Here is a 230686-nt window from a genome sequence, read left to right as displayed (position 1 = left end):
ATTCGTCGTACTGGATCAATTAAAGCAGGTGACGAAGTAGTTGGTAATGAGACCAAAGTGAAAGTGGTCAAGAATAAAGTAGCGCCACCATTTAAAGAAGCGCATTTTGATATCTTGTATGGTGCAGGTACTTCACGCGAGGGTGAGATTTTGGATTTGGGCGCGGATTGTAAGATTGTTGAGAAATCTGGCTCTTGGTATAGCTATAACGGCGAAAAAATTGGTCAAGGCAAAGATAATGCAAGAAACTTCCTGATCGAACGACCAGCATTAGCGCATGAAATTGAAAACAAAGTGCGTGAGCAGTTAGGCGTACCTTTGTTGCCGGCACTGGTTGAAGAATAGTTAATTAGAGCTTATGCAGACATAAGCTCGGTGAATAGGAAAGATCACGTTAGTCTTAAGTCGACTTACTTGGAAACAAGTGGTCGACTTTTTTTATGTGTAGCGATGTGAGTACCTTCTTTGAACTAGACGCGTGAAAGATGCTTAAAACACGCGTGACCTAGTTGATGTACAAGTCAGATGTCTAAAAACAAATATGCTGAAACCTAAACTTAGTTTAAAAGGCCGCGCCTTACGTTATCTGTCTATGCGTGAATATAGCCGCATTGAGCTGGCACGCAAACTTTCTGCGTATGCGCAAGATGACGACGAATTGAATGGATTATTGAACTGGCTAGAAGAATCAAAATTTCTTTCAGATCAACGTTTCTCAGAAGCTTTGGTACATAAGCGTCAAGGGCGATTTGGTAACCAGAAAATATTAGCGGAATTGCAGAGCCATCAACTAAACAAGGAAGATTTAGAAGAAATTAAAGATGATCTAGAGGCAACTGAGTCACAAAGAGCCGTTGATGTTTTGTGGAGAAAATTTAGCGCACCGCCTGCCGATCACCGAGAGAAAGCCAAGCAAATGCAATTTTTGGCACAACGTGGCTTCTCAAGTCGCGCAATTAACTTTGCATTAAAGCAGCCACGTGAGAGCTTCGATGAGTGAATACCAGTTTATGTTTTACGGACTTAAGTAAATTTTCATTTGAGTTATTTGAGAAAATGCAATTTTTTGCGAAAACGCAGGATGTTTCATATTTTTAAGCGGGTTTTCCTGAAAAGTGGTCTAACCAAAAAATAGAATTCATGCTTTAGCTGTGCTAAAATCCACAGGTTTTTTGCAACGCCGCAAGAGCGGCTGTTATGGTAGAAGCTACGATAACGCACGCAATTGTGGCTTTTTATATTTGAATTGCCGCCAGCAGGCATGATGTCCTCAACAACATTCACTACAATTTGGGCTTACTCGATGAAGTCCAATTCGGTCTTTCGCGCTCTCGCAAAAATGTGCGGTGTGCAGGCGTACGACCATAGAGTTCATGTTGATACCTGTGAAACTGGCGCAAATGAATTAAGCAAAGTTTTGATTCCCAACTGATTGATAAAACGTGACACCAAGGATGGTCGTCGCGTTTTTTTGTATGGGCTTGAGAATTGTGTAGATGAGCTAAGGAATATAAATTTTTAGTTCATCGAATTCATGAAGATGTTGCAGCATGGTTTTGTTTGTTGGCAGTAATTGATCCAAATTATTTTGTTTTACTTTTTAACTAATACCTCAGTGTCTGAAGGGAAGTCGTATGAAAATCCATGAGTATCAGGGTAAAGAAATCCTCCGTAAATTCGGAGTGACCGTACCGCGCGGTATCCCATGCATGTCCGTTGAAGAAGCAGTCAAGGCTGCTGAAACTTTAGGCGGTCCAGTATGGGTAGTCAAAGCACAAATTCACGCCGGTGGCCGTGGTAAAGGTGGTGGCGTTAAAGTTGCTAAATCCATGGAGCAAGTACGCGAATACGCAGACGCGATCATGGGTATGCAATTGGTGACACACCAAACTGGCCCAGAAGGTCAAAAAGTGCGTCGTTTGTTGATCGAAGAAGGCGCGGATATTAAGAAAGAACTGTACGTCAGTATGGTAACTGACCGTATCAGCCAACGCGTGGTGTTGATGGCATCCTCCGAAGGCGGTATGGACATCGAAGAAGTGGCGGAAAAACATCCGGAATTGATCCACTCTATCGCGATCGATCCAACGGCTGGTTTGCAAGATGCGCAAGCAGATGACATCTCCCGTAAAATCGGTGTGCCAGAAGGTTCTATCGAAGACGCTCGTGTTCAATTGAAAGGCTTGTACAAAGCTTTCATGGAAACAGATTGTTCTTTAGCTGAAATCAATCCATTGATTTTGACTGGTTCAGGCAAAGTGATCGCTCTTGATGCGAAATTTAACTTCGACGCGAACTCCTTGTTCCGTCAACCAGAAATCGTCGCTTACCGCGATTTGGATGAAGAAGATCCAGCTGAAATCGAAGCATCTAAATTTGACCTTGCTTACATTTCGCTCGACGGCAACATTGGCTGCTTAGTGAACGGTGCAGGTTTAGCGATGGCAACCATGGATACCATCAAATTGTTCGGCGGCGAGCCAGCTAACTTCCTCGACGTAGGTGGTGGAGCAACTGCAGAAAAAGTGACTGAAGCATTTAAGATCATGTTGAAAAACCCAGGCTTGAAAGCGATCTTGGTCAACATCTTCGGTGGCATTATGCGTTGTGACGTGATTGCAGAAGGCGTGATCACTGCGTCTAAAGCAGTGTCCTTGCAAGTGCCTTTGGTGGTACGTATGAAAGGTACAAACGAAGATATCGGTAAGAAAATGTTGGCTGACTCTGGTTTGCCTATCATCTCTGCAGACACGATGGAAGAAGCCGCGCAGAAGGTTGTTGCCGCTGCTGCTAGTCATAAATAACATAAATGCGTCATTCCCGCGAAAGCGGGAATCCATTTACAGATGTTGAGTTATACCTACATACTTTCTGATAAGCCGCGAGGAACACTTTATATCGGTGTGACTTCAGATTTGATTAAACGAATTTGGCAACATAAAGAATCGTTTGTTGATGGGTTTAGTGCAAAGTATGGTTTGAAAAAATTGGTATGGTTTGAAGTTCATGAAGATATAAGCGAAGCCATAAAGCGCGAAAAACAGCTTAAGAAATGGAATCGTGTTTGGAAGATCGAGTTAGTCGAGAAAACCAATTCTGAGTGGCGAGACCTGTATCCAGAGCTACTAAATTAACATGGATTCCCGCTTTTGCGGGAATGACGAGATAGAGGAATATATGAGTATCCTGATTAATAAAGACACTAAAGTCATTACACAAGGTATCACTGGTAAAACAGGCCAGTTCCATACACGTATGTGCCGCGATTACGCGAACGGCAAAAACTGCTTCGTTGCAGGCGTGAATCCTAAGAAAGCTGGCGAAGATTTCGAAGGCATTCCAATTTACGCGAATGTCTCTGAAGCGAAAGCTGCGACAGGCGCAACAGTTTCCGTCATCTACGTTCCACCAGCAGGCGCAGCAGCTGCGATCTGGGAAGCCGTTGAAGCGGAACTCGATTTGGCGATCTGTATCACTGAAGGTATTCCTGTTCGTGACATGATGATGTTGAAAGACCGCATGGCTAAAGCGGGTAGCAAAACAAAATTGCTCGGCCCTAACTGCCCAGGTTTGATCACACCAGACGAAATCAAGATCGGCATTATGCCAGGTCACATCCACCGTAAAGGTCGTATCGGCGTGGTTTCCCGCTCTGGTACATTGACATACGAGGCGGTCGGTCAATTGACCGCGCTCGGCTTGGGTCAATCTTCTGCGGTTGGTATCGGTGGCGATCCAATCAATGGTTTGAAACACATCGACGTCATGAAGATGTTCAACGACGATCCAGATACAGACGCTGTGATCATGATCGGTGAAATCGGTGGTCCAGATGAAGCGAATGCGTCTTACTGGGTACGTGACAACATGAAGAAGCCAGTCGTTGGTTTCATCGCTGGTGTGACTGCGCCTCCAGGCAAACGTATGGGTCACGCAGGTGCCTTGATTTCTGGTGGTGCTGACACTGCGCAAGCAAAATTAGACATCATGGAAGAATGCGGTATCAAAGCAACTAAGAACCCATCTGAAATGGCGCGTTTGCTGAAAGCAATGCTGTAATTTGATAATGTCTGTTTGCGTCATAATGAGAATTAATCAATATGCTTGATTCTCATAAATTGATCTAAAAAAATAAGGGAGCAATCGCTCCCTTATTTTTTTGTGCGGAAATAAAAAACACGTCGAAAAATGTTGTAGTTGCGCTATTGAAACATTAAAATTTGCAAACTAAGTTCATAATGCTTTAGCTTAATGGTAAGCTCGTTAAGTTTAACAATCTGAGTACACGAGATTTCTTTATTTTAATGTTGCCTTAATTATTTTCCTTCATGCCCGCACAAACAGTTCTGGAATTTGCTAGTCATTCAGACACCGGACTTGTCCGCAGTCATAATGAGGATGCAATTGTTATTTCTCCTGAGCTTGGCCTTGCCATTTTGGCTGACGGCATGGGTGGCTATAATGCGGGCGAGGTCGCCAGTCAAATGAGTGTTGACTTGGTTCGTGAGCAGATTCGAAATAGCCTTGATGCGACTTGGATGCCACGCTTACCTTGGCAATCTTCCATCTCTGAAAAGTGGGTACAAGACGCTATCGTCTACGCTAATCAAAAGGTAATAGAGCAGGCGAATAAGAATCCAGATAACTTTGGCATGGGTACCACCATCGTTGCTGCACTTTGTCACTACGATAAGTTGGTGATTGGTCATGTTGGCGATTCTCGTGCTTATCTATTTCGTGAAAATTATTTAGAGCAAATTACCCGCGATCATTCTGTATTACAGGCTCAAATTGATGCGGGCTTGATTTCGCAGGCAGATGCACACCTCTCTCCAATCAAGAACTTAATTACACGTGCGGTCGGTTCAAATGATGAGATTGAAGTTGAAGTGCACGAGCATGCAATGCGTGTTGGTGATATTTTCGTACTGTGTTCTGATGGTTTGAGTGATATGCTCGATCAGATTCATATACAAACTGTCTTGAGAGAGCAATCTGAGGATTTGGATACCTGTTGCAAGACTTTAGTGTATTTGGCTAATCGTCAAGGTGGATTTGACAATATTTCCGTTGTTTTAATACGCGTCAAAGAATTGCATGAACGTGGGTTTATGGAGTATATTTTTGCTAGTTAAAAAACAAGTAACGCGTTATTTTTATTTCATTTTATTTTGTATCTAGCGGATAGATTATGGCAAAAGTTGTGGTGAATTTTAATGGTCAAGTGCAAAAAGAGATCAGTATTGACCGCGCTCGTATCAATATCGGGCGTCGTCCAGGAAATGATTTAGTGTTAGACCATCTTGCCGTGAGTGGGCGCCACGCTGCTATTGATACAACTTCAGAAGGCACTTTTATTCTCGATTTAGGTAGCACCAACGGTACTTCGGTGAATGGACAACCAATTAAAAAGCATCAGTTACAGAACGATGATGTGATTGAATTGGGGAAGTATCAGCTTAAATTTATTGTTGAGGTGGATAACTATCAGGTGTCGCCAGACGAGACTTTAAAAGTAGGAAAGATCAAAGTGCTCAATGGTTCAAATGCTGGCAAAGAAATGATTTTGTCGAAACCGGTGACAACCTTGGGTAGCCCAGGGATTTTGGTCGTTTCGATCGCACGTGATGGCAATCGTTTTAAAATTAATTTTGTAGAAGGAAAAGTTTTCCCAAAAATTAATGGTGAAGCAACCGATGCGCGTCCTCGCGTATTAGCGCACGGAGATGAAATTGATTTATCTGGAACAAAAATGGAGTTCCAGCTAGATTAAACTCAGTTCAGCTCAGTTAAGTTAATTAAGTTCAAAAAAACGAGACCAACAAATTGGTCTCGTTTTTTTATTTAGGCTTAGGAACGCCTACTTAGTTTTGCCGTAGTTTCGCCTAGTTCACGCGTAAAGGCTGCCCACTCGTGCCATCGATGGCAACAAATAATTGTCGCCCTTTTGTTTGCAAAGGAGAGAATAGGATTTTTTGTCCCTGCTTCTCTGCTTTTTCGAGCATATTCTCCAATTGTTCTTTATCTTCATTATTTGTATTTAACTGGGATGGCAGTTTGCCATTCGCGCGAACTTGCGCTTGAACATCTTCAATCGGAGCATAAAACTGAGGGAGATTTTGTATGCCCATCCCCCCCAATTTTGCAAACATAATTTCTTCCCGTTTTTTATCTGATTCTGGCGCTTTGGTGCCGACAAACACCGGACCAAATAGGGGCAATTTTTTGAATTGCGCGTGTTCTACCTTGTCTAGATCGCCGTCTTCGATTTCATTCGCTTTTACGAGAAAAAATTGGTTTTCTACATAGGCGATATAAACGGGACGTACCGCATACAATGACCATACGCCATAGGCCAAGAACATCAATTGACAGATCAGAACTGCGCTGACGTCAAACTTTAGTGATTTCTTTTTAGGATTAAAGATGATCAGCATAATTAGTGGACCTAAAACCAGATCGACTAAGACTAGAATTTTTAGTAGTTCAAAACCATTCGCTGCTTCAAATAATTGGTTTGGATACCAAACGAGTTTAACCAAACCAAAAATTACGGCGATTACCGACGCACTTGCTAGAAAATGAAAACCAAATGCTTGGAGTCGGCTTAAACTTGAAAGACGATGTGTCAACATAAATATTCTCGAAAATAAGCTTGAGTGAATTGGCGTTCTTACTGCTAGAAAATGAAAACTGGCTGAAAATAGTGCTGGTGCTCAGTCAATCTGACGCGACCAGCAAAAAATCATCGTTTAAAATAGGTGCATTCAATTCAGTTTTCAATAGCGAGCCTTAATCATTGAAGTGATCGACTCTGTCGACTTATTCAATCTAGTGAATCCACGCTGTCGAATAACTGCCTTTCAAAATTATATCTAGAAAAGATGTTTCTTAAAAATACTACGAAGCTTTCCATCATTTTGTTCGGACTTTGTTTATTGTTCGCGCAACTCTATTCTGGTCATATTCATCCTTATCGAAGCTTCTATCATGAGTTTGCTGTGGTGGTGGGGGTTTTCTTGGCTTTGATCCCACTGTTTGTTTTTTCTCAAGCGAAATTGATTGTCCCAGCAATTGCTGGAGGTGCAGTGCTGTTGTTTTCTTTCTTGGGCTTGCAAAGTTTGCTCGGATTGACTTTGCTGACGACAATTTATTACCCCTTATTTCTTTTATTTTGCACAGCCTTGGCAATGTCATTAGGCGCTAGTTGGGTCAAACTGAATGGCAATGCGGATGATCTATGTCAAATGTTTGCGGTAGTTTATTTGCTCGCCGCTGTGTTATCTGTTCTGATGCAGCAGGTGCAAATTATGGGCATGGATTGGCGTCCGATTGTGATGTATATGAGTAATGATGGCGTCAATCCTATCCGCGCATTTGCCAATGTAGCGCAACCAAATCAGTTGGCTTTGTTGATTTGTTTTGGCTTTGCCGCTTTGTGGTGGTTGTTAGAAAGTACGCGTTTGCCTGGCAAGCTTGCTTGGTGTGTCGCGGTGTTTTTGTTGTGGGGATTGGCGCTAACACAGTCGCGCATTGGGTGGATTATTCTGCCTAGTTTATTCGTGTTAATCGTGTATCTACGCAAGACCAATGCAAGATTAACTTTGCTTGGTATGCTGAGTTTGTTGGTGATCTATGCGAGTTTGGTGATTACTTTACCGACAATAGCGAAGTATTTAGGTTTTGTAGTCGGTACTTTGGGCGAGCGTCTTGGTGGACGATCGGAACGCTCTGTGTTACTCCAGCAAGCATGGGCGATTGCTAGTGCACATCCTTGGTTAGGCGCGGGATGGTTTGGTTTTGGTGCGCAACAAGTCGCGGTCGCTGCTGACTTTAGTTCGACGATTTATGCAGAGCATTCACATAACATCGTCTTGAACTTTGCTGCCGAGTTAGGTTTGCCTTTTACGATTTTATTTTTTGGTATTTTATTTGTGTGGTTTTGGAAGCATTTTGCGCGCCGCGAGGCACATCGAGACAAGTCTAAAACATTCATTCTCATGATGTTGTTAGCGGTCGGGGTGCATAGTATGGTTGAATTTCCGCTCTGGTATGCCTATGTTTTATTACCGGTCGGAGTAATGTTGGGAGCTGCACATCAATTGCAGCAACCACAAGCGGCTTGGCAGATTTCTCGCGGATGGGTGCAAGCTATCTCAGCGATTTGCTTTGCGATTTTGGCTTTTGCTTGGGTTGATTATCATCGTGTTGTAAATGGCTTTGTCGCCTTTCGACAAACTAAAGACTATGCCTTAATTCCTAAAGAAAAAATTCAAGCACCGCGCTGGACCTTGATGCCAGATTATTTTGATTATTTCAGACTCTTGCTTGTAACGCCCCGCAGTGGCATGTCATCTGAAGAAATTCAGTTTGTTATTACTTGTAGCCATCGGTTTGGCTATGTGCATATTTTAGATAAATTAGCGCAAGTCTATGTTTTGAATGATCAAGTTGATGCCGCCAAGCGTGTCATGCAGAGTTTGCAGCGCCTGCACCCGATTGTCTATCCAGAGTATTACGACTATTGGCAATCCTTAGCGAAAACAGATGAGCGCTACGCCACTGTATTTGCAACGATGCCCGCGCGAAATGCACCTTAAGGCGATCGTTAAATCCAAAGTCGTTCGATTGATTCAACCCATGTAGGAAAACAAAGATGACGCTTTCTTCCCGTATTCAACATCCTTTATTAAAACAAAAAATCATGAGCGCAGAGAGTGCGGCGTTGTTGATAGAAAACGGTGACCATGTCGGCATGAGTGGTTTTACGGGAGCGGGTTATCCTAAATTGCTGCCACAGGCTTTAGCGCGACGTATTGAACTTGCCAATCAAGGTGACCAGAAGTTTAGTATTGGTGTTTGGACTGGGGCTTCAACCGCACCTGAGTTGGATGGGGCGCTAGCCAAAGTTGGTGGCATCAATATGCGTTTGCCTTATCAATCTGATCCAACTTGTCGTGCGCGGATTAATGCGGGTCAAATGGATTATGTCGATTTGCATCTATCTCACGTGGCGCAAATTGTTTGGTTTGGGTTCTTGGGTAAGTTAAATGTCGCCGTGATTGAGGTTGCTGGCGTGCTGCCGGATGGACGTTTGATTCCATCTTCGTCAGTCGGCAATAATAAGACTTGGCTTGATCAGGCGGATAAAGTGATTTTAGAAGTGAATGCACATCAAAGTGCCGCACTTGAAGGTATGCACGATATTTATTATGGTACCGAACGCCCACCGCACCGTAAGCCAATTCCAATGGAGCACACTGGCGATCGAATCGGCGAACCATATTTGCGAGTCGATTTAAATAAAGTCGTCGCGGTAGTAGAAACAGATTTACCAGATCGAAATACAGAATTTAATGCACCAGATCAAACCTCAGAAAAAATTGCGTCTCATATCCTAGCGTTTTTTGAAGAAGAGGTAAAAATGGGGCGGATGCCGCCAGCTTTGTTGCCTCTACAATCAGGTGTAGGCAATATTGCGAATGCCGTGTTGGCGGGCTTGAATCGTGGCTCCTTTGAAAACTTAACAGGCTTCACCGAAGTACTGCAAGACGGCATGTTAGCGATGATTAAATCGGGCAAGATGACGATGGCTTCAGCCACTGCCTTATCTTTGAGCCCGACCGCCAATCAAGAGTTCTTGCAAAACTTAGATTTCTATCGGGACAAAATTATTTTGCGCCCACAGGAAATTTCGAATCATCCCGAATTGATTCGTCGTCTTGGTGTCATCTCTATGAATGGCATGCTCGAAGCAGACATTTATGGCAATGTGAATTCCACTCATGTGATGGGAACGCGCATCATGAACGGCATTGGCGGTTCAGGTGATTTTGCTCGCAATGCCTATGTGTCGATGTTTATGACACCATCGACCGCCAAGGGCGGGGCGATCTCTTGTATTGTGCCAATGGTCAGTCATGTTGATCACACCGAACACGATGTACAGATCATCGTGACCGAACAGGGCTTAGCCGATTTACGCGGTGTAGCTCCGCGTCATCGCGCCGAATTAATTATTCAACGCTGCGCCCATCCAGATTATCGTCCTGCTTTGCTTGATTATGTTCAGCGTGCGCAACATAACGCACAAGCAGGACAAGGTGGCATGCATACACCACACATTCTCGACGAAGCCTTGTCGTGGCATAGTCGTTATGAGCGGGAAGGGCAGATGCTGCCTAAACTTTGAAGTTGTTTCAAAGTTTGGTTGAATCGATGAGTTTTGTTGATTTCAATCCAAAATCCAAATGTGAATTTGAACGAATTCCCTCTCTTACATGGTATGGCTATCTACACAAGTTCAGATTTGGTTAGAAACGCCTTCTCCCGCAAGCGGGAGAAGGCAGGGATGAGGGCAGTCCAGAATGAAGAAATGGATTTAATTACTGCGTTCTGTATTGAGAATACATGCAGTCGATATGTTTTCTCGCTTGTCAGCGTCCCTCACCCCAACCCTCTCCCGCTTGCGGGAGAGGGAGTGTTATTAGAACTCAGATTTGTCTAGATACCGATGCTTACAAGGGGAAGGGGGTACACAAGATACATTGGCCACTTACAACACTTCAATCAATCACCGCAGTCCAATCCCCCGATTTACCACCATGTTTTTCTAACACCCGAATATCACTCATCACCATACCCCGATCAACTGCTTTGCACATGTCATAAATCGTGAGCAAACCAATTTGTACCGAAGTTAAGGCCTCCATTTCAACACCAGTTTTGCCATAGGTCTCGACTTGTGCTTGGCATAGTACGGCATGGTTCGCTGCATCGAGTTCAAAGTCAACCGTGACGCGGGTCAAGGCTAATGGGTGGCATAAAGGAATTAAATCGCTGGTACGTTTGGCTGCCATAATCGCCGCAATTCTTGCGATGCCAATCACATCGCCTTTTTTTGCATGACCATTTTGTATTAAGGCAAAGGTCGCTGCTTGCATGCGAATTTTTCCAGCTGCGCGGGCGATTCTGTGGGTACTATCTTTGTCGCCAACATCCACCATATGCGCTTGTCCACCTTGATCAAAGTGGGTCAAGCCACCATTTACCTCAATCGAGGAACTTGTAGAATTTTTGTTAGTCATAATTAAACACTCGAATTGATTGTAAGTTAAGATACGCTGTCATTAAAAAGCGATAAACTTGGTTCGTTATGATGAGACAAAAGTGAGCTCTGCAAGTTTGTTGTAACGCATTTTTAATCTAATTCGTGATCATATCATCGTGAAAAAAGAATTCCCGCAATTTCGTTTTAAGTTGATCCAGCTCACGCTCTCGATGAGTTTGGGCTGTGCATTTATCTTGTCTCCCGTGGGCTATGCGCAAACCGGCACGATTTCTACCGTTCCGTCGTCAGCGTCAACCAGTACGCAGAGTACGTCTAAGAACCAAAGCTTACCCACCTTGGGAGATGCCGCGCGCGGTGATTTGTCGCCGATGATGGAGCGCAAGATTGGTGAGCAAATTATGAGTAGCGTGAGGCGTGATCCAGATTTCCTTGAAGATGGCCCGGTGATTGAATACTTGACCAAGCTCGGCAATTCTTTATTGGATAAACGTCCCGATGCGCGTGGTGAAGAATCTTATGAGTTTGAGTTTTTTGCGGTACGCGATCCCGTCTTAAATGCGTTCGCCTTCCCAGGTGGTTTCTTAGGCTTCCATTCTGGCTTGATTTTGGCAGCGCAGTCTGAATCTGAACTAGCATCCGTCATGGGACATGAAATTGGGCATGTGTCACAACGGCATATCGCTCGTATGTTGGGCAATCAGAAAAATGATTTCTTAATTCCGATTGCCGCAATTATTTTGGCGGCTTTGGCTGCGCGCTCTAGCCCAGACGCCGCCATGGCGATGGTGATGGGCGGGCAAGGCTTAGCAATGCAAAGGCAACTGAGTTTTAGTCGTGATGCAGAGCGCGAGGCAGATCGTATTGGTTTTCAAATTCTCAAAGATGGCGGCTACGATACGGCGGGTATGCTAGCGTTTTTTGGACGTATGCAGCATGCGTCGCGCAACTACACTGACAATGGTTTGTCTTATTTGCGTAGTCATCCACTCACCAGTGAACGGATGGCAGATATCCAAGGGCGCTTATTTGGTGAACGCTATCGCCAACGCGTTGATGGCTTAGATTTTTATTTGACGCAAGCACGCGTACGTGTTTTGCAAGACAGTAAAGCGCAAGGCTTGATCGATGCCGCGGTCGCGTTTGAAAATCAAATTAAAAATGGAAATGAAGAAAGTCGGCTCAGTGGACACTACGGCTTGGCATTTGTTGCCTACAAAAAAAATGATTTTCTGAAAGCCGAAAAACTCTTAGATGCATTAACCGCGCAAATCGCGCAATTGCCAAATCAAAAAAAATGGTTAAAAGAAACCAGCGCTTTTGCGAGTTTGGCGATCGATATTGAAATGGGTAAAAAACGCCCAGATTTAGCCGTCGCCAAAGCTAAAGTCGCCTTGCGTGACTTGCCATTAGCACGCGGTCTGGCGCATCAGTATGCCGAAGTATTGATCGAAGCAAAAAACTACAAAGAAGCCGAAGCTTTTCTGCGTGACCAAATCAGCCTATATCGCCGCGAAGCCAAGTTACAGCACTTGCTCGCCAAAGCCTATGCCGCAGAAGGCAAACAAGCACTGCAACATATCGCCTTAGCCGAGGCCTATGCCTTAGAAGGTGCACTACCAGCAGCCCTAGCCCAATTAGAAATCGCCCGCCTTGATCCCGATGTGAAATATTACGATTTGTCTGTGATAGACGCGCGTGAGCGTGAATGGAAAGAAAAGCGCAAAGAGGAAATGGAAGAGGAGAAGAAGGGTAAGTAAGAAGTGTGGTTTGGTTCGACGAGGTGTTTGGTAAAATGCAAAAACATGATGACGTATTGCACAGAAATTTTAATACTGATCAAATGCGCAGCGCTGTGCCGAAAACCCAATGTTTACAAGCCTTTGGAGACGATGAATGAAAAATGTTATGCGTCATCTTAAATTATTAGGCGACATTGTGTCGCCTATATCTAGTTGAGGCCTTATATGACTTACGAAGAAGAGTTTAAGCAATGGATTGATAGTTGCTTTCAGCAAACCATTCCAAATTCTGTGGTTGCGTTCTCGTTTAACTTATTTGAGGTTGCTGAGACAAATGACGTGAAATTCGGAATTGAAATGGTGGGTACTGCATCATTCGACGAAGATGATTCTGATTGGGCTTGCGACGAAGTTTGGGGGCCAGAGGTTCGGCAGACGCCTATTCCAAAGCTGTTTTCTGGAGATGATTGGGAAGAATGTTTAATTAACGTTAAATCTCTATTGCAATCGTATATTAAGTCCCATTCCGGCACTGAGAAGTTCAAACAGGGTGTCGGCATAGGTTTTGTAGATGGAGAGATCGAAGTTCTATGGCAGCCTTAACATGTCGATCGACGGAGAATCGCTAATGACTATTTCACTTGAATTTATGACCGTTGTGGCGATCTCGTCATTTTGGCGTTCGCCTCATAGGAGCCTATGCGGTACGCGCTGGTAATCGTTCTGGTGGCCTTACTTCTCGTCGCAGGCGAGTGGACGTATCGGTCATTTTTGCGCCCAATTGACCCTGCCACTCCCGAAATGCTCGCACTTGGCGAACGCCTCAAGCAGGATGGCTTGCTAGATCGGTTCTACTCGGTTCGGCATGGATTTCGTCACAGCGAAGTTTCGGCACACGGTGCCTATCAACTCAAGAATTTTCCTCTCCCGGTATCGGTCTCAGCTTGCCCGACTGAGGCGGCGGCGGAGGCTCATCGTCATGCCATTGCGAGTAGCCCCAACCTTGTTCGGCCGGTCCGGAGTGGTCGGCTTGTAATTTGGTTCCCAATGTGGGGCGAAGACACAAAGGAGATGATGGAGCGGGTCGTCAGTATCGTGGCTTCAGGGGTATCGCGATGAGGCTGAACCAGTCATTCGAGCGGACCGCTTTCACGTTATACCGTCAGAGCTCCGATTCGTAATCCATACTTTCATGCAAAATACGTACGATCAAAATAGTGGATTTAAGGCTCTGCTTGTAGAAAATCAGATGGCTGCCTTGTGGGAATTTCCGGTATCCATCGCGAATGTAGTCGCATGAGATTCCCAAATTTGGATTTTGTGCGAGCATAAAAAATGCATCGTCCAATTGCTTGATGTATAAATTTCTTTGTGTTCTACCCCAACGGTTTTCTGTGAAGAGAGCAATTGAATGCAAATCGTTTTTGGCTTCTTTGCTTAAATGAAATAGTTCCATTAGTCCTTCTTTTCATCCAGTTCAGCTAAAAAGTCTTTGTAATTGTAATTGGCAACGCCACTTTCTTCGCCATGAATGAGCATTTGACGTAGTGTTTGTAGTTTGCTTTCCGAGTCTTCAAGTAGACGTAATCCAGCCCTTACAACTTCACTCGCTGAGCCATAACGGCCTGACTCAAGTTGTGAAGAAATGAAGTTGTCAAAGTGATCGCCTAGAGTAATACTTGTGTTCTTTGCCATGGAATGTCTCCAAAAGTACCAATAAATACCATAATATCGTATTTATTGACCTTTTCAAGATATAAGGTCTGCAACGTGAGCTAGTACAGGACGGTTGATTGAACGGGCTGTAAAGTGGCTTGATATCGATTAATGTTGTGAGCGTTCGGTCGTTCAGCGCTGCACTAAGAAATGATTGTGTAAAACTGATTCGCAGAAAAACTGATAATCAAAACAATTCACGTAACCACGAATGCGTTACAGAAAACCTTAAGCCAATGAATGGCGAAATGATGTTAGTCCCGGCTGTCGGCAATATGCAGCATCTCTCATCAAGCTAATCAAATCACTTTTTTCCAATTTAACTTCTCGATCTGCTACTCGCGCAGTAATGGTGAATTCTAAAGCGGTTTCCGCTGATGCCTCCATCAACTCTAGCAATCGCTCTTCAGCTAAAGTCTGCTGATTCTCTGTCAGTGTTTCGAGAAACAAGCCAATGTCACGGTCGTCAAGTTGACATAGGAATTGATCAGCCTGACACGCAATATTCCCATCATCCAACATCCAAACACGTGTCGCGGGTGGCATGATTTGTCCGGTATGCAAACGCCAGGTTTGATCTGGCAAGATTTGCGCGATATACGGTGTTGCTGCTAAGTTAACATAGACTTTTTGCGGGCCATTTTGAAAGTACCAATTACCATCGTCATCACATAGATAATTACGATTGATAAAGTTCTGTAGCGTTGGATTGCGAATCACATCACCTGGCAAGTTCAAAGCTTGTGCGCGTTCGTCGCGCATGCGCCAGTTGCCGCGTGCATCAAGGGATAGCCAGCCGTAGCAATGCGGAATATTCGGCCATTTGGCCATCGCGGCGAGAACGATGTCATCCATGTGCTTGTAGATGGGAGATGATTTTTTCGGGTAGCCAATCTAGTTTGCCGGGGAAGACTCCCTGCGCAAATCCCACATGACCGCCATGTTGTGGATAGTCGAGTGTGACATAAGTCGATGCCGATTTGGGTAAAAATTGCGCGGGCATAAACGGGTCATTCTGCGCATTGAGCACCAAGGTTGGCACTTGAATCTCATTTAATACCAAGCAAGCACTAGCACGATGCCAATAGTCATCAACATCGCGATAACCATGCAAAGGTGCGGTGACGACATTGTCGAACTCGTATAGGTTCTTGGCGCTAAGCATGCGTTCACGATCAAATAGTTTGGGAAATTGCGTGAGCTTGTGCAGGCATTTTGGTTTTAATGTTTGCAGAAAATTTTTCGTATAAACACGATTAAAGCCACGCGATAAAGTCGCACCGCTATTGGTTAAATCTAGTGGTGCCGAGACAGCGCAGGCGGCATCGACGATACTGGCACTCGATTGCGATTCGCCCAGCCAACGCAATAAGGCATTGGCGCCAAGTGAGACGCCGCTGGCATAAAACTTCGCATGCGGATGGGTTGCTGTAAATTGGCTATGCAGACGACGGATGATCCAGTTGATTTCTTGCGCATCGCCTGAGTGATAAAAACGCGGTGCTTGATTTGGCTCGCCAGAACAGCCACGAAAATGCGGCACTGCGCCCGACCAACCTAAGCTTTTTAATTTATGCATCAAGGTGCGGGCGTAGTGACTATTGCTGGAACCTTCTAAACCATGAAATAAAACAAGAAAAGGTTTGCCCGCTTCACCATCCAAAAAATCGACATCGATAAAATCTTGATCGGGTGTGACCCAACGTTCACGCCGGAGTGCTACTTCAGGCTTTCGCATCAAGGTTGCTGGATAAATCGTTTGAAGGTGACCGCCAGTTAGCCACCAAGGAGAAGAATAATGCATTAGTGTAAAACGTCGGCTTTGGATAGATCGACAGGCGCGGGACCGGCAGCAACTGAAGCGTGATGCATGGTGATGCGCCAGCCGCGTGGTGTCTTGACATAGACATTGGTGGCGATAATGTGAACGTCTTGGGCGATTTGATCGCGTGGATGGAATTCTTCGATCAAATTATGCACGGCGGTTAGACCATTGTGTATGGCATGTAATTGCCGCGTGTGAATGTGCATCGTGCCATTTTCAAAAATGGCTTCCCAAGAGGTGCGAATATCTGCGTGACCAATCAAGCGCGGTGAATTGGGGTGTACGCAAATGATCTCTTCATCTTCTGCCCATAGCGCCATCATGCCATCTAAGTCGCCACGTGCGATTGCATCGTAGAAGGCGATTTCAACTTCGTCGGCGCTGCCATTGAGTTGCTTCTTAGCGGGCATGGGGACTTTCTATCGGGGCGTTTGTGTTTGCATGCAATTCACTCAGTTGCATCAAATTGTGAATTAATGCGCTTTTAATACTGTACCTGGTGCTAATTTATACACGGTGCCGCAGTATGAGCAAGTTGCGGAATCGCCATGCGATAAATCTAAATATACACGTGGGTGTGAAGACCATAATGGCATTGCAGGATTCGGGCAGTGCGCTGGTAAGTCGCTTGCTTGCAATTCAACCGCAGGTATTGATGGCTTATTAGACATGTTTTGCTCCTCAGTGAGTGAGTTTCAGTGAATTTGAGTGAATTTGGATGAATTTTTCTAGGCCATGATTTTAAAGGATTTCGTCGCGTTTGCGTTGAGCGATTGCCGCTCGCTGCTTGATTTGTATTGAGTTTGAGCAAGCATTTACCCATCGCGTTACAATAGCGACCTCGCAGCATTTGCCTGCAACTATTCGCCATCACCGTTTTTCTTCAGCCGCATTTGCGTTTCTCATTATGTTAAAAGATTGGAATTCACCTATTTACCGTGAAGGTTTTAGGGCTTGCGCACCATCCTTGTTTGGGATGGGCGCTTGGGGCATGGTGGTTGGAGTGGCGATGATTAAGGCCGGCTTGAGTTTGCCGCAAGCGCTTGGCATGACTTTGCTTGTTTTTGCTGGTTCTGCGCAATTGGCAGCTTTGCCTTTGATCGTTGCCAATGCGCCGATTTGGGTTATTTTCGCGACGGCTTTAATTGTTAATTTGCGCTTCTTGATTATGTCGGCATTGATTGCGCCGCGCTTTGCACATCTGCCGTGGTTGCGTCGTACTTTGTTGGGATTCTTGACCGGTGATTTAACGGTTGCTTTGTTCATGCAGCGGTTTCCAACAATGTGGCAAACCCCCGCAGAAGAGCGCGATCAAGTGTTTTATCTACATGGTTTAGTGGTTCCTAATTGGATAGTCTGGCAGATCGGTTCCATTCTAGGAATCTTGGCGGGTAGTCAAGTGCCGACGCATTGGGGCTTAGGGTTTGCGGGCACTTTAGCGATTTTGTGTATTTTGCTGCCATTAATGCGCAATCGTCCTGGTTTTATTGGTGTAGTCGTGGCTGGTGCGGTGGCTGTCGCTGCGCATGATTTGCCGTATAAATTGGGTTTGTTGTTGGCGGTGTTGATTGGTATGGCGGTTTCTATGTGGATAGAAGAGCATATGGAGCTTGCCGCAGCGCCGGAAGCCAGTGCTTCAGTGACCAGTGAACAGGAGAAGCGCGATGAGTGATTTAGAAATCTGGATGGTGATTATCTTGTTAACTGTTGCAACGGTGATTGACCGCAGTGCATTTTGGGTGGTTGGCCATCACATCAATTTACCCAAACGGGTACAAGAGGCTTTACGCTACGCGCCCAGTTGCGCGTTGGCAGCGATTGTCGTGCCTGATTTTTTTATCAACGATAATCAAATTGTTACTAGTTGGCATAATCCCAAGCTCATCGCTGGTGTTGCTGCCTCTTTTTTCTATCTTTGGAAAAAAGATATGCTCTTAACTATTATTTTTGGTATGAGTGTATTTACGCTGATCCGACTTTATTTTTAATCTGAGCGATCCGCTTATAAATTGCATAAAGTGCGAGAGTGGCGAGAAAAAACGTGATTTGGGCTGTTGATTTGGTAAAATACGCGATTAATTTAAATAATCCCGAATTTTCCTGATTTGCCGATTCGAATAGCTGCTTATTGTAATTGTCAGTGTCATTATTATCTTCATTGACGCGAGCTAAAGAGGCAATGAGGGATTGGGGATGCACATCTCGATTTAATTCCTTCTCATCTTAACTGGTCCTGCTATGCAATTTAATCGTCTGAGCGATCTCATCGCTGCTAATAAACTCAAAGGTCAACGTGTATTTATTCGTGCAGATTTGAATGTTCCGCAAGACGATGCTGGCAATATTACAGAAGATACGCGTATCCGCGCTTCTGTGCCAGCGATTCAACAAGCCTTAAAAGCAGGTGCTGCCGTGATGGTGACATCCCATTTGGGCCGCCCGACTGAAGGTGAATTCAAAGCGGAAGATTCTTTGGCACCTGTTGCCAAGCGCTTGTCAGAGTTGTTAGGCGTGACGGTAGAACTCAAACAAAACTGGGTGGATGGCGTTGAAGTGGCTGCGGGTCAGGTTGTATTGTTAGAAAACTGCCGCGTCAATAAAGGCGAGAAAAAGAACGATGACGCGCTCGCGCAAAAAATGGCGAAGCTTTGCGACATCTATGTGAACGATGCATTCGGTACCGCACATCGCGCAGAAGCGACGACCCACGGTATCGCAAAATATGCGCCTATCGTTTGCGCTGGCCCGCTGTTGTCAGCTGAGTTAGATGCCTTGGGTAAAGCGCTCGGTCAACCCGCACGTCCATTGTCAGCGATTGTGGCTGGTTCCAAAGTCTCTAGTAAATTGACCATCTTAAAATCCCTCGCCGAAAAAGTAGATCAATTGATCGTCGGCGGTGGTATCGCGAATACTTTCATGCTGGCAGCGGGTTTGAAGATTGGTAAGTCTTTAGTTGAAGCTGACTTGGTAGGCGAAGCCAAAGCGATTATGGACATGATGGCAGCGCGTGGCGCGATTGTGCCGATTCCAACTGATGTGGTGTGCGCAAAAGAATTTTCTGCTACAGCTGTTGCGACAGTAAAAGCGGTCGCGGACGTGCAAGACGATGACATGATTTTGGATATTGGTCCAGAAACAGCGAATGCCTTAGCCGCACAAATTCGTCAAGCAGGTACGATCGTGTGGAACGGCCCAGTCGGCGTGTTCGAGTTCGATCAATTTGGCAATGGAACTAAAGTTTTGGCTGAAGCGATCGCTGATTCGAGTGGCTTCTCGATTGCTGGCGGTGGCGATACTTTAGCTGCGATTGCTAAGTACAACATCACAGAAAAAATTGGCTACATCTCCACTGGTGGCGGCGCATTCTTGGAATTTTTGGAAGGCAAAACTTTGCCAGCCGTAGAGATTTTGTTGCAAAGAGCTGCGCAGTAATCTGTTCAGAAAACTGCCGAAAAGTATTCGGCGCAGAGGCGCTGAGAGCGCAGAGTTTTATTGCTGAATTTCTCTGCGTACTTCGCGCCTCAGCGGCAAAAAAATAGTTTTGAAGTTTAAGCCCGACCTTGTAAAAATTATCCATCAGGAGATTCAATGTTACGCGGAACCAAAATTGTAGCGACAGTAGGCCCGGCATCCAGTGATCTGGATACTTTAGTTAGCATGTTAAAAGCTGGCGTGAATGTGGTTCGTTTGAACTTCTCACACGGCAAGGCACAGGACCATATTGATCGCGCTGCGTTGGTACGTAAAGCGGCAGAAGTCTGTGGCATTGAGATCGCGATTATGGCAGACATGCAAGGTCCGAAAATTCGTATAGGTAAATTTGAAAATAGCAAAATTCAAATAGAGAACGGCGATAAATTCATTCTCGATGCAGATTGTGCTTTAGGTAATCAAGAGCGTGTAGGACTCGATTACAAAGCCTTACCGCGCGACGTTAAAGCAAACGACGTATTGCTCCTTAACGACGGCTTGATCGTGTTGATCGTCGATAAAGTCGTGGGAAATGAGATTCACACGACAGTAAAAATTGGTGGCGAACTCTCTAATAACAAAGGCATTAATCGCCAAGGTGGCGGTTTAACTGCACCCGCATTGACGGCAAAAGATATGGAAGACATCAAAACAGCGATGTCTTTCCAAGCAGATTATTTGGCGATCTCTTTCCCCAAAAACGCGACCGATATGGAAATGGCGCGCCAATTGGCGAATATCGCAGGCGAACCTTACGGCCACAAGCCAATGATGATCGCAAAAATTGAACGTGCAGAAGCGATTCCTGTGTTGCAAGAAATTTTGGATGCTTCGGACGGCATTATGGTGGCACGTGGTGATTTGGCGGTAGAGGTTGGTAATGCTGCTGTTCCCGCTCTGCAAAAACGCATGATCAAGATGGCGCGTGAGTCGAATAAGTTGACGATCACGGCGACACAAATGATGGAATCGATGATCGTCAATGCCGTGCCAACTCGTGCTGAAGTTTCCGACGTCGCGAACGCAGTATTGGATGGTACAGATGCGGTGATGTTGTCGGCGGAAACAGCGTCAGGTAAATATCCAGTCGCAACAGTGGAAGCGATGGCAGCAATTTGTTTTGAAGCCGAGAAACATCAAGAGTGCAAACTCGATGCCGATTTCTTGAATTTGCAATTTACGCGTATCGATCAATCGATTGCTTACGGCGCCTTGTTCACGGCGCATCATTTGCGCGTGCAAGCGATTGCCGCTTTGACCGAATCTGGCTCGACAGCCTTGTGGATGAGTCGTCAAAGTATTGATGTGCCTTTGTTTGCCTTGACACCGAGTGTCGCGACCATGCGTAAAGCGGCTTTGTACCGCAATGTGCAAACTTTTAAATTGCCTTACAACCCAGACCGTGATTTCGTTTTGCAACAAGCTGAAAGTGTGTTGTTGGAAAAAGGCGCAGTGAAAGCGGGCGATTTGATCGTCGCAACGTGGGGTGAGCAAATGGGTAAAGTTGGTGGGACGAATGCGATGCGGATTGTCAAAATCGGGGAGTAAAGTACCGAGGTAAATCGAATTGTAGGGCGGGTGAAACCCGCGCCGCCAGACCTTTGAGCAGCTGAGCAGCGCGGGTTTCACCCGCCCTACGAGCTGCAAAATATAGAAACAGATTTGAACAAGATTCGAATCGATGAAGTCACAAAGGCCACAAGCTTGTTGAGGCGCTGAGTAAGCGTAGCGAGCGGGTAAAGTTTGAATTAAGAAGCGCAGCTGTACTCGAGTACAGCGAGCATCGCAGATTCAAAATCTGCCCGCGCAGTAGCTTAATCAGCACCTCAAAAGAAGATTTTTTTATTTGGAGTTAAAAACTATGTCTCTCGTATCAATGCGTCAATTGCTGGATCATGCAGCTGAAAATGGCTATGGTATTCCAGCGTTTAATGTCAATAATTTAGAACAAGTTACTGCGATTATGGAAGCGGCGAATGAAGTTGGTGCGCCAGTGATTATGCAAGCTTCTGCTGGTGCGCGTAAGTACGCTGGTGAAGCTTTCTTGCGTCATTTGATCTCTGCTGCGGTCGAAGCTTATCCACATATTCCTGTGGTAATGCATCAAGATCATGGTCAATCGCCAGCAGTTTGTATGGCAGCGATCAAGTCCGGTTTCACATCCGTGATGATGGATGGTTCCTTGATGGAAGACGGCAAATCGGTTGCAAGCTACGAATACAACGTGGCTGTTTCTAAAGAAGTGGTGAAGTTTTCGCACGCGATTGGTGTGACGGTAGAAGCAGAATTGGGCGTACTTGGTTCCTTGGAAACCATGATGGGTGACAAGGAAGACGGCCACGGAGCAGACGGCAAGATGACACGTGAGCAGTTGTTGACTGACGTCGCGCAAGCGGCTGATTTCGTCAGCCAAACACAATGTGACGCGTTGGCAATTGCGATTGGTACTTCGCACGGTGCGTACAAATTCTCTCGTAAGCCAACCGGCGATATTCTTGCGATTGATCGTATCAAAGAAATCCACACACGTATTCCGAATACCCATTTGGTCATGCACGGTTCTTCTTCTGTGCCACAAGAATTGCTCGAAGAAATCCGTCAATTCGGCGGTGATATGAAAGAAACTTATGGTGTACCAGTGGAAGAAATCGTCATTGGTATTCAAAACGGCGTGCGCAAAATTAATATCGATACCGACATCCGTTTGGCAATGACAGCAGCGATTCGTCGTTTTATGTTTGAGAATCCAAGTAAGTTTGATCCACGTGATTACTTGAAACCTGCACGTGAAGCAGCAAAGCAAGTTTGTAAAGCACGTTTCCTCGCATTTGGTTGCGAAGGTCAAGCGGCGAAAATCAAGCCAATTACTTTGGAAAAAATAGCAGAACAATACAAGTCTGGCGCTTTGGCACAGCTCGTAAAATAATTACGTGCTGTTGTTTCGATCGTTTTCGATTCTACTAGTACGGAACTCGGGTCGTTAGACCCATTAGGGAGCTTCAACAATGGATATGAAGATCATTCAATATCACATTGCTTGAATCTCCCTTCAGTATTTTTTTTGAGACCACATTATGACTACGCAAATTAACTCTACTTTACATTCGCTACCACTGTTAGGTCGTGGCAAAGTCCGTGATAACTACGCTGTTGGCGAAGATAAGTTGTTGATCGTTACCAGTGATCGTTTGTCCGCATTCGACGTGATTATGAACGAGCCGATTCCTGACAAAGGTCGTGTCTTGAATCAAATGGCTAATTTCTGGTTCGATAAATTAGCGCATGTGGTTCCTAATCATTTGACAGGTATCGCCCCAGAGACTGTCGTTGCAGCAGATGAAGTGGAACAAGTGCGTGGTCGTGCGGTGGTGGCAAAACGCTTAAAACCTATCATGGTAGAAGCCGTCGTGCGCGGTTATATCATCGGTTCTGGTTGGAAAGACTATCAAGAAACAGGCGCAATTTGCGGCATTCAATTGCCAGCGGGTTTGCCACAAGCGGCCAAATTAGACGCCCCAATTTTCACGCCAGCCGCAAAAGCGGAAATGGGCGAGCACGATGAGAACATCAGCTTTGCCGAAATGGAAAAACGCATCGGTGCAGAACTCGCTGCCAAGATGCGCGACATTAGTATTCAACTTTATACAGAAGCCGCAAACTACGCAGCAACACGCGGCATCATCATTGCCGATACGAAGTTTGAATTCGGTCTCGATGACAATGGTGTATTGCATTTGATGGATGAAGTATTGACGGCGGACTCATCACGCTTCTGGCCAGCGGATTCTTACGCAACAGGTATTTCGCCTCCATCATTTGATAAGCAATTCGTACGCGATTACCTAGAAACCATCACAAGCTGGAATAAGACCGCACCTGCGCCAACTTTGCCAGATGAAGTGGTTCAAAAAACCGCAGCGAAATACCGTGAAGCGCTGGAGCGTTTAACTGGTGAAAGTTTGAAGGCCTAATATGAGCGACGCAACAGTAAACTTAGCGCCTATCATCGGTGTCGTGATGGGCTCTTCATCCGATTGGGATGTGATGCAACACGCCGTGACTATGCTGAAGGAATTTGGCATTCCTTTCGAGGCGCAAGTGGTGTCAGCACATCGCATGCCAGATGAAATGTTCACTTATGCCGAAACAGCACGTAGTCGCGGTATTCGCGGCATCATCGCTGGTGCTGGTGGTGCTGCGCATTTGCCTGGCATGATCGCCGCGAAAACCATCGTGCCGGTATTTGGTGTGCCTGTACCATCCAAGTATTTGCGTGGTGAAGACTCTTTGTTGTCTATCGTGCAAATGCCAAAGGGCGTTCCTGTGAATACTTTTGCGATTGGTGAAGCAGGCGCGGGTAATGCGGCCTTGGCTGCGATTGCAATGCTGGCGACGACCGATGAGGCGATGGCAGCGAAGTTAGAAGCCTTCCGCGCAAAACAAACGCAAGTTGCGCGGGATATGCATTTGCCTTTGTAATACGGCAGTATTGGCGAAGGAAGGATTTTTCATTGCCGCAGAAGCACATAGGTCGCAGTATCATTATCCTTGCCTCAGACCATTCAGGCGTCATCTCCGCATAGGCAGGGATCCAGTGTCTTTAGGCTTTTACGTCGCTGGATTCCCGCCTTCGCGGGAATGACATTGAGTAATAAATGCTCTAGATTTTTTAGTTTTGTACTTGCATCAAACCACGTTTCAAGTCGCATTTAATTTGTATCGTATCAGCATGGAAAAACCAACGATGTCCACGTCTATCAACACCAATCCACAATTTCCCAACACCCAATCCAGCATGTTAGGCATGGTCGGTGGCGGACAATTAGGACGTATGTTTGTGCACGAAGCGCAGGCGCTGGGTTTTAAAGTGATGGTATTAGAACCAGAAGCAGGCAGTCCTGCAGCGCATGCAGCGGATGCGCATATCCAAGCTGCCTACGACGATGCGGCGGCTTTGCAAAAGTTAGCGGAGGCATGTGCTTCCTTCACCACAGAATTTGAAAATGTGCCAGCAAGCAGTTTGGCGAAATTAGCGGAAACAGGCTTTGTCGCTCCAAGTGCGGCTTGTGTATCGATTGCTCAAGACCGTATCGAAGAGAAAGCATTCTTCACGCGTTGCGCACCACAAACCGGTATCTTGCCAGCACCGCACGCGATTTTGTGCACTGCGGAGGATTTGGAAAAAGTGAGTGCCGATTTATTCCCAGGGATTTTGAAAACAGCACGCATGGGTTATGACGGTAAAGGCCAAGTGCGCGTCAAGTCAATGGAAGAACTACGCACAGCGTTTGCCAATCTCAAGGGTGTCGTTTGTGTGCTAGAAAAAATGCTGCCACTCGCGTATGAAATTTCGGTGTTGGTAGCACGTGGCGCGGATGGTCAAGCCGTCGTGTATCCGATTGCAGAAAATGTGCATCGTGATGGGATATTGTTCACGACCACAGTACCTAGTCCGCACGTTTCAGCCGACGCTGCGTTAAAAACGCAAAACGCCGCATTGAAATTGATCGCTGATATTGATTATGTTGGCGTGCTTTGTATAGAATTTTTTGTGCTGCAAGATGGCACTGTCATCGTCAATGAAATGGCACCACGTCCACACAATAGCGGTCACTATACGATTGATGCTTGTGTGACTAGTCAATTCGCGCAACAAGTACGCGCAATGGCGCGATTGCCCTTGGGTGATGTGCGTCAGCATTCACCTTGCGTGATGTTGAATATTCTTGGTGATATTTGGTTCGATGGCGATGTTGTACGTCAGCCAGCGTGGGATAAAGTTTTAGCATTGCCTTCGGCGCACTTGCATTTATACGGCAAGGCAGAAGCACGTCGTGCGCGCAAGATGGGGCACATCACATTTATCGCGCCAACATTGGAGCAAGCACAAGACGAGATGCGTCAAGCGTGTGCGATCCTCGGTATCGCTGCTTGATCAAGACTGAGGTTGAGATTGAATTCTACTGAGCAAATTCTTGCAGCTGCGCGCGCTTTAGAACAAGGCGCTTTAGTTGGTTTCCCGACAGAGACGGTGTACGGACTTGGTGCCGACGCAGAAAACATTAATGCCGTCGCGAATATCTACCAAGCCAAAGGCCGTCCATCGAATCATCCTGTGATTGTGCACGTCGCTCCAGAAGCAGATATCAGTTACTGGGTGCAAGAGATTCCAGCACCAGCGCAAGCATTGATCGATGCGTTTTGGCCTGGTCCTTTAACCTTGATTTTGAAACGTGCCGAGCATATTCCAGATGCAGTATCTGGTGGTCAAGATTCGATAGGTATTCGTTGCCCTTCACATCCGGTAGCGCAAGCTTTATTGCGAGCGTTTAAAGATGGCAAGGGCGGCGTCGCGGCGCCATCCGCGAATAAATTTGGGCATGTTAGCCCAACCAAGGCTGAGCACGTCATTGAAGAGTTTCCTGCTGAAATTGCGAATGGCATGATCGCTGCTGTTCTCGACGGTGGGCAAAGCGATGTCGGCATAGAATCAACGATTGTCGATATGAGTCGCTTAGCAACGCATGGTCCTGTGCTGTTACGCCCGGGCCATATCACTGCGCTGCAATTGGAACAAGTATTAGGCATGGCGGTGAATGCGCCAGATCAAGCTGCGCCGCGCGCCTCTGGTACTTTAGAAGCGCACTACGCACCGAGTACACCGGTGGCGATGGTCGCTGTTGAAGACTTGGAATCGACGGTCAATCAATTACTGATTGTGGGCAAACGTGTCGCCGTGATGGCTTATCAGCCGCATAGTGCGAATGCGCAGTTACAAGGCTGGCGTCAATTAAATCCCGATCCGATTTCTTATGCACATGATCTGTACGCAGATTTGCGTGAGCTTGATCACGTCGGTGCCGATATTATTTTGGTAGAAGCTTTGCCAGTCGGACGCGAATGGCAAGGTGTCGCTGACAGGCTACGCCGCGCGGCATTTGATTCGCAGGGTGTGTTGGAGCGTCTACTGATCAATTAATTAGCGGATTTGAATTGAGGTTGGTGATATCGATAGTCCCAATTCGTGTACAAAGATCTTGATAAAGCCGACTACTTATAAATCAACTTCATTATCAAGATAAACGCAGATAGCGAGAGTGAAATCACATTCGCCACGATGATAGGCCAAGCGCCAAGCATGATGCCGTAGATCAGCCAACCAACGGTGCCGGCAACCATAATGCAATACATGCCGAGCGAAACACCTTCAGCCCGTTTGCGACGCCACGTCAGCCATGCTTGTGGGATGAACGCGCTGGTCGTTAAAAATGCAGCGACGTAGCCGATAATATCGATAGAATTCATAAAGCTTTACTGGTCAAGAATTGACCGTGATGATAGACAAGCGGAGCTTGGTTTTTAAATGCGCATTGTTCGACTTCGCCGACAAAAATGACGTGGTCGCCTTCAGGATAACGGCTGCGATTAAAGCATTCAAACCAAGCAGAAGCACCTTTAAGTATGGGTAATCCTGTGCGTGAAAGACTGTATTCCACCCCCGCAAAGCGATCTTCTATGCGGCTGGCAAATTGTTCCGCCAGATGACGTTGATCCGCTGCCAGCACATTAATGACGTAATGGGTATTTTGCGTAAAAATCGGCATGCTTTGGGCGCGGTCGCCTAAACTCCAAATCACCAACGGTGGATCAAGTGAGACAGAATTAAAAGAACTAGCAGTTAGACCTAGAAATTTTTGCTCGTTGAGACGTGTTGTAATGACAGTGATGCCAGTCGCAAATTGCGATAAAGCATGGCGAAAATGGCGACTATCAAAATCTGGCGGGAGTGCGGTGCTGGTCGGCGTTAGCATTGGTTATCCAAAAACATTTTTCGCCATTATCCCAGATTTTTCTAGAACGCATCATCTAGCAAAACGGTTCAGTGCTCAGCGAAGCCTAAAGCGCGAAGAAAACAACGCTCTGTGTTAAACTGTCGCCCTTGTTGCTGTGGATTGTCTTCGTAACTAATTGATTTTTAAGAATATTAGGAATTACGAAAAAAGATATGAACGGTATAGAGTAGGTCTCGCCGTGCATTGTTGATGTTTTGCCTTTTCCCCCGCAATCTAAGCATGTGAAGACGGGCACAAGTCGATGCAATTGTGTGCAAGTTTTAATATCATTGATCGGATACTAATTGGGTGTCAGCATGTTAAATAATAAATCTCTACGACTGATTGTGCTCAGTACGGTCATTGCGTTTTTTGGCATGATGATAAACGCGAATGCGATGCAGATGGAACGTCAGTTTCCTATCGATGTAAAGCGCGGAAAACTCAGCACTACGGCATTAGCGGAATTGGTAATTGATGGCAAATTACGTCAACACACACCAGCGTTACGTATTTATAGTGAAGACAATTTGACCTTGACGCTCGCCAGTGTCGATGTGCGTAATATTGTGATCAACTACGTAGAAAACGAATTTGGTGAGATTCAAAAAATATGGGTATTGACCGCAGAAGAGGCGCGTCAAGCTTTACCCAAAAAGAATTAGATTGCCGCGCATTTTGCGTGCGCTTTTCAGTATTTGTACTTAATTGTAATTTATCGATAGTAGGAAGACCTTAGTTCCATGCAGAAGAAAGTATTTATCAAAACCTTTGGTTGCCAAATGAACGAGTATGACTCGGACAAGATGCAAGACGTGTTGGCGGCAACTGATGGCATGATCAAAACCGATAAACCGGAAGAAGCCGATGTGATTTTGCTCAACACCTGTAGCGTGCGTGAGAAGGCGTCGGAAAAAGTCTTTTCGGATCTCGGCCGTCTGCGTGAACTGAAGAAATCGAATCCTGATTTATTAATTGGTGTTGGTGGTTGTGTTGCATCGCAAGAAGGTGAGGCGATCGTCCGTCGTGCACCTTATGTGGACGTGGTGTTTGGACCGCAGACTCTGCATCGATTGCCACAGTTGATCAAAGACAGACGCGATTCAGGTCGTTCACAAGTCGATATTAGTTTTCCAGAAATCGAAAAATTTGATCACTTGCCACCGGCTAAAGTGGAAGGTTCGACTGCCTTCGTGTCGATCATGGAAGGTTGCTCAAAATATTGTAGTTATTGCGTGGTGCCTTATACACGTGGTGAAGAAGTCTCGCGTCCATTCAATGACGTGTTAGTCGAAGTCGCTGGATTAGCGGAACAAGGCATTAAAGAAATCAGTTTGTTAGGACAAAACGTCAATGCCTATCGTGGTGTGATGGATGATGGCGAGATCGCAGATTTCGCTTTGTTATTGGAATACATCGCTGAATTCCCACAAATCGAACGTATTCGTTTTGTGACCAGTCACCCAAAAGAATTCAATCAACGTTTGATCGATGCTTACGCCAAAATTCCTAAATTGGTGGATCACGTCTATTTGCCAGCACAGCATGGCTCGGATCGTATCTTAGCCGCGATGAAGCGTGGCTATACCTCACTCGAATACAAGTCAGTGATTCGCAAGTTGAAGGCAGTGCGCCCAAACATGCATATTTCTTCTGATTTTATCGTCGGCTTTCCAGGTGAAACGGATGAAGATTTTGATGCGCTGATGAAGTTAATTAAAGACGTCGATTTTGATAATAGTTTCAGCTTTATTTTTAGCGCGCGTCCAGGTACGCCAGCAGCTAGTTTGGAAGACACCACGCCAGCACCTTTAAAGCTTAAGCGTTTACAATTTTTGCAGTCGGTGATTGACGCGAATACCAAGAAGTACAGCAATGCAATGATAGGTACGATACAACGTATTTTGGTCGAAGGCCCTTCGGTGAAAGATCCGAACGAATTACAAGGCCGTACTGAAAATAATCGCGTGGTGAATTTTGCTGGCGGCAAAGAATTGATCGGTACCTTGGTGAATACACGCGTAACCGAATCCTATAATTATTCATTGCGTGGTGAGTTGGTTGACTAAAAATGTAGGGCGGGTGCAACCCGCGCCGCCGAAACTTCGTGCACGCGAGATCGACCTATGTGCGGTGCGGGTTGCACCCGTCCTACGATACTGATTTTATTTTAGAAAATTAAACATTTTGAAAACGAATACACCCGTTCCCGTTTTGTATTTTGTTCCACAGCCGCTAGATAACTTACGGCTCGCGCATTTGTGCGGTCCTTTGGATGAAAATCTGCGTCAAATTTCTGCTGCCTTAGATTTGAGTATTTTCCGTCGTGGCGAGAAGTTTATCGTGAGCGGGCACAATGCGGAAAAGGGTTTGGAGTTACTGGAAAAGTTTTACGCTCAAGCAAAAAAAATCATCACGATTGATGAAGTGCAATTAGCTTTAGTCGAGCAACGCGCGGCAAGTAGTTTGCAAAAAGCGACTGAATCAGGTTTTGCGACTAGTACAGAAGATGATGAATCTGCGCCTGCAAAACGTCGTAGCACAAAAGCCACGACAAAAACCACAGCAAAGACTAGCGCTACTTCAAAAGATGTGGTGAAAGAAGTCGCACCACTAGCAGTGGAAGAGGCTTTAGAAAGTCCAATACTTAAAACCCGTCGCAGTGATTTGCGCGGTCGTACGCCACATCAAAATACCTATCTCAAAGCGATACTCGAACACGATATTACTTTTGGTGTTGGCCCAGCTGGTACAGGTAAGACCTATTTGGCAGTGGCTTGCGCGGTTGATGCTTTAGAACGTGATGCGGTTAAACGTATTGTGTTGACACGTCCAGCGGTAGAAGCAGGCGAGCGTCTTGGTTTCTTGCCCGGTGATTTGGCGCAAAAAGTCGACCCGTATCTGCGCCCTTTGTATGATGCTTTGTACGATTTACTTGGCTTTGATCGCACCCAAAAAATGTTTGAAAAACAGGTTATTGAGATTGCACCACTAGCTTATATGCGTGGTCGTACCTTGAATCATTCTTTCATTATTTTGGACGAAGCACAAAACACCACGCCAGAACAAATGAAAATGTTTTTGACCCGCATAGGATTTGGTAGTAAAGCCGTCGTTACTGGTGACGTGACCCAGATTGATTTGCAGCGCCATCAAAAGAGCGGCTTGGTGGATGCTTGTCAGGTTTTGCGTAATGTGCGTGGCATCGCTTTTAATCAATTTACCAGTGTGGACGTGGTGCGCCATCCTTTGGTTGGTCGCATCGTTGATGCTTATGAAGAAGCGACCCAACATCAAGATCAGCAAGATGCTGAAATTGTCAGCTTGAAACAAGCTACCGCAATGACGAAACCTCGACGTCGATAAAATAGATAGTGTAGAAAACGATGGCAAATACTCCTAAACACAAATTAAATCTGTCCGTGCAATACGCTGATGAGCGTTTGAAGGACGTATTGACGCGCCCTTTGCTGCGAAAAACAATACAAGCTGCTTTGTTCTTCCCCGCAGAACTGACACTACGCATCGTTGATGCTGAAGAAGGGCAAATTCTTAATCGTGATTATCGCGGCAAAGATTACGCGACCAATGTATTAACTTTTGCCTACACCGAAGACAGCGATGCAGAAGTGACGCAAGCCGATATTATTTTGTGTACCGACGTGTTGGAAAAAGAAGCCAAGGAACAAAAGAAAACAGTGCTCGAACATGCTCAGCATTTAGTCGTACACGGTGTTTTGCATGCGCAAGGTTACGATCACGAAAGCGATGAAGAGGCGGAAGAAATGGAAGCCTTAGAAATCGAAATCTTAGCGAGTTTGGGATTGGCAAATCCTTACGCTGAATCTTAATTTTTGCATTGGTACTGCGCCAGACCTTTGCAAATTTTGTGTCTAGGTCTTGGCCGCATAGTATGATCGGGCTGGTGCTTAGCAATCTGCTTAGAACATAGTAAATCAGTCTTGATGCTGTCTCAGCATCGTCACACCAAGAAATCCAAACCAGATAATTTGACTGATACCGAATAGCTCGGTGAGTCCTGCCGCTGGATAGCAAGTTGCGATGCCGGTAACGCCAACTGCAATACCAAAATAATGAAGTTTTTCGGCTAGCACTTTCGCTTTGAGCCCTGCGCAGCTAATCAATAAAACCCACAAACCACCAACAATCTCATTCCCACCACCCAAAGCTTCTGTCATCGTCGTCACGCTTAGCCACAGCGCGCGCGTTTGTTCGGGCTCGGTGAGACTGAGTTTGAGCACGGCATTTAAACCGATGTTTGCCAACATCCCACTTGTGATCACAAGGCCAACCCACAATACACCGAAGATTGCTGCGAGTTGCGAAAGCGTGTTCGCCTTATTTTTTAGTCGTTCATGTAGTGCTAGGACCAAGACTGCTAGCAGTACGCCAAAGACCACATAGCCAAGAAGATTACTGAAAAAGAGTAAGTTGTGATGACTATCTAAAAAGCCTAGCTTTTGTGCGGAATCGAGTCCTGCTGGCATGGCTAAGACTGTCCCGTACAAGGCAAATAGAGTGATGTAAATGAGCGCCTCGCATATGGCTGCGACACCTGCGATTTTTTGAAGATTGTTCAACATGTTTTCTCCTAATTGAAGTACCTGCCAAGCAACTGTTTAGTGAATAATTGATTATTTATGCGCACAATTATCTTCCTGAAAAAAGATGTGCATAAAGTCTGCTGACCTTGAGTTGATCGGCGTGTTGTCGCAGATGGATAATCAAGGTGCCGGATTCTTGGCGAGTGGCGCGTTCTATCGCGTTGACTTGCACTAAAGTGGATCGATGGATTTGCCAGAATTGTTCAGGATCGAGTTGCGCTTTTAATTCTCTCAGGGTTGCGCGTATAAAATATTCTCGTTCAGCCGTGACAACTTTCAGATATTTGTCGACCGCTTCGATATACAGAACATCGGCTATCGCAACAAAGTACACAGAATTGCCGCTGCTTGCTTGTAGATTTTTCAGGTAACTTTGATGGTCTGATGGCGCAGCTTTGAATAATCCAGCAAGTTGCTCTAGCGTGGTGGTGGTCGGTACTTGTGTCTTTTGTGCCAAGGCTTGTTGCAGGCGCTGGCAGGTTTGCATCAGCCGTTCGCTTTTCAGTGGCTTGATGAGGTAGTCCAACGCTGCCTTTTCAAATGCTTGCACCGCATATTGATCGAAAGCGGTAACAAAGACGATCATCGGAAAAGCTTTGCTTTCAAGTGGCCATTCTTCTGCTAGTGCTTCCACTACTTCTAAGCCATTGAGTAGCGGCATGCTAATGTCGAGAAACAAAATATCGACTTGCTCTTTCAGCCCGGTTTCCAGCGCAGCGACGCCATTTCTTAGGTTGGCAACAATTGTTAATTGTGGCCACAGCTTTTGTAGCTCGCGCTCTAGGTGTTCTGCGAGCAAAGGTTCATCTTCAGCAATAAGGGCAGTAATGCTCATGATTTTGTGGTTCCTTGAGTAATCGGGAATTGCAGAGTGACGCTGTAGCCACCGTTAGCAGGTGTGTTGATATCGAGTGCAGCGTTAGCGCCGTACATATGTTGCAAACGTTCTCGTACATGCTGCAAGCCATAGCCCATCTGCTTATTCGGCTGTGGATGATCAAACCTTGTGCCGCAGCCGTTGTCTGCTACTTGTATGTGTAGATGTTGATGCACACGTTCCGCTTGAATGCTAATGGTGCCGCCATGTTCGGTTGGTTCCAGTCCATGTTTGATGGCATTCTCAACTAGGGGTTGGAGTATCATGGCCGGTATAGGAATGTGGGCAAGTTCGGGGGGCAACTTGAGTTGAATTTGTAGACGATCGCGCATGCGAATTTGCATTAAGGCGAGATAGCCTTGAATGCGTCGAAACTCTTCTTCCAAGCTGTGATTTTGTGCGCGAGATCCATTGAGGCTGGCGCGTAGGAAGTCGTTGAGGTGATCTAACATGCTTTGCGCGGCACGCGTATCGACTTCAATCAAAACACGTAAATTCGCCAGCGTGTTGAATAGCATGTGTGGTTCTAACTGCGATTGCAGCAGACGTAAATGGCTTTCAGTAGCACTGTGTTGAATCGCCGCATTGCGCGCCTCCATGCTAGCAATGTAATTGCGGCTATATAGGTAGATGGTGCTCATCAGGGCTGCGATCAAGCACACCCCTAAAATAATAATCAGGCCATAGCCATGAATTTGTAATTTTCGCGTATCACCGGTAAGTATCAGAGCGATATTGCCGCCGATCAGATATCCGCCTAGACAAGAAATGGGGATCCAGACAAACATGAAGGGCCAGCCAGGCCAGGCGAAGTCTTGTTGCAACACTAGTTTGGTGTACTTGCGCAGAAAGTAGGTCGCTCCGTGTCGCCCCATTTCAATGAGTGTTTGTATACATAGCCCTACGCATAGCGCATGTACTGCCATCATCCAAACTTTTTCCTTGAACAAGAAGCTTAAGAAAATCGATGCGATGAATATCAAGGGAGCACTAACCCGTAGTTCGCGCCAAAGAAAATTCAAAATAATTTTAGTCATGATGCAAAGTTATGTAGTCAGGGGCTTCATCCTAGATGGCATGAATGCGGCTGTCAGCACAATGTGACGAAGCTAACTATGAAGTCGTGAGTGGTCGTTAGAACAGCATGAGCCGTTTATTTTTTAGCTCGCATCATCCGCCGAATTTGCCGATACTTCACCATCGAACGCCAAAATATCTCCAGGCTGACATTGCAATACATGGCAAATTTTTTCTAAGGTGTCGAAGCGTATCGCCTTCGCTCGACCAGATTTGAGGACAGATAAATTTTGCGGTGTGATATCGACTAATTCCGCCAAAGTATTCAGGCGCATCTTGCGCTGTGCTAGCACCACATCTAAGTTCACAATGATAGGCATGCGGTTTCCTTAAATGGTGAGTTCAGCTTCTTCGTTTAGGTCGGTGCCGATTTCTAAGGCCCATAGGATGAGGCTATAAAAAGCTAAGCTAAAGAGAAATGAGAAGGAGTTTGCCATTAAGTGTCCTAGTCGGTTTAAATTTTCCTTATCTATTTGAGACCAAACCAAAATGACGCACAGCAACTGCGTTCCTAGTATCAAGAAATTGACGTAGAGATTCATCTTGAAAGCTTTGCGCGCGTTGGAAACGGCGAGCCTATTGAAAATTTCACCTGCATTAAAGCATTCGATTAACTTTTGAAAGTGAAGAAGAATATAGATCACCATAGACAGTACGCTTGCACCAAGGATGAAGCATACGAGTCGAGTGAACAGTGTCATCTTTGTTTGGAGCGCCCAATCAACAACATCTGAGTTGTTTGCGATTTCGATAGCCAAGGCACTTAAACCAATGTCGCCTAATGGGAAAAATAGAAATAAAAATAGTCCGATTGTGCCGCCAAGTCCACACAGGATAAGTAGTGGCATAGAAACCCAAAGCAAATACCCACTCACTTTGCGAAATGCAGCAATCCGTTTGTTACGTTCTAAGTTCATACTCCGCTCCTGTCTAGGTTTGATATTGGATGCATTGTATGAATTAAAAACATGAAATGCAATATTTAATTATCGTTTTTCGATAATTAAATATTGTTTTGGGTTTGCTTAGGCTATTTTTAAAAGGACTAACTTGCTTGTTTTTGCTCGAGGCTAAATGAGGCTTCTTGGGTGAAGCCAAGTGCATCTCGTAGCGGATGCTTTCAAATTAATTTTTTAGTTGTTTTTGCGGCCTTTACGTGGTTTGTTTTAACGCAAATTACATGTCTTTTTCCTGCATTTAATGAGCATTTTTCGGCAAAACTAGTTCTTTATAACTAGGTAATTAATCAAATAGCTGATTGACCGTAATCCTGCGGTATCTAGACTATGGAAATGAATTTATTCTCTGGAGCTAGTATGAAAACCTTTGCTTGTCCGCATAAAGAAATCTTGGCTTGTAGGCCTTTACGTAAGTCAGCAATTGCCCTAGGTTTGGCCAGTCTTTATTCGCTTGCGATGACACCCGCTTATGCACAGACGCAAACCAGTAGTGTATTGCTGGTTGATAAAGCACCACAGATCGTCGTGATTAGCGGTACCCGCTACGAGCAATTCATAGAAAACCTGCCCTTGTCGATTGATGTGATTGAGCAAAAAGAATTAGAGCGTTTAGGCATTTTAGATATCCGTGATTTAGCGAAGAATTTGTCGAATATCGAAGTTAAGCGCGCACCAGCGCGTTTCACCGTTACGGGCGTCGGCAATGCGACTGGTCGTGATGGTAATGCGGGCTTTAGCATACGCGGACAAGATGGTAATCGAGTCTTGATGTTGGTCGATGGCATGCGTTTGCCACGTAGTTATATCAATGGTAGCAATGCGTTTGGACGTGATTCGATTGCGATGAATTTAATTCGTCAAGTTGAAATCGTCCGTGGCCCATCATCGGTGTTGTATGGTTCGGATGGCTTGGCTGGGCTAGTCAATTTTATGACGGTAGACCCACAAGATTTTTTACAAGAGAAGCGAGCGGCACCGAAGAACATCGGTGGAAAAGTGTTTGCTAGCTGGAGTGGTGATGATCATAGTCGCAGCATTGGGGCGAGTTTGGCTGGGCGTTTTGATCAACAATGGAGTTGGTTGATTAGTGCCAATACCAGCAAGGCAAGAGGCTTAGAAAATAGGGGCACGAATGATGTTCCTAATATAGACAGAACCACGCCAAATCCGCAGCAAGACCAATCGCAATCTGTGTTAGCTAAACTGGTGTATCAAGCTAGTGCGACGCAAAAGCATAGTTTGACTTATGAGCATGTCGATAAAACTTCGGATTTTGAATTGTTATCCAGTCGTGCCAAATTGCCGATGACAACGGCAGCGGCGGTAAAAGGCGAAACGGTTGACAAAGATTTTACGCGCGATCGACTGAGTTTAATTGATCGTTACACGCTCAATCATGCGTGGGTTGACCATGTACAAAGTCATCTCAGCTATCAAGATAGTCAAGCGCAAGATGATGGCATAACGCATCGCAACACCTTGGCTGATAGGGTGCGTAAGGTGTCGTATGGGGAGCAAGCTTGGCAATGGAGTTTGTTAGCAGACAAGTTGATTAAATCGAATGCCAATTTTGCGCAGCGCGTCAGTCTTGGATTTGATTATTCACGCATTGATGTCAGCAATTTCTTTGATGGTGTCGATCCCGGCAATGCAGATTTTACGCCGCGCAAATATTTCCCTGATACACGCGATTCGAGTCGTGCTGTGTTTGTGCAAGATGAAATTTTTGCGGGTTCTTGGATCATCACACCCGGTCTGCGCTATGACCATTTTGATTTAAACGTGAAAACCCAACAGGGCTTTGCACCACCATCTAAAACACCGGGAAAATCTCTATCAGGATCGGCAGTGGTACCCAAGTTAGGTATGCTGTACAAAGTGAATAGCGATTGGAATGCTTATGCAAGTTTTGCACATGGATTCCGCGCGCCAAATGCGCAGCAAATCAATGGTGTTTTTGAGAGTTCGACGGTGCCCGCGGTGTTGTTAGCGAATCCTGAGCTAAAGCCAGAGAAGAGTCAGAATGTCGAGTTCGGCGTACGTGCTTTGTTTGAGAAGTTCAATCTCGATTTCGCCGTGTTTAGTGGCCGCTATACCGATTTAATTTACGATAAAAAACCACTGGGCGGTAAAGGCGTTGCTGGTGATCCAGCAATATTTCAAACGGTCAATGTGGACAAGGCTAAAATTGATGGCTTTGAAATCCGTGGGCAAGTTCAATGGGCAGAGTTTGCGGGTGGCAAATGGAGTTCGCCATTTTCTTATGGCAAAACACGCGGTACCGATCAAGTTGCACATACGCCTTTGAGTGCGATTAATCCAAGCAAGTTCTTTGCGGGTTTGCGCTACACCAATGATACGGTCGATTGGCAGTTGAGCGCACGCCATCAAGCAGGCAAAGACGAAGCGGATTTGAGTAGCCCATACTTGCCTAAACCAGCAGTGCCGCCACGTGTGCGTCAATTTATAGTGCCTAGTGTGACGACGATGGATATGCAATTGCAATGGAACATGCAGAAGAACTGGCGCTTGAATGTGGGTGTCGATAATCTGACCAATAAGAAATATTGGAATTGGAGTGATGTACAAGGATTAGCCGCGAACTCTGTGGTGGTTGATGCTTATACGCAGCCTGGTCGTTACTATCATGCTTCTTTGGTGGTGGGATTTTAGATTGTTGTTGCGTTGAGTTTGTTTGTTTTTGCAAGATTTCGTTGTTGCTGAACGACCGTCACCCTAACCCTCTCCCGCTTGCGGGAGAGGGGATTGCTAGCGAGATTGATTGGAGCTGATTATTTCTTAAATTTGGTAATCAAAAATGACGAGGATTGCTTATTCCAACCGATACTCAAAGTTCCCTCTCCCGCAAGCGGGAGAGGGCTAGGGTGAGGGCGGTTCAGTAAGCAAACCAAGTAAACCAAACAAACCAACCAAACAAACCAACCAAACAAACCAACCAAACAAACCAACCAAACAAACCAACCAACCAACCAAACAAACCAACCAACCAACCAAACAAACCAACCAACCAAACAAACCAAACAAACCAAACAAACCAAACAAACCAAGCAAAGTTGAAAAAATTAGCGCGTCAACTTCTTCCCTGTTTTCATATCAATCAAGATGATTGAACTAGTCGTTTCGCTAAGATTCGACCCAGAAGATTTCATTTCCAAATGCAGCACCGAAGTGGCCCCAGTATTTTCTAATTTGCTATGACAGGGATAAACTGGATGCGCAAACTGGTGTTCGATAATCTGGCGGCGGATATCGAGATTGATAATTTGAAATTTGCCATGCTGATCAGCACCTGCTATGTAAGGGCGTAGTGGATCGAGTATGAAGCAATCTAGCGTGGTGCTCAATAAAGTTCTACGTGGCGCAAACAATTGCGTATCAGCGATGCCCTCTCCCATTTGATAATCATGTACCCAGCCTTGATAGACAGGTTCGGCTTTGGGGTCATAACTCAGTTCCCATAACTCCGCGATATCGGGCAGGACCAGAATAAAACTTTGTCGCTGTTCATGATGCAAGACGGCACTGAGACGAGAAACTTTTTCCTGTTTGTTTTGCAAGCGCAGTGTACGCAACGTTTTTTGTGTAGTGCGATCAAGGATGCGAACTTGGTATTTTTCTACATCTTCGACTAACTGATACTGCTGGGTTTGTAGACGCGGCGATGTGCTTTCCAGATGGCTCGATTGCGCTAGTATTTGAGTATTAAAAATACCCAAGCAAGTTGTGAAAAGTAGGCGCAATGTGAATTGAAGTGACATGATTTTACTGATTTATTTTGCTCGATGTTAAGCGATAGAGGCGACCAGCTGGTCCATCAATCAAGACTTCATCGCCATCTTGTAGTTGCGATGTAATGCTGGGTAAATTGACGATTGTTGGAATACCTAGCTCACGTGCAACGATGGCGCTATGCGAGAGATAGCCACCAGTTTCAACGATCATGCCACCCGCTTTCAAAAAGATCGGTAGCCAACTGGGATCTGTGCTGAGTGCAATTGCAATGTCGCCTTGCTTTAGCTTGGCGATCTGTGCGGGGGATTCGATCAAGCAGACTTTGCCACGGTAACTTGCCATACTGACGGCGATACCTTGCCATTCTTGTGTAGCTTCGTTGGGAGCGTGCTCTTGCGTTAACTCTTGTGCGAATTCGTTGGTAGATGGGCTCGCAATGATGCCCTGTGCTGTTTGAAGTACTACATCGCGTATCGGCATCGCGTTCCAGTGTGCGATTTGTTGTTGTCGATCGCCGATGCGATGTTGATATGCCTGTGCCAAATGTTTGCCTGCTTCGATATCCGATAGCGCACAGTCAATCTCAGCATAATCTAAATCAAACACGTCGCTAATTTCAAGAATAATGCCTGCGTTTTGTAAGCGTCGACCAACTTCTAACATTAAAGAACGCGAACGCTCGAGTATTAAGCCAAAATGACTACGTGCAAATTCACGTTGATTGCATTCCATTTTGGCTTGCTTTTGCATGAATTTGATGGTGCCAATTTGTCCGAGGTGACATTGTTCTTTGATTGTTTTCCACGCCCAAGCGATTTGTTCTTGCTGCCGTTTTTGTAAAGCGTCTATATCGACTTCTGCCAAGTTGAGTATGGCTAGATGCAGGGTGTTGGATTGTTCACGCCAACTCGGTCTTGAAATATAAGATTCGTAATTGCCGCGATGACCGTAATGGGTCAAAAACTCGGTGTAGGCATGTTGAAATGTTTCGCTACAAGTTTGTATGCCGCTCTCACTTGGCAGATTTCCTTTTAGAAAATCGAGTGCGATTTTATCTTTGGCTGCGATTTTTGCGAGGCCGAGCAAATCAAAGGCTTGCTGTGCGCTCACGCTCATTTCGCCTTCACTCATTAATGCGGCGATGAGTGCTTTGGCATCTTGCAGACAGGCTTTGTCTAAAAATTTTTGTAATTGCATCAGCGTGCCACTGGCACCTTGCATTAAGCATAGGCCGCGATGTTGCAGGTAGGTATAGCGTGATCGATCGCGAATTTCTTGCAGAAGGGCTGCATTGCTCAAGCTGGATAAATCTTGTTTGCGCCACAGCAGACTATTCGCTTGTATTGTTTTTGCCTCTTGCATACCGCGCCGTCGATAAGCCGGGAAACGGGTTAAGGCTTTGAAAAAATTGCCAGCAATCTTGAGATACTCAGACCAATGTCGTTTGGGGATAGGTATATTGGCTTGATGCCCACCAAAAATGAAATTGACTTCATCCGGTTGTAGATTGAAGTGCTGGAATGTCTCCCATTGAATTACTGACGCGTTTAAATAAACGTGTCCATCAAATTGGGTTATGCGCTGTATCCCAGCAGGAACTTGAATGCCGACGATTTGCTGTGCGAGTGTCAGCATTTCGTTGACCGCACATATCATCGGATCACGTTCACAGATCCTGATTGCAAACGGCAAAATTTCTTTGGCATTTCCATTGGTCCACATCGTCGCTTGTTGTTGTAGATACGGATAGGTGTACAACCCACGCGCACTGATAGGGCGGGCTTGCACAAGTTGGAACTCTTGCCCATCGAACACCCATTCAATATCAAAATAAGGCTGAGAATAATCCATCGCCTTTGCTGTCTCACAAGCTAATTTGGCGAGTGTGATGGCTTGCTCATCCGTTAAGATGATTGATGTTTGATTGACTGTATTTGTGGGCGCATTTGTAGGCGAATTTGAGATTGAATTTGTTTTGGACTGTGTAGATTGTGGAGAACTTGGTTCCTCCGATATCTGTATGGCATTACTATGCGCGCAACGACGACCAACGATGTGCCAATCCTGATGCGACCAGTCATGTTGCACGATGATGTCTTCGCCATTGACTTTGCCTGCAACTAGCTCATCTGCCAGACCGAATACACCGCTAATCAATAATCGGTCTTCACGACCATCACGCGGATCGCAAGTGAAGATCACGCCAGCCGCGTGACTCTCTAACATCGGCATGATCACCACTGCCATATTCGCATCGTGATGAGAGAATTGAATTTTGTCGCGATAGGCGCAGGCTTGTGGCGTCCATAAAGAAGCAATGACTTCTAGAATGGCGCGCTCTAGTGCTGCTAGCCCTACTACATTTAGTTCGCTGTGATGAATGCCGGCGAAGGAATGCTGTTGTCCATCTTCACCAATCGCAGAAGAGCGAACTGCTAGAGCTTGTTGTTGCCAGTTCTGTGCCGTTAGCAAGTCCGTTAATGTGCGTCGAAGTTGGGTGTCGCTTTGGTCTAAGCTAGCTAACTGTGTAATTGCTTGACGAACTGCATTTAAAGCAAGTTCTGCTTGCTCGGGCTGATCTTGGTATTGTTCGCATGCTGTTATCGCTTGTGTCCAGATGTGCTCAGGAATCAGTGTGCGGCAATACGCTGCGGGTATGACAAAGCTTACTGGTGTTGGCAAGCCGTAACGCAGCAATCGCGCAAGTTGTGCTCCTTTACCGCCAAGCTGTGGATATTGTTCTGGTGTGGCTTGACGACAGTCGATCAAGCTGAGATTCATAGATTGTTGGTTGAGAGTCATCGTTCATATTCTCGATAATCTGCGTCGCTTGTGGGCGAAGCCTTTCAAGACGGAAAGCTTGGTTCGATATTGTCATATATGATAGAGCGTCTCGGCTGTTAAAGTCTATCAGTGAATATGCGCAAAAATGAAGAATAATAAATAACAAAAAAGCGTACAGATTGTTTTTCTGTACGCTTTTGAAATGCTAAAGACTGCTAAAGCTAGCTAATGGAGAGGACGATTAATTCATACAGATTTGGAGCACCGTGCTGCATAGCACTCCAAATCATGCGGGTTTATTCGACCTTAACACAATCCTAAATTAAAGCTAAAAGCTTAATTTAAAGAAAGTACATACTCCACCATCACCTTGATGTCAGCATCGCTGATGGTTTTATTCGGGGACATAGGAATCGGACCCCAAACACCGCTGCCACCATCTTTCACTTTTTTGGATAGCAGGGCAACTGCATCGGCATTGCCTTTGTATTTCTTCGCAACGTCTTTGAATGCTGGGCCGATAATTTTTTTATCGACGCCATGACAACTCATGCAGTTATTTTTCTTTGCGAGGTCAGCACCCGTGTCAGCCATTGCTGGCAAACTGACTAGTGCAATCGCACACGCTACTAAGATGCTTGAAATTGAGCTTTTCATTCGATTCTCCTTAATACACGTCATGCTGTGTATTGTTGACGTTGAATTTGCCAGTTGGTGTGATCAGTTTTGGATCGCGAATCACTTTTTTCAACTTACGTGTTTTGTCATCAACGATCACAATTGCAGATTCTTTGTCTTTTGCACTCCAGACAGAGAACCAAACTTCATCGCCAGCCACGTTGTATTCAGGTTGTACGATACGTTTCGCTCCGTCACCTAAACCAGACCATTCACCGATAGGCAAAACTTCAAAGCCCTTACCGAAGTTATTGATGTCAAACACGGCGACAGATTGACTGATTTTCGCATCAGGATGCAATGGTGTATCAACCCACAGATTTTTGGATTTTGGATGGGTTTTGATAAACAAAGAACCACCACCTTGTCCTTTAATCGTATCAACTACTTTCCATGCTTGTCCTTTGTGTTTCACTGGATCAGTACCAATCATGGAGATGGTCTCATCACCTAAGTGGCTAGTTGCCCATACTGGACCAAACTTAGGATGTACAAAGTTTGCGCCCCGGCCTGGATGCGGTGTTTTACCTACTTCTACAATCGCCGCCATCTTGTCTTCTTTGGTATCAACTACCGCGATCTTGTTCGATGCATTTGCAGCGACTAAGAAGTAGCGACCAGTTGAATCGAAACCACCATCATGCAAGAACTTCGCTGCATCCAAAGTCGTTACTTTGAGGTTGTTCAGATCTGAGTAATTCACCATCATGATCTTGCCCGTTTCTTTGGCATTGATCACGAATTCTGGATGGTAGTGGGACGCCACGATAGAGGCAACACGTGGTTCTGGATGGTATTCATTGTCCACTGTCATGCCGCGTGTAGAAACGATCTTCAAAGGTTTCAAAGAGTCACCTTCCATCAACACGTATTGTGGTGGCCAGTAAGAACCCGCGACCGCAAATTTGTCTTCATAGCCTTTGAACTTGGATGTTTCTACAGAACGTGCTTCCAAACCGACTTTGATTTCAGCGACGTTATCTGGTTTCTCCATCCACAAGTCAATCAAGTTCAAACGTGCATCACGACCGATCACGTAGAGGTAACGACCAGAAGCGGAGATACGTGAAATATGTACAGCGTAGCCAGTTTTAACGATGTTGATGATTTTCTTGGTATCGCCATCGATCAAAGCGACTTCGCCAGAATCACGCAAAGTCGTTGAGAAGATATTGGCGATGTTGTACTTATTCATCTTCTTAGTTGGACGTTTGGAAGGTGGAATGATGTCCTTCCAGGTCGCCAGCATTTCTTTCATGCCAAATTCTGGTGGAGTAGGTGGCTCTTGTTGAATATAGCGTGCCATCAAATCGACTTCTTTTTCGCTCAAGTCGCCAGAAGTCCCCCAGTTTGGCATACCTGCTGGTGAGCCATAAGCGATGAATACTTTGAGGTAGTCAGTCCCTTTTTCTAAAGTGATATCCGGTGTCAGCGCTTTACCTGTCGCACCTTTACGCAATACGCCGTGGCAGCCTGCGCAACGTTGGAAGTAGATTTGTTTACCAATCTCAAATTCCGCTTGCGTCATTGCTGGCGCTTTTGGATTGATATTTTGATGCATGGCTTCGCTCGCTAAAGGGGAGCCGCCAGCTTGGTATTTCAATTCTGCTGCCGCGTGTGTCTTTTCATCTTTCTTCTCTTGTGCATAAGCAAAGCCAAAGGTGAGTGGCAAGCAAGCGAGTGCAGCGACGAGAGGGCGCAGCATCGGGGTTCTGATCGTATTGATATTGGTTGACTTCATTTTAGGTCCTCTTTTTTTTGATGAAATTACGACTGTATTTCGGTAAAAAATTTTCTGAGTTTTCTGCTGCATTGATTCGTGATGGAATAGCTGCCGTAGCCAAGTACTAGTGATGCCTATTCAATTTTCTTGCTAAGTGTCTAGTACATTTGTGCAGTGCGGACAATGTCAGGCTACGCCCCTGCTTTTGGTAAATCATTGACGGTGGTCAAGAAAGAATCTGAATCAAGGAAAGTCTGCGATAGATCAAACTTGGGACAAAGTTTGCGAGATTTTTCAGATAAAACGAGAGGTAAATACAACGAGTTTCAGAACCCATACTATGCAGTCATTCATTTCATCCTTACTTTGCATGTTGTCGTTCTCGCGGAGGTGAAGTCTGGCGGCTCAAAAGAACAATGACACGCTATCTTTGTTCAGACAGCAATGACATTCCTACATTTATGTATATTGGCCGATTCTGTAATTGAAGATGATTGTCGATAATTTAGTGACCGCACTAATTGCGGATTAGCAATTTAGGCTGGTTGGAAAATTGCACCTAGTGCTCGTTTGTTAACTGTGCATATAAGGGCGGTAATAGTTGTGGTAATTCCGTCGCATCTTTGACCACGATATAGCCTTTTGCACCGAATAGATGTGGTAAGTAGTCTTCTGCCTTCTCATCGATCGTGACACAAAACGGAATTAAACCCATTTGACGTGCTGCGTGTATGGCCACGCGTGTGTCTTCGATACCATAGCGGCCTTCATATTGGTCGAGATCATTCGGTTTGCCGTCGGTTAGAATAAACAGCAATCGTCGTGCATTCTTTTGTTGTTGCAAAATGGCAGAGGCATGCCGTATCGCTGCACCCATACGGGTATAAAAGCCAGGCTTGATCTCTGCTAGGCGCCCACGTATTTGATCGCCATACGGCTCATCAAAGCCTTTTAGCAAATGAAAGCGCACATTGTCGCGCCGTACCGAAGAGAAACCATATAAAGCGAAGCGATCGCGCGTCGCTGCTAAAGCTTCGCATAGCAAATACAAACTATCGCGTATCACGTCAATCACACGCGCTTGATTGTTGACCCAAGTATCAGTGGACATTGATAAGTCCGCGAGTAAAAGACAAGCCATGTCTCGGCTTTGTTGGCGATTATCTAGATACAGGCCTGGGCTAGCTACTGCTAGTCGATGGTGATTAGTAGCACTATTTGCGCCGCAGCGTTCTGCATTAAAACGTACACAAGCATCGATATCAATATCGTCGCCACTCATTTGGCTGCGCAGTCGCTGCCGTTCTGGAGCGAGGCTTTGGAATTGCCGACGTAAACGTTTGGCGGTGGGGCGTAGATGTGCTGGCAAACTTTGAGGTTCTGCATCACGTGCTAATAGCATTTGTATGCAAGCATGTTTGTCGATGAGCTGCTGTTTTTTGTAATGCCATTCTGGGTACAGAATGCCATCGGCAAGCAGTAAATCATCATCGGCTTCCGCTGGAAGATCAAGATCAAAACGCACCCGGCTGGCTGTGCTTTTGCCATCATTGGCAACACTCAGCGCATCAAAATCATTGGCAGCGCGTTGTGCATCAGGATTATCGTCCTCATCTAGAGGTCGATTGACTTTGACATACTCCGCCCAAGAAAACAGACTTTCGGCGCGGAACAACAGCATGAAGGGGCTAGGGTTATCCGGCATGTCGGTGCGTTCCGCCATGCGTTTGCGCTGTTCGGTATCGTTTTGCGCAGCGCTGCCTTGTGCCTGTTCTGGTGTCGTTTTACTGGCTGCTTTATTGCTGACCGCATTGCTCTTGTTAGCCGATTGCAGCCAAAGAATGACAGGGGTGAAAGCAAATTCTTTAGGCGAAGTTTTGATTAACTCTGCGTGAACACTACCAGGATTTTGTAATGCTTGACGTATCAGTAACTCATTCTGTGCTTCATGCTTTTTTAATTGGCTTGGATCTGTGCGCCGTAACAGGCTTGCTTGTACCAAGCGTGCATAGCGTTCTTGCAAAGAAGGGAAGGCGTTTAATAATGCCAGCGTCGCAGCTTGATTGCGTTGTAAATAGGGTGCCGCGGGTTGGACATCGTGGGCAACCAGCGCCAACAACCATAGATATAGTTCACGATTCAGTTCGCGTTCTGGAAAATAGTCGATATACGGGGGTAGATGTAGCGTGCTGTCATCTGCCCATGTTAGTTCTACTTTTTCACCAATTCCTGCGATACGTTCTAGCCAACGGCGACGAGCGCCGTGCGTACTAGCGGAGCCTGATTGCAGATTTAAGCCAGGATCACCACCAAGTGCGCGGAAAAACGTTGCTGCGATGTTTTTCATCTGGGCTAATTCTACCCTTGCTTCGGGATAGCCTTGATAGGCAACGCGGGTGATCAGTTTATCCCATAGACCGCCTATGTATTCTTCCATGACTGTGTTTTTCTAAGGTTCAATGTTGGCTAGTTTTAGCGACGATCTGCTGAGAATTTTCGCCAGTGACGAGATTGTTTTTTTCCAGCTTATTTTCCAGCTTAATTTGAATGACACGTGCGGTACTGCCATTCAACGCGGCTTCTGATTCAGCATAAGCTTGATTCACCCATTCGAGTAAATTGCCTTTTGGGTTGTCGCTTTGGGTTTGCGTGCAGGCGTCGGTGCATTGTCCGCACTGTACACAGGCGAACATCATGCGTTTAACATTGCGCGGATTGAGGCGCATAGGGCAAGCGTGATCGCAAGCGGAGTAACAAGTTGAACAATCTTTGGCTCTTTCGCGCTTAAAGCCGATCACCATTGCTTTGTCATTGCCCATCCAAGCTAGACTTTGAAATAAGCCAAGCGCACAGGCATAGCGGCAAAATAGATGACGTGCGAACATGAATTCGACGAAGAAGGCAATGCTGCCAGCGATCAGAAAGATGCTTTGATTGCGGGTAAGTGTGCCATGCCAGATATTCCCGTAAATTTCTGCAGGTGGTAGTAGATAAGTGAGTAAAACTGTCGCCCAAGTGATCGCGCAAATGATCACCAGTGGTATCACACCGAACCACCAGATTGCGTCGGGTTTTGTTTCACTACCGTCTGGATTGCGTGTGGGCTGGCTTTCTTTTTCCCATAAGCTTTGTTTGCCGATGGCACGTCGTAAGGTTTGATTGATGGTTTCGACAATGGAAAAATGCGGACATAACCAACCGCAATAAATTCGTCCCCATTTCCAAGCGACATAAATCACCGCTGCTGCCACCAAAATGAGGGGCAAGATTGCATGCAGAAATATGGCTTTGGCAGCTTGTGTCGCGGTATCTTTCCCTGCGACGAAATCGTTCAGGCCAAGAGTCCAATCCATCCCAAAAATGATGAAATGCTTGAGATGTAAATCCAATCGAAAGATATCAAAGATGGGTGCAAACACGAATAGTAAAAAAAAGCCGATCTGCGTCATGCGTCGCCATTGTTGTACGGGCACGCCCCATAAACCGATATGTGTTTTCACCTGCATGGGGAATTTCGCTTTAATCGTGGTGTTGGCCAGCAGATTTTCCTATCAGCGGATAGAAATACAATTTGCCAGACAGCGCTTTGGTAAGGGCAAATACCCCAAATAAAATAAACACAGAATGCAAGCACAGCACATAGAGAATTAAAAACATCCATGTGCCAACATGATGCCAGTCACCAAATAATAAAATTCCTGCGCTGACCAAGACCAGCATAATTCCTGCGCAAACACTTGCCCGCATCGCTTGTATTAAGTGACATTGCACCAAAGTCGAGACGTGATCACGATGACGTTGGTACAGCACCAGCAATAAAACAAATGCGAGGAAAGGCAAAATCAAAATGTTGAGCAAATACAGTGTCGCTGCTGTACTAGCAATTTGAATTTCCTGCTTGGTCGGTTCCAGAATTTTCATGACGTTTTAGTGGATACTTTGCCGCTACCAAAGTGGAGTTTAATCACTTCCATCAAGGCAGCGATGGTGTCGAGATCATCGCTTAAGGGTTCTACCAGTGCGGCGGCACAAGCTTCGACTGGCGGGCAGCCAGCCGCAATTAAATTGGCGGCATAGACCAGTAAGCGGGTGGAGGCAGCTTCATCTAAATCATGTTGTTTCAGTTGACGGAAGCGTCGCGCGATATCGACTAAGCGCGTCGCTAACGCCAAATCGATGCCCGCTTCTTTGATCAAAATACTTTGTTCTAATTCGGCATTTGGATAATCAAACTGTATCGCCAAAAAGCGTTGGCGCGTCGAAGGTTTTAGATTTTTTAATAGATTTTGATAGCCGGGGTTATACGACACCACCAGCATAAATTCATTCGGTGCTGTTAATTCTTCACCGGTTCGTTCGATAGGCAGTATGCGTCTGTCATCGGTGAGTGGATGCAAGACAACGGTGGTATCTTTACGTGCTTCAACGATTTCATCCAAATAGCATATGCCACCTTGGCGTACTGCGCGGGTTAGTGGGCCGTCTGACCATAGAGTTTCACCATCGCCTATTAAATGACGACCAACTAGATCCGCTGCGCTCAAGTCATCGTGACATGCAACGGTGATCAATGGGCGTGCTAATTTTGCCGCCATATGAGCGACAAAGCGAGTTTTACCACAGCCAGTCGGTCCTTTAATTAACAAGGGTAATTGGCGTTGATACGCAAGCTCGAATAATGCACATTCATTAGCGACTGGTTGATAGTAAGGAATCTCTACTGTGCTTGAGGCTGTTGGCGTAGCATTTTCTGCAGCGTTTTCGGCAGCATTAGAGAGAAACACTTGATGACTCAAATCATTCATGAAAAACTTTCTTATCAAACTTAGTCAAAATAATTGTTGGTGTGCTTTGCTTTACGCAGACGCGACACGCGTAATCTAATTTATCTGTGTACTACTTCATCCATCTAATTTTGCTTCAGTTCTTACTGACTACGCTGATACATAAAACTAAAAACGCCCGACGATGTTTTGTCGGGCGTTGCTCTGCTGATTAAGCCTGAGATGCACTCTCGGCTTTGTCTCCACCTACAAAGAAGCTAAAGATATATAAGCCCAATCCTAGGGTAAAGACCACGCCTGATGCGAGACGTAGCCAATAGAATATGGCGATCTGATCTTGCGTTGCCATAAAACTTAATGGCGAGGTCGCCACACGTTGCAGCCACACTTGCAACACGCCAGCCGCAGTCAAGAATAAGGTGATGAATACCATAGAAACTGTCATCATCCAGAATGACCACATTTCAACGACTTGTGCACGATTGCTATTCGCTTGACGACCGTGCATTAAAGGCATGGTGTAACTGATTATCGTCATCACCACCATCGCATATGCACCATAGAAAGCCATGTGACCGTGGGCTGCGGTAATTTGCGTACCATGTGTGTAGTAATTCACTGGTGACAAAGTGTGTAAGAAGCCCCACACACCAGCGCCCAAGAATGCCATTACACCTGTACCCAATGCCCACAATACCGCAGCACGATTTGGATGATCACGGCGACGACGATTCACCATATTGAATGCAAACACCGTCATCATGAAAAATGGAATTGGTTCTAAGGCAGAGAATACGCTACCCCACCATTGCCAGTATTCAGGTGCGCCGATCCAGAAATAATGGTGACCTGTACCGATAATGCCTGTGATTAAAGACATCGCGATAATTGAGTACAACCATTTTTCGATTACTTCACGGTCAACTCCTGTGACTTTAATCAACACAAAAGCCAACATCGCACCGAGGATCAATTCCCACACACCTTCTACCCAAAGATGGACTACCCACCACCAGTAGAATTTATCTTTAACGAGATTGCTAGGATTGTAGAAAGAGAATAAGAAGAAAATCGCCAAGCCCCACAAGCCAGCTAGCATGACCAAGCTAATACTTGTCTTGCGACCTTTTAAGACCGTCATCGAAATATTAAAGAGGAACACCAAAGCAACAATCACAATACCGACTTTGGTTGGTAAAGGTTGCTCAAGGAATTCACGTCCCATGGTTTCGAGTAGATCATTACCCGTTAAATGCGCTAATGATGCGTAAGGCACTGCAAGATAGCCAACGATGGTTAACGCACCCGCAACCAAAAATACCCAAAACATCAGCATCGCTAATTTCGGGCTATGTAGTTCGCGTTCTGATTCTTCTGGAATCAAGTAGTAGGCAGCGCCCATAAAGCCAAACAGCAGCCATACGATGAGCAAGTTGGTATGCACCATCCTTGCTACGTTAAAAGGAATCAGCGGAAACAAAAAGTCGCCTATCAGATATTGCAAGCCCATGATCAGACCAAACAGAATTTGGCCAACGAACAGGGCAATTGCCGCGATGAAGTAGGGCTTCGCGACGGCCTGTGATTTGTATTGCATAAAATTCTCCACGAATCGTTGAAAGGTGTCGCGCTCTTAGCCTTCGATATTTGGCGGCCAGTTATTGGTGTTGATCTCTGAGCTATATTTCAGAAACTCGACCAAATCGTTCATTTCTTTTTCATTCAAATTGAACTGTGGCATTTGACGACGACCCGGTGCGCCAGTCGGCTGTGCAGCCATCCATGCCTTAATAAATTCTGGACCACGGCGCTTGTAGACATTGCCTAGCTCAGGAGCAAAATAAGCACCTTCACCAAGTAAAGTATGGCAACCGATACAGTTACGGGTTTCCCAAATTTTCTTACCACGAATGGCAGATTCAGTCAGGTTGGCGCTGTTATCACGCTTAGGAAGCGTATTCATCGTATCGAATGTGAGTCCGAGAAATAACAGGAAGAAAAATACAGAGCCGCCATAAAAAATATTTCTGGCGGTTGACTTGGTGAACGATGAGCTCATGTCGAGTTAACCCCTAGTGAATGCTAGGACATACACAAAACAAAAGCTGGCGCAATTTTGCGTAAGTCCTAAAGTAAATCATAAAAAGCGCTGATTGATCGTGATGACTGCACAGCACTATTTGATGTTGTGGATGTTATTTCCCCACGTCACTGATAGTAAGTGGCTAAGGGTTCGCTTTCCTTGACTGCAGTCAATTTTGGAAAGATGGCAACAGAATTGCGACATCGATATTGACTGTTTCGATACAAGCTTTGAGGCTGATCAAAGCTTGTCGAGATTTATCGATATCCACAAATTTCTCAGGGGCATTGCCTGTTGGTTTGGTTGAGTGAGTGTTGATTGTTGTGAATGGGTGGAGTTGCGTGAGTTGATCAATCAGCGACCAACAATTGAACTGCAACCGATCATAGACTGATTAGAAATCAAACTTCAACTTATTTGAAATTGGTCGCAAGTTCTTTTGTAATAAATTTATAATGATGATTTTAATTCTGGATACTTTATGAAAACCTACTTAGCACGTTTGATCGCTGTACTAGCGCTAGCACTTTCTGTTGGCAATACTTACGCGCTTGATCAGTCTGCAGTAAAGCAGGTTGCTAAGCCTATTGAAGTGAATATTTCAGGTACACGTATCTTGATTCCTGAACCAAAAAATTATTCAGACCCTTCAAGCATGATGCCTGCCATCCGGCAGTTTGGCGAAAACATGACAGCCTCAACCAATCGCTTACTTAGTTTTTTCATGAGTGATGACGATGTCAGAGCCTTGCTCGCACAGAGCGCGCCACAATTACATCGTTATTTCATGGTACAGACTTTACGTGCAGCCGAAGGCGTCAACATGTCTGAACGTGAATATGGCATGGTGCGCGACCAATTGAAGAATCAATACAAGAAATTATTCGACGAAAACGCAGCACGTATGCAAACCGAAATCGACATGGCAGTTGATCGTTTGAAGAAAGATAGCAAGTCACCGCAGGCCAAAGAGCTCAGCTTAAAATTAGGTGAGATGAAAGTGCTGGATGTAATAGGTGATGACAGTTATGTCTCATTGATTGCGAAAACCTTGGTGCAAGCAAACGTGAACGGCGAACTAAAGCAAATCCCTATGGTGATGGGCTTAACCAATACCATGGTCAAAGGCAAGATCCTGTATTTCTTTGCCTATGCGCGACTTAACTCAGATGAAGATATCGATTGGATTAAATCGCAAACAGCGGCTTGGTTGCCCAGTTTATTTGCTGCGAATAAAGTGCAGTGAGTCAGCAAGTCAACATCACTGATTGAGATTATGAAAGCGCCAGCGATTAGATTCGACTTTGATCAAATCTGGTGGCTAGCATTGAAGATGTGACTGGCGTCCTAAATTCGAACAAGCCACTTTATTTGTATTGTTTGTAGAGATGTTGATGGCTCGTATTAGAAACAAAAACGCCCGCGCGATGCGGGCGTTTTTGTTTGGGATTTGGGTAGTAAAATTTACGACCCAAGCATTGCCCAAAGCAATATGGAAATCAAATCCAATTAGAAATCTAATTAGGACAGATGACCAGAAATGAGTTTTGTCATTTCAAACATGGAGACTTGTTTCTTGCCACCGAAAACGGCTTTCAATTTGTCATCCGCATTGATATTGCGTTTGTTTGCTTCGTCTTGCAGCTTGTGCTTTTTGATGTATTCCCAGATTTTCTTGGTGACTTCAGTACGTGGCATTGGTGCTGCGCCAATTACTGCTGCCAACACTGGAGACAAAGTCATAGGCTTCATGAAAGCTGCATTTGGCTTACGCGCTGCTGCTGGTTTTTTAGCTGCTGGCTTTGCTGCTGCTTTTGCAGGTTTAGCTGCTGCCTTCGCCGCAGGTTTCGCTGCCGCTTTTGCTACTGGTTTTTTTGCTGCTGCAGGTTTAGCTGCTGCTTTTGCGGCAGGCTTCGCTGCTGGTTTTGCTGCTGCTTTTTTTGGTGCTGTTGCCATATTGAGGCTCCTTCACAATTGTCTTGGAAAATGCGCCATTTCACGCAGTGCTTATAGTGGTGCCGATTACAGAGTGATGCAAGTGTTTTTTTTTGCTTTTTGCGAAAAAAGTGTGAGAAATCATGAGAGACGTGGTTTTCAGAGGGAAAAATGTCGTTTTTCCTCTGCAGAGTGAGAGAAATGATGGGTTTGTTGTGGATGAAATCGGGATTTGAAAAACGCAAAATCTAGACCTCTCGACACGAAGACTTAGGGGTGGAGATGCAAAATAGAGGACTTGTATGTCTAGATGAATTCGGGTTTTGACCGGACTTTAGAGAGTGAAGTGCATCACATGTTTAAGCGATGTTGTGCTTCACTTTGTTTAGCGCCAAGCACAGTAATGCTTCGGTATTGCGAGGATGAGTTGCGGGGAAATAGTAAGATGAATAAATAAGGGCTTTAGAAATTTAATGATGGCGATGTAGTTTTGTTGGGACAGTACAATGTGTTAATTAAAGAGTGTTGCTTCTATTTTTGTTGGGGCATGTCATAACTAGCTTTGTTAATGAAATGTTGGAAGCGCGGGTTACACCCGCCCTACGATTCTGGAAAACGTAGCGAAGCTAGTTTAGTTTCATTCAAGAAAACGGCAAAACGATTTGCCTACAGAAATTCAATTATAGGGATGCTGCGCTAGGCGCCAAGCACAGCAATACTCAGTTATAGCGAGCATTGGCAACAACGCACAGCGCCCTAGAATTGGATTTATGCAGGTAAATCAACGCATCATGCCTTTCAGACCCCGCATCATTTTCATCATGCCACCGCCCTTGAGTTTTTTCATCATGCTTTGCATTTGATCGAACTGAGCTAACATGCGATTGACTTCTTGAATTTGTACACCGGCGCCAGCTGCAATGCGACGTTTGCGTGAAGCTTTGATTAAATCGGGTTTTGCACGTTCTAGCGGCGTCATCGAATTGATGATGCCTTCCATGCGACGCATTTGTTTTTCGGCATTATCCATATTTGCGCCACTGGCAGCTTGTTGGAATTGTGCTGGTAGTTTATCCATCAAGCTGGATAAGCTGCCCATATTCTTCATTTGCGCCAACTGCATTTTGAAATCATTCATATCAAACTTGCCGCCGACTTTGATCTTTTCTGCCAAGCCTTTTGCCGCTTCGACGTCCATACCTTTTTGCGCGGATTCGACCAAAGCAAGAATGTCGCCCATGCCGAGAATACGGTTCGCCATGCGCGTTGCGTCAAAGGCTTCGAGGCCATCGAGTTTTTCTGAAACACCAGCGAACTTAATTGGCTTGCCAGTGACATGGCGTACTGATAATGCAGCACCGCCGCGTGAGTCACCGTCAAGTTTGGTCAGCACTACACCGGTCAAAGGTAATGCATCGTTAAAGGCTTTAGCGGTGTTGACCGCATCTTGCCCCAACATGGCGTCGACCACAAACAAGGTTTCGATTGGATTCACTGCCGCATGTACGGCAGCGATTTCTTGCATCATCGCTTCGTCGATACCGAGACGACCAGCGGTATCGATGATTAATACTTCGTGATGATGTTTCTTTGCCCAATCCAAAGCAGCTAAGGCGATATCAACCGGTTTGTCATTGATGGTGGTGGGGAAGAAATCGGCACCTGCTTGTGCGGTAACTGTTTCTAGCTGTCCAATCGCCGCTGGACGGTAGACGTCGGCGGATACGGTTAAGACTTTTTTCTTTTTCTTTTCGCGTAAGAATAAGGCGAGTTTACCAACTGTGGTGGTTTTACCTGCACCTTGTAGACCCGCCATTAAAATGATGGCAGGCGGTTGGGTCGCAAAGTTTAGTTCTGATGCGTTTTCACCTAAATCCGCACCAATCACCGATGCGAGTTCTTTTTGTACGACGCCAACGAGTGCCTGACCGGGTGTCAATGAGCCGATTACATCTTCGCCCATGGCCTTTTCTTTGACGCGCGCAATCAATTCACGTACCGCAGGCAATGCAACGTCTGCCTCTAATAAGGCCATACGCACTTCACGCAGCATGTCAGCGGTATTGGATTCAGTTAAACGCGCTTCGCCACGCATAGTCTTGACGACTTTGGCGAGGCGCTGGGTCAGATTGTCGAGCATAGTAAACTTTCTGTTTCAAATTGGTATAAATACGGCATTGCGATATCAGTTTTGAATAAGGCTTGATATCAGCTTAAGGCTCGGTATTTTACTCGAAATGAGGGTGTTTCCTTCGAGGTATCATCGGTTTTGTCGCATGATCGCCTGCTTTCATGCTGTTTGTATAAATAAAAAAGCCACGTTGAATTACCTCAACGTGGCTTCATTTGCTAACTTAGAATGTAATTTACAACTGAGCAGCTTACTCTGCGCCCATTTCTTTCAATAAGTTATCCGCTTTATCAACGTGTTTCATTTGCCACAACATGTAGCGCAAATCTACTTGGATAGAACGGCTAGATGCTTTGTTGTAATCCCAATCAGCGATGATGGAATCCAGAGTGCCGTCAAATGCTAAGCCGATGAATTCGCCTTTAGAATTCAAAGCTGCAGAGCCTGAATTGCCGCCAGTGATATCCAAAGTTGCCAAGTAATTGACGGGAACAGTTTTCAATACTGGGTCAACATATTTACCAAAGTCTTTCGCTTTGATCGCAGCCAATTGATTCGCTGGCGCATTGAATTCACCAGTGCCAGTTGCTTTTGCCGTGATACCTTTTACGGTAGTGAATGCAGTCCAAGTTGTACCATCGGCACCGAATGGACGACTCGCAACTTTACCGAAGGTCACACGCAAAGTGCTATTTGCATCTGGATAAACCGCTTGGCCTTTACTATTCATGTAAGCGATTTTTGCTTTCATGTAGCTGGCATAAGCTTTTTGTGAATTGCCTGCAGATTCCAAATCAGCTGCTTCACGCTTCATGCTTTCGTCAAACATCGCAACTGCAGCTTTGATAAAGCTATCGTTACTTGCTTTGAATTCGTCCACGGACTTATTCAACCATGAAGTACGGAATGCTTTGTCACCAAATTGGCTACCGGCATACATTTGATCCAGCAAGGCTTTCAACTGATCTTTTGTCATGCCATCTTTAATACCCATGGCATTGTCAAAGTTCGCATTGCGTTCAGCGGCTGGCGCTGCGGCGTATTTGACCAAGCTATTTAAGACTAAAGCTTTATCTACTTTCTCATCATAGCTACGTTCTACGCCATCAACTGTTGCTTTGAAGCGTGGCAAATCACGATTTTGGAAACCAGCACGACGTTCTGCATCTGGTTTGGTTTTTTCATGTGCCAAGCGGTACAAAGTACGTGCAGTTGATAAGAAACGTGGAGAAGAAGATGCTAAATAAGATTCTTTCTTCGCGGTCGCATCACGTTTTGCATAGATTTCTTCAATTTTTTCGATGTCTGCAGCGTATTCTGCTTTGGTCTTAGGATTGGAGTTGACCCATGCTTTTAAGTCTGCGTGTTCTTTGGTTTTGCGTTCCAAGATATCGCTGCCTGCATAACTATCCAACATACCTTGACGGTTTTTGTAATAGTTGTTGATGCCAGCAACCATACCCGCATATTTCAAACTAGCGTCTTTGTTGTCTTTGGTTTCAGCAGCGATGATCGCCAAAGTTTCCGCAGAGTTTTTGACGAAATTCGGGTATTCGAAATCGAAAGTGTAAGAAATTTCAGATGGCAAACGATGACGGTTAGTACGGCCTGGATAGCCCAATACCATCACGAAATCACCTTCTTTTAAACCATCTTTAGCCAACTTCAGGACATGCTTAGGTACGTATGGCACGTTGTCTTTGCTGTATTCAGCTGGTTTGCCATCTTTGCTTACGTAAGCACGATAGAAACCATAGTCGCCTGTATGGCGTGGCCACATCCAGTTATCGGTGTCGCCACCAAATTTACCAACGCCTTCGGCTGGTGCATGCACCAAACGGACGTCTTTGATTTCCATCTGTTTAATCAAATAGAACTCTAAACCGCCGTAGAAAGTCGGAATGCTGCAACGATATCCGGCTTCTTTTTCACATGCTGCGATCATGGTTTTTTGATTTTTTTCGATCGCATCGACGCGTGCTTTACCAGTTAATTTTGCTACATCCGCAGTAATTACTTTGTCGCTGACATTGGTAACTTCGGTTGTAACGAAAATGCGTGAGCCTGGGCCAGCAGGTAATTCTTCTGCCAAAGTTTTTGCGAGGAAGCCATCAGCCAGCAAGTTACGTTCTGGTGTCGAGTTGCGCGCCACACTGTCATAAACGCAGTGATGGTTGGTTGCAACCAAACCTTGAGGAGAAACAAAAGATGCAGAGCAACCGCCCAAGCTGACGATCGCACCCATCGGGAACTCGGTCAACTTTGTTAAAGATTTTGGATCTAGTTTTAAACCCGCTGCTTTGAGTTGCTTAGCTATTTGTGGTAACTGTTGCGGCATCCACATACCTTCATCGGCTTGTGCAAAGCCGCCGGTGAGAGTGAGTGCGGCTAAAGCGAAAAGTGATTTTTTCATTTTAATTCCTGCAAAAAAGACTACTTGTTTTTAAACTACTCATCTGGCACATGACTGAACAATTGTTCGACCCTGTTCTTGAGTGCTTGGCAGTATCTAGAAGCGACCATCCTTAGTCAAGTGAATCGAGCAAGCTTTTTACACATATATTTAGGCATGTTGTAATTGCAGCTTATAAAGTTTCCGTAGAGGATTATATTGGCGTTGATTGGAACTGTTGATTGGGAATCGATACTGAAGCTTGATTGACGTCTGATATAGACGATCGGAAAAAGCACTTTCGCTGAACTCTTTGCGTTGACGCAAAGTCGAATTTGTCAATTGCGCGAAACTCAAACGCTTGCTTTGATTCGCCAAATCAACCATATATTTGTTGGATCAAGAATTTCAATCAGGAAAAAAATATGTCCAACATAGTGTAAACTTAAACCATGCTAATTTATTTATCAATTGCGGCTGCGCTCTTATATGCGATTTGCCCATTTATTCCCAATCATCGTAAAGTGCTTTCACTAAGCACCGCCGCGATTGCATGGTGTGTGCACGGACTTGTGCTAGGCCTAAGCGTCTATGCGGAACATGCTCTAAGAATTGGGTTTGCAGTCATGTGGTCGGCTGCGATTTGGGTCTCCATTTTGGTGTATTTGGTGGAAAATCGTAATTTCTCGCTTGATGGACTACGTATATTGATTTTGCCTCAAGCCGCGGTAACAGCTTTATTGCCTTTAGTTTTTCCTGGTAATTTGGTGCCGCTGTATAACAAACCATCGATGTTTCCATGGCATGTCGGCGTTGCTATGTTGGCTTATAGCACTTTAACCATAGCTGCATTTCACGCCTTGATTATGTATGTGCAAGACTTACATTTGCATCGCATGCGTGGCAAGCCGGTGCAATCATGGTTGGAAAAAGCCTTGGATCGTTTACCTGCACTGTTAAAGATGGAGCATATTTTGTTTATGCTGGTTAGCTTGGGTTTTATTTTGCTGAGTTTGACTGTACTTTCTGGCGTAATTTTCTCAGAACAGTTCTTGGGTGTTGCATTCAAGTGGGATCACAAAACGGTATTGTCTCTGTTATCGTGGGGCTTGTTTGCCGTGCTGTTGGCTGGTCGTCAATGGCGTGGTTGGCGCGGCAAAGCAGTATTGAGAATTACTTTATTTGGTTTTCTCAGCCTCTTGTTGGCCTACGTTGGTAGTCGTTTTGTGATGGAAGTCGTGCTACACAGGAGTGTACTGTGAAATTATTTTTGTGGTTGTGCTTAGCAGTCCTCGTGTATCTGGCCTTGCGCAAGAGTTTTCGTGCCAATATGCCGCCTTCAAACCGTAATCAAGATAGTGCAAATACCTCCCAAGAAGATTGGCGAGAGGATCAGTTTGTACAAAATCCTAGTGCTAAACAAGTTGAGTCCATGCTTAGCTGTGCGCATTGCCAAGTCTATTTTCCCGCATCCGAATCGGTACAACGAGGCAATCTTCACTATTGCTGTGCCGAACACGCGGATATTGCCAGCAAAACTTCGTGATAAGACCTTAGCGTCATGATCAAACACGATATCAGGCAACAAGTAGTTAGTGCGACTTTATGGCGTTCTTTGCAAACGCTGAATTTTTCGCGTGTCTTGGTTGCGCTCGCCTTATTGATATCGCTAGTCTTTAAAGTGTTCACTGATTATTGGTTGTTCGAGCCCAATACTTTACGTGTGGTGGCTGCCTCCTATTTAGTCGTAGCGCTTGGTTTTGTGATACTGAAGTGGAAATGCCAACAAGGGTTTATGTTGCAGTTGGTGACGCAGGTCGCGATCGATTTAATTGTCATCTCTTTGTTGTATGTTGGCGCAGGTGGTAGTAAGAGTGGGCTAGTCATTTTGTATCTCTTCCCATTAGCAGGCTTGGGCATATTAGCGCCTATGCTATTAGCCCTGTCTTTTGTCTCGGCTGTTTCGCTTTTTCTGCTGTTAGTCAACACCTATCAAGTGTTACAGAACGAAGATAGCAATATTATTTCGCAAGCGGGCTTGTATGGTGCGGCTTATTTTGCGGTGGTCTATGTATTAAATCGCTTAGCGAAAAATTTGCTTGGGCAAGAGGAGCTAGCGAATCAACGCGGTTTTGAGTTGGCTCTGCAACAAGCGATTAATCGCACCGTGATTGCGGATATGGAAGACGGCGTATTGGTGATTGATCAGGATGGCTATTTATTCGAATCCAATCCAGCAGCTGAACGGATGTTGGGGATTTCTACCTTTCCCTACTCGGTCGAACATAAAGTTCGACTAAAACAAATCAATAGCTTAGAGCCAATTGCAGAAGCACTGGAAAAATGGAGCGAAGGGCAAAGACCTCATACCACGACTTGGTTGAGAAATGAAGGTGCATCCTTTGTAACGATTCGTCACTTTGTAGATACGCGTAATCAAAATACGAATTTTTCTTCAGCAGAAGCGCCGCATGAAGCGGTCACCCACTTGAAATTACGCTTTATTCGAATTGATGAAGATGATTTCAATCATTTGGGCTTGCATTTGACACCTTGTACCATCATTTTTATGCAAAATGTATCGGAACTAGAAAATCAAGCGCAGCAATTAAAACTCGCGTCAATGGGGCGATTGACTGCCAGTATCGCGCATGAGGTACGTAATCCTTTATCGTCGATTTCTTATGCCGCATCCTTGCTGGGTGAAGATGTGCATAATGAAGTACAGGCGCGTCGTTTATTAAAAATCGTTGAAGACAATGTTGCTCGCTTAAATCAGCTAATTGAAGATATCTTAAAATTGTCGCGCAAAGCGCAAATGAATCTTGCTCCGGTTTTGTTGGCAGATGAATTAAAAAATATCGTGCAAGAGTTTGTAGAAACTCGTGGCATTTCTGCAGATACGATCCAATTGATCGATACAGCGCGATTGCATATCGTCTTTGATCCGGGTCATTTGCATGAAGTCATCACCAATTTGCTATCGAATGCTGTGCGTTACGCCAGCGGTGAGCCTGGTTGTATTCGTTTAATTATCAAAATCTCTTCGGGTAATCGGCGCGAGTTACATATACAAGATGACGGGCCCGGAATTTCGGCTATGGTTCGGTCGCATTTATTCGAACCTTTCTACACCACATCGAGTAAAGGCACAGGCTTAGGCTTGTATATGGCAAGGGAATTATGTTTGAATAATCATGCTGTTCTTGATTACGAATATAGGAACGACGATACCTATACCCATGGCATAGAGCCGGGTGGTCGTTTCGTTATCAATTTCTCTAATGAAAATCATGAATCCAAATGAGCTAACTGCTGCGGCACGCATCCTAGTGATTGATGATGAAGCTCATCTGCGCGAGCTATTAGAAATTACCTTGATCAAAATGGGTTTAGATGTAGATACGGCAGAAACCTTGGCAGTAGCACGCGAGTTTTTGACGAAGCAGCATTATTCCCTTGTGCTCACCGATATGCGTTTGCCCGACGGTAGCGGCTTAGAGATGGTCGAGGAAGTCAGTAGCAAATATAAGTCGACGCCAATTGCTGTGATTACTGCTTTTGGTAGTGCAGATAATGCCGTCGTTGCTTTAAAGGCGGGCGCATTTGATTATGTGTCTAAGCCAGTCGCATTGGATCAGCTACGTAAGTTAGTTCGTTCTGCGTTGCAAATGCAAGAAGTAAAGCCAACTGAGGAAGTCACGATTGTTGCCGCTAAGCCTTCTAGCCCGTCGTTTTTAATCGGGCAATCGGAAGAGATTCAACATGTACGTTCGCAGATCAGCCGACTTGCGCGTAGTATGGCTCCAGTAATTATTACTGGTGAGTCTGGCAGCGGCAAGGAATTAGCGGCACGAGAAATCCACCGTAATAGTGCACGTGCAGATAAGCCATTTATCGCCGTTAACTGTGGCGCGATTCCTGAGGCTTTGATGGAAGCCGAGTTTTTTGGTTATCGCAAAGGCGCTTTTACTGGTGCGAATGAAGATCGGGATGGTTTTTTTCAGGCAGCAAATGGCGGTACTTTAATGTTAGATGAAGTGGCTGATTTGCCTTTAGCAATGCAAGTAAAGTTGCTACGTGCAATTCAGGAGCGGCGGGTTCGTAAAGTTGGCGCTACCGTTGAAGAAGCGGTTGATGTACGTATTCTGAGCGCAACCCATCAAAATCTGGAAGCCTGCGTTACCGCCGGAAAATTTCGTCAAGACTTATATTACCGCTTGAATGTGATCGAACTCGTGCTGCCACCCTTACGTCAACGTTTGAACGATGTAAGCGAGTTAGCCTCAGGCATCTTATTAAAGTTAGCCACACCTGGCTATCCGATTAGTTTGAACGCGGCGGCGTTGAACGCGCTACACACTTATGATTTTCCCGGAAATGTACGAGAATTAGAAAATATTCTTGAACGCGCAGCCGCGTTCGCAAATGATGGTTGTATTGATGTAATCGATCTTGGATTACGTTCCAGCTTGCGATCGGTACCGCAAATTGAACGAGAGTCTAGTTCTGCTGTAGTTGGCATGCAAGAATCACAGTCAATCAGCGAATCAGCGCCTGGGCAAGCCAGCAATTTATTCGTCATGCCAGAATTACCGTGTGTATTACCGGAATATTTAGAACAAATTGAACGCGAAGTAATACGTGCCGCCTTAGCGAAAACCCGCAATAACCGCACACAGGCGGCCGAATTATTAGGCGTCAGTTTTCGGCAATTACGTTATTCAATTCAGAAATTAAAAATTCACGATGTTGAAGCGGATTAATTCTACGTTCACTTCAGTAGCGAATTTGGAGATTGATGCGCAAGGCTGGTGCAAGCAAGCGCAGATTTTACTATCGCCAAACTTTACTGAACGTCCTGCTGATACCCAAGTCGATTTATTGGTGATTCATAATATGAGTTTGCCTGAGGCCGATTTTAGTGGTGATTACATACTTGATTTGTTTCAGAATCAACTTGATTGCGATGCACATCCCAGTTTTGCTGATTTGCGAGGGCTAGAGGTATCAAGTCATTTTGTGATCCGTCGTGATGGACAGTTATTTCAGTTTGTTTCTTGTTTGGCGCGAGCATGGCACGCGGGTTTGTCGAGTTTTCAAGGACGCGAAAAGTGCAATGATTATTCGATTGGAATTGAGCTAGAGGGATGCGATACCTGCCCTTTCACTGATGCACAGTATGCTAGCTTGAGTCTATTAACCATGAGTCTGCTTCAGCATTTTCCTATCCAGCACATTGTTGGACATAACGAAATTGCTCCTAGACGTAAAACCGACCCTGGTCCTTTTTTTGAATGGTCACGTTTTCAGCAGTCAATCTCCAAACAATTCGCGTTTTAAGCAACCGCGACTGCTCTAATAGCACTAGTTTGATTAAACAATTGGCGTATCTGACGCGAAAATGCGTTTGATCTTTGCTACTAGATAGAGCTTATTAGTGCGGAAAAAAACTACAGCTAGTGGTTTCTTACACTTTTTTGTTGTCACGGTAATACAGTGTAGTGATGTTTTTTTTGTTTTCGCCTTCTTCTTTTTCACTACACTGCACAAGAAATTAGCACTCGATGTTAGTGCCTACTCACGCTCTAATCCGCATAGTTTTGTGGCTTGACTAATGTCAAATAGAAGCGATCGTTTTAGCTCAAATATATCCGCCAATTGTGAAAAAAAGCGGTTGCACTCTGCAGAGCTGGACACTAGAATTAGTGCAAATGAAAATAATCACACTAGATATAGTGTTTTTTGGAAAGTTTCCCAAAATTATTTTTTCGCTTGTTTTGAACCTAAGTAAGTGACGCAAATCTTGATGGATTGAGTGGAATAACTCAATTCCGAATTTGTCGTTTATCTGAATTCAAATAAGCATGAGCCGAAGTTGAAATTGAGGTTGATGATCGTTTGACCTCAGGCAGTACGGTAGTTTGAGTAAATTCCGCAGCACCCGAGCAGATATTCACTTTAGTTTGACGAATCACTCCGATGTGTCAATCGATAACTAAAGTTCGACGCTCAATTTTGACATTTAATAAGACCCTAAACCTGGAGGCGAAATGCACTCTTCATTAGAAATATCACCATCCCAAGCATTTGATGCAGCAGCGGCACAAGCAAGTTTGGAAATGCGTTCAACTGTTCCAACCGCGAGTTTTAGCGACTATCGAATCATTCGTCGCAACGGCGCCGTCGTTGGTTTTGAGCCGTCTAAAATCGCGATTGCAGTAACGAAGGCATTTTTGGCTGTGAATGGCGGTCAAGGTGCTGCATCGGCAAGAATTCGTGAGTTGGTTGAGCAGTTAACTTCTAATGTCGTCAATGCTTTGATGCGCCGTCAGCCAAATGGTGGCACTTTCCATATTGAAGATATCCAAGATCAAGTTGAATTGGCCTTGATGCGCTCTGGTGAACATGATGTAGCGCGCGCCTATGTGTTATATCGCGCCAAACGGATGGAAGAGCGTCGTCAACAATTAGAAGCGCAAGCAGCGGGCAAGTCCGATGCAGCGGCACCGCAAATCCACGTCATCGTTGATGGTCGTCCGCAGGTGCTAGAAGTAGCGCAAGTGCGCGCTTTGATTTCCGCCGCTTGTGTTGGCCTAGAGTCTTTGGTGGATGCAGAAGCCATTCTGATCGAAACTTTAAAGAATTTGTATGACGGCGTCCCTGTAGAAGAATTGCATAAATCGGCGATTTTGGCGGCACGTGCGATGATGGAAAAAGAACCAGCATACAGCCAAGTTACTGCACGTCTGTTGTTGCATACAGTTCGTAAAGAAGTGTTTAAACGCGAAGTGGCGCAAAAAGATGCCGCGGATGAATACGTAGAATACTTCCCGAAATTTATCAAAAAAGGGATCGAAGCTGGTTTACTGGATACCAAATTAGCGCAATTTGATTTGAAACGTTTGGCAAAAGCCTTGGTCGCTGACCGTGATTTGCAATTTGGTTATATCGGCTTGCAGACTTTATACGATCGTTATTTCTTGCATGTGCGCGATATCCGTATTGAAATGCCGCAAGCGTTTTATATGCGTGTAGCAATGGGCTTGGCTTTAAATGAGATCGATCGCGAAGCTCGTGCGATTGAATTCTATAACTTGTTGTCGACCTTCGACTTCATGAGTTCGACACCAACACTATTTAATAGTGGTACGCAACGCTCACAATTGTCGTCTTGCTATTTGACTACAGTTGCCGATGATCTCGATGGCATCTATGAAGCGATCAAAGAAAATGCCTTGTTGGCGAAATATGCAGGTGGCTTGGGCAATGACTGGACCCCAGTACGCTCTTTAGGTGCGCATATCAAAGGGACGAATGGCAAATCACAAGGCGTGGTGCCATTCTTGAAAGTGGTGAACGATACCGCTGTCGCGGTCAACCAAGGTGGTAAGCGTAAAGGCGCAGTTTGCGCTTATCTCGAAACTTGGCATATGGACGTTGAAGAATTTTTGGAATTACGTAAAAACACCGGTGATGATCGTCGTCGTACGCATGACATGAATACTTCCAACTGGATTCCAGATTTGTTCATGAAACGTGTGATGGAAAAAGGCGAGTGGACCTTGTTCTCACCGTCTGACGTACCTGATCTGCATGATAAGTTTGGTAAGGCATTCGAAGAAGCGTACACAGCATACGAAGCAAAAGCAGCTGCTGGTGAAATTAAGTTATCGAAAAAAGTTCCAGCTTTAGATCTGTGGCGCAAGATGTTGTCGATGTTGTTTGAGACAGGTCATCCTTGGATCACGTTCAAAGATCCTTGCAATATCCGTTCACCACAACAGCATGTCGGCGTTGTGCATAGTTCGAACTTGTGTACAGAAATTACACTGAACACCAATGATAGTGAAATCGCGGTCTGTAACTTGGGTTCCGTCAACATGCCAGCCCATATGAAAGATGGCAAGTTGGATCACGAAAAACTCAAACGTACTATCACAACAGCGATGCGCATGTTGGATAACGTGATTGATATTAATTACTATGCAGTGAAGAAGGCGCGTGATTCTAACTTGCGTCATCGTCCAGTTGGTTTGGGTATCATGGGTTTCCAAGACTGCTTACATATGATGCGCATTCCTTACGCATCGATGGATGCGGTGCAGTTTGCTGATACATCGATGGAAGCAGTGTGCTACTACGCGTATTTGGCGTCGACAGAATTAGCGCAAGAGCGCGGTCGTTATAGTTCTTACACAGGCTCTTTGTGGGATCGCGGTATTTTGCCGCAGGATTCTGTGAAGTTATTGGCTCAAGAACGCGGCGGTTATTTAGAAGTCGATAGCTCAGAAACAATGGACTGGTCGATTGTGCGTGATCGTATCAAACAATACGGTATGCGTAACTCCAATTGCGTAGCAATTGCACCGACCGCGACGATCTCCAATATTATCGGTGTCTCAGCCTGTATTGAGCCTACTTATCAAAACTTGTACGTGAAATCAAACTTGTCAGGTGAATTCACTGAAATCAATGAACACTTGGTACGTGATTTGAAAGAACGTGGCTTGTGGGATGACGTGATGATTTCTGATCTCAAATACTTTGACGGTAGCTTGGCAAAGATCGATCGTATTCCAGAAGATCTGCGTGAGTTATATGCGACGGCATTTGAAATCAGTCCAACATGGTTGGTAGAAGCGGCATCACGCCGTCAAAAATGGATCGATCAAGCGCAGTCTTTGAATATCTACATGGCTGGTGCTTCAGGTAAGAAGTTGGATGAAACTTATAAGCTGGCTTGGTTGCGCGGTTTAAAAACCACCTATTACTTGCGTACGATCGGTGCGACCCATACTGAAAAATCCACCAGTAAGACAGGTGCTTTGAATGCAGTGGCGGTTGATGGCGGTCATGGCAGCTATGCGGCGAGTGCAGAAGTTAGCGCATTGCCAGCAGTTGAAGCCGAGGGAGCTGCATGTTACTTGCGCCCAGGTGATCCAGGCTTTGAAGAATGCGAAGCGTGCCAATAAGCTGCGAATAAGCGCTGCAAGCATGCAGTGATCACGCTAGTTGATCACTGCATCATGTACTGCGATGATCAACTTCGCTGAATAAACTTGCACTGAACCGAACTTAGCAAAATTTAACAAATAAGGAATGTCACATGCTTTCATGGGATGATGAAGTCGCACCAGCGGCACCGGCGCCACGTCCGGCCATGCAACCACCAGCACCAGCAGGCGTTGCGAATCAATTTGATCAATATCAAACGCGTATGCAAACGCAAGACGTCGCTTTGAATCCAGCCTTGGTAACCAAGCCTGTCGTCGTGAGCGCGGAAGATATTGGTCGTCGTGTCAATGCTGCGGACAAGCGGATTATCAATGGACAGACTGATGTGAACCAGTTGGTTCCGTTTAAATATAAATGGGCTTGGGATAAATATTTGGCGGGTTGTGCTAACCATTGGATGCCACAAGAGATCAATATGCAGCGCGATATCGAGCTGTGGAAAAACCCAAATGGCTTGACTGAAGATGAACGTCGCTTGGTTAAACGTAATCTCGGATTTTTTGTCACCGCCGACTCTTTAGCTGCGAATAATATTGTGCTCGGCACCTACCGCCACATCACTGCGCCAGAATGTCGCCAATATTTATTGCGTCAAGCATTTGAAGAAGCGATTCATACGCATGCATACCAGTACATCGTTGAATCACTTGGTTTAGATGAGGCCGAGATCTTCAATGCATACAACGAAGTTGAATCGATTCGCGACAAAGATCAATTCTTGATTCCATTCATCGATGTGTTGACGAACCCGGAATTCAAGACAGGCACTACGGAAGCGGACCAAACGCTATTGCGCTCGTTGATCGTTTTTGCGTGCTTGATGGAAGGGCTTTTCTTCTATGTTGGCTTCACACAAATTCTGGCGCTCGGTCGTCAGAATAAAATGATGGGTGCTGCGGAACAATACCAGTACATCCTGCGTGATGAATCGATGCACTGCAATTTCGGAATCGATTTGATCAACACGATCAAAATGGAAAATCCACATTTGTGGACTGCTGCATTTCGCGACGAAATTAAATCGTTGTTTTTACGTGCGGTTGAGTTGGAATATCGTTACGCAGAGGATACAATGCCGCGAGGAGTACTCGGCTTGAATGCGCCTATGTTTAAAGGCTATTTACGGTTCATCGCAAATCGTCGCGCACAACAAATCGGTCTGGATGTTTTGTTCCCACAAGAAGAAAATCCTTTCCCGTGGATGAGCGAAATGATCGACTTGAAAAAAGAGCGGAACTTCTTTGAGACCCGTGTCATCGAATATCAAACAGGTGGCGCACTCAATTGGGAATAAATCATTAGAATCAATTTTTGTAGTCGAAAGTGTTCAAGACAAAAAATCGTAAAGACAGTAAAATGCGACCAAAGTAATTGAACAAGAAAGGCTTCACAAAACTGAATGAACTTTTTAGACTCATTCGATGTGGTAAGTTTAGATAGCGCGACCCCAGCGAGACTGGGTGTTGCGCTTTTGTGTTTGGAAAATCCGAAATGCAATTGGCAAACTGTTTGTGAGCTGAGAGCGGATTTAAAAGCAATTTGAAATAAAGAATTCCAACGCTAGTTTTTTATAAATAGCGTTTTGGCTGTTGTCATCAAGTGTTAAGGTCTGCCTGTAGCGAAGAATAAAAAAGGGCAAACGACAAAGCCATATGACCGTCTTATTCTGAAGCGGGAGTGAATAAGATAGTCGGTGCCGAATTCATTAGCGCAACCAGATGTCATGTTTGTGCCGATGAATAATCCGCTTACTAGAAAGAGAGCGGATTTTAACTTTAATCTGATTTTTTCCGACTAACGTGAAGGAGAAACAAAATGGCAACAGCACCCGAAGCCAAGAAAGCAGCAGCTAAGCCTGCGGCAAAACCGGCGGCAAAGAAAGCAGCAGCGAAACCTGCAGCAAAACCAGCTGCGAAAAAAGTAGCAGCGAAACCAGCAGCTAAGCCAGCAGCGAAAGCGGCGGCAAAACCAGCAGCTAAGCCAGCAGCGAAAGCGGCGGCAAAACCAGCAGCTAAGCCAGCAGCGAAAAAAGCGGCAGCGAAACCAGCAGCTAAGCCAGCAGCGAAAAAAGCGGCAGCGAAACCAGCAGCTAAGCCAGCAGCGAAAAAAGTAGCAGCGAAACCAGCAGCGAAAAAAGCGGCAGCGAAACCAGCAGCTAAGCCAGCAGCGAAAAAAGTAGCGGCAAAACCAGCAGCTAAGCCAGCAGCAAAAAAAGCAGTAGCAAAACCAGCAGCTAAGCCAGCAGCGAAAAAAGCGGCAGCAAAACCAGCAGCTAAGCCAGCAGCGAAAAAAGCGGCAGCAAAACCAGCAGCTAAGCCAGCAGCGAAAAAAGCGGCAGCTAAGCCAGCAGCGAAAAAAGTAGCAGCGAAACCAGCAGCTAAGCCAGCAGCGAAAAAAGCGGCAGCGAAACCAGCAGCTAAGCCAGCAGCGAAAAAAGCGGCAGCGAAACCAGCAGCTAAGCCAGCAGCAAAAAAAGCGGCGGCTAAGCCAGCCGCAAAAAAGGCCGCAGCGAAACCAGCAGCGAAACCAGCAGCAAAGAAAGCAGCTAAACCAGCGGCTGCAAAGCCAGCTGCAGCAGCGGCAGCACCAGCAGAAGCAAAGACAGTTGTCAGCCCAACGGCAGCGTGGCCTTTCCCAACTGGTACACGTCCAGCGTAATTTTCTTACTTGGACGCCTGGTTTTATTCAGGCACAATACCCACTGTGTGTTAATCACCCAGTGGGTTTTTTTTTGAGGAAGCATCCATGTTTTATGAATTGTTTGGATTTGTGATCGAAATCCTTGCAGGTATTTTCGCCGGTTTTTTGTTATTACGATTTTGGATGCAAGCTTTACGATTGCGGCCACCTAGTTCTTTGGGACAGGCGATTTATCAATTGACCGATTGGTTGGTTAAGCCGATACGAAGATTAGTACCAGGCTTTGGTGGATTAGATTGGGCAAGTTTGATTGCCGCTTTTTTAGTCGCAATGGTTTCTATTCTCCTGGAGTTATTATTTGGCGGCCAGTTGAATATTGCTGTATTGTTGTTGGCTTCTTTATTACGCTTGGTTCAATGGATACTATATGGCTTAATGGCCTTGCTCGTGTTAGAAGCGATCTTAAGTTTCGTCAATCCTTATGCACCGCTGGCACCGATCATTCGCGCTTTGAATGAGCCTTTGCTACGACCAATTCGTCGTGTTTTACCAGCGATGGGTGGCATCGATTTTTCTGTCTTAGTTGCATTAATTGTTTTGCAAATACTTAGCCGCGTGTTAATGTCCGTCATCCCAAAGCTCTATTTTTACGTTATGTAATCCTAGTTAGTTAGGGCGCTGGATCACGGTTTGATTCAGTTTGTTCACTTGATGGAAGGAATGAAAATGCGTTATCCACTCAGTTGCGTTTCACTGTTATTAGCATGCTCTGCGAATGTCTACGCGCAGGATACCGAGCAACGTAGTACGTTAAATGATCAGCGTGAAGTCGCTGTGACGATTTATAACGAAAACCTTGCATTGGTAAAAGATCAGCGAAAGATCAATTTAAAGCGGGGGCAAACAGCCTTGGCCTTTCGTGATGTCAGCGCCAAAATGCGCGCCGAAACAGCTTTATTGCGCAGTATTTCTGCACCAGGTAGTCTCTCGGTGATCGAGCAAAACTTTGATTTTGATTTGCTGACACCAAGAAAATTATTGGAAAAATATGTAGGCCAAACGGTTACGATTGTGCGGACCCATCCAACCACCGGCATTGAATCAACGGAAGTCGCGCAAGTGCTAGCGGCCAATGAGGGTGTGGTAATGAAGATCGGTAATCGGATTGAGACGGGTATGCCTGGTCGTATCGTCTACGATGGTGTACCTGCGAATCTACGCGACCGCCCAACGCTGGTGATGTCGCTCAATAATACGAGTAACGCAACGCAAGATGTTGAGTTAAGTTATTTGACGGGCGGCTTAGCTTGGAAAGCTGATTACGTGGTTGAACTCAATTCCAATGAAGACAAGCTAGATATTTCTGGCTGGGTAACCTTGACGAATACGAGTGGTGCGAGCTATCGGAATGCCAAGTTGCAATTGGTGGCTGGCGATGTCAATCAAGTTCGAGAACGAGTCACGGTGTCAGGTAGTAGAGCGATGCCAATGGCTGCTGTACCGGTCGCTAAAGTGGCGGATATGCAGGAAGAATCGCTGTTCGAATACCATCTATACACCTTGAATCGTCCGACCACCATCGCCGAAAATCAAACTAAGCAAGTTGCATTACTAGGTGCTTCTGGGGTTCCTGCGCGTAAAGAGTTTTTGTTACAAGGCAGTGATTATTACTACCAATCTGCCTACGGTGACTTAGGACAAAAGATGAAGATTGGTGCCTTCATCGAGTTCGATAACAAAGAGAGCGCACAACTTGGAATGCCTTTGCCAAAAGGTGTGATTCGTGTGTATAAAAAAGATAGTAATGGCAATGCACAGTTCATCGGAGAAGATAGGGTAGATCACACACCGAAGAATGAAAAAGTACGTTTGAAATTGGGTGATGCATTTGATGTAACTGCAGATAAAAAGCAAACGGATTTCAAGAAAATTGCTGGCACATCTAAATACAATTATGTATTCGAGAGCGGCTATGAAGTGGTTTTAAAAAATGCCAAAAAAGAAGCGGTCACCGTCACAGTTCAAGAACCGATGCCAGGTGATTGGCAAGTCTTAAGTAGCAATCATCCACACACCAAGGCAAGTAGCAATACCGCGGTTTGGAAAATCACAGTTCCAGCCGAAGGCACGAGCAAATTGGTTTATCGTGCGCAAGTGCGTTACTAAAACGGAAACTACAGCTGAATTTGAAGTTGAACTTAAAGCTAAAATTAAGCGCGTAGCCGTCTGAAAAAAACTCCATCATTGCGATGGAGTTTTTTTTATGGAAAGCGTTTTTTTAGAGTAAATTAAATCCTTTGAATCGAAACGCAACAGCTTGGATTTTCCTCTTAATATTTCTCGAAATCACCAAAACTTTGGAGTAGACTAGAATTTCCTTTTTATCGAGAGGTGGTTCATGTCTGCAACGTCCCCAAAGTATCGTTTGATCACGCGCAGTGACTTTGATGGCTTGGTTTGTGCTGTGTTACTCAAGCATTTACAGCTAATTGATGATATCAAATTCGTGCATCCTAAAGACATGCAAGATGGCAAAGTAGAGGTGAGTGATAGAGATATCACAACCAACCTACCTTTCGTACCCGGCGTACACCTTGCGTTTGATCATCATTTATCTGAAACATTGCGTAATCCCGGTGAACGTAGCAATCATGTGATTCATCCTGACGCGCCGTCGGCGGCACGGGTGGTTTATGATCATTATGGTGGGCGTCAGGTTTTTCCAGCCGAATGGGACGATATGATGGCGGCGGTTGATAAAGGGGATGCTGCGCAATTTAATCGCGAAGAAGTCTTAAATCCAGCGAATTGGGATTTGTTAAACTTCTTGATGGATGCGCGCACTGGGCTTGGGCGTTTCCGTGAATTTCGGATTTCAAATTACAACTTGATGATGGACTTGATCGACTATTGTCGAAACCATCGCATTGAGCAAATTATGGAACTACCTGACGTCAAAGAGCGGGTAGAAATTTATCAAGAGCATGCGGCAAAGTGCAAAGAACAAATTAGTCGTTGTGCAAAGGTCTTCGGCAATTTGGTGGTCTTAGATTTGCGCAATGAAGAAACCATTTTTGCAGGTAATCGCTTTGTCATTTATGCGATGTATCCAGAGATTAATATCTCGATTCATGTGCTGTGGGGTTTGAAACAGCAGAATACGGTTTTTGCGACAGGTAAGTCGATTTTGAACCGAACTTCAAAGACCAATATTGGTGCTTTAATGTTGGAATATGGCGGTGGTGGTCATGAAAATGCAGGCACTTGCCAAGTTGAAAATGATCAGGCAGAAGCGGTTCTTGCACAGTTAATTCAACGTATCAACCTTGATGGTTGATCTTTGATGATTGCACCTGTGTGCTGATTTCATCGCGGTTGGGCAGAACTACTTTTGTGCTAGTTCTGAGTTAGTTTTGAGCTAGTTCTGCTGGTGCTGCGCTTTTACTAGCGACTTATTTCGTAGTAGATCCCATGGTTGACGCCTGACGTTTTAAGCTGCAAGCACTCTGCGGAAATGCGCGCCGTGCTTGTTCAGGGTCGAATGCAATTAAGGCCGCTTTGGCTAACTCAACATCTTTACTAAATTCCTTCAAATGTCGTCGTCTTTCTTCGGTATCCGGTTCCGCATCGGAAAAGCCTTTTAGAGAGTAATTTTTTGTTTTATGCGCTACAGCCTCAATTCTTGGAATTAGAGAGCGATCAGGATCGACGTTTTCTTTAAGTAGATAGCCATCGATGTCGCGCAGACTCATTGGGAAGTTGGCTTCTTTATCGCGCAATAAATTTCCAGCTGCGCTTAGACGGATTTCTGTCCGACCTTGTGGCAGCAAATCATTAAAATTCAGCAGTGCGAATGCTTGGCCTTTTGCATCATCCAACCTCGCGTTGACGATGTAGCGACCAGCTTGTCTGACTTCAATAGGCAAATAAAATACTAATTGTCCATTTTCGATACCATCACGGATTTTTCCTGCCCAAGTTGCGGGAAGTTCTGGCGAATAGATGACGTCGAAAAAGAGGCGTCCGGTTTGACCGTTGACTGTGTATTCAATTTCGGTGCGTATGGTGCCGTGAAAGCCTGCCAGACTGGTGTTGGCAGGATGTAATAGAGCGCTGGCAATGCCATCATTCGCTTGCGCGTCACCATCACGACCATTGTCAGCGAAGGCCAATGGCAGCTGGCTGCTTGGACGATCAGAATTGAAGTTTAGTCCAGTCGAAAAAGCACGGGTAACAAATATCGGTAAGCTTTGTTGATTCGCATCCTTGGCTTGTACGCTAAAACTAACGCTCTCATTAGCCGCAAGATACACACGCGATTGACTAGAACTAACTTGAATTGTCGCATCGGTTTTCCCATCGCGTTTCCGCATAGGGTGTTGTTCTGTGATCGCTTGATTTGGATAAATCTGATCAGGATGTTCGTCGATAGGCCGTGAACCTAATGGATACTTACTGGCCTCGCGATAACTACACAAAGTATGGTCGACCTCTTCAAGTTGGCTGACTAATTTTTTTCTGAGTTCTTCGCGATCCGCGATGGCGATTGGCAATGTGTTTATGGATGTTGCGGCAACTTGTGCGGTTTTGACTGCTTTTTTTGTGGGCAAATTGTTAGCGGCTTGTGTTTGCTCAACGCGAAAGAAATTATTCCAAATTAAGTAGGTCAGCAGTACAGCGAATGCACTGATCAAGCTCAGTACTAGCTTTGAGTTGTACCAAGCTGGAGAGTTAGCTTGGACAGCAGGTGCATCTTTTTTCTTGTGGCCTGATTTCGATTGCGTTGGTTTCACTTGGACTGGACGGGTCTAATTGGTGTGTTGAACTTGAATTGCGTACGAATTGCCGACTAAATGACGGCGTATAGCTTTAAAACAGGATGCCAGCTTGAGTAGGCACGCATCCTGTTGATGTTGTAACTGAAATCGCTGAACTAGCTACAGCGCACTATTCACAACCGCCGTTCGCACGACGGAGATAATTCCTAGCCAGTTGCCGCTCGCATAGTGGTTGTATGTTTCGTTATCGTCGCGGAACACAACTGAGTGATAAGCCCATTTAGTTGAGCCGCCTTCATTTGCGGCGGTACCCATGGTCAAATCATTGCATAACCAATCACTAGGATTACACAACGAGCGTCCTGCACTACCTGCCACACCACCTGTACTGTGATAGGAGACGGCTTCATCATCTTGGCCAGGTAAGATGCCAGAATAAACGGTGCCTTTCGCTCCTGCATACATATAGAACCACACATTCGCAGTGCTATTGTGGTTATACATCGCACGTGCTGTCGTCGTCTTTAAGTCTTTGACCAAAGGTTCGCTTAGTGCCCATGAACCCGCATCGGATAACTCGGAGCCGCCGCCAGCACCAGATGCGGCACGCACCCATTTGATATTCCAACCAGTTTGTGCGGTACCGTCTGAATTGCTGCATTGACCGCTAGAATTAGCGACTGCATTTTTCTTCATACGGGATGAGCTGCCATAGTTTGCCAGCGTATAACCCATCATTAAGTCGCCCGCGCTATGGGTGGCGATGTAACACCAATTGTTTCCCGTGCAAAAGCAATCCAAGGCATCGCGGATTTTTCCATTCTGTGATGCGATGCTGTTATAACCATCCCAATTGACAGCCTTTTTATTAACACCAGCGGCGGTTGAAGCTGGTCCCCAATAAGTGAAGCTAGCGTAATTACCAATCACGCCACCACCGCCACGACCATTGACCCATAGTGTGTAATTTTCTGCGCTGGCGATATTGGCTAGTAAAGTACTGCCGAGTAAAAATAAAGAAATAAGTAAACGTTTAAACTTCATCATGCGACTCCCATTGAGACCAACCTGAATGAAAAACGAGAACACTAGGCGTATGCTTTGTTTTATCGCCTAGTGACAAGATGACCGCTTGATATTGTGGTGATGCGATCAGCGCCGCGTCGATTTGAATGCAAGTGGTCTGCTGCGGATTATCAAAATCACCGCATGCAGGGTCAATTTGCGATGCAACAAAAAAGCACGCCGAAAACAGCAACAATAGAATGGAAAATGACTAGCTTAGCTATGAGAGCTTGATGATTAGTCTCAATTAGAGATTTCTCTCTAAACGAATTGCAGGTCTTGAAAGTGTTGGAAATTTAGAACAAATCGAGTCAGTGATGCCGCTGAAATAATCGCTGCAAACTTAGAGTTGAGTAGGCAAAGAAGAGTGGAAAAAAGCAGCTTTCCACTCTTCTAAATAATTAATAGTAAGGTGCGCTAATACCTTCTTGTGCCAAGCTATCTTGAATAGAGCGGCGTTCGAACATGTTTTGTAAATAAGGCTTCAAGTGTGGATATTCGCGTGCTGGTTTGTTCATGCCACGCGTCCATCGACATAGCATGAATAAAAATAGATCCGCGCAACTGAGTTCATGACCCAGCAGATAATTGCCCGCTGTATTACTCAATTGGGTGTCGATATAACTCAGCATGGAAGCGACGCGTTGTTCGGCATGCGCCTTCACTTGCGCCGCGCCTGCTGCATCGTCGCTTAAACGCTCAGGATAGAAATAACTCAGTAATTCAGCCTGCAAGGTATTGGATAAATACAGCATCCATTGATAAAGCTGTGCTCGTTCCGCTGTACCAGGGGCAGGATTAAAATGCGCAGCTTGCTGAGCATCTGCATATTTTTCAATCAGGTACAAACAAATCGCTGCACTTTCGCTGAGATGAAGGTTGCCATCAACCATAAAAGGAATTTTGCCTTTAGGATTAAGCTGCAAGTAGGCCGCTTCTTGATGCTGTTGTTTTGCTGTATCAACTAGGATTAATTCATAAGCCAATCCTAATTCTTCTAATAAAAAATGCGGGGCGAGGCATGCTGTACCAGGGGAATAATAGAGCTGAATCATGTAATCATCTTTCTGGATATGAATCCTAAGTTGTTGGCAAAAACGCTAAGCGCTCATATTTTCGCATAATCCCATCCAGTATTTTTGCAGGCGCGGCTAAAACCGATTTTTGATCAGCTTTTGAATCAGCGCTTGAAACTGTGCATAACCGCTAGCGTCTGTGCTTCTGAAAGAATTGCCAGATGACTTCGTTTAAGTTGATGTCATTGGAAGTCTTACCGATAGGTAGGCCGATGTTGAAAGGATCTGCTCCCGCCCATGTATGGCCGCCTTGATGAATACTGACTAAACTAGTTTGAAAAGTTCCAGCCTTGCTTTCTAAGATGTCGACTTCGGTTCCATCATTCGGATCACGGTTGATGTATTGCTTGGTCTCTATTGATGTGTCTCGTGCTTTGCCAGTATTTTGTTGTATCCAATATTCATAGCTGGCGATTGCAGATAGATAGCCTTCTGCTTTGCCTGTATAGGCGACTACTTGATCTGCTGTTCCCATTGCGATCAAGATGCCGACCGGTTTTTTCTCACCTCGCGGCGTTTGATTTTTCTCGACAGGTATCGGCAAGCTAGCGCCAACAGAGGCAATTGCCGCGATTCGATGTGAGAGTTCGGCCGCTAAACGTTGCGCGAAGAAACCACCACGCGATAAGCCTGTGGCATAGATTCTCGAAGTATCAATTCGCAGATTCTTCTCTAACTGATTCAATAAACTATCGGTAAAACCTACATCGTCAGTCCCTTCGTGGTATGAAGTGTCAAAGCCCACATTCCAATCTTGTTTGCCGACATTCCCTAATCCTTGCGGATATACCACGATGAAATCAAACTGCTCAGCGGTTTTATTCATTTGTGTGTAGAGCATTTGTTCGCGCATGGTCATGCCGCCACCATGAAAATTTAAAACTAATGGGTATTTTTTATCAGGATTATTGGCATACGACACTGGTGTATAGACGATGTAACGTCGTTTCTCCTCTTTGTGTGTTAATCCTTTTTCCTGCGCACTGACAGCAGTCGATGCGAGCGATAAACCTGTGATTAAACTGATAGTTAGTATTGCACGTAACATTAGTTGAAGTGATTTCATACATTTCCTTTACCTAGATTGAGTAAGTTAATGCATAGCGCAAAATTCAGCTGCTCATAGGTTTTTGCAGCCGATTATTGCCATACATAGTCAACTAAGTGTAGGGAAATGCGAGTGAAATTTAGGTGAAATTATCGAGCTAATTTTTTAGCTGATTGAGTTAAAACCAACGCGCGCCTCGAAGTAGTTTGTACTTTGTTGGAACTCGATAGACCACTCAAGTGCTTGTGCAATACGTGTCAGTAAATTTTTGCCGTGAGTAAAGCCACTGGTCTGCGTGGGCGAAGAAGAGTGAATTGTATTGGCAATCACTAACTGATCTGCATCGATGTGAATACGAATCAAAACCTGTTGACCACCATGAAATAAGGCATTGTTGAGCAGGTTGTTGAATAACAATGTAAGTAGTGTTGGGTTTGCCATGACGAAGATATTTTTCTCAAACATCGCATCATCAAATTCGAGGCTGAACTGTCGTTGATGGGCTTGTGCAGTTTTTTCTAGATTCAAAATCGCATGTTCTAAATGCGCTTGTAAGTTAGTTTGTTCCAATGCAAGATTTTCTGCGCGCGCCAGTGCTAATAATATCGTCAAAGTCTGATCGATTTCGGCCATGGATGCGCTAAGTAATTGGCGATCATCCTGGCTCCAGTTTGCCTTGCTATCAGTTTGTAATAAGTTTTTAATGATGGTAACCGGCGTTCTTAGCTCGTGGCTGACATCGCGAGTGAACAAACTTTCTCGTTGCAAGGCGGCTTGTAATGACTGCAAATTTTGGCTTAGGGTTTGCGCTAAAAATCCAATTTCATCGACGCGCTGCAATGCGGTAAATTTGCCTTGATGTTGATTATTGATGCCATCTTTGATTTCTTCATTCAATTGTACAAGCGGTGCCGCGATATGTTTTGCCAAACGATATGCCAATAGCAAAGCACCAGCCAGCATGAAAATCGCAACAAATATCATGAAATCAGCCAAGTTTTTTGATAAATTGCCGACCACCAAAAACGGGCTTACTTCCGCAACAAGGTAGGGACCTTGGCTATCTTTACTTAAACGCATCATGTGAAAGTGCGTTTGTTCATGCGTAAAGACTTCTGCTCGCATTTTATTGCGTTGATTCGCTTCTTGTACTTCGGATTTTAATGGTTCAGCTAATTGCTCTAGCGAGGGAACCAAGCGCATAAAGGCGATACTCGGCTGTTTCCAAGTTGCGGTATTTGTGTAGTGTTCTTGTAGATGCTTCGCTTCGTGATTCAAGATGCTTTCAAGTACAGTATCTTCCGTGACATAAGCAATCAAGACCGCGACGCCGGTATAACTCACACACAAAAAAAGTGTAAAGCTAGCGAGGGCGACGAACAATTGTCGTTTGATACTAGTGTTGAGTTTTGCGAATATCATTCGGTGCTTTGTTGATCTGTTGGCTTGATTAAATTGGCGTAATCAATTGATAGCCAAGATTATGTACAGTGCGTACCAGATCGTGTCCAGCAGCACTTTCGAGTTGCTTGCGTAAGCTGTAGATATGGGATTTCAAGGCGTCACTTTGAGGTGGATCGTCGCCCCAGATTTCATGCAAGATGTGCGAGCGACTGACTGCATCTGGATATTTTTGCGCTAGTAGTAGCAGAATCTTAAAACCAACTTGAGTTAGTGCAAGGCTTTGACCTGCATAATCTGCGTGCATGTCGCGTACCAATAATCGTAAGCTGCCAATCTGAATTTCCTGTTTTAGATGTAATTGCTGACGACGACTTAATGCTTCACAACGTAAAGCCACTTCCCGAAAATCAAATGGCTTGCTTAAGTAATCATCGGCACCCATTGAAAAACCACGCGCCTTATCTTCAAATGCATCACGTGCGGTCAACATTAATATGGGGACATTGCTAGGTGCTTGCGCTTTTATTTGTTGGCACACTTGAAAACCATCAATATCTGGCAAATTCAGATCGAGTAACACAACATCGAAATGTTCTTTGCTGGCGAGTTGTACAGCGAGCTTGCCTTCACTCGCAAAATCTACCTGCCACTGCAAGCCAGATAGAAAATCACCTAGTTGCTTGGCGATATGTGGATTATCTTCAACGATTAATAGCTTGAGTGGTTTCAAAGGGAATCAGATATTGGTAAAAGTGGTGGGGTAACCACGGTGATATAGAAAAGCTCATTGCATTCAAGAGAAATTCGCTTTTTTATTCTAATCCAATTACTAACTTTGATTGGTAATTTTTGTTGACTACTCAGAGAAGGCGATTGATGCCGGAATTTTTGCGTTTTGTCGTAATGCTTGAGAAAATAAAATCGAAGCTGTTTAAGATGAAGATCTTGTGTTAAACCACTAGAATATATTTCATAAGCTATTTTTAGAATGAGTAATTACGTAAAGGTAAACATCATGTCGAGAACCACTATCTTGGCTTTAACGCCGATTGCATTTGCTAGTTTTTTACTGCTACAAGCGCCAATCAGTCAGGCGCAGAATCTTAATAGGCTGAGCCAGTCTGAGGCTGGCACAGCGCCAAGCATGCAGCAACTCGATCAAATCGCAAAAGGCTACTACAAAGCGGATCAACCAGGAGCGACGGTAATCGTCATCAAAGACGGCAAAATTTTGCTGCGTAAAGCCTATGGTTTAGCTAATCTGAGTACTAAGGAGGCCTTGCAAGCGGATCATGTGATGCGCTTGGGGTCGATTACCAAACAATTTACCGCCGTCGCGATTTTGCAGTTAATCGAAGCGGGAAAAATAGCTTTGAATGACCCAGTAAGCAAATTTTTTCCTGATTATCCTGCCAGCGGAAAACTGGTCACGATCGAGCATTTGTTGACCCATACCTCCGGCATTCCAAGTTACACCGGCAAGCCTGGATTTATGGCGAAATCGATGACCGACATTAGCGTCAGCGAGATGGTCGATAGCTTTAAAAATGATGCATTGGAATTTGAACCCGGAACTGCCTACAAATACAATAATTCCGGCTACTTCTTACTTGGTGCCATCATAGAAAAAGTCAGTGGTGAAACTTATGCGAATTATGTTGCTAAGCATATTTTTACGCCTCTGGGCATGAATAACACCGCACACGAAGGTCATGAACGTAGTCAGCAAGCGCGTGCGCAAGGCTATTCTCAGCTTGGCGATGTATTTGATTCAAGTATGAAGATCAGCATGACGCAGCCATATGCTGCTGGCTCTATCGCTTCTACGGTGGATGATTTGGCGAAATGGGATGCGGCAATTACAGCGGGAAAATTATTAAAAGCGGATAGCTGGCAACGCGCATTTACTTCTTATAAATTGAAGAACGGACAAGACACCAACTATGCTTATGGTTGGGGCGTAGGGCAATTTGAAGGCCAAACTATGCTCTCGCATGGAGGCGGTATACCCGGGTTTTCGACTTATGCTTTGCGTTTACCGAAAGACAAAGTGTTCGTCGCCGTGTTACATAATGCCGATCGTGGATTGCCGCAACCAGAAATGATTGCGACACGCATGGCGTCCGCTGCGATTGGCAAGCCGATTCCAGAATTTAAGGCGATCAGTGTCGATGAAAAAATCTTAGATCAATACGTCGGTGTGTATAAGATTGATGATAAAAATCGTCGCTTCGTTACGCGTGAAGGCAATAAATTGGTGATGACCCGCACTGATGGTCCGCGTACTGAATTGCAAGCTTATACACAGAATGCTTTCTTTAAAGATCAAAACTCATTACTGCGCGTTGAATTTAATCGTCAAGCGAATGGCGAAGTGAATGAAGCAGTGGTTTATCAAAACGGCGGTTCAGTAGCGCATCCCAAATTAAAAGAGGTACTGCCGCAGGCGCCCAAAGTGGTCGAGATGACGGCTGAGCAGTTTGCGGTATTTGAAGGTGATTATCAGATACAAGCTAACTTTATTTTGAATGTGCGACGTGAAGGAAATCGCTTCATTACACAAGCAACAGGGCAAGGTCCAGTCGGTATTGTCGCCATCGGCGCTGATACGTTTAGCGCGGCAGAAGTTGGTGCGCAATTGAAATTTGAAAAAGATGCGGATGGCAAAGTGACGCAATTAATTTTGAATCAAGGTGGTCGCGCGATTCCTGCCAAGAAAATTAAATAAGCGTCGTATTGATGTTTGAAAATCCCCTGTTCCGTTTTGGGCGTCCATGGGACAGGGAATTTTTATAGATTGGATCGCAGATGGAGTAACTAGATTTCTAAGCGGTAAAAGCCGCTTAGGATTTATTTTGACTTGCTTCGTTAGGAGGTTTTTTTACGACCAATAATTGATCAATCCGGAATTGATCAATATCGACTACTTCAAATTTATAATCCCCAACCATGACAAAGTCGGTGCGCTTAGGAATTTTTCTCAGCATAGTCATCATGAAGCCGGCGATGGTTTCGTAATTGCCACTCTCCGGTAAGTCGTCTATATCGAGGGCGCGGCATACATCTTCTATCGTGGTTGCGCCATCGATTAACCAAGATTGATCATCGCGACGTACGATTTGATCTTCTAAATAAGGATGCACCATGCCATCCATTAAAGTGCTTAAAACATCGTTTAAGGTAATGATGCCGACTACTAGCGCATATTCATTTAAGATCACCGCAAAGTCTTCTCGTGTAGCTTTGAATTGCTCCAACATTTCCGATAAAGTCAGTGAATCGGGTACCACTAAAGCGGTGCGCAGCGACAACTCCTGCACCTTAGAGAAGGCTTGATTGGTCAAGATGCGTTTGAGGATGTCTTTAGATTCGACATAGCCAACGACTTTATCAATTTGCCCGTCACAGACTAGGAACTTGGTGTGAGGATGTTCGGCGATTTTTTGTCGTATGCTTTCTTCATTATCTTGCAAGCTCAAATAGACGATGCTATCGCGTTGAGACATTGCAGAGGGAACAGTGCGACTCTCAAGTTCAAACACATTACCTATCATATCGTGTTCGCGGGTTTGTAAAATGCCAGCCTCGGCGCCTGCATTGACGACTGCATGGATCTCGTCAGAGGTGATTTGATCATCACGTTCGGTCGGTAAATTAAAGCTTGTAAAAATCAAATTCGATAAGCCATTGAATATCCACACCAAAGGTTTGAATAATTTAACGCACAACATCATAGGTGCGACAACAAACATCGCTACGCTTTCGGGCGCAACCATCGCCAGCTTTTTCGGCATCAGATCGGCAAGCAAAATAAAGACTGAAGTAACGAAGATGAATGAACTCAAAAAACTCAAAGTATCAATCCAGCTCGCATCGCCAAACAGAGATTGAAATAGTTTAGCGAAGTAGGGCGTTAAGGATTGTTCGCCTAAAATACCACCCAAAATCGCAATCGCATTTAGCGCGATTTGTACTACTGTAAAAAAATGTCCGGGTTCTTGCTGCAGCGCTAATACTTTGCTGGCGCGCAAATCGCCATCGGCTTCTAAAATTTGTAGTTTGACTTTACGCGCTGCGGCGAGCGCGATTTCTGACATAGAGAAAAAGCCACTGATCGCTACCAGTAGCAAGATAACCAAGAGATGATCAAATAATGCCATGTTGCCTCCATTAATGATGGTAAACATCATAGCCGAGCTTAGGGCAAAACTGGAAATACTTCTGTGCGGCTTGGGGTGGCTCTTATTGGCTTAGTATTGGGCTAGTGTTGGCTTAGCTCAGGTTTAGCTTAGGCCGGAGCGAGAAAGTAGGCTGATACAGAATTTAGACAGAAGATTTGCCATGCTGAATGATGGCTTGTTCCGCCCAATGTTTGGCACTGTCAAAATCGTTAAAGAAATGCTGCAAGCCAATCCGATGATAAGTCGTTTTAAGTAAATCTTTGCCATCGACATTATCAGCTGCGACGATGACGTTTTCTATGCAGTGCAGTTGACTACGGCTATATTGTATCGCGCGTGCGATGCGATCAATTGCGTCGGCAGGACACAAGATGGATTCATGCACTATGGTGATGGCTATGTATGGATGTTCAGCAGAAAATTGACTAGCGAGCGGCAAGGCTTGCGCGGCCCAGTACTCGATAAGCTCGCGATTCCAAGGCCCAGTCAATTCTGTGATGAGAAGTTGCCCTTCGATCCAAACTCGAAACTTACCGTGCGGGCGAAAAATAGCATTCATGCAAATCCTAAGCGCTGGTTCTAAGTGACCCAGCGCGATGATTAGTGTTTTATTGTAAATACTAGAATTGTAAGTCCAAAAGTTTGAATCCCCCCTTCGTCAAAAGATAAATTTGGTTAAATCGTCGACGTTTACTGGTTCAAATAAGCCGATTACTTTTTGTCGCTGCTCGATTTTGCGACAGCTTTGGCACCAGACAAGATTGCCACAGCCGACAAAGTTGTCTGTGCGGCATTTAAGCCTAACAAAAAGTCTTTGTCTGAATATGTTGAGTACACATCGCTGGGTTGGTGCCAGTTCGGATTCCAGCCTGCGCCGATATGCATACCGCGCTCATTTTCACGCAAAGAGATCGCAGGGACTAAATCCATAAACGGCACCGAATCGGTGTTGGTCATATGAAAGCCAACAGCCGCTGGATAGTTGGTCGCATATTTATCATTCGCGGCGCGGAAGAACCATGCCAATTTCGCTGCGCCTTCTGCTTGTTTTGCCGTCGATTGAAATTCGATATTGACGTCTGCTTCCGCTCTTTGCTCTTTTGGCGAAACGTAGATTGGTTTGCCATCTGCGCCCAATACTGGCTTACCATGTTCATCTAATTTTTCGATTGGCATACCATGATCCCACAGCATCATATCGTGCTGTATCATGCCCAGCCATTTTGGCTCGGGATATTTACCCGAGCCTTTTGGTGATTCAATACCTTGCAAATCTTTACGTTGCGCGACATAGGCATAAGCACCATTTAAGCCACTTTCTTCATTATTCCAAAAAACAAAGCGTATTGATTTGTCGGTTTCAATTCCCGGTGCACTGAATATTCGAGCGAGCTCCATCACCAAGGCGGTTCCAGATCCATTGTCATTGGCAGCTTCGCCGAAGCCGATGCCATCAAAGTGCGCGCCGACGATATACATTTCGTCAGGATTGGTTTTGCCTATTTTGGTGCAGTACACATTCTCACGTTGCGAAGTACCGATCGGAGTTTGTTCTGCATTTAAGGCACGTAATTTTTCATTTGGCTGCAGTAGCGGGTCAGTATTGACCCCAGTTTTTGCACGTTTGCCAAACAGGGTGCTACCACCTTGTCCTGGTGCGCCGCCCAAGCCACCGCTAGGAATCACATTGCGGCGAGGTGCAGGAGTAGCGCCCGGTGTAGCGGGTGGTGCTTGTGTATAGTCAAATTGCATGCGCTCGGTGTTAGTGCAGCCATAGGATTTGAGTTGGGCTTCTATCCAATCCAAAGCACGACGATTGCGTTCTGTGCCCTGACGACGATCACCAAATTCGGTTAATGATTTGATCGTTGCCTTGTATTTTTCTAATTCCAATTGCCGCACCATCGTCACTACAAAATCATCTTGTTTGAGCGGGCTGCCTTGCAAAATCTCCAGCGATTGTGCTTGTGCAAAGCCGATCGAACTAGCGCCGCATAAAGCACTAACCAAGGTAGAGCAGATTAATTTTTGCGGAAAGTGCATGAAAGTCTCCTATGTTTGGCTTGTGTGATTGTTATTTTCTGTTTTTGGCGAAAGTGGATGCTGATCGCTAGACTTTGATTAGTGATTTCATTGAAAGTTCGCTGAAAGTTGGCCGAAAATTCGACACAACCAGTGTAAAACCCATCCGAATCACTCTGCAATATTTTTAGTGGTAGACAAAGCGCTACGGTTCTATTTAATTGCAGCGATACAGAACTTTTGCATAAGCAAATAGTTATTCTATTGTTTTGAATTTGAGTTGATTTAGTTATCATCGCCGCTTCTGAATGAAATCCAGCCCCTAAGCCAATATGAAAATCCGTCATATCGATCTTGATGATAGAAGCATCAATCCAGAGCACGAAGCACTGGCATTGCCTCCTATCGAATACGAAGTGACGCATGCGCATGAGCATCCGATTTTGCGGATATTGAGTTATGCAGTGGTAGCGATCTTGCTCGGCTTAGTTGTGTATTTGGTGTTTCGCTTGTTCTTCGGCGGTAATCAACAAACCGGCATGGCGCTGATAACGCAAACCTTATACGATCCTTTGTTTTGGAGTGCCGTTGGTGTTGGGTTCTTAGCACAAGTGATTGATGGCGCATTGGGTATGGCTTACGGTATTACTTCAAGTAGCTTTTTGCTCGCGGCAGGTGCGCCACCGGCGTTAGCGAGCGGCGCAACGCACTTGGCCGAGGTCTTCACGACAGGCGTGTCGGGTGTAGCGCATTTAAAAATGGGTAACGTGAATAAGAAATTATTCTTTGGCTTACTCGTGCCGGGCATCATCGGCGCGCTGGTTGGTACTTATATTTTGAGTAGTATTGATGGTAAAGCGCTCAAGCCCTATATCAGTTTGTATCTTCTATTGATGGGCGTTTACGTTATTAGTAAAGCCTTTCGTCAAATCAAAGCCAAGTCGGATATCAATACAAAAAAGGTCGTTCCACTCGCATTCTTTGGCGGATTAATGGATACCACAGGCGGTGGTGGTTGGGGACCAATCGTGACAACCTCATTGGTTGGTTCAGGACAAGACCCACGTACCACGATTGGTACGGTCAATTTTGCCGAGTTCTTTTTAACCATCGTGGTCGCGGCATCGTTCTTTTCTATCTTGGATCACACAGTATGGATCTTAGTCGCGGGTTTAGCCTTGGGTGGCTTAGTGGCTGCGCCGTTTGCCGCATTTGTTACCAAGCACTTAAAACCAAAGACTTTGTTGATCTTGGTCGGTAGCTTAATCAGCTTGGTCAGCGTGTTTAATTTGTATCAGGCTTTGATAAAATAGTTGTCGATGTACACGATGGTGATATCGGGCAGTCGCTACAATTAAAGCATCTCTAATTCGATCTGCTAGCATGTTCCGAAGCTTGTTGTGATGTTGATGGGCATATACTGATTATGCTCATCACGTGTTTGCTTTCTTGCTTTTGTTTTCAGCGATACCTTTTTACTTAACCATCTCTTTTTTTAAACGTTCTTCCAACCGCAGCATTCCCGTTTGCGCATAATTTACACAGGCTTGTGTGTCGGCTAAGGGTTTTGCACCATCCAAACGAGCCAGCAGATCACTCGCGGTGCCATGACCGGTGATCAGAATATCGCAGGCAGTTTTCGCTACACGCTGACTACTTTCGCGCAGTGCATTTGCCAAAGAATCGGGTGCGGAATAGCGATAAGTCGCATCAGAAATCGATCCTAAACTATCGGCAAATACGAGATTCTTGCAAACAGATTTCTCGCACTCTTGCCAAGTCCAACCCGAACCGCCAGGTGCATGACCCGCCATGGGCAAGTGTTGAATCTTTTTATCACCGATGGCGATCGTACCTGCATCCTCAAACGCATGCACATTCGCAACTGGATCAAAGCCAGATAACTCATCAAACTGCGGATCACGACGATCATTTTTTCCCGATTTCAGAACATCGACGATATTACTGCGACTCAATACCTTCGCCTCAGTTGCGGCTTGCATACTAGCCAAACCACCCATGTGATCATGATGTTCATGTGTGATCAAAATCGTTTTGATGTCACTCAGTTTGACACCCAAAGATAGAATGTTTTGCCGCACCGCTTCCGACGCTTTTTGCGGTGCGCTATCAATCAAGACATGACCGTTCGGTGTTGCGATTAACACGACGCTGATCCCGCAAGTACCGACATACCAAGTATTGCCATAAATCCTACGCGCATGGGTTGGCTCGTTCCAATCGTCTAGCGATTTGCAAGCGGTTGGTGCAGATATTAGCTTTGGTTCGCTTGGCATTTTGATGCCGATTCTGTTGGCGTTTGCGGTTTGGGTTAGGCTGAGAATGGTGATGCTAGTGATCAGTAAGAGAGGGCGGATTTGAAAGTTCATTGGGTTTTTGTTAGACCGTTTTGGGTTGATTAAATTCGTAGGGTGGGCACGGCATCATCGTTCCCGCGCGTTATGACGGGAAAAGGTGATAAGAATAAGGTACAGCGAACAAATTTTGTTGAGAAACCAAGCATTCCGCGTGGGCACAAAAAGCGTGCCCACTCTACAAGGCTTACGGGATTGGTGAACTCCGTGGTATCTATACAGAATCTTGAACTGTCTCGATTATTTCTAATAATCGGCCACCGCACTCTTTTTGCCAAACATCGAATATCTCTGATACTGATTCATTTTTTAGTACCGCGATGCCAAGATTTCTTTTTGGATTCCACACTTCTTTTAATTCAACATCATGTTGCTCGTGCGGCTCGCCCTCACTGCATTGTTTACAAAGGATTCGAATATTTGATGACCAGTCCTCGAAATAGTGTGGTGTCGACGAAAAGAGTTTTTCCAATATTTCGAGGTCTTCATTGCTTTCAATTAAAACGATTGCTTCAGTTGTTGTGTAATCCGACTCCTCGAATAACTCTAATACATTAAATACAGAATATTCTCTTTCGCCAATTTTTCTGCTACCAACTGGCGCGCCGTCGTGCAACACAATATCGCCGTGTTTAAATCCTGATTCTTTAAAGGGAATGTTATCAATTCGTGCGCGAACGGGATCGATTCTAGTTGCCCAAACTACTTCACCGTCTTCATCTGGATTTAAACGAACTGGTGCAATTCCAAAATTCATGTCTATAGCCCCAGATTCTCCTTCGAGTGCAATTCCATTGTCTGCCCAAGCCTTTCGAGCAATTGGCCAATTTCTTAATGCGGTCGCTGCTATTGCCAAGTTCCATCGTGCTGCTTCATCATCAGGATCTAGCCTGTTAGCTTCTGCATTGAATTCAAGTGACTTTTCCCACTCGCCTTTGTATTTGTAAATTAATCCAAGATTATAAAAACTTTCGGATTTTTGCGGATCTAGTTCGATAGCTTTCATATATGAAGTTATTGCTTCTAAATCGTTACCTTCATCACTTTGTGCCTGCCCTAGTTCGTGAAATTTCTGGGCTTGTTTTTTCCTTGAACTAAATAACTTCAATTTTTCAACTCCAAATAAAATTAAGCATTTATGAGAATCAATAGATCAAATAATTAAGCTATCTCTTTGTTTATCAAGCGCGTTTATCAAGTGACTGTCGGACGGTGCAATGTGCGTCGGCTCTTGATACGCTTCAAAATCAAAACAATTTCTCAAACAGGCGCCTCAACAATTCAATTCTCGGGATGCTGCGCTAGGCGCTTCCCGGAGCAATACATTTGTATTGCGAGGACAAGCAACAACGCGCAGTGCCCGAAAATTGGATTGCTGAGGATGACTAATGCGCCTCTTCCCAATTCAACCCAACTCCCACCTCAGCAAGCAAAGGCACCTTCAACTCAGCTACCCCAGCCATCAACTCCGGCAACTTGCGCTTCACCAATTCCAATTCCTCTGCCACCACTTCCAACACCAATTCATCATGCACTTGCATAATCATTTTCGATTGCAAACCATCCGTTTCTAACCAAGTCTGCACCGCAATCATCGCTAGCTTAATCAAGTCTGCCGCCGTGCCTTGCATAGGGGCGTTGATCGCAGCGCGTTCTGCGCCTTGGCGGCGTGGGCCGTTGGGGCTGTTGATTTCTGGTAGCCAGAGTCGGCGGCCGAACACGGTTTCGACGTAGCCGTGGGCTTTGGCTTGTAGTCGAGTGTCGGCCATGTATTGGGCGACGCCTGGGTAACGTTGGAAATACTTATCGATGTAGCTTTGGGCGGCGCTGCGTTCTATACCTAAGTTGCCGGCCAAGCCAAAGGCACTCATGCCGTAGATCAGTCCGAAGTTAATTACTTTGGCGTAGCGTCGTTGTTCGCTAGTCACTTCGGCTAATGGCACACCAAAAATCTCCGATGCGGTGGCTCTATGTACATCTTCGCCATCGGCAAAAGCTTTGAGCAAACTTGCGTCGCCTGAGATGTGCGCCATGATGCGTAATTCGATTTGGGAATAGTCGGCGGAGACGATGCTATTGCCCGGTGCGGCGACAAAGGCCTCGCGAATGCGGCGGCCTTCGGCGGTGCGAACGGGAATGTTTTGTAAGTTAGGATCGTTCGATGCCAAGCGACCTGTGACCGCCACTGCTTGCGCGTAGTTGGTGTGGACGCGACCGGTTTCGCTGTTGACCATTTTTGGTAGCTTGTCGGTGTAGGTCGATTTGAGTTTGGCGAGGCCGCGGTATTCCAACAGCACTTTGGGTAATGGGTAATCCTCAGCCAGTTTTTGTAAGACTTCTTCATCGGTCGATGGTGCGCCTGATGGTGTTTTTTTGACGACAGGCAGGCCGAGTTTGCCGAAGAAAATTTCACCGAGTTGTTTGGGCGAATTTAAGTTAAACGGTTGTTCCGCTAGCTCGTAGGCTTTTTGTTCCAGCTCTAATAAGCGATTGCCGATTTCATGTGATTGGGTGGCGAGTAAATCGCGATTGATCAAGACGCCATTGCGTTCTATTTTTTGCAAAACGATTGATGTCGGTAATTCGATCTTGTCGTAGATGAAGCGTAGCTTGTCGTAAGGTTCAACTTGTGGCCACATCGCTTGATGCAATTGCAAAGTGATGTCGGCATCTTCCGCAGCGTAGGCGGTGGCGCGTTCGATGTCCACTTGATCAAAACCGATTTGTGATGCACCTTTGCCGCAGACTTCTTCAAAACTAATCGTTTTGCGTTCTAAGTGGCGTAGCGCGAGGCTATCCATGTCGTGCGATTTGTGGGATTCAAATACATAAGATTGCAGCAAAGTGTCGTGCAGAATGCCGCGTAAATGCACGCCGTGATTAGCGAAAATGTGCGTGTCGTATTTGAGGTTTTGTCCGACTTTGGCTTTGCTGGCATCTTCTAACCATGCCTTCATTTTACCTAAAACGAATTCGCGACTTAATTGCTCTGGTGCGCCCGGATAATTGTGTGCGAGTGGAATATACGCAGCGATGCCCGCTTCGCAGCACAAAGAAATGCCGACCATTTGTGCGTTCATCGGTTCTAATGAGGTGGTTTCGGTATCAACTGAGGTGAGGGCGGCTTGATTGATTTTATCTAACCACACATCGAGCTGAGCTTCGGTCAAGACCGTTTCATATTGCGTAACCGCAGGTGCTGCAGGAATCGTGATAGCTGCTTTGCTTACCGCGGAATCGTTAGCAGCATCCTCGCCAAATAATCCACCTTGCGCAGATGCTGCTTTGGCTGGTGCAGAACCGGCTACTGGATCAACGCCAAATTCGCGTAATAAACTCTTGAAGCCTTGATGCTGCAAGAACGCGATCATTTCTTCGCGATTTTCCTCTTTGGCCTTGAGCGACTCATCGATGGAAATGTGATGTCCTGCTAAGTCGCAATCGGTTTTCACCGTAATTAAGACACGACCTTGTGGCAACCAATCTAAGGCCGCACGCAGATTGTCACCGACCACGCCTTTGATCTTGTCGGCATTGGCGATTACGCCATCTAAGCTATCGTATTCGGTCAGCCATTTCACCGCTGTTTTTGGGCCGCATTTGGTCACGCCAGGGACGTTATCAACGGTGTCGCCGATTAGGGTTAAATAGTCGATGATGCGATTCGGTGGTACGCCGAATTTGGCGAGCACGCCTGCTTCATCGAGTTTTTCATTGCTCATGGTGTTGATCAAGGTGACGTTGGTATTCACCAATTGCGCCAAATCTTTATCGCCGGTGGAGATGATGGTATTCATGCCGCGCGCGGTGGCTTCGACCGCGAGCGTGCCGATTACGTCGTCGGCTTCGACGCCTTCTACCATCAAAATAGGCCAACCCATGGCTGCCACGGCTTGATGAATTGGTTCGATTTGTAAGCGCAAATCGTCTGGCATTGGTGCGCGCTGTGCTTTATATTCAGGATACAGATCGTCGCGGAAAGTCTTGCCCTTGGCATCAAACACACAAGCCATGTAAGCTGCGGGATAATCTTGGCGCAGCTTGCGCATCATATTGACCATGCCATGTATCGCGCCAGTCGGTTCGCCGCGCATATTGCGCAAATCAGGTAGGGCGTGGAATGCGCGGTATAAATAGCTAGAGCCGTCGACTAATAACAGAGTTTTTTGCATAAGGATTTGGGTATGAATGACAGCGGAAAAAGAATTTTAAAATTGCGCCAGATCACGGACAAAGACAAGGCAACCGCCTTGAAGGCACGTGAGTCATGGCATATGTTCACGATTATGGCAGAGTTTATCGAATCTACCGAACGTCTGTCGGCACTTGGCCCCGCTGTAACTATCTTCGGTTCTGCCCGAATTAAGCCTGAAAATCCGTATTATCAACAATGCGTCGATGTCGCGAAACGATTATCCGATGAAGGTTTTGCGGTGATTTCTGGTGGCGGTCCCGGCATCATGGAAGCTGCCAATCGCGGTGCTTTTGAAGGAGCTTCTGCATCGGTTGGTTTGAATATTGAATTACCACACGAGCAAAAAACTAATCCTTGGCAAAATATTTCCTTAAATTTTCGGCATTTTTTTGCGCGTAAAGTGTCGTTCGTCAAGTATGCCGATGCGTACATTATTTTTCCTGGTGGTTTCGGCACCATGGATGAATTGATGGAAGTGCTAACCTTGATGCAAACTGGAAAAAGTAAGCGCATACCCGTGATTTTGGTAGGTACTGGTTTTTGGCAGGGATTTTTAGATTGGATTCGTTCACAAATGGCTGATATGGGTTTGATTGAAGATAAGGATTTGAATTTGGTACAAGTGATCGATGAGCCAGCAAATATTGTTGATGCGATTTTTGCGTTTTATGAAGCGCATAATATTGAACCATCGGACGAAGAACGCCAACGCATGTTGTATCTGTAAGATATTTGAAAATTCGCTCCATGTGCGAGACTATAGTCAGCGTGAGCACTAGTGAGACATTGCACACAAACTTTTCACCAACATGGTTTATTTGTTGGCGTGTTTCTATAAAAAGTGTGCGATGGTAATCGTCGGTAACACATCATCGCACGACTTTCCTGCTAAGGACGCCCGGGCTTTGTTACAATGCTGGGCAATTGTTCGCATTTCTATTGAATCTAAAGTGAAAATCATGAAAAGCTCATCGACCTCTGTTTCCAGCCTTTCCAGTCTTATTACGACTTTTGTGATGGCCTGTTTTGCTATTTCGGCACCAGCAACTGTGTTGGCGCAAGAAAAGACGGCACCACCGCCACCAAAATTAGAAAAATTGGAAGAGGGTCCAGATTCTGATATTAAATTGATTAAGCAAGAAAGTAATAAGTTAAAAACCGTTGAGCGTAAAGACAACGGTAAAGTAACTGAAGTCCAGGTTCGTACTGGCAAAAGCACCTACACGGTGAAACCAAACAATGCGCCGAAAGGCACCCCAGAAGGTGATGCTAATCGCGCAGCGCAATGGAAAGTAATGGAATTCGGCGGCAAGAAAGAGACTAAAGAAGTCGAATCTTTACCTGTGTTATCACCAGGCCCTTACTCTACTTCAAAGACTGGTTCTACCAAATCAGTAGCGCCTCCAGCAGCGAAAGCTGCATCGACTCCCGCTTCTGCAAATGCAGCGAGCGCAGCGTCGGTTTCGATGCCGGCAGAGAAAAAATAAGGGTAACTCTACTTTTCGAAATGTCCTTGTGATGCTTGGCAACGATCAATGATCTTTCACAATGAATGCATGGCATGACTTGTGAGGGCTGTATCGCGTTCGTGTCTTTGCTAAGGAAGAATTGGCGTTGTTAGAGATCCCATCATTGATAGTGGATAGACATGGCTGTATTTACATCGGTAACATTAGAAGATCTTGCGCCTTGGATGACGCAATTCCCGCTTGGTAAGGCGTTGAATATACGTGGTATTGCTTCAGGCATTGAAAACAGTAATTTTTTTATCGATACAGAGCAGGGCGAATATGTTCTGACTATTTTCGAAAATTTAAATTTCGAGCAATTGCCGTTTTACTTGAAATTAATGCGTCATTTAGCAGACCGTGGTGTGTTGGTACCAGCACCAATTGCGAATGCGGATGGTGAGTTATGCGTTGCATTGCATGGTAAGCCTGCAGCGATTGTGAGTAAACTTAATGGCAGCTCGCAAATGGAGCCGCAGCCTGTGCACTGTGCTGAAGTTGGTACGATGCTGGCGCGTATGCATTTGGCGGGGCGTGATTTTACGATTCATCAAGCTAATTTGCGCTCACTTGATTGGTGGCAGATAACTGTACCCAAAGTGTTGGAATTTTTATCCGCAGAGAATCGACAATTGATGCAGGATGAGATTGCATTTCAATCTGCATTTGCATTGACTCCAACATACAAGGCATTGGCAACTGGGCCAGTACATGCTGATTTGTTTCGCAATAATGTGATGTTTGATGGTGAGAAATTAACCGGATTCTTCGATTTTTATTTTGCTGGTTGTGATACTTGGTTGTTTGATGTGGCGGTGACGATTAATGATTGGTGTATTGATTTAGCGAGCGGCGAGTTAGATATGGCACGCGTGCAAGCGATGTTAAACGCTTATCATGCAGTTCGACCATTTACCGTCGAAGAATCGCAAGCGTGGCAAGCGATGTTGCGCGCTGCTGCTTTCCGGTTTTGGCTATCGCGTGTATATGATTTTTATCAGCCGCGCGATGCAGAAATGTTGACACCACATGATCCTACACATTTTGAACGTATTTTACGTTTGCGCATTTCGCAGCCAGTGCCAGCCTTGCCACAAGCTTGAGTCTTGATTCTGGAAATTCAAACATAGAATTGAATTAGCGTAGTTTAGTGTAGATATAAAGCCGATAAAGCGCGTTGTTAAAGTAACGATAGAAAAGACAAATGAATACACCGATGCCCAAAGCGGGTTTGCAATGGATACAGCAAGGTTTTCAGACATTCAAAAAGCATCCATTTGAATTGCTGTTTATGTTTTTTGGTTTGATCTTTTTTAATCTTGGCCTGAGCTTAATACCTTATCTTGGTAGTTTCTTACCTTTTGTTTTTGGTCCCGTGTTAGGTATGGGAATCATGCATGCTTGTCGAGATATTGATCAGGCTAAGCCAATTGCAACCGGTTCTTTATTGATCGTGTTTCGTTCACCAGCGTTCAAACCCTTATTGGTTTTGGGCTGCTTGTACACGATGGCTTTGGTCGGTTCCTTAGCTTGTTCGATACCCGTTGATGATGGCGCGCTTTGGAATTATTTAACCGATCCTTCTAAAGCGGATCAAAAAGCCTTGGTGAAATCGAATATCGGATGGGGCATGTTGACCTTCTTCGTTGTTTATACACCCGCAGCGATGGGTTTTTGGTTTGGTGCGCCTTTGATCATGTGGCATGGGATGGGCGTGGCGAAGGCGATTTTCTATAGCTTTTTTGCAGTCTGGCGTGCGCGTCGTGCATTCATGGTCTATTTATTGGCTTGGTGCGGTATTTTAAGTTTCGTGGCTTTGCTAGTTGCGCTGAGTGGTGGTGTGCTTGGCGTTCTTATGCTGCCAGTGATGTTGACGATTTCTTTGGTGATGTACTGCACTTTTTATTTTAGTTATACGGCTGTGTTTAGCCGTGATCAACTTGTTTGATTTTCGGATTCTTAGATTCTTCTCTTTTTCGTTTTTGCTCTTTTATAGTAAAAATGCCGGAGATCATCCGGCATTTTTTTACATTGAAATTTTTCTCACTTATTCATTCACTTCTGTTTTATCGTGTTCTGATGTCAGAGTTAAGTCTTCGATAATTTCATAGCTGTGTGACATTTGTGCAGTTTTACTGAGCATAATCGAAGCAGAGCAGTATTTCTCATGGGAGAGTGCGATTGCGCGCTCAACCAAGTTTGCTTTCAGATTACGGCCAGTTACCACAAAGTGAAAATGAATTTTTGTGAACACTTTCGGTTCGGTTTCAGCACGTTCCGCACTTAATTTAACTTCGCAACCGCGCACATCTTGTTTGCCTTTACGCAAAATCAAAACTACGTCATAAGCTGAACAACCGCCAGTTCCAAGCAAGACCATTTCCATTGGGCGTGGTGCAAGATTATGACCGCCACCTTCGACAGCGCCATCCATTACGACCGCATGACCAGATCCGGTTTTTGCTAAAAAACTCATGCCGGAAGTTCCGGTCCAGGCTACGTTGACTTCCATTTTTCTTTCCTCCGTGTGGGTATGTATACAAACTGGTCTATTGTAACTGAGTCATACAAAGTCTTGTTTTCATGCAAAACGGCGCATTTGACGAGAAATTGAAGAGTAATCTGCGCCTTCTTCATAGCAAATGTCACGAAATATGCTACTTCGAGTAGCGAATTTCGATACTTTCTAGATGGCATTAAGTTTTCCTAGTATAGAAGAGTTGATTCGCCTAAGATGATTCCTTAGATTTCGTGTGAGTTTGTCATTGATCTCTGCACGCATCTCCTCCGTCACACCAAGTGACTTATCCCGAAGCTCACCTTCGGGTTTTTTTTGCCCTGTGAAATCGCGCTTTAAGGTTTTTTTGGCATGTTTCAACAAAAAAGAAACTGATAATCCATTTAAGACTGCCTAAAACTTAAACAGTACGTAAAGAGTGCTTGCGCTAAGTCTTTGAAAATACTATAATTTCCGACTCTCTGTTCGCCCAGGAGAGAATTTAACAAGGGAGCGTCTGCCAGAAGTTGTTGGTAGAACCACCGAAATCAGGGTGTTTTTTATATTTTTTATTTAGGATTCAACATGAAAACCTTTTCCGCTAAGGGCCATGAGGTTCAGCGCGACTGGTTCGTGATTGACGCGACAGACAAAGTTCTCGGACGTGTTGCCAGCGAAGTGGCACTCCGTTTACGCGGCAAGCATAAACCAGAATTTACTCCACACGTTGACACGGGCGATTTCATCGTCGTAGTGAATGCAGCTAAACTGCGCGTGACTGGCACTAAAGCTCTGAACAAAGTTTACTATCGTCATACTGGATACCCAGGTGGTATCTACGAAACGAACTTCCAAAAAATGCAAGCTCGCTTCCCAGGTCGCGCATTAGAGAAGGCTGTTAAAGGCATGTTGCCAAAAGGCCCACTCGGTTACGCAATGATCAAGAAGTTGAAAGTGTACGCAGATGCAACGCATCCGCATGCAGCTCAGCAACCACAAGTACTCGACATCTAAGGAATAGCCATGATCGGTAATTACAACTACGGAACTGGCCGTCGCAAGAGCGCAATCGCTCGTGTATTCCTGAAAACAGGTAGCGGCAAGATTGTGGTCAACGGTAAACCAGCTGACCAATATTTCTCTCGTAAAACTGGCTTGATGGTTATCCGTCAACCACTCGAGTTAACAAATCATCTCGAAACATTCGACATCATGATCAATGTACACGGTGGTGGTGAATCTGGCCAATACGGCGCGGTTCGTCACGGTATCACACGTGCTTTGATCGACTACGATGCAACTTTGAAATCTGAATTGTCCAAAGCTGGCTTCGTTACTCGTGATGCTCGTGAAGTTGAACGTAAAAAAGTTGGTTTGCGCAAAGCACGTCGTGCAAAACAATTCTCCAAGCGTTAATTTGCTTTTTGCAGATTTTTGCTGGAACAAAGAAAAAACCGCCACTTGTTGGCGGTTTTTTTTCGCCTTAATTCTGGTAGGTCAGGATTTTTTCGATGCAGATGCGCTGAGGACTCAGAGTTTTTGCTTTGATTTCGATGAGGCAAATTTACTTGTTCAGCTAGAGTCACTAGATTCCCGCCTACGCGGGAATGACAAGCCATGAACTAATGACTCGCACCAGAAAACCTCTGCGTCCTCCGCACCTCTACGGCAAAAAGCTTTAAATGCCTTTTGATAAGGGAAACAGAAACAATCGTCTATTGGGAAATCAGGTTTCGACTGCTAGAATGCACGCACAATTTCTTAATGGCACCAGTTTTAGTTTAGGACAATCAACATGATCAAAATCGGTATCGTAGGTGGAACAGGTTACACAGGCGTTGAATTATTGCGAATTCTCGCAACCCATCCACATGCACAGTTGACCGCCATTACCTCACGTAAAGAAGACGGCGTGCCTGTAGCGCAGATGTACCCATCCTTGCGCGGTCGTGTTGATTTAGCGTTTTCTTCTCCTGATAAAGCGAATTTGAATGAGTGTGATGTAGTGTTCTTTGCGACGCCGCATGGTGTGGCGATGGCACAGGCGCCTGAATTATTGGCCAATGGCGTAAAGGTGATTGATCTGGCGGCCGACTTCCGCATGCAAGATGTCGCGCAATTCGAAAAATGGTATGGCATGGAACATAGCTGTAAAGATTTATTGCCAGAAGCTGTCTATGGCTTGCCGGAGCTGAATCGCGCGCAAATTAAAGACGCTCGTTTGATCGGTAATCCCGGTTGCTATCCAACCACGATGCAATTGGGTTTTGCGCCATTGTTAAAGGCAGGTGTGATTGATGCGAGTAATTTGATCGCGGATTGTAAGTCTGGTGTGTCTGGCGCAGGTCGCAAAGCAGAAATTGGTATTTTGTTTTCAGAGACGAGCGATAGCTTTAAGGCTTATGGTGTGGCTGGTCATCGTCATACACCTGAAACGGTTGAGCAATTACAGCGTTTGACTAAGGATAAAGTAGAGTTGTTATTTACGCCTCACCTTGTACCAATGATTCGCGGCATGCATTCCACTTTATATGCGCAATTAACACAAGAAATTAGTAATGAAGCCTTGCAAGCGCTGTTCGAAACTGCATACAAAGATGAAGCTTTTGTTGACGTGATGCCTTTTGGTTCGCATCCTGAGACTCGTTCAACGCGCGCCTCCAATATGTTGCGCATAGCTTTGCATCGCCCAGGCAATGGCAAGCATGTGGTGATTCTGGTGGTGCAGGATAATCTGGTCAAGGGCGCTTCTGGTCAAGCCGTGCAATGTATGAATATTATGTTTGGTTTAGATGAAGACACAGGTTTGCAGCATGTACCTGTTAATCCATAAATCGATCACTCATCATTGATTATGCCAATCTCCAAATTTTTTCGCCGCCGCATGGCGGTGTCAAAGATGACGATCAATCAGCATTTGCCATGGCCAATCAAGTTTGCCTTGTTTGCGGTGGTGATTGGCTTAGGTGGTGCAATTGCGATGTGGACTTATGATATGGGACGTAGTTTTGCGTTTGGTCCCAAATTTTCGCCTGAGCAAATGACTGCCTTGCAAGACAAAGTTGCTAGCTTAACTGCGGAGCGAGATAAATTACAAGCACTTGCTGCCACCATTGAAAGTCAGCAAAACATTGAAAAGTCGATACAAAAACAATTGACGGACCAGATCAACACTTTAACTGCTGAAAATAATCGGATTAAAGATGATTTAGCTTTTTTTGAGAGCTTGATGCCCTCAGCTAATCGCCCACAGGGGATTACTTTGCAGAAGGCGAAGATAGAGTTGGCAGGTCCGAATTTGTTGCGTTATCGCGCCTTGGTTATGCAGGGAGGCAAAACGGTTCGAGAATTTAGTGGCGAAATGCATGTCAGCTTGACACTAATTCAAGATGGTAAACCTGTTATGATGGAATTTCCCGATTCTAAATTAGGAGAGGCCGCAAAGTTAAAACTCTCATTTAAGCATTACCAAAGATTAGAGGGGCAGATTACTTTGCCAGAAGGTGTAACCGTAAAATCAGCACAGATGACAGTTCTCGAAAAAGGTGAATTGCGAGCTAAGCAAGCGCTTAGTTTGTAAGTTTGTCGCGTAGCGCTAAGTGTTATAAAAATCATCTTTTTATTAAACACTGTCAATATTCTAAAAACTGAGGAGTTTGCATGTTTAATCGTAAAAACAAAAGCACGATAGATAGCCTGATCGGTTCTAGTACCAGTATCGAAGGCGATATCCACTTTAAAGGTGGTTTACGCATTGATGGGCGAGTGAAGGGAAATGTCATTGCTGAATCAGGCACGACAAGTATTTTGATTATTTCGGAGCAAGCCGTGATTGATGGCGAAGTGCGGGCTGGCCACGTGGTGGTAAATGGCGTCATTAATGGCCCTGTGATCTCCACAGAGTTAATTGAATTGCAAAGCAAAGCAAAAATCTCAGGCGATGTGCACTACAAAGCGCTGGAAATGATGAATGGTGCATTAGTTTCAGGAAAGCTTGCGCACGATCAAAATGCAGAGCCAGTCTTGAAGTTAGCTGCTTCCAACTAGCTTGTGAAATAAGGTCTATAATAGCAACCTGATTTGAACCAATTTGAGCCACTTTGTGCCAACTAGCAGGAGCCGATTATGAACGCTGTTACCGATATGCCAAGCCCAATTATTTTCACTGATAGTGCAGCTGCGAAAGTTGCACAATTGATTGAAGAAGAAGGTAATCCAGATTTGAAATTACGTGTATTCGTGCAAGGTGGCGGATGCTCTGGTTTTCAATACGGATTCACATTTGACGAAGTGACGAACGAAGACGACACCATCATGGATAAAAATGGTGTGCAATTGTTGGTTGATGCCATGAGCTACCAGTATTTGGTTGGTGCTGAAATCGACTACAAAGACGACTTAGAAGGTGCACAATTTGTGATTAAAAATCCAAATGCACAATCAACTTGCGGTTGTGGATCCTCATTTTCTGCATAAGCTGTTTTCCAGATGCAAACAAAAAAAGACGCTGCGGCGTCTTTTTTTTATCCAAAAATTATTTCCTACTCACAAATTATTCACTACACGCTACACTGATTGTGATCACTAAATTCAGTGAAACTATGAGGTAAGTAATGGATAGTGTACAGACTCGAGCGGCTATGCTTGCAGCTTTACGCAAGCACCTGCCGGCACATTGTATTTTGTCTGATGCAGAAGATACGCGTCCTTATGAATGTGATGCGTTGAGCACTCACAAGCAGTTGCCTTTGCTCGTGGTATTACCAGAAAATGAAGCGCAGATTGTTGCGATACTTCAGGTTTGTCGTAATTTTGAGGTACCTGTCGTGCCACGTGGTGCAGGCACTGGATTATCGGGCGGGGCAACGCCTATTCAAGATGGCGTCGTTTTGTCTACTGCAAAATTGAACAAAATTTTGGAAGTGAATCCTTATGCGCGAACTGCAAAAGTGCAACCTGGTGTGCGTAACTTAGCGATTTCAGATGCAGCCGCGCATGCTGGTTTGTATTACGCGCCCGATCCCTCATCGCAACTGGCGTGTACGATCGGCGGCAATGTTGCCGAAAATGCTGGTGGCGTGCATTGTCTAAAATACGGGCTGACCATACATAATGTCTTAAGCCTGCGCATCGTCACGATCGATGGTGAGGTTTTAGAATTGGGTAGCCAAGCTTTGGACGCTCCCGGCTTGGATTTGCTCGCGGTTTTTATTGGTTCAGAAGGTATGCTCGGCATTGTCACCGAAGTGACTGTCAAGTTAATTCCGAAGGCGCAAACTGCACAAGTGATTATTGCTTCATTCTCTGAACTAGAACAAGCCGGACATGCTGTGGCACAAATCATTGCAGAAGGGATTATTCCCGCTGGATTAGAGATGATGGATCAAACCTCGATCAGAATGGTGGAACCGTTTGTTCACGCTGGTTACAACACCGACGCAGCGGCAATTCTTTTATGCGAATCGGACGGCAATGCAGAAGAAGTTGCTGAAGAAATTGCGCGTATGAGCGCCGTTTTAAAAGCCGCAGGCGCTAGCAATTTGACGGTGTCGTTTAGTGAGGAGCAGCGCCAACAATTATGGTCGGGGCGTAAAAACGCGTTTCCCGCTGCAGGCAGAATATCACCGGATTATTATTGTGTGGACGGCACCATTCCTCGCAAACATTTGGCACAAGTATTAAACGCGATTCGCCAAATGGAACTTCGTTATCAGATGGTGTGCGCAAATGTGTTTCATGCCGGTGATGGGAATTTACATCCTTTGATTTTATTTGATGCTAATCAGCCGGGAGCTTTAGAAAAAGCAGAGGCATTCGGCAATGATATTTTGGAACTCTGCGTTCAACTCGGTGGCAGTATCACTGGCGAACATGGCGTAGGGATAGAGAAACTCAATGCGATGTGCGTGCAATTTAATGCCGAGGAATTGCTGAGTTTCTTTGGTGTCAAACATGCCTTTGATCCTTTGAATCTACTTAATCCGAGTAAAGCTATTCCCAGCTTAAATCGCTGCGCCGAATTTGGGCGTATGCAAGTCAGCCAGGGAAAAATTGGATTTCCTGATCTATCACGCTTTTAATCTGAAAGAGAACTGAACTTGACGATGAGTGATACCTACAATGAATTGTTACAGCAGTTTCGACTACAGATTTTGACTGCGGGCGAGGCTGGTTCATCGCTTCGCATACAAGGTGGTGCTAGCAAGTCTTGGTATGGCAATCCTGAAGCGGGCGATATATTGGATACACATCCATACCGAGGTGTCATCAGCTATGAACCGACGGAGTTATACATCACCGCGCGCGCTGGCACCCCATTGTGCGAGATCGAAGATTTGCTGGCACAACATGGCCAAATGCTGGCGTTTGAACCACCGCATTTTGGCGCGAATGCAACCATTGGCGGTATGGTCGCTGCTGGTTTATCGGGCCCGCGACGAGCAACACATGGAGCACTACGCGACTTCGTACTTGGTGTATCGATGATGAACGGTAAAGGCGAGTTTCTGCGCTTTGGTGGACAAGTCATGAAGAATGTCGCGGGCTACGATGTGTCGCGATTAATGGCTGGTTCGCTCGGTAGTTTAGGCTTGCTGTTGGATATCACTCTGAAGGTAATGCCGCGCCCAGCATGCGAAACCAGTCTGACATTTGCGATGTCCGAACAGGATGCCTTGCATGTCTTGAACCTTTGGGCGGGTCAAGCTTTGCCGATATCGGCGAGTTCTTATCATGCAGGGCGTTTGCTAGTTCGCTTGTCGGGTTCTGAATCTGCATTACGTTTGGCAAAACAAAAATTAGGTGGACTGGAGTTGCCGCAGATGGAATTGTTTTGGCAGAGTTTACGTGAGCATCAACATCACTTTTTTATTCCTGAAGATGGCTTAGCTTTGCTACGCGTATCGTTACCATCGACTGCGCCAGCTTTAAAAATAAAAGCAAAGTCATTGATTGAATGGGGTGGTGCGCAACGATGGTTATGGACACACGAGCCGATTCCTACTTTGCGTGAACAGGTGCAAGCAATGGGTGGGCACTTGACGCAGTTTCGCTATGCAGATCCAACACAAGCTATTTTTACGCCACTGAGTGCACCGCTTTTAAATATTCATCAGCAGCTCAAGAAAAGTTTTGATCCCGCATCGGTCTTTAATCGCGGTCAATTGTTTTCTTGAGTGGTTTTTCGGTTTAATTTGAATTATTCAACTTAGTGGTCTCCAAGTATGCAAACCAACATCAGCGAAACATATAAGCACACAACGGAGGGGCAAGAGGCTGAACAGATTTTGCGCCAGTGTGTCCATTGCGGAATGTGTAATGCGACTTGCCCGACTTATCAATTATTGGGTGACGAACTCGACGGGCCACGCGGACGGATTTATCTGATTAAACAAGTGCTAGAAGGCAAACAAGCGACGCAAAAAACACAGACGCATTTGGATCGCTGCTTGACTTGCCGTAGTTGCGAGACGACTTGTCCTTCTGGTGTTCAATATGGACGATTACTAGAAATTGGACGAGGTATCGTCGAGCTGCAAGTTGCTCGTTCTTGGTCACAAAAAATGTTCCGCTCAGCATTGAAGAATGGTTTGAGTAATCCTCGCTTGTTTCAACATGCCCTAAGGTGGGGACGCCGCTTGAAGCCTGTATTGCCGCAGCAATTACAAGAAAAAATTCCAGCCATAACAGCACTTACCTCAACTTCAATTTCGACAAACACTGCTCAACATCAGCGTCAGGTCATTTTGCTTGAGGGCTGTGTACAAGGCAGTTTAGCGCCGAATATTAATGCAGCAACCAAGCGGGTATTGCAGCGTTTGCAGGTCGAATCGATAGTGGCGACAGAGGCGGAGTGTTGTGGCGCTGTGCGATTACATTTGAGTGATGTCTCTGGCGCTCAAGCAGCGGCAAGACAAAATATCGATACGTGGTGGTCGATCATCAATCAGGCTACAGAGTCAGCGCAAGCGGAGATAGCGATTGTGATGACAGCGTCGGGATGCGGTGTTACGGTCAAAGATTACGCCACTTTGTTAGCGCATGATGCAGCGTATGCAGAAAAGGCAAAACGCATTAGTTCGCTGACTGTGGATTTGAGTGAATACCTAATGAACTTCTTACCAGAATTAATCGCCTTAGTCGGTGGCGATATTCTACAAAAACTGACCTGGCATGCGCCATGTAGTTTGCAGCATGGGCAGCAAGTACGAGGTAAGTTAGAGAAAATACTAGCTAGTCTTGGTGTTGATGTGCGTAGCTGCGAGAATAGCCATTTGTGTTGTGGCTCTGCTGGTACGTATTCGATATTGCAGCCGACTTTGGCGAGACAGTTACGTGACAATAAAATCGCTGCATTAGAGCAAACTCAGCCAGATATCATCATCAGTGCGAATATGGCGTGTCAGCAGCATTTACAGGTAGCGACAAAAATTCCCGTCTTGCATTGGGTAGAAGTACTCGATCAGGCGATGGATAAATTGCTTACCACGACCAAAGAGTCGCTTGCACCTATCTTAGTGGCAGAGAACGCTGAGACAGTTGTACTGCCTGCGCAAAGTTCAACAAGCCATTCTGAAAATGCGTCACATGCTGTCAACGATAAGACAACTGTGGCACTAGATCCGAAGACCAATCTAGCAAAGAAAAAACAAAGCAAAAAGAAATTAATAAACGCAGCCAAAGCGAAGAAGGCAAAAGTATCCTAAGTATCGAACTTGGTTCGATAAAGAAAAAAGTCGCCGCGCTACCAGCACGGCGACTTTATTGCTTTTAGTCTCTAATTGAAACTTAGATTAGAAACGGTAGCCTACACCAACACCGATCAACAATGGATCAACTTTAACCGCACTTGCTTTCGCGCCAGCGATTTTTACGTCGCTACGAATTTGTACTTTTTTCACGTCTAAGTTTAAAGACCAGTTTTTGTCGATTGCGAAATCAACACCAGCCTGTACAGACAGGCCAAAGCTGCTGCTTTCCAAACTGCCTTTGCCACCCAACAAATTCACTTTAGAGATGTTTGTGTAGTTCACACCAACGCCGAGGTATGGGTTGATGTTGGAGTTTGGAGCAAAGTGATATTGAGCAGACAATGTTGGTGGCAAATGTTTGAATGTACCAATATTGTTACCATCCAAATACACGTCGTGTTTTTGTGGGTAAGTCAAAATCAATTCAGCAGATACGTTTGGTGAGAAGAAATAAGAAATATCGATTTCTGGAATTGTCTTTTTGCCGACTGTGATACGGTCTTCCGCGCCAACGCCTCCAACTTGATCAGATTTGTTTGCTGTGTCGATATTAACAACACGAGCACGAACCAACCATGGGCTATCTTGTGCAATTGCTTCTGCGCTGATGAAACCAACTGATGCTAAAGAGAGTGCGAGAACGAGCTTTTTCATTTTCATTTTCCTTGGTTATTAATACAAATTTTGATTCTTTTGGTTTAGTGATTTGTTTCCTAAACCCGATGGAAACAGTGTAGTTGCGCACTGCAGCATGCGTCTTGAGCTAGATCAAATTAGCTGTCAGCTGGATAAAAAATCTGATGGATTTGTTTTTTCGCTGTTTTGAGTGCATTTCGATTTGATTGTTGAGGCTAGGTCATTTTATTTACTGCTGTCTATAGAGCAAAAAGCAAGTTAATAAAGTAAGCGCATAATAAAAAACACCAGCGTTTAAATCACACGCTGGTGTTTTTTTATAGTTTGATTTTCTTGGTGCTACTTCGTCTCTTCCTACTACCTCTGCTACAAACTGGTATTACTGCTTTGCGCTAAGAATTGAGCATTCATTTAGCATTTATGTGGCAAGCATAATACTGTATTTTTCCTATTGCGCAAACACTTTGTATTCCCAGGGCTTGAGATTAAATTTGACGTTGGAGCCAAGTGGTGCTTTTGCGCCACTATGAATATCACGTAGTTTGCCTTTTGCTAGCGCGGATTGAACATCGGCAGTTTGTGCCTGATTCGATAAGTTAAAAATCGCCACAATTTTGTTACCATCTTTTTCACGGGTAAATGCAAATACCTTGTCATCTGCACCAGTGTGGATACGTTGCATTTCGCCACCCGCCACGCCATTCCACAAAGCCTTGTTGGTTTTCTTTAATTGAAACAGTTTGGTATAGAGCTGTTTGAATGGATGCGCTTTCCATTCGATAGGATCGCGTTCAAAGAAGTTCAATGCCTTGTTATTCCCTGCTTCTTGACCGCTATACATCAAAGGCATGCCTTTCATGATGTTTGATAAGACCAAGAAAGTTTCTACTGCATCGCCAAGACGTACAAATTCTGTGCCTTCCCAACTATTCAAATCATGATTGGTGATATGCAACATACGATAGGCGTCGGCATGGTAATTTTTTTCTTCCCCATTTAAGTAAGCATCTAAATCTTTTACTGATTTTTTGCCTTGGGCGATTTCATTAAATAAATCCTTGTATTGCCAGCCATAAGTCATATCGAATGCTTTCTCGTGCAATTCAAACTCATGTGCTTCGGCTAACATAAAGACTTTTTTCGTTTTATCGAGTTCTTTGCGCGTGTCATTCCAGAAATCAGTCGGTACCATCGCGGCAACGTCGCAACGGAAGCCATCGATATTGTATTCAGTGAGCCAGAAGCGCATTGCATCGACCATTTCTTTACGCAACTGTTGATTGCTATAGTCGAGCGCAATCACGTCAGCCCAATCTGGTACCGGTGGTACGAACTTACCGTCCTTGTCTTTCTTATAGAATTCTGGATGCTTTTCAGTCCATGGATGATCCCATGCAGTGTGATTTGGTACCCAATCAATAATCACATACATACCTTGCGCATGGATGGCTTTTACGAGTTTTTTGAAGTCGGCTGGTGTGCCAAATTCAGGATTGACAGCTTTGTAATCGCGCACTGCGTAGTAGCTACCTAAGGTGCCTTTGCGATTCTTTTCACCGATAGGATTAATTGGCATTAGCCAAATGACTTTGACGCCCATTTTTTTGAGCTCGGGCAAATATTCTTCAAATTTTTGAAAACTACCTTCTTTAGAATGTTGGCGAATATTCGCTTCATAAATGGTGGCATTTTTTGTCCATGCTGGATGCACTACTTCGCTACGTGTTTGTGCAGTCGCTGGCATGGCGCTCAGAGCGCCGATACTAAGTAAGAGTGAGAACAGTAAATTTTTCATGATGTGACCTCGTTGGGGGGGGATGGTTTGCTTTGCTACAGAGTTAGTGCAACTCCAAAATCATTGCTGACTTGGCGTTGACGTGGAGTGTTTTGTCTAAAACCAAAGCACGATTATTCAAAATCTCAATCGCACGCTGACTTCCTTGAAGTGCTTCATTAAAGCGAGATAAGTCGAGTTGGAGTGCTTTTTCGTTGCGATTAATAATGACCATTACTTTCTGTTTGGCGTCGCTGCGGAAGTACACATAGCAATTATTTTCAGGAATAAAGTGAAGCAGTTTTCCGTGATGAATTGCGCTAGCGGTTTTACGCCAATTGAATAAACGCGTTACAAAATTTTGCATGTCTTGTTGCGCGGCGCTTAAATTTTTTCCGGTAAATGCATTGACTTCGTCACCTTCCCAACCGCCTGGAAAATCACCCCGGACTTTGCCATCATCGCGCTGTTTGGGGCTGGTCATCAAGACTTCTGCGCCATAAAACATTTGTGGAATACCACGTAGTGTTGCGAGCATGGTGAATGCAAGTTTGTTTAAATCGACATCTTCATTCAGTGCTGAAAATATGCGTGGGGTGTCGTGATTGCTTTCAAAAATGGTTAAATTGTCTGGGTCAGCGTAAATGAAATCATTGGCAATCGTCTCGTACATGCTCATCATGTCGACGTCTTTGCCATAGCCACCGACTAAGCTCGCGTGCAAGGCTTGATAGGTAGCGAAATCCATCAAGCTGGGAACTGAAGAGCGATATCCGTCATGGTTTTGTTTGCCGCGCTGCCAGTAGGCGACGATGTTTGGATTCATACTCCATTCTTCACCGACGATATTGAACTGTGGGTATTCTTCCATCACGCGTTGCGACCAACTCGCTAGAAACGTTTTATCCGAGTAGGAATAGGTATCCGTGCGTAGGCCGGATAGATCTGCGAACTCGATCCACCATAAACTGTTTTGGATTAAATACTTGGTTAGAAAGGGATTGCGCTGATTCAAATCCGGCATGGTTTTAACAAACCAACCATCTGCAAATTTTTGTTTATCAATTTGCGCGGCGTGCGTGTCTTGCAAGGTACTGCGAATATGGTTGGTTTCCGTATATTGCTTCGGAAAATTGAGCCAATCCTTGCTCGGTAAATCCTTCATCCACCAATGATTCGAGCCAATATGATTCAGTACAACGTCTTGGATCACGCCGATGTTTTTTGCTTTTGCTTCTTGTACGAATTGCTGATAATCGCGATTGCTACCAAAGCGTGGATCGATGCGATAGAAGTCGGTTGCCGCGTAGCCGTGGTAAGAATTAATCTCTTGCGCATTTTCGACCAATGGAGTCGGCCATACCATCGTAAATCCCATTTTTGCAATGTAGTTGAGATGTTGCCGCATGCCTTGTAGATCACCTCCGTGTCGACCACCTGGGACATCACGTGCAAGTTTGTCGCTGTAGTTGTGTTGATTGTCGTTGCCTGTGTCGCCATTCGCAAAACGATCTGGCATCAATAAATAAATCGCGTCACTAGGAGTGAATCCTTTGCGTTGTGCAGAGCCTGCGCGTCTAGTTTGTAATTCAAACTTGATGCTGCTTGCAACTTTTGCAGTAGAGTTTTTTGTTTTATTTGATGCTTGTAAAAATTGGATGGTGAGCGCACCAGGTTTGGCTTGATCTGCGATCTTTAGATCGATGAATAAATAGTTAGGATTGTCGCTGCGATGTACGTGTGTGATGCTGATACCAGGATAAGAAATTTTCGGACTAAGTTCAGCGATATTTATTCCGTGCACCATCAATTGCACTTCTGGGTTTTTCATCCCTATCCACCAAGAAGCAGGTTCTACACGATTGATTTGATATTGTGATTGCTGCGCATTTACCGTCGGCATTGTGACTACACTGGCGATTAGCGTTGTTAATAGTATTCTGAGTTGTGCTGAAAATAGCGTGACATCAAAAAATCGCTGGCATGCACTTCTGATCGTTATTGAGGAGCGCATGAGTGATCGTGCTTTTTTTGCCTGTACTAATTGCGAAAGCTGCGTAATTAAGTAACTTGATAGAAAAAAAGCAGCGCTGCTACACGCCTTACTATGTGGGGATAGTAAGGTCTCTTGGGAGAATAACGAGAATTTAGAAAAAAATGCGCAGCGCTGCATAGGGTTCACTCTTCACTTTGTTCGATTGCAAACGCTGCGCCACTCAGTGCCGCCAACGTGTCCGTGATGAGTGCAGTTGGGATTTGTTGCAGATAGGATTGGAAGCGACCTTTTGCTTCAAACTTGCTACGGAAGCGCGATGTGAAAAAGTAATCGCCCAGACGCGGTACGATGCCACCGCCAATATAGAGTCCACTACGTGCGCCTACCGTCAATGCGATATTGCCGCAGAAACTACCTAGTAGTGCGCAGAAACAGTCTAAAGTTTTGGCGCAAACGGCATCTTGAGCTTGTAATCCACGTTCAACGATTTGTTCTGTGCTGAGCTCTTCGGATTGTAGTTGTAAGCTTCGTGCTACTGCGCGATATAGAACTGGTAAACCTATGCCTGATAGCAAGCGCTCTGCAGAAATATGATGAAACTCTAGCCGCGCGTGATTCAAGACACTAGCTTCAAAATCATCCGTTGCTGCAAGTGTCGCATGACCACCTTCACCAGGAATCGCAATCCAACCATGTCGCGTCTCAATCACCGATCCGACGCCCAAGCCAGTGCCCGGCCCGACTACGGCAAGTGTTCCTGAATGTTCTGGTAGGGCGCCGTGAGCGCGTATTTGTTCCGCCTTTAAGCGTGGTAAAGATAATGCCAGCGCTTCAAAGTCGTTCAGCGCAATAAAGCGGTCTAGTTGCAATGCCGCTTTGACTTCTGTTCGCGTAAATTTCCAATGGCTATTGGTGAACTGAATTTGTTCTTGTCCCACCGCTGTTGCAACCGCAAAGGCGGCGCATCGGGGGGCTTGATATTGTTTACCTAATTCTTGCTGCAATTGCTGTAGATAAATTTCGCTAGCCGCAATTGGTGTCGCAAAGTCGGCGACGGCTAAGGTTTTGACTTGCGTAATTTCAGCGCCAGCAGCAGTGACCCAGCCAAAACGCGCATTGCTACCGCCAATATCGGCAATCAGCCAAGGGTAGGGGGCAGTTGGTGTAGACGGCAAATTCGATGCGGTTGTCATTGCGGGTTATTCCTATAGCGTGAATCGTATTCTGTTTAAGTTGATATTTCTGCGATTAGGCGAGCCAAGATAATTCAACTTATACCGAGATAATTGGAATGAATGTAGCAAAACTACATAAAAGTGGCAATTATTTTCGTATTGAAATTCCGAATTTCGTGGAAAGTGTGGTTTTCCTCGAATGAAAGATTTTGCGAGAATGCGATTGTAGTCAGATAAAACGGTAGCTCGCTCTATAGATCTAATCAAACTTAATGCTAACTATTTGATTTTGATCGTTTATTGATGTCATTTTAGATGCTTAATCATCCGTAAAAACTTGATTGTTATCAATTTTTCTTATGTTGCAAAGCTTGTGATTACATGATGATTCTGTAGTCTAGTTACAAAAATGTGCCGAATAGTCAATCAAATATTTACAAAAAATACCTGGTTGACTGATATATCCAAAATTAGTTTAGTCAGACTACAATGCAATCTCTTGCTTTTTTACTTGCATCTTTATTTGCATTTCAGTGCTGCTTGATGCAAGACAAGAGCGAGGTAGGCACTAACCATGAGTGAGTTGCGCGTGTTTTGAGCGTATTCGCTTTGTTCAGATTTGATCCGTAAAACTTCGATTTTGGAAATCTATGCAAGCCCATCCAGTTGCTCGCACTTCAACCGCGCAAATTGCGCAATATCAGACACCCCATTTATTGGCAGATATTGGCGGTACTTATGCACGCTTTACTTTGGAAATGGGGCGGGGCGATTTTCAATATACGCACTCTTTGCTGTGTGCTGATTACGCCGATTTCTATTCAGCCGTGAAGGCATATTTACAAAGCTTGCCAGATCTTCATATTGAACATGCTGCAGTCGCCATCGCCAATCCTGTCGATGGTGATCAAGTCAGTATGACCAACTACCATTGGCAGTTTTCGATTGAAGAAATGCGGCAGAAGTTGGGCTTGGATACATTGTTGATCGTCAATGATTTCACCGCGCTAGCGATGGCATTGCCTAGACTTGGACCGAACGATGTGCAGCAAATTGGTGGTGGCGAAGCGCGCAAGCAAAGTGTGATCGGCTTATTGGGGCCGGGTAGTGGTTTAGGTACCTCGGGTTTGATTCCAGCGGGCGATGGTTGGATTTCTTTGGGTTCGGAAGGTGGTCACACCAGCTTCGCACCGCGTGATGAGCGAGAAATTGCGATTTTGCGTTATGTATGGAAACATTTTTCCCATGTCTCATTTGAACGCTTGGTCTCAGGCCCAGGCTTAGAGTTGATTTATCAAGCTTTGTCCGACTATGTGCAAACGCAAGCACAGGAGTTGACCGCGCCAGAAATCACCCAACGTGCGCTTGATCGAACTGATCTGCAATGTGTTGAAGCGCTGGATGTATTTTGCGCATTACTAGGAACCGCAGCGGCCAATCTCGCGGTCACTCTGGGGGCGATGGGGGGGATTTATATTGGCGGCGGTATCGTGCCACGTTTGGGCGAGTATTTTGCCGCTTCGAGTTTCCGCGCTCGATTTGAGGAGAAAGGGCGGTTTAGTCGCTATGTCGCCGCCATTCCAACATTTGTGATCACAGCTGAGCATGCAACTTTTATGGGGGCTGCCGCCATCTTAGACGCCCAATTGCGTACCTTGCAGACCGAACCGGGCTCGGCAATCTTGGGGCAAATTCGTCGGATTCGAGCAGATTTGTCACCAGCTGAACTGCGCGTTGCAGATCATGTGTTGGCACATGCGAGAGCGGTGGTGAATGATCCGATCGCCGAGATTGCACGTGCTGCCGATGTCAGTCAGCCAACTGTGATTCGCTTCTGCCGTTCCTTGGGGTGCGAAGGCTTATCTGACTTCAAATTACGATTGGCTTCTGGTCTAACTGGCACGGTGCCAGTCACACATATTCAAGTCACGGACGATGATTCTGCACTGGAGTTAGGTGCCAAGGTGTTGGGAAATACCGCCTCATCGATTTTGCAAGTGCGTAATCAATTAAACCGCGACATGATAGAGCGCGCGATTCAATGCATCAGTAGGGCGAACAAATTAGAGTTTTACGCGATTGGTCACTATGGTGTGGTCGCGCAAGATGCGCAATTTAAATTCTTACGTTTAGGTATTCCTAGTATCGCGCATACTGATTCACGTTTACAGCTGTTGTCTGCAAGTGTTTTAGGTGAAAACGATGTGGTGGTTATCAGTAGTAGCAGCGGTCGCTTGCCAGAATTAATTGAAGTGGCTGAGAAGGTGCGCGAACGTGGCGCCAAAATTATCGCGATTGCCGCCAGTCATTCCCCCTTAATTCGTAAAGCAGATATCGCCTTGATTGTTGATCATGTTGAAGATGTCACTACGCACTTGCCTATGGTAAGCCGTATTTTGCATTTGCTGGTGATTGATATGTTAGCGGTCGGTGTAGCAATGGGGCGCAATCCAGGCGCTGCAGGCTTAATGTCGGGTGAGGCTGATGAGCGTCTAGATGAAGCCATGCCCGTTTCCAAAAAGCCCGCTGCACGCACGCAAGCTCCAGGCGTTAGCCTCGCCACCCCTCTCGCGACTTTGACTTCACATAGTCGTTAAATCAACTAGCTGCCATCACTACGCGGGTCTCAGGTAGATTTCATTTCCTTATGTAGCATGAAGTAAGCGAATGTAAGCTAGCTGAGACTTCAGGTAGGTATTCGCTTACCTGTGTCGCTCTCCCATTTGTCGTTTAAGTGCCGATTTTGTAGCTTAATCCCGTGCTTTTTGCATTTCGTCGCATGTCGATAGCACTTGACTTAAAGCTTGATTACAGTACACCCATCGAATCACGATTCGATGCAAGAAAACAGTAAAACTTAAATCTTATTAAACGACATCTTTAGGAGAAATATCATGAAAACACTTACCGCTACCGCGATCGTTTCTGCAGCTTCTGCTTGCGTAACATCGTTGATTTTTGTTGGTATCGTCAATGTGGCAACGACCACCCAAGTAGAAGCTTCACCAGCACCGATACAAACAGTGACAGTGCGTCATGCTCGTATGACAGAAGCAGAAAAACTCGCTTATGATCAAGAAACATCAATGATGCAAACCGTGGTGATTAGCGCTAAGCGTTTAACGCCAGAACAAAAAGCAGCGATGGTTTCAGAGTAATTCAGTCCTGCAGATAGTTGAATGACATTGCTAAATTGTCGTATCGCGTTAAATTTTTTGATGTGATGTAGCTGGTTTAAACGTCATTAAATCGCGCTAGATAATTTAGAAAAATAAGGTGGCAAAATAAGCGTCAATTTCATCATGAAAAAGTTCTGAATATAGTCATGAATGAAATCAGAGTTGACGTCAAAGTTAAAGTCACAAACAAGAGTTCGAGTGCCAGCTCTTGCGTAGTTAAAGTAAATCCGCCGTTGTCTATCCTCAGAGCGGCGATGAAGAGATTTAAGTAGTAGCACATCTCCTCAGGCACTCATTTGTTTTCCCGCCTTTACTTACCCACAGATCGATCAAAAACTTCTCAATACAGCTGATTGTGGCTGATGCCGACAGTTTGTTTTTGTGCATATTCTTTGTACGTGTATAGGTGGTGCGTTAGCACTACAGAGAGAATTATTTTCAAAGCATTTTCAAATTATTTTGCATACACCTTCATTGCAATTTTTTTCCTATTCTAGTCATTTCCCATTTATCTTCAAGCTGCTATCAATTCGCTTTCAAGTTGATTTGAAATCGGAGTGTATCGTCGGCACAAAAGTACATTATTTCTTTGAATATCTCCGCAATTTCATAAGGCGCTTTTTACCTAAGAGGTGAACTACATTCGTGCATGGATTGCTTACTTTAATTCCCGCATTTCCGTATTTCGGTCGCGCAATTTTGCAGTTCGTCGCATTGCCCTAGAACTTGATTTTTTGCTTGGATATAGTACACACATCGAAATGCAAAACGAAGTGCAAATCGATTAAATAAGCAGCGAAATCAAATGACATTTCGCACTATTTTTGAATCTAACTTTGGAGAATAATCATGAAAACATTTACTGCAACTGCGATCGTTTCTGCCGCGTCCGCTTGCTTAACATCACTCATTTTTGTTGGTATCGTCAACGTTGCGACCACAACAGAAGTTGAGGCATCAGTTGCACCGATTCAGACCGTGACAGTCAGCGCAAAACGTATGAGCGCTGAAGATAAACTTGCTTACGATTTAGAGTTGGCACAAATGACTGTAAGTCAAGTGGTAGAAATTCGTGCGAAACGTTTGACTGCTGCTGAAAAAGCTAAAATGGCTGCGGAATGAATTTGTGTCGTCTTATAGACGTAATGTAGTTTGTATCTAGAGTCAATATTGGTTTAGCAGATACAGATGTTTTGATTGTCGCGTTGTTCAATTGACGTATTTAATTAAGTAATGCTTAGGTAAGTCTTAGATCATATTTTGATCAGTTATAGTAGTAAAACAGTACAAAGTTTCACCAAAGCTTGCGCACCTAAGTGAGTGTTCAGCAAGTCCTTAGTGAGCAAGGTTCCTACTGTTAGTCATCGGGTGAAACGCCTTGTGTGAGGTTGGTAATTACGCGCAATTCACCCGCAGTCATGGTGAAGATACATCATGTCAACGTATTTTCAAACATGCGATTTTAAAGTCGAACAGGTTGCAATATCCTGTCGGCCACATGATTGAATTGTGACGATAGCGCATCAATCGCACTTCGTAATCTTTGTAAAATTCCTCTTTAATAAAAAGCTTAGAATCATTCAATAAGTCTTAACAAGACTACCTATGTTCTAGTGGGCGACTTCAACGCCTTTCTTGTCAAACTTGATGTGGATCAAAGTCGATTAGAGTAAACTGAGGAAAGCTCATATTTTTTAACATCGATCCTCGGTGTTTTGCTTTTCTGGAGTTCTCTATGTCAAACCAACTGCTGTCCAAATTGGACGCTACCTATGCAAAATCAGATACGCTGATTTTTGTGATCTTAATTGGTATGCAATTATTTGCGCTTGCTTTAGCAAGTTGGCATGACACCTGGAAGATGGCATTCTTCGTTGGTTTGCCTTTGTTATTAGTGCCGGCCTATTTGATGTATGTTTTTCCGGGGCAGTTAGTCACACGCTTAGTCAATGCATTTGCCCTGATGTCTTTTTGTGCTTTGCACATACAACAGGCATTAGGCATGACCGAGCTGCATTTTGGCATCTTCGCATTTTTAGCGTTCTTATTGATCTATGCTGATTGGCGCGTGATCTTGGTCGCGGCATTAACCATCGCGGTGCATCACGCTAGTTTTGGTTATCTGCAAGAATTAGGTTTTGGTGTGATTTGTTTTACCAAGCCAAGCTTTGCTATTTTTCTGATGCATGCCGCTTATGTGATTGTAGAAGCAGCAGTGCTGTCCTACATTGCCGTGCAGATTAATCGCGATCGCGTGCAAGAAATTGAGTTGATGAACTATACCTCTGAGTTAGATGGACAAAATGGGGTGATTAATTTGCGTGATCATGAAATGCATCCCGCTAGTGATTCTGGTAAGGCATTGGTCTACGTGATTGAGATGCTGCACAAGTCCGTCAGTGAAGTTAAAAATGGTGTCGACGCGATTATCAGTGCATCACGTGAAATGGCTGATGGCAATGCTGATTTATCGAATAGAACTGAAGCTCAAGCAAATTCACTCGATCAAACTTCTGCCACCATGGATAAATTGACGGTAACAGTGCAGCAAAATACTGAGCACGCGATTCAAGCCAATAAATTGGTGCTGGCGGCTTCTGACATTGCGCGTAAAGGTGGTGAAGTGGTCAGTGAGGTCGTGCAAACTATGGGCTCGATCAAAGACAGTTCCAAACAGATCGTAGATATTATCGGTGTGATTGATGGCATCGCATTTCAGACCAATATTTTGGCATTGAATGCGGCGGTCGAAGCAGCACGTGCGGGTGAACAGGGGCGTGGTTTTGCGGTGGTCGCATCTGAGGTGCGTAGCTTGGCGCAACGTAGTGCAAGTGCGGCAAAAGAGATCAAAGAACTGATTGGCAATTCCACACAAAAAGTGGATCAGGGAAGTCGCTTGGTTGATGAAGCTGGTCAAACCATGGAGGCGATTGTTAATAGCGTTAAGCATGTCGCCGACATCATGGCGGAAATCGCCGCAGCGAGTGAAGTGCAAAATGCTGGAATACGGCAAATCAATGCAGCAGTGAACGATATCGATAGCATGACACAGCAGAATGCGGCTCTAGTCGAACAAGCCACCGCAGCATCAGAGAGTCTGTTAGAACAAGCGGGGCACCTGCGTGAAGTTGTTAACCATTTTGTGATTCGTTGATGTTTGATCTGGGATGTTCGAATTAGGCTTTAGGTTTTCGATTTGGCATCTAAGAAATCCATAAAAGTAGCCTCGGGCAAGGGTTTTGAGTACCAGTAACCTTGCCCATAATCACAAGCCATCTGTTGCAATAATTGATGTTGTTTCACGAAGTCTGAATCTTTAGCGATGACTTCGATTCAAATTTATTCTTTATGCTAAGCGATGCTGGCGATTTTTAGCAGGTCATTCTCTTCAATAATGCCGAGTGAAATTCGGACGGCGTGAATCATGCTGCCACTGGGGGTGCGAATTCCGACTAGAAAAAATCGGACTCATTACGGCGAAGATCGCGGTGCACTTCTTTGGGTAAATTCACCTCTCTAAATAATTTTTTTATCGCGACCTTTGCTATGGTAAACGGTGTGTACCGATACCCGGTCAAAAAAAGATAGCTCACCGTAAATGGCTTCAAGTTTGGTTATTTTTTTCTGAGAGACGAGCTTCGTTGTTCAATTCAGCGATAGTTGAGGAGAAGAGTTTTGCAACGTCCGCGAGACATTTTATGGCGAGTTGATGAGTGAAAAAATGTGTGAAGGCTCTGACTCGTTCAACTAATGATTCTGCACCAAGCTTGTCTCCCACGATGCGAAAGGTTGAAGCGAATTGCAACGCGCAGTAGCTATCTGGCGGAATTTCTTCAACTTGAAAACCTAAATCAGAAAAGACCAGATAGCCGCTTTGAACGTGAGAGTCTAATGCGGCCATGTCTTTAATTGTAAGCATGTACTGCTCAGTATTTTGAAAGCGAGACTCCGAAAACGTTAACTCATGCTCATTCTGTTCAACTAAGCAGAGCGCATCTCCCCCATGAATTTCAAGGATAAATTGAGACGCAGACTAGTGTAAGGTGTGCCATTTTTTTTTCAGAAAGAATGTGAGTGCTTCTGAGAGAGGTATTTTTTTCGCGTAAGCAACTCTTCAAAAAGAGCCCGTGGTTTTAAATCGGATGGCAAAGTTCACCTTATTAGAGATTGCTGAAAAAAATAAATCTTACGCTTGACTTGAGGAATTTCGCACAGTTTTAATGAATGCTCGACAATGAGACTATTTTGTTTGTTGCGTCAGTTGTGCTGTGGTCGAAGAAATGTGTATTTTGCAAAGCAAAAAACAAGGGTGTAGTGAAGAAACAAAAAAGCCCTGTTAATGCTAACAGGGCTTTGTGTTCTGGTGGTGATAGGTGGATTTGAACCACCGACCCCAGCATTATGAGTGCTGTGCTCTAACCAACTGAGCTATATCACCAAGAAGCCCAAGATTATGCCAGTGGAAGTTTAATGCGTCAAGAATTAATCTGAAATGCTGCTGTGAATTTATTAAAATTGCTTAAGATCGCTTAATTTCTTTTATCTCTACAGTTTGAATTATCTGTTGGCGAACGCGCATTGTAGAACTTGCTGATTAATATTATCTTTTGTGCAGTCAACTATGTGTCGATCTGGAATCGATCTGCACCAAGTGAGTTGACGTTTGGCGAGTTGGCGGGTGGCGATGATGCCGCGTTCGCGCATTTCTTGGTAGTTGATGCTGCCGCCTAAATAATCCCAAGCTTGGCGATAGCCTACGCAACGTATTGATGGCAGATCAGCGTTGAGTTCGGGTCTTGATTTGAGCGCACGTACTTCGTCAATAAAACCCTGTTCAAGCATCAGATCGAAGCGTTTGGCGATGCGATCGTGCAGGAAGCTACGCTCACTTGGTTCTAAAGAAATCGGCAACAAGTCGAAAGGAGCGGCGGCTCTAGGCTGTTGCGCGATCAGTGCGGACATTGCTTGACCCGTGAGCTGATAGATTTCTAGCGCGCGTTGTATCCGTTGGCTATCGTTGGGCTGTAGACGTGCGGCAGTGATGGAGTCAACTTGCGCTAGTCGTGCATGTAAGCCCGGTGCGCCAATCTCTGCCATATCGGCATCAAGTTGCGCGCGGATGGCTGGATCAGCCGGTGGCAGATCGTCGATGCCGTTGATGAGTGCTTTGTAATACATCATGGTGCCGCCAACCAAGATAGGAAGCTTGCCGCGCTCTTGTATTTCTTTGACCAGTCTGGCGCTGTCGCTTAAGAATTGGGCAACCGAATACGCTTCGCTCGGGTCAATAATGTCGATCAGATGGTGCCGAGCAGCGGCGAGTTCTTCGGCATTGGGTTTTGCCGTGCCTATGTTCATATCGCGATACACTAATGCCGAATCAACCGAGATAATTTCAGCAGGAACTTCACGCGCAATCGCCAATGCCGCTGCGGTTTTGCCGGAAGCGGTCGGTCCCATGATGGCGATGATTTTTTGTTGTTGCATATTTTTAGAAAAAATTCTGGAGATTTAGTAGTGTCAGAAAATAGTTGAGTCGGGATGCAGTGCTAGGCGCACGACGGAGCGTTACGTCGGCATTGCAATTAAGTGCAACAATGCGATGCGCCCGAACAAGGCGTTTGATGACATTACTGCCCACGCATAAACATTCTATCTAAGTCATTTAATCCCAATTGCACCCAAGTCGGACGTCCATGATTGCACTGATCGGCGCGTTCGGTTTGTTCCATTTGACGTAGTAAGGCATTCATTTCGACGATGGTTAAACTGCGATTGGCACGTACTGCGGTGTGGCAGGCGAGGGTGCCGAGCAACTCATTGCGTCTATCGATTAACACGCGAGAACCGCCATATTCTCGAACTTCGCGTAATACATCGCGCGCTAAAGATTGGGCGTCAGCGTTCTTCAATAGTGCAGGAACCGCGCGCACTGCCAATGTGGTCGGTGAGATGGCAGCAATATCAAAACCTAAGGATTTTAAAATATCTTGATTCTCTTCAGCGGTGCCCACTTCAACGCCGTCGGCGTGAAAAGTCATTGGAATCAACAACGACTGCACAGGCATTGCGTTTTCATCTAAAGCATTTTTGAGTTGTTCGTACAAGATGCGTTCGTGTGCAGCGTGCATATCGACTAACACTAAACCTTTGCTGTTTTGTGCCAGAACATAAATGCCGTGTAGTTGCGCCAGAGCGAAGCCAAGTGGATGATCGACGTTGGGTAAATGTGATTCCGGCCCTTTTGCTGATTTGTCGCCAAAAAAAGCACCATAGCTTTCTGCGGACTGAGCGACTCCTGCGCCTTGCGCACGTTGTTGCATGAAACTGTAATCGTAACCAGTGCCGCCGCTATTGCTGCTGAAGCCACCGCTTTGGTTCAAGTCACTATCTTTGATAGCAAAAGCTGGTGATGCAAATTGCGCTGAAAAGCTGGTTTGTTCGCCGCCTATCCATGGCAGTCGTCCGCTATTGTTTTGCACTTCGCCGATTCCAGCCGTAGCGGGCGCGGGTACGGTACCAAAAGAGGTTGCAGAGGTTTGCGCTAACGCGCGATTCACCGCATGGAAAACAAATTGGTGCACGGCACGGCTATCGCGAAAACGTACTTCAATCTTGGACGGATGGACATTCACATCTACCAAGGCGGGATCGAGATCGAGCGCGATGACATAAGATGGATAGCGATCACCATGCAAAACATCTTGATACGCTGCGCGCACTGCATGTGTTAATAATTTGTCGCGAACAAAGCGGCCATTTACATAAAAATACTGTGCATCTGCGCGACCTTTTGATGCGGTTGGTAAACCAATAAAACCATGTAAGCGCAATGGACCTGCACATTCGTCGATAGGCAAGCGCGCATTCGCAAAACCTTCGCCCAAAATGGTGGCACTGCGTTTATCGATAGCGCTGACATTCCAATGATCGACGGTTTTGCCGTTGTGCGACAGAGAAAATGATACGTCGGGTCGTGCTAGTGCAATCCGGCGTACCACCTCAGCGCAATGACCAAATTCAGTTTGTTCGGATTTTAAAAATTTGCGTCTTGCAGGTGTGTTGTAATACAAATCTTGGACATCGACGGTGGTGCCTTGTGCGCCCGAGGAAGGAGTGATTTTGCCATTTTCAATTTGCCAAGCATGTGGCGCATCGGCGGTACGTGTCGTCAAAGTGAGAATAGCAACCGAAGAGATCGATGCTAATGCTTCACCGCGAAAGCCAAGTGTCGCAACATTTTCTAATTCTTCTAGCGAGCTGATTTTTGAAGTGGCGTGGCGTTGAACGGCAAGCGGTAACTGATCTGCTGGAATGCCGCGTCCATTATCAATGATTGCAATCCGTTTGACGCCACCTTCTTCAAGCCGCACCGTAATACTTGAGGCGCCAGCATCCAATGCATTTTCGAGTAATTCTTTTACTACGGCAGAGGGGCGTTCCACTACTTCGCCAGCGGCGATTTGAGAAATTAAGTGATCAGGCAGTGCCTGAATTGGGCGGGGAGTTAATGTTGTCGTCATGCTGTCATTATAACTGTGTTCGCTTAGTGTATGATGTCGCCGCGAGGCGATCTCGCGTGACTTTTTACTCAATATAATCAGTAGAACTTGCCCACAAAGAAAGTTGAGCATTATGGATTTTATGCAGTTTTTAGATATGGTGTTGCATGTCGATAAGATGGGGCAACTAATCGAACAATATGGCACGCTGATTTATGTCGTGCTGTTTGCGATTGTGTTTTGTGAAACCGCTTTTGTTATTTTTCCATTCTTGCCAGGTGATTCTTTGTTATTTATTGCAGGGACTTTTTGTGCCGCAGGTGCAATGGACCCTTGGTTTTTGATTGCAATTCTCTTATTCGCATCGATCTCCGGTAATTCGATTAATTATTGGATAGGTAGTACAGTCGGCCATAAGGTGATGGCAAGTAACTCACGTTGGATTGATAAAGCTGCGTTGGAAAAGACACATGCTTTTTATGAGAAACATGGTGGTAAAACCATCGTGTTAGCGCGCTTTACGCCTATCGTGCGTACTTTTGCTCCGTTCGTTGCCGGCTTCTCCGAAATGAGTCATCGTAATTTCCAGTTCTACAATGTACTCGGCGCGATCCTATGGATCGTTTCCTTGGTTTTGGCTGGTTACTATTTTGGGCATATTCCACTGATTAAAAATAATCTGTCGATTATTGTGATGGTTGGTGTAGGCGCGGCGATCGTTCCAATTATTCTTGGCTTGGCTTGGAAGTTCGGTCGTAAATTATTTGTTAAGAAGTCCTCTTAAGCTAGTTTGATCAGCGATGAAATCCTCGGGGCATGATCATCAAGTGATATGGTGTCAGCCCGAGGCACCAACAAAACCAATAGTGGGACAAGCTTGTAATGGCTGTGGTGTTTGTTGTTTAGCTAGTCCTTGTCCCGTTTCCCGACTCTTCTTGTGGCAATGGCGCGGCGCTTGCCGTGCGCTAGAATGGCATGCCGAGTCTAGGCAATATCGATGCGGCATGCTGTTGCGGCCCGCATACTATCTCAATTCTCTTCCTGTATTTTTAGAACCCATGTTTCGTCGTTGGGTTCGACGCTCTATTGCGGCCGATGTTGCATGTGATTCTAGTGTATAAGTCACTAAATGCTTTGAGCTTATAAGCTAAGCTTTTTAAAAGATTGGATAGAGATAAGCGACTTCGATAGAATGTTCCTTATCTTGACTTAGCTTTATCCGGCTTTGCTCAATTTTTGCTCAATTGCGAACAACCAAAAGGGAATTCCTCCGTGATAGAAATCGCGCAATTAGAAAAAGATTATTTGGTGCAGGGACGACAGGTTTCTGCGCTACGTAATATCAATTTGCACATCGCGCAAGGCGAAGTGTTTGGCATCATTGGTCGATCCGGTGCTGGTAAAAGCACTTTGTTGCGTGCTTTAAATTTATTAGAGCGACCTACGCGTGGCAAGGTCGTATTCGAGGGCGAAGATATCACGCAATTTGATGCATCGCAGTTACAAAGTCTGCGTCAACGGATTGGTATGGTATTCCAACATTTCAATTTGTTGAGTGCGAAAACCGTCGCGCAAAACATTGAATTTCCACTTAAATTGACTGGAAAATATACAACTGAAGAACGTACAAAACGGGTTGCCGAGTTGATTGATTTGGTAGGCTTGCAAGAGCATGCGAATAAATATCCAGCGCAATTATCTGGTGGTCAAAAACAACGAGTTGGGATTGCGCGCGCATTGGCCAATTATCCGCATTTACTATTATGTGATGAAGCAACCTCGGCACTTGATCCCGAAACGACGCAACAGATTTTACGCTTGCTGCTCGATATCAATCAAAAGTTGGGCTTAACGATTGTATTGATTACGCATGAGATGCAAGTCATCCGCAGCATTTGTGATCGGGTTGCGGTTATTGATAGCGGCGAGATTGTCGAAACTGGCAATGTGGTCGAAGTGTTTTTGCATCCGCGACACGCTGTTACGCAAAGTTTGGTAGCAGAGAATCAAGCGCTAGATCTGAGTTTGTTGCAAGAATTGGCACAGCGTGGAAATGTCGCCGAGCACAGTTATTTATTACGTCTAACGTATGTAGGAAATGCGACGCATGAACCGATATTAAGTCGTATTACCGCGCAGACCAGTGCCGAGATCACCATTTTACAGGGCGTGATCGCTCGCATTAAAAATACTCCCTATGGCCAATTAATTGTGGAAGTGCTTGGTTCAGAAGTTGAAATCGATAAAGTCTTAAAGCTGCTGGGGCAAGCGAATATTCGCGTAGATGTCTTGAATCATTTGGTGCAGAGTTCGATTAATTCCACGCCAGATCAAACACAGGAGAACTAAGATGGATTTTTCAGTGATTGATTGGGAAGATATTCTGCAAGCGACCTTGGATACATTGACTATGACTGGTGTGTCTTTGGTTTTCACTATCTTGTTGGGCCTACCTTTGGGCGTGCTGCTGTTTTTGACAGGTAAAAAGCAGTTGCTAGAACAGCGCGGGATTTATGCATTGTTATCGTTTGTCGTGAATATGCTGCGCTCGGTGCCATTTATTATTTTGCTGATTGTTTTGATTCCCTTAACCTTGATTTTGGTCGGGACGTCTCTAGGTGTAGCAGGAACGATTCCACCTTTGGTGATAGGAACGACACCTTTCTTTGCGCGCTTGGTCGAAAATGTCTTGCGTGAAGTGGATAAGGGCATCATCGAAGCATGTCAGGCAATGGGTGCTAAAACGCATCAAATTATTTTGCAGGCCTTGCTGCCAGAAGCCTTGCCTGGCTTGCTAGCAGCAGCTACGGTGACGACGATTGCCTTGGTATCTTATTCCGCGATGTCGGGCGTGATCGGTGGCGGCGGTTTGGGTGATCTAGCTTTGCGTTATGGTTATCAACGTTTTCAAACCGAGGTCATGATCGTAACTGTGGCGATCTTAGTGATTTTGGTTCAGTTGTTCCAATGGTGGGGCGATCTGTTGGTCGCTAAATTTACACGCAAATAATCGCTGGCTCTAACTACTGCACCTCGAAGGGGAAGGAGTTTTAATCAGCTTGCCGTACAGACGAGAAAAAATTTCCACAAAGAATTTAACAAAATACAGAGAGCTTTTATGTCCGTTTTATATCAACAAAGTCGTCGCGTTTTTACCCTTGCTGGATTGAGTCTATTGCTATGCGCGAATGTGGCGCAAGCACAAGAAACATTGACGATTGCAGCTAATCCCGTTCCACACGCCGAGATTTTAGAGTTCGTAAAACCTCAGTTAGCAAAGCAAGGTGTAACGCTAAAAATCAAAGTGTTCACTGACTACATCCAACCTGGCGTGCAGGTTAACGAAAAGCGTCTTGATGGTAATTATTATTTGACTCAGCCTTACTTAAACGAATTTAAGAAAAGTCATAAAAATGATTTGCAAGTGCCGCTAGTGAAAGTACATGTAGAACCATTTGCGGGCTACTCCAGCAAATACAAAAAACTCAGTGATTTGCCAAACGGTGCGACGATTGCAATTCCGAATGATCCAGCTAATTCTGGCCGTGCTTTGATTTTGTTGGCAAAGCAAGGACTATTGAAATTAAAGGATATGAACAATATTTCCGCGACCAAAAAAGATATCGTTGAAAATTCGAAGAGTCTTAAATTCAAAGAGTTGGAAGCGGCGACTTTGCCACGTATCTTAGGACAAGTCGATCTGGCATTGATCAACACCAATTACGCGATTGAAGCAAAATTAAATCCCTTAAAAGATTCCTTATTTATCGAAGATGCGAATTCACCATATGCCAATTTGTTGGTCGCACGTGAAGATAATAAGAACAGTCCAGCGTTTAAGAAATTGGCAGCAGCTTTAAATTCGCCCGAGGTGAAGAAGTTTATTCAAGAACGTTACAAGGGAGCGGTTGTCCCTGCGTTTTAGTTAAAAAATGAATCGCAGAGATAGAGTTGGAACGGGTATGTGTATTCGATCTGGATTCGAACTAGGATCGATCTAGATTACCCCTCTCCCGCAAGCGGGAGAGGGGCAGGGGTGAGGGTAGTTCAGCACACGAAAAAAGCTGAATGAAGATACATAGAAAGAACTACTATGTGTGAGTGCAAAATCTAATTTGAATCTGAACGTCCCTCATCCCCAGCCCTTCTCCCGCTAGCGAGAGAAGGGAGAGTTAAGCGACACTACACTGAGAAGAATCTATCCTAGAGAATAGTGTTGATAGATTGCATAAGTATTGAAGAGACTCGCGGTGCGGATTTCACCCTCTCTGTATCTTCCCTAAGCAAGTAAAACAGTATCGGTTTAAGCAATCTTGCCACGGTTTAAAGGTGGATTCTTGGCAAAGTATTTCTTAATTCCACGAACGATCGCTTCTGCTAATTCATTTTGATAGGCTTCATCGGTCAAACGGGCTTCTTCTTCAGGATTGGAGATGAAGGCTGACTCAATCAAAATGCTAGGGATGTCGGGCGCTTTTAGGACCGCGAATCCTGCTTGTTCTACTGCAGGTTTGTGCAAACGATTGACGCCCGAAATTTCTTTTAACACGACCTTGCCGACTTTCATACTGTCGTTGATCTGCGCTGTGGTTGAGAGATCGAGTAAAACGCCTGCTAATTGTTTATCTTGATCTTTAAGATTGATGCCACCGATTAAATCTGCATCATTTTCTTTTTTTGCCAGCCAGCGTGCTGCGGTTGAGCTTGCCCCTTTTTCTGAGAGCACGAATACAGAAGAGCCACGTGCTCTGGGTTCGATAAACGCATCAGCGTGAATTGATACAAATAAATCTGCTTGTACACCACGCGCTTTTTTGACGCGAGTTTGTAGCGGTACGAAATAATCGCCATCGCGCGTTAACATCACGCGCATATTGTCTTCTTGTTCTAATTGATGTTTAAGGCGTTTGGCGATTGCCAACACTACATCTTTTTCGCGACTGCCTGCTCGACCAATTGCGCCCGGATCTTCGCCACCGTGACCAGGATCAAGGGCAATGGTGATCATGCGAATTTGTTGATTCGTTACTGGTTTATCGGTTTTTTGTTCTGCTTTATTGTCGCTCTTGTTGTCGTGCTTATTGTTGTTATTTGCGGCATTTTCGTTTTTGTTATTGCCTGACATGGCAGCCGTCAAGGCATCATCTTTGTGCCACTCACCTTTTTCAATTAAGGCGGTGATAGGATCAACTGGATTGGCTGGATATAAATCAAATACCAAGCGATGTTGATAGTCACCAATTGGTTTTAGGCTAAAAACTTGTGGGTTAATTTCTTCTTTTAAATCAAACACTAGCCGCACCACATTCGGGCGATTTTGTCCTACTCTGACTTGTTTGATATAGGGATCATTAGTTTGTATTTTTGCGACCAGATCTTTTAAGGTTGCGTTCAAAGTCAAACCTTCGATATCCACCACCATGCGATTCGGATCTTTGACTAAAAAATGGCTCGCTTTGAGTTCAGCATCATTTTCTAGGGTGACGCGCGTATAGTCCGCTGCCGGCCAAACCCGCACTGCTAAAATTTGCATGGCGTTGGCAGTCATTGGTGCGATGACCGATAGCAAAAGGGTAGAACCTGCTTTGAGGAAGGTACGACGATGAGCAGGAGTGCGACTAGACATGATGAAGGTCAACTTAAAGATTTGGTGCAAAGTGCAATTGACTTAGACAGATATTACCCTTGTCTGATAAAGCGCGTAATTCTACCTCGCGTCCGATTTCTGCAATAGTAAAATGTATTGCTAAATCAGGTAAAGGCAAAATGCCATCTCCTTTTTCTGGCCATTCAATAATACAGATGGTTTTTTCATTCATCTCATCACGAAAGCCAGCTTCAATAAATTCGTCTGCGCTACGCATACGATACAAGTCGAAATGCATTAACTTGGTCACTTCGCCTTTGACGAGAATTTCATATGGTTCTGCTAAGGTATAAGTCGGGCTTTTGACGGTGCCTTGATGACCCGCTGCGTGCAAAATGGCTCTGGTGAGCGCAGTTTTACCTGCACCAAGATCACCGTGTAAATGAATCACGATGCCAGCCAGCAAGCATTGTGCCAAACTTTTGCCCAGTGCTTGGGTCGCTGCTTCATCTGCCAAGCTTGTTTTATAATGTTGCATTCTGAATTCTTTTGCTGCCTTAGAAGGCTCAAAACATACCATAACATGACTGATTACGTCCAACTTGCGCAAGAAATCAAAGAACTTGGCAAGCAAGCGGGCTTTGCCGATATACGTATTAGTGATGTGGATTTGTCGCATGTAGTTGAACGGTACCAAGCTTGGATTGCCGCTGGGTTTCATGGTGATATGACGTATATGGAAAGCCATGGCAGCAAGCGTTATCGGCCCGATGAATTGGTACCCGGAACAGTGCGGGTAATTACCGCGAGAATGGATTATCTCCCGAGCGATACAACTAAGGATTGGCGCGATGTTGAGAAAACGCGGGCGGCCGATCAAGCGGTGATTTCGATTTATGCGCGTGGACGCGACTACCACAAAGTCTTGCGGCAACGCTTACAGCAATTGGCTGATGCGATTGCCTTAAAGCTTGGAGATTTTGGTTATCGGGTATTTACCGATTCTGCACCCGTGATGGAGGTGGCCTTAGCGGAGCAGGCTGGCCTCGGTTGGCGCGGTAAGCACACTTTGTTATTGACGCGTGAAGCCGGATCTTTGTTTTTCTTGGGCGAGATTCTTGTTGATATTCCTTTGCCAGTGGATCCGCCCACTAGTAATCATTGTGGTCAATGTCAGTCTTGTATTACCGTTTGCCCGACGCAAGCGATTGTCGCTCCTTATCAATTAGATGCGCGACGTTGTATTTCTTATTTAACGATAGAGCTGCACGGCGCGATACCGCTTGAATTCCGTTCTTTGATTGGTAATCGTGTCTATGGTTGTGATGATTGTCAGCTTTACTGTCCTTGGAACAAATTTGCACAGCCTGCGACCTTGAATGACTTTGATGTCCGACACGGCTTGGATCAGCGTACGATGTTGGAATTGTTCGCGTGGAGTGAAGCCGATTTTTTACGCAGAATGGAAGGAAGTCCGATTCGTCGTATCGGTTACGAACGATGGTTGCGTAATCTGGCGGTCGGTTTGGGAAATGCGGCTAGTGAGTTCAAAGGACGTGCCGATATCGTCAAGGCTTTACAAGCGCGGCTTGATGATAGTTCTGAGATGGTGCGTGAGCATATTACATGGGCATTAGCACAACATCTGGACTGAAATTATTTCAACAAACCAGCTAACTCAACTGCGGACTTGATCTGCATTTTGTCAAAAATATGCGCGCGATGGACTTCAACAGTACGCATGCTGATACCAAGTTCGTCGGCAATATTCTTATTCATTTTGCCTTGTAAGATCAATTCTAAAACTTCGTGTTCGCGTTGCGATAAGCTTTGTAAGCGCAGTTGAACTTGGTGCGCTTCGCCCGCTTTCAGCGATTGCTGCAATGCCTGTTCTACTCTATCCATTAAGGCATTGTCATTAAATGGTTTTTCAAAAAAATCAAAGGCGCCGCGTTTGAGACTATCGACTGCCATTGGTACATCACCATGACCAGTTAAAAAGATGACGGGCAATCGTTGGGTTAATTGACGCGCGCTGAGAATGTCGAATAAGGCAGTGCCGCTGAGTTCTGCCATCCGCACATCGAGCAATAGGCAATCACCGTGTTTTGATGCACAAAACCCTGCATCGGATACCGCTGCCGCATCGATGGCAGCCAGAAATGTCTCGCCATTGACATAGGTTTTTGCCTCGATCTGGCGTGAGCTAGCCAACCATAATAAGGCATCGCGCACAACTTCTTCATCGTCAACAATATGTAACATGCTTAGCCTTACTCCTTATGCAGATCATCTTTATGAGCGTCGCAGGGAAGCGTAAATTCAAATACCGTACCACCTGCGGGATTGGCGCGATACTTTAAGCTGCCACCATGAAACTCTATCGCAGTTCTACAGATATTCAAACCCATGCCCATACCAGCCGCTTTGGTGGAAAAGAATGGCGAGAATAATTGTTCGGCGACTTCTGGCGCAATCCCGTGTCCTTGATCGATGACTTGCACCAGCAGCGAGCGACTGTGCGGTAAATGTGGGTCAGCAATCAGGTGTGCATGTATTTGCATTTGTCTTTTTGCATAGGCGACATCGTGCATGGCTTCGATGGCATTTCGGGTCAGATTTAATATCACTTGCTCAATCAGAACTTGATCGCCAAAGACTTCTGGCAAATCAGGATCGATTTGATATTGCACGTGGATATGCGCACTTTGCGCTTGTAGTGCGATCAAGGGCATCACACTTTGTAGTAAGGTTTGGATATGAAACAAAGCACGACTAGCTTCGCGCTTTTTGACGAATTGATGGACACTGCGTATGACTTGCGCTGCACGTTGGGCTTGTTGCGTCGTTTTCTCTAGGGCATCGGTCAGAGATAGTGTGTTGACCTGATCGCTTTGTTTCAAAATATTTAGCGCACCGGTTGCATAACTAGAGATCGCTGCGAGTGGTTGATTGAGCTCGTGCGCCAGCATTGATGCCATTTCTCCCATCGTCGCTAAACGTGCGTTTTGATGTAATTTTTCTTCTTGTTGGCGACTTAGTTCTTGCGCGCGTTTGAGTTCGGATACGTCCAAAATCGAACTCATCCAACCAGTTTGCTTGCCATTTTCATCCACCAACGGCGACTCATAAATTAACACTGGAAATCGTTCGCCATTGGCACGTTGGTAGATGGTTTCAAAACCTTCAGGTTGTACCGTGCCAGTTAGTATTTGTGCGAAGCGATTTTCGTATTCGGTAATTTCTTCCGGCGCCCAATAAGGCATAGGAGGCAGTTTTCCTATTAATTCCTCTGCTGGGAAGCCAAGCATTTTGCAGAAGGATGGATTGACATAAGTGAGTCGACCTTCCATGTCACGGGCTCGCAAGCCGGTAATTAAAGAGTTCTCCATTGCCGCCCGAAACATCGCTTCTTTGCGCAGCGCTCCTTCTGCCTGCAAGCGTCGATTGATATCTCGCCACAGCGCGATCAGGCTCCAAACTAATCCTAGGGAGAGTAGTACTACTGAGACCACCAATAAGTTAGACAGTAATTTTGGTTCAGCCTTGGTGCTATTGGTATGTAGACTCAAACTTAATTGCGGAAAATCAAGCGCTCGATTGTGGGTATAGACATTTTTTCCAGCCCCAGCAGCAGCGCGTTTTGCTAGTATTTTTTCGTCTTGATCCAACAGCGAAATTTCGTTTTCTTGTGCAAACCACCATGGTACGGTTTCATCCAATAAGGTTTGCAAGCGATAACTAACCGTCACGCTGGTGAGATACGTGGTATCGCGGAATAAAGGAAAGCGGCAGTACAGGGTAGCGACTTGTTGTTGGCTTTTAACGCACGAGGCTTTGTGTAATTTCTGAGTGAAATTGGCGTTCGACTGGAGAGCTTCGATCAAGGAGTTAGGTGGAGATTTTGTACCCGATTCAATATTGCTGGCAACTAGCTTGTCACGCACATCCCACAATGCGAGCTCGCCAATTTCATGATTATTCGTTGCGTATAAATTTAAGCGTGCTTTGAGTACTTCGACGCTGACTTTGCCGCTAGCGAAATCTTCTGCGATATTCGACAAACTTTCTTGATGTCGATTGAGTTGAAATTGCAATGCTTGTTCTACCCACAGCGTATCAGCGATGAGTTGCTCTTGGCGCTCATTGGTTTCCATCCTTTGCGCTTGCCACGGTAGCCAGATTAAAACCGCAACAAACAATAAAACCAGCACGATAGGTAACATCCACGGTAGCGTGGTTGGGAATCGTTGGCTGGATAAGGTCTTGATTTTCATATTAAAAGTGTAGCTGAACTACTGTTGAATGCACACTTTGACAGGCTTTTGTCACCATCTGGCGACATTGTGGTTAACCACAGTTGTAAATTGGCGCCGGAACGGCTAATAATGACTCCATAAAAAATAGACTCGGGGATACTCATGCTTCAGCAAGAATTTCGCTCGTGTAAGCGACAGACTCTACAGCGCTTACTTGTGACGACTAGTACATGCTTGTTAAGTGCTATTGGCTTAGGCGCGAGTTCAATTGCATTCGCGCAAACTCCGATTGTGATCAAATTTAGTCATGTTGTTGCCAGTGATACACCGAAAGGTAAAGCCGCACAACGATTTAAAGAGATAGCAGAGAAAGCAACTAAGGGACGAGTTAAGGTTGAACTTTATCCCAATAGTACGCTGTATAGAGACAAAGAAGAATTAGAGGCATTGCAACTCGGTGCGGTGCAAATGTTAGCGCCATCTTTGGCAAAGTTTGGTCCACTTGGCATTAAGGAGTTTGAAGTATTTGATTTGCCTTATATTTTTCAAAATCGCGAGGTTTTACATCGAGTTACACAAGGTTCAGTGGGTGCAAGCTTATTGGCTAAGTTGGAACAAAAAGGTATTACTGGATTAGGCTTTTGGGATAATGGTTTCAAAGTTATGTCGTCGAATGTACCGATGCGTGGGCCTAGTGATTTGAAAGGCAAAAGACTACGCATACAGTCTTCCAAAGTGCTCGATGCTCAGATGCGTTCTCTCGGCGCTATTCCTCATGCGATGGCTTTTTCAGAAGTTTATCAAGCATTGCAGGCAGGCGTGGTCGATGGTACGGAAAATCCCCCATCTAATTTGTACACGCAAAAGATGCACGAAGTTCAGAAGCACGTCACGATCACTAATCACGGTTATCTTGGTTACGCGGTGATTGTGAACAAAAAGTTTTGGTATGGATTGCCGTCCGATATCCGTGCCGAATTAAATAAGGCCATGCAATCTGCAACACAATATGCAAATACGATTGCTCAGATTGAAAACGATAATGCCTTAGACGCCGTGAAAAAATCTGGTAAGACAATGATCTATGTTCCAACCGAAAAAGAACGTGCAGAATGGGTACGCGTCTTACTGCCGGTGCAGCAGTCCATGGAGGCGCGAATCGGAAAAGAACTGATTCAAAGTGTGCACAAAGAGGCGCAAGCGCTAGGTTTGAAATAAGGTTTCTTCTTTGTATCTTAGTAAAAATTGGTTGCTCTCGCTTGTTCTAGTCAATGTGAATCAGCAAAAGATTTTATCCAATTACCAGATTACATGTTGTGGTCTTTGTCGGTGAGCCAGTGAGCTTATTTCCTTCTAATTTCGGACGCATATGTATCCTGGCGTGTCGAATTTGCTTGCTTGCTTCGTTTTAATACATATGTGACACAAAATTCTTGACTCATATTGAGGCTCGAATATCGCGTTTTACATTGGCAAGCATATTTTAAGCATATCGTTCACATCCAAAAATTTCTCTACGGAATTACCAATATTTCCCTATGGTAAATTAAATAAATCATTTTTGATTTAGCACATTTTTTTTGTAATTTGCGATCTTTCTCTGCTGCAGAAGCACAAATGCAACAAAGCTTTTTTTAATCAAAAGCCTTGTCTATTTTTTTGATTTGCCATGCTATATTTCGCAAACTTTAATAATTCGCTGGATCAAGTGATCGCGAATTCTTTTAAGGCAGGAGAAAAAACAAAGCCATATTCGCTCCTGATACAGGTTATGGAAGTGCAATAATAGTGCCCAATAGGGCGCAGTCAAAAGGGGGGGAGATTCGCGTTTCAAGATAAGCTGAGTCCTTGTTCGAAGAGACTAAACAGCACAAACGTGAAAAATTTTAGAAGGCGCATCCAGTGGATGCGCCTTTTTTCTTGCGCATTTCTGTAGGACAATCACGTTATTCTTAAGAATGGAAATGTGATGGCAACTCCCGAATCAATCATTGAAGCGGCTATTTTTTCGGCAATCGTTCCCGCACCGTTTGGTTACATCGGTGTGCGCACTGAAAACGCAGAATTAAGTGAGCTAGTCTATTTACCTCAGCGCTTCCAAGAGAAAGCGCCGAGCGACGCTATCGCGCAAAGCGCTGCTGAACAAATTACACGCTATTTCGCTGATCCTGATTTCCAATTTGATTTGCCGTTAAAGTCTGTAGGAACGGCGTTTCAGCACAAAGTATGGCAGGCTATTTCTAGTGTTCCGCGTGGCCAAGTGCGCACCTATGGTCAAATCGCACATCTGATCGGATCGGCACCGCGCGCAGTAGGACAGGCGTGTGGTGCGAATTGGTTTCCATTGATCATTCCTTGTCACCGCGTGACGGCATCAGGTGGACTCGGAGGCTTCGCACATCATGATGATGTGACGGGATTTCATTTAGGCGTTAAACGTTACCTACTGCGCTTGGAAGGCGTGCCAGAGTATAGTCAGCCAGAATCAACGCAACATCAGGAGTCGATGTGGTAAAACCCGCTGAAAAGCCTGTATCGGTAGAGTTGCCAGCTATAGTACAAGCGCAAATTGATCAGTTTTGCGATAGCTTATGGTTGGAAGATGGTTTGGCAAAAAACTCTTTGGATGCCTATCGTCGTGATTTGCGTTTGTTTGCCGAATGGTTACATCAAACCCATCAAAAGCATTTATTACAAGTAAGCGAAGTCGATATTTTTTCTTATGTTGCTGCCAAACATCAGAGTTCTAAAGCGACCTCGGTGAATCGCCGTATGTCGGTGTTAAAGCGTTACTACCAGCAAGCATTTCGCCAACATCAAATTGCAGTTAATCCTTGTACCAAACTTAAATCAGCCAAGCAGCCAGATCGTTTGCCTAAGACCTTAAGTGAAGCGCAAGTTGAATCGCTATTACAAGCGCCAGATGACCAGACCCCGCTGGGATTGCGCGACCGCACCATGCTTGAACTGCTCTATGCCTGTGGTCTGCGGGTGACAGAATTGGTATCGTTGAAGGCCTTTGAAGTTAGTTTAAATGATGGTGTTTTGCGTGTGACGGGGAAAGGTAGTAAGACGCGTTTGGTACCTTTTGGTGAAGTAGCGCGGATGTGGCTGCAACGCTATTTGAGTGAAGGCAGGCCAGCAATCTTAAACGGACAGATTGATGATGCCTTATTTGTTACTGCACGCGGTGGTGCGATGACACGGCAAATGTTTTGGGTGGTGATTAAGAAATGCGCGGCGCTAGCCGGAATTACCGCGCCTCTGTCGCCTCACACATTGCGTCATGCGTTTGCGACACATTTACTCAATCATGGTGCCGATTTACGCGTGGTGCAATTATTACTGGGGCATGCAGATATCTCCACAACGCAGATTTACACGCATGTCGCACGTGAACGTTTAAAACAACTGCATGCACAGCACCACCCACGCGGTTAAAATAATGCAATTTTGTAGAGCTTGAGAGAACTATCTTGGCAAAAAAAGAACACGTATCAGAAACACCGGCAACCCAATTATTGCGAAAACGTGGCGCCGTTTTTACGGAACATCCGTATGCGTATGAAGACCATGGCGGCACTGCAGTTTCTTCACGCGAGCTAGGGGTAGAAGAGCATGTCGTAGTAAAAACTTTGGTGATGCAAGATGAACAGGCTAAACCCCTGATCGTTTTAATGCATGGCGATAAAACCGTTTCTACCAAAAATTTGGCACGTCAGATTGCCTGTAAGTCAGTAGAACCCTGCAAACCAGAAGTGGCACAGCGTCATTCGGGTTACATGATTGGCGGCACTTCTCCTTTCGGCACCAAAAAGACAATGCCGGTTTATGTGGAAGCATCTATCTTGGACCTAGAAAAAATCTATTTGAATGGGGGGCGTCGAGGGTATTTGATCGGCATTGCGCCACAATTATTGGTCGACTTATTATCTGCCAAGCCAGTCAACTGTGCTTTGTAGCATTGTTGCGCTTGGTTAAACACTAGAGTTTCATATCTCGATGTGTAAGAATGTCGCGCTCGTCTGGATATTCGCTTATGAGTAAATCCGGCCGAAAAATAGTTGAATGAAATCTAAAATAATAGGATGGAGAAGTAGATGAACGCAGCGATTGCCATAGTGGTGGCATATTTAATCGGATCGATTTCCTTTGCGGTGGTAGTCAGTCGTTTGTTTGGATTGTCCGATCCGCGCACTTATGGCTCTAAAAACCCAGGCGCTACCAATGTTTTGCGTTCTGGGAATAAAGCTGCTGCGGCATTGACGCTGGTCGGTGATGGCTTTAAAGGTTGGCTTGCGGTTTGGTTAGCGATGGTTTATCAAGATCAATTTAATTTGTCGGATACCACGGTTGCGCTCGTAGGATTGGCGGTCTTCGTTGGTCATTTATGGCCCGTCTTCTTTAAATTTGTTGGCGGTAAGGGTGTTGCGACTGCTTTGGGTGTTTTGTTAGCGATTAATGTTTGGTTAGGATTAGCCACTTTCGCGACATGGCTAATCGTTGCGTATGCATTTCGCTATTCATCGTTGGCGGCGCTCATCGCTTCTTTGTTTGCTCCGTTCTATTACGGTTTGCTATTCGGCGCAAACTTCACTTTGCTAGCTGTCGCCGTGATGAGCGCTTTACTGATTTACCGTCATGCACAAAACATTGCGAATTTAATGAGCGGTAAAGAGAGTCGTATTGGTAGTAAGAAAAAATAAGATCTTTGACTTTACTGAACTAGAAGCGTTCTTTATCGCAGGCTCTGCAATTCACATTGAATAGAAAAAATCCCTCGACCTACTGGGCTTCAGTTCATCGGGTACGAGGGATTTTTTATGCAGAAACCAATTCGTGTAATGGCCAACGCGGGCGCACGTTGAAGCTATAATTTTTTGTTGCTAGTTCGGGGTAGGCTTGCAAGCGCATAGCTCCCGCAAAAGCAATCATGGCGCCATTGTCGGTGCAAAACTCTAGTTCTGGATAATAGACTTGAAATCGTTTTTTCGGATTCGATGCATTGGCTGCTGCATTGAGTGCCGCACGCAATTGTTGGTTGGCACCTACGCCACCTGCGATAACTAAGCGTTTTAATCCAGTTTGTTTCATCGCAGTTTGGCACTTAGCTACTAGAACATCAATAATCGCATCGACAAAACCGCGTGCGACATTGGCTTTGTCATTGTCAGTCAATGCCTCTGGATATTTTTTTACTGCGGTAAGAACAGCAGTTTTGAGTCCAGAAAAACTGAAATTCAAGTCTTTCGAATGTAGCATCGGCCGTGGAAATTGATGTACCAATGGATCGCCGCTCTGTGCTAATTTAGAAATGGCGGGGCCACCCGGATAATCGAGTCCGAGCAATTTGGCTGATTTATCAAATGCTTCACCTGCAGCATCGTCCAGCGTCTCACCTAATAAGCTGTATTGCCCGACGCCATCGACGCGCATCAATTGTGTGTGCCCACCAGAAACGAGTAAAGCAATAAAAGGAAATTCAGGCGGCTGGCTGGCGAGTAGTGGCGATAGTAAGTGGCCTTCTAAATGATGGATGCCAATTAGTGGTTTGTCTAATGCTAAACCTAATCCACAGGCCACGGACGCCCCTACTAAAAGCGCGCCTGCTAAACCCGGACCTTGGGTGTAGGCGATGGCATCGATGTTTGCCGCTTGTACTTGGGCTTTCGTTAAAGTTTCACGAAGCAAAGGAAGTGCACGTTTGACATGATCGCGTGATGCGAGTTCTGGCACCACGCCGCCGTATTCTTGATGCATGGCGATTTGAGAGTGCAAGGCATGCGCCAACAATCCGCGATGGGTATCGTATAAAGCGATGCCAGTCTCGTCACAAGAAGATTCGATACCAAGAACGATCATGATGAAATTTTAAGAAAATGCGATGATGTGGAAAATTATCCCGCATTATAAAGCATAGCTATTGATCGCTTTTTGCAATCCGAGGCCGATTCGATGTCTATGAGTAAGATATTAACTAAGGAGAGCCTTGCTGCTTTGATCGTGTGATTCAGGTATTTCAATTAATCCGATCATATTTGATCATCTATCCGAAGCAATACGCACCTGATTCGAGCCAATCATGCAATTGTTGTTTGAATCGTTGTATGGCTACGGTGATTATCAAGTCTATGCGATCAAATTCACGCACAAATTGTGCCGATTGGTGAGGGGATGGGCTAGAATGAAGTTCTTCATATTCTAAGGATGTTAGGAGAAGTCTATGTTTCTAGATCACGCAAAAATCTCAGCCACGCATAGTGAAACCGAACCAGATCGGATAGAACGTTTGAATCGTGTGTATGGATATGCGATCGCTTTAGCCGATGCAGATGGCAATCATGAATGCATTATCAAACTCGCTAAGCTGCATGATCACAAAGGAACCTTGATGGTATTGTGGCATCAAGCACCGACTGAACTTGAGCGAATTTATTTTTTGAAAGCTTGGAAAAGCCGTGTTGGTGACGAATCAACGCAAGTTGAGCATGCTTTGATGTTGCAAGATGCAAGCACGAATGATGTGGAAAACGCTTAGGTGACTTAAGCAATGCATGTATGAATTTGGCTCGGAAGAACAAACCAGAATTATGTGGCAAGCTAAATAAGAAAATGGCTTGTTGATTGGTGTGATAAATCACATTCATCAACAAGCCATTTTTTTATTTCAAAATACGCTAGAGCAGTTCTAACTCACAAGAGAATTGCTAACTTATATTTCATTAACGGCGCATTTTCAGATCTTCTAATAATTCAGAGAAGCCAGACCAGCCAATTTCAATACCGATACACAGCAAGATAAATGCGGACAAACGCATCAATACAGTTGCGCCAACATCACCCAAGAAACTTTCTAAATTGCGCGCAAAGCGATATGACAAGAAAATCGCAATCGTGGTCAGAAACACGCCTATCGTCGCAGCCAAACCTGTGATCAGCCAATCGACCGGTTTGTTTGGTAATTGCGCACCTAAAGTAATTGATGCAGCAATCGCACCAGGCCCAACTGTCAGAGGGAAACTAAACGGGTAAAAACTATGGCGACGTAATTCTTCTTTGGTCCAATTGCCAGCAGATGCCGCGACTGAGTTGCGCAATTTATCTTGACCTTGATCGTTCAGTAATTTCCAACCTGCCATGCCGACTACGATACCACCGGCGACGCGCACAATCGGTAATGAGATACCAAAGAAGTCGAGCACATAAGATCCAATAAAAACGGCTCCCATCAATAGAAAGAAGCAATTAATCGCGATTCGCTTGGCAAGCCGATTTGCCATCACTTGATCCATAGGACCAGTCATTGATAAAAAAATTGGCGCAACGGCGATAGGGTTGAGAATCGGTAGCAGGGTGACTGGTACCACAATGAGCGCTTTTACAAAAACGGTTAGTGCGATGCTCATTTTGCCTCCTTGATTTTAGAATAATTGTGATTATGCAATATTTCTTTTACTTGTTGGGGGTTTTCATGGAATGTCACTAAGATGTCTATCGCTACGACGCCACACTCATTATTTGTTGTAGTTTTACATTGTCATAAAACGGACATGCAACTGTCACAGTCTTGAAGTATTCGCTCTTTATTCTGCAGCCTAAATGCTGATTTGAATAAAGGAGACCAGCGCATGCGAGTGTTGACGATACCCGGGGATGCTAATCCTAGTTTTTCCAAATTAAGTCTCAGTCTTGCGAGTACAAAAAAAGAAGTGAAAGAAGTGCAGCGCCTGCGCTACAAAGTCTTTATCGAAGCAATGGGGCTGACTGCTTTGGCAAATGATGATTGTCTAGATAAAGATGAATTTGACGAATACTGCGATCACTTAATTGTACGTGATACCAAATCCTTGAAAGTTGTCGGTACCTATCGGATTTTGAGCCCAAATGCGGCACGTCAGATTGGACGTTACTATTCCGAAGGTGAGTTCGACTTATCTCGCTTGCAAAACATACGTGGCAGTATCGCCGAAGCTGGTCGAGCATGCATACATCCGGATTATCGTAGCGGTGCCGTGATTATGTTGTTGTGGGCCGGTTTGGCTGCATATATGCGTCGTGAGCGTTGTGAATTCCTGATTGGTTGCGCCAGCATTAGCTTGGCCGACGGCGGACACAATGCTGCAGCGATCTACCGCAATTTCAAAGATCAAGAATTTGCTCCCCTTGAATATCGTGTTACACCACATTTGCCATTTCCTCTTGAAAATATGGATGAGGGCTATGAGGCGCGTATTCCTCCACTTTTAAAAGGCTATTTGCGCGCTGGTGCATGGATAGGTGGCGAGCCTGCTTGGGACCCGGATTTTCATAGTGCGGATTTATTTGTGATGTTGCCGATCGCGAATTTAGATACTCGTTACGCTAAACACTACGGGACCGAGGATATTGCAAAATGATGCCAGCAGATCAGTTTCTCGATAAGAAAATGCAAAAGCTTTTAAAGCCATCTAAAACGCCGAAGAAAGACATCAAACATTTTCGAACTATCTGGATATCTGATCTGCATCTTGGCACGCCCGGCTGCCAAGCTAAACGCTTGCTAGAATTTTTAAAATCGACCGAATCAGAAACTTTGTATTTGGTCGGCGACATCATCGATGGTTGGCAATTGAAACGGCGTTGGTATTGGGATCAAACTCATAACAACATCGTGCAAACCGTGCTGAAGAAAGCAAAAAAGGGAACCAATGTGATTTTCGTTCCGGGAAATCACGATGAAGCTGCTCGTCAATTTATTGAACTGGATTTCGGTGGCATTCAAGTGCGCGATGAATTAATTCATACCACCGCAAATGGTAAGCGCATGTTGGTCTTGCATGGAGATCGATTTGATGGCGTCATTGCTTGTGCAAAGTGGTTGGCTTATCTAGGCGATAGTATGTACACGGTGATTCTGAAAATTAATCAAGTCTTTAATCAATGGCGCGCGCGTGCCGGACTACCTTATTGGTCTTTATCGCAGTACCTCAAGCTGAAGGTCAAGAACGCGGTGAGTTATATTACCAAGTTTGAAGATGCCTTAGCCGACGAAGCTCGCAAACGTGGTTTAGACGGCGTGATCTGTGGGCACATTCACAAACCAGAAATCCGGGATATTGACGGTATTATTTACTGCAACGATGGTGATTGGGTAGAAAGTTTGTCGGCCTTAATTGAGGAAGCGGATGGCGAATTACGGCTGATTACTTGGCACGATGTAGTGCCATATGCGCAGGCAGTTGAGCCACAGCATATTGCCGTGCCGGTATAAGTTATTGCTGCTTCGATAGAATTGGCTGAATTGGGTAGCTTCAAGTCAGCTAAGTTGAATCGGTTAATATGACTGTTAGTGATAAAATTTTGATATCAATCGCCGCTATCGATAAATAAGTGATCAAGTAGAGCAAGGGCGGTTTTGATCTTATTTGATGACCAAATCAGGCGACATAATTGCTTTTAAATAGGTACGCAAGCCTTCACCATCGCGTTCCTTTTGTGTAATCCACCAGACGTTTGCTTTGCGCACAGCACACTCATTTTGTTTGGGTGTAATTAAGCGTGCTGCCACATCACCTAGACTGGGTTGGTGCCCAACTAGCATCACAGTTTCTCTTGAGTCTGGCCAATTGGCCGCTTTGAGTAAATCGTCGGCACTCGCTTCAGGATTAATCTCTGCGGCAATCTTGAATTTTCGATTCAACTTGGCAAGTGGCATCATGGTTTCGCGGGCGCGAATTGCTGGGCTGACCAGAATCCGGCAATTGTCCGGCAACACGCTGTCTAACCAATACGCCATTTTTTGCGCTTGTTTGTGACCTTTAGGCGTCAGGCGGCGTAGCGCATCGGCGAGTTCTTCATTTCCGGGTTCGGCTTCCGCATGGCGCCAGAGAATCAGATCCATCGACATTTCCTCAATATGATTAGTTATCTTCTGATTCAGGCGAACCTAAAGTCTGCATCAAATATTGTTGTGCGCTAAATGGCTTCTGTTTGCCACGAACTTTTTTGCGTTCATAACTACCGTCAGAGTCAAGCACCCAAGCATTTTGGTTATCTTTTAAGTAGGGGTCTAAACCTTCGGAGATAATGCGTTTTTTCAGGCTCTTTTCTAAGACTGGAAAGGCAACTTCAATACGACGGAATAAATTTCGGCTCATCCAATCTGCACTCGCCAGATAAACATCGTGCTGCAAATCATTGCGGAAATAATAGATACGTGAATGTTCTAAGAAGCGTCCAATGATAGAGCGCACCGTAATGTTTTCAGACAAACCAGGAACACCAGGTCGTAAAGTACAGGCACCACGAACGATCAGGTCGATTTTGACGCCATCTGCTGAGGCAGCATATAAAGCACGGATCACCGATTCATCGACCAATGCATTCATTTTTGCGATGATGCGGCCGGGACGACCTTCACGTGCGATACGTGCTTCATTCCGAATTGCCTTGATGATTTTGGGTTGTAAGAAGAAAGGTGCGAGCCACAGGTGTTCTAATTTTTTCGGCTTGGTTAAACCTGTTAAGTGAATAAACACTTCGTTGACTTCAGCTGCTTTTTTGGGGTGAGCCGTGAGTAAACCAAAATCTGTGTAAAAACGGGTGGTGGAAGGGTGGTAATTGCCAGTCCCTAAATGCGCATAATGACGCAAGCCCCCGCCTTCTTCACGGCGAATCACTAAGGCTAGTTTTGCATGCGTCTTTAAACCGACCACGCCATACACAACTTGAGCGCCAGCTCTTTGTAAGCGATCTGCCCAATTGATATTCGCCTCTTCATCAAAGCGCGCCATTAATTCGACTACCACCGTGACTTCCTTGCCCATGCGTGCAGCGGTGATCAGCGATTCCATTAAATCGGAATTCATGCCGGTACGATAAATAGTTTGCTTGATTGCCAAGACGTTGGGATCAAGCGATGCCGTTCGGATGAAATCAATTACCGTTTGGAACGGCTGAAATGGGTGATGCAATAAAATATCTTGTTTGTTTAAAACATCAAAAATATTTTTTTGTGCAAGCTTGGAGTCCGATTTGGCTGAAAAGGCTGGGAAGCGCAGGTTTGCTTGATTCACATGGTCGATTAACTCAGATAATCGCACCATATTGACTGGGCCATCGACCGCATAGAGACGGTCTTTGCTCAGAGAAAATTGTTCCAGCAAAAATTGTGACAAAGATTCAGGGCAATTTTTGGCAACTTCTAGGCGAACCGCCATACCAAATTGACGACCTTGCAATTCTCCTTGCAAAGCTTGACGTAGATTTTTTACTTCATCTTCATCCACCCATAAATCACTGTCACGAGTCACGCGAAATTGCGAGTAAGCGAGAACTTCTCGATCATTAAATAAATCACCAATATGCGCATGTATGACCGAAGACAACAGACAGAAAGCTTGTCCTTTTTCTGTTAACTCGTCGGGAATTTTGATGACACGCGGTAAAACGCGCGGTGCTTTGACAATGGCGATTGCGGTGCCTCGTCCAAACGCATCTTTACCCGCCAGCGAGACAATAAAGTTGAGACTTTTGTTAACAACTTGGGGGAAGGGGTGCGCTGGGTCTAAACCTATCGGTGTTAATAAGGGACGGACCTCACGATCGAAGTAGGATTTCACCCAAGCGCGCTGGGCTTCGGTTCTTTCGGTATGACGTAATAAATGGATGCCTTTGCGCGATAAGGCTGGCAAGATATCTTGGTTTAATACTTCGTATTGACGTGTCTCTAACGCGTGACACTCTTTATCGATACGTTCCATCATGCTAGTGAAGGCGGCGTGTTGGGCCAGTTGCCCATCGATGGTATTTTGCGCCAATAAACTAGCTACGCGTACTTCAAAGAACTCGTCTAGATTACTGCCAACGATACATAAATATTTCAAGCGCTCTAATAAAGGAATGCTTTTGTCTTCCGCCTGTGCCAACACGCGCCAGTTAAATGCGATTTGTGATCGTTCTCTATCTAAATAGATTGCTGATCGCGGCAAGCCTAGGCTTGTCATTAATGCCGATTCGCTATCGTTTGTCGCTTTGTGGCTCATGCTAGCGCCTGTTGAAGAAGAGGAATTTGCATTAACCTCTATTGCTTCTGTCGTGTCAATGACATTGTTTATGACATCCGGATTGATCATTGCAATTTTTCGTTTTAAACGATTTTGAACTAAATAAACACGCTGCTTGGCAAGCAAAGTAGCCAAGTCCTGCAAAGATTGTAATTATTAATTATGACAAGTTTGTGACAGAAATATTTCCGCAGTTCAAATATTTCATAGATCATTAAAGTCTGTCATATTCTTGTCATATTGGGCTAGTACAGTTCGATCCATGTTATTTCAGTGCACAAGCAAATTGCTTAATTCATGAAGTCACATACAGGTTTTATAAAGATTTTTATTAAGCTTGAAGAATCGTTTTCCCAATTACACGAGGTCAATATGCAATTTAATCGTATTGTTAAGTCTTTAGTCATGGCAGCTGGTGCTGCGTTGGCTTTTTCGTCTGTGCATGCTGCTGAAGTCACTGGTGCAGGCGCGACTTTCCCCTATCCAATCTACGCAAAATGGGCTGATGCTTACAAAAAAGCAACGGGAAATACTATCAATTACCAATCCATCGGTTCTGGTGGTGGTATTAAACAAATTAAAGCAAAAACAGTTGATTTTGGTGCAACTGATATGCCATTGAAAATCGAAGATTTGAACTCTGATGGAATGATGCAATTCCCAGCAGTGATCGGTGGTGTTGTACCTGTCGTGAACTTGGAAGGGATTGCACCAGGCCAATTGAAAATGACTGGTGAAGTATTGGCAAAGATTTACATGGGTACAGTTACTAAGTGGAATGCGGCTGAAATCGCTGCAATCAATCCAGGTGTGAAATTGCCAGCGGAAGATATCACTGTAGTACATCGTTCTGACGGTTCTGGTACAACATTTATCTGGACAGATTATTTGTCTAAGGTAAGCCCAGAATTCAAATCTACTGTGAGCTCTGGTACTGCAGTGAAATGGCCAGTTGGCTTGGGTGGTAAAGGTAACGAAGGTGTTGCTGCAAACGTGCAACGTATCAAAGGTTCTATCGGTTACGTTGAATATGCTTACGTGAAACGCAACAAAATGACACACACACAAGTGAAAAACTTGGATGGTCAATTTGTACAACCAGATGACGCTAACTTTAAAGCAGCTGCTTCTGGTGCAGATTGGGCAAAAACACCAGGTATGGGCGTGATTTTGACGAACCAACCAGGCAAAGCAACATGGCCTATCAGTGGTGCAACTTTCATCTTGTTACATAAAGTACCTGCGAATGCAGCGAATACACAAGAAGTTGTGAAATTCTTCGACTGGGCTTTTGCAAACGGCTCCGCCATGGCGACTGAATTGGAATACGTTCCATTGCCAGCAGATGTCGTGAAATTGATCCAAGCTAGCTGGAAAGCGAACTTGAAAGATGCATCTGGTAAAGCATTATATTAACTTCTAAATCTTTTAAATCGTTAGATTGATTTGATTATTGTGAAGTAAGTAAGACACAAACATCCCGACCACACGTTGGGATGTTTGCACATAAAAAGTAAAAATATCTACTCCAGCTTTGAACTCTTCATCTGCATCGATTCGGGATGAAATACAGGAAGATAGTCAAGTGATGACAAGTACTCAAACCACACAAACCATGATACATAGCTCAACTATGCGGAAACAGAAATTGCAGGATTTTCTGTTTCATAAATTGACTTTTAGCTTTGCGCTAATAGTCTTACTCGTTTTAGTCGGTATCGTCGTGTCGCTATTTTATGGCGCTTTACCGGCAATGAAAGAATTTGGATTTGCCTTTATCACCACCGTTGAGTGGGATCCAATCAATGATCAATACGGCGGCATGATTGCGATCGTTGGTACCTTAGTGACTTCAGGTATCGCCTTGCTGATCGCGTTTCCAATTAGTTTTGGTATCGCTTTATTTTTAACAGAGATCTGCCCAGTTTGGCTAAAACGTCCACTCGGTACCGCGGTTGAATTGTTGGCAGGTGTGCCTAGTATTATTTACGGCATGTGGGGTTTATTCGTATTCGCCCCATTTTTCAGCACTTATGGACAGCCATTTTTGGCAAGCACTTTAGGTAAGTTGCCTGTCGTTGGCGTTTTATTCTCAGGTTCGATGATTGGGATTGGCGTACTAACAGCTGGCATCATTCTGGGCATCATGATTATCCCGTTTATTGCATCCGTAATGCGCGACGTGTTTGAAATTGTGCCGCCAGTATTGAAAGAATCTGCCTACGGCTTAGGTTGTACACGTTGGGAAGTGGTGCGTAAAGTTGTGTTGCCATACACTAAAGCCGGTGTGATTGGTGGTGTGATGTTGGGGTTAGGGCGCGCACTCGGTGAGACTATGGCAATTACCTTTGTGATCGGTAACGCGCATAAATTACATTGGTCTTTATTTGCAGGTGGAAATAGTATCGCTTCTAGTCTCGCGAACGAATTTGCCGAAGCAGAATCTGAATTGCATGTCGCTTCCTTATTCTTACTTGGTTTAATCTTGTTTGTAATTACGTTCGTGGTCTTGGCTTCGGCAAAATTGCTGCTGTTAGGTATGAAAAGAAAAGAAGGTGTGAAATGACCCAAGCTGCTGTGAATTCTGTATATAAGTCGCGTTTGCGCAAGCATAAGATTGGTATTTTCTTTTCTACCGCGGCGATGGCTTTAGGCGTGTTTTTCTTAATGTGGATTTTGTTGACTTTGGTCAGCAAAGGTTTGGGCTCATTAAGCTGGGAAGTCATTACCACTGCGACGCCAGCTCCAGGTGAAGAAGGCGGTGGTTTAGCCAATGCATTATTAGGTAGCTTGATGATGGTTGGTTTTGCGACTTTGATCAGTACACCAATCGGCATATTGGCAGGGATCTACTTGGCAGAGTATGGCGAGAAAAATTGGTTTAGCGATTTGACGCGCTTTGTGACAGACATTATGTTGTCTGCACCATCAGTGGTGATTGGCCTATTTGTGTACGCGATTTACGTGGCACACATTAAACACTTCTCTGGTTGGGCGGGTACTTTAGCAATTTCTCTGATCGCGATTCCTGTTGTTGTGCGCACTACCGATAATATGTTGGCGTTGGTTCCAACAAGCTTGCGAGAAGCTGCATTTGCGTTAGGTGCTCCGCGTTGGAAAGTAGCATTATTTATTCGTGTGAAAGCGGTTAAGGCAGGTATTTTGACCGGTGTCTTGTTGGCGGTTGCACGCATCTCCGGTGAGACGGCGCCTTTGCTTTTCACCGCATTGAACAACCAATTTATTAATACCGACATGAATAAACCGATGGCGAATTTGCCAGTCGTTATTTATCAATTCGCGATGAGTCCTTATGACAATTGGCGTGGTCTGGCTTGGACCGGTGCATTGTTAGTGACCTTTAGCGTATTGGCATTGAATATTCTGTCACGTACTGTATTCGCACAAAAAGTGCATAAATAATTTAGAGCTGAACATCATGATTCCAAATACAAAACCAGTTGTAGAGCAAAAAGCTTGCATCGAAACGAAGAATTTGAATTTCTATTATGGGAATAACCGCAGTTTGCATGACGTGAATTTGAAGGTCTATGACAAGAAAGTGACTGCTTTCATCGGTCCTTCTGGTTGCGGTAAATCGACTTTGTTGCGCACTTTTAACCGCATGTATGACTTGTATCCAGGTCAAAAAGCTGTTGGTGAAATTATTTACAATGGCCAAAATATTTTGTTGCCTGGCCAAGATATCAATATGTTGCGTGCAAAAGTGGGTATGGTATTTCAAAAGCCAACTCCGTTCCCGATGTCGGTGTATGACAATATTGCCTTTGGTGTTCGCTTATACGAAAACCTCTCTAAAGGTGAGATGGATGAACGTGTTGAATGGTCATTGAAGAAAGCGGCCTTGTGGAACGAGGTTAAGGATAAATTGAGCAGTAGTGGATTAAGCTTGTCTGGTGGTCAACAGCAGCGTTTGTGTATTGCGCGCGGCGTTGCGGTGAAGCCAGAGGTCTTGCTGTTAGATGAACCGACTTCGGCGCTAGACCCAATTTCTACAGTAAAAATTGAAGAGTTGATTAACGAGTTGAAAGAAGATTATACGATCGCGATCGTGACGCACAATATGCAACAAGCTGCGCGTTGTTCCGATTACACCGCCTATATGTATTTGGGCGAATTAGTCGAGTTTGGTGAGACCGATAATATCTTTATGAATCCCGTACGCAAAGAGACCCAAGATTATATTACTGGCCGTTTTGGCTAGTTTTGGCGAGTACATTGCAAACACCGTAGACGATCAATCAGAATTCAGGAGCTAACATGACAGGCGAACATTCATCGAGTCAGTACAATCACGATTTAGAAGCAATCCGTTCCCAAGTGTTGTTAATGGGCGGTTTAGTAGAAAACCATTTTCAGGATGCGATGTCTTGCTATCGCACCGGTAACAGTGAACATGCAGCAGCGGTGGTGAAGTCAGACGAAGAAGTGAATCGCCTAGAAGTCATGCTTGATGATATGTGTAGTCACTTGATCGTTAAACGTCAACCAGCTGCGAATGATTTACGTACCGTGATGGCGACTGGTAAAGTAATTACCGACTTAGAGCGTATCGGTGATGAATCAACCAAGATCGCGCGTATCGCACAAGAAATGATGCATAAAAATCGTAGCAACGCGATGTTTAGCGGATATGAAACGGTACGTGTTTTGGCCAATAGCGTTGGTCAGATGTTGCATCAATCGTTGGACGCATTTGCACGCCATGATGATGCAAAAGCAGTGCAGTTAATCGCATTTGATGAAATTATCGACAGTGACTTTCGTTCGATCATGCGTAATTTGATTACGTTTATGATGGAAGACCCGAGCACGATTTCTTTCGCTCTCGACGCTTTGTGGGTAGCCAAAGCGATAGAACGAATTGGCGATCATGCGAAGAATATTGCTGAGCATACGATTTATATCGTTGAAGGTCGCGATATTCGCCATTCCGATTACGTCGCTAGCAAACAAGATAAAGCGACACCACAAGTATAAGTTGGGAAGTAGCGGTGTGAATGAAATCGATCGCACCGCTATTACTTATTCTGTGTAAACAATTAAAAATATAATCCTAAAAAATATAATCCTATGTCAGTTGATAAAACCACGATTTTGATCGTAGAAGATGAACCTGCGATTAGTGAGTTGATTAGTTTTACTTTACGTGCGGCAGGTTGGAACACAGTTGCCGTTGGCAATACTGCAGAGGCTTGGGAATTCTTGCAACATCGCACGCCACAATTAATTTTGTTAGATTGGATGCTGCCAGACCAAAGCGGATTGCGATTGTTATCCAGAATCCGTTCCGATCGCAACTTCAATGAAATGCCGGTCATTATGTTGACTGCAAAAAGCATGGAAGAGGACAAGATTTCTGGACTCGATCATGGCGCAGATGATTACATCACCAAACCATTTTCTCCGCGTGAATTAACTGCACGCATCAAGGCCATGTTGCGTCGTAAGAGTCCAGAGCATGCGCAAACGAGTTTAGTGATTGCCAATGTGCATTTAGATCCTGTTAGTTGCACAGTCAAGATAGACGACAAGAAAATCGAGATTGGTCACGCAGAATATAAATTATTAAAGTTCTTCATGGCTCACCCAGAACGTGTGTTTTCTCGCAGCCAGCTATTAGACAAAGTATGGGGCGATCATGTTGTGATCGAAGAACGTACCGTTGACGTGCATGTGCTACGTTTGCGCAAAGTTTTAAAGAATGCGGAAGGATTGATTAAAACAATTCGAAGCGTTGGTTATATGCTGTCGGAAAAGTAAAAAATTTTAATCGATAGTTTTGTCTTATCATGACGGAGATATTCTTTCTCAGTCTTTAATTTGAATCACTCAATAATGCGCCCACATCTCGTTTTTTGGATTTCAGCGGCCGTCCGTATGACGATCATTCTGGCAATGTCGGCGGTAGCTGCGTACTTTTTTGGTGTGGTGACAGGTTTAGCACTTGCACTGATTAGCATGATCGTGTTGATTGTGGTGCAATTGCAATATTTATTGAACTTGTCTGATTGGTTGGATAATCCCAATAGCGCGCGACTTCCTGATGGTTGGGGTGCATGGACTGAAATTTTTTCGCGGCTCTACAAATTGCGTCGTGGCGACGAAAAAAATCAATCTGAATTGGCAGAATGGTTAGCTCGCTTTCGACAAGCGATGACCTTATTGCCGGATGGTTTGGTGATCATGGACGACGTGATGTTTCTGGAGTGGTGTAATCCAATTGCAGAACATCATTTGGGTTTGGATTTGTCGCGTGACAAGGGTATGCGCGTCACCAACCTCGTACGCGCACCGGAGTTTATTGATTACATTATTCTTGGTCGTTACGATACGCCATTGACCTTATCTTTACGTGATCGCAAATTAATCGTGCACGTGATTCCGTTTGAAAATCGACGTCAAATTCTGGTTACCCATGATATTACCGAATCAGAACGTATCGATATGATGCGCCGTGATTTCATCGCCAATGCATCACATGAGTTACGTACTCCATTAACCGTAATCAATGGCTTTTTAGAGATCGCTGCGATGCAGCCGGATATGGAAGTATCGATTCGTTCTTCGCACGTGAAGTTGATGATAGAGCAGGGCGAGCGTATGCAACGATTGGTTGAGGATATGCTGACCTTGAGTCGCTTAGAATCAACTGAATTTAAAGTACGCGCAGAACACATTGATATGCATTTGATGTTGCGCCATATTTGCCAAGAGGCGCAGGCCTTATCAGCGGGTAAACATCAAATTAGTTTAGATTTTGATGGACCAGATATTCACGGTAGTAGCGACGAAATTCGTAGTGCGATCAGTAATTTGGTAACCAATGCGGTGCGCTATACGCCAGAACACGGCGAAATAAAGGTCATTTGGAAGAACACACCACAAGGTCCAAAGTGTGTGGTTCAGGACAATGGCATTGGTATCAGTCAAGAGCACATATCACGCTTAACCGAACGATTTTATCGGGTTGATAAAAGTCGCTCGCGTGAAACCCAAGGAACAGGCTTGGGCTTAGCAATCGTCAAGCATGTATTAATTCGTCATGATGCACAATTGTTGATTGAATCGACTGTCAATGTCGGCAGTAAATTCTGTGTACAATTTCCACAGCGTGCCGTTGTTTTGCCTAGTTAAAACGCTTGGTTTAATCTTTACTTAACTTATCGGTGTGGTCTGATTGTAAATCGCCTCCGGCCACAGCTAGCCGCTGATCGTATTTCATCTCCGCATTAAATATCAGTGTCTTAGCTCTTTTCTTTATGTTTGGAGGATTGCTGTTGTAATGTAGTCCTTATACAATGGAGCAAAGGAGAATGCCTATGTTTCGTGTGATGTTAGTGGAGGATGATGAGCGCCTCGCCAGTTTAATTATCGAATATCTGCAGGCCTATGAGTTTGCTGTTGACTTAGTGCCACGAGGTGATTTGGCATTGGCACACTTTCAAGCGACGTCGCCGGATATGGTGGTATTAGATTTAATGTTGCCTGGCTTGGACGGCATGGTGGTGTGCCGCCAGATTCGCGAAATTAGTCGTGCGCCGATCTTGATCTTAACCGCCCGTGAAGATTCCTACGACGAAGTCTCTGCATTAGAGCAAGGTGCCGATGATTTTGTCAGTAAACCCGTGCAGCCGCGGATATTGTTGGCGCGTTTGCGTGCTTTGGTAAGACGAATTCAGGGTGCAACCAGCTCTAGCAATGCCGTCGACAATGATGGGTTACAGTTTGGTGCCTTGAGTATTTCTCGTAGCGATCGAGTGGTGCATTGGCGTCAACAAATCGTCGATTTGTCGAATACAGAATTTAAGTTGTTGATGGTGCTAGTTGAGTCACCTGGAAAAGTCTTATCACGCGACGATATTTTGAAGAAAATGCGTGGTATTGAATTCGATGGGCTTGATCGGAGTATTGATAACTTGATTTCACGCTTGCGTCGTCGTTTCGATGATCAAAATTCAGAAAAGATCAAAACGGTGTGGGGCGAAGGTTATTTGTTCTCACCTTCTGCTTGGGAATAAATTTGAATTCTGTCCTGATCGTTTATTCGATCAGGGCGATGATTGCTACAGGGCTGGTACGTGTATGTATCTGCCCTTTTTCTATTTTGAGGTTGGCTTGCGTGTAGTTCGCAACATTTCCGGGCGCGCCAAAAATCACATTGCTTGTTTTAAATTGGGGCGGGCTGTCAGGCCACAAACCAGTATTTTCACTAAGCGCTAGCGTTGTACTTTGCGTTAAGTATTTGAATTCGACGTTCGCGCTAGTATCTTTCTTTGCAAACGCAAAGCGCACGCCAACACATCGTTTATCACGAAATTTAGATGGTTCAATATAGGATTGGTAAGCAAGTGTTTGTTCGCAAGCGGCACGGAGGTCAGCCAATTCATAAATTCCATCGGCTCTGAGATTAATACTCGTTCTAAAGCGAAATGCGGCTTGTCCTTCTTTTTGATTAAGGACTAGTTCTGCATTGTCATCGTAGGCTGCCTTTAATAAGGGCAATGAGGTACGCCCCAGTGAATCAAGAGGTAAATCCAGATGGGTGGATTTTCCTAAAATACGTAATTTCAGTTGATCAATTGGAAGTGATTTATCTGTTGGAATAATTTGTAGTTGGAGCTGAATCAGATTTTTTGCTTTTCCATATTTCTCAAACCAAAGCATTGATTTATACGCATCGCGGTAACTCATCCATTCAGCGTCTTTCGCACGTATTGGTTCGCCAGCAGACTGCGCTAATGCATGCGGTGCAATAGTCAGTGTGATTAGGGCGAATAATGCGTTACAGAGTTTCACGGTGAGCTAACTTACTTATAAGTGGTTGAGATAAAAGAGCTTTGATTCATTCAGAAACGATAAGCAAGTGCGGTTGATACATAGACATTCGTTTTGCGTTCAACTAATGGACTTTTACTGGCGTTTCCAACTAATTGGCTTAAGCTGAGTTTGGAGGTTACTAACCATGAGGCGTTTAAATTCCAATTCCAAAAAGCTTCTGCATGAATGTTTTTTATTCCTGCGCTGGACTCAAACTGTGGATTAATGCTGCGTCCCGCTTCAACTTCGGTGACCCCAAAATAGCTATTGGAATAGGCTTTGTTGACAAGGTTGACACCAACGCCGACGATTAATTGGTGGTGACGTGCAATATCTTTGAAGTGATATCGAAGGTCAGAACTTAAGCGGATTCCTTGGCGGTTGTTACCTGCGCCAAACACTAGGGTATTGGTGTTGCATAAGTTCTCGCTGACATGGAAATTGTAGAAGCCGCCTGCCAGCACGCGAGTATGAATATTATCCATGCCCACCAATCGGTTATTTTTGTTGAGGCTTTTTTCGTCCAAACCTGGACCAACTGCGCTCGAATGACCATAAGCAGGTGATTGGATTGCGTTCGATGTTCCATCGGGTGTGCGACTTGGTTCTAGCATTATGATGGGACCAAACTCATGACCATACTGATTTGACATGTGCAAGCCAGCACTCATTCCTGCTACAAATAATCCATTACTCCATTGCATTTGTAAGACAGGGACGGCAACGCGTTTTGTATTCGCAGCGCCTTCATATAAAGGGCGCGATAGAACACCTAAGCCTAAGTACATATCATGACTCCCATCGGGCATCAGGTTCTGTGCTGGGCTTTGCGCATTTGCTGCCTGGCTCAAAGCACAGGCAGCGATCAAAAAGCTGGTTATTTTCTTCATTGTAAATTCTCAAAATTGCAAAAAAAGATGGGTACCCTTCAGCATTTTACAATTGAGAAATAATTTCAGGGTTGTATTTCAATTTTGATTCATATAAATGTGGGATTGAAATGCCTTCGATCTACAGAAATAAATTGGTTTAATTCACTGGAACCTTCACAGAGTTAAATTCCACCGGCTCATTACTTTGATCAATCTCAGCGATGTAATAAGGTGTTGTAATCACCGCTGTGCATACATTATGTGGTGCAGGTTCAGTCTCGTAGTAGCTTACTGCCAATTTGCCATTGTTACGCCATATACGTAAATCGCTAATATTGTTGCAGCCTGATCCGCGAGATCCAAGAAATACGGCGATCAGCATTTTCTTTGAGAAATCAATTTGCGCTTGCGACGCATTACTTTCTTTGTTGTGCGCTTGCCAAATGCTATTCCAAGTGGCTTGATCTTTAATGACTAAGTTACGTGTATCTTGGATGCCAGAATTAAATCCACTCGTGATCGTTTTTTGCGTCACTAAGGATTTACTGACATCGGTGAACTCTACTGGTAAGCCTATCTTCGGTGTCTCGACCATGTGCATAGGTGTGCTTGCGGTCGGGCTTTCGGGATCACAGCTCGCAATCGCGATTCTTTCTTCTTGGAAGTAATGCGCGCTTAGTTTTTGACCGTCTGAATTGAGTCGTAAGAAGCGTGTAATGCTGCAGTTATTCGCTGTTTTAAAGAAATTCACTAGAACCATTTTTGAATTGAAATCCGGTATCAACAAGCCAGCGTCTTGTTTAATATTGGCGAGTGTCCAAAACGTGTTCCAACTAGCTTGGTCTTTAATGACGGTATTTTGCGGGTTGTTGCCACGGTAAAACGGTGCAGACAATCCCTTGATCGCAATCACATTGCTCGCTGGTGCAGGGATATTTAAACTTTGTACTTGATGTCCAGATCCCAAGCCGAGGTCAGCTTTGTCTAGGTTTTGAATCATCGTTTTAAATAAACTTTCTGCTGTCGTGTCGGTGCAACTTGTGCGTGGCCCAGCGATTGAATCTGCATGAGTACAAAGCAAACTTTGCACATTATTGCCATACAAATTTTGTGCATAGGACGCATCCGCGCAGTTGCCTGCTTTATCCCACAAGACATATTTTTGATCGACGATGAACAGGCGATTTCTAAAGTTCGCACAACTGGCATCTTTTACCAAGTTCAAAAATTCATTACTAGCGATCGGTGGTGCGATTTTTGCGGGGTCTTGTTGCTTAACACCGCCATCACCGCCACAGCCACTTAATGTGAGGGTTAGTGTGGTGGCCAGAGAAATTGCTTTGAGACGAAAATTAAAAGCTGACATTCGAAATTCCTTTGCACGAATTGGGGCTAGTCGATTGGCTAAATTGTCTAAATGGATTAAGTCAGTGTGTTAGTGTGAATGCGCTCTGCTATCAACAGTGTTGCATGCAGTGTTCACATCTTAAAATTGATTCAAATTCAAGTCTTCCTCGAATTAAACGGAATTTGTCGTCAATTTGTACAAAGTTTCAAAATGTGCGCAAAGCCTACGAAAACGCTTAAAAATCTCGTGTTTGGCATAGACATTCTTATAAAATAGCTGGCGAGGAGAATCTTAATGTGGTGTTTTTGCAATAATCTAGCAGTCATACATGGCGACCGAGGGTACTCGTGAATCGCCTCTTTCTACGTTTTTTAATCCCCGTATTACTGTCTATCGCGTTCGCCACGGTGCTGGTGTATGCCGTGATTACTGGGTTATTCGGTGATCCAATTGAAAAGAATGCAGAGCGTCAGGCAGCGCCGCAAATTTTTTTGATTGAGCAATATATTGATAAGGCAGCGACGGATGAGTGGCTAGCGCGCTTAAATAAGGTGCGAGAAGTTTCACAAGTTCAATTTGAATTGATCCCGCTCGCGCAAGCGCTAGAGAAAATCGATCGTGCTCAAGTAAAGAAATTGCAAAACGGTAAAATCGTCATAGATGCTGCGAATCGTGCATTGTTTCGTCGTGTTGACCTTGATGGTGAACGCTATATCGGTAGTGACGAAGATGTCTTGTATGCACAAAATTTACCGATTGATTATTGGTTTAATATCCGACTTGAGATCGTTCGTTTTGTCATTGTCGCCTTTGTCCTCTTGATTCCGATTGCCTTTTGGTCGAGAGCGCACTGGCGAGATATTCAAGCTCTGTCCCGCGTGACAACTGCGATTGGCGAGGGGGAATTATCTGCACGTGCGACAACTTCGAGCAAGGCAAGTATTTATCCCTTAGCGCAACAAATTAACTTGATGGCGGGCAGGATTGAACAGCTGATTCGTGCGCAAAAAAATCTTTTACATTCAGTCTCGCATGAAATTAGAACGCCAATCGCACGTTTAGAATTTGCGCTAGAAATTTTGCAGGATAGCGCTGACAGTGAAGTGGAGGATAAGCAGGCGAGTGCTGAGCAAGAAAAACGTAAGCAAAGAATTCAGGCGATGCAAGCAGATTTGAGCGAGTTGAATACGCTAGTATCTGAGTTACTCAATATGGCTAAGTTGGAAGCGCAAGGGCAGCTAAGTAAGGTACAACTGGATGCTAAAGTCTTGGTCGAAGAATGTTTGCAACATTTACCGCCAATGCCCGCACATTTGCAACTGCAGACAGTTTTAGCGGAGAACGATTTGTTGCTTCAAGTCGATCAACGTCTGATTGTTCGCGCAATTCAAAACTTATTGAAGAATGCATTCAAGTATGCCGAGCAGCGGATTATTTTTTCAGTGCGGCAAGACAGCGATCAATGCTTGATTACCGTAGAAGATGATGGCGCAGGTATTCCCGATAACGATATGGAAAAGATTTTTGAACCTTTTTATCGTCTAGATCGTAGTCGCGATCGTGCTACTGGCGGGTTTGGTTTGGGTTTGTCGATCGTGAAGCAGATTGTCTTGTTGCATGGCGGCAGTGTGTCGGTTCTTAAATCGGAAATTGGTGGTGCGCGCTTTGATATTCGTTTGCCGATTTAATTTTGTCTCTAACAGTGACGAATAGTCTTGCTGGGCGTGATCTACGATTTTCTACTATGGGGAGTAATTCTTGCAGTCCACACAATTTGATCGTCGTAAGCAACTGATAGGTCTTAGTTTGGCAATTGCTGGGGCAATTTTGTTTTCAGCAAAAGCGATAGTCGCTAAGCTGTTGTATCAATATCAGCTTGATGCGGTCACGGTAATCGCCTTCCGCATGCTTTTTTCTTTGCCAGTCTTTGGCGCAATCGCGTGGTGGCAAAGCCGTCAACAAGCGCCACTCGCCTCGACAGATCGTTGGCGCTTAGTAGGTTTAGGATTCGTTGGTTATTATTTGTCGAGTTTTTTAGACTTTTTAGGACTTCAATATATTTCGGCTGGCCTTGAGCGTTTGATCTTGTTTTTAACGCCTTCCTTTGTATTGCTGATCCATGTGTGGTGGTTCAAACGCTCAATTCGTCCAATTGAATACCTCTCACTTGGGATAGCCTATCTCGGGATCGTACTGGTTTTCATGCATGATCTTTCTTTTAATGGGAATCAGGTTATCCTTGGCGCGGGTTTGGTGTTGGGATCTGCGTTGGCGTATGCCGCGTATTTGATTCAGTCTGGCGAAATGGTTGCAAGAATTGGTTCATTACGTTTGGTTTCATACGCTATGTGCGTCTCGAGTGTGGCATGTATTTTGCAGTTTTTGTTATTGAAACCGATCGATCATTTGATTCAGTCTTGGCAAGTGGTTTCTTTATCTGTTGTAAATGCGATCGCCTGTACTGTGTTTCCGGTATTTCTAACGATGTTTGCCATTCAGAAGATAGGTGCTCCAAAGGCGTCTCAGGCTGGCATGATAGGTCCCGTATCAACCTTGATATTCGCTTATATTTTTTTGAATGAAGCGATTACCGTTTGGCAGTTAATTGGTTCCAGTTTAGTTATTGTCGGGATGTATTTGTTGAGTCGTAAATAATGCGCTTGGTGCTATAAAAGAATAATTAAAAGAATAATTTTTCTCGTTCAATCTTAGAGAATGCTTATTTTTCTTTTCCTCGGCTTGAGAACGACTAGTCGAATTAATGGAAAACAACTTATACTCAAGCATTCCGTTTGTCCTTAAATTTTAATTTGGGAAAGCAACAAATCTTTATGGCATCAGAGAATTCCCCAGAAACCAAAGAGCATTCTACTGAGGATGATGGCAGCCCCAAGTTCGGGCGACTTCTTCTTATTTTGTTAGCTGCAGTTGCATTGATTGTGCTAATCACATTCGCGACCGAGGCTTATCATACGCCTTAGTGCAAAATGGTTGTTGCCGATTTGAATCATTATTCTGAGTAAGCTATGGATTCCACGCCAATTTCTCCAACTGTTGCAAATGCAGCGAAAGATGCTACCAGCGTAGGCAAGCCCGCGACTGGGCACTTGCGTGAAAATAAAGTCTTGGAGTCTTCGAGTGCTTCGCGTTTATTGATTTTACAAAGTATGGTGCCGTTGGCTACGAATTTGGTCTCCTCTCAGCTAGAGGCACTGTCCAATCGTTTGGCAGAACAATTATTTAAACTTTCTGATCAAGCAGTGCGACCAGAAGAGGCGCGTATTAGTCTAGATGCCCATCAACTCATAAAGCGAAATAGTACAAACTTTTATCGTCTGGTCGCGAGCCAGATTAATGCTGCTTTAAGTCGCGAGGTAAGTGTTTTTAATACAAGAAAACGCGTCAAGAAAGATCAGCAGTATTTAGACAACACGGCGCAAACCTATGAGGAAATGGAAGGCAAGATTTTGCTACGCAATGCGAGTCATGCGCTAGAAGTGTTGAATGCGGAACCTTTAGTGATGCTTAACACTTTGATAGGACGCATATTAAACCGCATGCCAATTGATGTTTCGCAAAATCCTTTTCGGCCTGAAATCTTTGTAAAAGCGGTGCATCAGGCGTGGATGGAATTAGATCCCAATCCCGCTTCGCATTTATTAATTTTGCGATTATTGCAGCCAGCGGTGTTTTTGCAATTGCATCCTATATTAGATGAAATCAACCAAGCCTTAATGGCGCGTGGTATTCGTCCAGATGGTGACGATTTGGCGGATGCTTCAACCGGGAATTCAGTTTATTTGCCTGTGCAAAAATCGTTCAATATGGATCCGTATCTTCAAGATAAATTGAAGCGCGTATTTTCCGGACAAATTGAGTTACCGTACACCGATCCTGATCACGGCTTGAGTAGCCTAGCGATGGTTAGCGACACCTTGACCAATCAACTAGATCATGATGCGGAAGAAGATCATGCTGACAAAGCGAGTATCGACCAACAGTTTTTTGAAGATTTGCGTGAGATGCAAATCCGCTATGCAGAAACTGAGAGTAATACGACGCAGTTAAGATCGCGTTTGCACAAAGTGTTGCATTCGCCGTCAGCACAAAAACTCAGTTTGCTCGAGCGGAACACAATTGAATTACTTGCTCGAATGTTTGATTATATTTTTGCTGATCCAAGCTTGGGCAGCGATATGAAAAACATGATTGCGCAATTACAAATTCCGATTGTGCGAGTCGTTTTATTTGATCGTGATTTCTTTTTTAGAGAATCACATCCAGCGCGCACCTTACTCGATATGCTCGGTAGCTCTGGTATTTTGTTAGATCAAGAGTCTAGCAATCCAGACCCATTACTAGGCGTGATTGGCGATGTAATAGAGCGCGTGCAATCCGAGTTTGATGAGCATATCGATTTGTTTTCCGATGTCGTCTCAGATTTAGAATCGTATTTGAAGGAAGAAGAATCGAAAGCGCAGATGGCGATTAGCCAACCCGTACAAACCGCATTAAGTGCAGAAAAGATGCGAATCGCAAGGGAATTTGCCGAACATGATGTGGCAATCCGGGTCGAAACTGGCGAGGTAGCGGGTTTCTTAGAAGTGTTCTTAGAAGAGCAGTGGATACGCATTTTGACTATTGCGCATAGCGTTAAAGAAGAAAAACCGCATGCGTTGGAAAATGCCTTAAAGACGATGGATGATTTGATCTGGAGTCTTAAACCCAAGAATAGCCCAGAAGAGCGTAAAGAGTTGATTGCAAAGTTACCTGCAATGCTGACTTTACTCAATGCGTGGTTGAATGCGATTCGGTGGGATGAACCAGACCGTGTTTTATTTTTCTCCAAGCTAGCTGAACGTCATGCGGCGATGGCCCGAGCTCCGTTGGAATTGTCGCCTCGTCGTCAATTGGAAATCGCCGTCAATATCGCACAGCGTGCTAGTAACCGTCGATTAGAGCGATTTGTGCATGACAAAAATGTCCAAGAAGAAGACGAGGCAAGTAAAGAGGTCGCTGCTTTAGAGCGAGGAATGTGGCTGGCTTTTAGCGAAGATGCAGAACAAGTGACCCGCTATAAGTTAGCGTGGATTAGCCCGAAACGCGGTAGCTTTATTTTTGCAAATCGCCAAGGAGATCAGGCATTTTCTATTACAAACACGGATTTGGAAGCCAAATATCGAGCCGGAACAGTCAGCACTATTTTGGCCAATTCTTTGGTAGATCGTGCTCTCAGCCATGCCTTGCGAGATTTAGCAGTGTAAAAAATAAGCTGACTTTTTGCTTTTGTGGACCAGCAAGTTAGGCAAAAAATACCGCCTATAAAAATACCCCCAATAAAAATGCCCCGATGCTTTGTTGTATCGGGGCATTTTTTGATGGTGCTAATAGATTTTTATGAAACAAGCTTATTTTTCTAACTCGATTTCTACTTTGCTTTCACCGGTCTTGTTTGGAAATTCACGCAAAGCGCTTTCTACTAGTAAGGCGATATAAGGATCAATATTCTCATCAGCCTGAGTTGTTTTTGCGGTGACTGAATACAATAATTTTCCTGTTTTTGCATCATTAATACTGATTTCAATGCCATGATCAAAGTATTGGCGAGCCTCTAACTGAGCTCCATAAAATGGATCATTTAAACGACCAAATGCCCAAGGTGAATAAATTGGTCGGATATAACGTGGATAGAACACGGAGCGTACTCGCATAGGGTAGTAGGGGTAGCGCAAAAAGCCAGAATACATAGGGAAGGAATTAAAGCCTCCCATAGGAATCACCAGACCAGATGGGGTAACGATGTAACTGACTGGCCCGTATAGTGAAGAGACGTGAACATTGCCGGGAATCGAGATCAGTTGTAAGCCAACTTTTAGCGCTGCGTTTTCAGCTGCAGCCTCGCTAAAACCTAATTCTTGCAAACGTGCTTTAAGGTCTTCGGTCGCATGTAAATATTCTGGTTCTTTAGCTTGTTCGGCATGTTCAACAAAGGTGTAGGATTTTTGCGGTAATACCTCCGGTAGTTGATTAACCGTCTTGATATTGCTGGTGAAAGTGCTCGCGCATCCTGTAAGTAAAAAAGCACTGAATATGAGTAAGCTAGCTGTAAATTTTTTCATGATGTTTGCCTCCGGTATTGCTCGATGATACTAGAACTACATAGAACCAAGTGAATTGCATCGATTGTTGTGACTCTAACATGATCCACAAAGTCACGAAAGTCGCTGTCATAGATCAACGTCGAAATTCTCGATGTGCTTGAAACGGTTTGCATACCACTTTAAAAAATCTCACTTCGAACTCCATTAGTATCGAATAAGGAATGAGTAAGGAATGAATAAGGAATAAACGTGAACGATCCGAGTTTGGTAACAATATTTTTCTGCTTGTGGTGGATTTTTATCTAATTTCTTGATTTCCCCCCCATCTCAGCTTGCTTTGATTACCTTGTGACGATTATCTCACTGCAATTGTTGAGATTTGCAGCCTTCCAGTGTCTGTGCTTGGTAAAATATGCGCTTCCAATTTTTTCTGCCGAATAACACCACTTTCGACAGTTGTTTTTATTCATTTGGGTGAAATTTATGCGAAAACCAGAGCAGGACATGAATATTGCTACTCCCGTCACGATTTATCGTAAAGACTACGTTGCTCCCGGATTTTGGGTCGATACCGTAGAGATGGGGTTCGACTTACACCCGCAACGTACCCATGTTGCTACCCGTATCACGATGCGGCGCAATCATGATAGCGCGGAAAAAGATTTGGTCTTGTTTGGTGAAGATATCAAGCTGCTGCAATTGCGCATGAATGGTGTCAATCTGAAAAAGTCCGCTTACAGCTTGAATAAAGAACGTCTAGTGATCAGCAATGCACCTGATCAGGTGACGTTGGAAATTGAAACGGCGATTGCCGCCGACAAAAACACTACGATGTCGGGTTTATACGTTTCTAATGGTAATTTCTTTACCCAATGTGAGGCGGAAGGTTTCCGCAAGATCACGTATTTCCCTGATCGCCCTGATGTGATGGCGAGTTACACCGTTATGTTACGCGGTGATAAAAAATTGTACCCAGTGCTTCTTTCTAACGGGAATTTGATAGAGCAAGGTGATCTTGATGATGGTCGACATTATGCGAAGTGGGAAGACCCATTCAAAAAGCCGTCTTATTTATTTGCCTTAGTCGCTGGTAAGTTGGTGTGCCAAGAAGAAAAATATAAGCTCAAATCCGGCCGTCAAGTTTTGCTGCAAGTGTGGGTAGAAGAGGGCAATCTCGATAAAACCCAACACGCGATGGATTCATTGAAAAACAGCATACGCTGGGATGAAGAGCGTTTTGGTTTAGAGTTGGATCTTGATCGTTTCATGATCGTCGCCACCAGCGATTTCAATATGGGCGCGATGGAAAACAAGGGCTTGAATATTTTTAATACCAAGTACGTGCTAGCGAATTCTCGCGTGGCGACCGATACCGATTATGCAGGGATTGAATCGGTAGTTGGTCACGAATATTTTCACAACTGGACGGGAAATCGCGTCACGTGTCGCGACTGGTTTCAATTGTCTTTGAAAGAAGGATTGACCGTCTTCCGCGATCAAGAATTTTCTGGTGATCTGGTTGGCAACGAGACTGGGCGCGCGGTCAAACGCATCGAAGATGTACGCGTGCTACGCCAATTGCAATTCCCTGAAGATGCAGGTCCGATGGCGCATCCTGTGCGTCCTGACTCGTTCGTCGAGATCAATAATTTCTACACCGTGACTGTGTATGAAAAAGGTTCCGAAGTAGTGCGCATGTATTACACCTTGCTGGGCCACGAAGGCTTCCGCAAAGGGATGGATTTATACTTTCAGCGTCATGACGGACATGCGGTGACTTGCGATGATTTCCGTACGGCGATGGCGGATGCGAATGGCCGCGATCTCAAGCAGTTTGAACGTTGGTACAGCCAAGCCGGTACCCCACATGTGAAGGCGCATGCTAGCTACGACGCCAATGCAAAAACGTATACCTTGAACTTGAGTCAATCGTGTCCTAAGACTGCTGGGCAAGCAAAGAAATTACCTTTCCATATTCCTGTCGCCGTCGGTTTGATTGATGCAGAAGGAAACGATATTCCTCTGCAATTGCAAGGTGAATCTGCGATTGCTACGACCAAGATTTTGGAATTAAAAGAAGCGCAGCAAAGCTTTGTGTTCATCAATATTGATCGTGAAGTCACGCCATCAATCTTGCGTAATTTTTCTGCACCAGTGATTTTGGAATACGATTATAGCGACGAGCAATTAGCGCATTTGTTAGCACACGATAGCGATCCGTTCTGTCGTTGGGAAGCTGGACAACGATTGGCGATGCGCCGTTCGTTAAACTTGGTAAGTGCGGTACAAAAGGGTGAAGCATTGAGCTTAGATGATTTGTTCATACAAGCATTGCGTAAGACTTTAAACGATCAACATCTCGATCCTGCCTTCCGTGAATTGGTGCTGACCTTACCGTCTGAAGTGATGATTGCGGAGGAAATGGCAATCGCTGATCCGCATAGTATCCATACTGCACGTCAATTTGTGCGCACGACTCTGGCGCAGCATTTGAAGGCAGATTTGCTGCAAGCCTATCAAGACAATTTGACGCCAGGCAAATACAGCCCTGATGCACAATCTGCGGGCAAGCGTGCATTGAAAAATTGCGCTTTAGCGTATTTAGTCGAGTGGCCAGACGCAGCCACCTATGCTTTAGCGCATACCCAGTATCAAGAAGCAGAAAACATGACTGACCGTATCGCGGCTTTGAGCGCGATGTTGCATTGTTCTTCAGCTTTGGATAAAGCGCATAGCAAGACACGCAAACAAGTGTTAGCACACTTCTACAAAGAGTTTGAAAGCGAAGCTTTGGTGATCGACAAATGGTTCACACTGCAAGCGACGGCGCCGACAACGGATGTGGAGCAAGTACGCGCTTTGATGCAGCACAAGGCGTTTAGCATGAGTAATCCGAATCGTGCACGGAGTTTGATTTTCGCCTTCTGTAACGCCAATCCAGCACGCTTCCACGCGGCTGACGGTAGTGGTTATGCTTTATGGTCTGAGTGCGTGATTGCCTTGAATAAACTCAATCCGCAAGTCGCAGCGCGCTTGTCTCGTAGCATGGATAGATGGACCAAGTATCCCAAAGCTAATCAAGCATTAATGAAAGCGGCTTTGCAAAAAGTAGCAGCGACGAAGAAACTATCTAAGGATGTATTAGAAGTGGTAACGAAGGCTTTGGCGGCGTAAGGATCGCCAACAGAACAATCACCAGATTTATTTTAAAGAAGGAACAATATGAAACGCATTAGTCTGACCCGTTTTTTGGTCGAAGAGCAAAGGCTCAATAATAATATCCCCGCAGAATTGCGCCTGTTAATCGAGGTTGTTGCACGTGCTTGCAAAACTATTAGTCATGCGGTTGGTAAAGGTGCATTGGGCGAAGTCTTGGGTACAGCGCATTCAGAGAATGTACAAGGCGAAGTGCAAAAGAAACTCGATATTTTATCCAATGAAATTTTGTTAGAAGCGAACGAGTGGGGCGGTCATTTGGCGGCGATGGCGTCGGAAGAAATGGAAACCATCCACCCAATTCCGAACCGCTATCCACAAGGCGAATACATGCTCTTGTTCGATCCACTTGATGGTTCTAGCAATATCGATGTGAATGTGTCGATTGGTACTATCTTCTCGGTTTTAAAAGCGCCAGAGGGTATGGGCGCGCCAACAGAACAAGATTTCTTGCAAAAAGGGTCTCAACAAGTTGCCGCAGGTTACGCAATTTATGGCCCACAAACGATGTTGATTTTCACGACTGGTAATGGCGTCAATTGCTTTACCTTAGATCGTGAAATGGGTGCTTGGGTACTGACTGAACGTAATATTCAAATTCCGGTGGATACGCAAGAATTTGCAATCAATATGTCCAACGTGCGTCACTGGTATCCGCCAGTCACACGTTATGTGGACGAAATGCTGGCAGGTAAAACTGGCCCACTGAATAAAAATTACAATATGCGCTGGATCGCTTCGATGGTGGCAGACGTGCATCGTATCTTGCATCGCGGTGGCATTTTTATGTATCCAGCTGATAAGCGTGAACCGGATAAGGCTGGTAAACTGCGTTTGATGTATGAAGCCAATCCAATGTCGATGATCGTCGAACAAGCAGGCGGCGCATCAACCGATGGTAAGCAACGTATGTTAGATATTCAACCAAGCGCATTGCATCAACGTGTGCCAGTGTTCTTAGGCTCAAAAAATGAAGTGGATTTGATTACACGTTATCATTTAGAAGGATGAGTTAGCCGTAGTCATAAGGTCTTCAAGTAGGGACTTTAACTAAACTCGGGTGTTCAGGTTTAAAGGCACAGACAGAGGAAACTCTGTCTGTGCCTTTTTATTTTAGCCTGTATCGGTATGCATTAGCGTGTAAGCGAATCATTAACACGTCAAATTGATGAGCCTTTATTCATTGGCAACACGCTGAATAGTTGGAATAGCTGATCGAGAATCACTTGCCGCGTAATTCGTATTCTCCTATAGATCAATGCTACGTTCCGCTATTTAAATTTGATATTTTCAAAGTTAATTTATTAACTGGCATGTAATTTGCTGTTATCGGACTTGCGATTGTCAACATGTTTGTGCTGATCGTTATTGATCACAATTTGTGAGGTTGAGGTCGCCCGGTTAATTAATGACAAGGAAGATATCTCATGCGTTCCCAACCATTTACCGTAGCGGATTATCTGCTAACTCGCTTATTGCAGCTGAATGTCACCGATGTGTTTCAAATTCCTGGTGATTACGTTAAACATTTCACCCAAGCTTTAGAAAATTTTGATGGCATTAACACGATAGGTGCGATCAATGAATTAGACGCGACTTATGCAGCTGATGCCTATGCGCGTACGCGCGGTCTTGCTGCGGTTTCCCTGCAATATGGTGTCAGTACCTTTAGTGCCTTAAATGCGGTTGCTGGTGCCTATGTTGAACGCAGTCCTATTGTCGTGATCAGTGCTTGTCCGGGCGCAGATATGCGCAATCAGACTAATATGTACGGCATGATTTTTCACCATTCCACTGGTAATTTAGATGCTGATCAGAATGTGTTCAAGAATGTCACCGTTGCAGCAGAAACTTTGAGCACCTCTGTGGGGGCTGCCGAGAAAATTGATGCCTTATTAATCGCCGCATTGACGCATCGTCGCCCTGTGTATATCGCTTGTTATAAAGAAGTTTGGGGCGAGGCTTGTCCTCGACCATCGCCAACACCGTTGAAAGCCGCGCGACTAACAAGTGAAAAACTCGCTTTAGAAAACGCCGTGGAATTGGCATGGTCGCAAATCACTGCGGCGAAAAAGCCATTGATCTTTGCTGGCGTGGAAGTGCTGCGTTTTGGTCTCAGCAAGTTACTACAAAAGATCATCGACGCCAGTGGCATGCTCTATACAACGAGCACTTTGGGAAAAACCGTGGTCGATGAAGTGGGCGAGCAATTTATTGGAACGTATGCTGATCAAGCTTCTATTTCCAGTGTGATCACAACGGTTGAACAAGCCGACTGCATCATTTCACTGGGCACGATTTTGACTGATGACTATTTGTGGCTGATGGAAAATAAATACCCTCAAATGATACAAAGTTCCATCGGACAAATGCGGGTTGGTTACTTCCAATACGAAAATGTGTTCATGCAAGATTTTATGGAAGCCCTCTTGAAGCGTTTTCAGAAATCAAAGTCATACCCGCTAAAAGTACACGCTTCAGCCAAACCAGTTTATCCCGAGCCGTGGATATCAAACTCGGATGTGCGTTGGAAAGATAAGCCAGAAGTCATCACTTACAACCGCTTCTTCCAACACACCATGAAATTCTTGCAGGATCAGAAAATGCTAGACGACATCGTCATGGTGTATGGCGTGAGTAGTGCGATGTATGTCGCCAGCAATGCAATCGGTATGAAACAAGGCAGCTATATCAGCTCCGCAGCTTGGCAATGCATAGGATTCGAAACTGGAGCCGCCTCTGGCGCGCAACTAGGTAGCGGTAAACGCGCGTTAACGATAGCAGGTGATGGTGGTTTTATGATGGTCTGCCAATCTTTATCTACCTTGGCTCGCAATAATTTGAACTCAGTGATCTTTGTTATGAGTAATGGTGTGTATGCGATTGAACAAGTGTACGTTGATATCACCGCCTTTCAGGCAGGTCCTCAGCACAAATTTGATCGCTTCGACATCTTGCCCAAATGGGATTACATGGCGCTGGCGCAAGCCTTTGGCGCTAAGGGATTTAAAGTCGAGACAGTAGAGGAGTTGAAGCGTGTTTTACCACTGATTAAAAGAATCAAATCACAGCCAGTCTTGGTGGAAGTTTGTATTCCAGAAAAAGATTTACCACAACAGATGGCACGTCTGGGAAACGAAACTTTACCTGTGTAAGCACGTATTTAGTCATCAACAAGTAATCAATTATTTTAATTGTTCCAATCATTCTAATTATTTAGTAGGAGACTTTCATGGCAAAAGCAAATTCAAATGCGAAGACATATTCTATCTTTGGTGCTGGTGCTGCCGGTTTATACACCGCATGGCGCTTACTCAATGGTGAGGTCAAAAACAGTAAAGATAAAAGTAAAAAGCTCTCAAAAGGCGACACCCTAGAGCTCTACGATTGGGGACGTTACGACTTTTCTAAAGCCTTTCCCGGTACTCGCGCTGCGGGTGCGCGTATCTGCACTTGGCACTACAAAAATGATCAATCACAGTCCTACCTAGAACTCGGCGGTATGCGTTATTCCGATTGGGATATGAATGCAAAAGATGCGAACAACGGCACTGCACCCGGCCATCGAGTCGTCACGACGGTCATCAAGCAATTAGGGCTCGACAAATATTCTGTGCCATTTAATGAATCGACGAACCCTCTTTACTATTTGCGCAGTAAGAACTTTTTTTTAAACCAAATTACTTCGCAAAATCCTGCGCCTTATCACGTTGATCATTATGGCGCAGATGGCGCGCCAGATAATGGATTCTCGACCTTAGAAAAATTATCAGTGAACAAAAATCTGACCCGTCGTCAATGGGATACTTTTTATCGTGACGGCGTGATTAAGGTGGAAACGGGCGATGCCTCTGTTTATCAAAAAGGCGATAAATTAAAAGATATCGGTTACTGGAATTTGATGTACGACCAATTAGGCAGTGAAGGCTATAACTATGCAGCGGATGGCAATGGCTATAGCTCCAATGTGATCAATTGGAACTCTGCTTACGCGTTTCAAGCGAATAATGAATTCACCCCGGGCAATCAATATAAGACGATTAATATCGGCTACTCAGGCATGTTTAACGCCTTGTTCGAGCAAATCGTCAAGCTCGCTAAAGCGCAGGGCGTGATCTTCAACTATCAACCGAATACGCGCCTGCAATCTATCGTTGCCAAAGATAAAGTCATTCACTACAGCTATGCAACACGTGAAAATCCATGGAAAAAAGCTGGCACCAAAACGACCGATGCTGCGTGGTTAGCGATGCCGCGCCATGCGATTGAGCAGGTGGCACAAGGTTCTCGCTTTGATGCTGATGCGGGCGTGACTGATGTTCTCAATCACCGTAAAGTGCAATTGTATTTAGAGGCCGCCATCATGCAACCATCTTACAAAGTTGGAATGTTCTTTGATACGCCATGGTGGACTGCGGACGCAGAAAATCCACCGACTTATATGCCGCAATTAACAGGCTACGAAGTGACCCAACGCGCAGTAGTGCAATTAAAGGCTATGGGTTTATCGAAGACAACTTTAAAAGCATTAAGTAGTTTAGTTGGCATTCCTTATGCGAGTTCTGCAGATTTGATCGGTGCAGTGGAAGCGATCACGGAAGAGCGTTTAAGTCTTAAACACGAAAACGCTTTACTACAAGTGACTTTGAATAACACGATAGGCCCTAGCGTGACTGACACGCCAATTCGTCAAGTCGTGTATTTTGGTAATAACGCCAGTGATACCAAAGCCAAACCTATCTATGGCTTGCTAGCCAGCTATGACGATGAAGTCTATACGACGTTTTGGAAAGAGATGGAACTAGAACCAAATCAAGAGCAACACATTCCTACGAATGAAAATGTACAGACCTTGCAAGGCCCGAAAAAGGTTCCAACACGCATGGTCAAAATGCTGCGTAAACAATTAGCTGAAATTCATTTTGGTCCTAATTCAGATTACAGCATGGTGCCAGCACCTGTTGAAGCTGCTTATATGGATTGGTCATTGCCACCTTTTAATGCTGGCTACCACGCATGGGCGTCGCATTTTAATATCGGTGACGTACAGCAGAAGATTCGTAAGCCTTCGCAATTGATGGAAAAAACCGATGTGAATATTTTTATTGTTGGTGAAGCGTATTCAAATGATCAAGCATGGGTGGAGGGCGCTTACTGCACGGCAGAGTCAGTGCTGAATGATTTCTTCGGTATCGAGCCAATTATCGATAATCGTGAGTACCCGTTTATTTGTTCAGCGAAGTAAAACTTAATTGTGGAGTTGATTTGGTTACATAGAATCGCATTGAAATTTTATGTAGCCAGTTTTGTTTATTTGAGGTCTGCTAGCGATGCCTTCGTACGAAAGTTGATGCGTACTTTTTGACTAAAGGTACTGTATTTCAATACTACTTAGTTTATATAAGACGACTTAGTAAAACAAATTTCGATTTCTTTGACCCCAACATTAGACTCGCTTCCATGTTGTGCACAGCGATCAAAAGCAGTGCATACATTGAAGCAGCTGGTTTTGATTACTTTTAATAGAGGTTCATATGTTGAAGAAAAATTTGTTTGTGTCCCTGTTGTTGGTCGCTGGTTTGGGTATCGGCGCTTCCGCTTCTGCACAAGTGTATGTTGGCGGTACAGTTGGACAATCTAAATGGAATGTCGATTGCAATCAATCAGGTGTGAGCTGCGATAAGACAACGAATTCATACAAAGTGATCGGTGGTTATAACATCGATAAAAACTTTGCGGTAGAAGCAAGTTACTTCTCCTTAGGTAAAGTAAAAGCAAATGCCGCGATTGGTGCAGTTAATGCATCAGCAGAAGCGAAGGGTACAGGCTTTGAATTGGCAGGTGTGCTCAAGCATGACTTTACTGAGCAATTTGGTGGCTTCGCGAAATTGGGCGTTGCGCGTGTTTCCGTTGATACGAAAGCGAACGTTCCATCGGCGTTTTCATTCTCTGAAGATACGAAATCAACACAGCCTGTCGCTGGTTTAGGTTTGACTTATAAAGTCAGCAAAGAAATCGCATTGCGTGGTGAGTTCGAATCACGCCGTGTAAAAATCGGTGACGAGAAAAATACAGTTAATAATTTCTCAGTTGGTGTGCAATACACGTTTTAATTTGGCGTAGTTGTTAGCTGTTTTTGAAATAGATCTTACCGGAAATTACGTATTTAATCGCAACATCATAGTAGTACGAACGCGCAATCAATTGACCTTGATTGCGCGTTTTTTTTGAGCTATTGAGCTGCCTAGTCGAGGCGTTGAAAACCTTGCTCTAACCACTTGGCTGCGGAAGATGGATTCAATTTGAAATCGGGGCGGACTTTAATTTTCGCAATCTGTTCGCCATTGTTATTGAATGCACTTAGATAAGCGTGTGGGTCATCTTCATCCGGAATGATTTGCAAACAAATTTTGTAATCAGTGTCATCCGCATTGAGCATTAAACTTTTGTTCAGACTCGCATGCAGTTGCTGTTCATGACGACGTACAAACTCACTTGCGGTTTTGACTAAAGTATTGAATGCGTTGTGATCTAATGGCTTAGGATTTTTCTTGTCGCGTCCCATTGTCCATGGGCCAATTAGCGCTGCTTCCGCTTCACCATCTTTGTACATCGCAACTGCCCAGCCATCATCCTCTTCATTTTTTATCACGCGCGCGGTCCAGCCTTTCGCTTGCCAAACGCGTGATTCTTGAATCAAAGTGCCTTCATCGGATGTTATTGTTTCAGACATGTGATCTCTTATTTGCTTATTTATTTGTTGGATGTTTTGCTAAACACTTTAACGATACTCAGACCTTCACTGCCTGTCTTGCAAGTATAAATACCATGTTTTAATTGTATAAATTGTTCTGCATCCAGATCGACAGTTTGGCTATTCACCATCAAAGAACAACTGCCTTTGAGTACATACAAATGAAAGCTATGTGAAGCCTTGATGGTGATACTTTGATTGGCTTCATAGGTATTGCTATAGAACTTGAAATTTTCGCTTGGGCGATGTTGCTGACGTACGTTGATTTCTGAAATAGCACTATCGTTGATAGCAGACCAGGATTGAACTTGTGACATGAAATTCCTTAAAAATGAGATAAATCTCGATGCAGTAGAAGACTGTATCGAGTTGGCATTTAATTGCGATGATTCTGAGAGCTTGGAGGTGATAAGAACAGGACGTGCTTAGTAGTCTGCGCGACAGAAGAAAATGTAGTATACGTGAAATTGGTGATTTCTTGATTTCTCAAGACGTTTGCTAAATGAATCTGTTTGATTCACTGATCGCTTACCCGTTGGTGGTTTAGTGATTTAGTGATTTGGGTAAGCGATACTGCATCATTGACGAATTAAACTGCGAACCAGTTAGCCACCATAGTTGCTTCGACTGGTTTTGCTTCTTTGTGTAGGAACTCGTTAGTCGCACAGTCGTAACGATATGCAGTTGCCCATTCTTGATGTTGCTCTGCTAATTGTTTAATGCTGGCGCAAACATAAGCGATTTCGGCATTGGTCGTTGTCGGATGAATTGACATGCGTATCCAACCAGGTTTGCTCGTTAAATCACCAGAGCTAATTTGGTCAGTGAGTTTATGTGAAGTTTCTTGATCAACGTTGAGTAAGTAATGACCATAAGTACCTGCACAGCTACAGCCGCCGCGGGTTTGAATGCCGAAACGATCATTTAGCAGTTTAACGCCAAGATTAAAATGTAAATCTTGGATGAAGAAAGAGATCACACCAAGACGATTTTGATGTTGAGGGGCGAGTATAGCTAAGTTGGGGATTTTTCCGAGTTCAGCAAATACAAAATCGGTGATTTCTTTTTCGCGAGCCAAAATATTGGCAACGCCCATTTGCTCTTTAAGCTGTATGGCTAATGCAGTTTTGATGACCTGTAAAAAGCCGGGCGTACCGCCATCTTCACGGCTTTCAATATTATCGATGTATTGATGTTCACCCCAAGGATTAGTCCAAGTCACTGTGCCACCGCCCGGGCAATCGGGCACCATATTGCGATAGAGTTTTTTATTGAATACCAACACGCCGGAAGTGCCAGGGCCACCTAAAAATTTGTGCGGTGAAAAAAAGATCGCATCTAAATAGCATTCCGGATCAGCTGGATGCATATTGATTTCAACATAGGGGCCGGAGCAAGCAAAATCCACAAAGCACAAGCCATTGTTTTGATGCATTAACTTAGCGACTTCGTAATAGGGAGTCTTAATCCCAGTGACATTCGAGCAAGAAGTAATGGACGCGATCTTCATTGCTCTATCTTGATACTTGTGCAGTAAAGCTTTTAAGTTATCAATACAAAATAAGCCTTGTTCATCAGCTGGAATCACTTCAACATCGGCAATCGTCTCCAACCAAGAAGTTTGGTTAGAGTGGTGCTCCATGTGTGAGATAAAAACGATGGGACGTTTATCTTTAGGTAGTGAGAAATAGTCTTTTAAGGATTCTGGTACTTTGAAACCAAGAATCCGTTGAAACTTATTCACCACACCCGTCATGCCCGTACCGTCATTGATCAACACATCGTTGTCATCGGCATTCACATGCTTCTTAATAATGTGTTTGGCTTCGTGATACGCCAAGGTCATCGCAGTACCGGAGATGGTTGTCTCGGTATGGGTGTTGGCAACAAATGGACCAAATACGTTGATTAATTTTTCTTCGATCGGGCGATATAGGCGTCCGCTAGCTGTCCAATCGGTATAAACAATATTTTTTGTGCCGTAAGGTGACTCAAATTGTTGATTGATACCGATGATTTGTTCTCTAAATGGCGCGAAGTGTTGTTCAAGTGCGCTAGCGCTAATGACGGGTGCCGAAGAAGCCGAAGTTGCTACGTTATCCATTGCGATGTTTCTCTTGATGAAGAAGCGATGTCGAAAAACACGATGTTAACATAAGCTTATGCTAGTGGGGAATTTACAAATTACGAGAAAGTCTATTGATATATTCGAATAAGTTGCTTCTTTAGATATAAAAATGCCCCGTTTGGATTTTCTGCTTAGAAAATCGGACGAGGCATTTTTTATTTATACGACAGTTTGTGATGTCCTTGTTCTTACTTATTTTTACGAATATCTGAATTTTTTGAAGAAAAATTAGTCGTCGTTATAGTCATTGATTTGGCTAGGATTGCGACGCGCTGTTATTTGGTTGAAGCGATCAGCAAGCCACATTCCTAAGCACATCGTCAGTACAAATCCAGCGCCTTTAGCAATCCCTGCGCCGAGTAAAATAATGCTTGGGCCAGGACAAATTCCAGCGATTCCCCAGCCTATTCCAAACAACAAACTGCCAACAATTAAACGACCATCAATATCCGTTTTTTTAGGAAAACGCAGTGGCTGGCCGGACCACGCTAAGGTCTTCTTTTTTAGGATAGTGAACGGCAAAATAGCGATGCCGATTGCACCTGCCATGACTAATGCCAAAGATGGATCCCAAGCACCAAACAAATCTAGAAACGCCAACACTTTAGTTGGGTTTGCCATGCCAGCAATGATCAAGCCTAAGCCAAAAATAATGCCACTGATTGCAGCGATGAAAACGTTAATCAACATAAAAAATTAATCTCAATTAAAGGATGTGGCGAATTAGTGCAACTGTCGCGAAACCCGCAGCCATAAACACGATGGTGGCGATGATAGAGCGCGGTGATAAGCGTGAAATACCGCAAACGCCATGCCCACTTGTACAACCAGAACCGAGTCGGGTGCCGAAGCCAACGATGAGACCAGCAAACAAAATTGCAGACCAATCTAGTTGCATATCGATGGCAGGCAGTTCAGCAAATAGACTGTACAAAAAGGGGCTAACAGCGAGGCCGAGAATAAATGCAAGGCGCCATGACCATTCGGATTTATTGGGTTGAAATAGGCCAGTAAAAATGCCCGCAAGAATACCTGTCACACCTGCAATTCGGCCAATTCCTGCCATCAATAAAACTGATGCTAAACCGATTAATAAACCGCCACTGATTGCAGTAAACGGCGTAAATTGTTCCCATGCGATGTGCATCGTTTTTCCTCAAAAAATTGTCGACAGAATGATTTTTAAAGTGCACTAAAGTAAGCGATGTTGTATATCGACTTGTGGATAAATTGCGGATCTTCGTAAGAGAAAATCATCACAAAAAAATCGCAATATGAAGTCGCACAATTCTATTTTTTTGGAGCTAGCGATTGCATGCTCGCGAGGTCAAAAAATATCTTGTACTGCTTGCTTTAAAAAACCAAAAATAATTATAGAGGGAAAGGAAGAAACAAGTGGGCGGGCATCAGCGCCAGAAAATCGACAAAAGCGCAAAAAAGAGAAACTGTTTTCTTGAGGCATCTCATCGGTTGCTGTCTTAGTTTGCTTGATGCCAGTTTGGTAGTGAGGTAGCTGCAGCTCGTCTTATGTCTCTTTATCGTTATTCGATTCATTGCGACCTTGTTTGTAGGCAGATTCGATTTATGCAATTTATTGGTAATGCCATCTTTTTCATTTTGGTAACTCCGTAAAATTGCTCAGGTGAGCATGTTGTTAATAACCTAGCGAAATTGTGTTTCCGCATGCATGATGCATTGCTTGATTTGCTAGGTAAAAACTATTGGTCACCTCTGTAAAAAGCAGGCAAAAAAATATTTAAGCAAAGCTTTGAAAAAGCCTTAAACAAGGAATATACTGTATATCCATTCAGTATTTTTGCTTATTATGTTTTCCGCTACATCACCACGTCCTCATGTCAATTTGGAAAATCTGCACCCGTCTTTGTGGCGCGCATCGCAGTTGGGGCGTAGCTTTGGCGATTATTTGGACTGTGCATATCCCTCGTTGGCTAAGGAATTACCTGGAGCAGGTTGGCCTTTAGCGAATTTAACTGAATTATTAGTACAGCAAGCTGGCAGCGCGGAATTGCAATTACTGAGCCCGGCATTAGCGCAATTAAAAGAGGGCAGGATCATTTTTTTGAATACACCTTATCAACCGCAGATTCTGGCACTTTCTGCTTTGCGTCTAGATTTATCGCGGGTGTTATGGCTACCGTGTAGCAAACCACAAGATGCTTTGTGGGCAGCAGAGCAGATTGTAAAGAATCAAGCTTGCAGTGCCTTATTGCTGTGGCAATCGACGGGTCATCGATTTACCGCTGATGCTTTACGTCGCTTGCATTTGGCAGCCCAAGCGGGGCGGTGTTTGTTTTGCCTGATACGTCCGTGGGAAAGTCAGTTCAGCCCTTCGCCTGCACCCTTAAGACTAAAACTATCACGCCAACATACGGGTTTACAAATTGAGGTGTTTAAGCGACGAGGGGCGCAGCAGATCAAGCCCATTGTTTTACCAATCAAGGATTTTGTTCCGCAATGTTTATTACCAACGAGTCAGTCTGATAGCCAACCTGATAGTCAACTTTATAGTCAATTCCAGCGCCAGCTTCATAGTCAACATCATGCCAAGCTTGATTCCTCCATTGTGGATAGCCATTTACCTACCGCAGCTCGCGCTGGAGGTGTTTCATCCGCATTGGTGGGGTAATGGTTTTAGTGAAGCTCAAGCTGATCCGCAGCGCGATCAATCACCTTTGCAAGCCGAACATCTGCTGGTCGTTTGTGAGCAACAGCGTATTTATGCTTTGAGTGATGCGCTTCGCGTGTATGGTTTATTGCCTGGCATGCGGCAAAACAGCATAGGCTTATTGTGCGAACAAGCTGTGATCAAACAACGTGATCTTGAATTAGAAAAAGCATTGCGTCAGCAAGTGGCGATGAGTCTTTTACAGTATTCGCCACAAGTGTGTTTTTGCGAACAGCATGCCGATATTATTCAGATTGAAGTCGCTGCTAGTTTGCGTTTATTTGGTGGTGTACGACGACTGTATCGCCGTATTCAACAAGACTTGTGTGATATGGGACTTAGTGCGCAAATTGGGATCGCACGTAACGCCAGCGCTGCTAGTTTATTGGCGCAAAAGAATACACAAATACCCGCACATTCAAGCGCACAAAAAACATCGACAAAAACATCAGCAAAGTCAGCCAGCAAGCAAGTGCGATCGCGCCAGTTGCAAATTTGTTTAAGCAATCGACACTTAGCGCGACATTTGGATGTTTTACCTTGTTATTTACTTCCAAGCGCACAGACTTATCTTGATTGGTTACAAGGCATCGCGTGTACTGATTTGGGGACATTACGCCATTTGCCCCGCGCTGGTTTGCAAAGGCGTTGTGGCAAAGCCTTGTTGAATGCTTTGGATATTGCGTATGGCGAGCAAGTCGCCTTACACCAATGGATTACGGTTCCTGATCGTTTTCATGCGCGTTGTGAGTTACCTGACCGCATCGATAAAACCGACATCATTTTTCATTTCACACGCGGTTTGGTTTTGCAATTATGTGGTTGGCTGAATCAACAACAGAAAGCTATGAAGGAATTTAGTTTGATCATTGAACATGAGCGTGGTCGTCAAGCGCTCGCACCGAGCTTATTGCCGATTTCATTAGCGCAAGCTTGCTGGCAAGAAGAACACATTACACGTTTATTAAAAGAAAAACTCGCCCAGTGGCAACTTGGTAGCCCAGCGATTGCAATACGTTTAGAAGTTCATCAGATAGAAGCACGACAAGCTTTCAATACTTCTTTATTTCCTGATCAAACTAGCCAAAGCGAAAGTGAAAGTCGTTTATTAGAACTCTTGATCGCTCGTTTAGGTGCAGAGCAAGTGCTGCAAGCCGCGCCGTGTGCGGATCATCGCCCTGAAGTTGCGAATCGTTGGGTTTCGGTATTGGAAAAGTCCGCTGGTAAAGCGCAGATATCAGCATTTAATAATCCGCGTCCGAGTTGGCTGCTGAAAGTTCCTCTTGCACTCAATGTCAGGCAACACAGCCCTTACTATGGATCGCGTTTAAAACTATTGTCTGCAGCAGAACGGATAGAAGCAGGTTGGTGGAATGGGAAACTGGTGACCCGCGATTATTTCATTGCTGAATGCAGTAACTACTATCGTTATTGGATTTATCGCGAACGCATAGGGCAAGAAAAACTCATGCAAGAAGATGAAGCTTGGTTTTTACATGGCGTGTTTGGATAAACATTTTTTGTATTTGCAAATGTTGGGCACATTTAAGCCGAATGAATAAACGCAGTATGGGTATTCATAAATACCGAATCAATAAACGTAAAGCTAATAAACATAGAACCATTAAACGTAGAAGAATCAATAAAAGCAGTAGCAAGTCATTATGCTTCCTCATTACGCCGAACTTTACTGTCAAACCAATTTTAGTTTTCTACATGGTGCGTCACATGCAGAAGAACTTATCGCGCGTGCAGTCAAACTCAATTATCAAGCACTCGCCATCACTGATGAGTGTTCGCTAGCTGGCGTGGTGCGCGCGCATGAAGAAGCGCTAAAGCATAATTTTCCTTTGATTATCGGGAGCGTTTTTCAATTAGAAGCAAGCTTGCTAGAACCCCAGTTAGCGCAGATGCGGATCATCGTGTTAGTACAAAATCGGGATGGTTACGGTAACCTTTGCGAATTGATTAGCCTAGCTAGAATGCGTGCGAATGTTGTTAAAGGTAGCTATCTGCTTACTCCTGAAGACTTTAGTGATCCACCTCAAGATTTACAGCACATCGCGGGTCTACCTGATTGCTTATTAATTTTAGTGCCAGCTTATCCACTTCAACCAGAAGTAGTGCGAGCGCAGACCGCATGGATGGCTCGTCATTTCCCGCAACGTACTTGGTTAGGTTTGCATTTGTTAACGCAAGCGATGGATGACTGGCAACAGCAACAATTGCAAATCATAGGACATGAATTCGGTTTGGCCGTTGTTGCTATCGGCAATGTATGCATGCATGTACGTTCACGCAAACCACTACAAGATACCTTGACAGCGATACGCTTAGGCAAAGCAATCGCGGATTGTGGTTATGATTTAGCGCCAAATGCGGAGCAGCATCTGCGCTCACGTTTACGATTGGGAAATATTTATCCTGCATCTGCAATACAAGAAACTTTACGCATCGCCGATTTATGCCAATTTTCATTGAGCGAGTTGCGCTATGAATATCCAGATGAACTGGTACCACAAGGACAAACCCCCGCTTCATTTTTACGCCAAGAGGTCTATGCCGGGGCGCAACTACGCTACCCGAATGGCATTAGTGCAGCGACGAGAAATAAAATTGAATATGAACTGCATTTAATTAATGATCTTGCCTATGAAGCTTATTTTTTAACGGTGTATGACATTGTGCGCTTTGCTCGTTCGCAAGATATTTTGTGCCAAGGGCGTGGCTCTGCTGCTAATTCAGTGGTCTGTTATTGCTTGCACATTACTGAAGTCAGCCCAGAAAATGGCATCTTATTATTTGAACGATTTTTATCGAAAGAACGTGGCGAACCACCCGATATTGATGTTGATTTTGAACATCAACGACGAGAAGAGGTTATTCAATATTTGTATAAAAAATATGGTCGACATCGTACCGCGTTAGCGGCTGCGGTACATACCTATCGGCCGCGTGGTGCTTTGCGTGAGGTTGGTAAAGCACTTGGTGTGGACGCACATTTAATCGACAAACTCGCCAAATCTCAGCATTGGTTTGATAGCAAAGAAGCTTTGTTAGAACGTTTTAGTGAAAGCGGTTTAGATCCGCAATCGATGATCGCGCAACAATGGGCTGATTTGGTGAATCAACTTTTAAAATTTCCAAGACACTTATCCCAGCACAGTGGCGGCTTCGTGATTGCGCGCGATAAATTAACGCGTTTGGTTCCTGTTGAAAAAGCGAGTATGGAAGGGCGCAGCATTATTCAATGGGATAAGGATGATTTGGAGGCATTGGGCTTACTCAAGGTCGATGTGTTGGCATTGGGCATGCTCTCTGCCTTACAACGCGCTTTTAAATTGATGCGACAAATCCCCGGTTGCCCACAACGGATGCAAGATATTCCTGCGGAAGATGCCGTTACTTACGACATGATTTGTCGAGCCGATACGATCGGTGTTTTTCAAATTGAATCACGCGCTCAAATGGGTATGTTGCCACGCTTGCGACCCCGTTGTTTTTATGATTTGGTAGTGCAGGTTGCGATTGTGCGCCCTGGGCCAATTCAAGGTGGGATGGTGCATCCTTATCTTAAACGCCGACAAGGATTGGAACCAGTCGTTTATCCCACACCAGCGATAGAAAAAGTTTTATCGCGCACTTTAGGTGTGCCGATTTTTCAAGAACAAGTGATGCAAATTGCGATGGTCGCTGCTGATTTTACGCCAGGTGAAGCCGATGAATTGCGGCGTGCGATGGCAGCATGGAAGCGTAAAGGTGGGCTCGCCCATTATCAAAGCCGTATCGTCGACACCATGGTGAAAAATGGTTATGAAAAAGAATTTGCGCAAGCGGTATTTGATCAAATGCTAGGCTTTGGTGAATATGGATTCCCCGAAAGCCATGCAGCAAGTTTTGCTTTATTAACCTATGCCAGTTGTTGGATTAAGTGTCATCAACCTGCGGTATTTTTATGTGCGTTATTGAACTCGCAACCGATGGGATTTTATTCGCCATCGCAGTTAGTGCAAGATGCTAAACGTCACCAAATTAGAATACGACCGATTGATGTGATGTATAGCGATTGGGATGCGAAGTTGGAAGACTTACCCTTACAAAGCCATAGCGAACAACAAGCTGCAGTACGCTTAGGGATGTCTTTATTGCGTGGTATGTCGCAAGCGGCGGCAGAGCGGATCAGTCAAGCGCGTCAGCAAGCGGTCTTTCACGACATTCAAGATTTAGCACGTCGTGCGCAATTAAATCGTGCTGACCTCGAAGCTTTGGCTGATGGAAATGCTTTAGCTGCATTGACTGGTAATCGTCATCAAGCACTATGGCAAGCAGTTGCGGCCGTTCCTGACAAAGATTTACTGCGCCCTACAACGCTTGCGGAATCACCAGCGCAGCTGAGTACACCTAGCGAGGCACAAGAAATTTTGCGCGACTATCACAGCACAGGGTTAACTTTACAACGACATCCAATTGCTTTACTCAGATCGCGACTTTTAAAACAGCGCTTTCTCCCATCAGATGTATTGCATAAGTTTCAAAATAAACAGTTCGCACGTGGTTGTGGCCTAGTGACAGTCAGGCAGCGACCTGGTACTGCCAAGGGCGTTTTGTTTATAACGATAGAAGATGAAACTGGTCCGGTGAATGTGATTGTCTGGCCAGCTTTGGTAGACCAATTTCGGCATGAAGTATTGAATGCCAAGTTGTTGGGTGTCTATGGCATTTGGCAAACCGATGGAAAAGTACACCATCTGGTTGCCAAACGCTTGGTCGATATGAGTCACTTACTTGGTGATTTTGTTGCAGTTAGTCGTGACTTTTGTTAGCACATTTATTTAGCTGGAATGCGCTCTAAAACCGCCAACAGCAAAGTCCAATATTGGCCCACTGTTTTGATATTCACCATTTCATCGGGGCCATGTGGAAAGCGTATGGTTGGGCCGATAGAAACCATGTCCAAATGTGGATAGGGCTTTTTGAATAAACCACACTCCAATCCCGCATGAATCACCATAATTTCTGGCTCGCGTTGATAAATGCTTTCATAGGTGTCTTTGACAATCGCCATCACAGGAGAATTATTGTCTGGCTTCCAGCCTGGGTAGCGACCTTCAAATTGCACGCTAGCACCAGCCAGATCGCATAATGATTGCAATTGGCTTTCGATATATGTACGGCCACTATCAATTAAAGAACGCACCATGCACACCACGCTAATGTGATCTGCTGCGGTACTTACTACACCGACATTGAGCGAGCTTTCTACTACGCCAGCCACTTCATCACTCATGCGCATCACGCCATTTGGACATGCATTGATCAAATGAATTAACTGTTGTTGCGAAGTGCTGCGCAATACTTTTTCTGGTGCTGTGCAGTCGTTGATAGTTAATCGTAGATTCGGTTCCGTCGCTGCCAATTCTGCTTGCAAGATTGCTTGATATTGCGCGACACGTTGTTGCAATAAATCGAGTTTTTCAACTGGCAAAGTAAAGCTAAATTGTGCCTCACGTGGAATCGCATTACGTAATGATCCACCTTGCGCTTGACTAATCGCGATACCCAATTCAACCGCATGTCTAGCAAAAAAACGCGCCAATAATTTATTTGCATTGCCGCGTCCTAGATGAATATTGACGCCAGAATGACCACCTTTTAAGCCGGCGATACTCAGGGTGTAGGCTAAGTGTGCTGGATCAGCGTCTTCCCATTGCACAGGTAATTGGATTTTTGCATCGACACCACCAGCGCAACCCATATAGATTTCGCCTTCTTGTTCAGAATCGGTATTGATTAAAATTTCGGCTTCTAAGATGCCGGCTTGCAAACCAAATGCACCAGACATACCAGCCTCTTCATCCACCGTCAGCAAGACTTCAAGTGGGCCATGTTTGATGTCGGATGCACCTAAAATGGCTAAGGCCGACGACATGCCGATTCCGTTATCTGAACCTAGCGTGGTGCCACGTGCTTTGACCCATTCACCATCAACCCAAGCTTCAATTGGGTCAGTCAAAAAGTCATGGACTTTATCGGCATTCTTTTGCGGCACCATGTCGAGATGCGCTTGGATCACGACAGTTTTTCTATCTTCCATCCCCGCTGTTGCTGGTTTGCGGATAATTAAGTTACCGACTTGATCGACAATTACAGGCAGGCCACGTTCTTTTGCCCACGCTTGGATATGTGCGCTTAATGCTGCTTCGTGCTTGGAAGGATGCGGAATGGCACAGATTTGTTCAAACCATTGCCAGAGTGGCTGAGGGAATAATTGACTGAGTTCAGATTGTGTAGTGGGCGTTGTCATCTCGGTATCTCGATATCTGGGAATTGCGGTAAGCGCCGTGCGGCGTAAAATGCAAGAGTCGAGAGTTTACCATACCGATGTGAGCGGACTGCTTGATGAAAATCTAGTAAGTTTATCGCTAGAAGCTGGTAGATCGCATAGTTCGTTACTCGATTAGTTAACTAGTCATGCCGCTTGCATGCCAAGGCAATATAACTATTCACAACGACGAATCACGCGCACCGCTGTTTCACAATAGTCACGAAAACCCATGCGCAAATACAAGGCATGTGCCGTGTCATTGCTGCGCATCACATGCAGGAAGGGGATTTCATTCGCCAATAATTGACGGCGAATAATTTTATGCATTAAGCGTTTAGCCCATCCTTGTCCTTGGTAATTCGGATGCGTGCAAACACCACTTACCTCGCGATAGGGCGGGGCAAAACTACGTTCTCCTGCCATTGCAACTAGCTTGGTGTTATCAAAATAAGCAAGATACTCACCAAGCTCAATTGTTCGTAGTCCGAATGGCCCGGGATTGGTCAATTGCGCTAACGTCATGGCTTGTTCGGCATCTTGCTGATTGAATGGATCTAAAAGACGTGCTTGAAAATCCGGCTCGTCTGGCGGTATTACACCGTCCCACACCATGCGATACATGGTGCTTTCAGCGACAAGCTGCCAGCCAGTAGGGATGGTGCCGCTCCATCCAGCGCAATAAAATTGTTCGCCAAGTTCGCAATAGGGTGTAATGGCTTGAAAATCAGGGTGCTGCGCATCTGCAAAGCCCAGGATAGGGGAGAAGCCTTTTGCATAGCGTCGCGCACTCGCTTCACCTTCAGCAAAATGCGCTTGTGCACCAGATAAACTGTGCCAAAAGATATTATCGAGTAGCTGTGTCATAGCGAATTGCGAGATTATTTTTTATCAGTCTAGCAGAGCATACTAGTTTGCTCGTTACAATAATAACGACTAATACAACTATTAACGACTATCTTTCATTTTTTAAGCTTGCGAATCGGCATGAATCCTTACCAGACCTTAAACTCCCCCATCTTGAACGATGTTGGCTTAAATTGCCATGCCGTGTTTGCCATTGCGGATTTGTCCGAGGAAGTTAAAACAATCTTGTTTGAACGATGCCCGCAAGCGAAGAATTATCAACAGTTAATTTTGATTGGTCACGCAGGTACGCAATTTTGGCAATCATTGAATCAGCATGTGACTGATGTTGCGACTCAGGCGCATCCAATCGACACCTTTACCATAGCGACCGTGCAGCAGTTTTTACAAATAGAGCATCCATCCGTATCTTGTGAAATTCTGTATCCAGGCGCTTATACCGTGAATTTGCAGGATCTCGGTAAGCTCGTTGGGTGGCATCACTCATCACCGTTCATGGTTGGTGTGAATACGCATTTTGGCTCGTGGTTTGCTTATCGTGCACTGGTGTTAGCCAATACCAATCTGCCGATCACCGCACCGATCCCGAACGCATCACCCTGCGACAGTTGTGAAGACTCGCCATGCATTCATGCTTGCCCGCCACGTGCTTTAGATGAAGGTAAATTTAATTTAAAAGCCTGCTTAGACTATCGGTTGCAGGAAGATTCAGCATGTAAAAATACTTGCTTGGCTAGACGCGCATGTCCGGTCGCGAGCGAGCATCGTTATACTGATCAACAAATGCAATTTCACTACGGACGTTCGATGAAAATGATAGAGATTTACGCAGAAAAATGATTTATATTTTCGGCCTGAACATCATACGGATTAACACTTTTCGTATTTCCAATTGCGACGTTTACCTTCCGCCATCCAGTCTATCGCTTGTTGTAATCGTTTCGCACGAGTAGCATCAGTTTTTGCCTCGGTATACCAAGCCACATACTCTTTTTTCTGCGAATAAGGGAAGGCATCGAAAGTCGCCATCGCCGCCGCATTTTTCTGTAACTCGCTTAAAAAATCCGGTGGAATTTCAAGATCTTTCTGTTCGTTTTTATCTTTATTACGCGATGGCAGCTTGGCGCCTGAGTCGTGTAACTGCATTGCCTGCTTGAGCAATTGGATAAAGGCAGCATCATCAGGTAATTCGGATAAGCTGGTAATACGCCCAAATTGGCCCATGGCTTTTTCTAGCTTGCTATCGATCTGTAATAATTCGCCATACCAAAAACCTAAGGCACAATGCTTCTTGAATGCAGCAAAGTGGCAAAAGATACTGCCCTTGTATTCAAAATGCGGCATGCTCCACTTAATCGTTTCACTGACATCCGGACAATGCTGATGCACCATAGCACGAATATGCCGCAATATCGGCTGCGCGAAATCAGCGCAATTTTCGATATAAGTATCGATGCGGGTATCTGTTTTTTTCATAGCGAAGAGAGCAGGTTTCTCAGTAATTGCGCGAATTGACTTAAGTTTAGTCGTTCTTGAATGCGTGCTAACCCATAATATATTTATGGTAAGAAGTCGAATATTGATACTTAACTGCATTTTTGAGCTTCAGGATCATCTTGCAAAACCGTAAGATGATCCTGAAGAAAAAGCGTACGTCGCGATTATTCGTCGAAGTCTGCCTCTATTGCTGCTAAGTAGGACTTTAACTCATTTGCCGCTTCGATTGGTAAGTAGACATATCCTACGAAACCATCATTATTAATGGGATCAAAGACGAACCGACCTTGTAAATAACGTTTGGTAAAAGCTTTGAGGTCATCTAAAAATTGACCGTCGGACCATGATCCAGAATTCTCATAATTGAAAACATGCTCCTTGCCGAAAGCATGGAAGCGAACGGTGATCTCGCTGAAATCATCGCTACTATCGCCCTCAGAGCGTAAGTCGGTTAATTTCAATTCGCCTAGCGTGGCGCGCGCCGCTGCACGCCATAAGTCTGGATAAAAATCTTTTACTTCATCTTCGGAAGCGCAGCCAAATGGCTCAAAATCCATTTCGCAGTAGCGACCCGGTAGCAGCTTTCCAAAGGCCTCAGAAGGGCTGAAATAATAGTCTGGGTCAGCAATTTCGCTTTGGTCGTCATCGCTCAGATTGGCTACTTTAACGCCATTCGATTCCAACATTTTTCGTAAAATTGCAAATTTCTCTTCGTTATCTGCTTCGGCAAACGCTTGGTGTTCAGGACCTAAATCAAGGTCTTCTTCGTCTTCGTCCTCATTCTCTTCTTCGTCGCCGAATCCACCAACTTTGTCGCTGGTCATATCAATAACCGTTTCCCACCAGTCCGCGAAATCAGATTCCTTTTTAGGAATCGCTTCACCTGGTTCTGTATCATAGCTATTCGCGTCAAATATCATGTGGGTAATTCCATTAACCGCACTGACTAAGACATTTGCTTGATGGATGCAGTCTGCATCGTCTAACTCAGAAAAGCTGCGCAATTTTTGCTGAATGCTGTTGACTAGCCATGGAGCGAAAATGAATTGGTTAAATTCGTCAGTGCGAGCAATGAGATCGTTGACGTCTAATTCATCGTCTCCTTTTTTATCGTCGCTCCACAGAGTTTTCCATAAAAGTTGATTGACCTGAGCAAGCACAACAAGCATTTCAGAACTTGTCGCTTTCTCTGGCACACTGAGCTCACGCAATTGAGCTGATAAGCTCTGTTCCGTCCATTCAGTTGTGTCGTTTTGGTCTTTTGTTGTCATGCTTTTTTCCTAAAAAAAGAGGGATCTAATTTTAGTCATAAGACACAAATTTTGACAACTGAGACGATACTCGATTTGTATTTTTTTCGACAAATTTTTTAATCAGCAATGAAGGAAGCGTAGCTAATTTTTGGAGCGAAACATTTCTGATTTTTACGCTTTTATCGCGATTTCTACGACCACTGAATCATATCTAAGCAAGGCTGTGACTTATGTATATTTTGTTAGCAAATTTTTCTTAAAATCCTTTTGAGTGCTATGTCTCTTTAGTCAGCATTTGCGCCCGCAATTTATCTTTCTTATTCGGACGTTTTCCCTTAATCCCGCCATTGGGATCGCTTGCTCTAGCAGTTTGCGCTAACGCCAATTTGTCTTCACTAGGAATAAATCCTTCAATCTGTTCACGTGCGATTTTGATGTTGTGACGTTTCTCGATTAAGCGGAAATGGGCTTCGTTGGCGGGATCGGCGCAGATAAAGCTGATTGCTAAGCCGGCTTCACCAGCGCGACCGGTACGGCCGATGCGGTGGGTGTAGTCATCGCTAGAACGGGGTAAATCAAAATTGACGACAACTGGTAATTGGTAAATGTCGATACCGCGCGCGGCGACATCGGTGGCGACTAAGATTTTGACGCGAGATGCTTTGAAATCGCTGATGACTTGGCTGCGTTTGCCTTGGGTTTGTTCACCGTGAAAAGCTTCGGCACTGATATGCGCGCGACGCAATTTGGTAGATAATAAATCGGCAGCATATTTGGTGGCGACAAAGACTAATACGCGTGACCATTTTTCAGTTTGATATAAATGCTTGAGCAATTGCGTTCTCTGTGTTGCTTCAACCATGATCGCGCGTTGTGTGATGTCCGGTTTGCTCTCATCGGTATCGGGGATATTGACGCGCACAGGCTCGTTTAATAATGTTTGCGCTAACTCAGCCACATTCGGTGCGAACGTCGCTGAGAAAAAGCAATTCTGTCTTTGTGTGGCGATTAGCGCTAAGACTTGTTTTAATTCGTCGGCAAATCCCAATGCCAACATACGATCTGCTTCGTCTAAAACGAGACAAGCGACTTGATCCAATTTGATTGCATTTTTGCTGTGCAAGTCGAGTAGTCGTCCTGGCGTAGCAACCACGATATCAGCACCGCCGCGTAAATGCAGCATTTGCGGATTGATCGAAATGCCGCCAAATAAAACCGCTAACTTCGGTGGGCGCGCAGCACCCAAACTAAGACTACGCAAGGTATCTCCAACTTGTACCGCTAATTCTCGGGTGGGGACTAAAACAAGACTCTGTACTGTGCGTGCTTGGCTATGCGTAGATTGTAAATAGCGTTCAAGCAAAGGTAGGCAATAAGCCGCAGTTTTTCCAGAACCAGTCTGTGCGGTTGCTAGCACATCGCGCCCTGTCAACATCACGGGAATGACATCTTGTTGAATCGCAGTCGCTTGCGTATAGCCGCGCGTTTGAATCGCATTGAGTAAGGTGTTGGACAGACCGAGTTGAGAGAAAGACATAGTCGCAAAGTGGAGAAGGGCAAGCAAGTTGCCGACAGATGGGATTTTAAACGATATTGGCGGGTGAACTAGCTTTCTTCAAACTTGTACCGTCTTGGTGTATTCTCGCTGACGCTCGATGTTGTAAGTGAATTTTTACGTAAGCCCTCAAACTGAGAAAAGTAAGGATAAGAAAATGAAAATAAAATATGCCTACGCTAAACATGCGTTGCAGAGAGTCGCACTATTTGTCTTTCTGAGTAGCGGTCTTAGTGTTGTCGCCGCCAACGCAAATGCCAACACAAATACCAACGCGGTCAATACTGCGTCGAGACCGATCACGCCGCAAGATTTGTGGGCGGTAAAGCGCGTCGATAATCCAGTGGTTTCTCCAGATCAGAAACACATTGCTTTTACTGTACAAACATGGTCGCTGGAAAGAAATCGTGCGCAGAATCAAATTTGGTTAATGGATAGCCAAGGGCGCAATCAACGTCGTTTAACCACTGCCGATGCGAGCGATAGCGCACCGGTATGGAGCCCAGATGGTAGCCGTATTGCCTTCACCTCGCGTCGCAGCGATGATGAAGCACCAGCACTTTATATTTTGCGCTTAGATGGTGGTGAAGCAGAAAAAGTTTTGGAGTTACCTTTTGGTGTGATCAATCCAAAATGGCATCCAAGTGGAGATAGTTTGATCGTTGGTACCAAAGCGATTCCAGCACTTAAAGGAAGCTGGCGTGCGGATGACATGCTAGCGATGAAAAAAGAAATGAAGCGTCGCCGTGATAGCAAGATGACGGCGAAGGTGACCGAAGATCGTGTGTATCGTTTTTTTGATCATTGGCTCACAGATGAGTTGTCTGCACATTTTTTGCAGTTTGATTTACGCAATAAATCCTTGATCGATTTAACGCCGCAATCGACAGAACTGTTTAGTTCTTCCAGCAATTTTGATTTTGCGATTTCGCCAGATGGTAAGACATTGGTGTATAGCGCAAACACGATTCCTGCACCACATCACGACGCAGATAATACCGATCTGATTTTATTGAAATTGGATGAAATTGGAAAAACAAAAAATATCACCAGTGAAAATCGTGGCCCAGATTCTTCACCGAATTTTTCTGCGGATGGCAAAAGCATTTATTACACACGCACTAATACGCCTTTGTATGATGGTAGCTCAGCGAAGTTATGGCGCTATGAGGTCAGCAGCGCCAAACATAGTCCAGTAACCGAGGCACGTGATTACGCCATTGCCGAATTTCAAGCGAGCAAAGATCTTAGCAAGTTGTGGATGGTCGCTGAAGATCAAGGTGAAACCAGTATCTTCAGTAGTAAAAATGATGGCAATCAGTTTGAACGCGTGATACGTGATGCCGGTATTTCCAAACTTAAATTGCTAGGCAATCAATTGGTGTTTTTACGCAGCAGCTTTGATCGTCCGAATGAGATTTATAGTATGGACCTTGCAACTAAGACGCTGCGTCAGTTGACTCATTTTAATGATGAATTGATGGCAAATTTGAAGCTCGGTAAAGTCGAGTCCTATCAATTTAAAGGTGCGAATGATCAGTTAGTGCAAGGCTGGCTGATCTTGCCACCTGATTACGACAAAAATAAATCTTATCCATTGCTACAACTGATGCATGGCGGGCCACATACCATGGTTGGTAACGCATTTAACTTTCGCTGGAACGCGCATGTGATGGCGGCACCAGGGTATATTGTTAGCTGGGTGAATCGTCACGGTTCTACAGGCTTTGGCGAGCAATTTGCTCGCAGCATTAATGCAGAATGGGGAGTAAAACCAACACAAGATATTTTGCGTTCGAATGACTATCTGATTCAAAAGTTGGGAAATATTGATAGCAAACGTATCGCGGCTGCTGGCGCGAGTTATGGCGGTTATTTAGCAGCTTGGTTAGCGGGGCATACTGATCGTTTCGTAACGATTATTGACCATGCGGGAGTCAATGATTTGGTTACCCAGTATGGTTCTGATTCAACCAATTATTCGTTTGAAAAAACTCTGGGAGGTAACCCTTGGAGTGATACTGAGGTAATGCAGAAAAATAATCCTATGTCGTATGCCAAGAACTTTAAGACACCGATGCTGTTGACCCACGGTGAGCTTGATTATCGCGTACCGTATGTGAATAGCACGGCTTTGTATGGCGTTTTACAAGGGATGAAAGTGCCTTCACGATTAGTCATTTTCCCCAACGAAAACCATTGGATTTTGTCACCGCAAAATTCGGTTTATTGGTATTGGGAAGTGCAAAATTGGTTGCAACGCTACATCGGCGGCACACCAACTTTGACGCAACCGAAGTATTGATTTTTTAAAATTAATACAGATAAGCCATTAAGGCTTCGTCGAGATAGCGGTTTTCGCTCTGCAGGTGGGTGTATTGACGCAATACACCTTCTTGTTGAAAACCGCACTTTTCATACAATGCAATCGCGCGCGCATTTTCTACGCTGACACTTAATTCTATGCGCTTGAGGTTTCTTGTTCTACCTAAGGCAAGAATCTCCGCAAACATCTTTCGCGCGAACCCTTGACCGGCAAAACGAGGATCAATCGCGACACCACCAAGATAAGCAATATGCGCAGTCCTATGCTTTAAAGGAATGAGCTTGAACATGCCGATCGGGATATGATTATCCTCAAACACATACAACACCTTATCATCCAATAATTGCTGAAAAATCGGCTCGAATGCTGATTTTTCCATAGGTTCATAGAGCAGAAATGGATTAATCTCTGGGTGCATGTATAAGTGGTAAATGAAGTGAAAATCAGAAAATTGTGCTGGGCGATTCATTTGTTTGGCTAGAGGAAATGGTGGACTTTGAAACTGCAAAAAACGAAATCTGTTTGACTAAACTTCATTCTTTGATCTACTTTAGTACTGAGCAAATTTGTAGGAAATTCGTAGTTTTAGCTTACTCACGATAGCGCTCAAAGATACGTTTTAACTCGCCCGATTTTTGTAAGCTGATAAGCGCTTCTTCTATCATTTTTACATGGCGGTCAGGCAGATCTTTTCTTAATCCCATATAGAACTTTTCCGACAATTTGGGACTATCTAATAGGCGTACTTCTTTCGAAAATCCTGAATGTTTAATCGACGTTTTAATTCCAGGGGATCGATGGCAATAGAAGCGACCACGACCTGCGAGTAGTTTTCTTAAATTCGAGATGGATGAAGTGGCGCCATAGTCGATTTTTAAACCGCCCATTTTTTGCAAGATGTCGGTGATACCAAATCCTCTGATCACTAAAATCGTTCCTTCATCACCTAAGGCCCGAATATCATCCCAGCTATTAATTTGAATGGGGTCATCCGCCCTCATCGCTAGTAGATAATCAACTGTGAAAAGTGGAGTGCTTAGTAATTTATATTGAGCAGTGTTTCGATCTATATTTTGTACGCCGCAGATAGCATCAATGCGATTTTCAAGAAAATTCGCATCGATGCGTAGGCGTGGCATCCAAGTTTGGTCACCGCGAAATTGAATTTCAGGGTAGCGTTTTTCAATAGCACGGAAGATGTCAACGCAAATGCCGCCGATTGCTGCTTTACCATCATGGTGAATTGCAATGTATTTGGGTTCTGATGATTCTTGAGCGGCTGTGCGAATGACAACCTCTGCTGAAGCAGGGAAGTGTATGCAGAGAAGAATGATGGCTAAAGTGAAACGCCAATTGATCATAAATTACCCCAAACTTTTAAAGATACGAGTCTATCTTTAAAATTTCTTAATCAAATCGCATTGTACTCCTTAATATACTAAGGATTGGTGACATGATTTTTAAAGAATGCAAACTGTTGTTAAAGTAAGTGAGATTGTATTGCTATTAAGTGTTTTCTTGATCTTTGGTGTACGAATTAGGAAGAAGGAGTGGTAATTGACTTTGATCTAGATAAGTTAAATTCACAAATAGCTCTACTTATTGCCCTTTACTATTGCAATTGACTTAGCATTCCTGCCGCTACACTCTTTCTCATATCTGAGTCGGCTGCGGGTTGCTTTCGCTGACCGGATTGTTCTGAATAAATTCGGCAGTGATAACCACGATGAGTGAGGGGATGCATGCGTAATGTGATTACTTTGGGTGCGGAAGAAGAGTTACAAATCGTTGATCAAGATAGTTTGGAGTTGGCGGCGCATGATTTCGATCGTGGTCAGCTTGAATATCCTGATTGCAATGGTAGCTCATCCTGCGAGCTGCATAAGGCAGTGGTCGAATTACAGACGCCTATTTGCCATACTCCAGATCAGATCGTCGCCAGTGTTTCTTCTATGCGTGAAATCATTCGATTAAGAGCGCATGCACAAGGCCAACGAATTCTATCCGCGGGGGTGCATCCATTCTCCAATTGGAAGGAACAAGAGATCAATAAAGATCTGCATAAGCACCAGCACTATATTCGTTTAGTGGATGAATACGCAGACATTATGCGTAGCTTGGTGTCATACGGATTTCATGTCCATTTGGGTTTGCCAAAAGGAATTCCGGCTATGGCTGTGTTCAATTCTTTGCGCAATAGTCTGGCTCCTGTATTGGCGATTTCATTGAGCTCACCGTTTTATGAGGGCCGTGACACAGGAATGCAAAGTTGGCGTCATTCGATGTTAGATCGCTTGCCACGGATGGGAACACCTGATATTTGGCGCTCAGAGGAAGAGTATTTCAAACACATAGAATTGTTGCGCAAAGTTGGTACTCTGGAAGAACAGCATGGCATGTGGGAAGACTTACGTCTGCATCATCGTTATCACACGCTGGAAGTGAGAATTTGTGATGCCACGCCATCGTTAGAACACATCTGGTTAATCACCGCCTTGCTGCAATGTGAAGCAGCAACGCTGGTGCAAGATTATCAGCGTGGTCGATTAACTAAGCCGTTGTCACGCGCTTGTTTGGAAGAGAATAAATGGCGGGTACGTCGTCATGGATTAGCTGCTGCGTTGATTGATTGGAATAGCGAGACCCCAGTCAGTTTGCATGACTATTTTGACCAATGGCTTGTGCGTTTAACGCCAGTTGCTCAAGAATTGAGCTTATTTGAGCGGATGCGCGAAAAGATCCAAGCTTTGTTTATTCAAGGCGTATCTGCAGATATTCAACGCGGTATATTCAAACGTTCTGAAAATTATCAAACGCTAGTTCAGCATTTGATTTACGAAACTGAGGAAGCGCAATTTGCACCCGTACAATATAGACAGTAATTCAGCGGTGCCTGCTGATCATCCGTTTCATCCGCTCAGTTTTGAGCTGCAACAAGCTACGCCACAATCCAAACAGCGCATCCATGATTTATGGGCACAAGCAGCAGGGACGTCACATCTGCCTCCGCAAGCCGTGCTATTTTCTGAATGGCCGCTAATTGCCTCGCAACGCTTACAAGACAAATTGACGCAAAGGACAGAAGCACTCTGTCAGGTTTTGCAGCCCCATTTACAAGCACAAGCGATTCAGCAACATGGTTGGCAGCAAGGCACAGCAGCGGATGTATTAACGATTGATTACGCGATCATTTGCGATGGCGATAGCTGGGATATTCGCTTGGTTGAATTTCAGGCGTTTACCTCTTTGTTGACGATGGGTTATCGCCTGCATCAAGTTCATAGCCAGTTGTGGCCGCAATTAGCCGATTGCCCACCATGGCAAGGAAAAAAGACTGAACAGTCTTGGATGCAAGCGAGTCGCGCATGGTTGGCGGGTGGTGATAATCCTGCGCTCTTAGAATACCAAGCTTGGCAACGTGGTACGCTATTCGATTTGCATGCATGTTCATTGCTATGGAATATGCCGATCATCGAGCCACATCTGATTGAAGTGGATGCCAATGGTAGACTCTTTTCGACGCAACATGGTGTACGCCAACAGCATGACCATATTCTCAATCGCTTGATCTTAAGCGAGTTAGAGGATGATGCGCAATTTTTACGACAACTTAAAAAGTCGCAATTGAATTGGCACAGTCATCCTGCATGGTATTTTTTGGTACACAAGGGCTTGTCTGCAGAACTAACAATCCCTTTTGAGCCCAAAAATGTCAAACTCAATCAATGGCATGAGCTAAATTTACCAGCACAAGAAATCGTTGTGAAAAATATCTATTCTTGTGGCGGGAAAGATTTGCGAATTGGTCCATCTGTGCAAGAACTAGAAGACTTATCGCGTGCTGGGCAAGGCGATCAATGGCTAGTGCAACCGCGTTATCGTCCTTATCCTGTCATGAGTTCGAGTAATGGTGTGCCTGTATTTGCAGAGGTGAGAATGATTGTACAACTGCAAGAGAATCAGCAAACACGGAGTCAGCAAACACGCATCGCCATGCAAATTCTTCGCATGTATTGCTCTGAGCAAGCATCTGCTAGCTTCTTTCAAGGACGTGAAGGTGAGGGCGCAAACATCTTACATCGACCTCCGAATAACTGAGCTCGCAGAGAACGGATAAGAGATAGAGAATTCGCGATAAGCAATCCGTAGTTACTTATCGCGAATTATCATGCTGGTCATTGATGCATGGAGCACAGCTTTAATACATTCAATCCAAGCAAAGTGAATTAATGTAATTTAATCCTAGGATTCCTGACCCGATCAATGGTCTCGGCCCAAGTCGATAACCAAGTATGGAACCAACCATTCACTGCGACTTGATGATGCTTATGTAGCGACCAATACATCCATTTCGCAAGCGTGCCTTCAATAAAAACAGAACCGCTAGCGATTGCTCCCATCAGGCTACCAACGGTACTGTAATTGCCTAGCGAAACCAAAGAACCATGATCTTTGTAAGTGAATTCTTTGAGTGGTTTTCCATCCAGTGAGCGACATAAAGAATCCGCTAAACAAGATGCTTGTTGGTGCGCTGATTGCGCGCGTGGCGGCACATTCGCTTGTCCTTCTCCTTGTGGGCAAGCACAACAATCACCTATCGCAAAGATCGAAGCATCAGTGCTTGTTTGTAAGTTGCGGTGTACTACTAATTGATTTAAACGGTTCGTTTCCAGTCCATCTAAGTTGCGTAAGAAATCAGGCGCTTTGATACCTGCGGCCCACACCACGATACCGCTGGGTATAAATTTGCCACTAGCCATGGCAACACCTTCTTTGCTTACTTCAACGACTTTTTCATTGGTATGAATTTCGATAGCGATGCTACGCAACTCTTTTGCCACTGCATCAGACAGACGTTCGGGCAACATTTGTAATAAGCGAGGTGATGCATCGACGATCACAATTTTTAAGTCTTTTTCAGGATGAAAATTGACTAAGCCATAGCTTGATAAAATCTTAGTGGTCATGTGCAATTCTGCTGCGAGCTCTACCCCAGTAGCTCCGCCGCCGATAATGGTGACGGTGAAGCGACCTTCGCCAGCATTTTGTTTTTGTGATTGCGCACGCAGACAACAGTTCACTAATTTGTGATGAAAACGTTCTGCTGCTTGTAAAGAGTCAAGCATGATGCAGTTTTCTTTTGCGCCCTTGGTCCCAAAGTCATTCGTTTGACTGCCGAGCGCGATCACCAGTTGGTCGTAGTGGATGGCTTGCTGTGGCAGTAACTCGATACCTTCTTCGTCAAAAGTTGGCTCTAAATAAATTTCTTTTTTCTCTCTCGATAAACCATGCATGCGACCGAGTCGAAATTCGAAATGTTTACTACGAGCTAGCGCAAAGTATTCACGTTCATCTGCATGACTGTCTAAGGTGCCAGCGGCGACTTGATGTAATAGTGGCTTCCATAAATGGGTACGGCTGGCATCGACTAAAATAATCCTTGCTTTCTTTTTCTTACCAAGACGTTTTCCTAAACGTACAGCCAATTCCAGTCCACCCGCACCACCACCAACAATGACGATTTGATGCAGTGCTTCGTTTTGCACAGTATTCATATTGCGCCCTTTAATATAAAAACCTATTTCAAGACGCACCGATCAATTGTTACGCCGCATTGATACCCGGCGCAGATTAATGGATTTCAGATGCCGCTTAAAATAGATTTTCAATAGCCACTGCGATTTTACTCCTGCTTGTTCATGCTGGAGTTCATTATTTTCAAATTCCATCTTGAAAGCTATTTGACATCGTAATTCGGTCGCAGATTTACATAAAAATTGACGTGTAAAGTCGGTACGCTTATTTTCATTCAGAAATTGCTTGTACCTTGCGTGGTCATCTTCGACTTCTATTAAGCTGCGCAGCAATTTGGCTGTTATATAAATTGCATACCAAGTTTGTTGCATTGTGCAGCCGACTAACTAAATTGAAGATAGGAGTAAGACCGTGGATATTCAATTAAATTTCATTAACCAATCAAACGATCAAAATCGTTCAGAAGTGTTGATCTTTGCAAAGAACGAAGCAAGCGCCATTGATGAGTTGCACGTTGCTTGGACCGTCATTAAAAATTGCGGGCAAGGATGTAATCATCCCTTCGTTTACTCATTCAATAATTCGGTGAGTGCGGGTGATAGCTGGGGCAATTTTACGCCGCAACTTTCTGCTTCAGAGGGAGAGCGATTTGAGATGGTCTTGAGTCCATCAGGAGATCAATTGCGTTCGGCGGGTGCCGCAAACAGCCCGCGAGAAATTCAGGTTCTGAATAACTTACAGCAAGGCGCAATCAGTTCCAACATCTATAAATCAGGAAGATTGTTTGCCACAAGAACTGGTTTGGCACCACAACAAGAAGCGGTGTTTCAGTTTAAACCAAGCATTTGGATCGGTGTTGTGTCGCAAGTAGAACAAGGTCAAATTATCAATTCTGCGATTATTTCCGAAGTGAATACAGAGTTGAGTCTGCTCGGGATTCAAAGTGCAGATATCGTGATGACAGGCGGTGGTTCTGGCGCCGAAGCAAAGCCGTTTCGTTTTTACTTTGAAAATCTGAGGTTTGCATAAGTCTTTAAATCACACTTTGCTTCAATGTAAATTGGCAATGAATTGGTTTGCGGCACAAAGTCGTTATGGCGATTTTTTGTCATATAATCTTTGCAAAAATTGTAGCGTGCTCAAACAGTGTTGCGCAGTATTCAGTTGTGTAGCGCGAACAGACATCTTCGGGCTGATTGATAACACCAGATTGAGCCTTTAAATCCAAATCGGATGTTCCTCGTCACCGTTCGGTATATAGCTCAGATATTGCACCATTCGTGGTGTTGTGCCGAGATTGGGAGTCGCGCAGTGCGGTAATGCTTGATGCCAAATGATGAAATCCCCCGCTTTACCGGTGATGGGTTTGCTGATTAGCGTTTGCTCGGCGATACGGCGAGGATTTTCATCTGGGTCTAATCCGTCCAACCAGCTTGGTATTTGCCGGTGAAAGCCTGGCACACAATGAAATGCACCGTCGTTCTCATTACAATCGCTTAAATATAATAAGCCTTGAAATCGATTTTGGATAGGCTGTGCGAGACTCACATCCCAATGCAATCCATTGCCACGAAACGAATAGTGCGTCGTTTCCGGTGGATTAAAACTGACGTGATCTATCGTTTTGTAAATCGCTTTAGTTCCATAAAGTTGTTCGTAAGCCGCGCGAATGCGCCTTGATGCACGATTGGTATTGAGGCGAGGGTGGTTATACAGCGGGAGCATTAATCCCTGTCTTTGTGATTGCGAGCGATACCATGTGCTTGGGTCATTTAAATCAGCTTGCAAGAAATCAAGAATTGCTTGTCGACTTTCTGCGCAGGCTTGCGCATCAATGGCCTGCGGCAAAACGAGGTAAGCATTTTCTTCCCAAAACGCAATTTGCTCGGCACTTAATTGATAGTCAGATTCGTTTTGTATCACATCATCAGTTTGATCGAGGATCACATATTCTGAATTCGACCGCACTAGCCAAGCGCGAAATTCTTCTAGGCTAGGACGCTCTTCTAAAACATATTTCAATGCGATTGGATGCGGAATATGATACGCATACAAGGCTTGCACTAGGCGACGCCATGAATAATCGGAACCTGCGTCAGGACGATAGTTTGGATCGCGATGGCGTTCCCAAAAATTCTTAAAAATTGGCCAGTCTTGCATTCGGCATCTCCGAAAAAATGCTATTTATTTTTGTTCTGTTTTATCGGCATGGGATAAGTTTTCCGATAATTGGCGATTTTTGAGAAGTGAAAAATACTTGCTCGCAAGGGCTTGGTCTTCTTTCGGTGCAAAACTTTGAAGTATCGTATCTTGATCGCATCCTGCAAGCGATATACAAAATAGAGCGATGAGTAGTTGGTAAATAATTTTTCTCATTAATTTCAATTTATTGAAAAGCAAGCTGGTATCAGTTGAAGTTAATGACCTTATCATATCTATAATTCTGCAACAACGATTCTGTGGAAAGCCTTTGTTCTTTCATTGAAAAAATTTGAGGCTTTTGCGTCTTTAAAAACATAGAGGTGCGCGATCGAGTACTATTTGATCAGTGAGACAACAGGAGGAGAATTGTCATGAAAAAATTACTGATTTGTTTGATCGTATTGTGGAGTAGTGCGATGAATGCGCTTGCAATTGAAGAGCCTACTTTTGAAGTTATTAAGCGATTTTCTCAGTTTGAAGTACGGAAGTATCAGGCTTATCTGGTTGCAGAGGTGGTTGTGCCAGGTCCTGCAGAAAAGGCTGGGAATACCGCATTTGAATATCTAGGTGGCTATATTTTTGGTAAGAATAAGGGCAGCAAAAAAATAGAGATGACTGCACCAGTTTCTCAAACACCTGTGCCGACAAAAATCGCGATGACAGCGCCAGTTTCGCAGAGTGCAACAGAGGGTGGCTACTTGGTTCAATTTGCGATGCCAAGAGAATTCACGATGGATACTTTGCCTGAACCGACCAATCCAAAAGTAAAGTTACGCGAGATGCCGGCGCAAACCTACGCAGTGATACAGTATTCTGGATCATGGTCGCAAACCCTCTATGAAGAAAAACTTAGCTTGCTTAAAAAATCGATCAGCGAGGCTGGATTGAAGATTGATGGAGAGCCTATTTTCTCGCGCTACAACGCACCATTTTCTTTGCCATTTTTTCGTCGAAATGAAATCTGGATTGCCATCTTGATGTAAGCAGATAAATGATGCGGAGAGGGCTGTTATAGCAATACCGGCAAAGAAAAAATAGGGGATAAAATAAGAAGAATATTTGAATTGAAAACTCAGTGAAGTAATCTTATCGAAGCAATTCACTATTTGTTATCTTCGAACTGTTAAGTATCCATGAATGGATACCTAACAGCTTACTTAGCTAGTCTATTTAGCTAGTTCATTTGTTGTGTTAGCTAATTAGAGTTTTTCAGCTTACGGTAATGTTGGAATCAACACTTTATCGATAACATGAATTACACCATTACTTGCACGAACGTCGACTGCAACGATTTTTGCTGCGCTTGTGGTTGAGTCCGTAATTGATGGTGGATTTGTGTTATTGATCGTAATAGTTTTACCACTCGCTACTGTATTTACTCTCGTGCCAAACGGAATGCCGGTTGAGAGCACTTGTCCTGAGAGCACGTGGTAGGTTAATACGGTTGTTAATTGCGCAGTTGTCAATCCCGTTGGTGCAGCTGCGAAGGCTGTGTTGGTTGGTGCAAAAACTGTGAATGGACCAGCACCACTTAAAGTGCCTTGTAAGTTAGTTGCAACCACCGCTCCGACCAATGAGCTAAATATAGGATTCGCTTGTGCGGTTTGGACTATGTTTAACACACCTGGTGGCACCAAAACTTTATCGACAACATGAATCACACCATTTGAAGCGGGTACGTCGGGCGATGTGACCGTTGCATCGGTCAATATCGCATCGGTGATTTTGACACCGCTGCTCGTGTTTAGTTTGATCGTCGCATTGGCATTGTTGTAGCTGTATTGCGTAGCCTGTGTTGCACCACCTGCAATCAAATCGGCAGCAGTTTTCTTGCTGGCCAGTACATGATAGGTCAAGATCGATTGCAATTGCTGTGCAGTTAAGGCATTCACAAGAGCTGTGCCATTTGCAAGTCCGAGCTTGCTTGCCAAATCGTTGAAAGCTTGATCGGTTGGTGCAAATACTGTTAATTGCGCACTTGTATTACTTAAGGTGCCGCTCAAACCAGCTTTATCTGCCGCTGCAGCGAGTGCAGTAAATCCCTTTTTCTGCGCCTCTTTTAAAATGGTTTCTGGTCCATGAACTGCATCGTCATCACTTCCCCCACATGCTGTGACGCCAGTTACAATAGCAAGTGCTGTGAAACCACGTAGCAAAAATTGTTTAATCGATTGTTGTAAAACCATGGTATTGCTCCTTTAAGGAATTAAACAAAGATGAAAGATTTCTGAAAAAGTGTCGCGCTTAGATCGAAATCAAAGTTACCAGTCGAGAAAAATAATGACTTTAAAATCATTTTATGACTGATTGGTCATAAAATAAACCAATTAGTTTTATCTTGTCCAGAAAAATTTAGAAAAAATGGGAATTTCATTTAAAAAACAGCAATTTGATGCGCGAGAAGAGGCGATCATTGATGCTGTAAATCATCTTTTGTCAGAAAAAGGATTTGATTTAATGACAATGGATGATGTAGCAGATCGTGTCGGGATTGCCAAAGGGAGTTTGTATAAACACTTTTCTTCCAAAGAAAAGCTGGCTGCTGCTGCCCTGACGCGCTTGTTAAAGGCAACTTTAGAAGAGTTAGATCAACTTCCTGCTGAAATGCCAGCGGTTGAGCAACTTAAACATATTTTGGCTTGGTCGCTCAGATTAAGATTGCAAGGTGGGGTACCCCATTTGCCGTCAACCAGCGTCAGTTTGCAACGTAGTTTGATGCTGAATTTAGACTATATGACGGTTGCTCTTCGTGTGAATAAGCGATTTCATGGATTAGTGGCGAAGGCGCGCAGTGATGGCGCCTTGACGCCAGAAGTGCCGGATGATGTGTTGGTCTTTACATTGTATTCGCGCGCCTGCGATCCAACTGTCGATTTTTTGATTCGCGATAATAAGTTGAGCCATGAGCAAATTGTTGACGCGATCGTGTATGCAACGATGGGTGGATTTTTGGCACGTTGAAACTAATAATTTGCCTATTGATGTAGCGATTTGCAGAACACACCTCAATTTAGAAAGTTCAGATACAGCTTATTGAGCTTGAATGTATCTGAACTTCGGTCGAGATTAGAATGAATAATTATGGTCGATAATGGCTAGTTAATGTTGCCGTTATTCTAGTTATTACTCGAATTGTTTTTTGAACTCAGCAAACTGAGCAGTGAGTTCCGATACGCTAAGACGTAACTGCGCAACTTCTTCTTCCAAATGCGCGATGCGATCTTTTTGGTTTGTTGAAGGTGTCGCAAAATTTGTCGATTGCTGTTGTTCTATCGAAGCTTCATCGCAACTGAGTAGATGGGCGTAGCGAGGTTCTTTTGTGCCAGGAGCTAAAGCTAAACGGCTTACCAGTGCGGGATATTTATTCATTAAAAAATCTAAGGATTTTTCAACATCCGCAACGCTGGCGAATTCATGCAAGCGACCAACCCGATTCCGAATTTCTCCAGCGGTTTGCCATCCACGTAGCATTAATACCGCTAACACGGCAAGTTTGTCTTGTTCCAACATCCATTTCAAACGCATGCGATGTTCATACTTGGCAACTCTGGCACCTGCTTGATGCGTCACACCGATTAATTTTTTGATGGCGAGTCGATCAAGTGCTTCGCTCACTTGTGATTCTGTTAGTGACATCACAGGATCACGGCTGGTTAATTGATTACATGCGTTGACTAAAGCGTTTAACGATAGTGGATAGTTATCTGGCGTGTTTGCTTCTTTCTCAGCAAGTGCGCCTAATACTCGTACTTCGATTTCATCGAGAAATGCGTTGTTTGTGCTGTGATCAGAAGGAGTAGCTTCGGTTGTCATGATAATTTTTTGGAGATAGGTAATAGTGGTGTTGGTGCAGAGGTCGATATAAAAATCATGCTGAAACGAGCACAGTTTCGCAAGGCAAGACTGGACGCTTCTTGACAAGTTTATTATTCAAAAAACGATTTTATTTTCCGTGCACGTAATTCGATATCGACACCAAGCATCAAGCATCGAGAACAAAGATGCCTTGTCTCTTTGTACCACGGTATTCTACTTCATCCTATTTTTTTGATGGCAGTGCAAGATTTGCCGGTGTGCGCCATAGATCTCGGCAAACGCCGCCACCGACTTCCCCTTGTGAATCAATGCGAATATCTGCCACGCGCCATTTCTTTTTTTGATCCATCGCGGTGATGAAACTGATACGGCAACTGCCGCTCGCTCCTTGGGTTGACAGCACTCGACCAGATGCTGCACTTACTAATGCTGAGCGGTTATCAAATGACGATTGGTAGTTTAAAAATCTTAGTCCACCTGCTTCGCTAACTTGTGGTGAACCCATACTTGCGCCGACTTGTTCCTCTGGCCTGCCTTGCCATACTGAAAGTAAGGTTCTTTCTTCTTGACCGACTTGTCGATCACCTCGAACCTTTCTTACGATTTCTAAAAATTCTAATTCGGCTTGATGTTGTTCTATGATGGGTTGGCCGAAGTTTTGCGCGGCCTCAACTTGCTTTTTCATTTGCTTTTCTATGGCTGCGTACTGAAGATCGTAGCGGGCTTTTTCTTCTGGACTCAGCTTTTTCACCCAAAGCCCTGAAGGGTCAGCACGTTTGCTGCCTTTCCAAAGTACATTCCAGCTTAAGTTAAGCAGATCAATGACTGTTTTTGATTCAAGTGGATGCACAGCTTCCTGTAAACCTATTTTTTGTAAGCCCGAGTTGAAGGTTTCGGCATTCCATTGACCGTTGGCAGTGGCTTCTTGCAAAGTAAGGCGCACATCTTCATCTTGGCATGCAAATTTCTGCGCTTTGATCATCGCCGCATTGTTACTTAGTTCCCATTGGGTTTGCGGAATGGGTCGATTGGATAAATCAACTCTCGGTACGGTGTAGCTGCGCGGTGCGATACGCAACTTGACCGGATCATTCCATCGTTGCGGATCATTCCAGCCATCGACGATGACGGATGAACTATATTGTTTGCCTTCTTGCCGTGCTTTCTTCGCTGCTTTTTCTGCTTCGCTATAGCTTAGGACACGATATTTATTAAGGCATTCAAATTGTAGTTTTAGTTCATCCCATTCTGGCGCGGTGACGGACTCATAGACAATAATGATAGGCAGTTCTTTGATACTGGTTCTAGCCATGATGTCATTGCCTTTGCCGAGCATATCTTCCACTTCGCTACGATCGGTAACACGGGTAATTTGTGCGTACCATGCTTCCCTTTGACCAACTTTCCCTTGTTGGTGAAATAGTACCCAGTTAGCACCTGCATTACTCATTAACGTTAAGAGTAATGTCATACAACCTAAAGATTTGATCGAAAGCATGGAAAATCTCCTGTTGATTGCTTGTGCGAAAAATGCGACGCACGCACCCACTTAAGTTTCGCGACTATCTTTCTAGTAATCGCATGTAATTTTGATGAATTGGTAGGCTAAGCTGGGCAAACAGAACGCCCGCCGAAAACACACTAAAAGCAAACAAAGAAACAAATGGTTTGCGACTTGTCTAGCGTGATTTCTACATTATCCCCATCGTTTTTAATTGTTACTTGCTTTTGGAAGGTGGTTGGTTGTTTGATGATGTAAGACCAATTGACAATTTTATCTTGCGTACCAAGATGCACGCCAGCGACATTAAATGTATGCGTTTGCCCGACCACTTCTGGAACATTAATCTCTTTATCGTAATTAAAATTAGCGAGCAAGGTGTACTCGCCAGCAGGTAAGCGAGGAAAGGAAAATTTACCTTCATCATCGAGAATTTTTGTACTGATAAAATGTTTGGCGATCCGTTCTGGAATCTGATCTGGAAGCTTTTTATTTGCCTTTACTTCGGCGAACCAAGCATTAAATTCATCACTCAGCCAAATCAGTGAAACCGCGGTACTGCCTTTGGGCGGATATTGTTTGGAAGCGAGCAATCCACCTTTGAAATAGGCCCGTCCACTGATTGACGATTTTCCTACTGGACGGATTTCTGCTAGCGCTGCATCCATGGTTTGACCACCGATTTTGCGCCCAGCAACGCAATCAAGCATGGCAGTACGTGCTTTATCAAGTCCATCGTAATTTAATTCGACAAGCAATTTAGGAATTACGCTTTCGGGCATCCATAAGCCTAGGTCTTTTTCGCTATCTCGCATCGATTGTAATAATGTACGAATATCACCGGCAACAACCATCAAGTTATTGGTGCTTGAGTTCGCCTGTTTTGGCAATATCACTCCCTTTAAATTCGACTCAGGCAAACCCTTCATTCGTAAGATTAAATCGGTTTCTTGTGCCGCATGCGTTACCGGAATTTGTGTGCCAGAAAACAATAAGGTGGAATGCTTTGCGGTCGATGTCGGACCGAATATGGCAAAGCTATCGACATTGCGTTTGCCTGAGATAAAACGAATACCACAATTTAATCCCGGCGTTGATTCGTTATAGCGAAGATGCCAGGCACCGAGCGCAGAGCGCGTAATAATTTTTCCGTCGGATTCTTGCGCATAAGCCTTAGCTCCACTAATCATTAGTAATAGGATAGATAGGACAAGCAAGCAAAGCGAGCTTGTTAATGATCTCCAAATTGAAGATATATTCAAAATGGAATCGCTGCACTGGTTCAGCTTATAGGTGGGCAATGAAGAGGCCGAATAAGGCGTATTGGTGACAAAAAGGTTGACTTTGCGTGCGATCATTTTTTATCCAATCTATAGGAATGCCACGATTGCATTCAAATTGCAGCCTAACCACGAATTATTTCGGCAGATGAATCAAACGTGTAAGTAAGATGGTTTTAAGCGGGAATGCTATTTTTGTTTGCATTATATAAAAGTAACTGACAGATAAATTGTATTAAATTGTACAAACTCAGCTAGATTTTGTATCTTTGTTGAGGATTCGTTGTGTCGAATTCGTTAAAGCTTTGCCATGAACGTGCATCAGTTCGATCTAAGTATAGAATCAGCTGCAGCAAGTAGGGTTTGCAAAATAGTTCGCTGAATTGTTGCAATCGCCAGGATATGATGCCTAGAGAAGGATGAATGAGGTAGCTAAGAGAACGTTCTTTTGCTTAACTCAATCGCTCTTTCTATACGAGGGCGATTGTAGCGTTGCAAGATAACTGGATAGAAGTTCAATAGGATATTTAAGACAAATAGCCATACAGATTTGAGCGCTCCATATCGTATAGCAACATAGATATTGAAAGCCAATACAATCAAGAAGATGAGTAAGTGACCTAATTCAGATTTTTTTGTTTGATGATGTAAGTTAATCAGTGCCTGCGTATTTTTCTCTATAGGATTAGATTTTCGTATGAGCTTTTCCCAACCGATTAAGACCAATATTTTTCTGAAAGCATCTACGCCGAAATAGGTGTAAATTTTTCCTCGGCGCTCCCATGCTTGCTGATTAAAGTAAGACGATTGCAATGCGCTCTTTTGGAATTCTATAAAAACAGAAACCCACATCATCAATAGAAAATTCAGTGCCCAAGAAAAAGTGAAGCTATCCAATTTCATGAAATAGACTAGGGCATAAACCGACACGATGCTGGCATGAAAAATTAAAAACAAGCTGACATTTCTTTTCATGAGTGATCCTTTTAATTACCCAAATATTGTGCTTTATCTTTGGTTTCGCTTGATATTTTCTGGGATGACATCACCGAAGACGATACCTGTGGCTGTTTTAGGCTACTGACTCTGCGGTGCTAATACATCGATTGGTATCGGAGTGTGAAGTATTTTAAATAGTTGGTCAAAATTAGTTTTTGATATCGGACTTTACGGAGAGGTTTTGCTCGCAGCATCATTAATGTGATGAAATGAAGTAAGAAATCGGATGTAGTCGAGCAGCAGAGCACGATACAAGAACGCAAATACGTGTTAGCGAATCAATCAACTTTGTGGCAGACTACGTGCTTGGTGTAACAATCACAAAGAGATAGAGATACGATGTTAGCTAATCAGACGATTGAAAAATCAGATACCAAAGATTGTCCAGTTTGTGGCGAGACCATCAAAGCAGTCGCGATTAAGTGTCGCTTCTGTAATACCGATTTACAAGCCTACGCTGCACAAGTAGAGCATGAGTCCGAACGCGTATTATTTGAAGGTCATCCAGCGACTATTTATAGCGTATGGCAATGGTTTGTTGTGGTGCCGACGCTCGGTATTGGCTACCTTTATTATTGGTTCAAAGCGCGCGGCTTACACTATGAAATTACTACCCAAAGGGTAAAGTTGGAACGCGGTATATTTTCCAAAGTAAAAGACAACGTCGAGCTTTTCACGATAGAACATTTCGATTTAAATTCACCATTTGGCATGCGTTTGATGGGTTACTGCATATTGCAACTTAGGTCGTCAGATACTAGCTATTCCGAGTTGCATTTGTACGGCATCAAAAATTTAGAAGCACTTGCCGATACCTTACGCGATTGTTCCATGCGTGAACGGACTAGACGACGTGTAACAGCGATCATTCATCCTTAGCTATAAATCGCCTACATCAAAGAGTTGAGTTTTTTGCTCCTAAAGTATAACTTTCTTAGTTGACTAATCTAGATTTTCCCTTCACCTATTTAAGTTTAAAAAGGAAAGAGTAATGACGGGCACTAGCAAAGCACTTATGCGACGGGTTCATGATCAACGGTTTGCAACACGCTATTTTGTCGGTAATGGTATTGATATCGGTTGCGGCTCCGATCCGATTGCGCAGTACCATGAACAGTTTCCTCTGATTACGAGTGTCAAGAGTTGGGATCTTCCGGATGGCGATGCACAGTACCTTGCTACTGTTCCAGATGCAAGTTTGGAATTTGCGCATTCTAGCCATAGCTTAGAACATATGGTCGATCCCCATATGGCGTTAATGAATTGGCTTCGAGTGTTGAAGCCAGGGGGGCATTTAATTGTGATGGTTCCTGATGAAGATCTTTATGAGCAGGGAAGATTTCCTTCGACATATAACGACGATCACAAGTGGACCTTTACGATTCATAAATCAACTTCGTGGTCATCTCGGTCAATTAACTTAATGCAATTGTTGTCGGAGTTTTCATTACAAGCTCAGACACTCAAATTAGAGTTGCTAGATGCAACCTATCGTTATCAATTAAATCGCTTTGATCAAACGCTGACGCCTGTGGCAGAATGCGGTATCGAGTTTGTTATGCGAAAACTGACTTCAGAAGAACTGAAAAAACGTGGACGCTACTCTTCAATTGAACATTTTTAAAGTCAAATAATGCCTATTGCTAATTTACGCCCCATTGCTTTCGTAATCGCAGCGACGAATCACGGAAGTATGTTAGTTAACCGCCACGACTATCGTTTAGTAGAGGGGGGCGGATATGGCGTGGGATACCAGCTATTAAACAATTCTGCTTTTGACCCAAGCGAAGTCGATTTTGTATTGCAACTTCTCAATACCCGCAAGGAATTAGGCGGTTCGGGAGTCGTTGCGATCGATTGTGGTGCGAACATTGGGGTTCACACTATAGAGTGGGCCAAGCATATGCATGGCTGGGGAGAAGTTATTAGTGTAGAAGCGCAAGAAAGAATTTTTTATGCACTTGCAGGCAATATCGCGATGAACAATTGTTTCAATGCACGTGCGATGTGGGCAGCGGTGGGCGCTAATAGTGGAACGATACAAGTACCTGCAGCGAATCACTTCGTGCCATCCAGTTTTGGAAGTTTAGAAATTCGAAAAACTGAACGCACTGAATTTATTGGTCAGACGATCGATTATTCGGCACAGAAAACGATAGAAACCAGATTGTTCGCAATTGACGATTTAGCTTTGCCGAGAATCGACTTCATTAAAATTGATATCGAAGGTATGGAAATGGAGGCGCTACAAGGCGCAAGTGAATCCATCACTCGTTGCAAACCGCAAATGCTGATAGAAAAGATTAAATCTAATGAGAAACAATTGACGGAGTTTTTGAAGGCGAAAGGTTATGTGATTTTTGGTTTGGGAATTAATTTGTTAGCGATTCATGAGTCCGATCCAACTTCGAAAAATGTTCGAGTGAATGTAGCATCGAAATAAGGAATAAATTGAGTGAATTAATTCACTGCTACAAGAATGAAAATAAGTCCGCTTGTTCAAATATCTAGCTTAGGAAAATCAATCAGAAATCCCGAGGTGGTGGATCAAGCGTAATTCCTAATTTATCTGCAATTTTTTGCAGACTTTTCTCTTGCCACTCCTGTTCGTCATGTGTGAACGCGCTCTTGTCGACGAGAATATTTGTGATGATGCTGGCGATGATCATGGGGATAATGCAAAAAATCCAGAAATGCGCAAAGACGATTGCCATCAGGCGACCTTCGATCGTCATTGGCGATAGATCTCCATAGCCAATCGTTAAAGAGGTGACACATGCCCACCATAGGCCATCAACAAATGTTTTGCTCTCTAAATGCGAGAATAGAAAAGCGGCTCCCAAAATACTGAGCACATACAGAATCAAGATAACTTGAATACGATTTGCGACGTATAACAATAATTTTCTCACTATCAATCTCCTCATATTGCACGGCAAACCGTCATGTACTCTGTTATTCGAACTTTGTCGGGCAGGCTTGCACCTGACCTAACTGTTGCTGCCAGCGTGTTTAATTGAACTAATTCAGATACTTAATAAACCCATCGTAACCCAGACCCAATAGCCACGCGCACATAGAAAACGTTGAGAATCCTAAAATATAAGCCGCCCCCGCCTTGACGTAGCTGAGCTTACTTTTTTGATCGAAGAATTGGCCGATAGCCCATGCCAAGTAGATAAAAATAATCACGCCGAATACGGTGTTTAGATTAAAGCCTGTCAATCCAAAGATGAGAACTGGAACGGCGATGAATAGCATTCCTACGCCCATGACGAAGCAAAGTAGGATCAAAATCTCAAAGAAATTCACGTCATGTTTTCTGAAGAAAATTCTTAGCCAACAGGCGATAAAAAATCCCATGATAATGTTGGCGTAGCCATAGTGAGAATGAATCCAATTCGAAATAGCCAGTTCGGTTGAACTGATATTTGTGCCTATATTGTTTGCGACTTTCTCTATGTGAAACAGGTGCGCTATCAGTGTATAAATTAAAGAAGTAACGATAATGAAAATAATTGGCTTTACAAGCCGTGAGCGATTTTCAGTTATATATTCTTTTACCGACGCCCCTGGACGCAGTAGTAGCTCTCTCATCGTAAAGAGAAACCCTTTTTCGAAATGCAAAACGTGCTCAATCTCGTGCACAATAAAATGTCCATCGATGCGCTTGAGTTTAACTGCCTGCCCACAATGCGAACAAAAATTTCCGTGAATCTTGTGCGTGCAATTTTTACAGTTCATAGATGAATAGGGTAAAAAAATGGTGAGGTAGCTTGGTGTATGGAAAAATCTGAAAACGCGACGGACGAGAGGAACAATTCATGGCTTCAACGATTAACAACCTAGGCGCTGGATGCTAGCGACTAATTTTGCGTGTTCATTCTTTCCTGCTTTGGAGGACAAATACAGCTCGGTACGTTCACCGTTGTAGAAGGTATTGCGTAAAATGAAATCGAGTTTGCCATCCCTATCTAGGTCGCCGCTCCAGATCACATTAATTGATTCTGTCTCAACATCGCTTGGCTCTTCGTTTGGCTCGATGATTTCAGTGATGAATTGTTTGAGCTTGGCATTGCTCAAATAGATTTTGCATTTGAGGGGCTCGGTTTTTGATTTGGATTTCGCACATTGGTGTTCGACTCGTAATTGTTCACTGCCGAATTGATAGATCTCCGCGCTTTCTGCTTTTACCGCTTTTTGAACTACACCATCTTGCAGCCAGCTCGCTTTAATGAACAATAGCGGAGTCGTTTTCCCCTCGCTGACCAATTTACCCGTGTAACTCGCTTTGTTTGACTTTTCGTCAGCGATTGCGTCATAGACTTTACTCACTTTCGGCATACTCTTTCTGAGTACGCTTTGCTTGCCTTGTTCTTCCAATGCGAACCAATTGCGAGCAATCCCATACGACAGTGGAATTTCGCCTCCATGATATTGAGCAGCTTCCATAATCTCGACACCACTTAATTGCTTAGACAAAGTATCGACCTGCCCATGTGTCGTGTTGCTGATGCTGCTTATACTAGTGATGAGACTTAGTACTAGGATCTTGCGAGTAAATTGATTTTGCATCTTAGATACCATGTGTGGTGTTTAATGCTAGGCGTAGAGAATTTACTCAATTGTAACCAAGTTGTCGCGATGTTCAAATTGATTTTGCGTGGAATTGTTTTCGGGTACAGCCGTACTATCCGTGCCAGCTCTGTATTGAGAAATACAGTTACAAGTCAATATCACACAGATTACTCTGGATTGTTATCGAATTTGTGAGGCAGAGGTGCATTGTGCAGCATCTCTCGCTGAAGAAAAATGCTGCACGGATAATGAATGATTGTAGTCAATTGATACGATTTTTCGATCACCATCTTTGTTCGATCAGATTAGACTACATGTTTGTTAAGTATGCTAATCGCGTTTCATTTGCATCGTATCCAATACTTCGATGATTTTTTGTTGAAACTCAGCAGATTCATCTTTGTGAATTTGATGGCCAGAGTTAGAGAACATAAATAAGCCTTTTTTCGAAGCTACAACATTTTCAAAATAATTGACCGTGATTGGCGTCGATGTTTGGATATCATTTTTCCCTACCATAAAATAAATAGGGCACTTGACGGTCTTTAACGTTTTTGGAAGGTCGATCGCCATCACCTCATTCCAAGCTGGTGACCATGTTTTTGACCACTGTATAAAACCGTTTTTGAACTCCGCACTTATGGCGAAGGATTTTCCTTCTCTGAAGAACAGCCATTTTCTTAAATAGAATAAGTCTTCATCGACTTTAAAGGGAATATTAACCTGAGCCAGTTCTTGACTAGCCGTCGCGTTCTCTTTTAACGACTCTTTTAGGATCTCAAGTAATTGCTTCTCGCTTTCTAATTGGCTCACGACTGGATTCACTGCAAAGTAGGCATGTAATAGTTCAGGGTGATTTCTGACTATGTAAAAACCGAGAGCATTTCCCCAAGAGCTACCTAGAAGATAAATTTTCTCTTGATGTAACTCCTTTTGCAGAAAGCGTATTACTTCATAGGTATCTTTTCCCATCAAACTCACCGATGGCGTCATCGGCGAGGGATTCAATTGTAAAGTTTTGCCCGCATCTCTTTGATCCCATTGCACGACGGTGAATCTATCCTTTAAGGCGTTGGTAAATACCTTGGCGTTTGGCATCATGGAACTACCGGGGCCACCGGATAAAAAAAGCAAGATAGGGCGCTTGGCGTCATCGGTTTTGATTTCAATTGCTTGTTGAATGCCACCGATATTGGGTGTGTAAATTTGATCGATCTTTACTGGCGCTACATCAGATTGATTATTTGTATGTTCTATTACTAGCTTGGAACTTAATGATATTGCCGTGCCAGCAGAAGGTGATGAGGAAGAAAGATTTTTCAATTCTTTAGCATTCGTTACCGTCATCCCACATGAGATTGTGACCAATGCTGCAGTCAATGTTGCAAGCTGTACTGAACGAAAAATGTTTTGTGTTTTTGTCGCGAGTTTCATTTGATCTTCTCCTGTTTGGCGATGTTTGTACTTTATAGAACAGAGAGGTCGTAAATGAGAGAAAAGCGATGAACAGCGATATTCTGGGAATAGAATGAAAAACTTCAAATTATTTTCAGAATTATTTAAGATTAATTTCAAATTCATGAATCCAAATTGATTGATTCCAGTATCTAAGTTGGTAGGTCATCACCCAACTTAGAAAGGATGCAAAATGAAATTAATCAAGAAATTCTGTGGATTTGTGGGCGCGGCAGCAAGCGTTTGGCTGGCATCGTCTGCCATCGCAAGCGTCATCTCTTTTCCAAACACACCAGCAGCGCAGCTAGCCGCACAACGTCTTAAAGCCTTCAATGCCGGAGATGCTGCGTTGTTGAAAGCATTTAAAGATGCGCATGATTCGAATTTGTCGGTTGAGAACGAACTGGGTTTGAAAAAAATGATAGGCGAGTTAGAAGTTCTGCGTATTACGCCGAATGGACCACATCGTGTATCGATTATCTTGCGTGAAAAAGATGGAGATCGGGTTGGTACGATGAACTTAGAGGTTCATGAGAACAAACCAGATCAGGTGAAGAGTTTTGGTCTCACACCAATGCCAGTGACACCAGAAGATTTAATGCCGCAGCGATTAGCTGCGCAAGAAGCTTGGCAAAAGCTACAGCGTAAAGCAGACAAGTTGGTCGCCGAGGGAAGTTTTTCTGGTGTGTTTGCGGTGGCGCGGCATGGAAAAATCCTGCAACAACAAAGTTGGGGCTATGCAGATCAAGCTCGGCAATTAAAGAATACCAATCAAACACGTTTTCGCGTCGGTTCTATGTACAAGATGTTGACAGCCGTCGCGATTTTGCAATTAGTCGAACAGGGACGTATCACCATAGATGCACCCATTGCATCTTACTTGCCTAACTTTCCAAATAAGTCGTTAGCGAATCAAGTAACGATACAACATTTGCTAACCCATACTGGCGGAACCGGCGACATCTTTACCGACGAATATGCGAAGCAACGCACTTCAATTCGTGAGCACGCAGATTATTTGCGTCTATTTGGGGAACGCAGTACCGCGTTCGTGCCAGGTAGCCAAGAAGCCTATTCCAATTATGGATATGTATTGCTAGGCGCTATCATCGAAACGGTGACAGGTAAGCCGTATGATCGACATATACAACAAGCGATCTTGCAGCCCGCGGGTATGACGGATACGGGTACAGAGCCAGAAGAGAAGGTCAAACAAAAAATCGCGATCGCTTACACCAATGCAGAAACTGGCTTGATCGACGCACACGAGACTTTGCCATGGCGTGGTACCGCAGCGGGAGGCGGTTACTCGACGGTGCGTGATTTAGTCCGATTTGCTGATGCCTTACTGAAAGGTCGTTTGTTATCCGCAGAGTGGCTCGCTAAAGCAAGTCAGGCACAGGTACCTAGTCAACTCTATGGTTATGGATTTCAATTAGGCGGATCGAAAAATGCTAGCTATTTCGGGCATGAAGGTGGTGCCGAAGGAATGAATGGTGCCTTGCGCATCTATCCAGCAACCGGTGATATCGTTGTCGCTTTATCCAATTATGATCCACCAGCGGCAGATGGATTGGTGCAATATTACGCCAATCGCATGCCACTATATGTGCAAGCTAAGCCAAGTCAGACAACGATGCTTCGCAAACAGAAAGGAAACTCACCATGAGAATCGAATTCATTCTTCCCTTAATTTTGTGTTTAGCGCCGCTTTTAGCGGTGTGCGCAGTACTCGTGTATCGCCATAAGCAAACAAAGGCACGTTATCAAACCTTGATTTATTTAGCGGATAAAGGGATGGATTTGCCCGCGCAACTTATGACTGAACCGCAAGTCGTGTTTTGTGAACGTCGTCGTGGTATTACTTTAGTTAGCATCGGCGTGGGCATCATTTTGATGTTCTTAGTATTACCGATTGAATTCGACTCTGGCCATCAGATTGGTGAACTATGGGGTTTTGGTATTTTACCTTTGATCTCAGGTTGTGGTTATTTATTGAGTTGGTGGCTCAATCGTCGTGATGCAGAGCTCGCAAGATAAGGCTGCAGAAGCGCGAATTGATCAAGCCTTGGTTGTTCGGGCGCGCCTGAACAACGATCATCGTGCTTTTGAAATGTTGGTGCGCCGCCATCAAGGGATGGTGCGCGCCTTGTTACGTCGTTTGACCAAAGGTGATCATGCGGCGGCTGATGATTTAGCTCAAGAGACCTTTCTAATTGCTTGGCGCAAGCTAGATCAATTTCGTGGTGATGCGCGATTTTCGACTTGGCTCTATCGCATCGCGTATACACATTTCTTGAAATACGCCGATCAATTTCAGCGTACACATGATGAGTTAGCTGCCGTTGAAGATCGATCAGATTATGATGAAAACTTAGCTTTGAATGTACAAACAACTTCGCAGCACATAGATTTAAAAATTGATTTTGAACGTGCGCTGCAACGTTTAAATCGGAACGAGCAACTGGTCTTATTACATTGCGTTCAATTGGACTTAAGTCATGAAGAAGTCGCACAAATCTTAGGAATGTCTTTAGGTACCGTAAAGTCGAATGCGACGCGTGGCAAAGCAAAATTACAAACGTGGTTAGACGCATGGAAAAACAAAATGAAAGGGACAAACACGTGAATCATCCAATCGAACCCAATATTGATGCACTATTGCGGGATGTTTATGACGGGCCCGTAGCGGATGATGGCTTTACTGTTCGTGTCATGCAAAAAATTCCTGCACAAAGAAAGACACATCATTCTTACTTGTTCATCGCATTTGTTGTTGGTCTGTTGGCATTGATGTGGCAAGTGCTATCCAGCTCCTTGTTTGAGAAAGCTTGGCACGATCTTGCGCAAGCTCAGTTTTCTGTCACGGTAATGGTGTTATTTGCTGTTTTTTTCGGCGCTTCTTTGTTAATCTCTGCGTGGGTATTGACTGAGGCAGAGTAACTGTCTCGTGAATAAGAGTAATTGTTGACGAATCGGTGATTTGTTCGTCTGATGAAACTTCACTTACGTAGCGGCGTTGACAACAGTAGTGATGAATCCACATTCCTAGATTCATCTTCATAGATTCACATTCAGAAAGCCAATTGGCAGCCTTTGTGTAAGCATGGGTGATCTCTTTGTCCAGCGCAGTTGAGATTCTTTTCGGTATCATGTCGATATCCATCTTGATAGCCCCAAAAAACAATTGGGTGATCTAGCTCAAGCCTGCAACCTAAATATCAAGATATTTTTTGATATCTACATCCACACCAAATCAGCATGAAAAAAATTGATATCAACACCTGGAATCGACGAGAACACTTTGCGTTTTTTAGAAAAGTGGATTTGCCTTTTTATAACGTGAACACGCCAGTCGATATCACCGGATTATCTGAATGCGTTAAAGCAAAATCCATCTCATTAAACAGCACACTAATTTATTTGACGATTCAATCAATGAATCAAATCGAGAATTTCCGCTACCGTATTCGTGATGACGCCGTGTTTCTTCACGATGCAGTACACCCATCGTTTACTCATCTTAAAAAAGGGGAGGATTTATTCAGAATCATCACCATGGATTGTGGCAATGACTTACTGCAATTTGATCGCGATTTAAAACAAGCGGTTGAAGAATCGACGTGCTATTTCAATTTCAGTAAAGCAGCAGGGCGCGATGACTTGGTGTTTATGTCTTCTTTACCGTGGATATCGTTCACTGGCTTAGATCACACCTTAAGCTTAGACCGAGACGACGCAATCCCACGCGTCTCATGGGGGCGATATGTCAAGAATGGCGAGCAAACCATGCTGCCATTCAATATGCGCGTCAATCATGTGTTTGTTGATGGCTTGCACGTAGGGCTGTTCTTTGAAGAGTTTGCACGACAACTCAAGCGGGTGTTGGAGTAGGAGTGAATTTTTGATGAAGTAAGCAGCTCTGTTGAGCGTTTTTCGCAAACAAGTACTCAAAAACAAGTACTCAAAAACAAGTGTTCAACTTAGGGATGAAGAATGCGTCGGTTTTTTTAGCAACTAGCTAGGTATAAGTAAGGACTTTGATATCTGATTTGTTAAAATAAGCACACTTTATTAATTCTTTATTTGATTATGAAAAAGAAAATGATGACTGCCCTGCGTACCGGTTTATTGGTGGTGACGCTTGTCTCTCTTAGCTCGGTAAGTTCTCTTAGTTTTGCGCAGAGTAGTGATATTCCTAAAGGGCAAGATCATCCCTTGATACAGCGCTTTCAAGCTTCGCGTATGACTGGCTATTTACAGACTGAATGGACCGAGGCGGCAATTCCTCAAGCTAAAGTGACTAAGTTGGATGGCGCTAAGACGGCGGAGTGGAAACTAATTGAGGGCAAGGAAACACGTCTGCATTATCTTTCGCCAGTGGGCAAGACCACATTAGAAGTGCATCGTAATTATCGCGATGCTTTGTTAAAAGCAGGTATGCAAATCAATGTCAGTTGTGATCAAAAATGTGATGACCTATATCGTGTGTGGCGCGATCAAGCAAAGCCATTTGAGCGTCAGTTTAAATGGGATAACGGACATCACAATGGATTTAGTCATTATGACGCGATCGATAATCAAGAAGGGCGGTTGATTGTCGGTAGTTTTCCGGCCAATGGCAGAGTGCCCAAGACCCACGTGCTTGTGTATAACTCGCTAGCATTTGGTGGTGGAAAAAAAGTCGATCCTATGGTGTCTACTTTTATCCAAATTATCGAAGAAAAAGCCCAGCCAACGGGGCAAGTCAGTGTGAATGCGGATGCTTTAAAACAAAGTTTAGACAATACCGGCCATGTATCCTTATACGGATTGATGTTTGATACAGGTAAAACTGAATTGAAGGCAGAGAGTCAAACTCAGCTAAGCGAGTTGGCCAACGCGCTCAAAGCACAGAGTAATTTAAACATCATTGTCGTCGGACATACCGATAATATCGGTAGCATAGACAGTAATCTAAGTCTAAGCCAAGCGCGGGCTCAAGCCATTGTGCAAGCGCTGATACAAGCGGGTATCAATAAGCGCCGTCTCATTGCTAAAGGTGTTGCCAACTTCGCCCCGATTGCGACCAATAAGACAGAAGATGGGCGTGCAATGAATCGACGCGTTGAAATTGTGGTGCAATAGACTGACGCGATGAAACTCGTTCAACTCTGTGTGAATTTCTCGATGAAATCTGTGTAGAGAGGGTGTTTTTCCCTCTCATTAGTAACTTCTTCAAGTCTGAGTTTAGAGCTTAACCTTATTTTCCTTCGCTGCTTTCTCTTTGTCGGCTCGGTCAGCGTTAACTGCATTATTGAATGCCGCTTGTTCTTCAAAGAACAACTTACTTTGGTAGATATTAACGAACATTTCCGTAGCAAAGTTACCAGCGGCTTGTCTGATGTAGGCACTGTAGACATTTGCACAATGAGCTCGATGTTCTGCGAACGGAAGATTCATATCCGAAATTGCGCAATCGAGGTTTTTGATGGCCGCACCATCCGCACCGTAGGCCCATATCTGTGTGGTGTCTCGGATAAAGGTTGGCGCGCCAAATTTTTCAGCTAAGCTATCGACTACATTTTTTACCAGCATGGTATTGCGATCAAAGCGAAGCTGGCGTGTTATAAAAAGCGCTTTTTTGGATATATGACCAAAGCTGACGTCGATCGTGTCTTTGCAAACGTCATATGGGCCGACGCCTCCAGGCATCGGTGTGCCGCAGCCACGAATCTTGGCCAATGAAGCAGGCACTCCTGGCGCTGCTTTCCAACTCGCATAATCTACAATTTTCATATTTGCGTCGTGTGCTTTTAGAGCCGCTCGTACTTGATCGGCAGTCATTCCCAACTTGATGCCAACAATGTCACTGGGTTTATCGGCTGCCCATACAGGATTGGCGGTGCTTAACACAAACGAAATAACAGCAAGTTGGCGAAACAATTTCATATTAACTCCGGTCAAATAAAGAAGAGGCTAACTTTTTTCGCATTTTAATTGTTGAAGATAAAAATGTCATCTGCGGAATGATTGGCCTCAAAATAGATATCGATGTTTTGTCAATTTCGAGGCCATATATATAAATATCTGCAAATCGCGGCGCGAAGGCCAGATATCAGCAAAAAATATCATTGATCATTCTTTTCTAATTTTATACGGGTAAAATTGACTTTGCATATTTACCCGGGTATTATTTGTTCTTGGACATCAGCTTAGCTATTAAGTTAGTTGCCATCTAAGTTACCCCTAAACGCAAGATAAACAAGGTCTTGGCAAGCGAAGCATATCAAGGATGAAGTATGAAAAATTACACAGTGTTTTGTGAAGATCGCGTCCTCAAAGCAGGGGCGTTGGAAGAAGTAGCTTTGTACCTAAAGGGCCAGACCGATGCGCAACAACTGTTTCAAGGCCAATTTCAAGTGATTGACGATCATTTGGGTGATGCGATTGATCTTGATTTAAGCGGAAGTAAATTGACGGTGAAAGAGCGCTATACAAACTATGAGAAACCAGTCGAACCTACAAACGAGGAGAAGCAGCCAGAGAGTCGCTCGCGTGGGCGTCCTAAATTGGGCGTGGTCTCAAAAGAAGTCACTTTGTTGCCGCGTCATTGGGAATGGTTGGCATTGCAACCAGGTGGTGCATCGGTGGCGCTGCGTAAGTTGATTGACGAGGCACGTAAGCAAAGTGGTAGCGAAGATCAGATGCGTGCAATGCAAGAGCGCACTTATAAAGCCATGTCGCACATCGCAGCCCATCTGCCCAATTATGAGGACGCACTGCGCGCCTTGTTTGCACTAGATCAAGCAAAGTTTTTGCAAATGATTGAGGCTTGGCCTGTCGATTACAAAAATTATTTGATACGACTGGCTGGCTTAGTGACAGCATAGTAGCGGCTGAATAGCCACTTAGTGCTGACCAAATTGATACGATAAAGATTCTTTTGGAGAGAAGAAAACATGAAACAAGATATGCTAAAAAATCAGCAAGATAATATGCAAGATAACAAGCAAGACAGCACGCAAGACAAGAAGCAAGACGATCAGAGTAGCGGTCAGCAAAATCATAAGCACAAGAATAAAAAAGGACGAGAAGATTACAAGCAGCAAGATGATCGTGCTGGAATCTATCGCGTGCACAACATAGAAACTGGCATGCAGTGGATCGATAGCAGTGCCGACGTGCAAGGCGCAATAAATCGCATGCAGTTCGAACTCAAACTCGGCAGCCACCGACGCCATGCGCTGCAAGCCGATTTCAAAGTCTCAGCAGGGAAAGCACTGCAATTCGACATTCTCGAACGCATATGCAAGAAAGTTGATCCAAGCTGGAATTTACAAGAAGCGTTAGAGCAAGCTCGAACACTTTGGCGAGAAGAGTTTGCTGCGAGTGGGGCGTTTTATGGGGCTTAGGTTTGTGTTACCAAACCGTGCAGGTGTTTTATTCTTGAGCATTTAGTTCGATTACTTGGCTATCGGGGATTTTGGGTTAGCTGATTGGTTTCGACATTGTGGACTTGAAATGTCAAATGTAATGCCTGACTCCATGCTTGCAAAAACGACCACAAAACTCATATGCTAACGCCAAGTTTTTGGGCTATTTGATCGAGACCGATTCCTGCAGGCTTGGCAGATGCGCGCTTAGCTAAGCGACGATCAAGCTCCGTTTTTTGTGCTTCGGTAATTGGAAAGTCAGAACTACGAGTGGCAACGCTATCCCACAAATCTTCTACCAACTGAATCCGTTCCGCAATATCGAGTTGTTTGATTTCATCAAGTAAAGCGCTCATTTTTCCCACCTAAATTGTCACTGTGCTTCTTGATTATAGAAGGTTTTTTTTGGTAATAGTATAAGTCGATTTTTTTGGGAGTATGTCGTGATGTTAAAACTGACCCCGTTTCCGAGTTGAACTGACAGTATATTCTAGAAATCTTGCATGCCAATACTTTCGCCTTTGGGTTTCTGCAAAATCATCGATCCCCAGAAACAATACGGCTAACACTCGAATAATGTAGCCCCAAGAAGCGACCGATCTCTGTCAATTTATATCCGTGATAAAGATGCGCTTCTTTGATTTTTTCGTCTCGCTGGGTTTTAATGAGTTTTTCTCTATCTTCAAACAACTCCGTTAAAGCAGGGCGATTGAGAAGGCGTTGCGCTCGTGGTACCTCGTCCATTTTTTCGGAGTCTTGAATGTAGGGGCGCAAAGCTTCTACAAAATCCTCGCCACCCAATAGTACTTGCCCCTTGAGCTGACCCCATGGCGATGCTTGGTCGATACCTTCTAGTACAAACTGTCGATAGCGTTTTCTAGCATTGGATTTTCTGCTGGAGAATTGGCTCAAAATCCACTCTGTGCTGAGCCAAGGCATTTCACTTCGCGCCCCCATCATGGCAGCATAACTAGACCAGCCGTATTGCTCGGGCAAGTCGACCATTTTGGCGCGTACAGGGTTCAGCACGACATAGCGACATAATTCAAGCAAGTAGCTATCTTTATCGACCAAGATGGCTTTGTAACGCCCTTGAAACACATGCCCAACGCGAGCATGCCTGCGATTGAACTGCTGCGTGTACACGCCGTTTAGTTGCCGCATCCCTATCTGCAAATTCGCATCGGGCGTTTCAATCAACAGATGGTAATGATTGTCCATCAAGCAGTAGGCGTGACAAATCCAATTGAATTTCTCCACACAATGGACCAATAGATCGAGGAAATACTGCTTATCCTCATCACCAAGATAAACCGCCGCCCGCGCATTGCCACGCGAGGTGATGTGATAAACGGCTCCGGGGAAGTTTAGGCGTAGTGGTCTGGACATGGGGTTTAGTCTAGTTCAGAAATGTGTTATGTCAAGACTTGACCCCATATTTTGCAGAAATGTGTTATGTCAAGACTTGACCCCATTTTTTTGACCCCGTGTTTCTGCACTTGATCGGGATGGATGTCGATTGATTTCATCCCGCATACTAGAATACTACATCAATTGTTTTTAAGATCTCTTCTAGATCGTCAACAGTCCTCATCCTAAAACTATTTCCCATTTTTAACCTATCAATCGGCGAAATGTCCTTGGGAACCAATCTACTAAAAACCACTTTCAAAGATGACGCATTTATCCCTGGGATCCGAATACTTTTGAATTCAAGCGTATTTCGGTTTTCTCGTATTTGTGGCGGTGTCGCAAGGTATTTACCTAGATTTAATTGAAGTTCAGACAAATCTTTGTAAACTTCATCCCATACTAAGTGCCTCACTATTCCTTTCTCGGAGACAGAAAAAATGGGAAATTCAGACTTTTCAAAATATGCAGTAAGAATTGCCTCATCACATACCGGAACATCAAAAATAGAAAATCCTGAATAAATCTTATTGCTATTGATAATTATCGGAATGATTTCCAATTTGGAGTCGCATTTCCATTTCAAGATCTCGATTATTTGATCTATATTTGAATCTACAAATGCCTTTTTACGGCGCGCTTGATTTGCTGCGTGCTCTAAGGTTTGAAGGGTATTATGACGAGAGATCGGTGAATCGGATGTAACGATAGATTTCGCTTCACCTAAAATTACAGTATTTCCGATTCGCATCAAGAAATCGATTTCCTCTTCACCAGTCGCTAATTTGAACCGTCTTGACGTTCCTTCGTTGTAGTCGGTAAGAAAACGATTTGACTTTGCGATCTCATTGATTTTTGAAATTAGATTTCCTTCATAATGATACCCCTTGCCGTCTAATGCAATATTAAGTGAAACTAACCAGTGTTCGATCACACGTAAAATATTTGGCGTTAAAAGCGCACTAACCATAAGACATACTTTTCCATCGCCAGTTCTTAATAATGGGTGACACCAAAGATCATCCTTTGATTTCTTATGGGTTAAAAAATTAAGAATTTTCAAGACTAATGCGAAGTCTTGATTTAGCGCTTTACATATCTTTAAACTTAACTCGTTTAGACTTATAACAGGGCAAAATTGAAGAAGTTTTTTTGAGGAATGAGCGCTATCATCTTTAGGAAACCGTTCAGAAAATTCGTTCGCGAGAAGCATGAGAATGCGAAATACATCTAATACTTCTATGATCGAAAAAGGCGCTGCCGAAGATTTAACATTTACAAAGGATTCTGGAAAGTGTTCTATTGCTTCCATTGAATGAATTCGAAAAAGTGCATTGGTGTACGCTAATTGTCTTGTCGAATTTTCTATCTTGCATATTTTTAATTCCCGTTTTTTTCCAGCGCCTTTTATCTCCAAAAAATTGTCATCCGCAAAATAATGTGTAAAAGCGTCTATATGAGCTATTGGTCCCGTGCTTAATCTTGCCTTCCGTAGCTTACTTACTTCAAACGCGACTTGGTTTTGATTATCCGGTTGAGAAATTTGAGCAATTTGTTCTGCCTTGTTTAGCCAACTAAATTCATATTCTTCCCACAACAAAGCATTCCAAAAGTATTCGTACATTGAATACAACTGCGAAATTTGGGTTTCATGATGGATGAATTCCATTACATCCATCGGATCCGAACCCATTCGTAGTGGTTTATTTTGAGAAAATCTTTCGACGCAAGAACTGATTGCTTTCTGAAACATATCTACACAACCATCTGCAACTTCCGATAGCGTCAATTCATTTCTCATCAAATTAGCATCGATGGTGACACTTGAAATATTTCGTTGCTTTACATTTTCTGACGACTTCCCATATTTTTCGATCACTGCGCGATCTCGATTCGAAATCGCACAATAATGCTTTAGCAGCTCAGAATTCGTTATATTTGGTGTGCTTTTCTGGTATAGAAGTTCAAGTTCTGTACGCAACTCAGAAAAAGTAGCGTGAAAAGCAAGACTAGCCTCGTAAAGTTTAACGTCATTGGGATCAGAGGATTTGCAATCTTCAAAAGCTTTATTCCATCGATCAAGTTCAAAACCGCGTTGAGATGGAGTCTTAATTTTATTTGAGCGAATAGTGTCTCTAAAGTTCTTGTTTGCCATGAAGTGTTTCCAAATGTAATGGTTTATCTTTTTAGGCTCTGGCAAGCAAAGTCTTTGGGCGCAGGTCTTGAATTTGCTGTTTATTGGGTTGATGTCGCATTCGAAGACTTGAACTAACTCTTCGTTTGATAGTGGGAGCCAAAGTGTGTGCAAACGTCCTCAATGGCTTTAGCTCGTGGTCCTGTATTGAGCCAACGATAGATTCGTTTGAAGCTTTTCTTTAGCCTGTTTGAATATTTCACTTGGTTGGCTAGGAAATTGGAGATTGTTAAGCGCAAGCTCAATGTCTTCTTTGGTAATGAGTAAAACTTCATTTTTTAGCAAAAATGCAGCTTCGTCGATTATTTGTGCTTTAGGTAAGTTTACTACTAATACAAGAAGTAAGTTCTCATTGTTGATACCTTGTCCGAACGAATTAGTCAAAATTGGGAATTTACGATCGACCAATTTCCCTGCTTTAGCTCGTAGATCTGAAATCTTTGTAGTGCATTCAATGATAACGAAATATTGTTGGGAAATATCGAGAATTAGATCTGGGGCATCTGTCAGAAGAAGAGGGGGATTTAAAGGCGTAACGCCCAATAGATATGCCAGCGTAGCGATCCCCGATTCGAGGTATCGTGATTCTTTCGATGTGGAAAAGAGTGAATCCTTTAGGACCCTGAGATCTTTGTCGTATTGGATGTAAGTCTGAAGACGCGGGTTTAAACTTCTAGTTTGGTCGAAAACAAAATAGCGAGAGACGGTCGTTTTTCCCGCTGAAAGTAATAATTCAACACTAGACGCATTTTCTAATGTCAGTTTGCATTGGCCGATATCGATTTGCTCCTGGGTTTTCCAATCGACTTGATCTCCGATTTGACATCGACGATCAAGTCGTGGGTTTGGAAAAATTCTGATTCCGAGGTTAATATCTTCAACGGGAAATTTTGTGTTCTTCGCGAGTGAAACATTCAATTCGCCGTCTTCTAGGCTGCACTTGCTTGGATCAAGTGTGACAGGGGGGTGAATCGAAATGATGATACTTTGAACTTGGGGTAGCTGATTTGAGTTTTCAAATCCAAAAAAACTCAAAACGTCAGCCAATCCATCAAACGGAGTATCTAGGCAACGTAAATCATCATTTATTTTTTTTAAGTTAGCTATGAAAGGCAAGTAGTGTGATTGCCCCCCGACGATTTCTAATTTGGGAATAAAATCGCTTGGTTCAAAAAAAGGAGATGGTCCACTGTAGCTCGGTTTGTCGTTCGATTCGTTACGAAGCAAACTAACAATCTCTGAGTAAATAGGTACATTCCCGATTAGTAGGTCGGAAATAAAAGTTTCAATTTCTTCGGGTGAGACATTTTTTTGAATACTCCCAACTCGTAAATCTGGCGTCGAAATTTCTGAATGAACGGGTTCGGGATACGTCCATGAGGTTAACTGGAAATGTGCCTTAACACATTTCCATTCTTCATTTACGCGAATCAAAACGAATTGATAATTGATTCCTGATAGACCAACGAGCCATCGATTTAGGTTTTCACGAAAATCGTTCAACGCTATAGAATTTTGCAAATTACTTCCCCCACGAATCCTTCAAAGTAGTAACCCGATTAAACACAGGTTTCGCCTTCACAGAATCCACACGATCCGCCACAAAGTAACCATGGCGTTCAAACTGCAAACGCGTATCTGGTTCGACGTTGACCATGCCTGGTTCCACATAAGCACGAATTGTTTCTAACGACGATGGATTCAACAAAGCCATGAAGTCTTTGCCACCTGCATCTGGATTCGCGTCGGTGAATAAGCGGTCGTACAAGCGGACTTCGACTTCTAAGGAATCCGACACGCTGACCCAGTGGATGTTGCCTTTGACTTTGTAATTGGCACTGCCTTCTGTGCCGGATTTACTGTCGGGGAAGTAGTTGCAATGGACGGCGATGACGTTGCCGTTCTCGTCTTTGTCGCAGCCTGTGCATTCGACGACGTAGCCGTAACGCAAGCGCACTTTGTTGCCTGGGAAGAGGCGGAAGTAGCCTTTTGTTGGTTCTTCCATGAAGTCTTCTTGTTCTATCCACAGTTCTTTGCTGATTGTGAATTCACGGTTGCCGAGCTCTGGGTGGTGTGGATGGATAGGTGCGGTACACGCGACTGCTTCACCTTCAGGGAAGTTGTCGATGATCAGTTTGAGTGGACGCAAGACGGCGGTGGCGCGTGGTGCTTTCGGGTCGAGGTCGTCACGCAATGCGCCTTCTAAGGTGCTGTAGTCGATCCAGCCATCGGACTTAGAAACACCGATGCGGTCGCAGAAGAGTTGAATCGCTTCGGGTGTGTAGCCGCGACGACGGATACCGACGATGGTCGGCATGCGTGGGTCGTCCCAACCGCTGACAATGTTTTGTTCGACGAGTTGGCGCAGCTTACGTTTGGAGGTGACGACATAGGTCAAATTCAAACGCGCGAATTCGTATTGTTGTGGCACGGGTTGTTTGAAGAATCCACCTTCGGCGGCACGGGCGATGATCCAGTCGTAGAACGGGCGGTGATCTTGGAATTCCAAAGTACAGATCGAGTGCGTGATGTTTTCAATTGCGTCTTCGAGTGGATGCGCGTAATCGTACATCGGGTAGATGCACCATTTGTCGCCGGTGTTGTGGTGGTGCGCGTGACGAATACGATAGATCGCTGGGTCGCGCATGTTCATGTTTGGTGAGGCCATGTCGATTTTAGCGCGCAAAATGTGGGCACCATCGGCAAATTCACCAGCCTTCATGCGGCGGAATAAATCTAAAGATTCAGCTGCTGGACGATCGCGGAAAGGCGAGTTCACACCGGGCTTGGAGAAGTCACCACGATTGGCAGCCATGTCTTCAGCGCTTTGGCTATCGACATAGGCGTGGCCTGATTCGATCAAGTATTCGGCAATCGCGTAGAAAGTGTCGAAGTAGTTGCTGGCGTAGTAGAGGTGGCTGCCGCCAGTGTAGCTCTCACCGTTCTTGTCGCCGTAGTTCCAATCGAAGCCCAACCATTTGACGCTGTCCATGATGGTGTCGACGTATTCTTGATCTTCTTTTTCTGGATTGGTGTCGTCGAAACGCAAGTGGCAGCGACCTTGGTAGTCACGCGCTAAACCAAAGTTCAAGCAAATCGATTTGGCATGACCAATGTGCAAATAGCCATTCGGTTCAGGCGGGAAACGCGTGATCACATTCGGCAAGCCGTCGCGTGTGTATTTGCCGTCGGCGAGATCGCGGTCGATGATGCCGCGTAAGAAGTTAGAAATAACCGGCGCGTCTGTTGGTTTGCTATCTGGTTTGCTTTCTGGCTTGCGATCTGATTTGTTATCTGGCTTGTTACTCATTATGAAAATCTTTGCAAAAAAATGTGGTAGATACTTGATTGGCAAACATTTTACCGCAGGGCAGCATATTTAGGCGGTTTTGGGCTTGCGTTGTCGTTTGTTATGCGTATTTTAGGGTGAGCTTAGACCGAAGTTACAGCTTTGTTAGAACTAACTACGATGCGGATAGTTAGCCGCTCGTCTGTTTTGCCCGGTAATTTTTACAACAAGCATGTTGTTAGCAAGTAAAAGCGCATACAAATTTGAACAGCTTAGTCTAAATGACTGATTCCAATTTTTATATGATTCAATATAATACAGCCCACTTTGCAACAACTAAATGTAATTGCTCAATTCTTACTAGCTTTTCTGCCACTTTTTTTAAGACGCTTTCCATTATGACCAACAAGAAAAATCTAGCTGCATCGAACAAATTAAGTCGCTCTCATTTGGTATCGCGTTTGAAATCAAGAATCGAGAAAGACGGTTATCCGCGCCTGCAAATGATGTTGATGGTGATGATGACGGGATTGATTGGGTTTTTAAGCTCTTTCATTTTGTTGCACTCTGGTATGCAAACAATGTGGCTGCGTTATTTGTGTGCGTTTGGGATTGCTTACGTCGGTTTTATTGGCCTACTGCGGGTCTGGCTGGTGACGCAGCGCGAGCAAGTGGCGGATGTGACAGAGGCTGTGTTGGATATCGCTTATCACGCTTCGCGCCCTAGCTCAGGCACAGGGAGTCAATTTAGCGGGCAGGGTGGTGATTTTGGTGGTGGTGGCACGAGTGCATCGTTTGATAGTGCCAGTTCGCCTTCTGAAGGTTTGATCGATTTGAGTGAGGCCGGCAATACGGCGAGTTCAGTAAGCACTGGTGGTAGTGGCGGCGGCAGTAGTGGAAGTAGTGGAATCGGTAATGCTTTATCTGGTGCAGGTGATGCGGATGAATTGGTAATTCCATTGGCGGTTGCTGCGTTTGTGTTGGCTTTGCTGCTATCAACTTTGTATGTGGTGTATTCTGCACCGATGTTGTTGGCGGAATTGAGCGTTGATTTTTTATTGGCGACTGGTCTCTATCGTCGCTTAAAAAAGATTCCTGAAACAGCGTGGCTAGGGACAGCGATCAAAAAGACAATTTGGCCTTTCTTAATCACAGCTGTGGTGATTAGTGGCTCTGGCTGGGTATTGCAGAATTCAGCGCCAGGTGCGAATACCTTGTCAGAGGTACTGAAGTATCACGAAGCGCATCAAGATGATAAGTAAATAAGTAAATCGGTATAAGCTATTTGCAATTTTGGTGTGTGTATAGTCTGAATAGTCTGGAACTTTTCTGTTTTGTTAGGTTCATATTGACTTGGTGTTTTGCTTTGCCAGTGTTGGTTTGGCTTTGTCACAGATGTCTTGCGGAATTTTTTTTCGCTGTTTCTGAACTTCCCTCATCCCCGGCCCTTCTCCCGCTTGCGGGAGAAGGGCGTGTTAATTTGAATTTGTTGAGTTGCACTCGTTTGCGCGCTAGAAAATTATTCTAAATAAGCACTCTGAATTAGCTTCGCCTTCAATCCTATTCTTGTAGTTGGATTCTTTTTTTAAAATTGTATGTTCAGACGTATGTTGAAAAAAGCTGCGACGCAAACGCTGCTCGCAACTTGTTTATCGTTGATGATCTCTGCTGCGTATGCACAGACTGATCTGATCGTGCCGCGTGCTAAAACGCCACCACAATTGCAAGATTATGTCGGACGCGTACCTGCTGAGGCTGGCTTTGTGGTGCGTGATTTTAGGCAGCGCACTCCTGGCGATGGTAATCCTGCCTCATTGGCGACGACTGCCTATTTGTCGTTTGATGAGACGCATTTTTATGCTGTATTTGTTGCAAAGGATGATCCTAAAAATGTACGCGCGCGAATTGCCAAGCGTGAAGATTTTGACGGTGATGATTTTGTGATTTTAGAGCTCGATACCTTTCACGATAAACGCCGTGCATTTTCTTTTTTTGTGAATCCTTATGGCGTACAAATGGATTCAAAACGTATCGAAGGCCTTGAGTTAGATAAAAATTTTGATACGCAATGGCAGTCGGATGGGCAATTAACAGACGATGGTTATGTGGTGCGTATCGCGATTCCATTGAAGAGCTTGCGCTTCAAAAACGCTGATGTGCAAACTTGGGGCGTGACACTTGGGCGAGTGATTGCACGTTTGAGTGAAGAATCGTTTTGGCCGCATATTTCTAAACAAGTTGCGGGCTTTGTGCCCCAAGCCGCAACGATGCAAATTCCTGAAAGACTGAGCGCTGGTCGTAACGCGCAAGTGAATCCATTTGTGTATTTGGGTAACTCACGTATCTTGAATGCCGATGTGCCGACATCACCTGTTTGGCTGCAAGATAATAAGGTGCAAGCTGGTTTAGATGCCAAGTGGGTGATTGGTGATGCGAGTGCGATTGATTTAACGATTAAACCAGATTTTAGTGAAGTGGAGTCAGACGAGCCGCAGATTGTGGTTGGTAAACGTTATGAAGTTTTGTTCCCCGAGAAGCGCCCATTCTTTCTTGAGAACGCAGGTTTTTTTCATACACCAACGCCTTTGTTTTTCTCGCGTCGAATTGCGCAACCACAGGCGGGTTTGCGTATTACTGGACGTCAGGATTCTTGGGCCTATGGTGGCTTGTTGATCGATGATCATGCGGCAGGCGAAGATGCGAGCGAAAATGCAAAAGCAAAGATTGCGATGGCGAGGGTGCAAAATGATTTGAGCCATGATCTTGCATTGGGCGGTCTCTTCACCGATCGCCGCTTGAATCAAGATCATGTTCGTCAACGCGATACCGTTGCTGGCATCGATGGACGATTTCAGTTAGATGATAATTGGATTCTTCAAGCACAATTCGCACGTAGCCAAACTGATCTTGATGGCAAAAAACTGCAAGGCCATTTGGGTTATCTGGAGGCCAAACATCAAGGCAAGCATCTCGAATATTTGGCGAAATACTCAGATATCAGTCAGAACTTTGCCAGCAGTTTGGCGTTCTTGCCGCGCACTGATCTCAAGCAATTGCAACAAGAAGCAATGTACCTTTGGCATTTAGACGCTTACACAGATTTACAGCGTATTGGATTTATTGGAAATAGCACATTGTCGCGCGACCAAACAAATCAAATGCAAGATTGGTCGGCGGACCTTGGTGTGTTGGCCGAGGGGAGTCGTGATTCTTGGTTAGAAATATTCTCACGCCATGGCTACGAAAAATATGCAGGCCAAGATTATCGCAAACAAGGTTGGTTGGTGAACACCGGCACAAGCTGGCTTAGCTGGCTCAGCGTGATGACCGAATTTGGAGCAATCGATAGTATCAATTACACGCCTGCTGCTGGCGTGACGAATTTACTTGGTAAGGGGCGTAGCATTGATTTGACGTTGACTTTCAAACCGCATCCGCAATGGCGTATTGAAGAAAAACTCTTGTGGAATGATTTGCGCAATAGTCAATCTGGACAGTCAAGCCAATCAAATGAAGCAACTTCGGTGTATCGCAATTTGATGTGGAGGACTAAGCTTAGCTATCAACATAATCGCTTTTTGGGTGTACGTTTGATTGCAGACTATCATCAGCTTGCTGCAAATCCGCGTTTGAGTAGCTTAGAATCTGGCAAACAACTCAATACCGATTTGCAGCTGAGTTATCTGCTATCACCAGGAACAAGCTTGATCGCGGGCTATGGAAATCGACAAGAGAACTTGGCATTGATTGGTAATCCAGCTTATTTGCAGCGCACCGCTGATCTCTCATTACGCACAGGGCGGCGTGCGTTTATCAAATTAAATTACTTGTATCAGCTTTAGTACTAACTGAAATATCAGCTGAAGTATCAACTTTAAATAAGATGAAAGAAAATCGCCTTAGTGGATTAACACTAAGGCGATTTGCATTTAGGCTGCGTGGGTTTTTGGAATGTACTTATTGAATAACCTTGATCGCAAACACATCAGAATCTTTTTGCAAACAGCCGGTGTCGCGTAGCTTTCTTCTAAATGCCAATGTGTCTTCCAAGTCTTTACTATCAAAATCTCGTTGCGCTCTTAAGATGGCTTTATTACTTTGCTTAGGATCGATTTGTAATTGAAGTTTGTCGTTATCTAAAAAAAGTTGGCGGCAGCCTTCGATTAATTTGATATCAGTCGAATCCATCACAAATTCAAATTGCATTTTTTTTGCTTGCTCAGTTGCTTGAGCTGGTTCGTTTGCTGATGGCTTAGATGGCGCTGTCGCTGGTTTAGTTGCCTCTGCTGTATTCGTTGCCGTAGATTTGGGGGCAGAACCTGTCAGCGAAATATTGTCTTTTAATGTGTAGATTTGCACTGTGTAATAGGCGATGCCGAGGGCACATAGAAGAATGATGATAATGCGTGTCATGGTGCTTATTCCGTGCAGAGTTGATGTGGTGGTCTACTTAAAACAATGCGCCAGACTCAGCTGGCGCACGATAATTTTACTAACTTCTTGCAAACTATTTTTTTGTGCTCATCAGATTATGTTGAGCGTATTTTAGCTTCAATACTCTCGCCAAGATTTTTCTTCACGCGTAGGCAATATTTTTAACTTATGATTAATTGTTTTGGTGTCTTGCGGAGAAATTTTATGGCTAAAGTGACGCTTTAAAAAATCCCACATGTCTTTTTCTATCGACTCACATTGCAAAACTGCACGACTTTTTCTCACATGTCGATTGGCATATTCAAGATCATCTGCTTCTGTTTGCTTGGTGTTTTTTTCATAGCGACCGTAGCGATCATAGTAGCGTCCAGTGTTTCTTTTTTTGTCTTCGATTTGCTCTTGGGTGCGTTCAAATTCGTTGATCGGTAAAGTGCAGTTTTCTTTGAAAACCGTTTCTAGCTCTAAGTTGGCAGCGCGATAGCATTGAGAATTACGGTGTGATAAAACCCAGCAACTTTTTTCTAAGCTCAATTGACCGTTCAAATTAGAAGCTCGCTTGATCGCTTCGGTTTCTTTGATCTCGGTTGATTTGCCATCGACTTTGCTGGCACATGGCGCATCTGTATAGATAGACTTGCCATCTGCCGTAACGCATTTGCGCATTTGTGCCTGTGCGGACAAGCTGCTAACAATCAACAAAGAGAAAAAAACGAGTTGAAGTAGTTTTATCATTTTAGAAATTTATTTAAAAATATTAGCTGATGTTGAATACGTATTTGGTAAGTCAATTACGAAACACAAGCCGATGATTATACTGAAACGACACAACACTGCACAGCGTATTTTTGTGCAATTTTTTAAATAGATAAAACTGTATTTTTATGCTGTATTTGGGTGCAAAAAACTGACGATTTTGTTTGCGAGATCGGGTGTTTAATAAGCTTGTAGCGTGTGCGGGGGGAATTACATCCCTCCGCGCGAATGGCGAGAAGGATGTATCTGATCTGGCTAAAATGCTATTTGGTTCAACTAAGCCTGCGGCTTACGCTTCAACCAAGCTAACTTGCGCTTGTGTTTGTACTTGCTCTTGCTGCAGTTTCGACAGCACACTCACTTTAATATTGTTTTGCAAGGAATCGATAGAACCGCCGGTGCGATATTGAAAACTTACGCGGATCACATCGCCAGCTACCACATCGATAGGATTGGCTAAAGGCAGTGCCATGTAGTGATTGAGCCAGTCGATGGTTGAATTGGTTTCCATGACGACAGCCAGTACGTTCTTGGTAATGAATCGCAAAGCACTGAGTTTGCCACTTTGCTCAATTAAGATGTCTCCTTCCCAACGCACCCATAAATCATTGGTTTCGCAAAAGTCGATGATTTTATATAGAGCAGGTTGACCTAACTCTAACGTATCGGCGGTGAATACGCCACCCAATTGGAATTGAATAATTGGCGCTTGAAAGCCTGAGAAATCATAGCGTTGTTGTAGCGGCTGCACCGCCATTAAGATCGCTTCTGGAATAAATACCGGCATTTTGATACCAGGGAATTTATCGGCATAGCGACGTTTAAAATTTTCGATTACTTCGACTTGTTTTTCCCGCAGCATCGCGACGTGGATCATTTCGCAGATAACAAAATCAACCGGCTCTGGCGGCAAGTATTCAAACGCATCAGCGTGAATGACTTCAACACGATCACCATGCTGATTCATCGACAATAATCGACGCGCTTCAACAACCATATCTGGATTAAACTCGACGCAATACACCTTGGACGCAGATTGCGCGGCAAACCACGACAAGACCCCGGTACCGCCACCGAGTTCGAGCACGCGCGCACCTTCAAACACATGGCGCTGAATCGCTGCCTTAAAATTATCCATACGATTCGCATCCATCAACATATTGTGATGATATTGCAGGGGAATAAACTGCCCGAGATAGCAACTCTCTGCTTCGCGTTCGACTAACATGGTCTTCCTTCCATCAAAAGATTGAGATCGCACTGCCGATACATCAGAACCCGCAGTAGTGAATGCCAGTTGGCGCTAAAAGTGTTCGCCAATGACAGAATTATCTGGTTTCTTGAAAGAAGCGAAGGGCAGAGTTGCGAGGTGTTTCTCTATCAATTCGGCTTTTGACTTGGTTTGGGTTTTTCATTGATCTTGATTTGAGATGAATAATTAATGCAAAAAACAACATTCTTATTTAAATCTACGAAACTCTTCGTATATAGTGATGAAAACCTACGAATTATTTCGTAGATTAGGTATTTGTAAGGCATTATGTCGCTTACCAGCTTGAGCGAACTTAGTTGGATTCGAAATTAGGCTCAACAAGTTCGCTTTCAAAAAAATATAGGAAATAAACGATGGCAACTCCGACTGCATCTGAATTAGAAATTTTGGCGATCTTGTGGCGACTGGGTGAAAGCAAGATTCAGGCAGTCAATGATGAGCTATGTAAATTGCGACCAGTCGGTTACACCACGACGCTAAAAACCATGCAAATCATGGAGCAGAAAGGTTTGTTAGGGCGTAAAAAAGATGGCAAGAGTCATATCTACTTCCCCTTAGAGCAACAGCATGAGACGCAAATTACGCTGGTCGATCGTTTATTACAAACTGCGTTTGGTGGATC

At 44.5% G+C, this 230686-nt stretch carries 204 protein-coding genes and 1 tRNA gene (2 of these 205 only partly in view); 110 read left to right on the top strand and 95 right to left on the bottom strand.

Annotation, left to right across the window (positions count from 1 at the left end; translation table 11 throughout):
• From recA to KDM92_RS06860, 7 genes are all read left to right on the top strand, one after another.
• On the top strand, positions 1-345 hold the end of the coding sequence (gene recA / locus KDM92_RS06890) for a recombinase RecA (RefSeq protein WP_212683652.1). Its footprint begins 693 nt before the window's first position; the window shows 345 of its 1038 coding nt (coding positions 694-1038); its start codon lies beyond the left edge, outside the window; its stop codon occupies positions 343-345.
• 196 nt (positions 346-541) lie between these two features.
• Complete coding sequence (gene recX / locus KDM92_RS06885) at positions 542-1000, top strand: recombination regulator RecX (RefSeq protein ID WP_212683651.1); 459 nt, start codon at positions 542-544, stop codon at positions 998-1000.
• A gap of 619 nt (positions 1001-1619) precedes the next feature.
• Complete coding sequence (sucC, locus tag KDM92_RS06880; RefSeq protein WP_268972769.1) at positions 1620-2804, top strand: ADP-forming succinate--CoA ligase subunit beta; 1185 nt, start codon at positions 1620-1622, stop codon at positions 2802-2804.
• A gap of 42 nt (positions 2805-2846) precedes the next feature.
• The gene (locus tag KDM92_RS06875; RefSeq protein WP_212683649.1) at positions 2847-3134 is read left to right on the top strand and encodes a GIY-YIG nuclease family protein; all 288 of its coding nucleotides are present in this window, start codon (positions 2847-2849) and stop codon (positions 3132-3134) included.
• A gap of 43 nt (positions 3135-3177) precedes the next feature.
• The gene (sucD, locus tag KDM92_RS06870; RefSeq protein ID WP_212683648.1) at positions 3178-4059 is read left to right on the top strand and encodes a succinate--CoA ligase subunit alpha; all 882 of its coding nucleotides are present in this window, start codon (positions 3178-3180) and stop codon (positions 4057-4059) included.
• A 269-nt stretch (positions 4060-4328) separates the two neighbouring features.
• Positions 4329-5135 (top strand): Stp1/IreP family PP2C-type Ser/Thr phosphatase, encoded by an 807-nt coding sequence (locus tag KDM92_RS06865; protein WP_212683647.1) that lies wholly within the window; start codon positions 4329-4331, stop codon positions 5133-5135.
• A gap of 56 nt (positions 5136-5191) precedes the next feature.
• On the top strand, positions 5192-5773 hold the full coding sequence (locus KDM92_RS06860; protein ID WP_212683646.1) for an FHA domain-containing protein: 582 nt from the start codon (positions 5192-5194) through the stop codon (positions 5771-5773).
• A gap of 112 nt (positions 5774-5885) precedes the next feature.
• Here the strand turns inward: KDM92_RS06860 and tfpZ are convergent, their stop codons facing one another.
• On the bottom strand, positions 5886-6635 hold the full coding sequence (tfpZ, locus tag KDM92_RS06855; protein ID WP_212683645.1) for a TfpX/TfpZ family type IV pilin accessory protein: 750 nt from the start codon (positions 6633-6635) through the stop codon (positions 5886-5888).
• A 249-nt stretch (positions 6636-6884) separates the two neighbouring features.
• Between tfpZ and KDM92_RS06850 the strand changes: the two genes are divergently transcribed.
• The gene (locus KDM92_RS06850; protein ID WP_212683644.1) at positions 6885-8600 is read left to right on the top strand and encodes a PglL family O-oligosaccharyltransferase; all 1716 of its coding nucleotides are present in this window, start codon (positions 6885-6887) and stop codon (positions 8598-8600) included.
• A gap of 56 nt (positions 8601-8656) precedes the next feature.
• Positions 8657-10192, top strand: coding sequence for an acetyl-CoA hydrolase/transferase family protein (locus tag KDM92_RS06845; RefSeq protein ID WP_212683643.1), 1536 nt, complete (start codon positions 8657-8659; stop codon positions 10190-10192).
• Positions 10193-10565: 373 nt separating this feature from the next.
• Here KDM92_RS06845 and moaC read toward each other — a convergent pair whose 3' ends face one another.
• Positions 10566-11087 carry a cyclic pyranopterin monophosphate synthase MoaC gene (gene moaC / locus KDM92_RS06840; RefSeq protein ID WP_212683642.1) on the bottom strand — a complete coding sequence of 174 codons (522 nt, stop codon included), beginning with the start codon at positions 11085-11087 and terminating at the stop codon, positions 10566-10568.
• Positions 11088-11226: 139 nt separating this feature from the next.
• Here moaC and KDM92_RS06835 point away from each other — a divergent pair, with 139 nt between their 5' ends.
• Together KDM92_RS06835 and KDM92_RS06830 are read left to right on the top strand one after the other, a co-directional pair.
• Positions 11227-12828, top strand: a complete 1602-nt coding sequence (locus tag KDM92_RS06835) for a M48 family metalloprotease (RefSeq protein WP_329603134.1) — start codon at positions 11227-11229, stop codon at positions 12826-12828.
• A gap of 207 nt (positions 12829-13035) precedes the next feature.
• On the top strand, positions 13036-13413 hold the full coding sequence (locus tag KDM92_RS06830; protein ID WP_212683641.1) for a hypothetical protein: 378 nt from the start codon (positions 13036-13038) through the stop codon (positions 13411-13413).
• Positions 13414-13972: 559 nt separating this feature from the next.
• Here KDM92_RS06830 and KDM92_RS18960 read toward each other — a convergent pair.
• From KDM92_RS18960 to KDM92_RS06800, 6 genes are all read right to left on the bottom strand, one after another.
• The gene (locus KDM92_RS18960) at positions 13973-14266 is read right to left on the bottom strand and encodes a type II toxin-antitoxin system RelE/ParE family toxin (RefSeq protein ID WP_212683640.1); all 294 of its coding nucleotides are present in this window, start codon (positions 14264-14266) and stop codon (positions 13973-13975) included.
• Complete coding sequence (locus KDM92_RS06820) at positions 14266-14505, bottom strand: type II toxin-antitoxin system ParD family antitoxin (protein ID WP_212683639.1); 240 nt, start codon at positions 14503-14505, stop codon at positions 14266-14268. The genes KDM92_RS18960 and KDM92_RS06820 overlap by 1 nt, the downstream gene beginning before the upstream one ends.
• Before the next feature lie 249 nt (positions 14506-14754).
• A complete protein-coding gene (locus KDM92_RS06815; RefSeq protein ID WP_212683638.1) occupies positions 14755-15381 on the bottom strand; it encodes a DUF2946 family protein in 627 nt (208 codons plus the stop codon).
• A complete protein-coding gene (locus KDM92_RS06810) occupies positions 15374-16330 on the bottom strand; it encodes a YheT family hydrolase (protein WP_212683637.1) in 957 nt (318 codons plus the stop codon). Before KDM92_RS06810 ends, KDM92_RS06815 begins: the two co-directional genes overlap by 8 nt.
• Positions 16330-16761 carry a YybH family protein gene (locus KDM92_RS06805; protein ID WP_212683636.1) on the bottom strand — a complete coding sequence of 144 codons (432 nt, stop codon included), beginning with the start codon at positions 16759-16761 and terminating at the stop codon, positions 16330-16332. Before KDM92_RS06805 ends, KDM92_RS06810 begins: the two co-directional genes overlap by 1 nt.
• A gap of 63 nt (positions 16762-16824) precedes the next feature.
• Positions 16825-17022, bottom strand: a complete 198-nt coding sequence (locus KDM92_RS06800; protein WP_212683635.1) for a zinc-finger domain-containing protein — start codon at positions 17020-17022, stop codon at positions 16825-16827.
• A 179-nt stretch (positions 17023-17201) separates the two neighbouring features.
• Between KDM92_RS06800 and KDM92_RS06795 the strand changes: the two genes are divergently transcribed.
• From KDM92_RS06795 to KDM92_RS06755, 9 genes are all read left to right on the top strand, one after another.
• Positions 17202-18023 (top strand): AzlC family ABC transporter permease, encoded by an 822-nt coding sequence (locus KDM92_RS06795; RefSeq protein ID WP_329603133.1) that lies wholly within the window; start codon positions 17202-17204, stop codon positions 18021-18023.
• The gene (locus tag KDM92_RS06790; protein ID WP_212683634.1) at positions 18016-18339 is read left to right on the top strand and encodes an AzlD domain-containing protein; all 324 of its coding nucleotides are present in this window, start codon (positions 18016-18018) and stop codon (positions 18337-18339) included. Before KDM92_RS06795 ends, KDM92_RS06790 begins: the two co-directional genes overlap by 8 nt.
• Positions 18340-18589: 250 nt before the next feature.
• Complete coding sequence (locus tag KDM92_RS06785; RefSeq protein WP_212683633.1) at positions 18590-19783, top strand: phosphoglycerate kinase; 1194 nt, start codon at positions 18590-18592, stop codon at positions 19781-19783.
• A 156-nt stretch (positions 19784-19939) separates the two neighbouring features.
• The gene (gene pyk, locus KDM92_RS06780; RefSeq protein WP_212683632.1) at positions 19940-21370 is read left to right on the top strand and encodes a pyruvate kinase; all 1431 of its coding nucleotides are present in this window, start codon (positions 19940-19942) and stop codon (positions 21368-21370) included.
• A 313-nt stretch (positions 21371-21683) separates the two neighbouring features.
• Positions 21684-22748 (top strand): class II fructose-bisphosphate aldolase, encoded by a 1065-nt coding sequence (gene fba, locus KDM92_RS06775; protein WP_189345871.1) that lies wholly within the window; start codon positions 21684-21686, stop codon positions 22746-22748.
• 148 nt (positions 22749-22896) lie between these two features.
• Entirely contained in the window at positions 22897-23793 is an 897-nt protein-coding gene (locus KDM92_RS06770; protein ID WP_212683631.1) for a phosphoribosylaminoimidazolesuccinocarboxamide synthase, read from the top strand.
• A 1-nt stretch (position 23794) separates the two neighbouring features.
• The gene (gene purE / locus KDM92_RS06765; protein ID WP_212683630.1) at positions 23795-24301 is read left to right on the top strand and encodes a 5-(carboxyamino)imidazole ribonucleotide mutase; all 507 of its coding nucleotides are present in this window, start codon (positions 23795-23797) and stop codon (positions 24299-24301) included.
• A gap of 265 nt (positions 24302-24566) precedes the next feature.
• Positions 24567-25757 carry a 5-(carboxyamino)imidazole ribonucleotide synthase gene (locus KDM92_RS06760; protein ID WP_212683629.1) on the top strand — a complete coding sequence of 397 codons (1191 nt, stop codon included), beginning with the start codon at positions 24567-24569 and terminating at the stop codon, positions 25755-25757.
• Between the two features lie 12 nt (positions 25758-25769).
• Positions 25770-26801, top strand: coding sequence for an L-threonylcarbamoyladenylate synthase (locus KDM92_RS06755; protein WP_438947460.1), 1032 nt, complete (start codon positions 25770-25772; stop codon positions 26799-26801).
• Between the two features lie 71 nt (positions 26802-26872).
• Here KDM92_RS06755 and KDM92_RS06750 read toward each other — a convergent pair whose 3' ends face one another.
• Positions 26873-27127: a SemiSWEET family sugar transporter gene (locus KDM92_RS06750; protein WP_212683628.1), complete on the bottom strand. Its 255-nt coding sequence runs from the start codon at positions 27125-27127 to the stop codon at positions 26873-26875.
• Entirely contained in the window at positions 27124-27633 is a 510-nt protein-coding gene (locus KDM92_RS06745; protein ID WP_212683627.1) for a flavin reductase family protein, read from the bottom strand. Before KDM92_RS06745 ends, KDM92_RS06750 begins: the two co-directional genes overlap by 4 nt.
• 338 nt (positions 27634-27971) lie before the next feature.
• Here KDM92_RS06745 and KDM92_RS06740 point away from each other — a divergent pair, with 338 nt between their 5' ends.
• From KDM92_RS06740 to ybeY, 4 genes are all read left to right on the top strand, one after another.
• Positions 27972-28319: a hypothetical protein gene (locus KDM92_RS06740; protein ID WP_212683626.1), complete on the top strand. Its 348-nt coding sequence runs from the start codon at positions 27972-27974 to the stop codon at positions 28317-28319.
• A 78-nt stretch (positions 28320-28397) separates the two neighbouring features.
• A complete protein-coding gene (gene miaB, locus KDM92_RS06735; RefSeq protein WP_212683625.1) occupies positions 28398-29723 on the top strand; it encodes a tRNA (N6-isopentenyl adenosine(37)-C2)-methylthiotransferase MiaB in 1326 nt (441 codons plus the stop codon).
• 118 nt (positions 29724-29841) lie between these two features.
• Positions 29842-31020: a PhoH family protein gene (locus KDM92_RS06730; RefSeq protein ID WP_212683624.1), complete on the top strand. Its 1179-nt coding sequence runs from the start codon at positions 29842-29844 to the stop codon at positions 31018-31020.
• Between the two features lie 20 nt (positions 31021-31040).
• The gene (ybeY, locus tag KDM92_RS06725) at positions 31041-31505 is read left to right on the top strand and encodes an rRNA maturation RNase YbeY (RefSeq protein WP_212683623.1); all 465 of its coding nucleotides are present in this window, start codon (positions 31041-31043) and stop codon (positions 31503-31505) included.
• A gap of 105 nt (positions 31506-31610) precedes the next feature.
• Here the strand turns inward: ybeY and KDM92_RS06720 are convergent, their stop codons facing one another.
• The 5 genes from KDM92_RS06720 to KDM92_RS06700 form a co-directional block, all read right to left on the bottom strand.
• Positions 31611-32258, bottom strand: coding sequence for a DUF4386 family protein (locus KDM92_RS06720; RefSeq protein ID WP_212683622.1), 648 nt, complete (start codon positions 32256-32258; stop codon positions 31611-31613).
• A 67-nt stretch (positions 32259-32325) separates the two neighbouring features.
• Positions 32326-33114 (bottom strand): LytR/AlgR family response regulator transcription factor, encoded by a 789-nt coding sequence (locus KDM92_RS06715; protein WP_212683621.1) that lies wholly within the window; start codon positions 33112-33114, stop codon positions 32326-32328.
• Entirely contained in the window at positions 33111-34193 is a 1083-nt protein-coding gene (locus KDM92_RS06710; protein WP_212683620.1) for a sensor histidine kinase, read from the bottom strand. Before KDM92_RS06710 ends, KDM92_RS06715 begins: the two co-directional genes overlap by 4 nt.
• A gap of 123 nt (positions 34194-34316) precedes the next feature.
• Entirely contained in the window at positions 34317-34553 is a 237-nt protein-coding gene (locus KDM92_RS06705; protein ID WP_212683619.1) for a helix-turn-helix domain-containing protein, read from the bottom strand.
• 9 nt (positions 34554-34562) lie between these two features.
• Complete coding sequence (locus KDM92_RS06700; protein WP_212683618.1) at positions 34563-35150, bottom strand: hypothetical protein; 588 nt, start codon at positions 35148-35150, stop codon at positions 34563-34565.
• A 399-nt stretch (positions 35151-35549) separates the two neighbouring features.
• On the opposite strand from KDM92_RS06700, the gene KDM92_RS06695 reads away from it, so the two are divergent.
• Positions 35550-37865 (top strand): TonB-dependent hemoglobin/transferrin/lactoferrin family receptor, encoded by a 2316-nt coding sequence (locus tag KDM92_RS06695; protein WP_212683617.1) that lies wholly within the window; start codon positions 35550-35552, stop codon positions 37863-37865.
• A 207-nt stretch (positions 37866-38072) separates the two neighbouring features.
• Here KDM92_RS06695 and KDM92_RS06690 read toward each other — a convergent pair whose 3' ends face one another.
• The 5 genes from KDM92_RS06690 to KDM92_RS06670 all read right to left on the bottom strand — a co-directional run bounded on the left by KDM92_RS06690 (position 38073) and on the right by KDM92_RS06670 (position 44148).
• Positions 38073-38264, bottom strand: a complete 192-nt coding sequence (locus KDM92_RS06690) for a hypothetical protein (RefSeq protein WP_212683616.1) — start codon at positions 38262-38264, stop codon at positions 38073-38075.
• A gap of 11 nt (positions 38265-38275) precedes the next feature.
• Entirely contained in the window at positions 38276-38971 is a 696-nt protein-coding gene (locus tag KDM92_RS06685; protein ID WP_212683615.1) for a hypothetical protein, read from the bottom strand.
• Positions 38972-38975: 4 nt separating this feature from the next.
• The gene (locus KDM92_RS06680) at positions 38976-41726 is read right to left on the bottom strand and encodes a PEP/pyruvate-binding domain-containing protein (protein WP_212683614.1); all 2751 of its coding nucleotides are present in this window, start codon (positions 41724-41726) and stop codon (positions 38976-38978) included.
• Between the two features lie 339 nt (positions 41727-42065).
• Entirely contained in the window at positions 42066-42323 is a 258-nt protein-coding gene (locus KDM92_RS06675; RefSeq protein WP_230408227.1) for a c-type cytochrome, read from the bottom strand.
• A gap of 73 nt (positions 42324-42396) precedes the next feature.
• Complete coding sequence (locus tag KDM92_RS06670) at positions 42397-44148, bottom strand: cytochrome D1 domain-containing protein (RefSeq protein WP_438947459.1); 1752 nt, start codon at positions 44146-44148, stop codon at positions 42397-42399.
• 165 nt (positions 44149-44313) lie between these two features.
• On the opposite strand from KDM92_RS06670, the gene KDM92_RS06665 reads away from it, so the two are divergent.
• A complete protein-coding gene (locus KDM92_RS06665) occupies positions 44314-44550 on the top strand; it encodes a hypothetical protein (protein WP_212683612.1) in 237 nt (78 codons plus the stop codon).
• A gap of 139 nt (positions 44551-44689) precedes the next feature.
• On the opposite strand, the gene KDM92_RS06660 is transcribed toward KDM92_RS06665, so the two are convergent.
• The 6 genes from KDM92_RS06660 to KDM92_RS06635 form a co-directional block, all read right to left on the bottom strand.
• Positions 44690-46567, bottom strand: a complete 1878-nt coding sequence (locus tag KDM92_RS06660; RefSeq protein WP_212683611.1) for a nitric oxide reductase activation protein NorD — start codon at positions 46565-46567, stop codon at positions 44690-44692.
• A 19-nt stretch (positions 46568-46586) separates the two neighbouring features.
• Complete coding sequence (locus KDM92_RS06655) at positions 46587-47636, bottom strand: 4Fe-4S binding protein (RefSeq protein ID WP_212683610.1); 1050 nt, start codon at positions 47634-47636, stop codon at positions 46587-46589.
• 13 nt (positions 47637-47649) lie between these two features.
• Complete coding sequence (locus tag KDM92_RS06650) at positions 47650-48051, bottom strand: hypothetical protein (protein WP_212683609.1); 402 nt, start codon at positions 48049-48051, stop codon at positions 47650-47652.
• Positions 48048-48935 carry a CbbQ/NirQ/NorQ/GpvN family protein gene (locus tag KDM92_RS06645; RefSeq protein ID WP_212683608.1) on the bottom strand — a complete coding sequence of 296 codons (888 nt, stop codon included), beginning with the start codon at positions 48933-48935 and terminating at the stop codon, positions 48048-48050. The genes KDM92_RS06650 and KDM92_RS06645 overlap by 4 nt, the downstream gene beginning before the upstream one ends.
• Before the next feature lie 190 nt (positions 48936-49125).
• A complete protein-coding gene (locus KDM92_RS06640; protein ID WP_212683607.1) occupies positions 49126-50511 on the bottom strand; it encodes a cbb3-type cytochrome c oxidase subunit I in 1386 nt (461 codons plus the stop codon).
• Between the two features lie 36 nt (positions 50512-50547).
• Positions 50548-50973 (bottom strand): c-type cytochrome, encoded by a 426-nt coding sequence (locus KDM92_RS06635; RefSeq protein ID WP_189345846.1) that lies wholly within the window; start codon positions 50971-50973, stop codon positions 50548-50550.
• A gap of 505 nt (positions 50974-51478) precedes the next feature.
• Between KDM92_RS06635 and KDM92_RS06630 the strand changes: the two genes are divergently transcribed.
• Positions 51479-52243: a hypothetical protein gene (locus tag KDM92_RS06630; RefSeq protein ID WP_212683606.1), complete on the top strand. Its 765-nt coding sequence runs from the start codon at positions 51479-51481 to the stop codon at positions 52241-52243.
• A 275-nt stretch (positions 52244-52518) separates the two neighbouring features.
• On the opposite strand, the gene KDM92_RS06625 is transcribed toward KDM92_RS06630, so the two are convergent.
• The 3 genes from KDM92_RS06625 to KDM92_RS06615 all read right to left on the bottom strand — a co-directional run bounded on the left by KDM92_RS06625 (position 52519) and on the right by KDM92_RS06615 (position 57476).
• A complete protein-coding gene (locus KDM92_RS06625) occupies positions 52519-52953 on the bottom strand; it encodes an SWIB/MDM2 domain-containing protein (RefSeq protein WP_189345843.1) in 435 nt (144 codons plus the stop codon).
• Positions 52954-53713: 760 nt separating this feature from the next.
• A complete protein-coding gene (gene ffh / locus KDM92_RS06620) occupies positions 53714-55072 on the bottom strand; it encodes a signal recognition particle protein (protein WP_189345842.1) in 1359 nt (452 codons plus the stop codon).
• A 241-nt stretch (positions 55073-55313) separates the two neighbouring features.
• Positions 55314-57476 (bottom strand): S46 family peptidase, encoded by a 2163-nt coding sequence (locus tag KDM92_RS06615; protein ID WP_212683605.1) that lies wholly within the window; start codon positions 57474-57476, stop codon positions 55314-55316.
• A 431-nt stretch (positions 57477-57907) separates the two neighbouring features.
• Between KDM92_RS06615 and KDM92_RS06610 the strand changes: the two genes are divergently transcribed.
• The 11 genes from KDM92_RS06610 to KDM92_RS06560 all read left to right on the top strand — a co-directional run bounded on the left by KDM92_RS06610 (position 57908) and on the right by KDM92_RS06560 (position 72450).
• Complete coding sequence (locus KDM92_RS06610; protein WP_212683604.1) at positions 57908-58717, top strand: cytochrome C assembly family protein; 810 nt, start codon at positions 57908-57910, stop codon at positions 58715-58717.
• Complete coding sequence (locus KDM92_RS06605; RefSeq protein WP_212683603.1) at positions 58714-59001, top strand: PP0621 family protein; 288 nt, start codon at positions 58714-58716, stop codon at positions 58999-59001. The genes KDM92_RS06610 and KDM92_RS06605 overlap by 4 nt, the downstream gene beginning before the upstream one ends.
• A 15-nt stretch (positions 59002-59016) precedes the next feature.
• Positions 59017-60762, top strand: coding sequence for a two-component system sensor histidine kinase NtrB (locus KDM92_RS06600; RefSeq protein ID WP_212683602.1), 1746 nt, complete (start codon positions 59017-59019; stop codon positions 60760-60762).
• Positions 60749-62221, top strand: coding sequence for a sigma-54-dependent transcriptional regulator (locus tag KDM92_RS06595; RefSeq protein WP_212683601.1), 1473 nt, complete (start codon positions 60749-60751; stop codon positions 62219-62221). Before KDM92_RS06600 ends, KDM92_RS06595 begins: the two co-directional genes overlap by 14 nt.
• A complete protein-coding gene (gene ampD, locus KDM92_RS06590; RefSeq protein ID WP_212683600.1) occupies positions 62205-62798 on the top strand; it encodes a 1,6-anhydro-N-acetylmuramyl-L-alanine amidase AmpD in 594 nt (197 codons plus the stop codon). The genes KDM92_RS06595 and ampD overlap by 17 nt, the downstream gene beginning before the upstream one ends.
• 710 nt (positions 62799-63508) lie before the next feature.
• Positions 63509-66430: a ribonucleoside-diphosphate reductase subunit alpha gene (locus KDM92_RS06585; protein WP_212683599.1), complete on the top strand. Its 2922-nt coding sequence runs from the start codon at positions 63509-63511 to the stop codon at positions 66428-66430.
• 134 nt (positions 66431-66564) lie between these two features.
• A complete protein-coding gene (locus KDM92_RS06580) occupies positions 66565-67767 on the top strand; it encodes a ribonucleotide-diphosphate reductase subunit beta (RefSeq protein WP_189345834.1) in 1203 nt (400 codons plus the stop codon).
• Between the two features lie 521 nt (positions 67768-68288).
• A complete protein-coding gene (locus KDM92_RS06575; protein WP_212683598.1) occupies positions 68289-69131 on the top strand; it encodes a hypothetical protein in 843 nt (280 codons plus the stop codon).
• An 87-nt stretch (positions 69132-69218) separates the two neighbouring features.
• The gene (locus tag KDM92_RS06570) at positions 69219-69773 is read left to right on the top strand and encodes a YggT family protein (protein ID WP_212683597.1); all 555 of its coding nucleotides are present in this window, start codon (positions 69219-69221) and stop codon (positions 69771-69773) included.
• A gap of 66 nt (positions 69774-69839) precedes the next feature.
• A complete protein-coding gene (locus KDM92_RS06565) occupies positions 69840-71279 on the top strand; it encodes a DUF4139 domain-containing protein (protein WP_212683596.1) in 1440 nt (479 codons plus the stop codon).
• Between the two features lie 232 nt (positions 71280-71511).
• Positions 71512-72450 carry an exopolyphosphatase gene (locus tag KDM92_RS06560; RefSeq protein WP_212683595.1) on the top strand — a complete coding sequence of 313 codons (939 nt, stop codon included), beginning with the start codon at positions 71512-71514 and terminating at the stop codon, positions 72448-72450.
• Between the two features lie 115 nt (positions 72451-72565).
• Here the strand turns inward: KDM92_RS06560 and KDM92_RS06555 are convergent, their stop codons facing one another.
• The 6 genes from KDM92_RS06555 to KDM92_RS06530 form a co-directional block, all read right to left on the bottom strand.
• The gene (locus KDM92_RS06555) at positions 72566-73906 is read right to left on the bottom strand and encodes a hypothetical protein (RefSeq protein WP_212683594.1); all 1341 of its coding nucleotides are present in this window, start codon (positions 73904-73906) and stop codon (positions 72566-72568) included.
• 144 nt (positions 73907-74050) lie between these two features.
• The gene (locus KDM92_RS06550; RefSeq protein ID WP_230408209.1) at positions 74051-74935 is read right to left on the bottom strand and encodes a hypothetical protein; all 885 of its coding nucleotides are present in this window, start codon (positions 74933-74935) and stop codon (positions 74051-74053) included.
• A 422-nt stretch (positions 74936-75357) separates the two neighbouring features.
• Complete coding sequence (locus KDM92_RS06545) at positions 75358-76011, bottom strand: glutathione S-transferase family protein (RefSeq protein WP_212683592.1); 654 nt, start codon at positions 76009-76011, stop codon at positions 75358-75360.
• Positions 76012-76162: 151 nt separating this feature from the next.
• Complete coding sequence (locus KDM92_RS06540; protein WP_230408208.1) at positions 76163-77098, bottom strand: CE1 family esterase; 936 nt, start codon at positions 77096-77098, stop codon at positions 76163-76165.
• A 147-nt stretch (positions 77099-77245) separates the two neighbouring features.
• The gene (locus KDM92_RS06535) at positions 77246-78502 is read right to left on the bottom strand and encodes a sensor histidine kinase (RefSeq protein WP_212683591.1); all 1257 of its coding nucleotides are present in this window, start codon (positions 78500-78502) and stop codon (positions 77246-77248) included.
• 28 nt (positions 78503-78530) lie between these two features.
• Entirely contained in the window at positions 78531-79214 is a 684-nt protein-coding gene (locus KDM92_RS06530; protein WP_212683590.1) for a response regulator transcription factor, read from the bottom strand.
• Between the two features lie 285 nt (positions 79215-79499).
• Here KDM92_RS06530 and KDM92_RS06525 point away from each other — a divergent pair, with 285 nt between their 5' ends.
• Positions 79500-81212 (top strand): serine hydrolase, encoded by a 1713-nt coding sequence (locus KDM92_RS06525; RefSeq protein WP_212683589.1) that lies wholly within the window; start codon positions 79500-79502, stop codon positions 81210-81212.
• Positions 81213-81327: 115 nt separating this feature from the next.
• Here the strand turns inward: KDM92_RS06525 and paeA are convergent, their stop codons facing one another.
• The 3 genes from paeA to KDM92_RS06510 all read right to left on the bottom strand — a co-directional run bounded on the left by paeA (position 81328) and on the right by KDM92_RS06510 (position 84708).
• Positions 81328-82644: a polyamine export protein PaeA gene (gene paeA / locus KDM92_RS06520; RefSeq protein ID WP_212683588.1), complete on the bottom strand. Its 1317-nt coding sequence runs from the start codon at positions 82642-82644 to the stop codon at positions 81328-81330.
• 163 nt (positions 82645-82807) lie between these two features.
• Positions 82808-83224 carry a hypothetical protein gene (locus KDM92_RS06515; protein ID WP_212683587.1) on the bottom strand — a complete coding sequence of 139 codons (417 nt, stop codon included), beginning with the start codon at positions 83222-83224 and terminating at the stop codon, positions 82808-82810.
• A 152-nt stretch (positions 83225-83376) separates the two neighbouring features.
• Positions 83377-84708 (bottom strand): M28 family metallopeptidase, encoded by a 1332-nt coding sequence (locus tag KDM92_RS06510; RefSeq protein ID WP_212683586.1) that lies wholly within the window; start codon positions 84706-84708, stop codon positions 83377-83379.
• 311 nt (positions 84709-85019) lie between these two features.
• Here KDM92_RS06510 and KDM92_RS06505 point away from each other — a divergent pair, with 311 nt between their 5' ends.
• Positions 85020-86000, top strand: coding sequence for a sulfite exporter TauE/SafE family protein (locus tag KDM92_RS06505; protein WP_212683585.1), 981 nt, complete (start codon positions 85020-85022; stop codon positions 85998-86000).
• 162 nt (positions 86001-86162) lie between these two features.
• On the opposite strand, the gene bla is transcribed toward KDM92_RS06505, so the two are convergent.
• From bla to polA, 3 genes are all read right to left on the bottom strand, one after another.
• Positions 86163-87077, bottom strand: coding sequence for a subclass B3 metallo-beta-lactamase (gene bla, locus KDM92_RS06500; RefSeq protein WP_212683584.1), 915 nt, complete (start codon positions 87075-87077; stop codon positions 86163-86165).
• 199 nt (positions 87078-87276) lie between these two features.
• On the bottom strand, positions 87277-88170 hold the full coding sequence (locus tag KDM92_RS06495) for a tetratricopeptide repeat protein (protein WP_212683583.1): 894 nt from the start codon (positions 88168-88170) through the stop codon (positions 87277-87279).
• 277 nt (positions 88171-88447) lie between these two features.
• The gene (polA, locus tag KDM92_RS06490; protein WP_212683582.1) at positions 88448-91234 is read right to left on the bottom strand and encodes a DNA polymerase I; all 2787 of its coding nucleotides are present in this window, start codon (positions 91232-91234) and stop codon (positions 88448-88450) included.
• A gap of 12 nt (positions 91235-91246) precedes the next feature.
• Between polA and KDM92_RS06485 the strand changes: the two genes are divergently transcribed.
• The 4 genes from KDM92_RS06485 to KDM92_RS06470 all read left to right on the top strand — a co-directional run bounded on the left by KDM92_RS06485 (position 91247) and on the right by KDM92_RS06470 (position 94713).
• Complete coding sequence (locus tag KDM92_RS06485; protein WP_212683581.1) at positions 91247-91984, top strand: LOG family protein; 738 nt, start codon at positions 91247-91249, stop codon at positions 91982-91984.
• Positions 91985-92216: 232 nt separating this feature from the next.
• Entirely contained in the window at positions 92217-92744 is a 528-nt protein-coding gene (locus tag KDM92_RS06480) for a hypothetical protein (protein WP_212683580.1), read from the top strand.
• Positions 92745-92905: 161 nt separating this feature from the next.
• Positions 92906-93868: a homoserine kinase gene (locus KDM92_RS06475; RefSeq protein ID WP_212683579.1), complete on the top strand. Its 963-nt coding sequence runs from the start codon at positions 92906-92908 to the stop codon at positions 93866-93868.
• 101 nt (positions 93869-93969) lie between these two features.
• Entirely contained in the window at positions 93970-94713 is a 744-nt protein-coding gene (locus KDM92_RS06470; RefSeq protein ID WP_212683578.1) for a BPSS1780 family membrane protein, read from the top strand.
• A 99-nt stretch (positions 94714-94812) separates the two neighbouring features.
• On the opposite strand, the gene KDM92_RS06465 is transcribed toward KDM92_RS06470, so the two are convergent.
• Positions 94813-95277 carry an OsmC family protein gene (locus KDM92_RS06465; protein ID WP_212683577.1) on the bottom strand — a complete coding sequence of 155 codons (465 nt, stop codon included), beginning with the start codon at positions 95275-95277 and terminating at the stop codon, positions 94813-94815.
• A 570-nt stretch (positions 95278-95847) separates the two neighbouring features.
• Here KDM92_RS06465 and rplM point away from each other — a divergent pair.
• The 9 genes from rplM to glcF all read left to right on the top strand — a co-directional run bounded on the left by rplM (position 95848) and on the right by glcF (position 103967).
• A complete protein-coding gene (rplM, locus tag KDM92_RS06460; RefSeq protein WP_189346784.1) occupies positions 95848-96276 on the top strand; it encodes a 50S ribosomal protein L13 in 429 nt (142 codons plus the stop codon).
• A gap of 9 nt (positions 96277-96285) precedes the next feature.
• On the top strand, positions 96286-96678 hold the full coding sequence (rpsI, locus tag KDM92_RS06455) for a 30S ribosomal protein S9 (RefSeq protein WP_189346785.1): 393 nt from the start codon (positions 96286-96288) through the stop codon (positions 96676-96678).
• A gap of 379 nt (positions 96679-97057) precedes the next feature.
• Positions 97058-98095, top strand: coding sequence for an N-acetyl-gamma-glutamyl-phosphate reductase (argC, locus tag KDM92_RS06450; protein ID WP_212683576.1), 1038 nt, complete (start codon positions 97058-97060; stop codon positions 98093-98095).
• A gap of 21 nt (positions 98096-98116) precedes the next feature.
• Positions 98117-98842 carry a DUF6776 family protein gene (locus KDM92_RS06445; RefSeq protein ID WP_212683575.1) on the top strand — a complete coding sequence of 242 codons (726 nt, stop codon included), beginning with the start codon at positions 98117-98119 and terminating at the stop codon, positions 98840-98842.
• Positions 98843-98922: 80 nt separating this feature from the next.
• Complete coding sequence (locus tag KDM92_RS06440) at positions 98923-99309, top strand: bactofilin family protein (RefSeq protein WP_189346788.1); 387 nt, start codon at positions 98923-98925, stop codon at positions 99307-99309.
• Positions 99310-99387: 78 nt separating this feature from the next.
• Positions 99388-99738 (top strand): iron-sulfur cluster insertion protein ErpA, encoded by a 351-nt coding sequence (erpA, locus tag KDM92_RS06435; RefSeq protein WP_189346789.1) that lies wholly within the window; start codon positions 99388-99390, stop codon positions 99736-99738.
• A 137-nt stretch (positions 99739-99875) separates the two neighbouring features.
• The gene (locus KDM92_RS06430; protein WP_212683574.1) at positions 99876-101342 is read left to right on the top strand and encodes an FAD-linked oxidase C-terminal domain-containing protein; all 1467 of its coding nucleotides are present in this window, start codon (positions 99876-99878) and stop codon (positions 101340-101342) included.
• 24 nt (positions 101343-101366) lie between these two features.
• Positions 101367-102437: a glycolate oxidase subunit GlcE gene (gene glcE / locus KDM92_RS06425; protein WP_212683573.1), complete on the top strand. Its 1071-nt coding sequence runs from the start codon at positions 101367-101369 to the stop codon at positions 102435-102437.
• A 48-nt stretch (positions 102438-102485) separates the two neighbouring features.
• On the top strand, positions 102486-103967 hold the full coding sequence (gene glcF, locus KDM92_RS06420) for a glycolate oxidase subunit GlcF (protein WP_212683572.1): 1482 nt from the start codon (positions 102486-102488) through the stop codon (positions 103965-103967).
• Between the two features lie 87 nt (positions 103968-104054).
• Here glcF and KDM92_RS06415 read toward each other — a convergent pair whose 3' ends face one another.
• From KDM92_RS06415 to glk, 4 genes are all read right to left on the bottom strand, one after another.
• Positions 104055-104666 carry an OmpW/AlkL family protein gene (locus tag KDM92_RS06415; RefSeq protein ID WP_212683571.1) on the bottom strand — a complete coding sequence of 204 codons (612 nt, stop codon included), beginning with the start codon at positions 104664-104666 and terminating at the stop codon, positions 104055-104057.
• A 430-nt stretch (positions 104667-105096) separates the two neighbouring features.
• Positions 105097-106443 carry an alpha-amylase family glycosyl hydrolase gene (locus KDM92_RS06410; RefSeq protein ID WP_212683570.1) on the bottom strand — a complete coding sequence of 449 codons (1347 nt, stop codon included), beginning with the start codon at positions 106441-106443 and terminating at the stop codon, positions 105097-105099.
• Positions 106444-106486: 43 nt separating this feature from the next.
• Positions 106487-108436 (bottom strand): glycoside hydrolase family 13 protein, encoded by a 1950-nt coding sequence (locus tag KDM92_RS06405; protein WP_212683569.1) that lies wholly within the window; start codon positions 108434-108436, stop codon positions 106487-106489.
• A gap of 164 nt (positions 108437-108600) precedes the next feature.
• Positions 108601-109611, bottom strand: coding sequence for a glucokinase (gene glk / locus KDM92_RS06400; protein WP_212683568.1), 1011 nt, complete (start codon positions 109609-109611; stop codon positions 108601-108603).
• 632 nt (positions 109612-110243) lie between these two features.
• Between glk and KDM92_RS06395 the strand changes: the two genes are divergently transcribed.
• The 4 genes from KDM92_RS06395 to KDM92_RS18860 all read left to right on the top strand — a co-directional run bounded on the left by KDM92_RS06395 (position 110244) and on the right by KDM92_RS18860 (position 115926).
• Positions 110244-112190, top strand: a complete 1947-nt coding sequence (locus tag KDM92_RS06395) for a glucokinase (RefSeq protein WP_230408207.1) — start codon at positions 110244-110246, stop codon at positions 112188-112190.
• Between the two features lie 297 nt (positions 112191-112487).
• Positions 112488-112751 carry a hypothetical protein gene (locus KDM92_RS06390; RefSeq protein ID WP_212683567.1) on the top strand — a complete coding sequence of 88 codons (264 nt, stop codon included), beginning with the start codon at positions 112488-112490 and terminating at the stop codon, positions 112749-112751.
• A gap of 870 nt (positions 112752-113621) precedes the next feature.
• Complete coding sequence (locus KDM92_RS06385; RefSeq protein WP_212683566.1) at positions 113622-113894, top strand: hypothetical protein; 273 nt, start codon at positions 113622-113624, stop codon at positions 113892-113894.
• A 613-nt stretch (positions 113895-114507) separates the two neighbouring features.
• On the top strand, positions 114508-115926 hold the full coding sequence (locus tag KDM92_RS18860; protein WP_212683565.1) for a methyl-accepting chemotaxis protein: 1419 nt from the start codon (positions 114508-114510) through the stop codon (positions 115924-115926).
• Positions 115927-116376: 450 nt separating this feature from the next.
• Here KDM92_RS18860 and KDM92_RS06375 read toward each other — a convergent pair whose 3' ends face one another.
• The 4 genes from KDM92_RS06375 to mutL form a co-directional block, all read right to left on the bottom strand.
• A complete protein-coding gene (locus KDM92_RS06375) occupies positions 116377-116691 on the bottom strand; it encodes a hypothetical protein (RefSeq protein WP_212683564.1) in 315 nt (104 codons plus the stop codon).
• 442 nt (positions 116692-117133) lie between these two features.
• Positions 117134-117210 (bottom strand) — tRNA-Met (locus KDM92_RS06370).
• Positions 117211-117329: 119 nt separating this feature from the next.
• Positions 117330-118259 (bottom strand): tRNA (adenosine(37)-N6)-dimethylallyltransferase MiaA, encoded by a 930-nt coding sequence (gene miaA / locus KDM92_RS06365; RefSeq protein WP_212683563.1) that lies wholly within the window; start codon positions 118257-118259, stop codon positions 117330-117332.
• Between the two features lie 143 nt (positions 118260-118402).
• Positions 118403-120295, bottom strand: coding sequence for a DNA mismatch repair endonuclease MutL (mutL, locus tag KDM92_RS06360; protein ID WP_212683562.1), 1893 nt, complete (start codon positions 120293-120295; stop codon positions 118403-118405).
• A gap of 112 nt (positions 120296-120407) precedes the next feature.
• Here mutL and KDM92_RS06355 point away from each other — a divergent pair, with 112 nt between their 5' ends.
• The 4 genes from KDM92_RS06355 to KDM92_RS06340 all read left to right on the top strand — a co-directional run bounded on the left by KDM92_RS06355 (position 120408) and on the right by KDM92_RS06340 (position 124199).
• Complete coding sequence (locus KDM92_RS06355; RefSeq protein WP_189346802.1) at positions 120408-121058, top strand: VTT domain-containing protein; 651 nt, start codon at positions 120408-120410, stop codon at positions 121056-121058.
• Positions 121059-121546: 488 nt separating this feature from the next.
• Positions 121547-122623: a methionine ABC transporter ATP-binding protein gene (locus KDM92_RS06350; protein ID WP_212683561.1), complete on the top strand. Its 1077-nt coding sequence runs from the start codon at positions 121547-121549 to the stop codon at positions 122621-122623.
• A gap of 1 nt (position 122624) precedes the next feature.
• Positions 122625-123284, top strand: a complete 660-nt coding sequence (locus KDM92_RS06345; protein WP_189346804.1) for a methionine ABC transporter permease — start codon at positions 122625-122627, stop codon at positions 123282-123284.
• 108 nt (positions 123285-123392) lie between these two features.
• On the top strand, positions 123393-124199 hold the full coding sequence (locus tag KDM92_RS06340; RefSeq protein ID WP_212683560.1) for a MetQ/NlpA family ABC transporter substrate-binding protein: 807 nt from the start codon (positions 123393-123395) through the stop codon (positions 124197-124199).
• Between the two features lie 378 nt (positions 124200-124577).
• Here the strand turns inward: KDM92_RS06340 and KDM92_RS06335 are convergent, their stop codons facing one another.
• Together KDM92_RS06335 and tsaE are read right to left on the bottom strand one after the other, a co-directional pair.
• Entirely contained in the window at positions 124578-125900 is a 1323-nt protein-coding gene (locus tag KDM92_RS06335; protein WP_212683559.1) for an N-acetylmuramoyl-L-alanine amidase, read from the bottom strand.
• Positions 125901-125913: 13 nt separating this feature from the next.
• Entirely contained in the window at positions 125914-126399 is a 486-nt protein-coding gene (gene tsaE / locus KDM92_RS06330) for a tRNA (adenosine(37)-N6)-threonylcarbamoyltransferase complex ATPase subunit type 1 TsaE (protein WP_212683558.1), read from the bottom strand.
• 45 nt (positions 126400-126444) lie between these two features.
• On the opposite strand from tsaE, the gene queG reads away from it, so the two are divergent.
• Complete coding sequence (gene queG, locus KDM92_RS06325) at positions 126445-127515, top strand: tRNA epoxyqueuosine(34) reductase QueG (RefSeq protein WP_212683557.1); 1071 nt, start codon at positions 126445-126447, stop codon at positions 127513-127515.
• 2 nt (positions 127516-127517) lie between these two features.
• Here the strand turns inward: queG and KDM92_RS06320 are convergent, their stop codons facing one another.
• Positions 127518-128126, bottom strand: a complete 609-nt coding sequence (locus KDM92_RS06320; RefSeq protein WP_212683556.1) for a response regulator transcription factor — start codon at positions 128124-128126, stop codon at positions 127518-127520.
• Between the two features lie 8 nt (positions 128127-128134).
• Positions 128135-130138, bottom strand: coding sequence for a two-component system sensor histidine kinase NtrB (locus KDM92_RS06315; protein WP_212683555.1), 2004 nt, complete (start codon positions 130136-130138; stop codon positions 128135-128137).
• A gap of 144 nt (positions 130139-130282) precedes the next feature.
• Here KDM92_RS06315 and KDM92_RS06310 point away from each other — a divergent pair, with 144 nt between their 5' ends.
• The 5 genes from KDM92_RS06310 (at position 130283) to plsY (ending at position 134826) form a co-directional block, all read left to right on the top strand.
• Positions 130283-131338, top strand: coding sequence for a TRAP transporter substrate-binding protein (locus tag KDM92_RS06310; protein ID WP_212683554.1), 1056 nt, complete (start codon positions 130283-130285; stop codon positions 131336-131338).
• Between the two features lie 751 nt (positions 131339-132089).
• Positions 132090-132635 carry a methylated-DNA--[protein]-cysteine S-methyltransferase gene (locus KDM92_RS06305; RefSeq protein WP_212683553.1) on the top strand — a complete coding sequence of 182 codons (546 nt, stop codon included), beginning with the start codon at positions 132090-132092 and terminating at the stop codon, positions 132633-132635.
• Positions 132629-133561 (top strand): site-specific tyrosine recombinase XerD, encoded by a 933-nt coding sequence (gene xerD, locus KDM92_RS06300; RefSeq protein ID WP_329603132.1) that lies wholly within the window; start codon positions 132629-132631, stop codon positions 133559-133561. Before KDM92_RS06305 ends, xerD begins: the two co-directional genes overlap by 7 nt.
• A 32-nt stretch (positions 133562-133593) precedes the next feature.
• Positions 133594-134082: an aminoacyl-tRNA deacylase gene (locus KDM92_RS06295; protein ID WP_212683777.1), complete on the top strand. Its 489-nt coding sequence runs from the start codon at positions 133594-133596 to the stop codon at positions 134080-134082.
• A 138-nt stretch (positions 134083-134220) separates the two neighbouring features.
• Complete coding sequence (plsY, locus tag KDM92_RS06290) at positions 134221-134826, top strand: glycerol-3-phosphate 1-O-acyltransferase PlsY (RefSeq protein WP_212683552.1); 606 nt, start codon at positions 134221-134223, stop codon at positions 134824-134826.
• A gap of 115 nt (positions 134827-134941) precedes the next feature.
• Here plsY and tsaD read toward each other — a convergent pair whose 3' ends face one another.
• A complete protein-coding gene (tsaD, locus tag KDM92_RS06285) occupies positions 134942-135982 on the bottom strand; it encodes a tRNA (adenosine(37)-N6)-threonylcarbamoyltransferase complex transferase subunit TsaD (RefSeq protein WP_212683551.1) in 1041 nt (346 codons plus the stop codon).
• A 361-nt stretch (positions 135983-136343) separates the two neighbouring features.
• Here tsaD and KDM92_RS06280 point away from each other — a divergent pair, with 361 nt between their 5' ends.
• Complete coding sequence (locus KDM92_RS06280) at positions 136344-136658, top strand: hypothetical protein (protein ID WP_212683550.1); 315 nt, start codon at positions 136344-136346, stop codon at positions 136656-136658.
• A 184-nt stretch (positions 136659-136842) separates the two neighbouring features.
• Here KDM92_RS06280 and KDM92_RS06275 read toward each other — a convergent pair whose 3' ends face one another.
• Positions 136843-137526: a MarC family protein gene (locus KDM92_RS06275; RefSeq protein ID WP_189346821.1), complete on the bottom strand. Its 684-nt coding sequence runs from the start codon at positions 137524-137526 to the stop codon at positions 136843-136845.
• A gap of 222 nt (positions 137527-137748) precedes the next feature.
• Between KDM92_RS06275 and KDM92_RS06270 the strand changes: the two genes are divergently transcribed.
• Together KDM92_RS06270 and KDM92_RS06265 are read left to right on the top strand one after the other, a co-directional pair.
• Entirely contained in the window at positions 137749-138516 is a 768-nt protein-coding gene (locus tag KDM92_RS06270) for a GNAT family N-acetyltransferase (protein ID WP_212683549.1), read from the top strand.
• Positions 138513-139370, top strand: coding sequence for a UDP-2,3-diacylglucosamine diphosphatase (locus KDM92_RS06265; RefSeq protein ID WP_212683548.1), 858 nt, complete (start codon positions 138513-138515; stop codon positions 139368-139370). Before KDM92_RS06270 ends, KDM92_RS06265 begins: the two co-directional genes overlap by 4 nt.
• A gap of 150 nt (positions 139371-139520) precedes the next feature.
• Here the strand turns inward: KDM92_RS06265 and sixA are convergent, their stop codons facing one another.
• Complete coding sequence (gene sixA, locus KDM92_RS06260; protein ID WP_212683547.1) at positions 139521-140000, bottom strand: phosphohistidine phosphatase SixA; 480 nt, start codon at positions 139998-140000, stop codon at positions 139521-139523.
• Positions 140001-140019: 19 nt separating this feature from the next.
• Positions 140020-142104 carry a polyphosphate kinase 1 gene (ppk1, locus tag KDM92_RS06255; RefSeq protein WP_230408223.1) on the bottom strand — a complete coding sequence of 695 codons (2085 nt, stop codon included), beginning with the start codon at positions 142102-142104 and terminating at the stop codon, positions 140020-140022.
• Between the two features lie 432 nt (positions 142105-142536).
• On the opposite strand from ppk1, the gene pstS reads away from it, so the two are divergent.
• From pstS to KDM92_RS06215, 8 genes are all read left to right on the top strand, one after another.
• Positions 142537-143580 carry a phosphate ABC transporter substrate-binding protein PstS gene (gene pstS, locus KDM92_RS06250; protein ID WP_212683545.1) on the top strand — a complete coding sequence of 348 codons (1044 nt, stop codon included), beginning with the start codon at positions 142537-142539 and terminating at the stop codon, positions 143578-143580.
• Between the two features lie 172 nt (positions 143581-143752).
• Positions 143753-144730 carry a phosphate ABC transporter permease subunit PstC gene (gene pstC / locus KDM92_RS06245; RefSeq protein ID WP_212683544.1) on the top strand — a complete coding sequence of 326 codons (978 nt, stop codon included), beginning with the start codon at positions 143753-143755 and terminating at the stop codon, positions 144728-144730.
• Positions 144727-145587: a phosphate ABC transporter permease PstA gene (gene pstA, locus KDM92_RS06240; protein ID WP_212683543.1), complete on the top strand. Its 861-nt coding sequence runs from the start codon at positions 144727-144729 to the stop codon at positions 145585-145587. The genes pstC and pstA overlap by 4 nt, the downstream gene beginning before the upstream one ends.
• 16 nt (positions 145588-145603) lie before the next feature.
• On the top strand, positions 145604-146389 hold the full coding sequence (pstB, locus tag KDM92_RS06235) for a phosphate ABC transporter ATP-binding protein PstB (RefSeq protein WP_189346829.1): 786 nt from the start codon (positions 145604-145606) through the stop codon (positions 146387-146389).
• A gap of 56 nt (positions 146390-146445) precedes the next feature.
• Complete coding sequence (gene phoU, locus KDM92_RS06230; RefSeq protein WP_189346830.1) at positions 146446-147165, top strand: phosphate signaling complex protein PhoU; 720 nt, start codon at positions 146446-146448, stop codon at positions 147163-147165.
• Positions 147166-147258: 93 nt separating this feature from the next.
• Entirely contained in the window at positions 147259-147948 is a 690-nt protein-coding gene (phoB, locus tag KDM92_RS06225) for a phosphate regulon transcriptional regulator PhoB (RefSeq protein WP_186890802.1), read from the top strand.
• A 75-nt stretch (positions 147949-148023) separates the two neighbouring features.
• Positions 148024-149322, top strand: a complete 1299-nt coding sequence (gene phoR / locus KDM92_RS06220; protein ID WP_212683542.1) for a phosphate regulon sensor histidine kinase PhoR — start codon at positions 148024-148026, stop codon at positions 149320-149322.
• 185 nt (positions 149323-149507) lie between these two features.
• Positions 149508-150206 carry a response regulator gene (locus KDM92_RS06215; protein ID WP_212683541.1) on the top strand — a complete coding sequence of 233 codons (699 nt, stop codon included), beginning with the start codon at positions 149508-149510 and terminating at the stop codon, positions 150204-150206.
• Positions 150207-150228: 22 nt separating this feature from the next.
• On the opposite strand, the gene KDM92_RS06210 is transcribed toward KDM92_RS06215, so the two are convergent.
• The 3 genes from KDM92_RS06210 to KDM92_RS06200 form a co-directional block, all read right to left on the bottom strand.
• Positions 150229-150984: a hypothetical protein gene (locus tag KDM92_RS06210; protein WP_212683540.1), complete on the bottom strand. Its 756-nt coding sequence runs from the start codon at positions 150982-150984 to the stop codon at positions 150229-150231.
• A 50-nt stretch (positions 150985-151034) separates the two neighbouring features.
• On the bottom strand, positions 151035-151895 hold the full coding sequence (locus tag KDM92_RS06205) for a MipA/OmpV family protein (protein ID WP_212683539.1): 861 nt from the start codon (positions 151893-151895) through the stop codon (positions 151035-151037).
• A 139-nt stretch (positions 151896-152034) separates the two neighbouring features.
• Positions 152035-153243 carry a protease complex subunit PrcB family protein gene (locus KDM92_RS06200; protein ID WP_212683538.1) on the bottom strand — a complete coding sequence of 403 codons (1209 nt, stop codon included), beginning with the start codon at positions 153241-153243 and terminating at the stop codon, positions 152035-152037.
• Between the two features lie 329 nt (positions 153244-153572).
• Between KDM92_RS06200 and KDM92_RS06195 the strand changes: the two genes are divergently transcribed.
• From KDM92_RS06195 to KDM92_RS06185, 3 genes are all read left to right on the top strand, one after another.
• Positions 153573-154913, top strand: a complete 1341-nt coding sequence (locus tag KDM92_RS06195) for an ATP-binding protein (protein WP_212683537.1) — start codon at positions 153573-153575, stop codon at positions 154911-154913.
• A gap of 70 nt (positions 154914-154983) precedes the next feature.
• Positions 154984-155880, top strand: coding sequence for a DMT family transporter (locus tag KDM92_RS06190; RefSeq protein ID WP_212683536.1), 897 nt, complete (start codon positions 154984-154986; stop codon positions 155878-155880).
• 371 nt (positions 155881-156251) lie between these two features.
• A complete protein-coding gene (locus KDM92_RS06185; protein ID WP_212683535.1) occupies positions 156252-158489 on the top strand; it encodes a DUF1631 family protein in 2238 nt (745 codons plus the stop codon).
• Positions 158490-158633: 144 nt separating this feature from the next.
• Here the strand turns inward: KDM92_RS06185 and KDM92_RS06180 are convergent, their stop codons facing one another.
• Positions 158634-159344 carry a DUF4136 domain-containing protein gene (locus KDM92_RS06180; protein WP_212683534.1) on the bottom strand — a complete coding sequence of 237 codons (711 nt, stop codon included), beginning with the start codon at positions 159342-159344 and terminating at the stop codon, positions 158634-158636.
• Positions 159345-159830: 486 nt separating this feature from the next.
• Between KDM92_RS06180 and pepN the strand changes: the two genes are divergently transcribed.
• The 5 genes from pepN to KDM92_RS06155 all read left to right on the top strand — a co-directional run bounded on the left by pepN (position 159831) and on the right by KDM92_RS06155 (position 168655).
• Positions 159831-162500 carry an aminopeptidase N gene (pepN, locus tag KDM92_RS06175; protein WP_212683776.1) on the top strand — a complete coding sequence of 890 codons (2670 nt, stop codon included), beginning with the start codon at positions 159831-159833 and terminating at the stop codon, positions 162498-162500.
• A 48-nt stretch (positions 162501-162548) separates the two neighbouring features.
• Positions 162549-163553 (top strand): class 1 fructose-bisphosphatase, encoded by a 1005-nt coding sequence (locus tag KDM92_RS06170; RefSeq protein ID WP_212683533.1) that lies wholly within the window; start codon positions 162549-162551, stop codon positions 163551-163553.
• Between the two features lie 416 nt (positions 163554-163969).
• On the top strand, positions 163970-165697 hold the full coding sequence (locus KDM92_RS06165) for an alpha-keto acid decarboxylase family protein (RefSeq protein WP_212683532.1): 1728 nt from the start codon (positions 163970-163972) through the stop codon (positions 165695-165697).
• Positions 165698-165774: 77 nt separating this feature from the next.
• Positions 165775-167787, top strand: coding sequence for a flavin monoamine oxidase family protein (locus tag KDM92_RS06160; protein ID WP_212683531.1), 2013 nt, complete (start codon positions 165775-165777; stop codon positions 167785-167787).
• A gap of 289 nt (positions 167788-168076) precedes the next feature.
• The gene (locus tag KDM92_RS06155) at positions 168077-168655 is read left to right on the top strand and encodes an outer membrane beta-barrel protein (protein WP_212683530.1); all 579 of its coding nucleotides are present in this window, start codon (positions 168077-168079) and stop codon (positions 168653-168655) included.
• A 131-nt stretch (positions 168656-168786) separates the two neighbouring features.
• Here KDM92_RS06155 and KDM92_RS06150 read toward each other — a convergent pair whose 3' ends face one another.
• The 5 genes from KDM92_RS06150 to KDM92_RS06130 form a co-directional block, all read right to left on the bottom strand.
• Complete coding sequence (locus KDM92_RS06150; protein WP_212683529.1) at positions 168787-169275, bottom strand: hypothetical protein; 489 nt, start codon at positions 169273-169275, stop codon at positions 168787-168789.
• 20 nt (positions 169276-169295) lie between these two features.
• A complete protein-coding gene (locus tag KDM92_RS06145; RefSeq protein WP_212683528.1) occupies positions 169296-169613 on the bottom strand; it encodes a hypothetical protein in 318 nt (105 codons plus the stop codon).
• Positions 169614-169885: 272 nt separating this feature from the next.
• On the bottom strand, positions 169886-171400 hold the full coding sequence (locus KDM92_RS06140) for an aminotransferase class V-fold PLP-dependent enzyme (RefSeq protein WP_212683527.1): 1515 nt from the start codon (positions 171398-171400) through the stop codon (positions 169886-169888).
• A gap of 252 nt (positions 171401-171652) precedes the next feature.
• Positions 171653-172114, bottom strand: coding sequence for a YeeE/YedE family protein (locus KDM92_RS06135; RefSeq protein WP_230408204.1), 462 nt, complete (start codon positions 172112-172114; stop codon positions 171653-171655).
• 16 nt (positions 172115-172130) lie between these two features.
• Positions 172131-172571: a YeeE/YedE family protein gene (locus tag KDM92_RS06130; RefSeq protein ID WP_212683526.1), complete on the bottom strand. Its 441-nt coding sequence runs from the start codon at positions 172569-172571 to the stop codon at positions 172131-172133.
• Positions 172572-173249: 678 nt separating this feature from the next.
• Between KDM92_RS06130 and imuA the strand changes: the two genes are divergently transcribed.
• The 3 genes from imuA (at position 173250) to KDM92_RS06115 (ending at position 178933) form a co-directional block, all read left to right on the top strand.
• Entirely contained in the window at positions 173250-174071 is an 822-nt protein-coding gene (gene imuA, locus KDM92_RS06125) for a translesion DNA synthesis-associated protein ImuA (RefSeq protein WP_212683525.1), read from the top strand.
• Positions 173986-175623 carry a Y-family DNA polymerase gene (locus tag KDM92_RS06120; RefSeq protein WP_212683524.1) on the top strand — a complete coding sequence of 546 codons (1638 nt, stop codon included), beginning with the start codon at positions 173986-173988 and terminating at the stop codon, positions 175621-175623. Before imuA ends, KDM92_RS06120 begins: the two co-directional genes overlap by 86 nt.
• 151 nt (positions 175624-175774) lie before the next feature.
• A complete protein-coding gene (locus KDM92_RS06115) occupies positions 175775-178933 on the top strand; it encodes an error-prone DNA polymerase (RefSeq protein ID WP_212683523.1) in 3159 nt (1052 codons plus the stop codon).
• 5 nt (positions 178934-178938) lie between these two features.
• Here KDM92_RS06115 and KDM92_RS06110 read toward each other — a convergent pair whose 3' ends face one another.
• Positions 178939-180414, bottom strand: coding sequence for an aminoacyl-histidine dipeptidase (locus KDM92_RS06110; RefSeq protein ID WP_212683522.1), 1476 nt, complete (start codon positions 180412-180414; stop codon positions 178939-178941).
• Positions 180415-180609: 195 nt separating this feature from the next.
• Positions 180610-181299: a GNAT family N-acetyltransferase gene (locus KDM92_RS06105; protein WP_212683521.1), complete on the bottom strand. Its 690-nt coding sequence runs from the start codon at positions 181297-181299 to the stop codon at positions 180610-180612.
• Positions 181300-181419: 120 nt separating this feature from the next.
• Between KDM92_RS06105 and KDM92_RS06100 the strand changes: the two genes are divergently transcribed.
• Positions 181420-182139: a hypothetical protein gene (locus tag KDM92_RS06100; RefSeq protein WP_212683520.1), complete on the top strand. Its 720-nt coding sequence runs from the start codon at positions 181420-181422 to the stop codon at positions 182137-182139.
• Between the two features lie 30 nt (positions 182140-182169).
• On the opposite strand, the gene KDM92_RS06095 is transcribed toward KDM92_RS06100, so the two are convergent.
• From KDM92_RS06095 to KDM92_RS06085, 3 genes are all read right to left on the bottom strand, one after another.
• A complete protein-coding gene (locus KDM92_RS06095; RefSeq protein ID WP_212683519.1) occupies positions 182170-182775 on the bottom strand; it encodes a YdeI/OmpD-associated family protein in 606 nt (201 codons plus the stop codon).
• Between the two features lie 185 nt (positions 182776-182960).
• Positions 182961-184067: a hypothetical protein gene (locus tag KDM92_RS06090; protein WP_212683518.1), complete on the bottom strand. Its 1107-nt coding sequence runs from the start codon at positions 184065-184067 to the stop codon at positions 182961-182963.
• A gap of 256 nt (positions 184068-184323) precedes the next feature.
• Positions 184324-185586: a DEAD/DEAH box helicase gene (locus KDM92_RS06085; protein WP_212683517.1), complete on the bottom strand. Its 1263-nt coding sequence runs from the start codon at positions 185584-185586 to the stop codon at positions 184324-184326.
• Between the two features lie 175 nt (positions 185587-185761).
• Here KDM92_RS06085 and KDM92_RS06080 point away from each other — a divergent pair, with 175 nt between their 5' ends.
• Entirely contained in the window at positions 185762-187909 is a 2148-nt protein-coding gene (locus KDM92_RS06080) for an alpha/beta hydrolase family protein (RefSeq protein ID WP_212683516.1), read from the top strand.
• Positions 187910-187919: 10 nt separating this feature from the next.
• Here the strand turns inward: KDM92_RS06080 and KDM92_RS06075 are convergent, their stop codons facing one another.
• Both KDM92_RS06075 and KDM92_RS06070 read right to left on the bottom strand, forming a co-directional pair.
• Positions 187920-188399 carry a GNAT family N-acetyltransferase gene (locus KDM92_RS06075; RefSeq protein WP_212683515.1) on the bottom strand — a complete coding sequence of 160 codons (480 nt, stop codon included), beginning with the start codon at positions 188397-188399 and terminating at the stop codon, positions 187920-187922.
• Between the two features lie 121 nt (positions 188400-188520).
• Positions 188521-189291, bottom strand: a complete 771-nt coding sequence (locus KDM92_RS06070) for a substrate-binding periplasmic protein (protein WP_212683514.1) — start codon at positions 189289-189291, stop codon at positions 188521-188523.
• A gap of 381 nt (positions 189292-189672) precedes the next feature.
• Between KDM92_RS06070 and KDM92_RS06065 the strand changes: the two genes are divergently transcribed.
• Both KDM92_RS06065 and KDM92_RS06060 read left to right on the top strand, forming a co-directional pair.
• Positions 189673-190812, top strand: coding sequence for a carboxylate-amine ligase (locus KDM92_RS06065; RefSeq protein WP_212683513.1), 1140 nt, complete (start codon positions 189673-189675; stop codon positions 190810-190812).
• Positions 190787-192028 (top strand): hypothetical protein, encoded by a 1242-nt coding sequence (locus KDM92_RS06060; protein ID WP_212683512.1) that lies wholly within the window; start codon positions 190787-190789, stop codon positions 192026-192028. The genes KDM92_RS06065 and KDM92_RS06060 overlap by 26 nt, the downstream gene beginning before the upstream one ends.
• Before the next feature lie 128 nt (positions 192029-192156).
• On the opposite strand, the gene KDM92_RS06055 is transcribed toward KDM92_RS06060, so the two are convergent.
• Entirely contained in the window at positions 192157-193485 is a 1329-nt protein-coding gene (locus KDM92_RS06055; RefSeq protein WP_212683511.1) for an NAD(P)/FAD-dependent oxidoreductase, read from the bottom strand.
• 391 nt (positions 193486-193876) lie between these two features.
• Here KDM92_RS06055 and KDM92_RS06050 point away from each other — a divergent pair, with 391 nt between their 5' ends.
• Positions 193877-194494: a hypothetical protein gene (locus tag KDM92_RS06050; protein ID WP_212683510.1), complete on the top strand. Its 618-nt coding sequence runs from the start codon at positions 193877-193879 to the stop codon at positions 194492-194494.
• A gap of 189 nt (positions 194495-194683) precedes the next feature.
• On the opposite strand, the gene KDM92_RS06045 is transcribed toward KDM92_RS06050, so the two are convergent.
• Both KDM92_RS06045 and KDM92_RS06040 read right to left on the bottom strand, forming a co-directional pair.
• Complete coding sequence (locus KDM92_RS06045) at positions 194684-195625, bottom strand: phytanoyl-CoA dioxygenase family protein (RefSeq protein WP_212683509.1); 942 nt, start codon at positions 195623-195625, stop codon at positions 194684-194686.
• 24 nt (positions 195626-195649) lie between these two features.
• Positions 195650-195841, bottom strand: coding sequence for a hypothetical protein (locus tag KDM92_RS06040; protein ID WP_212683508.1), 192 nt, complete (start codon positions 195839-195841; stop codon positions 195650-195652).
• A 197-nt stretch (positions 195842-196038) separates the two neighbouring features.
• Between KDM92_RS06040 and KDM92_RS06035 the strand changes: the two genes are divergently transcribed.
• Positions 196039-196650, top strand: a complete 612-nt coding sequence (locus KDM92_RS06035) for an SOUL family heme-binding protein (RefSeq protein ID WP_212683507.1) — start codon at positions 196039-196041, stop codon at positions 196648-196650.
• Between the two features lie 231 nt (positions 196651-196881).
• Here KDM92_RS06035 and KDM92_RS06030 read toward each other — a convergent pair whose 3' ends face one another.
• Positions 196882-197853 carry a fasciclin domain-containing protein gene (locus KDM92_RS06030; protein ID WP_230408203.1) on the bottom strand — a complete coding sequence of 324 codons (972 nt, stop codon included), beginning with the start codon at positions 197851-197853 and terminating at the stop codon, positions 196882-196884.
• Positions 197854-198028: 175 nt separating this feature from the next.
• Here KDM92_RS06030 and KDM92_RS06025 point away from each other — a divergent pair, with 175 nt between their 5' ends.
• Positions 198029-198628, top strand: coding sequence for a TetR/AcrR family transcriptional regulator (locus tag KDM92_RS06025; RefSeq protein ID WP_212683506.1), 600 nt, complete (start codon positions 198029-198031; stop codon positions 198626-198628).
• Between the two features lie 162 nt (positions 198629-198790).
• On the opposite strand, the gene KDM92_RS06020 is transcribed toward KDM92_RS06025, so the two are convergent.
• The 4 genes from KDM92_RS06020 to KDM92_RS06005 form a co-directional block, all read right to left on the bottom strand.
• Positions 198791-199480: a YceH family protein gene (locus KDM92_RS06020; RefSeq protein WP_212683505.1), complete on the bottom strand. Its 690-nt coding sequence runs from the start codon at positions 199478-199480 to the stop codon at positions 198791-198793.
• Between the two features lie 226 nt (positions 199481-199706).
• Positions 199707-200981, bottom strand: a complete 1275-nt coding sequence (locus tag KDM92_RS06015; RefSeq protein ID WP_212683504.1) for a hypothetical protein — start codon at positions 200979-200981, stop codon at positions 199707-199709.
• Positions 200982-201124: 143 nt separating this feature from the next.
• Positions 201125-202174, bottom strand: a complete 1050-nt coding sequence (locus tag KDM92_RS06010; protein ID WP_212683503.1) for a hypothetical protein — start codon at positions 202172-202174, stop codon at positions 201125-201127.
• A gap of 522 nt (positions 202175-202696) precedes the next feature.
• On the bottom strand, positions 202697-203239 hold the full coding sequence (locus KDM92_RS06005; RefSeq protein WP_212683502.1) for a glycosyl-4,4'-diaponeurosporenoate acyltransferase CrtO family protein: 543 nt from the start codon (positions 203237-203239) through the stop codon (positions 202697-202699).
• Between the two features lie 363 nt (positions 203240-203602).
• Between KDM92_RS06005 and KDM92_RS06000 the strand changes: the two genes are divergently transcribed.
• The 3 genes from KDM92_RS06000 (at position 203603) to KDM92_RS05990 (ending at position 205706) form a co-directional block, all read left to right on the top strand.
• Positions 203603-204142 carry a PH domain-containing protein gene (locus KDM92_RS06000; RefSeq protein ID WP_212683501.1) on the top strand — a complete coding sequence of 180 codons (540 nt, stop codon included), beginning with the start codon at positions 203603-203605 and terminating at the stop codon, positions 204140-204142.
• A gap of 112 nt (positions 204143-204254) precedes the next feature.
• Positions 204255-204887 (top strand): methyltransferase domain-containing protein, encoded by a 633-nt coding sequence (locus KDM92_RS05995; protein ID WP_212683500.1) that lies wholly within the window; start codon positions 204255-204257, stop codon positions 204885-204887.
• A 9-nt stretch (positions 204888-204896) separates the two neighbouring features.
• Complete coding sequence (locus KDM92_RS05990; RefSeq protein WP_212683499.1) at positions 204897-205706, top strand: FkbM family methyltransferase; 810 nt, start codon at positions 204897-204899, stop codon at positions 205704-205706.
• Positions 205707-205788: 82 nt separating this feature from the next.
• Here KDM92_RS05990 and KDM92_RS05985 read toward each other — a convergent pair whose 3' ends face one another.
• From KDM92_RS05985 to KDM92_RS05970, 4 genes are all read right to left on the bottom strand, one after another.
• Complete coding sequence (locus tag KDM92_RS05985) at positions 205789-206175, bottom strand: potassium channel family protein (protein WP_212683498.1); 387 nt, start codon at positions 206173-206175, stop codon at positions 205789-205791.
• A gap of 109 nt (positions 206176-206284) precedes the next feature.
• Complete coding sequence (locus KDM92_RS05980) at positions 206285-207007, bottom strand: DUF3667 domain-containing protein (RefSeq protein ID WP_212683497.1); 723 nt, start codon at positions 207005-207007, stop codon at positions 206285-206287.
• Between the two features lie 93 nt (positions 207008-207100).
• Entirely contained in the window at positions 207101-207838 is a 738-nt protein-coding gene (locus KDM92_RS05975; RefSeq protein ID WP_212683496.1) for a hypothetical protein, read from the bottom strand.
• A gap of 333 nt (positions 207839-208171) precedes the next feature.
• The gene (locus KDM92_RS05970; protein ID WP_230408201.1) at positions 208172-209416 is read right to left on the bottom strand and encodes an alpha/beta fold hydrolase; all 1245 of its coding nucleotides are present in this window, start codon (positions 209414-209416) and stop codon (positions 208172-208174) included.
• A gap of 73 nt (positions 209417-209489) precedes the next feature.
• Here KDM92_RS05970 and KDM92_RS05965 point away from each other — a divergent pair, with 73 nt between their 5' ends.
• The 6 genes from KDM92_RS05965 to KDM92_RS05940 all read left to right on the top strand — a co-directional run bounded on the left by KDM92_RS05965 (position 209490) and on the right by KDM92_RS05940 (position 214423).
• The gene (locus KDM92_RS05965) at positions 209490-210965 is read left to right on the top strand and encodes a serine hydrolase domain-containing protein (protein WP_212683495.1); all 1476 of its coding nucleotides are present in this window, start codon (positions 209490-209492) and stop codon (positions 210963-210965) included.
• Positions 210962-211336, top strand: a complete 375-nt coding sequence (locus tag KDM92_RS05960) for a DUF6249 domain-containing protein (protein WP_212683494.1) — start codon at positions 210962-210964, stop codon at positions 211334-211336. Before KDM92_RS05965 ends, KDM92_RS05960 begins: the two co-directional genes overlap by 4 nt.
• A complete protein-coding gene (locus KDM92_RS05955; RefSeq protein ID WP_230408220.1) occupies positions 211317-211925 on the top strand; it encodes an RNA polymerase sigma factor in 609 nt (202 codons plus the stop codon). Before KDM92_RS05960 ends, KDM92_RS05955 begins: the two co-directional genes overlap by 20 nt.
• Complete coding sequence (locus KDM92_RS05950; protein ID WP_212683492.1) at positions 211922-212239, top strand: hypothetical protein; 318 nt, start codon at positions 211922-211924, stop codon at positions 212237-212239. Before KDM92_RS05955 ends, KDM92_RS05950 begins: the two co-directional genes overlap by 4 nt.
• Positions 212240-212557: 318 nt before the next feature.
• Positions 212558-213190, top strand: a complete 633-nt coding sequence (locus tag KDM92_RS05945) for a CatA-like O-acetyltransferase (protein WP_212683491.1) — start codon at positions 212558-212560, stop codon at positions 213188-213190.
• A gap of 198 nt (positions 213191-213388) precedes the next feature.
• The gene (locus KDM92_RS05940; RefSeq protein ID WP_212683490.1) at positions 213389-214423 is read left to right on the top strand and encodes an OmpA family protein; all 1035 of its coding nucleotides are present in this window, start codon (positions 213389-213391) and stop codon (positions 214421-214423) included.
• Between the two features lie 102 nt (positions 214424-214525).
• Here the strand turns inward: KDM92_RS05940 and KDM92_RS05935 are convergent, their stop codons facing one another.
• On the bottom strand, positions 214526-215227 hold the full coding sequence (locus tag KDM92_RS05935) for a hypothetical protein (protein ID WP_212683489.1): 702 nt from the start codon (positions 215225-215227) through the stop codon (positions 214526-214528).
• 350 nt (positions 215228-215577) lie between these two features.
• On the opposite strand from KDM92_RS05935, the gene KDM92_RS05930 reads away from it, so the two are divergent.
• Positions 215578-216168, top strand: coding sequence for a DUF2239 family protein (locus KDM92_RS05930; RefSeq protein WP_212683488.1), 591 nt, complete (start codon positions 215578-215580; stop codon positions 216166-216168).
• Between the two features lie 69 nt (positions 216169-216237).
• Positions 216238-216690, top strand: a complete 453-nt coding sequence (locus KDM92_RS05925) for a GIY-YIG nuclease family protein (RefSeq protein WP_212683487.1) — start codon at positions 216238-216240, stop codon at positions 216688-216690.
• Positions 216691-216848: 158 nt separating this feature from the next.
• Here the strand turns inward: KDM92_RS05925 and KDM92_RS05920 are convergent, their stop codons facing one another.
• From KDM92_RS05920 to KDM92_RS05900, 5 genes are all read right to left on the bottom strand, one after another.
• The gene (locus tag KDM92_RS05920) at positions 216849-217067 is read right to left on the bottom strand and encodes an addiction module protein (protein ID WP_212683486.1); all 219 of its coding nucleotides are present in this window, start codon (positions 217065-217067) and stop codon (positions 216849-216851) included.
• A 181-nt stretch (positions 217068-217248) separates the two neighbouring features.
• On the bottom strand, positions 217249-218100 hold the full coding sequence (locus tag KDM92_RS05915; RefSeq protein ID WP_212683485.1) for a transposase: 852 nt from the start codon (positions 218098-218100) through the stop codon (positions 217249-217251).
• Positions 218101-218248: 148 nt separating this feature from the next.
• Complete coding sequence (locus tag KDM92_RS05910; RefSeq protein ID WP_212683484.1) at positions 218249-220276, bottom strand: hypothetical protein; 2028 nt, start codon at positions 220274-220276, stop codon at positions 218249-218251.
• A 168-nt stretch (positions 220277-220444) separates the two neighbouring features.
• On the bottom strand, positions 220445-221836 hold the full coding sequence (locus KDM92_RS05905; RefSeq protein ID WP_212683483.1) for a hypothetical protein: 1392 nt from the start codon (positions 221834-221836) through the stop codon (positions 220445-220447).
• A 1-nt stretch (position 221837) separates the two neighbouring features.
• On the bottom strand, positions 221838-223625 hold the full coding sequence (locus tag KDM92_RS05900; protein WP_212683482.1) for a glutamine--tRNA ligase/YqeY domain fusion protein: 1788 nt from the start codon (positions 223623-223625) through the stop codon (positions 221838-221840).
• 377 nt (positions 223626-224002) lie between these two features.
• Between KDM92_RS05900 and KDM92_RS05895 the strand changes: the two genes are divergently transcribed.
• Both KDM92_RS05895 and KDM92_RS05890 read left to right on the top strand, forming a co-directional pair.
• On the top strand, positions 224003-224866 hold the full coding sequence (locus tag KDM92_RS05895; protein WP_212683481.1) for a hypothetical protein: 864 nt from the start codon (positions 224003-224005) through the stop codon (positions 224864-224866).
• Between the two features lie 333 nt (positions 224867-225199).
• On the top strand, positions 225200-227446 hold the full coding sequence (locus KDM92_RS05890) for a carbohydrate binding family 9 domain-containing protein (protein WP_212683480.1): 2247 nt from the start codon (positions 225200-225202) through the stop codon (positions 227444-227446).
• 115 nt (positions 227447-227561) lie between these two features.
• Here the strand turns inward: KDM92_RS05890 and KDM92_RS05885 are convergent, their stop codons facing one another.
• The 3 genes from KDM92_RS05885 to KDM92_RS05875 form a co-directional block, all read right to left on the bottom strand.
• Positions 227562-228017, bottom strand: a complete 456-nt coding sequence (locus KDM92_RS05885; protein ID WP_212683479.1) for a hypothetical protein — start codon at positions 228015-228017, stop codon at positions 227562-227564.
• Between the two features lie 138 nt (positions 228018-228155).
• Positions 228156-228770 carry a DUF4124 domain-containing protein gene (locus KDM92_RS05880; RefSeq protein ID WP_212683478.1) on the bottom strand — a complete coding sequence of 205 codons (615 nt, stop codon included), beginning with the start codon at positions 228768-228770 and terminating at the stop codon, positions 228156-228158.
• Between the two features lie 310 nt (positions 228771-229080).
• On the bottom strand, positions 229081-230019 hold the full coding sequence (locus tag KDM92_RS05875; protein ID WP_212683477.1) for a methyltransferase domain-containing protein: 939 nt from the start codon (positions 230017-230019) through the stop codon (positions 229081-229083).
• Between the two features lie 398 nt (positions 230020-230417).
• Between KDM92_RS05875 and KDM92_RS05870 the strand changes: the two genes are divergently transcribed.
• Positions 230418-230686: the 5' portion of a BlaI/MecI/CopY family transcriptional regulator gene (locus tag KDM92_RS05870; RefSeq protein WP_212683476.1), read on the top strand. The gene runs 103 nt beyond the window's last position; only the first 269 of its 372 coding nucleotides appear in the window; the start codon lies at positions 230418-230420; the stop codon falls past the right edge of the window.

Source organism: Affinundibacterium baiyunense (assembly GCF_018139645.1).
GTDB lineage: Bacteria > Pseudomonadota > Gammaproteobacteria > Burkholderiales > Burkholderiaceae_D > Undibacterium > Undibacterium baiyunense.
This window is presented reverse-complemented; position numbering and strand designations above follow the sequence as displayed.

Bases quoted from the DNA above. Each gene is read 5' to 3' on its own strand.
- recX (WP_212683651.1), top strand. From the start codon at position 542: ATGCTGAAACCTAAACTTAGTTTAAAAGGCCGCGCCTTACGTTATCTG.
- KDM92_RS06875 (WP_212683649.1), top strand. From the start codon at position 2,847: ATGTTGAGTTATACCTACATACTTTCTGATAAGCCGCGAGGAACACTT.
- sucD (WP_212683648.1), top strand. From the start codon at position 3,178: ATGAGTATCCTGATTAATAAAGACACTAAAGTCATTACACAAGGTATC.
- KDM92_RS06865 (WP_212683647.1), top strand. From the start codon at position 4,329: ATGCCCGCACAAACAGTTCTGGAATTTGCTAGTCATTCAGACACCGGA.
- KDM92_RS06860 (WP_212683646.1), top strand. From the start codon at position 5,192: ATGGCAAAAGTTGTGGTGAATTTTAATGGTCAAGTGCAAAAAGAGATC.
- tfpZ (WP_212683645.1), bottom strand. From the start codon at position 6,635: ATGTTGACACATCGTCTTTCAAGTTTAAGCCGACTCCAAGCATTTGGT.
- KDM92_RS06850 (WP_212683644.1), top strand. From the start codon at position 6,885: ATGTTTCTTAAAAATACTACGAAGCTTTCCATCATTTTGTTCGGACTT.
- KDM92_RS06845 (WP_212683643.1), top strand. From the start codon at position 8,657: ATGACGCTTTCTTCCCGTATTCAACATCCTTTATTAAAACAAAAAATC.
- moaC (WP_212683642.1), bottom strand. From the start codon at position 11,087: ATGACTAACAAAAATTCTACAAGTTCCTCGATTGAGGTAAATGGTGGC.
- KDM92_RS06830 (WP_212683641.1), top strand. From the start codon at position 13,036: ATGACTTACGAAGAAGAGTTTAAGCAATGGATTGATAGTTGCTTTCAG.
- KDM92_RS18960 (WP_212683640.1), bottom strand. From the start codon at position 14,266: ATGGAACTATTTCATTTAAGCAAAGAAGCCAAAAACGATTTGCATTCA.
- KDM92_RS06820 (WP_212683639.1), bottom strand. From the start codon at position 14,505: ATGGCAAAGAACACAAGTATTACTCTAGGCGATCACTTTGACAACTTC.
- KDM92_RS06815 (WP_212683638.1), bottom strand. From the start codon at position 15,381: ATGGATGACATCGTTCTCGCCGCGATGGCCAAATGGCCGAATATTCCG.
- KDM92_RS06810 (WP_212683637.1), bottom strand. From the start codon at position 16,330: ATGCATTATTCTTCTCCTTGGTGGCTAACTGGCGGTCACCTTCAAACG.
- KDM92_RS06805 (WP_212683636.1), bottom strand. From the start codon at position 16,761: ATGCCCGCTAAGAAGCAACTCAATGGCAGCGCCGACGAAGTTGAAATC.
- KDM92_RS06800 (WP_212683635.1), bottom strand. From the start codon at position 17,022: ATGTCTAATAAGCCATCAATACCTGCGGTTGAATTGCAAGCAAGCGAC.
- KDM92_RS06790 (WP_212683634.1), top strand. From the start codon at position 18,016: ATGAGTGATTTAGAAATCTGGATGGTGATTATCTTGTTAACTGTTGCA.
- KDM92_RS06785 (WP_212683633.1), top strand. From the start codon at position 18,590: ATGCAATTTAATCGTCTGAGCGATCTCATCGCTGCTAATAAACTCAAA.
- pyk (WP_212683632.1), top strand. From the start codon at position 19,940: ATGTTACGCGGAACCAAAATTGTAGCGACAGTAGGCCCGGCATCCAGT.
- fba (WP_189345871.1), top strand. From the start codon at position 21,684: ATGTCTCTCGTATCAATGCGTCAATTGCTGGATCATGCAGCTGAAAAT.
- KDM92_RS06770 (WP_212683631.1), top strand. From the start codon at position 22,897: ATGACTACGCAAATTAACTCTACTTTACATTCGCTACCACTGTTAGGT.
- purE (WP_212683630.1), top strand. From the start codon at position 23,795: ATGAGCGACGCAACAGTAAACTTAGCGCCTATCATCGGTGTCGTGATG.
- KDM92_RS06760 (WP_212683629.1), top strand. From the start codon at position 24,567: ATGTCCACGTCTATCAACACCAATCCACAATTTCCCAACACCCAATCC.
- KDM92_RS06750 (WP_212683628.1), bottom strand. From the start codon at position 27,127: ATGAATTCTATCGATATTATCGGCTACGTCGCTGCATTTTTAACGACC.
- KDM92_RS06745 (WP_212683627.1), bottom strand. From the start codon at position 27,633: ATGCTAACGCCGACCAGCACCGCACTCCCGCCAGATTTTGATAGTCGC.
- KDM92_RS06740 (WP_212683626.1), top strand. From the start codon at position 27,972: ATGTTAAATAATAAATCTCTACGACTGATTGTGCTCAGTACGGTCATT.
- miaB (WP_212683625.1), top strand. From the start codon at position 28,398: ATGCAGAAGAAAGTATTTATCAAAACCTTTGGTTGCCAAATGAACGAG.
- ybeY (WP_212683623.1), top strand. From the start codon at position 31,041: ATGGCAAATACTCCTAAACACAAATTAAATCTGTCCGTGCAATACGCT.
- KDM92_RS06720 (WP_212683622.1), bottom strand. From the start codon at position 32,258: ATGTTGAACAATCTTCAAAAAATCGCAGGTGTCGCAGCCATATGCGAG.
- KDM92_RS06715 (WP_212683621.1), bottom strand. From the start codon at position 33,114: ATGAGCATTACTGCCCTTATTGCTGAAGATGAACCTTTGCTCGCAGAA.
- KDM92_RS06710 (WP_212683620.1), bottom strand. From the start codon at position 34,193: ATGACTAAAATTATTTTGAATTTTCTTTGGCGCGAACTACGGGTTAGT.
- KDM92_RS06705 (WP_212683619.1), bottom strand. From the start codon at position 34,553: ATGCCTATCATTGTGAACTTAGATGTGGTGCTAGCACAGCGCAAGATG.
- KDM92_RS06700 (WP_212683618.1), bottom strand. From the start codon at position 35,150: ATGAACTTAGAACGTAACAAACGGATTGCTGCATTTCGCAAAGTGAGT.
- KDM92_RS06695 (WP_212683617.1), top strand. From the start codon at position 35,550: ATGAAAACCTTTGCTTGTCCGCATAAAGAAATCTTGGCTTGTAGGCCT.
- KDM92_RS06685 (WP_212683615.1), bottom strand. From the start codon at position 38,971: ATGTCACTTCAATTCACATTGCGCCTACTTTTCACAACTTGCTTGGGT.
- KDM92_RS06680 (WP_212683614.1), bottom strand. From the start codon at position 41,726: ATGAATCTCAGCTTGATCGACTGTCGTCAAGCCACACCAGAACAATAT.
- KDM92_RS06675 (WP_230408227.1), bottom strand. From the start codon at position 42,323: ATGGCTGACACGGGTGCTGACCTCGCAAAGAAAAATAACTGCATGAGT.
- KDM92_RS06670 (WP_438947459.1), bottom strand. From the start codon at position 44,148: ATGAAGTCAACCAATATCAATACGATCAGAACCCCGATGCTGCGCCCT.
- KDM92_RS06665 (WP_212683612.1), top strand. From the start codon at position 44,314: ATGTCAGGCTACGCCCCTGCTTTTGGTAAATCATTGACGGTGGTCAAG.
- KDM92_RS06660 (WP_212683611.1), bottom strand. From the start codon at position 46,567: ATGGAAGAATACATAGGCGGTCTATGGGATAAACTGATCACCCGCGTT.
- KDM92_RS06655 (WP_212683610.1), bottom strand. From the start codon at position 47,636: ATGCAGGTGAAAACACATATCGGTTTATGGGGCGTGCCCGTACAACAA.
- KDM92_RS06650 (WP_212683609.1), bottom strand. From the start codon at position 48,051: ATGAAAATTCTGGAACCGACCAAGCAGGAAATTCAAATTGCTAGTACA.
- KDM92_RS06645 (WP_212683608.1), bottom strand. From the start codon at position 48,935: ATGAATGATTTGAGTCATCAAGTGTTTCTCTCTAATGCTGCCGAAAAC.
- KDM92_RS06640 (WP_212683607.1), bottom strand. From the start codon at position 50,511: ATGCAATACAAATCACAGGCCGTCGCGAAGCCCTACTTCATCGCGGCA.
- KDM92_RS06635 (WP_189345846.1), bottom strand. From the start codon at position 50,973: ATGAGCTCATCGTTCACCAAGTCAACCGCCAGAAATATTTTTTATGGC.
- KDM92_RS06630 (WP_212683606.1), top strand. From the start codon at position 51,479: ATGAAAACCTACTTAGCACGTTTGATCGCTGTACTAGCGCTAGCACTT.
- KDM92_RS06625 (WP_189345843.1), bottom strand. From the start codon at position 52,953: ATGGCAACAGCACCAAAAAAAGCAGCAGCAAAACCAGCAGCGAAGCCT.
- ffh (WP_189345842.1), bottom strand. From the start codon at position 55,072: ATGCTCGACAATCTGACCCAGCGCCTCGCCAAAGTCGTCAAGACTATG.
- KDM92_RS06615 (WP_212683605.1), bottom strand. From the start codon at position 57,476: ATGAAAAAATCACTTTTCGCTTTAGCCGCACTCACTCTCACCGGCGGC.
- KDM92_RS06610 (WP_212683604.1), top strand. From the start codon at position 57,908: ATGCTAATTTATTTATCAATTGCGGCTGCGCTCTTATATGCGATTTGC.
- KDM92_RS06600 (WP_212683602.1), top strand. From the start codon at position 59,017: ATGATCAAACACGATATCAGGCAACAAGTAGTTAGTGCGACTTTATGG.
- KDM92_RS06595 (WP_212683601.1), top strand. From the start codon at position 60,749: ATGAATCCAAATGAGCTAACTGCTGCGGCACGCATCCTAGTGATTGAT.
- ampD (WP_212683600.1), top strand. From the start codon at position 62,205: ATGTTGAAGCGGATTAATTCTACGTTCACTTCAGTAGCGAATTTGGAG.
- KDM92_RS06585 (WP_212683599.1), top strand. From the start codon at position 63,509: ATGCACTCTTCATTAGAAATATCACCATCCCAAGCATTTGATGCAGCA.
- KDM92_RS06580 (WP_189345834.1), top strand. From the start codon at position 66,565: ATGCTTTCATGGGATGATGAAGTCGCACCAGCGGCACCGGCGCCACGT.
- KDM92_RS06575 (WP_212683598.1), top strand. From the start codon at position 68,289: ATGGCAACAGCACCCGAAGCCAAGAAAGCAGCAGCTAAGCCTGCGGCA.
- KDM92_RS06570 (WP_212683597.1), top strand. From the start codon at position 69,219: ATGTTTTATGAATTGTTTGGATTTGTGATCGAAATCCTTGCAGGTATT.
- KDM92_RS06565 (WP_212683596.1), top strand. From the start codon at position 69,840: ATGCGTTATCCACTCAGTTGCGTTTCACTGTTATTAGCATGCTCTGCG.
- KDM92_RS06560 (WP_212683595.1), top strand. From the start codon at position 71,512: ATGTCTGCAACGTCCCCAAAGTATCGTTTGATCACGCGCAGTGACTTT.
- KDM92_RS06550 (WP_230408209.1), bottom strand. From the start codon at position 74,935: ATGAAGTTTAAACGTTTACTTATTTCTTTATTTTTACTCGGCAGTACT.
- KDM92_RS06545 (WP_212683592.1), bottom strand. From the start codon at position 76,011: ATGATTCAGCTCTATTATTCCCCTGGTACAGCATGCCTCGCCCCGCAT.
- KDM92_RS06540 (WP_230408208.1), bottom strand. From the start codon at position 77,098: ATGAAATCACTTCAACTAATGTTACGTGCAATACTAACTATCAGTTTA.
- KDM92_RS06535 (WP_212683591.1), bottom strand. From the start codon at position 78,502: ATGATATTCGCAAAACTCAACACTAGTATCAAACGACAATTGTTCGTC.
- KDM92_RS06525 (WP_212683589.1), top strand. From the start codon at position 79,500: ATGTCGAGAACCACTATCTTGGCTTTAACGCCGATTGCATTTGCTAGT.
- paeA (WP_212683588.1), bottom strand. From the start codon at position 82,644: ATGGCATTATTTGATCATCTCTTGGTTATCTTGCTACTGGTAGCGATC.
- KDM92_RS06515 (WP_212683587.1), bottom strand. From the start codon at position 83,224: ATGAATGCTATTTTTCGCCCGCACGGTAAGTTTCGAGTTTGGATCGAA.
- KDM92_RS06510 (WP_212683586.1), bottom strand. From the start codon at position 84,708: ATGCACTTTCCGCAAAAATTAATCTGCTCTACCTTGGTTAGTGCTTTA.
- KDM92_RS06505 (WP_212683585.1), top strand. From the start codon at position 85,020: ATGAAAATCCGTCATATCGATCTTGATGATAGAAGCATCAATCCAGAG.
- bla (WP_212683584.1), bottom strand. From the start codon at position 87,077: ATGAACTTTCAAATCCGCCCTCTCTTACTGATCACTAGCATCACCATT.
- polA (WP_212683582.1), bottom strand. From the start codon at position 91,234: ATGCAAAAAACTCTGTTATTAGTCGACGGCTCTAGCTATTTATACCGC.
- KDM92_RS06485 (WP_212683581.1), top strand. From the start codon at position 91,247: ATGAATGACAGCGGAAAAAGAATTTTAAAATTGCGCCAGATCACGGAC.
- KDM92_RS06480 (WP_212683580.1), top strand. From the start codon at position 92,217: ATGAAAAGCTCATCGACCTCTGTTTCCAGCCTTTCCAGTCTTATTACG.
- KDM92_RS06475 (WP_212683579.1), top strand. From the start codon at position 92,906: ATGGCTGTATTTACATCGGTAACATTAGAAGATCTTGCGCCTTGGATG.
- KDM92_RS06470 (WP_212683578.1), top strand. From the start codon at position 93,970: ATGAATACACCGATGCCCAAAGCGGGTTTGCAATGGATACAGCAAGGT.
- KDM92_RS06465 (WP_212683577.1), bottom strand. From the start codon at position 95,277: ATGGAAGTCAACGTAGCCTGGACCGGAACTTCCGGCATGAGTTTTTTA.
- rplM (WP_189346784.1), top strand. From the start codon at position 95,848: ATGAAAACCTTTTCCGCTAAGGGCCATGAGGTTCAGCGCGACTGGTTC.
- rpsI (WP_189346785.1), top strand. From the start codon at position 96,286: ATGATCGGTAATTACAACTACGGAACTGGCCGTCGCAAGAGCGCAATC.
- argC (WP_212683576.1), top strand. From the start codon at position 97,058: ATGATCAAAATCGGTATCGTAGGTGGAACAGGTTACACAGGCGTTGAA.
- KDM92_RS06445 (WP_212683575.1), top strand. From the start codon at position 98,117: ATGCCAATCTCCAAATTTTTTCGCCGCCGCATGGCGGTGTCAAAGATG.
- KDM92_RS06440 (WP_189346788.1), top strand. From the start codon at position 98,923: ATGTTTAATCGTAAAAACAAAAGCACGATAGATAGCCTGATCGGTTCT.
- erpA (WP_189346789.1), top strand. From the start codon at position 99,388: ATGAACGCTGTTACCGATATGCCAAGCCCAATTATTTTCACTGATAGT.
- KDM92_RS06430 (WP_212683574.1), top strand. From the start codon at position 99,876: ATGGATAGTGTACAGACTCGAGCGGCTATGCTTGCAGCTTTACGCAAG.
- glcE (WP_212683573.1), top strand. From the start codon at position 101,367: ATGAGTGATACCTACAATGAATTGTTACAGCAGTTTCGACTACAGATT.
- glcF (WP_212683572.1), top strand. From the start codon at position 102,486: ATGCAAACCAACATCAGCGAAACATATAAGCACACAACGGAGGGGCAA.
- KDM92_RS06415 (WP_212683571.1), bottom strand. From the start codon at position 104,666: ATGAAAAAGCTCGTTCTCGCACTCTCTTTAGCATCAGTTGGTTTCATC.
- KDM92_RS06410 (WP_212683570.1), bottom strand. From the start codon at position 106,443: ATGAAAAATTTACTGTTCTCACTCTTACTTAGTATCGGCGCTCTGAGC.
- KDM92_RS06405 (WP_212683569.1), bottom strand. From the start codon at position 108,436: ATGCGCTCCTCAATAACGATCAGAAGTGCATGCCAGCGATTTTTTGAT.
- glk (WP_212683568.1), bottom strand. From the start codon at position 109,611: ATGACAACCGCATCGAATTTGCCGTCTACACCAACTGCCCCCTACCCT.
- KDM92_RS06395 (WP_230408207.1), top strand. From the start codon at position 110,244: ATGCAAGCCCATCCAGTTGCTCGCACTTCAACCGCGCAAATTGCGCAA.
- KDM92_RS06390 (WP_212683567.1), top strand. From the start codon at position 112,488: ATGAAAACACTTACCGCTACCGCGATCGTTTCTGCAGCTTCTGCTTGC.
- KDM92_RS06385 (WP_212683566.1), top strand. From the start codon at position 113,622: ATGAAAACATTTACTGCAACTGCGATCGTTTCTGCCGCGTCCGCTTGC.
- KDM92_RS18860 (WP_212683565.1), top strand. From the start codon at position 114,508: ATGTCAAACCAACTGCTGTCCAAATTGGACGCTACCTATGCAAAATCA.
- KDM92_RS06375 (WP_212683564.1), bottom strand. From the start codon at position 116,691: ATGCTTACAATTAAAGACATGGCCGCATTAGACTCTCACGTTCAAAGC.
- miaA (WP_212683563.1), bottom strand. From the start codon at position 118,259: ATGCAACAACAAAAAATCATCGCCATCATGGGACCGACCGCTTCCGGC.
- mutL (WP_212683562.1), bottom strand. From the start codon at position 120,295: ATGACGACAACATTAACTCCCCGCCCAATTCAGGCACTGCCTGATCAC.
- KDM92_RS06355 (WP_189346802.1), top strand. From the start codon at position 120,408: ATGGATTTTATGCAGTTTTTAGATATGGTGTTGCATGTCGATAAGATG.
- KDM92_RS06345 (WP_189346804.1), top strand. From the start codon at position 122,625: ATGGATTTTTCAGTGATTGATTGGGAAGATATTCTGCAAGCGACCTTG.
- KDM92_RS06340 (WP_212683560.1), top strand. From the start codon at position 123,393: ATGTCCGTTTTATATCAACAAAGTCGTCGCGTTTTTACCCTTGCTGGA.
- KDM92_RS06335 (WP_212683559.1), bottom strand. From the start codon at position 125,900: ATGTCTAGTCGCACTCCTGCTCATCGTCGTACCTTCCTCAAAGCAGGT.
- tsaE (WP_212683558.1), bottom strand. From the start codon at position 126,399: ATGCAACATTATAAAACAAGCTTGGCAGATGAAGCAGCGACCCAAGCA.
- queG (WP_212683557.1), top strand. From the start codon at position 126,445: ATGACTGATTACGTCCAACTTGCGCAAGAAATCAAAGAACTTGGCAAG.
- KDM92_RS06320 (WP_212683556.1), bottom strand. From the start codon at position 128,126: ATGTTACATATTGTTGACGATGAAGAAGTTGTGCGCGATGCCTTATTA.
- KDM92_RS06315 (WP_212683555.1), bottom strand. From the start codon at position 130,138: ATGAAAATCAAGACCTTATCCAGCCAACGATTCCCAACCACGCTACCG.
- KDM92_RS06310 (WP_212683554.1), top strand. From the start codon at position 130,283: ATGCTTCAGCAAGAATTTCGCTCGTGTAAGCGACAGACTCTACAGCGC.
- KDM92_RS06305 (WP_212683553.1), top strand. From the start codon at position 132,090: ATGGCAACTCCCGAATCAATCATTGAAGCGGCTATTTTTTCGGCAATC.
- plsY (WP_212683552.1), top strand. From the start codon at position 134,221: ATGAACGCAGCGATTGCCATAGTGGTGGCATATTTAATCGGATCGATT.
- tsaD (WP_212683551.1), bottom strand. From the start codon at position 135,982: ATGATCGTTCTTGGTATCGAATCTTCTTGTGACGAGACTGGCATCGCT.
- KDM92_RS06280 (WP_212683550.1), top strand. From the start codon at position 136,344: ATGTTTCTAGATCACGCAAAAATCTCAGCCACGCATAGTGAAACCGAA.
- KDM92_RS06275 (WP_189346821.1), bottom strand. From the start codon at position 137,526: ATGAGCATCGCACTAACCGTTTTTGTAAAAGCGCTCATTGTGGTACCA.
- KDM92_RS06270 (WP_212683549.1), top strand. From the start codon at position 137,749: ATGCGAGTGTTGACGATACCCGGGGATGCTAATCCTAGTTTTTCCAAA.
- KDM92_RS06265 (WP_212683548.1), top strand. From the start codon at position 138,513: ATGATGCCAGCAGATCAGTTTCTCGATAAGAAAATGCAAAAGCTTTTA.
- sixA (WP_212683547.1), bottom strand. From the start codon at position 140,000: ATGGATCTGATTCTCTGGCGCCATGCGGAAGCCGAACCCGGAAATGAA.
- ppk1 (WP_230408223.1), bottom strand. From the start codon at position 142,104: ATGACAAGCCTAGGCTTGCCGCGATCAGCAATCTATTTAGATAGAGAA.
- pstS (WP_212683545.1), top strand. From the start codon at position 142,537: ATGCAATTTAATCGTATTGTTAAGTCTTTAGTCATGGCAGCTGGTGCT.
- pstC (WP_212683544.1), top strand. From the start codon at position 143,753: ATGACAAGTACTCAAACCACACAAACCATGATACATAGCTCAACTATG.
- pstA (WP_212683543.1), top strand. From the start codon at position 144,727: ATGACCCAAGCTGCTGTGAATTCTGTATATAAGTCGCGTTTGCGCAAG.
- pstB (WP_189346829.1), top strand. From the start codon at position 145,604: ATGATTCCAAATACAAAACCAGTTGTAGAGCAAAAAGCTTGCATCGAA.
- phoU (WP_189346830.1), top strand. From the start codon at position 146,446: ATGACAGGCGAACATTCATCGAGTCAGTACAATCACGATTTAGAAGCA.
- phoB (WP_186890802.1), top strand. From the start codon at position 147,259: ATGTCAGTTGATAAAACCACGATTTTGATCGTAGAAGATGAACCTGCG.
- phoR (WP_212683542.1), top strand. From the start codon at position 148,024: ATGCGCCCACATCTCGTTTTTTGGATTTCAGCGGCCGTCCGTATGACG.
- KDM92_RS06215 (WP_212683541.1), top strand. From the start codon at position 149,508: ATGTTTCGTGTGATGTTAGTGGAGGATGATGAGCGCCTCGCCAGTTTA.
- KDM92_RS06205 (WP_212683539.1), bottom strand. From the start codon at position 151,895: ATGAAGAAAATAACCAGCTTTTTGATCGCTGCCTGTGCTTTGAGCCAG.
- KDM92_RS06200 (WP_212683538.1), bottom strand. From the start codon at position 153,243: ATGTCAGCTTTTAATTTTCGTCTCAAAGCAATTTCTCTGGCCACCACA.
- KDM92_RS06185 (WP_212683535.1), top strand. From the start codon at position 156,252: ATGGATTCCACGCCAATTTCTCCAACTGTTGCAAATGCAGCGAAAGAT.
- KDM92_RS06180 (WP_212683534.1), bottom strand. From the start codon at position 159,344: ATGAAAAAATTTACAGCTAGCTTACTCATATTCAGTGCTTTTTTACTT.
- pepN (WP_212683776.1), top strand. From the start codon at position 159,831: ATGAATATTGCTACTCCCGTCACGATTTATCGTAAAGACTACGTTGCT.
- KDM92_RS06170 (WP_212683533.1), top strand. From the start codon at position 162,549: ATGAAACGCATTAGTCTGACCCGTTTTTTGGTCGAAGAGCAAAGGCTC.
- KDM92_RS06165 (WP_212683532.1), top strand. From the start codon at position 163,970: ATGCGTTCCCAACCATTTACCGTAGCGGATTATCTGCTAACTCGCTTA.
- KDM92_RS06160 (WP_212683531.1), top strand. From the start codon at position 165,775: ATGGCAAAAGCAAATTCAAATGCGAAGACATATTCTATCTTTGGTGCT.
- KDM92_RS06155 (WP_212683530.1), top strand. From the start codon at position 168,077: ATGTTGAAGAAAAATTTGTTTGTGTCCCTGTTGTTGGTCGCTGGTTTG.
- KDM92_RS06150 (WP_212683529.1), bottom strand. From the start codon at position 169,275: ATGTCTGAAACAATAACATCCGATGAAGGCACTTTGATTCAAGAATCA.
- KDM92_RS06145 (WP_212683528.1), bottom strand. From the start codon at position 169,613: ATGTCACAAGTTCAATCCTGGTCTGCTATCAACGATAGTGCTATTTCA.
- KDM92_RS06140 (WP_212683527.1), bottom strand. From the start codon at position 171,400: ATGGATAACGTAGCAACTTCGGCTTCTTCGGCACCCGTCATTAGCGCT.
- KDM92_RS06135 (WP_230408204.1), bottom strand. From the start codon at position 172,114: ATGTTGATTAACGTTTTCATCGCTGCAATCAGTGGCATTATTTTTGGC.
- KDM92_RS06130 (WP_212683526.1), bottom strand. From the start codon at position 172,571: ATGCACATCGCATGGGAACAATTTACGCCGTTTACTGCAATCAGTGGC.
- imuA (WP_212683525.1), top strand. From the start codon at position 173,250: ATGTTTTCCGCTACATCACCACGTCCTCATGTCAATTTGGAAAATCTG.
- KDM92_RS06120 (WP_212683524.1), top strand. From the start codon at position 173,986: ATGCCAAGCTTGATTCCTCCATTGTGGATAGCCATTTACCTACCGCAG.
- KDM92_RS06115 (WP_212683523.1), top strand. From the start codon at position 175,775: ATGCTTCCTCATTACGCCGAACTTTACTGTCAAACCAATTTTAGTTTT.
- KDM92_RS06110 (WP_212683522.1), bottom strand. From the start codon at position 180,414: ATGACAACGCCCACTACACAATCTGAACTCAGTCAATTATTCCCTCAG.
- KDM92_RS06105 (WP_212683521.1), bottom strand. From the start codon at position 181,299: ATGACACAGCTACTCGATAATATCTTTTGGCACAGTTTATCTGGTGCA.
- KDM92_RS06100 (WP_212683520.1), top strand. From the start codon at position 181,420: ATGAATCCTTACCAGACCTTAAACTCCCCCATCTTGAACGATGTTGGC.
- KDM92_RS06095 (WP_212683519.1), bottom strand. From the start codon at position 182,775: ATGAAAAAAACAGATACCCGCATCGATACTTATATCGAAAATTGCGCT.
- KDM92_RS06090 (WP_212683518.1), bottom strand. From the start codon at position 184,067: ATGACAACAAAAGACCAAAACGACACAACTGAATGGACGGAACAGAGC.
- KDM92_RS06085 (WP_212683517.1), bottom strand. From the start codon at position 185,586: ATGTCTTTCTCTCAACTCGGTCTGTCCAACACCTTACTCAATGCGATT.
- KDM92_RS06080 (WP_212683516.1), top strand. From the start codon at position 185,762: ATGAAAATAAAATATGCCTACGCTAAACATGCGTTGCAGAGAGTCGCA.
- KDM92_RS06075 (WP_212683515.1), bottom strand. From the start codon at position 188,399: ATGAATCGCCCAGCACAATTTTCTGATTTTCACTTCATTTACCACTTA.
- KDM92_RS06070 (WP_212683514.1), bottom strand. From the start codon at position 189,291: ATGATCAATTGGCGTTTCACTTTAGCCATCATTCTTCTCTGCATACAC.
- KDM92_RS06065 (WP_212683513.1), top strand. From the start codon at position 189,673: ATGCGTAATGTGATTACTTTGGGTGCGGAAGAAGAGTTACAAATCGTT.
- KDM92_RS06055 (WP_212683511.1), bottom strand. From the start codon at position 193,485: ATGAATACTGTGCAAAACGAAGCACTGCATCAAATCGTCATTGTTGGT.
- KDM92_RS06045 (WP_212683509.1), bottom strand. From the start codon at position 195,625: ATGCAAGACTGGCCAATTTTTAAGAATTTTTGGGAACGCCATCGCGAT.
- KDM92_RS06040 (WP_212683508.1), bottom strand. From the start codon at position 195,841: ATGAGAAAAATTATTTACCAACTACTCATCGCTCTATTTTGTATATCG.
- KDM92_RS06035 (WP_212683507.1), top strand. From the start codon at position 196,039: ATGAAAAAATTACTGATTTGTTTGATCGTATTGTGGAGTAGTGCGATG.
- KDM92_RS06030 (WP_230408203.1), bottom strand. From the start codon at position 197,853: ATGGTTTTACAACAATCGATTAAACAATTTTTGCTACGTGGTTTCACA.
- KDM92_RS06025 (WP_212683506.1), top strand. From the start codon at position 198,029: ATGGGAATTTCATTTAAAAAACAGCAATTTGATGCGCGAGAAGAGGCG.
- KDM92_RS06020 (WP_212683505.1), bottom strand. From the start codon at position 199,480: ATGACAACCGAAGCTACTCCTTCTGATCACAGCACAAACAACGCATTT.
- KDM92_RS06015 (WP_212683504.1), bottom strand. From the start codon at position 200,981: ATGCTTTCGATCAAATCTTTAGGTTGTATGACATTACTCTTAACGTTA.
- KDM92_RS06010 (WP_212683503.1), bottom strand. From the start codon at position 202,174: ATGATTAGTGGAGCTAAGGCTTATGCGCAAGAATCCGACGGAAAAATT.
- KDM92_RS06005 (WP_212683502.1), bottom strand. From the start codon at position 203,239: ATGAAAAGAAATGTCAGCTTGTTTTTAATTTTTCATGCCAGCATCGTG.
- KDM92_RS06000 (WP_212683501.1), top strand. From the start codon at position 203,603: ATGTTAGCTAATCAGACGATTGAAAAATCAGATACCAAAGATTGTCCA.
- KDM92_RS05995 (WP_212683500.1), top strand. From the start codon at position 204,255: ATGACGGGCACTAGCAAAGCACTTATGCGACGGGTTCATGATCAACGG.
- KDM92_RS05990 (WP_212683499.1), top strand. From the start codon at position 204,897: ATGCCTATTGCTAATTTACGCCCCATTGCTTTCGTAATCGCAGCGACG.
- KDM92_RS05980 (WP_212683497.1), bottom strand. From the start codon at position 207,007: ATGAACTGTAAAAATTGCACGCACAAGATTCACGGAAATTTTTGTTCG.
- KDM92_RS05975 (WP_212683496.1), bottom strand. From the start codon at position 207,838: ATGCAAAATCAATTTACTCGCAAGATCCTAGTACTAAGTCTCATCACT.
- KDM92_RS05965 (WP_212683495.1), top strand. From the start codon at position 209,490: ATGAAATTAATCAAGAAATTCTGTGGATTTGTGGGCGCGGCAGCAAGC.
- KDM92_RS05960 (WP_212683494.1), top strand. From the start codon at position 210,962: ATGAGAATCGAATTCATTCTTCCCTTAATTTTGTGTTTAGCGCCGCTT.
- KDM92_RS05955 (WP_230408220.1), top strand. From the start codon at position 211,317: ATGCAGAGCTCGCAAGATAAGGCTGCAGAAGCGCGAATTGATCAAGCC.
- KDM92_RS05945 (WP_212683491.1), top strand. From the start codon at position 212,558: ATGAAAAAAATTGATATCAACACCTGGAATCGACGAGAACACTTTGCG.
- KDM92_RS05940 (WP_212683490.1), top strand. From the start codon at position 213,389: ATGAAAAAGAAAATGATGACTGCCCTGCGTACCGGTTTATTGGTGGTG.
- KDM92_RS05935 (WP_212683489.1), bottom strand. From the start codon at position 215,227: ATGAAATTGTTTCGCCAACTTGCTGTTATTTCGTTTGTGTTAAGCACC.
- KDM92_RS05930 (WP_212683488.1), top strand. From the start codon at position 215,578: ATGAAAAATTACACAGTGTTTTGTGAAGATCGCGTCCTCAAAGCAGGG.
- KDM92_RS05925 (WP_212683487.1), top strand. From the start codon at position 216,238: ATGAAACAAGATATGCTAAAAAATCAGCAAGATAATATGCAAGATAAC.
- KDM92_RS05920 (WP_212683486.1), bottom strand. From the start codon at position 217,067: ATGAGCGCTTTACTTGATGAAATCAAACAACTCGATATTGCGGAACGG.
- KDM92_RS05915 (WP_212683485.1), bottom strand. From the start codon at position 218,100: ATGTCCAGACCACTACGCCTAAACTTCCCCGGAGCCGTTTATCACATC.
- KDM92_RS05910 (WP_212683484.1), bottom strand. From the start codon at position 220,276: ATGGCAAACAAGAACTTTAGAGACACTATTCGCTCAAATAAAATTAAG.
- KDM92_RS05900 (WP_212683482.1), bottom strand. From the start codon at position 223,625: ATGAGTAACAAGCCAGATAACAAATCAGATCGCAAGCCAGAAAGCAAA.
- KDM92_RS05895 (WP_212683481.1), top strand. From the start codon at position 224,003: ATGACCAACAAGAAAAATCTAGCTGCATCGAACAAATTAAGTCGCTCT.
- KDM92_RS05890 (WP_212683480.1), top strand. From the start codon at position 225,200: ATGTTCAGACGTATGTTGAAAAAAGCTGCGACGCAAACGCTGCTCGCA.
- KDM92_RS05885 (WP_212683479.1), bottom strand. From the start codon at position 228,017: ATGACACGCATTATCATCATTCTTCTATGTGCCCTCGGCATCGCCTAT.
- KDM92_RS05880 (WP_212683478.1), bottom strand. From the start codon at position 228,770: ATGATAAAACTACTTCAACTCGTTTTTTTCTCTTTGTTGATTGTTAGC.
- KDM92_RS05875 (WP_212683477.1), bottom strand. From the start codon at position 230,019: ATGTTAGTCGAACGCGAAGCAGAGAGTTGCTATCTCGGGCAGTTTATT.